Annotated in this window: 162 protein-coding genes, 1 tRNA gene and 4 pseudogenes (1 of these 167 running past the window's edge); 87 read left to right on the top strand and 80 right to left on the bottom strand. The window is 69.8% G+C overall.

The genetic code is table 11. From position 1 onward, the window contains the following. The coding region (locus BLR99_RS04580; RefSeq protein WP_139160135.1) for an integrase core domain-containing protein at positions 1–315 on the top strand (315 nt) is incomplete at its 5' end. Between the two features lie 32 nt (positions 316–347). Here BLR99_RS04580 and BLR99_RS04575 read toward each other — a convergent pair. After that, a pseudogene (locus tag BLR99_RS04575) lies at positions 348–491 on the bottom strand (globin); the annotation flags it as partial. Between the two features lie 308 nt (positions 492–799). Here BLR99_RS04575 and BLR99_RS04570 point away from each other — a divergent pair. The 13 genes from BLR99_RS04570 to BLR99_RS04510 all read left to right on the top strand — a co-directional run bounded on the left by BLR99_RS04570 (position 800) and on the right by BLR99_RS04510 (position 13938). Beyond that, positions 800–1069, top strand: coding sequence for an acyl carrier protein (locus BLR99_RS04570; protein ID WP_011796832.1), 270 nt, complete (start codon positions 800–802; stop codon positions 1067–1069). Positions 1070–1079: 10 nt separating this feature from the next. Continuing rightward, positions 1080–2117 (top strand): 3-oxoacyl-[acyl-carrier-protein] synthase III C-terminal domain-containing protein, encoded by a 1038-nt coding sequence (locus tag BLR99_RS04565; RefSeq protein WP_158296391.1) that lies wholly within the window; start codon positions 1080–1082, stop codon positions 2115–2117. Further along, positions 2114–3064 carry a 3-oxoacyl-ACP synthase III family protein gene (locus BLR99_RS04560; protein ID WP_017439149.1) on the top strand — a complete coding sequence of 317 codons (951 nt, stop codon included), beginning with the start codon at positions 2114–2116 and terminating at the stop codon, positions 3062–3064. Before BLR99_RS04565 ends, BLR99_RS04560 begins: the two co-directional genes overlap by 4 nt. 11 nt (positions 3065–3075) lie before the next feature. Continuing rightward, a complete protein-coding gene (locus BLR99_RS04555; protein WP_048857624.1) occupies positions 3076–4482 on the top strand; it encodes an MATE family efflux transporter in 1407 nt (468 codons plus the stop codon). Further along, entirely contained in the window at positions 4466–6055 is a 1590-nt protein-coding gene (locus BLR99_RS04550; RefSeq protein ID WP_017437945.1) for an acyl-CoA ligase (AMP-forming), exosortase A system-associated, read from the top strand. The genes BLR99_RS04555 and BLR99_RS04550 overlap by 17 nt, the downstream gene beginning before the upstream one ends. Continuing rightward, positions 6052–7266 (top strand): pyridoxal-dependent decarboxylase, exosortase A system-associated, encoded by a 1215-nt coding sequence (locus tag BLR99_RS04545; protein ID WP_017437944.1) that lies wholly within the window; start codon positions 6052–6054, stop codon positions 7264–7266. Before BLR99_RS04550 ends, BLR99_RS04545 begins: the two co-directional genes overlap by 4 nt. A gap of 21 nt (positions 7267–7287) precedes the next feature. Further along, positions 7288–8397, top strand: a complete 1110-nt coding sequence (locus BLR99_RS04540) for an acyl-CoA dehydrogenase family protein (protein ID WP_017437943.1) — start codon at positions 7288–7290, stop codon at positions 8395–8397. Between the two features lie 22 nt (positions 8398–8419). Further along, positions 8420–8956: a GNAT family N-acetyltransferase gene (locus BLR99_RS04535; RefSeq protein ID WP_046060778.1), complete on the top strand. Its 537-nt coding sequence runs from the start codon at positions 8420–8422 to the stop codon at positions 8954–8956. Positions 8957–8999: 43 nt separating this feature from the next. Next, positions 9000–10019 carry a beta-ketoacyl-[acyl-carrier-protein] synthase family protein gene (locus BLR99_RS23005; RefSeq protein ID WP_017437941.1) on the top strand — a complete coding sequence of 340 codons (1020 nt, stop codon included), beginning with the start codon at positions 9000–9002 and terminating at the stop codon, positions 10017–10019. Then, positions 10016–10996, top strand: coding sequence for a beta-ketoacyl-[acyl-carrier-protein] synthase family protein (locus BLR99_RS23000; protein ID WP_046060779.1), 981 nt, complete (start codon positions 10016–10018; stop codon positions 10994–10996). The genes BLR99_RS23005 and BLR99_RS23000 overlap by 4 nt, the downstream gene beginning before the upstream one ends. 168 nt (positions 10997–11164) lie before the next feature. Beyond that, a complete protein-coding gene (locus BLR99_RS04520; RefSeq protein ID WP_074686891.1) occupies positions 11165–11893 on the top strand; it encodes a helix-turn-helix transcriptional regulator in 729 nt (242 codons plus the stop codon). Between the two features lie 186 nt (positions 11894–12079). Next, complete coding sequence (locus tag BLR99_RS04515) at positions 12080–12715, top strand: acyl-homoserine-lactone synthase (RefSeq protein WP_011796843.1); 636 nt, start codon at positions 12080–12082, stop codon at positions 12713–12715. A gap of 38 nt (positions 12716–12753) precedes the next feature. After that, positions 12754–13938, top strand: coding sequence for an acyl-CoA dehydrogenase family protein (locus BLR99_RS04510; RefSeq protein ID WP_017437938.1), 1185 nt, complete (start codon positions 12754–12756; stop codon positions 13936–13938). Between the two features lie 15 nt (positions 13939–13953). Here BLR99_RS04510 and BLR99_RS04505 read toward each other — a convergent pair whose 3' ends face one another. The 8 genes from BLR99_RS04505 to BLR99_RS04470 form a co-directional block, all read right to left on the bottom strand. Further along, on the bottom strand, positions 13954–14802 hold the full coding sequence (locus BLR99_RS04505; protein WP_017437937.1) for a FadR/GntR family transcriptional regulator: 849 nt from the start codon (positions 14800–14802) through the stop codon (positions 13954–13956). Between the two features lie 109 nt (positions 14803–14911). Next, entirely contained in the window at positions 14912–15457 is a 546-nt protein-coding gene (locus tag BLR99_RS04500) for an amino acid synthesis family protein (protein ID WP_017437936.1), read from the bottom strand. After that, positions 15454–16866 carry an amidase family protein gene (locus BLR99_RS04495; RefSeq protein ID WP_041827563.1) on the bottom strand — a complete coding sequence of 471 codons (1413 nt, stop codon included), beginning with the start codon at positions 16864–16866 and terminating at the stop codon, positions 15454–15456. The genes BLR99_RS04500 and BLR99_RS04495 overlap by 4 nt, the downstream gene beginning before the upstream one ends. Next, positions 16866–18050, bottom strand: a complete 1185-nt coding sequence (locus BLR99_RS04490; RefSeq protein ID WP_011796848.1) for an ABC transporter substrate-binding protein — start codon at positions 18048–18050, stop codon at positions 16866–16868. The genes BLR99_RS04495 and BLR99_RS04490 overlap by 1 nt, the downstream gene beginning before the upstream one ends. 83 nt (positions 18051–18133) lie before the next feature. Further along, positions 18134–18820 (bottom strand): ABC transporter ATP-binding protein, encoded by a 687-nt coding sequence (locus BLR99_RS04485; protein WP_011796849.1) that lies wholly within the window; start codon positions 18818–18820, stop codon positions 18134–18136. Continuing rightward, positions 18804–19553 carry an ATP-binding cassette domain-containing protein gene (locus BLR99_RS04480; RefSeq protein ID WP_011796850.1) on the bottom strand — a complete coding sequence of 250 codons (750 nt, stop codon included), beginning with the start codon at positions 19551–19553 and terminating at the stop codon, positions 18804–18806. The genes BLR99_RS04485 and BLR99_RS04480 overlap by 17 nt, the downstream gene beginning before the upstream one ends. Beyond that, positions 19550–20638: a branched-chain amino acid ABC transporter permease gene (locus BLR99_RS04475; RefSeq protein ID WP_011796851.1), complete on the bottom strand. Its 1089-nt coding sequence runs from the start codon at positions 20636–20638 to the stop codon at positions 19550–19552. The genes BLR99_RS04480 and BLR99_RS04475 overlap by 4 nt, the downstream gene beginning before the upstream one ends. Before the next feature lie 4 nt (positions 20639–20642). Continuing rightward, the gene (locus BLR99_RS04470; protein WP_011796852.1) at positions 20643–21530 is read right to left on the bottom strand and encodes a branched-chain amino acid ABC transporter permease; all 888 of its coding nucleotides are present in this window, start codon (positions 21528–21530) and stop codon (positions 20643–20645) included. A 362-nt stretch (positions 21531–21892) separates the two neighbouring features. On the opposite strand from BLR99_RS04470, the gene BLR99_RS04465 reads away from it, so the two are divergent. Next, positions 21893–23296, top strand: coding sequence for an amidase family protein (locus BLR99_RS04465; protein ID WP_011796853.1), 1404 nt, complete (start codon positions 21893–21895; stop codon positions 23294–23296). Positions 23297–23372: 76 nt separating this feature from the next. On the opposite strand, the gene BLR99_RS04460 is transcribed toward BLR99_RS04465, so the two are convergent. Next, a complete protein-coding gene (locus tag BLR99_RS04460) occupies positions 23373–24893 on the bottom strand; it encodes a CoA-acylating methylmalonate-semialdehyde dehydrogenase (protein WP_017437934.1) in 1521 nt (506 codons plus the stop codon). A 107-nt stretch (positions 24894–25000) separates the two neighbouring features. Here BLR99_RS04460 and BLR99_RS04455 point away from each other — a divergent pair, with 107 nt between their 5' ends. Next, positions 25001–25945, top strand: a complete 945-nt coding sequence (locus BLR99_RS04455) for a LysR family transcriptional regulator (RefSeq protein ID WP_011796855.1) — start codon at positions 25001–25003, stop codon at positions 25943–25945. A 9-nt stretch (positions 25946–25954) separates the two neighbouring features. Here BLR99_RS04455 and BLR99_RS04450 read toward each other — a convergent pair whose 3' ends face one another. From BLR99_RS04450 to apbC, 7 genes are all read right to left on the bottom strand, one after another. Then, complete coding sequence (locus BLR99_RS04450; RefSeq protein ID WP_074686889.1) at positions 25955–28486, bottom strand: ABC transporter permease; 2532 nt, start codon at positions 28484–28486, stop codon at positions 25955–25957. A 116-nt stretch (positions 28487–28602) separates the two neighbouring features. Further along, positions 28603–28995, bottom strand: coding sequence for a hypothetical protein (locus BLR99_RS04445; RefSeq protein ID WP_011796857.1), 393 nt, complete (start codon positions 28993–28995; stop codon positions 28603–28605). A gap of 129 nt (positions 28996–29124) precedes the next feature. Further along, complete coding sequence (gene fdhD / locus BLR99_RS04440) at positions 29125–30066, bottom strand: formate dehydrogenase accessory sulfurtransferase FdhD (protein WP_052658274.1); 942 nt, start codon at positions 30064–30066, stop codon at positions 29125–29127. Between the two features lie 286 nt (positions 30067–30352). Continuing rightward, positions 30353–32686: an FdhF/YdeP family oxidoreductase gene (locus BLR99_RS04435; protein ID WP_017439261.1), complete on the bottom strand. Its 2334-nt coding sequence runs from the start codon at positions 32684–32686 to the stop codon at positions 30353–30355. Positions 32687–32853: 167 nt separating this feature from the next. Then, a complete protein-coding gene (locus tag BLR99_RS04430) occupies positions 32854–34374 on the bottom strand; it encodes a methyl-accepting chemotaxis protein (RefSeq protein WP_046060781.1) in 1521 nt (506 codons plus the stop codon). 13 nt (positions 34375–34387) lie between these two features. Next, positions 34388–36016 (bottom strand): OFA family MFS transporter, encoded by a 1629-nt coding sequence (locus tag BLR99_RS04425; RefSeq protein ID WP_017439295.1) that lies wholly within the window; start codon positions 36014–36016, stop codon positions 34388–34390. Positions 36017–36219: 203 nt separating this feature from the next. Continuing rightward, positions 36220–37311, bottom strand: coding sequence for an iron-sulfur cluster carrier protein ApbC (gene apbC / locus BLR99_RS04420; RefSeq protein WP_046060782.1), 1092 nt, complete (start codon positions 37309–37311; stop codon positions 36220–36222). A gap of 156 nt (positions 37312–37467) precedes the next feature. On the opposite strand from apbC, the gene BLR99_RS04415 reads away from it, so the two are divergent. The 5 genes from BLR99_RS04415 (at position 37468) to BLR99_RS04395 (ending at position 43665) form a co-directional block, all read left to right on the top strand. Continuing rightward, positions 37468–38046, top strand: coding sequence for a restriction endonuclease (locus BLR99_RS04415; RefSeq protein WP_046060828.1), 579 nt, complete (start codon positions 37468–37470; stop codon positions 38044–38046). Positions 38047–38061: 15 nt separating this feature from the next. After that, on the top strand, positions 38062–39318 hold the full coding sequence (locus tag BLR99_RS04410; RefSeq protein ID WP_011796864.1) for a patatin-like phospholipase family protein: 1257 nt from the start codon (positions 38062–38064) through the stop codon (positions 39316–39318). 89 nt (positions 39319–39407) lie between these two features. Next, entirely contained in the window at positions 39408–41159 is a 1752-nt protein-coding gene (gene poxB, locus BLR99_RS04405) for a ubiquinone-dependent pyruvate dehydrogenase (RefSeq protein ID WP_046060783.1), read from the top strand. A gap of 101 nt (positions 41160–41260) precedes the next feature. Next, on the top strand, positions 41261–43381 hold the full coding sequence (gene metG, locus BLR99_RS04400) for a methionine--tRNA ligase (RefSeq protein ID WP_011796866.1): 2121 nt from the start codon (positions 41261–41263) through the stop codon (positions 43379–43381). Between the two features lie 11 nt (positions 43382–43392). Continuing rightward, the gene (locus BLR99_RS04395) at positions 43393–43665 is read left to right on the top strand and encodes a hypothetical protein (RefSeq protein WP_011796867.1); all 273 of its coding nucleotides are present in this window, start codon (positions 43393–43395) and stop codon (positions 43663–43665) included. A gap of 17 nt (positions 43666–43682) precedes the next feature. Here the strand turns inward: BLR99_RS04395 and BLR99_RS04390 are convergent, their stop codons facing one another. After that, positions 43683–44318 carry a YitT family protein gene (locus BLR99_RS04390; protein ID WP_017440017.1) on the bottom strand — a complete coding sequence of 212 codons (636 nt, stop codon included), beginning with the start codon at positions 44316–44318 and terminating at the stop codon, positions 43683–43685. A 103-nt stretch (positions 44319–44421) separates the two neighbouring features. Further along, on the bottom strand, positions 44422–44991 hold the full coding sequence (locus BLR99_RS04385) for a hypothetical protein (RefSeq protein ID WP_011796869.1): 570 nt from the start codon (positions 44989–44991) through the stop codon (positions 44422–44424). Positions 44992–45147: 156 nt separating this feature from the next. Here BLR99_RS04385 and BLR99_RS04380 point away from each other — a divergent pair, with 156 nt between their 5' ends. The 9 genes from BLR99_RS04380 to BLR99_RS04340 all read left to right on the top strand — a co-directional run bounded on the left by BLR99_RS04380 (position 45148) and on the right by BLR99_RS04340 (position 52709). Beyond that, the gene (locus BLR99_RS04380) at positions 45148–45351 is read left to right on the top strand and encodes a DUF3460 family protein (protein WP_011796870.1); all 204 of its coding nucleotides are present in this window, start codon (positions 45148–45150) and stop codon (positions 45349–45351) included. Positions 45352–45425: 74 nt separating this feature from the next. Further along, positions 45426–46277: a segregation and condensation protein A gene (locus BLR99_RS04375; RefSeq protein WP_011796871.1), complete on the top strand. Its 852-nt coding sequence runs from the start codon at positions 45426–45428 to the stop codon at positions 46275–46277. A 70-nt stretch (positions 46278–46347) separates the two neighbouring features. Next, entirely contained in the window at positions 46348–47937 is a 1590-nt protein-coding gene (nadB, locus tag BLR99_RS04370) for an L-aspartate oxidase (RefSeq protein WP_011796872.1), read from the top strand. A gap of 36 nt (positions 47938–47973) precedes the next feature. After that, positions 47974–49341 carry an adenosylmethionine--8-amino-7-oxononanoate transaminase gene (gene bioA / locus BLR99_RS04365; protein ID WP_048857626.1) on the top strand — a complete coding sequence of 456 codons (1368 nt, stop codon included), beginning with the start codon at positions 47974–47976 and terminating at the stop codon, positions 49339–49341. Further along, on the top strand, positions 49338–50027 hold the full coding sequence (gene bioD, locus BLR99_RS04360; protein ID WP_046060786.1) for a dethiobiotin synthase: 690 nt from the start codon (positions 49338–49340) through the stop codon (positions 50025–50027). Before bioA ends, bioD begins: the two co-directional genes overlap by 4 nt. Next, entirely contained in the window at positions 50024–51262 is a 1239-nt protein-coding gene (gene bioF / locus BLR99_RS04355) for an 8-amino-7-oxononanoate synthase (protein WP_046060787.1), read from the top strand. The genes bioD and bioF overlap by 4 nt, the downstream gene beginning before the upstream one ends. Further along, the gene (queE, locus tag BLR99_RS04350; protein WP_011796876.1) at positions 51259–51897 is read left to right on the top strand and encodes a 7-carboxy-7-deazaguanine synthase; all 639 of its coding nucleotides are present in this window, start codon (positions 51259–51261) and stop codon (positions 51895–51897) included. The genes bioF and queE overlap by 4 nt, the downstream gene beginning before the upstream one ends. A gap of 36 nt (positions 51898–51933) precedes the next feature. After that, positions 51934–52311 carry a 6-pyruvoyl trahydropterin synthase family protein gene (locus tag BLR99_RS04345; protein ID WP_011796877.1) on the top strand — a complete coding sequence of 126 codons (378 nt, stop codon included), beginning with the start codon at positions 51934–51936 and terminating at the stop codon, positions 52309–52311. Positions 52312–52349: 38 nt separating this feature from the next. Next, a complete protein-coding gene (locus BLR99_RS04340; protein ID WP_011796878.1) occupies positions 52350–52709 on the top strand; it encodes a 5-carboxymethyl-2-hydroxymuconate Delta-isomerase in 360 nt (119 codons plus the stop codon). A gap of 62 nt (positions 52710–52771) precedes the next feature. On the opposite strand, the gene BLR99_RS04335 is transcribed toward BLR99_RS04340, so the two are convergent. The 5 genes from BLR99_RS04335 to nadC all read right to left on the bottom strand — a co-directional run bounded on the left by BLR99_RS04335 (position 52772) and on the right by nadC (position 58639). Next, positions 52772–53980 (bottom strand): hypothetical protein, encoded by a 1209-nt coding sequence (locus BLR99_RS04335; RefSeq protein WP_046060788.1) that lies wholly within the window; start codon positions 53978–53980, stop codon positions 52772–52774. A gap of 1 nt (position 53981) precedes the next feature. Beyond that, positions 53982–54476, bottom strand: coding sequence for a hypothetical protein (locus BLR99_RS04330; RefSeq protein WP_046060830.1), 495 nt, complete (start codon positions 54474–54476; stop codon positions 53982–53984). Between the two features lie 242 nt (positions 54477–54718). Next, the gene (locus BLR99_RS04325) at positions 54719–56518 is read right to left on the bottom strand and encodes a chorismate-binding protein (RefSeq protein ID WP_046060789.1); all 1800 of its coding nucleotides are present in this window, start codon (positions 56516–56518) and stop codon (positions 54719–54721) included. Continuing rightward, complete coding sequence (gene nadA / locus BLR99_RS04320; protein ID WP_017439669.1) at positions 56515–57642, bottom strand: quinolinate synthase NadA; 1128 nt, start codon at positions 57640–57642, stop codon at positions 56515–56517. Before nadA ends, BLR99_RS04325 begins: the two co-directional genes overlap by 4 nt. Before the next feature lie 103 nt (positions 57643–57745). Next, positions 57746–58639, bottom strand: a complete 894-nt coding sequence (gene nadC, locus BLR99_RS04315; protein ID WP_046060790.1) for a carboxylating nicotinate-nucleotide diphosphorylase — start codon at positions 58637–58639, stop codon at positions 57746–57748. Positions 58640–58768: 129 nt separating this feature from the next. On the opposite strand from nadC, the gene panB reads away from it, so the two are divergent. Next, entirely contained in the window at positions 58769–59659 is an 891-nt protein-coding gene (gene panB / locus BLR99_RS04310; protein WP_011796884.1) for a 3-methyl-2-oxobutanoate hydroxymethyltransferase, read from the top strand. Positions 59660–59716: 57 nt separating this feature from the next. Beyond that, complete coding sequence (gene panC, locus BLR99_RS04305; RefSeq protein ID WP_017438037.1) at positions 59717–60565, top strand: pantoate--beta-alanine ligase; 849 nt, start codon at positions 59717–59719, stop codon at positions 60563–60565. Positions 60566–60841: 276 nt separating this feature from the next. On the opposite strand, the gene BLR99_RS04300 is transcribed toward panC, so the two are convergent. From BLR99_RS04300 to BLR99_RS04285, 4 genes are all read right to left on the bottom strand, one after another. Next, complete coding sequence (locus BLR99_RS04300; protein WP_017438035.1) at positions 60842–61870, bottom strand: NAD(P)H-dependent glycerol-3-phosphate dehydrogenase; 1029 nt, start codon at positions 61868–61870, stop codon at positions 60842–60844. Positions 61871–61958: 88 nt separating this feature from the next. Further along, a complete protein-coding gene (gene secB / locus BLR99_RS04295) occupies positions 61959–62417 on the bottom strand; it encodes a protein-export chaperone SecB (protein WP_011796887.1) in 459 nt (152 codons plus the stop codon). Positions 62418–62543: 126 nt separating this feature from the next. Next, entirely contained in the window at positions 62544–62801 is a 258-nt protein-coding gene (gene grxC / locus BLR99_RS04290; RefSeq protein WP_011796888.1) for a glutaredoxin 3, read from the bottom strand. A 55-nt stretch (positions 62802–62856) separates the two neighbouring features. After that, a complete protein-coding gene (locus BLR99_RS04285; protein ID WP_017438034.1) occupies positions 62857–63264 on the bottom strand; it encodes a rhodanese-like domain-containing protein in 408 nt (135 codons plus the stop codon). A gap of 81 nt (positions 63265–63345) precedes the next feature. Here BLR99_RS04285 and gpmA point away from each other — a divergent pair, with 81 nt between their 5' ends. The 4 genes from gpmA (at position 63346) to BLR99_RS04265 (ending at position 67129) form a co-directional block, all read left to right on the top strand. Further along, on the top strand, positions 63346–64089 hold the full coding sequence (gene gpmA, locus BLR99_RS04280) for a 2,3-diphosphoglycerate-dependent phosphoglycerate mutase (protein ID WP_011796890.1): 744 nt from the start codon (positions 63346–63348) through the stop codon (positions 64087–64089). A 165-nt stretch (positions 64090–64254) separates the two neighbouring features. Then, positions 64255–65694 (top strand): S41 family peptidase, encoded by a 1440-nt coding sequence (locus BLR99_RS04275; protein WP_011796891.1) that lies wholly within the window; start codon positions 64255–64257, stop codon positions 65692–65694. 138 nt (positions 65695–65832) lie between these two features. Next, positions 65833–66588 (top strand): HesA/MoeB/ThiF family protein, encoded by a 756-nt coding sequence (locus tag BLR99_RS04270; RefSeq protein WP_017438033.1) that lies wholly within the window; start codon positions 65833–65835, stop codon positions 66586–66588. Positions 66589–66733: 145 nt separating this feature from the next. Continuing rightward, positions 66734–67129, top strand: a complete 396-nt coding sequence (locus BLR99_RS04265; RefSeq protein ID WP_011796893.1) for a response regulator — start codon at positions 66734–66736, stop codon at positions 67127–67129. 232 nt (positions 67130–67361) lie between these two features. Here BLR99_RS04265 and BLR99_RS04260 read toward each other — a convergent pair whose 3' ends face one another. After that, positions 67362–67994 (bottom strand): response regulator, encoded by a 633-nt coding sequence (locus tag BLR99_RS04260; RefSeq protein WP_011796894.1) that lies wholly within the window; start codon positions 67992–67994, stop codon positions 67362–67364. A gap of 145 nt (positions 67995–68139) precedes the next feature. On the opposite strand from BLR99_RS04260, the gene BLR99_RS04255 reads away from it, so the two are divergent. The 6 genes from BLR99_RS04255 to BLR99_RS04230 all read left to right on the top strand — a co-directional run bounded on the left by BLR99_RS04255 (position 68140) and on the right by BLR99_RS04230 (position 72683). After that, complete coding sequence (locus BLR99_RS04255) at positions 68140–69480, top strand: sensor histidine kinase (protein ID WP_017438032.1); 1341 nt, start codon at positions 68140–68142, stop codon at positions 69478–69480. A gap of 265 nt (positions 69481–69745) precedes the next feature. Beyond that, the gene (locus BLR99_RS04250) at positions 69746–69910 is read left to right on the top strand and encodes a DUF1328 domain-containing protein (protein WP_011796896.1); all 165 of its coding nucleotides are present in this window, start codon (positions 69746–69748) and stop codon (positions 69908–69910) included. A 47-nt stretch (positions 69911–69957) separates the two neighbouring features. Further along, positions 69958–70353, top strand: a complete 396-nt coding sequence (locus tag BLR99_RS04245; RefSeq protein WP_017438031.1) for a hypothetical protein — start codon at positions 69958–69960, stop codon at positions 70351–70353. Between the two features lie 98 nt (positions 70354–70451). Next, positions 70452–71006 carry a ferritin-like domain-containing protein gene (locus tag BLR99_RS04240; protein ID WP_017438030.1) on the top strand — a complete coding sequence of 185 codons (555 nt, stop codon included), beginning with the start codon at positions 70452–70454 and terminating at the stop codon, positions 71004–71006. Positions 71007–71118: 112 nt separating this feature from the next. After that, entirely contained in the window at positions 71119–71433 is a 315-nt protein-coding gene (locus tag BLR99_RS04235) for a BON domain-containing protein (RefSeq protein ID WP_011796899.1), read from the top strand. 170 nt (positions 71434–71603) lie between these two features. Further along, the gene (locus BLR99_RS04230; protein WP_011796900.1) at positions 71604–72683 is read left to right on the top strand and encodes a zinc-binding metallopeptidase family protein; all 1080 of its coding nucleotides are present in this window, start codon (positions 71604–71606) and stop codon (positions 72681–72683) included. Between the two features lie 22 nt (positions 72684–72705). Here the strand turns inward: BLR99_RS04230 and coaD are convergent, their stop codons facing one another. The 4 genes from coaD to BLR99_RS04210 form a co-directional block, all read right to left on the bottom strand. Next, complete coding sequence (gene coaD / locus BLR99_RS04225; protein WP_011796901.1) at positions 72706–73209, bottom strand: pantetheine-phosphate adenylyltransferase; 504 nt, start codon at positions 73207–73209, stop codon at positions 72706–72708. A 137-nt stretch (positions 73210–73346) separates the two neighbouring features. Further along, positions 73347–73976, bottom strand: a complete 630-nt coding sequence (gene rsmD / locus BLR99_RS04220; RefSeq protein WP_048857627.1) for a 16S rRNA (guanine(966)-N(2))-methyltransferase RsmD — start codon at positions 73974–73976, stop codon at positions 73347–73349. Then, entirely contained in the window at positions 73973–75334 is a 1362-nt protein-coding gene (locus BLR99_RS04215) for a M16 family metallopeptidase (protein WP_011796903.1), read from the bottom strand. The genes rsmD and BLR99_RS04215 overlap by 4 nt, the downstream gene beginning before the upstream one ends. Positions 75335–75361: 27 nt before the next feature. Continuing rightward, positions 75362–76816 carry a M16 family metallopeptidase gene (locus BLR99_RS04210; protein WP_048857628.1) on the bottom strand — a complete coding sequence of 485 codons (1455 nt, stop codon included), beginning with the start codon at positions 76814–76816 and terminating at the stop codon, positions 75362–75364. Positions 76817–76845: 29 nt separating this feature from the next. Here BLR99_RS04210 and ftsY point away from each other — a divergent pair, with 29 nt between their 5' ends. Then, positions 76846–78141, top strand: coding sequence for a signal recognition particle-docking protein FtsY (gene ftsY / locus BLR99_RS04205; RefSeq protein WP_048857629.1), 1296 nt, complete (start codon positions 76846–76848; stop codon positions 78139–78141). Positions 78142–78177: 36 nt separating this feature from the next. Here ftsY and BLR99_RS04200 read toward each other — a convergent pair whose 3' ends face one another. Continuing rightward, positions 78178–79029: a fumarylacetoacetate hydrolase family protein gene (locus tag BLR99_RS04200; protein ID WP_017438260.1), complete on the bottom strand. Its 852-nt coding sequence runs from the start codon at positions 79027–79029 to the stop codon at positions 78178–78180. A gap of 45 nt (positions 79030–79074) precedes the next feature. Continuing rightward, positions 79075–79844: pseudogene (locus tag BLR99_RS04195) on the bottom strand (SDR family oxidoreductase). A gap of 150 nt (positions 79845–79994) precedes the next feature. Between BLR99_RS04195 and BLR99_RS04190 the strand changes: the two are divergent. From BLR99_RS04190 to BLR99_RS04180, 5 genes and pseudogenes are all read left to right on the top strand, one after another. After that, positions 79995–80972 carry a 2-keto-3-deoxygluconate permease gene (locus tag BLR99_RS04190; RefSeq protein WP_017438261.1) on the top strand — a complete coding sequence of 326 codons (978 nt, stop codon included), beginning with the start codon at positions 79995–79997 and terminating at the stop codon, positions 80970–80972. A gap of 54 nt (positions 80973–81026) precedes the next feature. Beyond that, on the top strand, positions 81027–81182 hold the full coding sequence (locus BLR99_RS23360) for a hypothetical protein (protein ID WP_017438262.1): 156 nt from the start codon (positions 81027–81029) through the stop codon (positions 81180–81182). A gap of 70 nt (positions 81183–81252) precedes the next feature. Next, a pseudogene (locus tag BLR99_RS23750) lies at positions 81253–81339 on the top strand (hypothetical protein); the annotation flags it as partial. A 222-nt stretch (positions 81340–81561) separates the two neighbouring features. Next, positions 81562–82059 carry a hemerythrin domain-containing protein gene (locus BLR99_RS04185; RefSeq protein ID WP_011796910.1) on the top strand — a complete coding sequence of 166 codons (498 nt, stop codon included), beginning with the start codon at positions 81562–81564 and terminating at the stop codon, positions 82057–82059. 257 nt (positions 82060–82316) lie between these two features. Then, the gene (locus BLR99_RS04180; RefSeq protein ID WP_074686887.1) at positions 82317–83990 is read left to right on the top strand and encodes a methyl-accepting chemotaxis protein; all 1674 of its coding nucleotides are present in this window, start codon (positions 82317–82319) and stop codon (positions 83988–83990) included. 95 nt (positions 83991–84085) lie between these two features. Here BLR99_RS04180 and BLR99_RS04175 read toward each other — a convergent pair whose 3' ends face one another. Continuing rightward, positions 84086–85051 (bottom strand): GlxA family transcriptional regulator, encoded by a 966-nt coding sequence (locus BLR99_RS04175; RefSeq protein WP_353615166.1) that lies wholly within the window; start codon positions 85049–85051, stop codon positions 84086–84088. Between BLR99_RS04175 and BLR99_RS04170 the strand changes: the two genes are divergently transcribed. Both BLR99_RS04170 and BLR99_RS04165 read left to right on the top strand, forming a co-directional pair. Beyond that, on the top strand, positions 85050–85745 hold the full coding sequence (locus BLR99_RS04170; RefSeq protein ID WP_074686882.1) for a DJ-1/PfpI family protein: 696 nt from the start codon (positions 85050–85052) through the stop codon (positions 85743–85745). The two genes, BLR99_RS04175 and BLR99_RS04170, sit on opposite strands and share 2 nt — an antisense overlap. Positions 85746–85759: 14 nt before the next feature. Beyond that, positions 85760–86734 (top strand): tripartite tricarboxylate transporter substrate binding protein BugD, encoded by a 975-nt coding sequence (locus tag BLR99_RS04165; RefSeq protein WP_074686880.1) that lies wholly within the window; start codon positions 85760–85762, stop codon positions 86732–86734. Between the two features lie 23 nt (positions 86735–86757). Here BLR99_RS04165 and BLR99_RS04160 read toward each other — a convergent pair whose 3' ends face one another. The 8 genes from BLR99_RS04160 to BLR99_RS04125 all read right to left on the bottom strand — a co-directional run bounded on the left by BLR99_RS04160 (position 86758) and on the right by BLR99_RS04125 (position 95595). Further along, on the bottom strand, positions 86758–88323 hold the full coding sequence (locus BLR99_RS04160) for an MATE family efflux transporter (protein WP_048857691.1): 1566 nt from the start codon (positions 88321–88323) through the stop codon (positions 86758–86760). A 55-nt stretch (positions 88324–88378) separates the two neighbouring features. Then, positions 88379–89080 carry a MarC family protein gene (locus BLR99_RS04155; RefSeq protein ID WP_011796916.1) on the bottom strand — a complete coding sequence of 234 codons (702 nt, stop codon included), beginning with the start codon at positions 89078–89080 and terminating at the stop codon, positions 88379–88381. 11 nt (positions 89081–89091) lie between these two features. Next, positions 89092–89631 carry a DUF6572 domain-containing protein gene (locus tag BLR99_RS23850; RefSeq protein WP_011796917.1) on the bottom strand — a complete coding sequence of 180 codons (540 nt, stop codon included), beginning with the start codon at positions 89629–89631 and terminating at the stop codon, positions 89092–89094. 156 nt (positions 89632–89787) lie between these two features. Then, positions 89788–90660 (bottom strand): phosphonopyruvate hydrolase, encoded by an 873-nt coding sequence (locus tag BLR99_RS04145; RefSeq protein WP_011796918.1) that lies wholly within the window; start codon positions 90658–90660, stop codon positions 89788–89790. 23 nt (positions 90661–90683) lie between these two features. Then, a complete protein-coding gene (locus tag BLR99_RS04140; RefSeq protein WP_011796919.1) occupies positions 90684–91904 on the bottom strand; it encodes a pyridoxal phosphate-dependent aminotransferase in 1221 nt (406 codons plus the stop codon). 5 nt (positions 91905–91909) lie between these two features. Beyond that, positions 91910–93565, bottom strand: coding sequence for an ABC transporter permease (locus tag BLR99_RS04135; protein WP_017438534.1), 1656 nt, complete (start codon positions 93563–93565; stop codon positions 91910–91912). A gap of 1 nt (position 93566) precedes the next feature. Continuing rightward, positions 93567–94631 (bottom strand): ABC transporter ATP-binding protein, encoded by a 1065-nt coding sequence (locus BLR99_RS04130; RefSeq protein WP_048857632.1) that lies wholly within the window; start codon positions 94629–94631, stop codon positions 93567–93569. 31 nt (positions 94632–94662) lie between these two features. Further along, complete coding sequence (locus BLR99_RS04125) at positions 94663–95595, bottom strand: ABC transporter substrate-binding protein (protein WP_228193964.1); 933 nt, start codon at positions 95593–95595, stop codon at positions 94663–94665. Positions 95596–95750: 155 nt separating this feature from the next. Between BLR99_RS04125 and BLR99_RS04120 the strand changes: the two genes are divergently transcribed. Next, positions 95751–96644, top strand: a complete 894-nt coding sequence (locus tag BLR99_RS04120) for a LysR family transcriptional regulator (RefSeq protein WP_041827566.1) — start codon at positions 95751–95753, stop codon at positions 96642–96644. Between the two features lie 84 nt (positions 96645–96728). On the opposite strand, the pseudogene BLR99_RS04115 reads toward BLR99_RS04120, so the two are convergent. Further along, positions 96729–96857, bottom strand: a pseudogene (locus BLR99_RS04115) (IS3 family transposase); the annotation flags it as partial. Positions 96858–97272: 415 nt separating this feature from the next. Here BLR99_RS04115 and rpoH point away from each other — a divergent pair. The 4 genes from rpoH to BLR99_RS04095 all read left to right on the top strand — a co-directional run bounded on the left by rpoH (position 97273) and on the right by BLR99_RS04095 (position 100778). After that, on the top strand, positions 97273–98214 hold the full coding sequence (rpoH, locus tag BLR99_RS04110) for an RNA polymerase sigma factor RpoH (protein WP_011796924.1): 942 nt from the start codon (positions 97273–97275) through the stop codon (positions 98212–98214). 104 nt (positions 98215–98318) lie between these two features. Then, the gene (locus BLR99_RS04105) at positions 98319–99347 is read left to right on the top strand and encodes a Bug family tripartite tricarboxylate transporter substrate binding protein (protein WP_011796925.1); all 1029 of its coding nucleotides are present in this window, start codon (positions 98319–98321) and stop codon (positions 99345–99347) included. A 121-nt stretch (positions 99348–99468) separates the two neighbouring features. Further along, positions 99469–99849: a Gfo/Idh/MocA family oxidoreductase gene (locus BLR99_RS04100; RefSeq protein WP_011796926.1), complete on the top strand. Its 381-nt coding sequence runs from the start codon at positions 99469–99471 to the stop codon at positions 99847–99849. A gap of 98 nt (positions 99850–99947) precedes the next feature. Next, positions 99948–100778 (top strand): Crp/Fnr family transcriptional regulator, encoded by an 831-nt coding sequence (locus tag BLR99_RS04095; protein WP_041827567.1) that lies wholly within the window; start codon positions 99948–99950, stop codon positions 100776–100778. An 80-nt stretch (positions 100779–100858) separates the two neighbouring features. On the opposite strand, the gene BLR99_RS04090 is transcribed toward BLR99_RS04095, so the two are convergent. Genes BLR99_RS04090 through BLR99_RS04070 form a run of 5 tightly spaced genes read right to left on the bottom strand, consistent with a single transcriptional unit; the run spans position 100859 to position 105212 of the window. Further along, positions 100859–101482: an SCO family protein gene (locus BLR99_RS04090; RefSeq protein ID WP_011796928.1), complete on the bottom strand. Its 624-nt coding sequence runs from the start codon at positions 101480–101482 to the stop codon at positions 100859–100861. A 6-nt stretch (positions 101483–101488) separates the two neighbouring features. Then, on the bottom strand, positions 101489–102397 hold the full coding sequence (gene cyoE, locus BLR99_RS04085; RefSeq protein WP_011796929.1) for a heme o synthase: 909 nt from the start codon (positions 102395–102397) through the stop codon (positions 101489–101491). Then, complete coding sequence (locus BLR99_RS04080; RefSeq protein ID WP_011796930.1) at positions 102394–103608, bottom strand: COX15/CtaA family protein; 1215 nt, start codon at positions 103606–103608, stop codon at positions 102394–102396. Before BLR99_RS04080 ends, cyoE begins: the two co-directional genes overlap by 4 nt. A 52-nt stretch (positions 103609–103660) precedes the next feature. Then, positions 103661–104425, bottom strand: coding sequence for a redox-active disulfide-containing membrane protein (locus BLR99_RS04075; RefSeq protein WP_041827568.1), 765 nt, complete (start codon positions 104423–104425; stop codon positions 103661–103663). After that, complete coding sequence (locus tag BLR99_RS04070) at positions 104361–105212, bottom strand: SURF1 family protein (RefSeq protein ID WP_011796932.1); 852 nt, start codon at positions 105210–105212, stop codon at positions 104361–104363. Before BLR99_RS04070 ends, BLR99_RS04075 begins: the two co-directional genes overlap by 65 nt. On the opposite strand from BLR99_RS04070, the gene BLR99_RS04065 reads away from it, so the two are divergent. Continuing rightward, a complete protein-coding gene (locus tag BLR99_RS04065) occupies positions 105211–105432 on the top strand; it encodes a twin transmembrane helix small protein (RefSeq protein WP_041828173.1) in 222 nt (73 codons plus the stop codon). The two genes, BLR99_RS04070 and BLR99_RS04065, sit on opposite strands and share 2 nt — an antisense overlap. 75 nt (positions 105433–105507) lie before the next feature. Here BLR99_RS04065 and BLR99_RS04060 read toward each other — a convergent pair whose 3' ends face one another. The 7 genes from BLR99_RS04060 to BLR99_RS04035 form a co-directional block, all read right to left on the bottom strand. Continuing rightward, on the bottom strand, positions 105508–106392 hold the full coding sequence (locus tag BLR99_RS04060; protein ID WP_011796933.1) for a cytochrome c oxidase subunit 3: 885 nt from the start codon (positions 106390–106392) through the stop codon (positions 105508–105510). A gap of 67 nt (positions 106393–106459) precedes the next feature. Next, positions 106460–106687 carry a DUF2970 domain-containing protein gene (locus BLR99_RS04055; protein WP_011796934.1) on the bottom strand — a complete coding sequence of 76 codons (228 nt, stop codon included), beginning with the start codon at positions 106685–106687 and terminating at the stop codon, positions 106460–106462. Next, positions 106684–107301 (bottom strand): cytochrome c oxidase assembly protein, encoded by a 618-nt coding sequence (locus tag BLR99_RS04050; RefSeq protein ID WP_011796935.1) that lies wholly within the window; start codon positions 107299–107301, stop codon positions 106684–106686. The genes BLR99_RS04055 and BLR99_RS04050 overlap by 4 nt, the downstream gene beginning before the upstream one ends. A gap of 169 nt (positions 107302–107470) precedes the next feature. Further along, a complete protein-coding gene (locus tag BLR99_RS23240; protein WP_017438669.1) occupies positions 107471–107581 on the bottom strand; it encodes a cytochrome oxidase small assembly protein in 111 nt (36 codons plus the stop codon). Between the two features lie 30 nt (positions 107582–107611). Continuing rightward, positions 107612–109255, bottom strand: a complete 1644-nt coding sequence (gene ctaD, locus BLR99_RS04045) for a cytochrome c oxidase subunit I (protein WP_011796936.1) — start codon at positions 109253–109255, stop codon at positions 107612–107614. A 27-nt stretch (positions 109256–109282) separates the two neighbouring features. Further along, positions 109283–110455, bottom strand: a complete 1173-nt coding sequence (coxB, locus tag BLR99_RS04040) for a cytochrome c oxidase subunit II (protein ID WP_011796937.1) — start codon at positions 110453–110455, stop codon at positions 109283–109285. Between the two features lie 539 nt (positions 110456–110994). Beyond that, complete coding sequence (locus BLR99_RS04035; protein ID WP_011796938.1) at positions 110995–111912, bottom strand: class I SAM-dependent methyltransferase; 918 nt, start codon at positions 111910–111912, stop codon at positions 110995–110997. Positions 111913–111954: 42 nt separating this feature from the next. On the opposite strand from BLR99_RS04035, the gene BLR99_RS04030 reads away from it, so the two are divergent. Together BLR99_RS04030 and BLR99_RS04025 are read left to right on the top strand one after the other, a co-directional pair. Further along, positions 111955–112671: a ComF family protein gene (locus BLR99_RS04030; protein ID WP_046060799.1), complete on the top strand. Its 717-nt coding sequence runs from the start codon at positions 111955–111957 to the stop codon at positions 112669–112671. 119 nt (positions 112672–112790) lie between these two features. Further along, positions 112791–113267 (top strand): tRNA (cytidine(34)-2'-O)-methyltransferase, encoded by a 477-nt coding sequence (locus BLR99_RS04025; protein WP_011796940.1) that lies wholly within the window; start codon positions 112791–112793, stop codon positions 113265–113267. A gap of 18 nt (positions 113268–113285) precedes the next feature. Here BLR99_RS04025 and BLR99_RS04020 read toward each other — a convergent pair whose 3' ends face one another. Further along, positions 113286–114221 (bottom strand): LysR family transcriptional regulator, encoded by a 936-nt coding sequence (locus tag BLR99_RS04020; RefSeq protein WP_017439526.1) that lies wholly within the window; start codon positions 114219–114221, stop codon positions 113286–113288. 231 nt (positions 114222–114452) lie between these two features. Between BLR99_RS04020 and BLR99_RS04015 the strand changes: the two genes are divergently transcribed. Then, positions 114453–114785, top strand: a complete 333-nt coding sequence (locus BLR99_RS04015; RefSeq protein WP_011796942.1) for a DUF4148 domain-containing protein — start codon at positions 114453–114455, stop codon at positions 114783–114785. 139 nt (positions 114786–114924) lie between these two features. Here BLR99_RS04015 and BLR99_RS04010 read toward each other — a convergent pair whose 3' ends face one another. The 3 genes from BLR99_RS04010 to BLR99_RS04000 form a co-directional block, all read right to left on the bottom strand. Beyond that, on the bottom strand, positions 114925–115392 hold the full coding sequence (locus BLR99_RS04010; protein ID WP_011796943.1) for a MaoC family dehydratase: 468 nt from the start codon (positions 115390–115392) through the stop codon (positions 114925–114927). Positions 115393–115448: 56 nt separating this feature from the next. Then, positions 115449–116069 (bottom strand): nucleotide-binding protein, encoded by a 621-nt coding sequence (locus tag BLR99_RS04005; RefSeq protein ID WP_011796944.1) that lies wholly within the window; start codon positions 116067–116069, stop codon positions 115449–115451. A gap of 93 nt (positions 116070–116162) precedes the next feature. After that, entirely contained in the window at positions 116163–116801 is a 639-nt protein-coding gene (locus BLR99_RS04000) for a LysE family transporter (RefSeq protein ID WP_011796945.1), read from the bottom strand. A gap of 143 nt (positions 116802–116944) precedes the next feature. Between BLR99_RS04000 and kefC the strand changes: the two genes are divergently transcribed. The 6 genes from kefC to BLR99_RS03970 all read left to right on the top strand — a co-directional run bounded on the left by kefC (position 116945) and on the right by BLR99_RS03970 (position 124195). Continuing rightward, positions 116945–118816: a glutathione-regulated potassium-efflux system protein KefC gene (gene kefC, locus BLR99_RS03995; RefSeq protein ID WP_046060800.1), complete on the top strand. Its 1872-nt coding sequence runs from the start codon at positions 116945–116947 to the stop codon at positions 118814–118816. 223 nt (positions 118817–119039) lie between these two features. Next, a complete protein-coding gene (locus BLR99_RS03990; protein WP_011796947.1) occupies positions 119040–121232 on the top strand; it encodes a TonB-dependent siderophore receptor in 2193 nt (730 codons plus the stop codon). A gap of 58 nt (positions 121233–121290) precedes the next feature. Beyond that, a complete protein-coding gene (locus BLR99_RS03985; protein ID WP_017438775.1) occupies positions 121291–122415 on the top strand; it encodes a PepSY-associated TM helix domain-containing protein in 1125 nt (374 codons plus the stop codon). Further along, positions 122412–123206, top strand: coding sequence for a hypothetical protein (locus tag BLR99_RS03980; RefSeq protein WP_138919908.1), 795 nt, complete (start codon positions 122412–122414; stop codon positions 123204–123206). Before BLR99_RS03985 ends, BLR99_RS03980 begins: the two co-directional genes overlap by 4 nt. Continuing rightward, positions 123203–123559 carry a hypothetical protein gene (locus BLR99_RS03975; protein ID WP_011796950.1) on the top strand — a complete coding sequence of 119 codons (357 nt, stop codon included), beginning with the start codon at positions 123203–123205 and terminating at the stop codon, positions 123557–123559. Before BLR99_RS03980 ends, BLR99_RS03975 begins: the two co-directional genes overlap by 4 nt. A gap of 99 nt (positions 123560–123658) precedes the next feature. Beyond that, positions 123659–124195 (top strand): cytochrome b, encoded by a 537-nt coding sequence (locus tag BLR99_RS03970; RefSeq protein ID WP_011796951.1) that lies wholly within the window; start codon positions 123659–123661, stop codon positions 124193–124195. A gap of 6 nt (positions 124196–124201) precedes the next feature. Here the strand turns inward: BLR99_RS03970 and BLR99_RS03965 are convergent, their stop codons facing one another. From BLR99_RS03965 to BLR99_RS03940, 6 genes are all read right to left on the bottom strand, one after another. After that, positions 124202–124660, bottom strand: coding sequence for a MarR family winged helix-turn-helix transcriptional regulator (locus BLR99_RS03965; RefSeq protein WP_011796952.1), 459 nt, complete (start codon positions 124658–124660; stop codon positions 124202–124204). A gap of 32 nt (positions 124661–124692) precedes the next feature. Further along, positions 124693–126267, bottom strand: a complete 1575-nt coding sequence (locus BLR99_RS03960) for a methyl-accepting chemotaxis protein (protein ID WP_011796953.1) — start codon at positions 126265–126267, stop codon at positions 124693–124695. Beyond that, a complete protein-coding gene (locus BLR99_RS03955) occupies positions 126267–127583 on the bottom strand; it encodes an MFS transporter (protein WP_011796954.1) in 1317 nt (438 codons plus the stop codon). The genes BLR99_RS03960 and BLR99_RS03955 overlap by 1 nt, the downstream gene beginning before the upstream one ends. A 211-nt stretch (positions 127584–127794) precedes the next feature. Then, the gene (locus BLR99_RS03950) at positions 127795–130722 is read right to left on the bottom strand and encodes a c-type cytochrome (RefSeq protein WP_011796955.1); all 2928 of its coding nucleotides are present in this window, start codon (positions 130720–130722) and stop codon (positions 127795–127797) included. Further along, on the bottom strand, positions 130719–131261 hold the full coding sequence (locus BLR99_RS03945; protein WP_011796956.1) for a (2Fe-2S)-binding protein: 543 nt from the start codon (positions 131259–131261) through the stop codon (positions 130719–130721). The genes BLR99_RS03950 and BLR99_RS03945 overlap by 4 nt, the downstream gene beginning before the upstream one ends. A 31-nt stretch (positions 131262–131292) precedes the next feature. Then, positions 131293–132450: an FAD-dependent monooxygenase gene (locus BLR99_RS03940; RefSeq protein WP_011796957.1), complete on the bottom strand. Its 1158-nt coding sequence runs from the start codon at positions 132448–132450 to the stop codon at positions 131293–131295. A gap of 323 nt (positions 132451–132773) precedes the next feature. Between BLR99_RS03940 and BLR99_RS03935 the strand changes: the two genes are divergently transcribed. The 9 genes from BLR99_RS03935 to BLR99_RS03895 all read left to right on the top strand — a co-directional run bounded on the left by BLR99_RS03935 (position 132774) and on the right by BLR99_RS03895 (position 142837). Continuing rightward, positions 132774–133553 (top strand): maleate cis-trans isomerase family protein, encoded by a 780-nt coding sequence (locus BLR99_RS03935; protein ID WP_017439066.1) that lies wholly within the window; start codon positions 132774–132776, stop codon positions 133551–133553. A gap of 10 nt (positions 133554–133563) precedes the next feature. Further along, the gene (locus BLR99_RS03930) at positions 133564–134400 is read left to right on the top strand and encodes an alpha/beta fold hydrolase (protein WP_011796959.1); all 837 of its coding nucleotides are present in this window, start codon (positions 133564–133566) and stop codon (positions 134398–134400) included. A gap of 50 nt (positions 134401–134450) precedes the next feature. Further along, positions 134451–135536: a 2,5-dihydroxypyridine 5,6-dioxygenase NicX family protein gene (locus BLR99_RS03925; RefSeq protein WP_011796960.1), complete on the top strand. Its 1086-nt coding sequence runs from the start codon at positions 134451–134453 to the stop codon at positions 135534–135536. After that, complete coding sequence (locus BLR99_RS03920; RefSeq protein ID WP_011796961.1) at positions 135533–136207, top strand: N-carbamoylsarcosine amidohydrolase; 675 nt, start codon at positions 135533–135535, stop codon at positions 136205–136207. The genes BLR99_RS03925 and BLR99_RS03920 overlap by 4 nt, the downstream gene beginning before the upstream one ends. 14 nt (positions 136208–136221) lie before the next feature. Beyond that, positions 136222–138516 (top strand): xanthine dehydrogenase family protein molybdopterin-binding subunit, encoded by a 2295-nt coding sequence (locus tag BLR99_RS03915; protein WP_011796962.1) that lies wholly within the window; start codon positions 136222–136224, stop codon positions 138514–138516. A 1-nt stretch (position 138517) separates the two neighbouring features. After that, the gene (locus tag BLR99_RS03910) at positions 138518–139501 is read left to right on the top strand and encodes an XdhC family protein (protein ID WP_011796963.1); all 984 of its coding nucleotides are present in this window, start codon (positions 138518–138520) and stop codon (positions 139499–139501) included. Positions 139502–139622: 121 nt separating this feature from the next. Further along, positions 139623–140069: a MarR family winged helix-turn-helix transcriptional regulator gene (locus BLR99_RS03905; protein WP_041828177.1), complete on the top strand. Its 447-nt coding sequence runs from the start codon at positions 139623–139625 to the stop codon at positions 140067–140069. Positions 140070–140111: 42 nt separating this feature from the next. Then, positions 140112–140978 (top strand): SDR family oxidoreductase, encoded by an 867-nt coding sequence (locus BLR99_RS03900; protein WP_011796965.1) that lies wholly within the window; start codon positions 140112–140114, stop codon positions 140976–140978. A 47-nt stretch (positions 140979–141025) separates the two neighbouring features. Continuing rightward, positions 141026–142837 carry a glycoside hydrolase family 15 protein gene (locus BLR99_RS03895; RefSeq protein ID WP_011796966.1) on the top strand — a complete coding sequence of 604 codons (1812 nt, stop codon included), beginning with the start codon at positions 141026–141028 and terminating at the stop codon, positions 142835–142837. Between the two features lie 6 nt (positions 142838–142843). Here BLR99_RS03895 and BLR99_RS03890 read toward each other — a convergent pair whose 3' ends face one another. The 10 genes from BLR99_RS03890 to BLR99_RS03845 form a co-directional block, all read right to left on the bottom strand. Further along, positions 142844–143830, bottom strand: a complete 987-nt coding sequence (locus BLR99_RS03890) for a tripartite tricarboxylate transporter substrate binding protein (RefSeq protein ID WP_011796967.1) — start codon at positions 143828–143830, stop codon at positions 142844–142846. A gap of 65 nt (positions 143831–143895) precedes the next feature. Then, positions 143896–144180 (bottom strand): muconolactone Delta-isomerase, encoded by a 285-nt coding sequence (gene catC, locus BLR99_RS03885; protein ID WP_011796968.1) that lies wholly within the window; start codon positions 144178–144180, stop codon positions 143896–143898. 52 nt (positions 144181–144232) lie between these two features. Beyond that, entirely contained in the window at positions 144233–145570 is a 1338-nt protein-coding gene (locus BLR99_RS03880) for a short-chain fatty acid transporter (RefSeq protein WP_011796969.1), read from the bottom strand. Between the two features lie 73 nt (positions 145571–145643). Continuing rightward, positions 145644–146378 (bottom strand): SDR family oxidoreductase, encoded by a 735-nt coding sequence (locus BLR99_RS03875; protein ID WP_011796970.1) that lies wholly within the window; start codon positions 146376–146378, stop codon positions 145644–145646. Positions 146379–146425: 47 nt separating this feature from the next. Further along, a complete protein-coding gene (locus BLR99_RS03870; protein WP_011796971.1) occupies positions 146426–146722 on the bottom strand; it encodes a YciI family protein in 297 nt (98 codons plus the stop codon). Positions 146723–146837: 115 nt separating this feature from the next. Continuing rightward, entirely contained in the window at positions 146838–147908 is a 1071-nt protein-coding gene (locus BLR99_RS03865) for a cyclase family protein (RefSeq protein ID WP_011796972.1), read from the bottom strand. Between the two features lie 10 nt (positions 147909–147918). Further along, complete coding sequence (gene pcaD / locus BLR99_RS03860) at positions 147919–148716, bottom strand: 3-oxoadipate enol-lactonase (RefSeq protein ID WP_011796973.1); 798 nt, start codon at positions 148714–148716, stop codon at positions 147919–147921. Between the two features lie 11 nt (positions 148717–148727). Further along, positions 148728–149936, bottom strand: a complete 1209-nt coding sequence (pcaF, locus tag BLR99_RS03855) for a 3-oxoadipyl-CoA thiolase (RefSeq protein ID WP_011796974.1) — start codon at positions 149934–149936, stop codon at positions 148728–148730. 36 nt (positions 149937–149972) lie between these two features. Then, positions 149973–150620, bottom strand: a complete 648-nt coding sequence (locus BLR99_RS03850) for a 3-oxoacid CoA-transferase subunit B (protein ID WP_011796975.1) — start codon at positions 150618–150620, stop codon at positions 149973–149975. 51 nt (positions 150621–150671) lie between these two features. After that, entirely contained in the window at positions 150672–151373 is a 702-nt protein-coding gene (locus BLR99_RS03845) for a 3-oxoacid CoA-transferase subunit A (RefSeq protein WP_011796976.1), read from the bottom strand. A gap of 160 nt (positions 151374–151533) precedes the next feature. Here BLR99_RS03845 and BLR99_RS03840 point away from each other — a divergent pair, with 160 nt between their 5' ends. From BLR99_RS03840 to BLR99_RS03820, 5 genes are all read left to right on the top strand, one after another. After that, positions 151534–152337, top strand: coding sequence for an IclR family transcriptional regulator domain-containing protein (locus BLR99_RS03840; RefSeq protein WP_017438324.1), 804 nt, complete (start codon positions 151534–151536; stop codon positions 152335–152337). A 168-nt stretch (positions 152338–152505) separates the two neighbouring features. Beyond that, positions 152506–153471 (top strand): type III secretion system chaperone, encoded by a 966-nt coding sequence (locus tag BLR99_RS03835; protein WP_011796978.1) that lies wholly within the window; start codon positions 152506–152508, stop codon positions 153469–153471. 22 nt (positions 153472–153493) lie between these two features. After that, complete coding sequence (locus BLR99_RS03830; protein ID WP_011796979.1) at positions 153494–155314, top strand: hypothetical protein; 1821 nt, start codon at positions 153494–153496, stop codon at positions 155312–155314. A gap of 48 nt (positions 155315–155362) precedes the next feature. Then, entirely contained in the window at positions 155363–155797 is a 435-nt protein-coding gene (locus BLR99_RS03825; protein ID WP_011796980.1) for a DUF1841 family protein, read from the top strand. A 117-nt stretch (positions 155798–155914) separates the two neighbouring features. Continuing rightward, a complete protein-coding gene (locus BLR99_RS03820) occupies positions 155915–156064 on the top strand; it encodes a hypothetical protein (RefSeq protein WP_017438322.1) in 150 nt (49 codons plus the stop codon). A 147-nt stretch (positions 156065–156211) separates the two neighbouring features. On the opposite strand, the gene BLR99_RS03815 is transcribed toward BLR99_RS03820, so the two are convergent. Next, entirely contained in the window at positions 156212–156877 is a 666-nt protein-coding gene (locus BLR99_RS03815) for a c-type cytochrome (protein WP_011796981.1), read from the bottom strand. Between the two features lie 114 nt (positions 156878–156991). Between BLR99_RS03815 and BLR99_RS03810 the strand changes: the two genes are divergently transcribed. The 5 genes from BLR99_RS03810 to BLR99_RS03790 are packed head-to-tail and all read left to right on the top strand — an operon-like array spanning position 156992 to position 166025. Further along, on the top strand, positions 156992–157846 hold the full coding sequence (locus BLR99_RS03810; protein ID WP_011796982.1) for an AAA family ATPase: 855 nt from the start codon (positions 156992–156994) through the stop codon (positions 157844–157846). Between the two features lie 17 nt (positions 157847–157863). Next, the gene (locus BLR99_RS03805; RefSeq protein WP_011796983.1) at positions 157864–158469 is read left to right on the top strand and encodes a GNAT family N-acetyltransferase; all 606 of its coding nucleotides are present in this window, start codon (positions 157864–157866) and stop codon (positions 158467–158469) included. A 19-nt stretch (positions 158470–158488) separates the two neighbouring features. Next, complete coding sequence (locus tag BLR99_RS03800; RefSeq protein ID WP_011796984.1) at positions 158489–159676, top strand: vWA domain-containing protein; 1188 nt, start codon at positions 158489–158491, stop codon at positions 159674–159676. A 5-nt stretch (positions 159677–159681) separates the two neighbouring features. After that, positions 159682–161571 carry an autotransporter assembly complex protein TamA gene (locus tag BLR99_RS03795; protein WP_011796985.1) on the top strand — a complete coding sequence of 630 codons (1890 nt, stop codon included), beginning with the start codon at positions 159682–159684 and terminating at the stop codon, positions 161569–161571. A 32-nt stretch (positions 161572–161603) separates the two neighbouring features. After that, positions 161604–166025 carry a translocation/assembly module TamB domain-containing protein gene (locus BLR99_RS03790; protein ID WP_048857634.1) on the top strand — a complete coding sequence of 1474 codons (4422 nt, stop codon included), beginning with the start codon at positions 161604–161606 and terminating at the stop codon, positions 166023–166025. A gap of 43 nt (positions 166026–166068) precedes the next feature. Here the strand turns inward: BLR99_RS03790 and BLR99_RS03785 are convergent, their stop codons facing one another. Beyond that, positions 166069–166362 carry a hypothetical protein gene (locus BLR99_RS03785; protein WP_041827570.1) on the bottom strand — a complete coding sequence of 98 codons (294 nt, stop codon included), beginning with the start codon at positions 166360–166362 and terminating at the stop codon, positions 166069–166071. 114 nt (positions 166363–166476) lie between these two features. On the opposite strand from BLR99_RS03785, the gene BLR99_RS03780 reads away from it, so the two are divergent. Next, positions 166477–166551: transfer RNA gene (locus BLR99_RS03780), tRNA-Arg, on the top strand. Between the two features lie 140 nt (positions 166552–166691). Here the strand turns inward: BLR99_RS03780 and BLR99_RS03775 are convergent. Beyond that, positions 166692–166958 carry a hypothetical protein gene (locus BLR99_RS03775; protein WP_017440462.1) on the bottom strand — a complete coding sequence of 89 codons (267 nt, stop codon included), beginning with the start codon at positions 166956–166958 and terminating at the stop codon, positions 166692–166694. A 288-nt stretch (positions 166959–167246) separates the two neighbouring features. On the opposite strand from BLR99_RS03775, the gene BLR99_RS03770 reads away from it, so the two are divergent. Then, a complete protein-coding gene (locus BLR99_RS03770; RefSeq protein ID WP_011796989.1) occupies positions 167247–168524 on the top strand; it encodes a putative Na+/H+ antiporter in 1278 nt (425 codons plus the stop codon). A gap of 98 nt (positions 168525–168622) precedes the next feature. Further along, on the top strand, positions 168623–169129 hold the 5' portion of the coding sequence (locus BLR99_RS03765; RefSeq protein WP_139160134.1) for a hypothetical protein. 27 nt of this gene lie beyond the right edge of the window; the window shows 507 of its 534 coding nt (coding positions 1–507); the start codon lies at positions 168623–168625; its stop codon lies off the right edge, out of view.

Genomic DNA, 169129 nt, shown 5'->3' with positions numbered 1-169129 from the left:
CCCGCCAGCGGCGGCTTCGACGATCTGGACCAGGTACGCCAGTGGGCCAGCGGCTTCGTGCATTGGTACAACTGCGAGCACCGCCACAGCGCGATCGGCTACGTCACGCCGACGCAGCGCCATGCCGGGCAGGACCAGGCCATCCTGCAGGCTCGCCATCACCTTTACACCCAGGCCCGACAGCGCAACCCCGCGCGCTGGTCGGGCAGCACCCGCAACTGGGCGCCGGTCCAATCGGTCACGCTCAACCCTGAGCGCGACGGCATCTCCAATGCCGCGGCGACCGCATCGAATACGCAGCCTCGGGCTGCTTGATCGACGCGACAACTACCTTGACATGCTCCGTCGGGCTCCAGGTCCATGAGGTCGTAGAAGCGGTCCACGAGGGTGCGCACGGCGGGTTCGCCGCCGATCCAGGCGAAGGGCGTGGCCGGGGGGCGCTGCGCCGCGTCGTCGGAGGCGGGAGCCTGGGAAGATGGTTCGGTCGTCATCCTGCGGACTATGGCATGCCCACGCGGGCCATGCCGCCCTGCGGAGCCCCAGGCTCGTGGCTTTTCGGAAAGCTGGAAGCCTGCGCGCGAGGCACCGCCGCCCCATCCGCACGCTGAACACCTGCTCGGCAGGAGCAGCCGGGCAGATGGCGCCCCCCCTTGGATAGTGCTCTGCCACCGCCAGCCATCGGGCGGTTCAACCTGCCAGACGGTGGAGGTTATCGCCTCCCGTTCACTTGCCTAAAGTGCCTTCCAGGCCGGTAGCACCCGCTACACCTTCAAACCGACATGCACAAAGGAGCAGGGAAATGAGCACCCATACGACCAGAACCGAGATCGGCCAGACACTGAAGGCCTGCCTGACAGAACTCACGCAGGGAAGCGCCGAGGCCGGGCTCATCCAGGAGGACACCAATCTTTTCGATATCGGTATCGACTCGATGAACATGACCGATCTGGTGCTGCGCATCGAAGAGCGCTTCGGCCTGACGCTCGCCCCCGAAGACCTGTCGGCGGATCTTTTCACGCGCTTCAGCCGCCTGGTCGATTTCGTGCAGGGGAAGCTGGCGCATGCCTGAGATCGGCATCGTGGCCACGGCCGCCTACGTCCCCCCGGTGGCATGGGATGTCCGCAGCTTCGCAGCGGAACAGGCACCGGACGCGAGGCAGGCAAGCGGGGACCGCCTCCTGCGGGCCTGCTTCGAGGAAAACCTGCGCTCGCACGGCATCGACCTGGAAGAACTGGCCGCGGTGCGCAGCGGAACCGACGCAACCCGGTTGTCCGCATCGACGGGCATCTGCGCCGTGGCACGGGAGCAATGCCTGGAGCCTTCCGAAATGCTGGCGAAAGTGGCCCGGCGCGTGTTGCAGGCCGAAGAAGCAGATCAGCTGGCCCCGGTTTCCACATTCCTGGTGTGCCAGTCCTGCCTGGAAGGCAACCTCACCGTTTCCGGGGCCTGCCGAGTGCAGGCGGAACTGGGGCAGGGCCGCACGCCGTTCGCTGTCGGCCAGCTCCAGGGAGCCAGCTTCCTGCTCGCGCTCTCGCTGGCCGCCGACCTCCTCCACTTGCAGGAAGACGGGCCCGGCCGCATCGCCATTGCTGCGGCGGAACGGTGGTCATGGCCCTATCCGCGCGTGGTGGGGCAGACCACTGTACTGGGCGACGGCGCCGGGGCGGTGGTGGTGGAAAAGGGGAGCAGCCGGGGCTGGATGCTGCGCTCGGTCACCGTGCGCACGCCCCAGCAGCCGCGGGACATCTATCGGCACATCGTGCGCGGTGAACCATGGGAGGTGGACGTGGAAGGGTTGTGCGGATTGATAACCGGCATGCTGCGCGAAGCCGGGCACGCGCCCGGGGACATCGCGTATCTGGTGCCGCATGGCGCGGCACGCGATCTCGACAGGTACGTGCGGGAACGCTGCGGCCTGGAGCATGCATGGAGCGGCACTTCGCACGCACGGACGCAGGGATACCTCTGCAGCGCGGAGGTGCCGGTGCGGCTGCACCAGTTGCTCGAACGTGCGGCTCCGCGGGACGGCGATTGCCTGGTGGTCTGGGGCATCGGCTTCGGGGGCGCACTGGCGTGCGCGCTGTTGCAATTCGCCGCAGGGGGAGTGCCACGATGAACGCATCCGCCACATGCACCCTTCCCGCGGTCGGCATACCGCACATCGCATGCTACCTGCCCGACCGGCTCGTGTCCGTGGAGGAATGGGGACGGCGCAACGGGCACTCGCAAGAGCGCATCCGGTCGATGCTGCGCAACGGCGTGCGCTGCTTCCACGATGCCCGCTCGGAGGCGCCCACGGACATGGCCACCAGAGCGGTACGGCTGCTGATGGTCAAGGGAGCGCTGCATCCGGACAGCGTGGATCTGCTGATCTACACCCACACGCTGCAAAGCAGCGTGGCGCCTCCGCCGGCCAGTTCCGCAGGTCTCGTTCAGGCGGCCTGCGGACTGAAGAAGGCATTGGGCTTTTCCGTATCCCAGCAGAACTGCGTATCGCCGATGATGGCGCTGCACGTCGCGCGAAGCATGATGGCCCGCAACCGGTCCATCCGCCGCGCGGTGATCGTCACGGCGGACCGGATGGGCGTGGCGACCGATCCCATCCGGGGCATCCTGGACCTGGCGCTGCACAGCGACGGCGCGTGTGCGTTCCTGGTCGAGCGCGACTCCGCGCGCAACCAGGTGCTCGGCTACCACTTCTTCACCGACGGGCGCTTCTTCCAGGGCACGGATGAGAACCACGAGGTCGTGCCCGACGAGAAGTACCACTGGTCCACCTTCTCGACGATCCGCAGCGCGCTGCAACGCGCCGGCCTGCAGGCGCAGGACATCGATCGCATCCTGCCGAACCATGTGAACATGGAAGGCTGGCGGTTGGTGCTTGGCATGCTCAAGCTGCCCGAGGAGCGGCTCTTCACGCGCAACGTGGGTCCCATGGGACACGTGTTCGGCAGTGATCCATTCATCAATCTGGCGCACGAGAACAAGCGGCCCGGCGGCAACTATGTTCTCTTCTCGAGCGGGCTGGCGGGCTGCTTCGGCACCCTCGTGCTGCGCCATTGACGGAGCCGGCGATGCGACCGACCGACCCGAGCAGCCAGCACGCCCCGGCACATGCGCCCTGGCGTTCCGAAGCGCGCGCCTCGCTGTCACTGACCCTCCATCTGCTGATCGGGCAGACCGCATTGATGTCGCTGCCCCTGGCCGATCTGCTGTCCGTGGCGTCCCTGGGCAGGCACGCCCTGGCGGCCGTCGGCCTGGTCAATAGCGTCGCGGCGCTGCTGACCCTGGTCTGTTTCGGCGTCCTGCAGGCGGTCGCGCCACTGGCCGGCGCTGCGCTGGGGCGCGGTGGCGGGCCGGCCGTGGCGCGAAAGGTGGTCGGCGACGGCCTGCGGATCGCTTCCGGCCTCGGCGTGCTCAACAGCGGCCTGTTGCTGCTTTTCGCTGTGCTGCTGCCCGGCCTGGGGCAGGAGCCGGAGGTGGCGCGGCAGGCCCAGCACTACGCGGCGGCCCTGGCCCCCGGTATGCTGGCCGCGGCCTGGCTGGCCGCCTGGCGGGTCGGGCTGCCGGTGCTGGGCCGCGTGCGCTCGCTGTCAATCACGCTGTCCGCATGCGCTGCGCTGCACTTCGCGGCGAACCATGTCCTCGTCCACGGCATGGCAGGCTTGCCGGCGTTGGGGATGGCGGGGCTGGGGTGGAGCTATGCCGTCACGTATGGCACGGGGGTGCTCGTGCTCCACCTGCTTGATCGGCGGCCGGTACCGCAAGGGGCGGGACAGCCTCACGCGCCTTCATCGGCCAGGGCGTTGCTGCGCATCGGCCTGCCCATCGGTGCGGTCATGGGCATCGAATACATGCTGTTCACCGGGTCCACCGTGCTCATGGGACGGCACGGAAGCTCGGCCCTTGCGGCACACGCCGTCGCGCTCCAATGGGTAACGCTGGCATTCGTCATTCCGCTCGCCGCATCCCACACCGTGCTCACGCGCCTGTCGCTGGCGATCGGACACGCGGACGCGGATGCCGCGCGTCGCTCCACGGCGGCGGCCTGCGTGATCGCGGGCGTCTTCCATGCGCTGGTGGCGGGTGCCTGGCTGTGGGTTCCCGAGGCGTTCGCCAGCGCCCTGCTGCCGGTGCCCACCCGGGACAGGGACGACCTCGTGGCGACGGCCGCTGCGCTGCTGCGCGTTGGCGCGCTGCTGCAGGCGCTCAATGGTTTCGTGGTGGTGCTGGCAGCCGTGCTGCGCGCCTGCCGCGACACCAGCGCGATCCTCTGGCAGGTGCTCTTCGGCTACTGGGTGATCGGCCTGGGCAGTGCCGCGCTTCTCGGCAGCATGGCCGGCCCTGCGGGGATCTGGTGGGGCATGGCGCTCGGCTTCGGCGTGGCGCTCGTGCTGGTGCTGCATCGCGTACGACGGCGGCTCACCCGCCTGAACGACGTTTTTCAACCGACGGAGGAAATCCATGCGCAATCTCGTTGAACTGATATGCCACAGCGCCGACCGCGCTCCCGGCGCACAGGCCCTGGTCGATGGAGACCATCGGCTGGACTACGCCACGCTGCGCGACCATGTGCTGTCGATCGCCGCGGGCCTGGCCGCCGGTGGCCTGCAGCGCGGAGACCGCGTCGCCGTCTTCCTGGACAAGCGCGTGGAAACCGTCGAGGCCTTCTTCGCCATCGCAGCGGCGGGCGGCGTTTTCGTGCCGGTCAACCCGCTGCTGAAACCCGAGCAGGTGGTCCACATTTTGCAAGACAGCGGCGCCAGGAGCCTGGTGACCTCGGCAACCCGCCTGGGTTTGCTGGCGGCGCAGGCCCCCCGCCTTCCGGCGCTGGCGGAAACCTTCCTGATCGATGCTCCCGACGCCCGCCTCCCGGTTCTGGGGTTCGCCGAGACGCGGGTCTGGCAGGCGCTGCTGGACTTCGCTCCGCTGGACCGCGGCCAGATCGACACGATCGACAGCGACCTGGCCGCGATCCTCTACACATCCGGCTCCACGGGTTTGCCCAAGGGCGTGATGCTGACGCACCACAATCTGCTCGAAGGCGCCTGGAGCGTGGCGACCTACCTCGGCAACCACGGCGAGGACCGCATCCTGTGCGCGCTGCCGCTCAGCTTCGATGCGGGTTTCAGCCAGCTCACCACTGCGTTCCACGCGGGTGCGGCGGCGGTGCTCGTCAACTACCTGGCGCCGGGCGACGTGATCGCGGCGTGCGAGCGCGAGCGCATCACAGGCATCACCGCGGTTCCCCCGCTCTGGATCCAGCTCTGCAGCGCTTCCTGGCCGCCCGCGGCCGCAGCGCAGCTGCGCTACTTCGCGAATACCGGAGGCCGCATGCCGAAACCCGTGCTGGCCAAGCTCCGCGAGCTGTTCCCGGCCGCCCGGCCGTTTCTGATGTACGGCCTGACCGAGGCATTCCGTTCCACCTACCTGCCTCCGGAGGAAGCCGACCGGCGCCCCGACTCCATCGGCAAGGCCGTGCCGAACGCCCGCATTCTCGTGGTACGCCCGGACGGCACTCCCTGCGATGCGGACGAAACCGGCGAACTGGTGCATGTCGGGGCCTTCGTGGCGCGGGGCTACTGGCGCGATCCGGAGCGCACCGCGCAACGCTTCCGGCCTTCCCCCGAAGCCCGGCCGTGGCCCGGCATGGTGCCGGAGCAGGCCGTGTGGTCCGGCGATCTCGTTCGACGGGACTCCGAGGGGTTTTTGTACTTCGTGGGCCGCAACGACGGCCTGATCAAGACCTCCGGCTACCGGGTGAGCCCCGAGGAAATCGAGGAAACGGTGCTGGCGAGCGGACTGGCAGGCGAGGTGGTCGCGGTGGGCATACCGGACGATGCGCTCGGGCAGGCGATCGTCCTCGTGGTGGCGCCGCCTCCCCGCGGCAGCCTCGACGCCGAAGCCATTCTCACGCACTGCCGGCAGCGGCTGCCGTCCTACATGGTGCCCCGCGCCATCCACGTGCGCAGCACGATCCAGCGCAATCCCAACGGCAAGTTCGACCGCGCGGCACTGCAGCGCGAACTCTCCATCGCAACGGAGGCGGTATGACGATCCTCGACACCTTCACGACCCGGGACGGCGCTATCGAAATCGGCGGCCTGCCCCTGTCACGCCTGGCGGAGCGGGCCGGCCGCACGCCGTTCTTCGCTTACGACCGGAGCAAGCTGGCCGAGCGCGTGGCGCTGCTGCGGCGCTGGCTCGCTCCCGACATCCGCATCCACTACTCCATCAAGGCCAATCCCATGCCGGCGCTCGTGCATTGCATGGCCGGGCTGGTGGACGGCTTCGACGTGGCGTCGGCCGGCGAGTTGCGGGTGGCTCTGGATACCGGCATGGCCGCCGAGCACATCGCGCTGGCCGGTCCGGGCAAGACAGAACTCGACGTGCGCAGCACCGTCGGCGCCGGAGCGACCCTCACGCTGGAATCGGTCCATCAGCTCGACGCGGCCGCACGCGCAGGCCAGGCTCTGGGCGTGCGCCCGCGCGTGGCCCTGCGCATCAATCCGGACTTCCAGCCGAAAACCAGCGGCATGCGCATGGGCGGAGGCCCGCGCCAGTTCGGCATCGACGCGGAACAGGCGCCCGGCGTGCTGGCCGCCATCGCGCAGCGCGACCTCGACTTCCGCGGCTTCCATGTGTTCTGGGGATCGCAGTGCCTGGACGCCGACACGGTGATCTCGGCGCAGCGGCATGTGGCCGAACTCGTGGTCCGGCTCGCCGACCAAGCGAAGGCTCCCGTGGCCTTCGTCAACATGGGGGGCGGCTTCGGCATCCCGTACTTCGAGAATGAACGCGCGCTGGACCTGGAGCCCATCGGCGCGGCCATGCGGCAATGGCTCGTGCCGCTGCGGCAGCGGTTGCCCGAAGCGCGGCTGGCGATGGAGTTCGGCCGCTATCTGGTCGGCGAGGCAGGCATCTATGTCTGTCGGATCCTGGACAAGAAGGTGTCCCGGGGAGAAACCTTTCTGGTGACCGACGGCGGCCTGCACCACCAGCTCGCGGCGTCGGGGAATTTCGGTCAGGTGCTGCGGCGCAACTACCCCGTGGCGATCGGCAACAAGTCCGGCCTTCCGGCCACGGAAACCTGCCACATCGTCGGATGTCTTTGCACACCGCTCGACCGGATCGCGGACCGCGTCGCGCTTGCCTCGCCGGACATCGGCGACTTCGTGGTGGTGGCGCAATCCGGCGCGTACGGGCGCAGCGCCAGCCCGGCCGCCTTCCTGAGCCATCCCGAACCTGCAGAAATCCTGGTCTGACACCAGCCGAGAGGAATCACCATGTCCCTGGTATCCCCCGAATCCCAAACCGATCCGCGCGACTTCTCGCTGCGGTTGAGCGAAGACGAGTGCAGCATGCTGGAACCCGTGCGCCGCTATGCGCGCGAGCGCCTGCTGCCGCTTCTCGGAGATGCCGCCTCGGCATCCGGGAGACAGGCGGCACTGCAGCAGGCGGCCCGGCTCGGCCTGGCGAGCGCGGTGCTGCCGCAGGACTGCGACGGCCTGTGCGTGGATGCGCCGGCCGTCTGCCTGCTGCTGGAGGAGATGGCCGCCGGGCCGCTGTGGCTGGCGGCCGAGATCACCCTGTCCGTCCCGGCGCTCGCGATGCGCCGGGAATGCGAAAAGATGGGGTCTCTGCTGCCGGCAGATGCGGAAAACCTCTTCGGAGGAAGCGGCGCCTTGCCGTTCGCGGTGTGCGAACCGCAGGGCGATGTGGCATTCACGCTGCTGCCCCAGGCGCCCGGCGGGCTGCTCGCGCTCTGCCCGGGCGCACCGGATGGCGGCCACGTACTGCGGGGTTTCGGGATCGATGAGCTGGCAGGCATGCGGATGCAGGCGCAGGCGCAAGCGCAATCCGGACAGGACCCTCTGCGGATGGTCCGGCTGCACATCGGTTCGGCCGCGGGACGCAGCTCCCACGCCTTCGAACTGTCCCAGCGCCAGCTCGAGCATGGCCTGATATGGCATGGGCTGTGGCTCGCCGCACTGCTGGCCGGAGCGGCGCGGGCCGCCACCACCTTCGCCTTCGAGTATGCGCGCACGCGCGTGGCCTTCCAGCGGCCCATCTTCCACCACCAGGCGGTGCTGCTGCGGCTGGCCGACATGGCGATCGCCACCGACGGGTTGCGGCTGCTGGTTCTGGACTCTGCCTCGCGGCTGGCTGTCCAGGAGTTGACGGCGCCCCACTTCGCCGAAGCCGCGCGGCACATCGCATGTACCAGCATGGAAGTCCACCGCCACGCCGTGCAGATCTGCGGCGGGCATGGCTACGTGGAAGGTTTTCCCCCTGCGCGGCGCTTTCAGGACGCACAGCTGCTCACGCTCATGCTGCTGGAAACGGCCCGCGTGGCAGCAGCACTGTCCGCCCCGGCGGCATCACCGGGCCGCTGAGCCCACAGGTCAGGGCATACGCATGGCAGAACAGCAGTCACCTTTTTTCCTGCGCCCCCCGTCACCCGCCGATCTGGAACGGGTTCTGGACTGGATGCAGGCCCCGGCAGTTTACCGATGGTTCGACTTCGGCCAGGGGCGCCAGCGGCTCAACGCCGTCGCACTCGGCGTGATGGCGCGCAGCCCGCAGTACTGCATGCGCGTCTTCGGGGAACGCGGCGACGGCACGGCACTGGGCATCGTGGTGTTGGCGGAAGTCCAGCATCCCTTCGGTTCGGCGAGCTTCTGGGTGGCGCGCGACCCCGGCCGCAGGGCCTACCGCGGCATCACGGAGGATGCGGCGCGTGCCCTGTTGATGGAAGGCTTCGGCCGGCTGGGCCGCCGGTCCATCAATGCCTGGGCCGTGGAAACCAATCACCGCTCGCTGCGCCTCCTGAACGCGCTCGGCTTCCGGCCCTACGGTGTCCAGCAGGCATGCCACGAACTGGACGGCCGCTTACTGGGCCGGGTGCATTTCGAATTGCTGGCACCTGCACCCATCGACTCCACGGCACCGTAACCCGGCGCCTGGCATTTTTCCAACCGAAACCAAAGGATCCTGAATGCAAGACCTCTGGCGTTGCACCCTCAAGCGCAGCACCCTCCATCTTCCGGCGACCCGCAGCCGGTTCCACGGCCTGCGGGCGCAGCAGCGGTCTCCCGCCACCGCCTACCTCCATGAACCCGGCTTCGACTACAACCTGCCTTTCGGGAGCTGGGACGATCCACCGCCCCTGCAACTCGAGGCCATGCGCACGACGACGCCCGTGCTGCTGCACACGGCCGATCCCGAGGCCACCGCGTCGGATCTCGCGGTCGCGGCAGCACGGGCTCTGTTCGAAGGCCGCAGCGATACGGAGCGCGAGCGCATCGGCATCATCATCTACTGCCATGCGTCCACGAACGAGAACGTGGCGGAAGGCATCGCATGCCGCATCCAGTACGAACTGGGCGCGACCACCTCGATGGTGTTCAGTCTTTCGCAGAATCTCTGCAGCGGCCTCGTCGCCCTGCGGCTCGCCTGCGCGCTCCTGCAGGACGAGCCGAAGGGCCGCAGCGCCGTCATCGTGGCAGCGGAGAAATGGATCCACCCTTTCGTGCGCAGCTTCGGCAAGACCGCGGTCTTCGAGGACGGTTCGGCGGCGCTGCAGCTCGAGGCGGCCGGGCAGCCCGGTTGGGAGCTGGGCAGTGTCCACCACGCCGATCTCGTCGGTACGCCGACGCCGTTCGAGGCGACGCCATCGGAGCTGCGGCAGACGCTGCTGCAGCAAGGTGTGCGGACGCTGCGGGAGACGCTCGATATCGCGGCCGTCCGCCCGCAAGACCTGGACTTCGCTCTGATGCCGCACATCGACGGCCAGCTCTGCGACCAGATACTGCAAGGCGCCGGCATGGAACATGTGTACCGGCCGCGGGACATGCGGCGCCAGGGCCACCTGGCGGCCGCCGAAAGCCTCGCCAACCTGCACAGCGCGACATGGGATGGAGCGCTGGCGGGCGAGCGCAGGCTCGGCGTGCTCTGGAGCACGGGGTTGCAGGGCGAATCGGCCTGCTGCCTCGTGCGCACGGGAGGCAGGCCATGAACCAGGCTTCGGGCATTTTCGGCATCGAGGCCGCCAGCCGGTATCTTCCCCAGCAGTTGCCCATCCAGGCATGGGCCCAGGCGAACCATGCGGACGCGGCCACGCTGGCCACGCTGGAAAAACAGGGGATGCGCAATTTCCACCATGCCGGCGACGAGTCGGTGGAGGACATGGCGGGCAATGCGCTGCAGGCGCTCATCGACAGCCACGGCCTGGACCGGGAGGACGTCGATCTGCTCGTGTTCGTGCATTCCCTGTCGACGAGCACGCCAGCCGCGCCCGCCAGCCTGCCGGCGCGGCTGGCTTCCGCCTTCGGCCTGGGACGGGCGCGCTGCTTCGCCTTGTCCGGCCAGAACTGCGCGAGCCTGCTGCTGTCGTTGAGGGTGATGCGCAGCCTCTTCCACGCGGAGCCGGACTTGAAGAAGGTACTGCTCGTGTCCGCCGACCGCTGCTGCGGCGAGTCGTATCGGACCGCGGGAGGCATAACATTCCACAGCGACGGCGCCAGCGCCCTCCTGCTCGGCCGGGACACGCCATTCAACCGCGTGCTCGCCTTGGAAGGCCACGTGAGCGGGCGGCACCATCGGGCATATGCCCGGCCGGAGGCCCTGCGGCGAGAGTACCGGACGCTCTACGGCACGATAGCCCACCGGCTCCTCACCCGCACGGCACAGTTCGCGGGATTGGCATTGGGGGACTTCCGCTACCTGGTTGCCGAAAACCTGGACCTGAACATTTCCAGGCGGCTGGCCACCAGCCTCGGGCAACCCGCCGATTGGGTATATTCCGACAATGTTTCCGCTTGCGGACATGTCCAATGCAGCGATTCAGTCATCGACCTCGTGGATTTGTGGCACAGTGGTCCGATCAATCCGGACGGGGACAACCTGCTTTTCTTCATGTCGGGCGCCAACGGCTCCCAGGCCGCCATGGCGCTGGGCCGATGCCGCGCCCCGGGTTCCGGCCCTTCTTCATAAGCCCTCGCCACCACGTATCCGCAGATGCCTCCGGCCTGTCCGAGGCATCTGCCATCCAGCATCGCAAACCCCGGCATGGGCATCTTTGCCCGAATAGCGCGGCCCGGCATATAGCTCCTGCCATCGAACTGGCACCGGCAACCAACGCATACGTCGAGGAACTCTGCAATGATTCTGCGCGATTTCATCCAGAGAGCCAACCAAGCCCTCACACAGACCGAACTGTTGGCCTGCTTTGAACAGGCGGTGCTTCTGCTGGGCTACCAGCACTTCTCGCTGTGCTACGTGCAACTGCGCCAGGACGGATCCGGCACGTCGCAGCCACCGATCGGGGTGTTGTCGCACAATTACCCGTCGCGTTGGGTATCTCATTACATCGCGCGGAACTATTACCTCGAAGACCCCGTTCGCCGGCATGCGCCCCAGGCCATGTCGCCCTATCGCTGGAAAGACGTTTCGGCACAGGGCGACCGGGAAGCGCACATCATGGACGAGGCGACCGACGCCGGGCTCGCAGACGGTTTGGGCCTGCCGATCCACGAACCCGGCGGCAGGATTTTTCTGGCGACCGTGGCGTCCCATCAGCAATTGACGCTCGGCAATGACGCATGCGTCAGGGCGTACGCATTGGTCACCGCGTTCCATGCGCTCTACACCATGCGGTTCGCCACGGAGCAGACGCAAATACCCACCGCGGTGAAGCTGACGTCCAGAGAGGCCGAATGCCTCACGTGGGTGGCCTACGGCAAGTCGTCCTGGGAGATCGGCCGGATCATGCGCATCTCCGAACATACGGTGAATTTCCATCTCAAGAATGCCATGGCCAAGTTCGACACCGCCAGCCGGGTGACGGCGGCTGTGCGCGCAGCCAACCTGGGTCTCATATCGATACCCTGAGGGCCGAGCCGGACGTCCAGTCCGGCGCGGCGGTACAAGGGCAGATGCGGCCGCGCACCGCCACATCGACTCGACAGTACGCAGATTAGGCATTTTCTTCGGTTCTGCAAGCTGTGCGTCTGAGTAGGTGGCACGGCCCCCCGCCCTTCCTACCATGCAGTCATCCCGAGAGAAGAGGAGGACTACATGATCGAAACCCTGACCGGCATCATCCCCGGCTCGCCCGGTGCCGAGGCACTCTACCGCTTCCGTCACCGGGTATTCGTAGAGCATGCCGGCTGGGAGCTTCCGTGCTACGGTCCGCTCGAATTCGATGAGTTCGACACGCCGCAGGCCGTCTATCTCGTGCGGCGCCATGCCGAAAGCAGGATCGCGGGCATGCTGCGCCTGCTGCCCACGACGCAGCCCTACATGATCCAGAGCCTGTGGCCCGAACTCATGGGCTCGCACCCGATTCCCTCGTCGCCCCGCGTGTGGGAAGCCACCCGCATGGGCGTGGATCCCGACATGGATCCGCTCAGCCGTGGACAGACCGTGGCGGAACTGGTGGCCGGCTGCCTGGAGTACGGCACGCAGCACGGCATCGATCAGATGCTCGCGGTGATGAGCGAGGCGCACGCGCGCAAGATCGTCACGGGCATGGGCTGGTCCTATGAGCGCTGCGGCCCCCTGCGCCTGATGGGCGGCGTCCACGTCATGGCCGTACGACTGCGGCTCGACGACACGGCCCTGCAATCCGTTCTCCGCCGCACGCGGACGCAGGCAGGCCTTCTCCACGAAAACGCTTCGCCCCTCCAAAGCGCTCCGTGCGCGCAGTTCTGAAAGGAAAGACCATGATCCATCTCAGTACCGACCTCCCAATGCAAGCCTTGCGCCGGCGGCTCTCGGCGATCGGCATGCCGCTGGACGAATTGACGGCGGCTCTGCAGGAGCATGCGGCGCAAGCCGATCGCACCGGCAAGATTGCGCCCGCGTTCTGGGAGCGGGTGAATGTGCGCGGACTGAACCTCAATCTCGTGCCTCCGGACCATGGAGGGGACCCCGGCCTGTGGCCCCTGATGCAGCGCGTACTGCTGATGGAACAGCTCGGCTACGCGGACCCGGCCCTGGCTCTGGCCATGCCCGGTCCAGGGCTCGCCACGCCGCCGTTGCTGGCCCTGGCGTCCGAATCTCAGCAGCGGGCGCTCTTCGCACGCTTCCAGAAGGATCATCCCGTATGGGGCGGCTTCGCCATCACGGAACCCGACATCGGCTCGGATGCCACCGCACTGCGCACCACGGCGCGGCCCGTGCGCGACGGCTACCTGCTCAACGGAACCAAGTGCTTCATCACCAATGGCGCCCGGGCGGACTTCGTGGTCACCTTCGCAACCCTGGACAAGGGGCGGGGACGCTTCGGCGTGCGCGCTTTCGCCGTCGACAGCACGGCGCCCGGATTCGAGGTGGTGCGCCTGGAGAAGATGCTGGGGCTGCGCGCGAGCCAGCTCGCCGTGCTCTCGTATTCGGATTGCCTGGTTCCACACGACAGCCTGCTGCAGCGGGGAGACGAGGGGCATATGCACGATGCGTTTTCCGGGGCGCAGAGCTCCTGGGACTTTTTCCGTCCAGTCCTCTCGGCGACCATTGTCGGCAGTTGCGCCCGGGCGCGGGACGAACTCGCGGCATACCTGGCTGCGCACCAGCCCGCCGCTCCAGGCTGGCGCAGGACCGATACCGAGGATCTTCTGGCCGCCGCAGGCGGAAAGATCGCCATGGCCCGCCTGCTATGCCACAAGGCGGCGTGGCGGCACGAGCAGGGACTTTCGGTATCCAAGGACTCTTCCATGGCGAAAGCGTATGCATCGCGCATCGCCATGGAAATCGCCGAGGCGGTACTCCAGGCGGTCGGGGCTCCGGGGCTGCACGAACATCCCGTGCTGGAGCGGTTCTACCGCAATGCCAAGGCCTACGACATCCTCGAGGGTACCGGCGACATGCAGCGGCTCATGGTGGCGCGATTGCAGCAGCGGCAAGCTGCCGCCGCGGACGAAACCGCAGTCTTCTGAACAGCGCAGGCGCCGTCAGGCGCCTTTTCTCGTCCGGGGCGCAGGCGCCCGCATCGGCCGGACCTGCGGCAGAGGTGCTCCACCCAGGCGCAGGTCGGAATCCAGCACCAGCCGGCGGCGCAATCCGGACTGCAGCAGATCCAGATGCCGCTGGTTCTCGACAATGTGCGCCAGCATGAGCTTGCGCACCTGCGATACATCCGCGTCGCGGGCAGCGGCGAGTATCTGGCGATGCGCCTTCCAGGATGCCTCGCCGAGCCGGCGATGTTCTTCCTGCGTGGCGTGCAGCGCGGAAACCACCATCGTTTCCAGCATGCGGTTGATGAGCCGGCACTGGAACCTCAGCAGGGGGTTGGGGCAGGCATCGGCCAGGATGTCGTGGAAGTGCAGGTCCTCGATGCGCTGCACCGCGGCGGGCTGGATGTTATCTTCGCGCGGGTCCGACATCGCGATGCTGCGCTCCAGCGCGTCGAACTCCTTCTCGCCCAGGTGGGGCACCGCCAGGGCGGCCATCTCGGGCTCCAGGATCGTACGCAGGGCGTACATGTCACCGATGGTGATGTCCTCGAAGAAAAGATAGTTCTGCAGGAACTGGAACGTCCGGTCGAAGGTCACGCGCTCTATCACCGCGCCGCCGGAAGGCCCCGTGGTCAACCGGATCAGGCCCTGCACCTCCAGGGCCTTGAGGGCCTCGCGCATCGTGCCGCGGCCCACCCCGAACAGCTGTTGCAACTCGGCCTCCTTGGGAAGCCCTTCCCCGGGGCTGAGGTTCCGGTCGGTGATCCAGCGCTTGATCTCCTCGACGACCAGATCTCCACGTTTCGGGCCGCGCTGCGATACCTGCTTCTTTGACACCGACGCCATTCCCCGCTGTTTTGTTGCGCCGGATGATAGCGCACGCGACCGTCGCCGCCGCGTGCGCCACGCATCTCCCGGCAGGCGGCGCCAGGGGGAATGCGGGCGCGAACTCCGCTCAGGCCTGCGGTGCGACACGCGCCATCGGGCGGCCACCGGCGCACAGCACCAGCGCCACCACGATCTCCTCCGGCAATGGTGCTTCGGCGATGCCGAAAGTGACCGCGTCGAAATGATCGAAGCTCCACGGGTCCAGGACATGGTGCACCGGCACGTCCAGCAGGGTGCCGGGCCCACCCCGCTTCGCGGTGGAGGGCATGATGGACTGCGCGCCCGGCAGCCCTGCGCGTACAGCGCGGCCGAACAGCGGATGCAGCAGCGCGGCCGCATGTTCCATGTCACCGCCGTATCCCACGATGGCCCCCTTGCCGTAGGCTTCCACGGCGGCCGCGCCGCCGTCGATCTGCCGCAGCGCCTCGGCAGTCAGCCGCTCGCCGATCGCGTGGCCTGCCGGATAGAGTGCCGAGAGTTCTTCCTGCCAGCGGCCCGCGAAGGGGTTTTCCAGCACCGCGGCAGCGACGACCCGCTGCACCTGCCGCGCCGCTGGCCACTGCGGCGCCGGCGGAATCGTCTCCTTCTGGATGAAAAACCTGCGGATCTTCATTGCGCCACCTTCCTGCGCACATCCAGCGGCGGCGCGGGGAACTCTCCGCGAGCCCGCTCATAGGCGCGGCACACGCGCAGCACCAGCGCATCGTGCATGCGCGGTCCGATCACCTGCAGTCCGATGGGCAGGCCGTCCGACGACAGGCCACAGGGAATGCTGGCAGCAGGCTGCTGCGTATGGTTGCACCAGGACGTCAGCGGCGGCGCCGTGCGCAGTTCCGGAGGCAGGCCCGGCACGGCCGGCGGCGGGCAGTGGAAGGTGGGGCAGAGCAGCACGTCGTAGTCCTCGAAGAAGGCATGCATGGCGCTCGCGAGCTTCAGCCGCGCGATCATCGCATCCATGAGTTCCGAGGCCAGCATGCCGCGCCCTGCAGTGACGAGATTCAATATCTCCGGATCGAAGCGGTCCTGCAGGTGCGCGGGGGTGCCGCGCACCAGATGCTCCAGCCGCGCAGTCCACAGGACGGTGTGCATCCCGCTGCGCATATAGTCATCGAGCGGAGCGAGCCGCCCCAGCCGGGTCACCCGGGCGCCCAGCGTTTCCAGCAGTCCGGCGGCCCGCTCCGCGGCGCGGGCGGTTTCCGGCGCCACGCCGACGATGCCCAGATCGGTGCTGAACGCGATGCGCAATCCCTCGACGCCCGCTTCCAGCCCGGCGAGGAAATCCTCTGCGGGCGCCGAAGCCTGCCAGTCGCGCGGCCATGGCCGCGCCATGGCGCCCAGCAGGGTCGCGAGATCGCGCACATCCCGGGCCATGGGACCGATATTGGCCACCTCGCCCACATTCTGCGTGTCCATGGACGGCACGCGCTTGAAGGACGGCTTCAGCCCGCAGACGCCGTTCCACGCCGAGGGCACGCGGATGGAGCCACCGCCGTCCGATCCCACCGCCAGGGGCCCCATCCGCGCGGCCAGGGCCGCGCCCGCGCCGCCGCTACTGCCTCCAGCGGTGCGGTCGAGGTTCCAGGGATTGCGGGTGATGCCGGTGAGCGGGCAGTCTCCCACGATCTTGTTGCCGAACTCCGATGTCGTGGTCTTGCCGAAGATCAGCGCGCCGGCGCGGCGCAGCTCCTGAATGCAGGGCGCATCCACCTCGACGAGATGGTCCTCCGGCAGCGTGCGCGAACCGAAGCGCGTGGCCATGCCCCGCGTGGCGACCATGTCCTTGACCGAGACGGGCACGCCGTCCAGGGGCCCCAACGGTTCGCCGCGCAGCCAGCGCTGCTCGGATTCGGCGGCGCTGCGCATCGCGCCGTCTTCGTCCAACGCGCAGAATGCATTGACGTCGCCGTCCACCTCGTGCACCCGGTCGAGCACTGCGCGCATGGCTTCCACCGGAGAAAGCGCCAGGGTTCGGTAGGCACTCGTCAACCCATGGGCCGTCAGTTCGATGATCTCGCCGCTCATCATGCTGCTCCGCATTGCGCCTGGATGGAGGGAGCCGCCCCGAGCAGGTCGAAGCCGCCATCCTTGCGGGCCCGGCCGATCATGGTCTGGCATTGGAGGTGAGATGCTCCCGCATCCACCCCCACCGCGCCGCGCGGCATGCGCAGGGACACCCCGGGCAAGGCCTTTTTCACGGCATCCGCCTCGATGCTGCCGGCCCTGCCCGCGGCGGCCGCGAACAGCTTCGCACCGGCGTAGGTGCTCTCTCCGTGGGGCAGCATCACCACGTGCCCGCCGACCCGCAAGGGCGTGGCGTCGGAGAACCGGCGCGTATAGGTGTCCAGGAACCGCTGGTTCTCCGGATTTTCCACTCCCATGAAATAGGAGGAAACACCCACCGTGCCCGCGAGGGCGCCTTCGGTGCTCATGGCCAGCGATTCGTGCGCGATGTCGGTGATGAGCTGCGGCTTCATGCCGAAGCTCCGGTACTGCTTGACGAAGCTGACCGGGTCGTCCCCGATGCTGTGCCAGACCACATCCGCTCCAAGCCCCTGGATCTGCTGCAGCGCAGGACCGTAGTCGCGCGTGCCGAAGGGGAAAAAGCGTGTTCCCAGCAGGCGGCCGCCGCGCGCCTGGATGGCCGCCTCGATCTGCGGCAGCAGGGTGCTCCGGTTGCTGCCGATGTCCGACGCCAGGACGAAGAAGGACTTGCCAGCCTGCGCGACGGCCCAGTCGATCAGGGGAACCACGCGCTGGTTGCTGGCCAGCCCCGTGGTCAGCAGCAGTGGATGGCAGCGGCCCTCGTCGAAATTGGGATACACGACGAGCCGCCGATAACGGGAGGCCACCTGCAGGACCGCTTCCCGCTCGAAGGGAAGCACCATGCCGGTGACCATGGCAACGCCGTCGCCGGCCAGGAGCTTGCGAGCCTTGTCCAGGGACACCTTGGCGGACATCTGGGAATCTTCCGAGACGATCTGCAGCGCCTGCCCCAGCAGGCCACCAGCGGCATTGATCTCGTCCACCGCCATCATCAGGCAATTGCGGTTGGCCTCCGCCACGCGGGCCAGAGGTCCGCTGAAGGGAGTCAGCAGGCCGATCTTCAAAGGCGCCGCCGCCCGCACGGCGGCCGGAGCGGTGCCGCAGGCAAGTATGGCCGCCATGCCGCGCAGCAGCGCGCGGCGGCCCTGTAAGGTATGTTGCATCATCGATCCTCTTTGTCAAAAAAACCAGGCAAAGGCAGGCCGCCCGGCATGGCCGGGGAACGGAATGTCCGCCGCAGGAAGGGCTAGACGGCCAGGAAGTTCTCGAGCACGCTCACGTCGCCGCGGCCGTCCACGGCACCCTCGTGGACGATGCGGCCGCGCTCCAGCACCAGGCAGCGCCGGGCTGCCGACAGCACCAGATCGAGGTTCTGCTCCACCAGCACGGCGGAAATGGAGAGTTCCGCGCACAACTCGGGAATGAGCTCGCCGAGCATCTGCACGATGTTCGGCTGCACCCCGTCCGAGGGCTCGTCGAGCAGGAGCACCTTGGGCCGGGAGCACAGCGCCCGGGCGATGGCCAGCATCTGCTGCTCCCCACCCGACATGGTTCCGCCCAGCTGACGCATCCGCTGTCCCAGGATGGGAAAGTAGGTGAACACCGCCTCCGGCGGGTCCATGCCCCGTGGGCAGCCGGCCATCAGGTTCTCCCTCACCGTCAGGCGGGGGAAGATCCAGCGCCCCTGCGGCACCAGTCCGACGCCGGCACGCGCTATGCGGTGCGTGGGCAGACCCATGAGCTGCCGGTCCCGGAACCGGACGTCGCCGGATATGCGCGGCAGCAGCCCCATCACCGCCTTCACCAGGGCGGACTTGCCGGCGCCGTTGCGCCCGAGGATTCCCAGGACTTCTCCCTTGGCGAGGTGGAACTGCACCCCGTCGATCACGGCAGGGCCACCGTAGCCCGCCGTGAGATCACGCACGTCCAGCATGGCGCGCCTCCTTGCTCCGGCCCAGATAGATGTGCCGTATGTGTTCGTCCCGTTCGATTTCCGCGAAGGCGCCCTGGCGGATCACGGCGCCCTGGTGCATCACCAGGGTCCGGCACGCCAGTTCGCGCACGAAGCCGATGTCGTGCTCGATGACCACGACCGACATCTCCTGCGAAAGCTGGCGCAGCATTCCGACCATGCGGCGGGTCCCATCGACGCTCATGCCTGCGGCGGGTTCGTCCAGCAACAGCAGGCGGGGCCGGCACATGAGCGCCATGCCGATCTCCAGCCACTGGCGTTCGCCGTGCGGCAGGCACTCCGCCGTTTCATCGGCACGGTGCTGCAGCCCGGTGAGGGCGAGAATTTCGTCGCAATCCGGGGCGGACCGCGCACGGTCGCCTTCGACGCCCTGCGCCGCCACGACCAGGTTCTCGCGCACGCTCAGCCACTGGAAGACATTCGTGCCCTGGAATTTGCGGATCACTCCCCGGCGCGCGAATTCGTGCGGGAGCTGACGCGTCATGTCCCGCCCGGAGATCGCCAGGCTGCCGGCATGGGTACGGACCGCGCCGGACAAAACCCCCAGCAGCGTGCTTTTGCCGGCGCCGTTCGGACCGATGATGCAGATCAGCTCTGCCGGACCTATGCGCATGTCCACCTGCCGCACCGCATGGATGCCACCGAACGCGACGTCGAGCCCGCGCGCCTCGAGCAATGGAACGTGGTCGTTCATGTCCGGCTCCCCGCATTCGTGGACACGCCTGCCGGGCGGCCCGGCCGGGACTGCTTTGCGGGCGCGGCGCTGGAAGCATGCCCGGGGCCGCGCCTGCGCAGCAGGCCAGGAATGCCCCGGGGCATGAACAGCACGCAGACCAGGAACAGGGCTCCCAGGATCAACGGCCACAACTCCGTGCTGTAGGTGCTGACCTCCTGCTGCAGGCGCGTGAAGAATACGGCGGCGACCACCGCCCCCAGCAGCGATCCGCGGCCGCCGACCGCCACCCACAGGATGACCTCGGTGGACAACAGCACCGAGAACAGATCGGGCGCCACTACGCCGGCCGACGCCGCGTAGAGACAGCCCGCGAAGCCTGCCAGCGCCGCGGACAGCGTGGATACCACCACGAGGTGCCGCGACGTATCGAAGCCGCAATGCTTGGCCCGGAACTCGTTCATGCCGATCGCCGCCAGCACCAGGCCATAGCGTGTCCGCACCAGCCCCCAGACGAACAGCAGAGAGAGCGCGAGCGCGCACAGCACGGCGAGGTAGGAAGCACGATCGCTGCTCAGGTCCAGCTGCCAGCCCGCGACATCGAGGCGCAGGCCGGGAACGCCCAGAATGCCGACATCGCCGCCCGTCACGGACTGCCAACTGGTCGCCACCTGCCTGGCGATGACGAGCACCGCCATGGTGATGATCGCGAAAAAGTGCAGGCGCACGCCGGCGTAGAGCAGGAAGCAGCCCAGGAGCGCGGCCAGCGCGGCCGAACTGCCCACGCCGAGGAGCATCCCTTCGATCCAGCTCCACTGCAGCTGCGTGGTCGCGATCGCGACTCCGTAGGCCCCCACCCCGAAGAAAACCGCGTGGCCCAGGGTCAGCATCATGGCCTTGCCCCAGAGCAGGTCGTAGCTGAGGGCGAAGATGGCCAGCACCAGCGCGTCGCGCAAGGCAACCGATGCGTATGGAGATGCGACCCAGGGCACCAGGGCCAGTCCTGCGAACGCCAGAACACACAGCGCCAGGGCGAGCCATTCGCGTTTTTGCATCCGTGGCTGCGCCAGCAGCGCCTTGAGCGATACGAGAAGATGGTTTTTCATGGCTTCACCCCTTGCCCAGCAGTTGATGGGCCGCACTGAAGCCCGGAACCAGGCCGCGCGGGCGAAGGCGGATCACCACGATGGCCAGCAGCAGCACGACCGCCGACGCCATCGAAGGATCGATGTGGTAGTTCAGCAGCGTCTCCGTGCTGCCGATCAGCACGCTGCCCGTGACCGCGCCCAGCACGCTGCCGATGCCTCCCACGACGATCACGAAGAACGCCTTGCCGAGGTAGGCCATGCCCAGGTGGCTCTCCACGGATACCAGCGGCGCCACCAGCACGCCGGCGAAAGCCGCGAGCGCGGCTCCGCAGGCGAACGCCAGGCGGTTCATGTGCCGGGTGTCTATTCCCAGCGCGGAGGACATGGAGGGGTTCTGGATGACCGCCCTCAGGTGCAGCCCGAAACGCGTGCGCGTGAACGCCAGCGCGCAGGCCGCGATCACCACGATGCTCGCCACGATGACGAACAGGCGGTAGGACGGATAGCTCGCCCCCAGCACGCTCACCGAACCCGCGAGGGGCGTATAGACCATCTGCGGATGCTTGCCGAAGCCGATTTCGAGCAGCTTCTGGATGATCAGGCTCACGGCATAGGTCGCGAGGAGCGTGTCCAGCGTCCGGTGGTAGAGAAAGCGGATCACCGAGGCTTCGAGCGCCAGCCCCGCCACGGCCCCCACGATCGGCGCGATGACCAGAGCCAGCCAGTAGGCCTGCGCGCCCCCAGCGCCCTGCAGCACCGCGAGGGTGAAAGCCCCGAGGGTGACGAACTCGCCATGCGCGAGATTCACGATATCCATCATGCCGAACACGATGGCCAGGCCCAGCGCAACCAGGGCCAGCACGGCCACCTGGCTCAACACATTCAGCAGGAGGGCGATCCCTTCACTCATGGCTGCCCCCCTGCGCGGCACACCGCCGCTGCCGCTGCCCGCCGCCGGCACTCCGGCTCGCGGATGCCGCCGTCGCGGCACCGATTCCCATACCCGGTACGGCCACACGCCGTCCGGACCTTCGCTTCGACCATCCTGATCACTCCTGTTTTCGCGGTTAATTTATGATCATAGTAATGCAACGAATCATGGTGGCCGGCTAGGTGGTTACCCTCCCCAACAAGCGCATGGATTGAAGTTTTCGTGCTACGGAAAGAGGGTTCCCTCGTACTTGCATGGAAAGAATTTCACCGTTACATGCGACGTAACTCTTCAATCTTTCGCCAATTTATGATCATAATTAAGAAAAAGGAGATACGACCATGTCAGCAATCCATCACTTGAGCGCGGCCGAACTCGCGGCCGGCTACAGCCGCCGGGCGCTATCCCCGGTCGAGGTTCTCGATGCCCTCCTCGCCCGGGTGGAGCAGACGTCCCGCAGCCTGAACGCCTTCTGCTGCGTGGATACGGAGGCAGCGATGCGGCAGGCCCGCGCCTCCGAGGCGCGGTGGCACCGGGGACAGGCGCTCGGTCCGCTCGATGGCGTGCCGGTATCGATCAAGGACAACCTGGGCACCGCCGGCATGCCGACCCGCTTCGGATCCCTGGCCGTGGGCGAAGCCGCGGCGCAGCTGCCCGACAGCCCCTGCGTGGAGCGGCTCCGGGAGGCGGGCGCCGTGTTCATCGGCAAGACCACCATGCCGGACTTCGCGCACAAGATCCTCACCGACAGCCCCCTCACCGGCATTACCCGCAACCCGTGGAATCCGGAGTACTCCCCTGGGGGATCCAGTGGCGGAGCGGCAGCCGCCGTTGCCGCAGGGCTCGGGCCGATCGCCGTGGGAACGGACGGTGGAGGCTCCATCCGCATCCCGGCGGCGTTCACCGGCATCTATGGGTTCAAGCCCAGCTTCGGGCGTGTGCCCCATTACCCGCGCGGCGCCTTCGCCCTGCTCAGCCATGTCGGTCCGATGACGCGCACCGTGGAAGATGCCGCCATCGTCATGAACACCATCACCCGGCCCGATCCTCGCGACTGGTATGCGCTGCCCTACCGGACGACGGACTACCAAGCGGGACTGCGCGAATCCCTGGCGGGATGGAAGATCGCGTTCAGCCCGTCGCTGGGACTCGATACCCCGCCCTGCCCGGAAACACTCGACGCACTCAAGCACAGTGCGCGCATCCTGGAATCGCTCGGTGCCCACATCGAGATGCGGGACCCTCCGGCCGTCGCGCAGTGCCAGCGCATCCATCGCGTGCTGTGGTCCGCTTTCTGCGCCAAGCTGGCGGATTCGCTCGGGAGCGAAGCGTCCGCGCAGCTGGACGTCTCGCTGCGCATGCTCGTCGAGGCTGGCCGCGCGCTGCAGCCCGGGGAGGTGCTGGACGCCTTGACCCAGCGGGGCGAGGCCGGATGCAGTGTCAACGGCTTTTTCACGGAGTACGACCTGGTCCTGTGTCCCGTGCATCCCGCCACGGCGCCCCTGCTGGCGGCATGCCCGGCCTCGGATCCTCCTTATCCCCTCTACACCCCATGGTGCAACCAGTTGGGCCTGCCGGCCGCGAGCGTGTATGCCGGGCATGCCGCGAACGGCCTTCCCATCGGCGTGCAGCTGGTCGGAAGGCAGCACGACGACGCCGCCGTTCTCGCGGCGAGCCATGCCTACGAACGTGCGGTCGGACGCGCCGACGGGCTGCTGCGCGATGGCGCCGGCACGGCGGCATAGGAGGAACGGTCGTGCCGCCGGCCGTGCGCGGCGACCGTCCGGGCTGCCGCTGTGCACGGTGGCCCGGACGAAGAGACTACCTCGCGGTCGGCATGACGAACTCGGCGCCCTTGTCGATGCTTTCGGGCCAGCGCTGCATGATGCTCTTTTGCCGCGTATAGAAACGCACCCCTTCCTCTCCATATGCATGCATGTCGCCGAACAGGCTCTTCTTCCAGCCGCCGAAGCCGTGCCATGCCATCGGGACGGGGATGGGCACGTTGATGCCGACCATCCCCACCTGGATGCGGCGGGAAAACTCGCGCGCCACGTTGCCATCGCTGGTGAAGCAGGACACTCCGTTGCCGAACTCGTGGGCGTTCACCAGGGCGATGGCACTGCCCAGGTCGGGAACACGCACGCACGCCAGTACCGGCCCGAAGATCTCCTCGCGGTAGATGCGCATGGCGGGCGTGACATGGTCGAACAAGCTGCCGCCGGTGAAGAAACCGCCCTCGTGGCCCGGAACCTTCAGCCCGCGGCCATCGACCACCAGCTGCGCGCCTTCGTCCACGCCCGCGGCGACATAGCCATCGATGCGGTTCAGCGCTTCCCGGGTCACGATGGGCCCCATCTCGGCATCGAGTTCCATGCCGTTCTTCACCACCAGGGTGCGGGTGCGCTCGGCCAGCAGAGGGACGATGCGGTCCGCCACTTCGCCGACGAGGACCGCCACGCTGATGGCCATGCAGCGCTCGCCGGCGGAACCGTATGCCGCGCCGATGAGTGCATCGACGGTCTTTTCGAGGTGGGCGTCCGGCATCACGACCATGTGGTTCTTCGCCCCGCCCAGCGCCTGCACCCGCTTGCCGTAGCGCGCGCCGGCCTGGTAGATGGCATGGGCGATCGGGGTGGAGCCCACGAAGGAGACGGCACGGACGTCTTCATGCTCCAGCAGCGTATCCACCGCCAGCTTGTCGCCCTGCACCACGTTGAACACGCCGTCGGGCAGGCCCGCCTCCTTCAGCAGCTTCGCCATGAAGAGCGAAGGGCTGGGATCGCGTTCGCTGGGCTTGAGGATGAACGTGTTGCCGCATGCCAGGGCCACGGGGAACATCCACATGGGCACCATGACGGGGAAGTTGAAGGGCGTGATGCCGGCCACGACGCCCAGGGGCTGGCGCATGGTCCAGTTGTCGATCCCGGTGGAGACCTGGTCCGAATAGTCGCCCTTGAGCAACTGCGGCGCGCCGCAGGCGAACTCCAGGATGTCGATGCCGCGCGCCACTTCGCCCTGGGCGTCCGTGAACACCTTGCCGTGCTCCGCCGTGATCATGGCGGCCAGTTCGTCACGATGGCGGTTCATGAGTTCGAGGAACCGGTTGAGCACGCGCGCGCGGCGGATGGGCGGGGTATCGGCCCAGGCCGGGAAGGCCCTGGTTGCCGCCGCGATGGCCGCATGCACCTCCTGCACGCCGGCCAGCGCCACGTGCCGGGCCTGCTGCCCGGTGGCGGGGTTGTACACGGGCTGGCTCCTGCCGCTGGTTCCCGGGCGCTCCTGCCCGTCGATGTAGTGGCCGACCTGCGCGGTATCGGTGAATGCTGCGATGGTGTTCATGGAAAAACCTTTGCGTTGAATGACATGCCAAAGTCTAGGAACGCCCTCCCCGCGGGACAAGCCAGAAGCGCTGCACGGACTGTTCTTGCTTTTTGACAATCGGACGAATGAAAACCAAGAAGGTCGATGCGCTCTGGTCCCACGTGCACTGGCTCGGGATCCTGGACGCGGAAGGCAGCTTCACGGGCGCGGCGCATCGGCTGGGCGTGAGCAAGTCGGCGGTCAGCCACCGGGTATCGGAGCTGGAGCAGGCTGCCGGCGTCGCGCTGGTGAGGCGTACCACCCGCACCGTCCGCCTCACGGATGCGGGCAGGCACCTGGTCGATTCCACACGCGAGTCGTTCGCGTCGATCGAGCGCAGCTTCGCGAACATCAGGGATCTCGCGCAGGAGCCCAATGGCGTGCTGAGGGTGACGGTGCCGGTGGCGTTCGGCAGGCAACATATCGTGCCCCGAATCCCCGGTTTCCTGCGGCAGTACCCGCAGGTCCGCGTCGAACTCGAGCTCTCCGACGGTATCCGCTCCCTCAGCCTGGACGGCTTCGATCTGGCGATCCGCCACGTGGAGTCCGTTCCGGACACCCATGTCGCATGGCCGCTGTGCCCGACCGAGACCGTCCTGGTGGCCAGCAGAGCCTATCTGGAGGCCTGCGGCGTTCCCGGGACGCCACACGATCTGGCGCGGCACAACTGCCTGCACTATCTGCGCGGTGCGTCGGTGCCCAGCTGGAGTTTCGAACGCACCGGACACCGGGCCGACGCGCCACGCTTGAGCATTCCCATTGCAGGCACCTTCGCGGCGAACAACAGTGAAGCGTTGCGCACGCTGGCGATCGCCGGCGCCGGTATTGCGATGCTGCCGGACTTCAGCGTCTCCGGCGAGATCGGCAATGGAGAACTCGTGCGGGTTCTACCCGGATGGCGGCCGGTGGGCGCATTCGGCACACGCATTTCCGCCGTGAGGACCTTCAGCACCCATGTCCCGAGGGCGGTACGCGTGTTCGTAGCCTACCTGCGCGAGTCGATGCATGGTGGATTCCTGCAGGCATCCTAGAGCGGCCCCTCACTCCGCCGCCCGCCGCAGCGTCTCCACCACCGGCCGCCGCAGCACTTCCCGCAGCCCCCACCAACCGGCAGCCAGGGCCAGCAGCGCACCCGCGAGGGCCCCGGCCAGGGGCACCCAGGGAGCGGCGGTCCACTGGAAGTCGAACACGTAGCGCGCCAGGGCCCAGCCCACGGCGACGGCAACGCTGCTGGCCAGGAAGCCCGCGAGCAGGCCGATGCCGGCGAGTTCGGCGCGCTGCACCTGGCGCAGCAGGCTGGCGCGGGCGCCGACGGCGCGCATGATGGCGAATTCGCGGGCGCGCTCTTCGCGGGTGGCGGTGACGGCCGCGAAGAGCACGACGAGGCCGGCCGCGAGCGTGAAGCCGAACAGGAATTCGACGGCCCGCACGACCTGCCCCAGCACGCGCTGCACCTGGGCCAGGGTGGCGCCCATGTCCACGTTGGTGATGTTGGGGAAGGCCTGCACCAGGTGGTTGTCGAAGCCGGGCGTGGCGGGCGCGCGGTAGGCCGCGAGATAGGTGACGGGCAGCTCGGGCGGCATGCGGTCCGTCGTGTACATCACGAAGAAGTTGGCGCGCAGGGAACTCCAGTCCACCTTGCGCAGGCTGGTGATGCGTGCCTCGCTGGCCACGCCGGCGATGTCGAAGCGCAGGGTGTCGCCCAGCTTCAGGCCCAGGGTTTCGGCGATGCCGTCCTCCACGCTGATCTCGCCGGCGGCGCCCTCCGTCCAGTGGCCGGCCACCACGGTGTTGTGCCCCGGCGCCTGCGCGGCGTTGGAGAGGTTGAATTCGCGGTCCACGAGGCGCCGGGCGCGGTCGTCGGTGTAGTCCTGCGGGCCCACCTCGCGGCCGTTGATGGCGACGAGGCGGCCGCGGATCATGGGGAACCAGTCGTAACGGCGCACGCCCGCGTCGCGCAGCGCGGCCTGGAAGGCGTCGGCCTGGTCGGGCATGACGTTGATGACGAAGCGGTCGGGCGCGTCGGCCGGGGTGGCGCGCTGCCAGCTGTCGATGAGGTCGGTGCGCAGCAGCACGAGCAGCACCAGGGCCAGCAGGCCCACGGCCAGGCTGCTGACCTGCACCACGGCATAGACGGGCCGGGCGGCGATCTGGCGCGTGGCCAGCACCAGCCAGCGCGGCGCCGTGGCCTCGTTGACACTGGCGCGCAGCACCTTGACGGCCACCCAGCCCAGCAGCGCGAACAGCACCACCGCGCCCGCGAAGCCGCCCACGGCGATGAGGCCCAGCTTGCGGTCGCTGCTCACGGCCAGCAGCAGCGCGGCGAAGCCGGCCACGCCCACGCCGAGCACGGCGAGCGACGCGGGCTTGAGGGCGCCCAGGTCGCGCCGGATGACGCGCAGCGGCGGCACGCGCGCCAGTTGCAGCACGGGCGGCAGGCCGAAAGCCATCATCAGGGTGAGGCCCATGCCGAAGCCGAAGGCCACGGGCCAGAGGCTGGGCGCGGGCAAGGTGGCTTCGACGAGGCCGGCGAGCAGCAGCACGAAGACATGGTGCACCGCGTAGCCCAGGGCCACGCCCACGGCGCTCGCGAAAAGGCCCACCAGCGCGAACTCCACCACGTACCCGCCCGCGATGCCGCGCTGGCTCTGCCCCAGCACGCGCAGCAGGGCGGCGGCGTCGAGGTGGTCGCTGGCGAAGCCGCGCGCGGCCAGGGCGACGGCCACGGCGGAGAGCAGCGCGGCCAGCAGGGCCACGAGGCTGAGGAACTTGCGGGCGCGGTCCAGCGTCTGGCGCATTTCCGGGCGGCCGCTGTCGAGCGACTCCACGCGCACGCCGTGGACGCCCGGCGCCTGCACGGCCTGGGCGGCCCAGGCGGTGTATTGCTGCACGGCGGCCGGCGCATCGCCGGCCACGGCGAAACGGTAAGTGAGCCGGCTGGCCGGCTGCACGAGGCCGCTGGCGGGCAGGTCGGCGGCATTCACCATGGCGCGCGGCGCGAAGCTCATGAAACCGGCCCCGCGGTCGGGCTCGATGGCGATGGTGCGGGCGATGCGCAGGCGCGGGTCGCCCAGCAGCAGCGGATCGCCCAGCTTCAGGCCCAGGGACTCCAGCAGCGCGGGATCGACCCAGACTTCGCCGCGCGCCGGGATGTCGCGCGTGGCCGCCGCGGGCGCGCCCGGCGCATCGGTGGTCTGCAGGCTGCCGCGCAGCGGATAGCCGGGCTCCACGCTCTTGAGGGCCACGAGCCGGCTGGCGCCGCCCTGCGCATCGTCCGCGCGCCCCATGGTGGGAAAGCCGATGGTGGTCACGCCGCGCAGTCCCAGGGCCCGCGCCTTGTCGATGAAGGCCTCGGGCGTGGGCTGGTCGCTGGCGATGACCACGTCGCCGCCCAGCAGTTGCAGTGCGTCCCGCTCCAGCCCGCCCTGCAGGCGGTCGGAGAAGAACCCCACGGAGGTGAGGGCCGCGACGGCCAGGGCCACGGCGACGGTGAGCAGGCGCAGGCCGCCCGCGCGCAGGTCGCGCCGGAGCATGCGCCAGCCCAGCTGGATGAAGGGCGGCATGGAGGTCATGGGCGGCTACCTTAGCGCAAACGCGGCAGCCCTCCGCCGCGCCGGGGCACCCGGCTGCGCAGGGGTGCGCCGCACGCCCGTCCGGGCACCAGGGCTCCCGGCAGCCGGTGCGCCGGTCAGGCGCCGCCGATGCCGACGGTCACCCGTCCGGTGCCGGCGCATTCGGTGCAGGGCGCGCCTTCGCGCCGGCCCGAGCCACCGCAGGCGGGGCAGAGGTTCTCGCCCGTGCCGGGCGTGCCGGGTGCGGCTTCGTCCCCCGGCGCCAGCGGGGGCGTGGCCGGGCTCGGATCGCGTCCGCCCTGCCCCGCGGGCTGGTCGGACGCCCCCGGCTGCGGCACCGGGCCGGCCGGGGCGCCGGCTTGCGGCGTCTCATTGTCGAACGCCGCTCCCGGGTCCTCCTCGCCCGCGACGGAATCGGCGAAGGACAGGGGATCGCGACCGGGCTGGCCACCCGGAGGCTGCGGGTTCGACGGGGACGGCATGGGGGAACTGGACGATGGGGTGGTCATAAGGAATGTGCCTCCTGAAGGAAAGGCGGATCGGGGCGCCAGCGCGGCGCCACAGCCCGTCCTCCGGTTCGGGCAATCCGCGTTCCCGGATGCGGCACCGGCAGCCCGGCCGGGCGATGCCGGCTCCGCTCAGGAACCGGCGCCGGCCGTGTAGCGCACGGCACGCGGCGGGCGGCACAGGCCCCAGAGCGCGATGCCGGCCTGCGCCGCCAGGTCCACGGCCAGGGAGGTGGGTGCGGAGACGGTGGCGAGCAGGGGGATGTCGAGCCGGGCGCATTTGCGCACCAGCTCGTAGCTGGCGCGGCTGGACATCACGACGAAGCCGTCCTCGCCGGAGCGCCCCTGCAGGGCGAGGCGGCCGATCAGCTTGTCGAGCGCGTTGTGGCGCCCCACGTCCTCCAGCAGGTCGGTGAGTTCGCCCTCCGGCGTGGCCCAGGCCGCGGCATGCAGGGCGCCCGCGGCGGCGTTCAGCACCTGCAGGGCCGGCATGGCGGCCACCGCGCGCAGCACCACGCCGGCCGGCAGCGCCGCGGCCCAGGGGCGCGCGCGGACGCGTTCGGGCACGAGGTCCAGCGCCTGCAGGCTGTCGATGCCGCACAGGCCGCAGCCCGTGCGCCCCGCCAGTGCCCGGCGCCGCTCCTTGAGCCGCGCGAAGCAGCGCGTGGCGATCTCCAGGTGCACCTCGCAGGCCACGCCCCCGCCTCCGGCCTGCGGGCCGCTGCGCGAAAACACCTCGATGCCGCGGCAGTCCGCGGGCGTGTCGATCAGCCCCTCGCTGAGCGCGAAGCCCAGCGCGAAGGCCTGCAGGTCCGTGGGCGTGGCCATCATGACGGCATGCGAGAGGCCATTGAAGACCAGGGCGACGGGGACTTCCGACGCCACGGCATCGTCCAGCCAGGCCAGGGCATCCTCAGGCATCGCCCCGGTAGCGGCCGGCAGGTCGCCGGACACCCCCGCATGGCGCTGCACGGCGCGCGCCACCACGGGCTCCGGCACGGGCGCGGCAGCCGCTTCATCGCCCTCGCCATCCTCGCCGCCCAGCGCCCCCGGACCGCCGGCAGCGGCCGGCATGGTGCATGCATCGGCGCCCCTGCTGGCCGCCGCCCGCACGCGCCCGGCCCCGGTGAGATGGGCCAGCCAGCGGTCGCCATCCTGGGCCACGCGCACCCATCCCGGCCCCGGCGTGCCGCCCAGCACGGCGTCGCCGAGCAGGTGCAGGCGGCGCAGCACGGCGCTGCCGGGCTGCCCCAGGCGCTTGGCGAGGCGCGGCAGGGACACGCCCTGCGGCGCGTCGAGTTCGGCGAGCGCCGCGAGCAGTGCAGCGGTGAAATCGTCGTCCGGAACGGTCAAGGCGGGCTCAGACGGCGGCGGGCGCCACTTCGGCGGACGGGCCTGCTGCCGTGGCCCCGGCGGCGCTGGGCACCAGCACGACGGGGATGGACTTGGAAGTCGGCGTGCCCGCGTTCAGCGCCACGGACGACAGCGGCACCAGCGGGTTCGTCTCGGGGTAGTAGGCCGCGAGATTGCCGCGCGGGATGTCGTAGCCGACGAGCTTGAAGCGGTCGGCACGCCGCTCCTGTCCGTCGCTCCACACGGTCTGGATATCGACCCAGTCGCCGTCCTTCATGCCCAGCGCGCGGATGTCCTCGGGGTGGATGAAGACCACGCGGCGCTGCCCATAGACACCCCGGTAGCGGTCGTCGTGGCCGTAGATGGTGGTGTTGTACTGGTCGTGCGAGCGCGTGGTGAGCAGCGTGAACACCACGGTGTCGCGCGTGCGGGCGCGGGCCTGGTGCACCGGCGTGTCCTGCGGCACCGGGTGGGCCACGAAGACGGCCTTGTGCGGCCCGGTGTTCCAGATGCGCTCGCTGGCCGTGTTGCGCAGCCGGAAACCGCCCGGCACCGCGATGCGCCGGTTGAAATCCTTGAAGTCGGGGAACACCTGCTCGATCTTGTCGCGGATGCGGGCGTAGTCCTCGATCATCCAGAGCCAGGGAACGCGGCTGCGCGCGCCCAGCGTGGCCGCGGCCAGCCGCGCGACGATGGCGGGCTCGGACAGCAGGTGCCCGGATGCGGGCGGGTTGATGCCCACGGAGATGTGCACCATGCTCATGGAGTCCTCCACCGTCACGCCCTGCGGGCCGGCGACCTGCATGTCGATCTCGGTGCGGCCCAGGCAGGGCAGGATCAGGGCCTCGCGCCCGTGCACGATGTGGCTGCGGTTGAGCTTGGTCGTCACGTGCACCGTGAGGTCGCAGCGCTGCAGCGCCTTCCAGGTTTCGTAGGTGTCCGGGGTGGCGGCGGCGAAATTGCCGCCCAGCGCGAAGAAGACGCGCGCCTTGCCGTCCAGCATGGCCTGGATGGCCTCCACCGTGTCCACGCCGGGCTCGCGCGGCGGCTCGAAGCCGAAGACCTCCTGCAGGCGGTCCAGCAGCGCGGCCGGGGGCTTTTCCCAGATGCCCATGGTGCGGTCGCCCTGCACGTTGCTGTGGCCCCGCACGGGGCACGGGCCCGCGCCCGGGCGGCCGATGTTGCCGCGCAGCAGCAGCCAGTTGACGATCATCTGGATCGTCGCCACGGAATGCATGTGCTGTGTGATGCCCATGCCCCAGCAGGCGATGACGCTGCGGGCCTGGCGATAGACCTCGGCGGCGGCCCGGATCTGCGCCTCGGACAGGCCCGACTCCTGCTCGATCAGCGCCCAGGACTCGGCGCGCAGGTCCGCCAGCAGCGCCTCGACGCCCGTGGTGTGCTCCCGGATGAAGGCATGGTCCAGCACGCCGCCCTCGCGGTCCTCGGCCTCCACCAGGTGCTTCATCATGCCCTTGACCACGGCCAGGTCGCCGCCCACGCGCACCTGGAAGTAGTGCGTGCTGATCGGCGTGGAGCCCAGGGTGGCCATCTCCATCTTGTTCTGCGGGTCGGCGAAGCGCTCCAGGCCGCGCTCGCGCAGCGGGTTGAAGCTCACGATCTGCGCGCCGCGCTTGTGGGCCTCGCGCAGCTCGCCCAGCATCCGCGGGTGGTTGGTGCCGGGGTTCTGGCCGAAGATGAAGATCGCGTCGGCCTGCTCGAAATCCTGCAGCGTGACCGTGCCCTTGCCCACGCCGATCTGCGGGCGCATGGCGCTGCCGCTGGGCTCGTGGCACATGTTGGAGCAGTCCGGGAAATTGTTCGTGCCGTATTCGCGCACGAACAATTGGTAGAGGAACGCGGCTTCGTTGCTCGCACGGCCCGAGGTGTAGAAGATCGCCTGGTCGGGGTCGGGCAGCGCGTTCAGGTGCCTGGCGACGAGCGCGAAGGCGTCGTCCCAGGCGATCGGCACGTAGCGGTCGCTCGCGGCGTCGTACACCATGGGGTGCGTGAGGCGGCCCTGGTCTTCCAGCCAGAAGTCGCTCTGGGCGGCCAGCTCGGCGACCGTGTGGCGCGCGAACAGTTCCGGCCCGGCGCGACGGGCGGTGGCCTCCGCCGCCACGGCCTTGGCGCCGTTTTCGCAGAACTCGAAGGTGGAGGCATGGTTGCGGTCCGGCCAGGCGCAGCCGGGGCAGTCGAAGCCGTCGGGCTGGTTCGCCGAGAGGAGCGTTTTCGCGCCCTTGAGGGGAATGTCCTGCCGCAGCAGGGTGTTCTTCACGCTGTTGAGCGCGCCCCAGCCGCCCGCAGGGCCTTTGTAGAACTCGATTTTCTGTTCGCTCATCGTGGTCTCCTTGGAACGGAATCATCGCGGATGGAGGGAGCTTGCCCGCCGGCACCGCGCCGGACACATCGCCCGGAAGGCTACGCCCGATACCCCGGCCCTCGCAGGCGCCGGGTTATCGCGGCGCCCGCAGGGGCCGCCGCCGGGAACGCGCCGTTGCCGCGCGTTCATGCGGGCGTCCTGAATTTCGCGGCCGCGTCGGCCAGCCCCGCCGCCTGCTCTCGCATGCGCAGCGCCGCCGCCGCGGCCTGCTCGACCAGGGCCGCGTTCTGCTGGGTCATCTGCTCGATGCGGCCCACGCTTTCGTGGATGCCCTCGATACCCTCGCTCTGCTCGCTGCTCGCCGCGGCGATGCCCTCGATGAGCCGGGTCACGTCGCCGATGGAGCCGGCAATCCCCTGCATGGAGGCACGCGCGGCATCCACCAGACCGCTGCCGCCGTCGGCCCGCTCCACCGAGGCCGCGATCAGCGCGCGGATTTCCCGCGCGGAGCCGGCGGAACGCTGCGCGAGCGCGCGCACCTCCGCCGCGACCACGGCGAACCCCCGGCCCTGCTCGCCCGCGCGCGCGGCCTCGACGGCCGCGTTGAGCGCGAGGATGTTGGTCTGGAAGGCGATGCCGTCGATGATGCCGATGATGTCCTGGATGCGGTGGGCGTCCTCCCGCATGCCGGCCATGGTCTGCACGACGCGCTCGACGGCCTCGCCGCTCTGGGCCGAGGCCTGCGAGACTTCGCCCATCAGGCCGTTCACCTGCCGGGCATGCTCCGCGTTCTGCGCCACGGTGGCCGTGAGGCGCTGCAGCGCCGAGGCCGCGGCGTTCAGCTCGCCCGCCTGCCGTTCGGTGCGCGAAGCCAGGTCGCCGTTGCCTTCGGCGATCTCGCGCGTGGCCACCCGCAGCGCCTCGGCACCCTGGCGCACCTGCGTGACCAGTCCGGTGAGGCCCACGCCGATGCCGTTGATCGCCTGCAGCATCTGGCCCACCTCGTCCCGGCGATCGACGTGCATCTGCGTGGTGAGGTCGCCCGAGGCCACGCGCTGGGCCGCGGAGCAGCCCTCGGCCACGGGCCGGGTGATGCCGCGCCGCGCGAGGGCATGGACCACGGCGGCGACCACCGGCGGCAGGGCCACCGAGACCGCGAGCCAGGCCGGCTGCAGGGGCGGCAGCAGCATCCAGGCCACGGCGCCGATCGCGTACTGCGCGACCACCACCGACAGCGCCAGCCGCGCCGCAGCGCCCAGCGCGGGAATGCCGCTGACATCCAGCCCCACGTAAAGCACGCCCACCACATGTCCCGCCGCATCGCGGACCGGGTCGTAGCGGGTGAGGTTCTGCCGGCCGAACACCGTGGCGTAGCCGGCATAGGAGCGCCCCGTCGTCAGGGCGCGGTAGGCGGGGTGGGAGCGGTCCAGCAGCGTGCCCACGGCCCGCTCGCCGTCCTGCTTGCGCACCGACGTGGCGATGCGCACGAAGTCGTCGCCCTGGCGGGCGAACACCGTGGCGCGCACGCCGGTCTGCGCGGTGAAGCGGTCGATGGCCGCGAAGTCGCCGTTCAGGACGCGGCCGCCGCAGCGCAGCACGGGCGGCTGGCCCGCGGGAGCGGGCTGCAGCTCGAAACCGCCCCGCAGGACCGCGGCGAAGCCCCGCGCCGCTGCGCGGATCCGGCGCGCGAGGCTTCCAGGCAGCATGCCAGCCTCGCCTTCAGTGGAAGAACTTGGCCGCGCTCACCAAGGTCTTGTAGATGCCCCAGGCGAGCGGGATGCCCACGGCGGCCCAGGCGAAGGCGACCAGCGCCGGGCTGGTGGTGCCGCCGGTGCCGGTGCCGGTGCCCACCTCGGCCGCCACGGCCTTCTCGTGGGCGAGCTTCTTCTCGTGGGCCAGTTCCTCGTCGCTCATGAACCACTTGTCCGCCAGCGGGCGCACCATCAGGTTGGCGATGAGGCCGATCACCAGCATGCCCACGAGGATGTACATGGTCTGGTTGTAGACCTGCTCGCGCGGGATGCCCAGGCCGAGCTGGTACTCGCGCATGTAGTTCACCACGACCGGGCCCAGGATGCCGGCAGTGGCCCAGGCGGTGAGCAGGCGGCCGTGGATGGCGCCCACGAACTGCGTGCCGAACAGGTCGGCCAGGTAGGCCGGCACCGTGGCGAAGCCGCCGCCGTACATGGAGAGGATGATGCAGAACGCGCCCACGAACAGCAGCTGGCTGCCCGCGCTGGCGGAGCCCGGGATGCTCGCGTAGAGCAGGCCGCCCAGCACGAAGAACACCACGTAGGTCATCTTGCGGCCGAGCTTGTCGGAAAGGCTGGCCCAGAAGAAGCGGCCGCCGATGTTGAACAGCGACAGCAGCGCGGTGAACCCGCCGGCCACGGCCGCGATGGCGGCGAGCTGGCTCTTGTCGAGCTCGCCGAACTTCGCGGGCACATCGATGAGCGAGCCGCCGAAGACTTCCTGCAGCATGGGCGAGGCCATGCCGATCACGCCGATGCCCGCGCTCACGTTCATGCACAGCACGATCCACACGAGCCAGAACTGCGGGATGCCCCAGACGCGCTTCACGTGCACGTGGCGCTGGGTGATCATGGCGTTGGCCGAGGGCGGCGGCGGCGTCCAGCCGGTGGGGGGCACGCGGTAGCCGAGGGCGCCCGCCATCATGAAGACGAAATAGATCAGCGCCATCACCACGAAGGTCTGCATCACGCCGACGTCGGTCGGGGTGGAGAAGATCTTCATGAGGTCCACCGCCAGGGGCGAGCCGATCATCGCGCCGCCGCCGAAGCCCATGATGGCCATGCCGGTCGCCATGCCGCGGCGGTCGGGGAACCACTTGATGAGGGTGGACACCGGCGAGATGTAGCCCAGGCCCAGCCCGATGCCACCGATAACGCCGGAGCCGAGGATCATGAGCCAGAACTGGTGCAGGTGGATGCCCAGCGCCGACAGCAGCATGCCGCCGCACCAGCACAGGGCCGAAACCACGCCGGCCTTGCGGGGGCCCGCGCGCTCCAGCCAGCCGCCCCAGATGGCCGCCGAGCAGCCCAGGAACACGAAGAAGAGCGTGTACATCCAGCCCAGGGTGGCCACGCGCCAGTCGCAACCCGTGGCGAACAGCTCGGCGAAGAAGCTCATGTCCTTCGGGCAGGCCCCCGCGCCCGTGCCGGCGGTGGACAGCGCCTTGGACAGCGGCAGCCAGAAGACCGAGAAGCCGTAGGCCATGCCGATGCACAGGTGGATGGCCAGCGCGGCCGGCGGCACCAGCCACCGGTTGAAACCCGGTCCCGCGATGATCCGCTCCTTGTCCAGAAATCCTGGTCGTGTGTCCGCCATGCCCGCTCCTTGATCAGCAAAAGTACCGCTTTTGTTCCGCGCAATGAAATATCTGGAAACATTTTTCCGGATGCGCGGAGTTTCAACGCTGCGGTTGATCCGCGTCAATAGATCAGGTCATGAGATGTAATTGACTTTTTCTACCAAACGGACGAGTTGCGAAGGGACTGGCGCGATGGCGGACGTCGGGACGGCGCAGCGGATCAGGTGTCCTTGCTGACCGCGATGGTCGGGAACTTCGAGGAAAAATCCTTGGCCTGCGCCGCGACCTTCGCGGCCACCTCCCGCGCCACCCGGCGGTAGATGTCCGCCACCTCGCCGTCGGGCTCCGCCACCACGGTGGGGGCGCCGCTGTCGGCCTGCAGGCGGATCTGCAGGTCCAGCGGCAGGGCGCCCAGGTAGGCCATGCCGTTCTCCTCGGCCATGCGGCGGCCGCCGCCCTCGCCGAAGATGTGCTCGACGTGCCCGCACTGGCTGCAGACGTGGGCGGCCATGTTCTCCACCACGCCCAGGATGGGCACGCCCACCTTCTCGAACATCTTGATGCCCTTGCGCGCATCGAGCAGCGCGATGTCCTGCGGCGTGGTGACGATGACGGCGCCCGTGAGGGGCACGCGCTGCGAGAGGGTGAGCTGGATGTCGCCCGTGCCCGGGGGCATGTCCACGATCAGATAGTCCAGGTCCTGCCAGTTCGTCTGCCGCAGCAGTTGCTCCAGCGCCTGGGTGGCCATGGGCCCGCGCCAGATCATGGCCTGGTCGGGTTCCACCAGGAAGCCGATGGACATCACCTGCACGCCGTGGTTGCGCAGCGGCTCCATGGTCTTGCCGTCGGCGCTCTCGGGCCGGTCCGCGATGCCCAGCATCATCGGCTGGCTGGGGCCGTAGATGTCGGCATCGAGCACGCCCACGCGAGCGCCCTCGGACGCCAGCGCGAGGGCGAGGTTGGCGGCCGTGGTGCTCTTGCCCACCCCGCCCTTGCCCGAGGCGACGGCGATGATGTTGCGCACCTGCGGCAGCACCTGCACGCCGCGCTGGACCGCGTGCGCCACGATGCGCGTGGCGATGGTGGCGGACACCCGCTCCACCCCCGCCACGGTACGCGCCGCGGCCTCCAGTTCGCCCGCCAGGGCGGCTTCCAGGCTGCGGGCCGGGTAGCCCAGCTCCACGGTGAAGGACACGGCGCCGCCGTCGATGCGCAGGTCGCGCAGCGCGCGCGTGGAAACGAAATCCTTGCCCGTGTGCGGATCGCGTACGCTCGCGAGCGCCGCGAGTAGCGCCTGTTCAGTCACTGCCATATCGGTAAATCTCCTTGGGGCCGGGTAGTCTATTCCCTGCCCTCCACCCTCACGGGCCGCAGGACAATGCCGCCGTTCGCGTTTTTTTGCCACCCCGCCCGCCATCCACCCGATGGCCGCATTGCCTTCGAGGATTGCCGCTCCGTGAAACTGAAGATGGCCCCCAACTCGCTTTTCGCCATCCTGCTGCGCTCGCCGTGGTGGGTGAGCTTCCTCGCGGCGGGCGCCATCGCCCTGGCCTGCGGGGCACTGCTGCCGGCGCACGTGGCGCCGTTCGCGGCCGTGGGCGTGCTGCCTCTGGTCGGCGTGGGCGCCATGGCGGCCTGGCGGCAATGGAACGCCCCCAGCGCCGCGCGCCTGCAGGCGGCCCTGGACGAGGCCGGTGCCCTGCCCTGGCGCCTGCTCGCCGACCGGCTCGAGCGTGCCTGGCTTGCCGAGGGCTACGCCGTCCAGCGGCTGACCGGTGGCGCGGCGGACTTCCGCCTCGACAAGGGCGGGCGTTCCGTGCTGGTAGCCGCCCGCCGCTGGAAGGCAGCCACCCATGGCGTGGAGCCCCTGCGCGAACTGCAGGCCGCGGTGCAGGCGCGGGACGGCGCCTCGGGCGCCTACCTCGCGCCACTGGGCGCCGTGAGCGAAGCGGCGCGGGATTTCGCGCGCAGCCACGGGCTGGACCTCCTGGACGGTCCCGCGCTGGCCACCCTGCTGCTCAAGGTCCCGGCCGGCACGGGCCGCTGAACGGTCGTCCCTCCCATGGCAGCCGCGCCGTCCCGGATCGCCGCGCAGCGCCCGGCAGGCCTCGTGCTCACGGGCGGCGGCGCGCGCGCGGCCTACCAGGTGGGCGTGCTGGAGGCCATTTCCGACCTGCGCAAGGCCTGCGGGGCCGGGCGCGAGCCCAACCCTTTCCCCATCATCACCGGCACGTCCGCCGGGGCCATCAATGCCGCCGCCCTGGCCTGCGGGGCGGACCATTTCGACCGCGCCGTGAGGCGCATCGCCCACGTATGGAGCGACTTCCACGCCCAGCAGGTGTACCGCGCGGACTCGTTGAGCGTGATGCGCAGCGGGGCACGCTGGCTCACGCTGCTCTCGCTGGGCTGGGCGCTGGCCCGCTGGCGGCGGATGCGCCCGCGCTCGCTGCTGGACAACGCCCCCCTGGCGGAACTGCTCTCCCGGCTGGTGCCGCTCTCGCGCCTGCCGCGCCTGATCCGCGCGGGCCACGTGCAGGCGCTGGCCGTCACGGCATCCAGCTACACCTCGGGCGAGCACATCACCTTCTTCGAGGCCGCCGACCCGCTCGCACCCTGGCAGCGGCAGCAGCGCCGCGCGGCACGCGGTCGCATCACGCACGACCACCTTCTGGCCTCGTCGGCGATTCCGTTCGTCTTTCCGGCCACCGCGCTGGAGCTGGACGGGAGGACCCAGTTCTTCGGCGACGGCTCCATGCGCCAGTCCGCCCCGATCGCGCCGGCCATCCACCTCGGGGCCGGCCGCGTGCTGGTGATCGGCGCGGGCCGCATGCACGAGCCGGCCGGCGACCTGTCCACGGAGTCCGTGCCGGCTTACCCGACGCTGGCCCAGGTGGCGGGGCATGCGCTGTCCAACATCTTCCTGGATGCCCTGGCGGTGGACGTGGAGCGCGCGCAGCGCATCAACCAGACCCTGGCGCTGATTCCGCCCGAGGCGCGGGCACTCAGCCCGCTGCGGCCCCTGGAGCTGCTGGTGATCGCCCCGTCGCAGCGCCTGGATGCGCTGGCGGCCCGCCACGTGGGCGACCTCCCTGCCCCCATTCGCACCCTGCTGGGCGCCCTGGGCGTGACCGCCAACGAGCGGGACGTGCGCGGCGCCGCGCTGGCGAGCTACCTGCTGTTCGAGCCCGGCTACACGCGCGAACTCATGGCGCTCGGCCGGCAGGACGCGCTCGCGCGCCGCGCCGAGATCTGCCGCTTTTTCGGCTGGCACGACGCGGGCCAGCCGGTCCGGGCACCGGCACGGCAGCCTCTCCGCTGAAAGCGAAAACGTCCGACACCCAGGGTTTCCACCGATGGCACTGCGGTACCTAGAATGATCCGTCCACAACTTCCGGGGAGTTCCTGGCGATGGGCATTTTTGGTTCCTCCAAGGCGAAATCGGTGGCCGACCTCCTGGTCGAGACCCTGGCGCATGCCGGCGTGCAACGCATCTGGGGCGTCACCGGCGACAGCCTGAACGCCATCAACGACAGCCTGCGCCGGCACGGCGGCATCGAGTGGATGCACGTGCGCCACGAAGAGGCCGGCGCCTTCGCCGCGGGCGCCGAGGCCCAGGTCACGGGGCGGCTCGCCGTGTGCGCGGGCAGTTGCGGGCCGGGCAACCTGCACCTCATCAACGGGCTCTACGACTGCCAGCGCAACCACCAGCCCGTGCTGGCCATCGCCAGTCACATCCCCTCCAGCGAGATCGGCCTGGGGTACTTCCAGGAAACCCACCCGACCGAGCTGTTCCGCGAATGCAGCCATTTCTGCGAGATGGTGCAGGACCCGAAGCAGTTGCCCGAGGTGCTGCACCGCGCGATGCGCACCGCCATCGGCCGCCACGGCGTGGCCGTGATCGTGCTGCCGGGCGACGTGTCCACCCTCGAAGCGCCGGAGGGCGCGCGGCCCGATTTCGCACCGCCGGCCCTGCCGCGCCTGCTGCCCGACGCGGCCGCGCTCGCGGACCTCGCCGCCCTGCTGAACGGCTCGGAGGCCGTGACCATCCTGGCCGGCGCCGGCACGGCCGGTGCGCACGACGAGGTGGTGGCCCTGGCGAAGGCCCTGGCCGCGCCGATCGTGCACGCCTTCCGCGGCAAGGAGCACATGGAGTGGGACAACCCGTTCGACGTCGGCATGACCGGCCTGATCGGCTTCTCGTCCGGCTACCACGCGATGCGCGAGTGCGACACGCTGCTCATGCTGGGCACGGACTTTCCGTACCGCGACTTCTATCCGGAAGATGCGACCATCGTGCAGATCGACCGCGACCCCGGCGCGCTGGGCCGGCGCGCGCAATTGCGCATGGGTCTGGTCGCCGACGTGCGCGAGGCCGCCGCCATGCTGGCTCCGCTCATCCAGCCGGGCCGCGACACCGGCTTTCTCGACAAGGCGCGCGAGCACTACCAGGCGGCGCGCAGGGACCTGGACGGACTCGCGTCGCCGCGCGCCGGCGACGAGCCGCTGCACCCGCAGTTCGTGGCGGCCACGCTCGACCGGCTGGCTGCCGACGATGCGGTCTTCACGTTCGACGTGGGCACGCCGGCCATCTGGGCCGCGCGCTACCTGCGCATGAACGGCCGGCGGCGGCTGCTCGGCTCCTTCAACCACGGCTCGATGGCCAACGCGATGCCGCAGGCGCTGGGCGCGCAGGCGGTGCGGCCCGACCGCCAGGTGGTGTCGATCTCCGGCGACGGCGGCCTCGCGATGCTGATGGGCGACATGCTGACCGCCGTGCAGATGAAGCTGCCGATCAAGATCGTGCTCATCAACAACGGCGTGCTCGGCTTCGTGCAGATGGAGCAGAAAGCCGCAGGCTACCTGGACACCAACGTCGCGCTGCAGAACCCGGATTTCAGCGCCATCGCGAACGGCATGGGCTTCCTGGGCCTGCGCGTCGCCCGCTCGGACGAACTCGAGCCCGCCCTGGTGCGGGCGCTGGCCCACGACGGCCCCGCCCTGGTGGACGTGCGGGTGGATCCGATGGAGCTGTCGATGCCGCCGAAGATCAAGGCCGCGCAGGTGAAGGGCTTCAGCCTGTATGCCGCGCGCGCGGTGATGAACGGCCGGGGCGACGAGATCGTCGAGCTGGCGAAAACCAACCTGCTGCGCCGGAGGTGACGGCGGCCGGCGCGGCGCCGGACCGGGGAGGCTCTTAAAATCACCCGTTGCGCCCGGAGCCCTCCGCCCGGGCCGCACTCCCCTCAGAAAGCCCGCTCCCGATGCCCGCACGCAAGATCTTCGTCACCACCGCCCTGCCGTACGCCAACGGCAACTTCCACATCGGCCACATCATGGAATACATCCAGGCCGACATCTGGGTGCGGTTCCAGCGCATGCAGGGCGCCGAGGTGAACTTCGTCGGCGCGGACGACACGCACGGCGCGCCGATCATGATCGCCGCCGAGAAGGCCGGCAAGACGCCGCAGCAGTTCGTGGCCGACATCGCCGCCGGCCGCAAGCCCTACCTGGAGGGCTTCCACATCCGCTTCGACAACTGGCACAGCACGGATGCGCCCGAGAACCACGAGCTCGCCCGCCAGATCTACCGCGACCTGCAGGCCGCGGGCCTGATCGAGACGCGCACCATCGAGCAGTTCTTCGACCCCGAGAAGAACATGTTCCTGCCGGACCGCTTCATCAAGGGCGAATGCCCGCGCTGCCATGCCAGGGACCAGTACGGCGACAACTGCGAGAACTGCGGCGCGGTGTACGCGCCCACCGACCTGATCGAGCCCTACTCCGCCCTCTCCGGCGCCAAGCCGGTGCTGAAAAGCTCCGACCACTTCTTCTTCCAGCTCTCCGACCCGCGCTGCGTGGCCTTCCTGCAGGAATGGACACAGGACGGCCGCCTGCAGCCCGAGGTGGCCAACAAGGTCAAGGAATGGTTCTCGGTGCGCACCAACCCCGACGGCACCACCAGCGAAGGCCTGGGCGACTGGGACATCAGCCGCGACGCGCCCTACTTCGGCATCGAGATCCCCGACGCGCCGGGCAAGTACTTCTACGTCTGGCTGGACGCGCCCGTGGGCTACCTCGCCTCGCTCAAGAACCTGCTGGAAAAGCGCGGCCAGAGCTACGACGACTACGTGGCCGACCCGCAGCTGGAGCAGGTCCACTTCATCGGCAAGGACATCGTCACCTTCCACACGCTGTTCTGGCCCGCGATGCTGAAGTTCAGCGGCCGCAAGACACCGGACGCGGTGTTCGTGCACGGTTTCCTCACCGTGAACAACGGCGAGAAGATGAGCAAGAGCCGCGGCACGGGGCTCGACCCGCTGAAGTACCTGGGCCTGGGGATGAACGCCGAGTGGCTGCGCTACTACCTCGCGGCCAAGCTCAACGGCCGCAACGAGGACATCGACTTCAACGCCGAGGACTTCATGGCGCGGGTCAACAGCGACCTGATCGGCAAGTTCGTGAACATCGCGAGCCGCGCCGCGGGCTTCCTCACCAAGCGCTTCGGCGGCCGGCTCGGCGCGCCCGATGCCGACGGCGCGGCGCTGCTGGAGGCCCTGCGCGCCCAGGCCGGCGCCATCGCCGAGGCCTACGAGCGGCGCGACACCGCCCGCGCCGTGCGCGAAACCATGCTTCTGGCCGACCGCGTGAACGAGTACGTGGATGCGCGCAAGCCCTGGGAACTCGCCAAGCAGGAAGGCCAGGAGGCCGCGCTGCAGGCCGCCTGCACCACCTGCATCGAGGCCTTCCGCCTGCTCACGCTCTACCTCAAGCCCGTGCTGCCGGCGCTGGCGGCGCAGGTGGAGGCGTTCCTGAACGTCCAGCCCCTTACCTTCGCCGATGCGCCCGCCCTGCTGGGCGAAGGCCACGCCATCGGCGCCTACCAGCACCTGATGCAGCGCGTGGACATCAAGCAGCTCGAAGCGCTGTTCGAGGTACCGGCGGCCGCTGCGGCTCCTGCCGCGCCTGCCGCGAACGCGGCGGCCGAAGCCAGTGCCGCGGCCGGTGCCGCCACAGAGGCCCCCGGCGGCGAGCACATCGCCCCCACCATCACCATCGACGACTTCGCGAAGATCGACCTGCGCATCGCGCTGATCGTGAACTGCGAGCCGGTCGAGGGCTCCACCAAGCTGCTGCGCCTCACGCTCGACGTGGGCGAAGGCCGCCACCGCAACGTCTTCTCCGGCATCGCGAGCGCCTACCGCCCCGAGGAACTCGTGGGCAAGCTGACGGTGATGGTCGCCAACCTCGCGCCGCGCAAGATGAAGTTCGGCGTCAGCGAGGGCATGGTGCTCGCCGCCAGCCATGGCGACGAGAAGGCGCATCCGGGCATCCACGTGCTGAATCCGTGGCCGGGGGCGACGCCCGGCATGCGGGTGCGCTGATCGGACCGGCCATGCCCGTCCTACCCCCTGGCCCGGCCGCCCTGCTACGGCTGGCCCTGCCGGCAGCGCTGGCCCTGCTCGCCGGCTGCACCGCGGTCAGCGTGGCGACCACAGCCGTGGGCGTCACGGCGAGCGCCGTGGGCCTCGCGGCCGATGCCGCCATCGGTACGGTGAAGATCGTCGGCAAGGGCGTGGGCATGGCCGCCGATGCGGTCACGGGCGGCTCCGCGGACAACAGCGGCATCCAGATCCGCGAGTCGATCCGGCCGGCGCCGGGCTCCTGACGCGGGCCGGGGCGCGCCTACTCGCCCACGTAGCGTCCGGGCCGGTGGCTGATCCACAGGAACACGCCCATCACCACGGCCGCCAGCACGGAGTAGCCGACGCGCTCCGGCGGCACCACGAAGAGCGCCAGCGCCAGCACGGTGCAGTCGATGACCAGCTGCACCTTGCCCGCGCGCATGCCGTGCCGGTTCTGCAGGTAGAGCGCCACGATGGTGGCACCGCCCAGGCAGGACTTGTGCCGCGCGAGGAACAGGCAGCCCGTGCCGAGCAGCAGGCCGCCTAGCACCGCGGCGAACAGCGGATCGAGGTAATCCACGTGCATCACGTGCGGGAACATTTCCGTGAGCGCCGAGAGCAGCGCCACGCTGAGGAAGGTCTTCACGGTGAACTCGCGGCCCATGCGCGTCCAGGCGAACCAGTAGAACGGCAGGTTGATGGCGAAGAACAGCTTGCCGAAGGAAATATCCGTCAGGTAGTGCAGCAGGAAGGCGATGCCGGCGGTACTGCCGATGAGCAGACCCGCCTGCCCGAACAGCATCAGCGCCATGGCCACGAAGAGCGTGCCGGCGAAGAGCGCCTGCGCATCCTCGTAGCGGCCATGCCGTAGCGAAGGAACGGGAACCGGAATGGGATCGGGCGGCGTGGACGGCATGGCAGGCAGGAGCGGCGGGAGGTGCAGAAGTGGATGTGCAGAAGGCATGCAAGCGGCGGGCCAGCGGCTTGCGACCATGCTGCGGCACCTCCACCGCGCAGGCTCAACGGCCGTCCTGCAGCTCGGCCGTGCTGCCGCTGCGCAGCACGCGGCCGCGGAGGTCGAAGGTCACGCTGAACACCATGGGCTGGTTGCCGCCATCGTTCCAGCGCCAGTCCCAGACGGTTTCGCCCTTGCGTTCGAAAGTCATCATTTTCGCCGGCTTGCCCAGGCGGCGGCGCACCTCCTCCATGAGCATGCCGGGAACGATCGTCTCGAACACATGCGGCGCGAGCACCTGGCGCAGCGCGCTCATGCGGCCGTCGGGGCCGATGGTGATCATGTAGTTCTGGTGCCCGGCGGGCTGGCGGTTGTATTCGAGCGTGCGCGCGCCGCCGGGCTCGTCCCAGATGCGCTCCGGCTCGCCGAAGCGGGCGCGCACGTCGGCCTCGGTCGAAACGCCCTCTTCGAGTTCGCGGATGCGCTGGGGATCGCAGGCGGAAAGCAGCCAGAGCGCCGCGCCGCCCGCGGCGGCGGCAGACAGCGCGCGGCGGCGCGCGGGGGAAACGGGCCCCGGGGGCGCGGACAGGATCGGGGAATGGAGAGAGGAAGCTCGGGGCAGGGAAATCGTCATCGATGGGGGAACAGGAAAGCGCGCGGCAGGCGCGCAATGCAGATGGAATTTCGGCCCCGGGAACCGGAGCGGCAGAGGGAACGGCAGCCGGAACTGTAGCCGTGGCCGGCCACCGGTAAAATCTCCGGTTGTTACAAAGACTCCGATTCGCCTGCCATGTCCTTCTTCCGCCGCCCCGACTACCAGTCCGACGCCACCCAGTTCATCCAGAAGCTCAAGTCCGAACGGCCCGAACTCGACGCCCAGCAGGTGGCGGGCCGCGCCCTGCTGTGGGACAAGCAGGTGGACCGCGACATCTGGGAGGAATACGGCGAGGCCCGCGTGGCCCAGAAGCCCTACGTGTACCAGACCCAGGCCTGACCGCCCCGGCCCATGGAACGGCAGGCACGCCGGTGCTCCGCGGGCGGCCCGCACCATCCGGATGAAGGCAGCGCATGAGCGCCGACGCCGTGGATTCCCCGCCGCACGCCGGTGATGCCGCGCAGGATGCCGCCGACAGCGCGGCGGGCGACGCCGTGGCGCGGCTCTACGGAGAGCCCCTGTTCGCCCTGCCGCAGGACCTCTACATCCCGCCCGACGCGCTGGAAGTGTTCCTGGAGGCCTTCGAGGGCCCCCTGGACCTGCTGCTCTACCTCATCCGCAAGCAGAATTTCAACATCCTCGACATCCCGATGCTGGATGTCACGCGGCAGTACCTGGGCTACGTGGACGAGATCCGCAGCCGCAACCTGGAACTGGCGGCCGAATACCTGCTGATGGCGGCGATGCTCATCGAGATCAAGTCGCGCATGCTGCTGCCGCCCAAGAAGCAGGAAGGCGCCCAGGAGCCGGAAGACCCGCGCGCCGAGCTGGTGCGCCGGCTGCTGGAATACGAGCAGATCAAGCTCGCGGCGGCCAACCTGGGCAGGGCTCCGCAGTACGGCCGTGACTTCCTGCGCGCGCAGGTCCACATCGAGCAGAGCCTGGTGCAGCGGTTTCCCGATGTCCACGTGGCCGACCTGCAGGAAGCCTGGCGCGACATCCTCAAGCGCGCGAAACTTGTGCAGCACCACCGCATCACCCGCGAAGAGCTGAGCGTGCGCGAGTACATGAGCGCCGTGCTCAAGACGCTGCAGGGCCGGCGCTTCGTCGAGTTCGAGGAACTGTTCGACCCCTCCAAAGGCTCCACGGTGCTCGTGGTGACCTTCATCGCCCTGCTGGAGTTGGGCAAGGAAACGCTGATCGAGATCACCCAGGCGGAAGCCTTCGCGCCCATCTACGTGCGCCTGGCCTACACCCCGGTGTGAACCGCCGCCGCGGCACCGCCCTCCGGCGGACAGCGGCCCCTTCCGACTTCTCTCTCCCCTTCCGAACCGCATGGCCTCCTTCGATTACGACGTACTCATCATCGGCAGCGGCCTCGCGGGCCTGTCCACCGCGCTGCACCTCGCTCCCACGCACCGCGTGGCCGTGCTCACCAAGCGGGGGCTGGGCGACGGCGCCAGCGGCTGGGCCCAGGGCGGCATCGCCGCCGTGCTGGCCGACGGCGACACGTTCGATGCCCACGTGCAGGACACGCTCGTGGCGGGCGCGGGGCTGTGCGACCTCGCCGCCACGCGCGCCGTCGTCGAGGGCGCGCCGCAGGCCATCCGGTGGCTGCAGACCCTGGGCGTGCCGTTCTCGGAGGAAGCGCCGGGCCGGCTGCACCTCACGCGCGAAGGCGGCCACGGCGCCCGGCGCATCGTGCATGCCACCGATGCCACCGGCGCGGCCGTGCAGCGCACCCTGCTGGACACAGTGCGCGCGACGCCCGGCATCACCCTGCTGGAAGAGCACACGCTGGTGGACCTCATCACCGCCCGCAAGCTCGGCCTGCCCGGCCCGCAGCGCTGCCTGGGCCTCTACGCGCTCGACGAGGCCACCGACACCGTGCACACCTTCCGCGCACCGCACACCGTGCTGGCGACGGGGGGCGCGGGCAAGGTGTACCTCTACACCAGCAACCCGGACACGGCCACGGGCGACGGCATCGCCGCCGCATGGCGCGCGGGCTGCCGGGTGCAGAACATGGAATTCATCCAGTTCCACCCCACCTGCCTCTACCACCCCCAGGCCAAGTCGTTCCTGATCAGCGAAGCGGTGCGCGGCGAGGGCGGGCGCCTGCTGCGGCCCGATGGCACGCGCTTCATGCCGGCGCACGACGAGCGCGCCGAACTCGCCCCGCGCGACGTGGTCGCGCGGGCCATCGACTTCGAGATGAAGACCCACGGGCTCGACTGCGTGCACCTGGACATCTCGCACCAGAGCCCGGAATTCCTGCAAGCGCACTTCCCGACCATCCTCGCGCGCTGCGCGGAACTGGGCATCGACATCACCCGCCAGCCCATTCCCGTGGTGCCCGCCGCCCACTACACCTGCGGCGGCGTGCTCACCGACCTCGCGGGGCGCACCGACCTCGCGGGCCTGCACGCCATCGGCGAGACCGCCTGCACCGGCCTGCACGGCGCCAACCGCCTGGCGAGCAACTCGCTGGTGGAGTGCATGGTGTTCGCGCGCGCCGCCGCCGGCGCCATCCTCGCCGCGCCGCCTGCCGCCAGCGCGCCACCGGCCCTGCCCGCCTGGGACGACAGCCGCGTGACCGATGCCGACGAGCGCGTGGTCATCTCGCACAACTGGGACGAGCTGCGCCGCTTCATGTGGGACTACGTGGGCATCGTGCGCACCGACAAGCGCCTGGAGCGCGCAGCGCATCGCATCGCGCTGCTGCAGGCGGAGATCGCCGAGTTCTACGCGAACTTCCATGTCTGCCGCGACCTGCTGGAGCTGCGCAACCTCGTGCAGGTGGCCGAGCTCATCGTGCGCTCGGCCCAGCAGCGGCGCGAAAGCCGCGGCCTGCACTACAGCCGCGACTGGCCCGCCATGGCCGCGCCCGCGGCGCCCACCCTCCTCGTGCCGCCGGTCCGCTGACCGGCGCCGGCCCTTTTTTTTCTTTCCTGCAGACGCATGGTCCGAGACGACACTTCCTTCGCCGCCCGCAGCATCGCCAGCGTGTGGCATCCCTGCACCCAGATGAAGCGCCACGAGGCCGATCCACCCGTGGCCATCGCCCGCGCGGCCGGCCCCTGGCTGGAGGGGGACGACGGCCGCCGCTACCTGGACGGCATCAGTTCGTGGTGGGTCAACCTTTTCGGCCACGGCCATCCGCACATCCGCGAAGCCATCGCCGACCAGCTGGCGCGGCTGGACCACGTGATGCTCGCGGGCTTCACGCACGCGCCGGTGGTGGAGCTCTCCGAGCGCCTCTCCGCGCTCACCGGGCTCGGACATGCGTTCTACGGCAGCGACGGCTCGGCCGCCACGGAGATCGCGCTCAAGATGAGCGCGCATTTCTGGCGCAACCACGGCCGGCCCGGGAAATGCCGGTTCATCGGCCTGGCAGGCGGCTACCACGGGGAGACCGTGGGCGCGCTCGCCGTGACCGACATCGGCCTGTTCCGCGAAGCCTACGCGCCCCTCGTGCGCCTGGGCGCCACCGTGCCCAGCCCCGACGCGCGCGGCGCCGTGGACGGAGAGGACGCCGCCGCCGTGGCGCGCCGCGCCGCCGCCGCGCTGCAGGCCTGGCTGGAGGAACACCACGCCACCACCGCCGCGCTCATCGTGGAGCCGCTGGTGCAGTGCGCCGCCGGCATGGCGATGCACGATGCCGAATACCTGCGGCAGGCCCGCACGCTGTGCGACCGCTACGGCGTGCACCTCGTCGTGGACGAGATCGCCACCGGCTTCGGCCGCACCGGCACGATGTTCGCGCACCAGCAGGCGGGCATCCGTCCGGACTTCATCTGCCTCTCCAAGGGCCTGACGGGCGGCACCCTGCCGCTGTCGGCCGTGCTCACCACCGATGCGGTGTATGCCGCGTTCTACGACGACGACGTGGCGCGCGGCTTCCTGCATTCGCACTCCTACACCGGCAACCCGCTCGCCTGCCGCGCGGCGCTGGCCACGCTCGAGCTGTTCGCGCAGACCGATGCACTCGCGCGCAACGCACGGCGCGCGCCGCTGTTCCACGCGGCCTTCGCACCGCTTTCGGCGCACCCGCGCGTGCGGCACGCGCGCCACCTCGGCATGCTCTGGGCCTGGGACGTGGAAGGCACGGCGCCCGACTTCGCGCGCCGCTACCACCGCCACGCGATGGCGCGCGGCCTGCTGCTGCGGCCCATCGGCCGCACCCTCTACGCCCTGCCGCCCTACGTGCTGGACGACGACGCCATCGCGCACCTGGGCCGGCAGGCGCTCGCGGCGCTGGACGCCACGCTCGCCGAAGAGGACGGCGCGCCCGGCACGGCCGCGGCCACCGAAGGGAGCCTGCCATGACCGGCTGCTTCGTCACCGGCACCGACACCGGCGTGGGCAAGACCCTCGCCAGCGCCGGCCTGCTGCACGCGCTCGCGCGGCACCATGCGCGCGTGGTCGGCATGAAGGCCGTCGCCGCAGGCGCGGAACCCATCGGCCCCGGCGGCGCGCTCGCCAACGAGGATGTGCTGGCCCTGCGCGCCGCCTCCACGATCCAGGTGGCGCCCGCGCTGGACAATCCCGTGCTGCTGCCCGACCCGCTCTCGCCGCACATCGCCGCGCGGCGTGCGGGCACGCGCATCGACATCGCCGCCATCGTGCAGGCCTTCAGAGCGCTCGCCGCGCAGGCCGATGCCGTCGTGGTGGAAGGGGCCGGCGGCTTCCACGTGCCGCTCTCGGACACGGAAACCGGTGCCGACCTGGCCCAGGCGCTCGGCCTGCCCGTGGTGCTCGTCGTGGGCCTGCGCCTGGGGTGCCTCAGCCACGCGGCGCTCACGGCCGATGCCATCCGCGCGCGCGGATTGCCGCTCGCCGGCTGGATCGCCAGCCGCATCGACCCCTCCATGCTGGCCGCGGAGGACAATATCGCCTGGCTGCGCCAGCGCCTGCGGGCGCCCCTGCTCGCAGACATCCCGCACCAGCGGCAGCCCGACCCGCGCGCCACGCCGTTCGCGCTGCCCGACTCCTGGACCACGCCCTCCGCATGACGACCTTTCCCTTCGCTCCCTCCTGGCTCGACGAACTGCCCGCCCGCCTGGCGGAACTCGACGCCGTCCACCTGCGCCGCCGCCGGCGCACGGTGCGGCCGCTGCAGGGCGCGCACCTGGACGTGGACGGGCAGCCCATGCTGGCCTTCTGCAGCAACGACTACCTGGGGCTGGCCGGACATCCCGCGCTCGCCGATGCCGCCTGTGCGGGCGCGCGCGAATTCGGCGTGGGATCGGGCGGCTCGCCGCTGGTGAGCGGCCACAGCCAGGCCAATGCCGCGCTGGAGGCCGACCTCGCGCGCTTCGTGCAGTTGCCCCGGGCGCTCTACTTCTATGCCGGCTACGCGACCAACACCGGCATCGTGCCGGCGCTGGTGGGCGCGGGCGACGCGCTGTTTTCGGATGCGCTCAACCATGCCTGCCTGATCGACGGGGCACGCCTTTCGCGCGCCACCATCCACCGCTACCCCCACGGCGACCTCGCCGCGCTCGAAGCCCTGCTCGCTGCCAGTCCCGCGCGGCGCAAGCTCGTGGTCAGCGATGCGGTCTTCAGCATGGACGGCGACGTGGCCGACATCCGCACGCTGCATGCGCTCTGCGAGCGCCACGACGCGCTGCTGCTGCTCGACGATGCCCACGGCTTCGGCGTGCTCGGCCCGCAGGGCCGCGGCGCCCTCGCCGAGGCGGGCCTGACCGGGCAGCGGGCGTCGCAGCGCGTGCTCTACATGGCCACGCTGGGCAAGGCGGCAGGCGCCGCCGGGGCCTTCGTCGCCGGCAGCGAAGTCCTCATCGAATGGCTGCTGCAGAAAACGCGCAGCTACATCTTCGCCACCGCCGCGCCCGCGCTGCTGGCGCGCACGCTCCAGGCCAGCCTCGGCCTCATCGAGCGCGGGGACGCGCTGCGCGCCCACCTCGATGCCCGCATCGCGCAACTGCGCGCGGGCCTCGTTCCCGTGCTGCAGGGCACGCACTGGGAACTGGGCACGTCGCGCACCGCCGTCCAGGCGCTCGTGATCGGCGCCAACGACGAGGCGCTGGCCGCCATGGAAGCGCTGCGCGCGCGGGGCCTGTGGGTGCCCGCGATCCGCCCGCCGACGGTGCCGGAGGGCACGGCGCGGCTGCGCATCGCCCTCTCGGCGGCCCACACCGAGGCGGACGTGGCCCGGCTCGTGGATGCGCTGGCCGACATCGCCCCCGCCGCCCGATCCGCACTGCCCCAGGAGGCCGCCGCATGACCTACAGCGTCAAGGAAATCTTCTACACCCTGCAGGGCGAAGGCGGCCAGGCCGGCATGCCCGCCGTGTTCTGCCGCTTCGCCGGCTGCAACCTCTGGAGCGGCCGCGAAGAAGACAGGAGCAGCGCCGTCTGCCGCTTCTGCGATACCGATTTCGTCGGCACCGATGGCACGCTGGGCGGCAAGTACGCGCAGGCCGAGGCGCTCGCCGACGTGATCGCCGCGCAATGGCCGGCGCACGACGCCGATCACCGGCTGGTGGTGCTGACCGGCGGCGAGCCGCTGCTGCAGCTCGACACCCCGCTCATCGACGCGCTGCACGCCCGGGGCATGCGCATCGCGGTGGAAAGCAACGGCACCGTCGCCGCCCCGCCCGGCATCGACTGGCTCTGCGTGAGTCCCAAGGCGGGCGCGCCCTGGGTGCAGCGCGCCGGCCAGGAACTCAAGCTGGTCTGGCCGCAGCCCGGCTTCGACCTCGCGGAACTCGAAAGCGCGACCCGCTTCGAACACCGCTTCCTGCAGCCCATGGACGGGCCCGACCAGGCCGCGAACACCGGCCTGTGCATCGCCGCCTGCATGGAGCGGCCCGCCTGGCGCCTGAGCCTGCAGACCCACAAACTCACGGGCATCCGCTGAAGCGGCGCCCCGTTTTTCCGCTTTCGTCTCCCGACCATGCTGTTCACCGTCCACCAACGCTTCTTCTTCGATGCCGCGCACACGCTGCAGCGCGAAATCGAAGCCGAAGGCAGCCGCCGCATCCACGGCCACACCTACCACGCGGAGATTTCCGTCACCGGCCCGCGCCACCCCGCCACGGGCATGGTGATCGACCTGGGCCACCTGCGCGCGCGCTGCGCCCAGCTGCGAGAACGGCTGGACCACCATCTCCTCGACGAAGTACCGGGCCTGGGCCCCGCCACGCTGGAGAATCTCTGCGTGTTCATCGCCGACGCGCTCGGCGACCTCGATCCGGCCCCCAGCCGGGTGCGCGTCTGGCGCGAGGCCATCGGCGACGGCTGCGTGCTCGACCTGGCACGCCCGCGCGGCTGACCGTTTCTTTCCCCTTCCTTCAAAGCCCCTGCGACGCCATGCCCCATCTCGTCATCGAATACAGCGACAACCTGCGCCCCTTCCCCGAAGCGCAAGTGCTGGAGGCGGTCAATGCCTCCCTCACCTCCAGCCCCGAGATCCTGGTCGAATCCGACCTCAAGAGCCGCTTCGCCACCGCCGGGCGGTTCGCCATCGGCACGCAGCCGGCCGGGCGCGCCTTCGTGCATGCGCAACTGCGCCTGCTCTCCGGCCGCACGCCCGAGGCGAAGCAGGACCTCGCCGGCCGCGTCGGCGCGGTCCTGCGCGAACACACGCCCAGGCCTGCCGGCGTGATGGTCCAGCTCAGCGTCGAGATCGTGGACATGGACCGCGCGTCCTACGTCAAGGAAAAGCTCTGACCTGGCCTTTTCCGCCGCCGGCCCCGCACGCGCGAGCGCCCGGAGGCTCCCCGGCCCCGGGATCAGCCGGCCACGGGCCGCATCAGCGATGCGATGGCCTGGAACGCACCGATCGACTGGCCGACGGCGCGGCCACTGCGCTGCAGGGTCCCGCGCTCCGGCGCATCTTCCGCCAGGGCGCGGGCCTGCGGCAGCGAACCGGGAGCCGACACGGACCGGGCCAGTTCCGCCATCGTGGCGGAAGAGCGGCCCACCGATTGCGCGGCACGCCGCGCCTGCAGGCCCTGCACGGGGCTGGGAGCGCGCGCGCCCGCATCCCCGGCCGCGGGTTCCACCATGAAGAGCGGCGCGGCCACGGCGGTTTCCATCACCTTCGCCAGGGCGGCCTGCCCACGGACGGCCCCTGATGAGACGGCCGCGCCCAGCACGCCCAGGTCCGGCACCGCCAGGGTGGACGCCTGCAGGCGCAGCACCAGCGCGGCGCCCACGTGGCGGCCGGCCTCCGCGTGCCCGCCATGGCCCGCGGCCCCCAGGGCGATCTGCGCGGCCAGCACATTGCCGTCGCTGCCCGGTGTCGTGATGTCCTCCTGCAGGGAGCGGGCCCGCTCGCGCAGCGCCGTCCCGGAGGCGGGTTCCAGCGCGTTCATCCCGTGCACCATGGCGTCCGGCACGATCGCACGTTCGTCGATCGGCTCGAACGGCAACGGCGGAAGCGGCGCCATGGCGCCGACCATGGCCTCGGCGCGGCGGCTGGCCGCGCCATCCAGCAACGCCTCCACGGCTGCGTCCGGCATCCTGTCTCCGCCGTGCAGGGCGCCGAATGCCAGCGCGGCCTGCTCGGCGCCACGGCGCGCCCCTGCGAGGTCGGATGGCAGCGACCTGTCCAGGCCGGCGAGTGCCGCCTGTCCGTGCAGGATCGCCACCCCGTGGGCGGCCTCCTGGTGACCTGGCACCGACAGGTCCTGCTGCAGGGCAGCGAGCAGCAGGGTGCCATCCGCGGCGCTGGCGGCAGCCTTGCGCTGCGCCGCCACCGGCGAGCCGGCCGGTGAAGCGGCCTGGCGCGCCACTGCCGGGTGCTGCGGCAGGGCCGCGGTCCTGGTCCTGCCGGCCACGCCGCCCTGGGGCTGGAGCGCACGCCGCGCCAGGCCGGCCGGAGCGGCGGGGCCTTCGGAAGACGGGCGGCCGGTCGGGGCTTGCCCAGGAAGTGTCTCTGTGGCGCGCGCCGCATCCGGCCCGAGGGAGGGGCCTTTGCGCGAAATGGGGGCGGTCATGTCAGCCTCCTGCGATGCCGGGGGAAAAGACCAGGGTGGCCAGGCGCGCGGTGGCCACCATTTCGAGGGCCAGCGCCTGCCCGTCGGCATCCCCGGCGGGCAGGGTCACCCGGCGGTGCAGGGTCGCCTCGCCTTCCGGCAGGCAGCCGATCACGGCATCGAACTCCGCCAGCAACCCGGGCGCGTTGGACAGCAGCGCGGACGCATCCTGCGCCGGCATCTCGGAGAACCGCTGCCGCATGACCACGGTGAGCATCATCTGCACCTCGGACTGCGGCATCGCGCCATGCCTGCCGGGAGGCGGGGACAGCGGCGCCACCGTGATCAGCAGGTCACCGATCGCGCAACCGCCATCCTCCGCCGCACGGTCGATCCCGGCATTGTCCATGCCCAGCGCACGGGCAGCGGCACGGATGAAGTCATGGGTGTCGAGCGGCGGGCTCTGGAACGTGGCGGCGCCATTGTCGGCTGCCGCGGGCGAGTGAGGCGATCGCATGAAGAAATCCTTGTCGTGTATCGAAAGCGGCGGTCCCTGCCACAACGTGCGCTTTTGGAGCACGCCCGCGCGGGCACGTACGGCATGCCGGGAACGGATGCCCGGCATGCCGCGACCCGCAACCACAGGTCCGCCCCAGCAGGGTATCGATGCGGCAGCCATGCCGGCGGCGCGGCGCGAAACCATGCACGGCGATGCGAAGCGGCCGGCCGCGGATCCGAAGCCGGGTGCCGGGCGAGCGCTCAGGACCCGGAGGCCAGTTCCGCGGGCAGCCAGCCCCGCAGGCTGTTCAGGAAGGCCCATCCGCGCACACGGGGCACGTCCTCCAGCCGGACCACGGCCTCCACGAGCCGCCCCTCGCGCAGCGCGACCGCCCGCCCCACCCCGGGCAGCAACCCGCAGGCCAGCGGCGGCGTGACCCAGCGCCCGTCCAGCAGCGCCGCGATGTTGCCGAAGGTTCCCTCGGTGATCTCCGCCGCCTCGTTCCAGAGCACCGTATCGAACACCCCTGGCGCGGCGGGCGCGAAGGCCGCATAGTGCGTACGCCGCGTGGTCTTGTGGCGCACGAACTCGCTGTGCGCAGCGCCGAAAGGCCGGTCCGCCAGCGCCAGCCGCACCGGCGTCGCCACCTCCGGGCATGCGAAGGCTTCGGCGCGCGGCCGGCCGGCGGCATCCAGCAGCAGCCGCGCGCGCCACCGGCCCCGCGGATGCCCCGCCGCCAGGGCGTCCAGACAGGCATGCACGCGGCCGGCATCCCACGGAAAACCGAAATGCGCGGCGGAAGCAGCCATGCGCGCCAGGTGCTCTTCCCGGTGGCGGAAACCTCCCTCCTGCAGCGCCAGCGTCTCCAGCACCTCGAAAGGCTGGCTGGCCCGCTCCACGAAGGCCCGCTTGTGGCGCCACTCGTCCCATTCGGCGCCCGCCCGCGCATCGGAGGTGATGCCGCTGCCGATGCCGCATTCCGCCGCGCCGCCACGCAACACCACGGTGCGGATCGGCACGTTGAAGGTGGCCGCGATACCGCCCTCTCCGGGCGAGCCGTCGGGGCGCACCACCCCCAGCGCCCCGCAGTACACCCCGCGCGGCGCGGCCTCCAGCGCACGGATGGTCCGCATCGCCTGCACCTTGGGCGCCCCCGTGACCGATCCACAGGGAAACAGCGCGGCGAACACATCCGCGAGGCCGGTGCCCGGCCGTGTGCGGGCCGTCACGTCCGACGTCATCTGCCACACGGTGGGCAGCGCCTGGGTGCGGAAAAGCGCCGGCACGCGCACGCTGTGGGGCTCGGCGATGCGCGAGAGGTCGTTGCGCAGCAGGTCCACGATCATCACGTTCTCGGCCCGTTCCTTGGGCGCCGTGCGCAGATGCTCCGCCCGGGCCTCGTCCGCCTCGGGCGTGGCGCCCCGCGGTGCCGTGCCCTTCATCGGGCGGGCCAGGATCGACCCGCCCGCCGGCCCCGAACGCCAGTCGAAGAACAGTTCGGGAGACACCGACAGCACCTGTTCGTCTCCGGTGTCGATGTGCGCGGCATACCCGTCCGGCTGCGCGCGCTGCAGGGCCCCGAACAACGCCGCCGGGCTGCCCTCGAACCGGCCCCTGAGCGGCGCGGTGAAATTGACCTGGTACAGCTCGCCGTCACGGATGGCCTGCTGGACGCGCCCGAAGGCCCTGTCGAAGTCCTGGCGGTCCAGCCCGCTCCAGCCCTCCACCGACGCGGACGCACCGCCGGCCCCGGGCAGGCCGTCGCAGCCCGCCGCATGGCCTGCCGGCAAGGGTGCGCCATACACCGCGAACCACGCCAGCGGCCCGCCGGCCGGGTGCGTCGCGAGCGCCGCATCGAACGCCCCCGCCGCCTCGTAGCGCAGGTAGCCCACGCACCATGCCCCCCGCCGCGCTGCGGCGTCCACCGCATCGAGCACGGGGCGGACCTCCTGCAGCGAGCGGGCCACCAGCACCTCGCGCGGCTCCGCGAAGGCCAGGCGCAGCCGCGGTGCCGCCGGGTCCAGCGGCGTGGAGAAATCGATGCGGGCCGAAGAGGTCATGCCGCGCCGATGCGCGGCACCAGGGCGCCCGCGGGCTGCCCCCCCTTGAGCGCCGCGGTGAACGCGAGCATGCGGTCGATGGGCTGGCGCGCACGCGGAATCAGGGCAGGATCGACATGGACGGCATTCGCGCCGGTCTCCAGCACGCGAGCCACGTCGGCCAGGCCGTTCATGGCCATCCAGGGGCAGTGCGCGCAGCTCTTGCAGGTGGCGCTGTTGCCGGCCGTGGGCGCCTCGTGGAACACCTTGTCCGGATTGAGCGCACGCAGCTTGTGCATCATCCCGTTGTCCGTCGCCACGATGAACTCGCGCGCGTCCATCTCGCGCGCCGCCTTGAGGATCGCGCTCGTGGAGCCCACCGCATCCGCCAGGGCCACCACCTCGGCCGGGCTCTCCGGATGCACCAGCACCCGGGCCTGCGGATGCTCCCGCTTGAGCGCCTCCAGCTCCGCCGCCTTGAACTCGTCGTGCACGATGCACGCGCCGTTCCAGAACAGCATGTCCGCCCCGGTCTCCCGCTGGATGTAGGCCCCCAGGTGCCGGTCGGGCGCCCACAGGATCTTGTGGCCGGCGGCATGCAGCGCGCCCACGATCTCCAGCGCGCAGCTGGAAGTGACCAGCCAGTCCGCCCGCGCCTTCACCGCGGCGCTGGTGTTGGCATAGACGACCACGGTGCGGTCCGGATGCGCGTCGCAGAAGGCGCTGAATGCGTCCACGGGGCACCCCAGGTCCAGCGAGCAGGTGGCGTCCAGGTCGGGCATGAGCACCGTCTTCTCGGGCGACAGTATCTTCGCCGTCTCGCCCATGAAGCGCACCCCCGAGACGACCAGCGTCTGCGCGGCGTGGTCGCGCCCGAAGCGGGCCATCTCCAGCGAATCGCTGACGATGCCGCCGGTTTCCTCCGCCAGGTCCTGCAGGTCGGGATGCACGTAGTAATGCGACACCATCACCGCGTTCTTCTCGCGCAGCAGCGCGCGGATGCGCTCCTTGAGCGCGGCGCGTTCGGCCGGCAGGGGCTCCGCGGGCACGCGAGCCCAGGCGTGGCGGGTGGAACATGCCCCCCCGCCCTCGCTGGCGGGCTGTTCGTATTCCACGGGCTTGAGGGCGAGAGTATCGGTGGTCATGGCGGGGTGGCTATCGGGCCGGTTCTGCGGGGCCTCGTTGGGGTTTCGGAAAACGCGCGGCGAACCGGCGGCGAGCGGGGCGGCGCGGCGGCCAGCGGGTGGCTCAGGCCGGATCCTGCATGCGCATCGAAAAATCGGTGGCCTTCACGTCCTTGGTCAGCGTGCCGATGGAGATACGGTCCACGCCCGTCTCGGCCAGCGCGCGCAGGCCCTCCAGCGTCACGCCCCCGGAAATTTCCAGGATGGCCGGCCCCGCGGGATGCGCGGCATTCAGGTGCACGGCGTCGTGCAGCATCGGCAGCGGCATGTTGTCCAGCAGCACCATGCGGGCGCCGGCCGACAGCGCCTCGTCCAGTTGCTCCAGCGTCTCGCATTCGATCTCGATGAACTTCGCCTGCGCGGCCGCGGCACGCGCCGCATGCAGCACGGCCGTGACGCCTCCCGCGGCGGCGATGTGGTTTTCCTTGATGAGCACCGCGTCGTGCAGCCCGATGCGGTGGTTGGTTCCCCCACCCATGCGCACGGCGTACTTCTGCGCCAGGCGCAGTCCGGGCAGGGTCTTGCGCGTGTCCACGATCTGCGCGCGGGTACCCGCCACGGCATCGACGTAGCGCCGGGTCTTGGTGGCCACGGCCGACAGCATCTGCAGGAAATTGAGCGCCGTGCGCTCTGCACTCAGCAGCGCCCGCGCCTGGCCTTCGATCTCCAGCACCACCTGGTCGGCCGTGCAGCGCTGGCCTTCGGCCACCCGCCAGGTGAGCCGCACGTCCGGATCCAGCGCACGCAGCGCGGCCTCGGCCCAGGGGGCGCCGCAAATCACGGCCTCTTCACGGGCCAGCACGCGCGCGCGCGCGCGCCGCGCCGGATCGATCAGGGCGGCGGTCAGGTCGCCCGCTCCCACGTCCTCTTCCAGGGCACGGGCCACGTCGGCCTGCACCGTGGCCTGCCATTGCGCATCGCCGGCCGGGACGGCGGCTGGCTGAAACAAATTCGTCATGGGACGCGAGCATACCGGCAACGCGCACCGCCGACGCGGGTGCCCCCCTGCCTCCGGGAGAACACTCCGGCGGGCCGGCCCCGACGCCGGCTTAGACTCGCGGCTCATTCGCGTTTCCCGAGGATTGATATGACCGCGCCAACGCCGACCCCCGCCAACGCCGCCACGCCCTACGGCACCCTGCCTCCTGCCTCCCCGCTGCCGCAGCGCCGCCCCGTGAGCCTGCCGCGCCTGGCGCAGATGCGCGAGGCCGGCGAGAAGATCACCATGCTGACGGCCTATGACGCCACCTTCGCCGCGGTGGCCGATGCGGCAGGCGTGGAATGCCTGCTCGTGGGCGATTCGCTGGGCATGGTCTGCCAGGGCCTGCCCAGCACCGTCGGCGTGTCGCTGGACACCATGGCCTACCACACGGCCAGCGTGGCGCGGGGCCTGCACCGGGTGCAGGGCACGGCCTGGCTGATCGCCGACCTGCCCTACGGCAGCTACGCGGAAGGTCCCGAACAGGCCATGCGCAGCGCCTGCACGCTGATGCAGGCCGGCGCGCACATGGTCAAGCTCGAAGGCGGCGGCTGGACGGCGCCCACCGTCCGGTTCCTGGTCGAGCGCGGCGTGCCGGTCTGCGCGCACCTGGGCCTGACCCCTCAGACGGTGCACGCCCTGGGCGGCTACCGCGTCCAGGGCCGCAGCGACGAGGCCGCGCGCGCGCTGCGCAGCCAGGCCAACGAACTGCAGGACGCGGGCGCCGCCATGCTGGTGCTCGAGATGGTGCCCGCCACCCTGGCGCGCGAGGTGACCGACGCCCTGCCGCGCTGTCACACCATCGGCATCGGCGCCGGCAGCGGCACGGCCGGCCAGGTGCTGGTTCTGCACGACATGCTGGGCGTGAACCTCGGCAAGAACCCGAAGTTCGCGCACGATTTCATGGCCCAGGCCGGCAGCGTGCGCGGCGCGATCGAAGCCTACGTGCAGGCCGTCAAGGCTGGGCGCTTCCCCGACGACGCGCTGCACGCCTGGTAGCGCCTCCTGCCCTCCCGCCGCTTCCGGCCGCCCTGCCGCCTTTCCAGCCGTTCCTTCATGCTCATCGCACACTCCATCGCCGATCTGCGCTCCGCGCTCGCCAGCCGGGGCCGCCCGGCCTTCGTCCCCACCATGGGCAACCTGCACGAAGGACACCTGTCCCTGGTGCGGCAGGCCCGCACGCTCGGCGACGTCACCGTCGCCAGCATCTTCGTCAACCGCCTGCAGTTCCTGCCCCACGAGGATTTCGACAGCTATCCCCGCACCTGGGAAGCCGACCGCGCGCAACTGGAGGCCGCGGGCTGCGACATCCTCTTCGCCCCGCGCGAGGCGGACCTCTACCCGCAGGCACAGACCTTCAAGGTCCAGCCCGATCCGCTGCTGGCCGACCTGCTCGAAGGGCATTTCCGCCCCGGCTTCTTCACGGGTGTCTGCACCGTGGTCATGAAACTGTTCTCCGCCGTTTTCGGCACGACCGGCGGCGGAACGGCCCTGTTCGGCAAGAAGGACTACCAGCAGCTGATGGTGATCCGCCGCATGGTGGAGCAGTTCGCCCTGCCGGTGGACATCGTGGCGGGGGATACCTGCCGCGCCCCGGACGGGCTCGCCCTCAGCTCGCGCAACGGCTACCTGGGGCCGGCCGAACGCACCAAGGCGGTGGAGCTGGCGCGCGCCCTGCGGACCCTGTCGGATGCCGCACTCTCGCGCCCCGTCGCCGACTGGCCCGGGCTGGAGGCCGCGGCGAGCGACGCGCTGCGCGGCCAGGGCTGGCAGCCCGACTATCTCGTGGTGCGTCGCAGGGCCGACCTGCAGCGCCCCGATACCGCACCGCGGCCGGGCACGCTGGTGGCCCTGGGCGCGGCCCGGCTGGGCTCGACACGGCTCATCGACAACTTCGAATTCTGAGCAGCTCGACACGAGATATCCCGCGCGGCGGGAAGGTGCGCACCTACGCCGGCAGGTGCCCCGTGCGCACAATCCACAGGGCATGCGGGTCTTAAGGTAGAGGCATCTTCAACCCACCTTTCAGGAGAAAGACCATGCCCATCATCCTGTGGCTCCTCGGCGTCCCGCTGTCCCTCGTCCTGCTGCTGATGCTCTTCGGCGTCGTGTGATGCGCATCCATGGCGCGGGCTGCCGGCATTCCGGCACCCACGCCGGCGCATCGCGGACGGGCAGCGTTCAGCAGGAGCGCAACTCGGCCGCGGGACTGCGCCCCATCAGCCGCGCCACCGCCTCGGAAGCGGTTGACCGGCCATCCAGCAGTGCCACCACCTCTCGTGCGATCGGCATGTCCACGCCGAGCTGGCCCGCACGCCGCACCACCGTCCGTGCGCTGTACACCCCTTCGGCCACATGGCCGAGCGATTCCACCGCCTGATCCAGTGTGAGCCCGCGCGCGAGCGCCAGGCCCACGCGGCGGTTGCGCGACAGGTCTCCGGTGGCCGTCAGCACCAGGTCGCCCAGCCCCGAAAGCCCCATGAACGTCTCCGCCCGCGCGCCGAGCGCGAGCCCGAGCCGGCTCATCTCGGCCAAACCCCGGGTAATGAGCGCGGCACGCGCGTTCGTGCCCAGGTCCAGACCGTCGCACAGCCCGGTGGCGATGGCCAGCACATTCTTCACGGCGCCCCCCACTTCCACGCCCACGATGTCCTCGTTGGCGTAAACGCGCAGCGTGGGCCCATGGAACGCTTCCACGAGCAGTTCACGCACGTGCGCATCGCGGCTGGCGGCCACCAGCGCGGTGGGCCGCCCCTGCGCCGCCTCCAGCGCGAAGCTCGGGCCGCTGAGCGCGCCCGCGCGCAACCGCGGGGCCACCTGGCTGCAGATCTCGTGCGCCATCAGGCCCTGGGCAGCGGTCTCGCCGCCTGCGGGAACGGCTTCGAACCCCTTGCAGAGCCAGGCCACGGGAATGGTCGCATCGCGCAGTTCCTCCAGCATGCCGCGCAGGCCGGACATGGGGGTCGCGACGATGGCCAGATCGGCCCGGCAGGACGCGAGCGCCCCGGAAGGCGCACCGCTCGCGAGGGCCAGGGCGGCAGGAAAGGCGATGCCTGGAAGATAGCGGGCGTTCTGGCGGGCCGCCTGCATGGCGTCGGCCTGGCGCCCGTCGCGCGCCCAGAGGGTCACGGCATGTCCGGCCGGGTGCGCGGCCGCGCTGAGGGCCATGGCCGTGCCCCAGGCGCCGGCACCGAACACGATGATCTTCATGGGGGATGTCGTTGCGGTTTCGGCAGGGGAACCGCTCGCAGTCCCCGGCTGCGATGCGCCGCCGCGCGGCGGCGCCCGGTGGGAAGAATTACTGCGTGACGCCCGGCGTCGGCGCGGCCGAGGCCAGCTGCGACTGCTGCTGCTCGTACATGGCCTGGAAGTTGATCTCCGCCAGGTGCACGGGCGGGAAGCCGGCGCGCGTGATCACGTCGGCGATGTTGCCGCGCAGGTAGGGATAGACGATCTGCGGGCAGGCGATGCCCATGATCGGGCCCATCTGGTCTTCCGGAATGTTGCGGATCTCGAAGATGCCGGCCTGCTTGGCCTCGACCAGGAACACCGTCTTGTCCTTGATCTTGGTCTGCACCGTGGCCGTCACGGCCACTTCGAAAATACCGTCGGCGACCGGCGCGGCCTCGACGCCCAGCTGGATGTCCACGTTGGGCTGCTCCTGCTCCAGCAGGATCTGGGGCGAGTTCGGCTGCTCCAGGGACAGATCCTTCAGATACACGCGCTGGATCTGGAACACGGGATTTTCTTCGGACATGAGGTCGTTCTTTCGATTCGGAAACGGGGGAAAGGGGCAGGTAAGACAAAGCCCGCCGGGGACATCGCGTTCCCGCAGCGGGCAGCACCCGGGGCCGCATTATGCAGCGCCCGGCCAGCGCGCCTTTCAGGCGCCGAGCAGGGGCATCAGGCCACCGCGGCCGTCCAGCGCGACCAGGTCGTCGTGGCCGCCCACGTGGGTGTCGCCGATGAAGATCTGCGGCACCGTACGCCGCCCGGTGACCTCCATCATGTGGGAACGGGCCTCGGGATCGAGATCGACGCGGATCTCCTCGATCTGCTCCACGCCCTTGGCCTTGAGGATCTGCTTGGCCCGGATGCAGTAGGGGCAGACGGCGGTGGTGTACATCTTGACGGGTTGCATGGGGCGGCCTTCCTGGAAGATTGCGTGAGGGTACGAAAGAGCACGTGGTGCCGCTTCAGGCCTTTTCAACCGGCATGCCGGCCTCGCGCCAGGCCTTCAGCCCGCCCGCGAGCGCCTCGGCCTTCTCATAGCCGAGCTTCCTGGCCACCACCACCGCGCGCTGCGCCCGGGCGCCCTTGGCGCATACCAGCACGAGCGGCACCGACTTGTTCCTGACCACCTGGGGCAGGCGTTCCTCCAGCAGGCCCAGCGGCACGCTCTTGGCGCCGCCGACATGGCCGGCCGCGAACTCGTCGGGCTCGGAGACATCGACCACCACGGCCTTCTCGCGATTGATGAGTTGCACCGCGCGCGCCGCGGTGAGCGAGCCGCCCGCGGCTTCGCGGAAGACCGGCAGGAGCAGCATCGTGCCCGAAACCAGCGCGACGAGGACGAGATACCAGTTGTCGATGATGAAATTCACGGAAGTCCTTGGGGAAAGCAAACCGCGCAATTTTAGAATGCGGAGTTTTACCCGACCGCATCCACTGCTTCTCACGCCACCATGCACAAACTCGTCCTGATCCGCCACGGCGAATCCACCTGGAACCTCGAAAACCGCTTCACCGGCTGGACCGACGTGGACCTGACGCCCACCGGCATCGAACAGGCCAAGACCGCCGGCCGTCTCCTGAAGGCCGAAGGTTACGAGTTCGACCTGGCCTTCACCAGCGTGCTCAAGCGCGCCACGCGCACTCTGTGGCACGTCCTGGACGAGATGGACCGCACCTGGCTGCCCGTGGAGCACAGCTGGCGCCTCAACGAGCGCCACTACGGCGCCCTGCAGGGGCTCAACAAGGCCGACATGGCCAAACAGTACGGCGATGCGCAGGTACTCGTCTGGCGCCGCAGCTACGACACGCCCCCGCCGGCCCTGGAAGCCGGCGATCCGCGCAGCGAGCGCGGCGACATCCGCTATGCCGGCCTCGACCCCGAGCAGATCCCCCTCACAGAGTGCCTGAAGGACACGGTGGCCCGGGTGCTGCCCTTCTGGAACGAGCGCATCGCGCCCGCGATGCGGTCGGGCCAGCGCGTGATGGTGGCCGCCCACGGCAACTCGATCCGGGCGCTGGTCAAGTACCTGGACGGCATCTCGGACGACGACATCGTCGGGCTGAACATTCCCAACGGCATCCCCCTGGTCTATGAGCTCGACGATGACCTGAAGCCGCTGCGCCACTACTACCTCGGCGACGCCGAGGCCGCGGCCAAGGCTGCCGCCGCAGTGGCGTCCCAGGGCAAGGCCTGACCGAGGCCGCCTGTCGGCGGCCGTGCCGGGGCGGCCTTCCGTCCCGGGAAACCCCGCGGGGTGCGCCACGATGCGCCAAAAAGCCCCGCGGGCGCGGAACTGCGCCGCGCCTGCCCTTTCCAAGGGGTGTATATTGGACCTAGAACCGGCAAAGGTGTTTTTCGAATGGGCCACAAACTCAAAATCGCAGGATGGGTGTCGGTCGGCGTCGTTGCCGGCGCTCTGACCACGGTCTCCCTGCAGACCGTCGCCCGCGGAGCCATGGCTCCGCTTCCCCTCGAGGAAATCCAGCAGCTCTCCGCGGTCTTCGGCCTCGTCAAGACCGACTACGTCGAGCCCGTGGACGACAAGAAGCTCATCACCGACGCCATCTCCGGCATGGTGTCCAGCCTCGATCCTCATTCCCAGTACTTCGACAAGAAGTCCTTCAAGGAATTCCGAGAGGGCACCACCGGCCGCTTCGTCGGCGTGGGCATCGAGATCACCCAGGAAGACGGCCTGATCAAGATCGTCTCGCCCATCGAAGGCTCTCCGGCTTTCCGTGCGGGCCTGAAGACCAACGACCTCATCACCAAGATCGACGACACGGCCGTGAAGGGGCTCGCCCTCAACGAAGCCGTGAAGAAGATGCGCGGCGAGCCCAACACCCAGGTCACGCTCACCATCTTCCGCAAGGACGAGAGCCGCACCTTCCCGGTCACCGTCACGCGCGAGGAAATCAAGACCCAGTCCGTGAAGGGCAAGGTGGTCGAGCCCGGCTATGCCTGGATCCGGCTGTCGCAGTTCCAGGAACGCACGGTGGACGATTTCGTGCGCAAGGTCGAGGAAATCTACCGCCAGGATCCGAACCTCAAGGGCATGGTGCTGGACCTGCGCAACGACCCCGGCGGCCTGCTCGACGCGGCCGTGGCCATCTCCACGGCCTTCCTGCCGGAGAACGTGACCGTCGTCTCCACCAACGGCCAGCTCGCGGAAAGCAAGGCGGTCTACAAGGCCTCCCCCGAGTTCTACCAGCGCCGCGGCGCCGGCGACCCGCTCAAGCGGCTGCCCGCGGCGCTCAAGAACGTTCCGCTGGTGGTGCTCGTGAACGAAGGCTCCGCCTCGGCCAGCGAGATCGTGGCCGGAGCCCTGCAGGACCACAAGCGCGCCACCATCATGGGCAGCCAGACCTTCGGCAAGGGATCGGTGCAGACCGTCCGCCCGCTGGGTCCGGACACCGGCATCAAGCTCACCACGGCGCGCTACTACACGCCCAGCGGCAAATCCATCCAGGCCAAGGGCATCGTGCCCGACGTCATGGTGGACGACAGCCCCGACGGTGATCCCTTCGCCGCGCTGCGCATGCGCGAGGCGGACCTCGAAAAGCACCTGACCAGCGGACAGGGCGAGGAGCAGAAGGACGCCGCCCGCGAAAAGGCCCGCGAAGAAGCCCGCAAGCGCCTGGAGGAAGAGGCGAAGAAGCCCGCCGCCGAGCGCAACAAGATGCCGGAGTTCGGAACCGACAAGGACTTCCAGCTCACCCAGGCCCTCAACCAGCTCAAGGGACTGACCGTCGTCGTCAGCAAGACGCAGACGGAGCGCAAGGAAGAGAAGAAGGACAACTGACCGGCAGGCAGCATCCTTCCGAAAAGGGCCGGGCTCCAGGGGGTCCGGCCTTTTTGCTTTGCGCCTTTGCGCGCCAGGCAACCCCACAACGGCTTCGCCCCTGCCCCTTCGCCAACGCTACCGCCAGCACCACGCTCCATGAACGACGACCAGCTCCTGCGCTACTCCCGCCATATCCTGCTCGACGAGATCGGCATCGAAGGGCAGGAGCGCCTGCTCGCGGCGCATGCGCTGGTCATCGGGGCCGGCGGCCTGGGATCGCCCGCGGCGCTCTTCCTGGCCTCGGCGGGCGTGGGCCGCCTGACCCTGGTCGATGCCGACACCGTGGACCTGACCAATCTGCAGAGGCAGATCGCACACACCACGGAGCGTGTCGGCCAGCCCAAGGTGGCGTCGGCCGCGCACGCCGTGCGAGCCATCAACCCCGGGGTGCAGGTGGACGGGCTGCCGCTGCGCGCCGACGCGGCATGGCTCGATGCCCATGTGCCGCTCGCGGACGTGGTCCTCGACTGCAGCGACAACTATGCGACTCGGCAGGCCGTCAATGCCGCGTGCGTGCGGCACCGCGTACCGCTGGTAGCCGGCGCGGCGATCCGCTTCGATGGCCAGATCACGGTGATCGACCCGCGCGCATCCGATGCGCCCTGCTATGCCTGCCTGTTCCCTCCGGACGCCGCCTTCGAGGAAGTACTCTGCTCCACGATGGGGGTCTTCGCACCCATGGTCGGCATCGTCGGCGCCATGCAGGCCGCGGAGGCCCTCAAGCTGCTCTGCGGCGCAGGCAAGCCGCTGGCAGGCCGGCTGCTCATGCTGGATGGACTGTCCATGGAGTGGACCACCATGCGCGCCCACCGCGATCCGTCCTGCCCGGTGTGCGGAAGCGGCGGCACGTGAGGCACGCTGCATGGCGAAGGGTGACGGTAGGAGAAATCCTACCGGGGTAACACCCTGCTGCTGGCAGAATGCCGGCTCTCTCCCTATAAAGTAGAGCCGTGATCAACCTCTCCCACCTGGCGCCTTCAACGGCACCGGCCTCACAGTGAAACTGCGCACTTATATCGTCGAAGACAACGCCACGATCCGGGAGAACCTGATCGGCACGCTGGAGGAGCTGGCGGAAGTCGAGGCCGTAGGTGTCGCCGAGACGGAGGACGAGGGGAAGGAGTGGCTGGCCACGCATCCCGAGCAATGGGATCTCGCCATCGTGGACCTCTTCCTTCGCCAGGGCAGCGGCCTGGGCATCCTCGCGGCCTGCCGCGACCGGGCAACGCGCCAGAAGATGGTCGTCCTCAGCAACTATGCCACCCCTGATGTCCGCGTACGTTGCGCCCAGCTCGGCGTGGACGCCGTATTCGACAAATCCAACGAGATAGACGCCCTGGTGGATTACTGCGTGGAACACAGCGCGCTGCGCAAGTCGGCCAACAACGCCTGATCCCGCAATCGTTTTCCCGCCACGCCTCGTGGCCTCCGGCCCGCTGCGCGCGGCCTCCTTCCCATGAAACACGAAACCCCGGATGGAGTCACTCCATCCGGGGTCTGGCACGCGTGGCGAACCATTGTCCGGGCATGCCGCCGCCCGCCAGGCGGGCCGCGCCAATGGCCGGAAGGGAAGCGCCCGGGGCCTCGCGAATCGGTTACGCCGGGACGCTTTCCACAGCCGGCGATCAATCGATCAGCTTGTTCTTCAGCGCGTAGTAGGTCAGGTCGCTGTTGGACGACAGCGCCATCTTCTCCATCAGGCGAGTGCGGTACGTGCTCACGGTCTTGACGCTGAGGGACAGCGACTTGGCGATGTCGCCCGCTGTCTCGCCCTTGGCCAGCTTCAGGAAGACCTGGAATTCACGCTCGGACAACTGCTCGTGCGGAGGCGCGTCGTCCTTGCGATTGAGCTGTTGCGCGAGCAGGTCCGCGACGGCCGGCGTGAGATAGCGGCGGCCCAGCGAGATGGTGCGGATGGCCTCCACGATCTCCTTGGGGTCGCATTCCTTGTTCAGGTAGCCGCTGGCGCCCTGGCGAATGAGGTTGATCGCGTAGTGTTCCTCGGGGTACCCGCTCAGGATGAGGATGCCCATGTCCGGCGCTTTCGCACGCAGCATGGCCAGCGCATCGAGGCCGCTCTGGCCGGGCATCGACAGGTCCATCAGCAGCACGTCGATCTCGTGGTTGCGCACGAGGTCGATGGCTTCGCGGCCGTTCGCGGCCTCGCCGACTACGCGAAGGTCTACATGTTCTGACAGAAATTGTCGCAATCCCGAGCGGACAATCGCATGGTCATCCACAATGCCGATCTTGATCATTGAGAGTTTCTTTCAAGAGGCAGCTGGGCTGCCCATCGTTGGTCAGGTGGCCCATCCACCGTTGCGGGAGCGTGCCTGCAGCGATCGCCGCAGGCTGGTGACATTATCCAGAATTCACCCCCATCTCTTTCGGAGAAACATACATATGCGCTGGTCCAATTTTCGCAAGATGGCCGTCAGCCTGCCCCTGGCGCTGCTGGCAGCCGCTGCGTTGGTTGGCATCAATGAAGCCGGATACGCACGGTCCAACGAGGCCGTGCGCGCACTGTCGAGCACCTACACGACCCGGGCCGCGCTCAACCGCATGATGCAGAACATGCTGGACGCGGAAACGGGCCTGCGCGGCTACCTGCTCACGGGCGACGACCGCTATCTCCAGCCCTACCAGAAGGCGGCAGCCACCATCGATGCCAATCTCGAGGAGCTGCGGAGCATCTACCGGGACTCCCCCGAAGACCAGGAAGACTTCACGCAGCTCTCCCGGCAGATCTCCCGCAAGATGTCCGAACTGGACCTGAGCCTGCGCCTGCGCCGCCAGAACAACGACGACGCATGGAAGTTCGTCCTCTCCACCGATGTCGGCAAGGAGAACATGGATGCCATCCGCACGCTGTCCGGCCGCCTCGCGCAGCGCAGCGCGGACCGCTCCACGCACCACACCGACGAGATCCTCCACTCGCTCACGCTTTCGCGCATCGGCATCGCTACCGTCGTGGTGATCGGCCTGCTCGCGTTCTACATGTACCTGCGCCAGGCCAGCGCCCTGCAAACCGCCCAGGAACGGGAGCAGCAGGCCCTGCAGCGCGAGCGCGACCGGCTGGAACTGCTGGTGCGCGAACGCACCGCGTCGCTGACCGAACTGGCGAACCACCTGCAGCAGGTGCGCGAGGACGAGCGGGGCCACCTGGCCCGGGAACTGCACGACGAGCTGGGAGCGCTGCTCACGGCGGCCAAGCTCGACGTCGCGCGGCTGAAGTCGAAGATCGATGCCCAGTCGCCCGAGATCGCCGAGCGGCTCAAGCACCTCACCGAAACCCTGAACAGCGGCATCGCCCTCAAGCGCAGGATCATCGAAGACCTCCGGCCTTCGTCCCTTTTCAACCTGGGGCTCACCGCATCGCTGGAGATCCTGGCGCGCGAATTCGAGCAGCGCAGCAGCGTGGAGGTGGAACTCAACCTCGAGCCGGTGGACCTGCCGGAGGCTGTGCAGCTCACGATCTACCGGATGGTGCAGGAGTCGCTGACCAACATCGGCAAGTACGCCAATGCCACCAAGGTGCTGGTGGCCGTGCACAACTATCCCACCCATGTGGCGGTACAGATCCGCGACAACGGCTCCGGCTTCGACACCAGCAAGGTGCACGCCTCCGCCCACGGGCTCATGGGTATGCGCCACCGCGTCGAGGCCGCCGGCGGGCGCCTGACGGTGACCTCCGAGGCCAACGAAGGCACGCTCGTTTCCGCGGTGCTGCCCGTCGTGCACTGAATGCTGGGGCGCGCCAGCGCGCGTCCCTTCACCGCCGGCTCCGTGCCGGTGTCCAGCGCTTCTCCTACCGTTTCCCCCGGCTTCTTCCTCCCGTCTCCTGACGCTGCGCAGGGGGCGCGCCTGCGGTCGGCCGCGTCCTACAGCGCAGCGCGCCAGGGGCCGGCAGCCCGGGTGCGCCCCCAAATCTACATTGGATCCCAGGCGCCAACGCGACAGCGCCATCGACCAACCACCGACCGGCCTTCCGGTCCAAGAGGAGAAAGATATGTTGCATTACGCAGTCGTTTTTCTGGTGATCGCACTGATCGCCGCACTCTTCGGCTTTGGTGGGATCGCAGCGGGCGCCGTCGGCATCGCCAAGATCCTGTTCTTCGTGTTCGTGATCATGGCCGTCGTCACCTTCGTGCTGAGCCTGCTCAAGCGCGGCTGACCGCACCGCCCCGCCCTGACGACCCGACTACCTGAGGAACAGAAACCATGGAAGCACAAAAATTCGCCGACAAGGCTGCAGATACCGCGCACGATGTGGCCGGCGACATGCTGGACAACGCCCAGGATGCCGTGCGCACCACCCGTGATGCAGCCAACAAGACCCTGGACAAGGCGGAACGCAAGGTGCGGGAGCTGCAGAGCGACGTGGACCCCGTGATCGACGATCTCGCCGCCCGGGCCCAGGATCTTGCGTCCCGCGGCATCGCCTACTGCGCCGACACCAGCGAGCGCGCCCGCCGGCAATTCAACCAGGCCGCCGATGCCACCGCCCGCTACGTCGCGGAACAGCCCGGCAAGTCGCTGGCCATTGCGGCGGCGGCAGGCGCCTTCGTGGCCACGCTGTGCATGCTGGCACGCCGCCCCCGCAGCCGCGACTACTGATCTCCCGGCCTCCCGACGCGGGACCGGAAACGGAAGCCTCCAGCAGCCCTCCACCACCGGCCCGCCCCATATCCACAAAAACATTCCACGGGCGCTCCATGACCATCCCGAACCCCACAACTACGGTAACTGCATCGCTCACCCTGGACGAAAAAGCCCTTCGGTACGCGGCCACCCAGGACCTCGACGAAGGTGCCGTCACACCTGCGTACGGTCCGCACCGCGACGCCATCGTGAAGCTGCTGAACGATGCCCTGGCGACCGAACTCGTGTGCGTGCTGCGCTACAAGCGCCACTATTTCACGGCCGACGGTCTGGAGTCCCCCGCGATCGCCGCGGAATTCCTGGTGCACGCGAACGAGGAAGCGGCCCACGCCGACCTCATTGCCCAGCGGATCGTGCAACTGGGCGGCGAACCGGATTTCCGGCCCCGCACGCTGGAAGAACGCAGCCACGCGCAGTACGACGAGTCCTCCGATCTGAAGGCCATGGTGCGCGCCAACCTCGTGGCGGAACGCATCGCAGTGGAAGCGTACCGCCAGATGATCACCCTGATCGGCGACAAGGATCCCACCACGCGCCGCATGCTGGAAGGCATCCTCGCCGACGAGGAAGAGCATGCCGACGAACTCAAGGATTGGCTGCACCGCTGAAGGAGCGGCCAGCCCTGGCAGACGGTCCACCGGCAAGGAGGGTGCAGAAAGCCGGCGGACCGAAGGATGTCCCCAGCACCCGTGTTCTCTCAACCAAACCAAGGAAATAACCATGAAGTACGCTCGTGCCCTCGCCTTCGCAGCCCTCGCCGGCGCCACCATCGTCACCACCGGATGCTCCGTGGCGCGTGACCAGCAGACCGTGGGCTCCTACATGGACGACGCCGGCATCACCACCGCCGTGAAGGCCAAGATGGCTGAAGACAAGTCGGTCTCCGCCACGTCCATCAGCGTGGAAACGCTGAACGGCACGGTGCAGCTGTCCGGCTTCGCCAAGTCGCAGGCCGAGAAGGACCGCGCGGAAGCCATCGCCCGCAACACCAAGCACGTGCGCGAAGTGCGCAACAGCATCGTCGTGCGTCCCTGACGCAAGCGGGCCGGCGGACCTTCCTGCCCGGCCCCACCTTTTGCAGACAGGCTCCTCACGGAGCCTGTTTTTCTTGTGCCGCCTTCTGCACAGCCGCCCAGGGCATCCACGCGCCAGGCGGTTCGCCCAGAGCCGTACGAAGAGGCCTACAGGCCCTATGCTCCGCGACCATGCAGGTTTTCAATTGCGACCAATGCGGTCATCTCGTTTTCTTCGACAGCGTCCAGTGCCTTCACTGCGGCGCGAAGCTGGCGTTCCTGCCCGACCAGCTGACCATGGCTGCCCTGGTGCCGGCCGTGCCGGGCCTGCAGGGCGATGCCGACCTGTGGCAGCGGGTGCCGTCGCGCCGCCAGGGCAGCGCTTCACCGCTGTACCGGCTTTGCCACAACCGGATAGCGCACGCCGCCTGCAACTTCGCGGTGGCGGCCGATGATCCGCAGCAGCTGTGCGGGTCCTGCCGCCAGACGCGCATCCTTCCCGACCTTTCCGAACCTGCCAACCTGCGCCGCTGGAAACAGATCGAGCATGCCAAGCGGCAGCTCTACTACACGCTCGCGCGCCTGGGCCTGCAGCCCGCGCCGGACGGTGCAAGCCCGGTCTTCGAGTTCCTGGCCGACCAGCCCGGCCAACCCGTGATGACGGGACACGCCGCCGGGACGATCACGCTCAACGTGGCCGAGGCGGACGACGATGAACGGGCCCGGCGGCGGCTCGCCCTGCACGAACCCTACCGCACCCTGCTGGGCCACCTGCGGCACGAATCGGGACACTTCTACTGGGACCATCTGCTGCTGGGCTCCGGCCGGCTGGAAGAGTTTCGCGCGGTCTTCGGCGACGAGCGCCAGGACTACGGCGCCGCCCTGCAGGCCTACTACGCCAGCAGTCCGCACCTGGGCGCGTGGCGCGAACGCCATGTGAGCGCTTATGCCACCGCCCACCCCTGGGAAGACTGGGCCGAGACCTGGGCCCATTACCTGCACATGGTGGATCTGCTGGAGACGGCCGCCAGCTATCACACGGGCCTCGATATCCCCGAAAACGGCGCCATCCAGACCTACCGCGTGGGCAATCCATTCGCCAGCGACCGGCCGGACTTCGACGCGATGGTGCAGGAATGGGTGCCCCTGACGCTGCTGCTCAACAGCCTGAACCGCAGCCTCGGGCAGCAGGATGCCTACCCGTTCGCGCTGTCGTCCGGCGCGCTGGCCAAGCTGCGCTTCGTGCACGACATCGTGCACGCCACCGCCTGACGCGCCGCCACGGCGCGTGGCCTCAGGGGGCCGGAGCCATCCCGCGGACCTTGGCGGCGAGGCGCTGGCAGACTCCGGGAGAAACGAATTTGTCCACCTCGCCGCCCAGCACGGCGATCTCGCGCACGAACGTGCTGCTGATGAACTGGTACTTGTCGCTCGGCGTGAGGAAGACGGTTTCGACCTCGGGCATGAGGCTGCGGTTCATGCCGGCCAGCTGGAACTCATAGTCGAAGTCGGTCACGGCACGCAGGCCGCGCACCATGGCCTTGCCCTCGCGGGCGACCACGAAGTCGCGCAGCAGGCCGGAGAAGCTCTCCACCCGCACCTGGGGATAGGGCTGGACCGCCTCGCGCACCATCGCGATGCGCTCCTCCAGGCTGAACAGCGTCTTCTTGTGGTGGCCCGCGGCCACCGCCACGATCACGCTGCCGAACAGCTGGGTCGCGCGGCGCACCACGTCTTCATGGCCCAGCGTGATGGGATCGAAGGTGCCGGGATAGACAGCGATGACGTTCTGGACCATGGCGGCGGATCTCCTGGATTGAAAGCATTCGGTTGGAGCGGATTATTGCGGCGCTCCTGCGCCAAGGGCAGCGCGGGCACGAAAAGGCGCATCCGGCCCATGGGCCATGGCATGGCGCCCCGCCGCGCGAGGGGGCGCTAAACCTTGCGGATCAGGTGGGCATGCACCGCCCCCGCCCGCAGGTGGCGATGGATGGCAAGGCCCAGGGGTGCCAGCGCCGCATCGTTCCAGGGTTGCGGAGCCTCGAGGTAGATGAATCCATCCTCCGCGAGCGCCGGCGCGGCAGCGGCCAGGGCCGCATCGAACAGCCCGCCGTCGAAAGGCGGATCGAGCAGGACCAGGTGCGCGGAGCCCGGCGCACGCTGGCGCAGGACGGCAACGCCGTCGCCCCGCTGCACCCGCGCCGCAGCGGCGCCCAGCTTTTCGCAGGAACGCCGCAGTTGATCGGCGAGGGCCGCGTCGCTTTCCACCAGCAGCACCTCCACCGCTCCGCGGGACGCGGCTTCCAGGCCGAGCGCGCCCGTGCCGGCGAAGGCATCGACGCAGCGCCATCCGGACAGGTCCTGCCCCAGCCAGTTGAAGAGGGCTTCCCGGACCCGGTCCGGCGTGGGCCGCAGCCCCGGGCGCGACGGCACCGGCAACCGCGTGCGCTTCCAGAGCCCGCCGATGATGCGCACTTCGCCCGCACCGGCGTGCCCGCCCTGCCGGGCCCCTGAGCTCGCCGCAGGGCGCTGGGGCGCGGCAGGCCTGCGCGGCGCCGGGCTCATGGCGCGCTCCCGCCGACCACCACGGTCACCATCCGCGCAGGCTGCAGCTTGCGCGCCATCGCCGCGCGGATGTCCTCCGCGGTCAGCGCCTCCACCCGGTCGGTCCAGTGCTCGAGATAGTCGAGCGGCAGATCGTTCCAGGCGATGTTCACCACGTTGCCCAGCAGCTTGCGGTTGCTGTCGATGCGCAGCGCGAAGCCGCCGATCAGGTTGTCCTTGGCCGCGCGCAGTTCGGCGGCCGTGGGCCCTTCGGCGACGAAGCGGGCGAGCACGTCGCGGGAGACCTGCACGGCCTGCTCCGCCTGGTCGGGGCGCGTCTGCAGCGCGACGACGAAGGGGCCGGCATCCAGCCCGGGGGAAAACTGGCTGTACACGCTGTAGCTCAGGCCACGCTTTTCGCGCACCTCCTCGGTCAGCCGCGACGTGAAGCCGCCGCCGCCCAGGATGTGGTTGCCCACGAGCAGCGCGAGGAAGTCGGGGTCCTTGCGCGGAAAGCTGGGCTGGCCGATCAGCACGTGCGCCTGGGCCGAGGCGAAGGGAATGCGCTCCTCCCGCGCCTGGGCCAGCGGCTGCACGGGCGGCACCGGAGGCAGCGCGGCGCAGCCCGAGGCATCCGAGGCCGGCAGGCGCGAGAGCAGCGTCCGGGCCAGGGCGCGGGCCTGCTCCCGGTTCACGGCGCCCACGATGCTCACGCGCGCCCGGCAGGCCTGCAGGTAGCGGTCGTGGAATTTCTGCAGGTCCGCGACCTCGATGCGCGCCAGCGTCTCCGGCGTGGCGCGCTGGCCATAGGGATGGGAGCCATAGACGGCCTGCGAGAAAGCCCTGGCGGCCACCGTGCCGGGCCGTGTTTCGGCTTCCTTCAGCGAGGCGCTCCAGCGCGCGCGCTCGCGCTGCCAGATATCCTGCGCGAAGGCCGGCTGGGCGATCTGCCGCGCGGCCAGCCGGGCGGCGCGGTCCAGCAGGCCGCCATCGGTGAGCGAGCGCAGCCCGTAGCTGAAGCCGTCCCGCTCCGCGGACGCCTGCAGGCTCGCGCCCAGATCGGCCCAGGCCTCGCCCAGGGCGTTCTCGTCCATCGCGGGTTCGGCCCCGTCGGCGCGCACGCCCTTGGACGACATGGCGGCCACGGCCGCCGCCAGGCCGGCCTGCGGCGCAGGATCGCGCCGTGCTCCGGCATCGAAATCGACCTGCACGTCCACCATCGGAATACCGGGGCTTTCGACGAGCCAGACGCGTGCGCCGCTGGGTTCGGTCCAATGCTGGATGGGCAGCAGCGCCCAGGCGGACTGCGCGGCCAGCAGGCCTGCCGCCGCGGCGAATGCCGCGCGGAGGGCGGCTTTTTTGATTGCAAGGGGCATCATGGGAAATTCCTTCCGACCGGCGGCGCGTCAGTGCATGCGTCCGTCGGCGCTCGCGGGAGCGGCGGGACGGCGGGAACCGGGGGCCACCGGCTGTGGCACCAGGGTGGCCACGGTCAACTGGTCATCGCCGAAATAGCGGCCGGCCACGGCCTGGACCTGCGCCGGCGTCACCTCGCGCAGCAGCGCCAGCAGCCGCGCGTCGGCGTCGGGCGGCAGGCCCTGCACCCAGTTGCTGCCCAGGTCGCTCGCCTGCGCCTGCAGCGAATCGCGTGCATAGATGGTGGATGCCGCCCACTGCGTCTTCACGCGCGAGAGTTCGGCATCGCCCACCCCTTCGCGCGCCACGCGGGCCACCTCGGCCCGTAGCGCGGCCTCGACCTGCTGCGCCGTCTTGCCACCCGCGGGGACGCCGCTCAACAGGAACAGGCTCGGCCCCCGGCCCATGACGGAGGCACCGCTGTCCGCTCCGTCGGCCACGCGGTCGGCCCCCTGCGTGAGAGAGCGCTCCAGCCGTGCGCCGTCGTAGCCGCTGAGCACGCCCGAAAGCATCATCAACGCCAGCGCATCGCGGTCGGAATCCGTGAGCTGCTCCAGCCGCTGCAGCCCGGGCACCCGGAACGCCATCGCGACGAAGGCCTGTTCCGCGGGCGCCTTGAAATCGATGCGGCGCAGGCCGCGCTGGGCCGGCTCGGTGCGCGGCTTGCGCACCGGTACCGCCGCTGCGGGAATGCGGCCGTAGGTGTCCTCGGCGAGCTTGCGGACGGCTTCCGGGTCCACGTCGCCGGCCACCACGATGGCGGCGTTCGCGGGCACGTACCACTGGCGGTGGAACGCGCGGACATCGTCCGGCGTCATCGCATTCAGGTCGCTCATCCAGCCGACCACCGGCCGCCGGTAGGGAGACGCCGTGAACACGGCGGCGTTGAGCTGCTCCATCAGGGCCGCGCGCGGCTGATCGTCCGTGCGCATGCGCCGCTCCTCCTTGATGACCTCGATCTCCTTGCTGAACTCCGCGTCCGGCCATTGGTTGTGCGCGAACCGGTCGGCTTCCAGGCGCATGACTTCCGCGAGGCGCTTCGCGGGAATCTGCTGGTAGTAGCCCGTGTAGTCGCGGTTGGTGAACGCGTTTTCCTGTCCGCCCAACGCGGCGATGCGGCGCGAGAACTGTCCTGGCGGCACCGTCTTCGTGCCCTTGAACATCATGTGCTCCAGGGCGTGGGCCACGCCCGATGTGCCGTCCACCTCGTCCATCGAGCCGACCCGCACCCACACCATGTGCACTGCGGTGGGCGCGCGCCGGTCGGTCTGCACGAACAGCTGCATGCCGTTGCGCAGCGTGTATTGATGCACGCCGGGCGCCCGGGCCCCGGGCTGGGAGCCTTGCGCCGACGCAGGCGAGGGATAGGACGTGGCGACAGCGGGGGGCTGGGCCCCGGCATGCACGCAGGCCAGCAGGCCCAGGAGGGTGAGTGCGCGTTTCATAGAATGGGTGCGATTCTAAGAACCTGCCAATGTTCAGTTTTTTCAAGAAAAAGCCAGCTCCTGCTCCCGCTGCGGAGACCCCGCCACCAGCACCGGCCGACGTTGCCCCGGCCCTGCCCGATGCCATGCCTGTCTCCACGCCCGCAGAGCCGGAGGCCGGACCTGCGGCCGCCGGGACGCCAGGCACCGCCGCTCCCCCCGGCACCTTCGGCTGGCTGCGCAATCCCTTCGCCAAGCCCCCTGCTCCGCAGGATCCAGCCGCGCCGGCTCCGCCGCAGCCGGGCCCCGCAGCCGCTCCGGCGCCCTCTGCGCCAGCGCCGATGCCGGGGCCCTTCCCTGCCGCCGATGCTCCGGTGCCCCCGCCGCCCACCATGCCGCCGGCGCCGGCGGTCTCCGCATCCGTGCCCATGCAGGAAGCCGGACAGGAACGCAAGGGCTGGCTGGACCGGCTCAAGAACGGACTGCGCAAGACGGGCACCAGCATCGCCACGGTCTTCACCGGAACGCAGATCAGCGATGCGCTCTACGACGAACTCGAAGAAGCGCTGCTGATGGCCGACACGGGCGTCAAGGCCACCGAACACCTGCTGCAGGACCTCCGGCGGCGCGTGAAGGAATCCAAGGCCACCGATCCCGCGGCGGTCAAGGGGCTGCTCGCCGACGCGCTGGCCGACCTGCTGCGCCCGCTCGAGAAACCCCTGGAGATCGGACGCCACACGCCCACCGTGATCATGGTGGCCGGCGTCAACGGGGCCGGCAAGACCACCTCCATCGGCAAGCTCACCAGGCACCTGGCCACCGAAGGCGCCGCGGTCCTGCTGGCGGCGGCCGACACCTTCCGGGCCGCCGCGCGGGAGCAGCTCGGCGTATGGGCCGACCGCAATACCGTGGAAATCGTGAGCCAGGAGGGCGGCGACCCGGCCGCGGTGAGCTTCGATGCCGTGAGCGCCGGCAAGGCACGCGGCAAGGACGTGGTGCTGGTGGACACGGCGGGCCGGCTGCCGACGCAGCTCCACCTGATGCAGGAGCTGCAGAAGATCAAGCGCGTCATCACCAAGGCCGATGGCACGGCACCGCACGAGGTGCTCCTGGTGATCGACGGCAACACGGGCCAGAACGCCCTCGCGCAGGTGCGGGCCTTCGACGACGCGCTGCAGCTCACCGGGCTCATCGTCACCAAGCTCGACGGCACGGCCAAGGGCGGCGTGCTGGCAGCCATCGCGCAGGAGCGCCCCATACCGGTGTATTTCATCGGCGTCGGCGAGAAGCTGGAAGACCTGGAAACCTTCAGCGCCCGCGAGTTCGCGCAGGCCCTGCTCGCCTGAGGCAGGGCCCGCACCGGAACCGGAGCACGGAACGGATCAGCGCGCCCAGGCGCGCGTGGCCTGCGTCTGCTCGCCCAGGCCTTCGATGCCCAGCCGCATGGTGTCGCCCGCCTTCAGGTACACCGGCGGCTTCTGGCCCAGGCCCACGCCGGGCGGCGTTCCGGTACTGATGATGTCGCCCGGCATGAGCGACATGAATTCGCTGATGTAGCTCACCAGCCTGGCCACCGGGAAGATCATCGTGCGCGTGCTGCCGTCCTGGTAGCGCCGGCCGTTGACATCGAGCCACAGGCGGAGGTTTTGCGGGTCGGGCACCTCGTCCTTCGAAACCAGCCAGGGGCCGATGGGCGCGAAGGTGTCGCATCCCTTGCCCTTGTCCCACTGGCCTCCGCGCTCCATCTGGTAAGCCCGCTCGGATACGTCATTGACCACCGTGTAGCCCGCCACGTGGTCCATCGCATCGCCCTCGGCGACATACGAGGCCTTGCGGCCGATCACCACGCCCAGTTCGACCTCCCAGTCGGTCTTGGTGGAGCCGCGGGGAATCACCACGGTATCGTCCGGCCCGACGATGCAGGAGCTCGGCTTCAGGAAAAGAATGGGCTCGGCCGGGATCGGCGCCCCCGTTTCCGCCGCGTGGTCCGCGTAGTTGAGCCCCACGCAGACGATCTTGCCTACACGGGCAACGGGGGGACCGTAGCGCACGCTCCCATCCACCACGGGCACGCTCGCAGGATCGAGGCTGGACAACGACGCCCAGGCTTCGGGCGACGACAGCAGGTCGGGATCCACGTCGGACACATGCCCCGAGAGGTCGCGTATCCGGCCCTCGGCATCGACGAGTCCGGGCTTTTCCCGGCCAGGCTGGCCGTAACGTACCAATTTCATGCGTATCTCCAGACGGGTTTGCCGGACATTCTCGGCGAACCTGCGTCAGTTGGACCATCCACCGTCGATCATGTGGATGGCGCCGGTCGTGAAGGAGGCCTCGTCGCTCGCGAGATACACCACCAGCGCGGCCACCTCTTCGGGGCGCCCCAGGCGACCGGCCGGCTGCCGCGCGACGAAGGCGGCCCGGACTTCGGCCTCATCGGCACCGGAGCGCGCGGACTGCTCCCGGATGCGCCCTCGCAGCGAGGGAGATTCGATGGTGCCCGGGCAGATGGCATTGCAGCGGATGCCCTTCTGGACATAGTCGGTCGCCAGCGCCTTCGTCAGTCCGGTCACCGCCGCCTTGGAGGCACCGTAGGCAAAGCGGTTTGGCACGCCTTTCACGCTGGACGCCGCCGAGGCCATGTTGATGATGCAGCCGCCCCCTCCTGCGAGCATGGACGGCAGGTAGGCGCGGATGGTGCGGTACATGGACTTGACGTTCAGATCGAAAGTGAAATCCCAATCCTTCTCCTCGCACGCGAGGATGTCGCCGTGGTGCACGTAGCCCGCGCAGTTGAACAGCACGTCCACCCGGCCGGTATGCCCGGCGAAGGCGTGGACCGCTGCGCTGTCCCGCACGTCCAGGCGGGCCGTTCTCAGGGGCGGGCTGTCCTCGAGGGCCGCTTCGGCAGCGAGCTCGGCCAGGGCCTGGTCATCGATGTCCGTGGCCCAGGCCTCGGCCCCTCCCGGACCATCGCCAGGGCGCTGGCCCTGCCGATGCCCTGGCCCGCGGCGGTGACCAGGACGGTTTTTCCTTGCAAACGTCGCATCGAAGCTCCCTCCAGAAAAGCCGAGTCAATCAGGCAAAAAACAATTAATCCACTCCATTAATGAACGGCGCTATTTCCGCTGGCAAAGCGCACCGTTCCCAAGGCACCCCGCAATATGCTCCCGCTGAGCGGCCAGCTCAATACATCACCATGAAAATCAAATCCACCATCGAAAAGATACCGGGCGGCATGATGCTCGTCCCGCTCCTGCTGGGAGCCGCGCTCCACACAGTACGGCCGGACACCGGCAAGTACTACGGCTCGTTCACGCAGGGGCTGATCTCCGGCGTGGTGCCCATACTGGCCGTCTGGATGTTCTGCCTCGGGGCGTCCATCCATCTGCGGGCCACGGGTGCCCTGCTGCGCAAATCAGGGGCGCTGGTCGGCGCCAAGATCGGCACGGCCTGGCTGGCTGCGTGGCTGCTCCCCCTGTGGATTCCTGTGGACGGCCTGCGCACCGGATTCTTCGCCGGGCTGTCGGTGCTGGCCGTCGTGGCGGCGCTGGACATGACCAACGGGGGCCTCTATGCGTCGATCATGGAAGAGCACGGAACCCGCGAAGAAGCGGGCGTCTCGGTGCTGATCGGATTGGAATCGGGGCCGCTGGTGACCATGCTCATCCTCGGCTCCACCGGCCTCGCCGCATTCGAGCCCCGCCTGCTGGTCGGCGTGGCCATTCCCTTCATCGCCGGCTTCGTGCTCGGCAATCTCGATCCCGAACTGCGAAGCTTCTTCTCTCCTGCCACGCGCGTCCTGATTCCCTTCTTCGCCTTCGCACTCGGCAACACGATCGACCTGCGCGTGGTGGTGGAAGCCGGGATGCCGGGCATCGCGATGGCGCTGGCCGTCATGGCCGTCTCGGGCACGGCCCTCGTTCTGGCGGACATCTTCATCGGCGGCGGACGCGGCACTGCGGGCATCGCCGCGTCCAGCACCGCGGGCGCGGCAGTGGCCACGCCGCACCTCGTCGCCCAGGCAGCACCGCAGTTCGCTACCGTAGCGCCATCCGCGACGGCGCTGGTCGCGGCATGCGTCGTGATCACCGCGGTGCTGGTTCCGCTCGCCTCCACATGGTGGGCTTCCCGGGTGGCGCCCCGGATTCACGCCATGGATGGGCAACCATCATGAAATCAGAACGATAAAGCAAAAAATCCATTTAGGCGTTCCATGCCGATACAGGGGATGCCATCGATCTACGCGACCCTGCCCTGCCCCACCGACACGCACTACGCGGAGGCATCCGGCACCGACCGGCATGCCGGCATCGTCAGCCACGCCTCGCGGCTGCTCTGCGAGGCCATCCTGCTTCCACGGCTGGTGCGGAATCCGAACGCCTGATGCGCCTGGACGGCACCGGGGTGCGCACCGCCGGCCTGCCGCTCTACGAAGACTGTTCCACCGCAACGTCGTGGTGTCGTTCGCATCGACGGCGGACATCCGGACGGAACTGCCCGGCACCCCGACCGTGGACATCACGGCCTGCAACGATATGCGCAGCATGGCGGGAACCACCACACCCGACTACGCTCTGGGACGCGGCCGCAACGACAGCATCGCACGTGACGGCAAGTGCCGCGCAGGACGGGCACGGGCTCGACAGGAGCCAGTCGCATGGCCCGCAGCGCCATGGGAAGACGGACACACAGGCGCCGCTCCTACGGCCAGGCGTGACGGTAAAAAGACAATGGGTTTTCCAACACCTTACGAGGAAAACACCATGCCCACGACGACGAACCAGCGGACCCCTGCCGATGCCTGCAGCCTCCTGGATGCGGACCATCGGAAGGTGAAGAAGATGTTCAAGGAGTACGAAGAACTGGCCGGCTCCAAATCGAAGACGTCCGTCGCCAAGAAGCGCGAACTGGCGCAGCAGATCTGCCTGGAGTTGACCGTGCATGCGCAGATCGAGGAGGAAATCTTCTATCCGGCCCTGCGCGACGCGCTGCGCGAAACCGACCTGCTCGACGAAGCCGAGGTCGAGCACGCCAGCGCCAAGGATCTCATTGCCCAGATCCAGGCCGGCGATGCCATGGACGACAAGTTCGACGCCAAGGTCACCGTCCTGGGCGAATACATCGACCACCACGTCAAGGAAGAGCGCAACGAAATCTTCGTCAAGGCCCGCGCGGCACGCAAGCTCGACCTGGTGGCCATGCGCGACACGCTGCAGGCCCGCAAGGATGAATTGATGGAGGAAATGCAGGCCCTCGCCTGACCGGTCCGCCTGCCCTGCCGGGCTGCCCATGCAGCCATCCGGCCCCTCGCTGCGCCCGCATCCGCCCAACGGATGCGGGCGTTCTGTCGTGTTGGCGCCATAAACCAGGCGAGTGCGGACAAGTCGGGCAACCGGCCTACAGAAGAGCTCATAAAATTACATACGATTACATCCAGAGCGCTTCCAGACACATAACAACCCCAGCGCCTCCCCCATATCCGCCCCCGCTCCGGCGGCGTTTCCCCCTTAGAAAGACCATGATGACCCTCGATAACTGGATGATGCGCACCAAACTGCTGGCCGGCTTCGGCCTCGTGCTGGTCATCGCCTGTATCGTCAGCCTGCTGGGCGTTGCCAACCTGTCCAGCATGAACGACCGCTCCACCGAGATATCCCGGAAGTCCCTGCCAAGCGTGGCGGCCTCGGGAACGATCAGCAGGAATCTGTCTGCCCTGCGCATCGCCCGCCTGGGCCTGATCCTCACGGGGCCCAATTCGCCCATGCCGCAGGCGATCGCCGCGGTGGAAAGCGCCAGCACGGCGCTCAATGCCTCCGTCGAGGCCGCAGCCCCGCTCTTCACCAACGCCGAAGAACGACCGCTCTACGAGGAGCTGCGCAATCAGGTCGCGGCCTACAGCTCGACACTGCCGCAGCAACTGCAGCACGCAAGGAACAACGACATCGACGCGGTGCGCGCGATCTTCGTGGGCCCGGCAGCCGTGGCCTACCGGGCCGCCAACCAGGCGCTCGACGACCTGATCGCCATCAACAACAAGGGCAGCGATCTCGCCGCCGAACGCGCCGCGGCCACCTACAGGGAAGGCCGCGTGCAACTCGCGGCCGGACTGGTGGCGATGATCGCGCTCAGCGCCGTGATCGCCGTCCTGCTGGCGGGCAACCTGTCGCGCCGGTCCCGGCAGGGCATGGACGCGGCCCTGCGCATGGCCCGCGGCGAACTCGGCCATCCCCTTGCGACCAGCGGGAAGGACGAGCTCGCGCAGATGATGCAGGCGCTCGAGGCGACCCGCGAACACTTGCGGACGACCGTGGGCAATGTGCGCCAGAACGCGGAAGCCGTGGCGACGGCGAGCGCGGAGATATCCCAGGGCAACCAGGACCTCAGCGGCCGCACCGAGAGCCAGGCGAGCGCGCTGGAGCAGACGGCCGCCTCCATGGAAGAGCTGGGCACCACCGTGCAGCAGAACGCCGACAGCGCGCGCCAGGCCAACCAGCTCGCCAAGAATGCGGCCATGGTCGCGGTGCAGGGCGGCGAGGTCGTGGGCCAGGTCGTGGAAACCATGAAGGGCATCAACGAGTCGTCCCGGCAGATCGCGGACATCATCCAGGTGATCGACGGCATCGCCTTCCAGACCAACATCCTGGCACTGAACGCGGCCGTGGAAGCCGCCCGGGCCGGCGAGCAGGGCCGGGGCTTCGCCGTGGTGGCCAGCGAGGTGCGCAGCCTGGCGGGCCGCTCCGCCGACGCGGCCAAGGAGATCAAGAACCTCATCGGGGCCAGCGTGGAGCGCGTGGCGGCCGGCAACGCGCTGGTGGACCAGGCCGGTGCCACCATGCAGGAGATCGTCGGCGCCATCAACCGCGTGACGGACATCATGGGCGAGATCAGCGCCGCCAGCGTGGAGCAGGCATCGGGCGTGAGCCAAGTAGGCGAGGCCGTGACGCAGATGGACCGGGCGACACAGCAGAACGCCGCGCTGGTCGAGGAAATGGCCGCGGCGGCCGGCAGCCTCAAGAAGCAGGCCGAGGATCTGGTGCGCGGAGTGGCGACGTTCCAGCTCGGCGATGGCCGGCTGGCCATGTCTTCCGCCGCCTCCGCTTCCTCCGGTCCCATGGAGTTACGCCGTCCCGTGGCGCTGTCCAGCCAGTCCGGCCCTGCCCTGGCGCTGGCCGCGGCCGGCACGGCTTCGTGAAATCTTGGGCGACGCGCGGGGCGCCCTGCCCACAGTCCAATCGATATTTTCAAACCTGCCGCGAATGGTGCCGCCATTACCACCGCGGTTTTGAATCACCGGCGAATGCTCGGGGATCCAATTTGGCGGGCCACCTCTTTCCTGGGCAGGTGCCCGGCATTGAGAAGTTGCTGTTCTCGCTCGGCGCGCAGGATTTTGACGACATCGGACGGTCCTACACCGAAGCTCTCCTTGAATTTCCGCTGGAAGGTGCGCCGCGACATGTTGCACTCCATCGCCATGTCGTCCACCGTCCAGGGCAAGGATAACCGGGCCTCGATTTTCTCAACCAGTTTGCCGAACGGCGCGCCTGCCCTGTCTTGCAGCCGGAGCGTCTGGCTGTACTGCCGCTGGTCCCCCGTACGGCGCAAATAGACGACAAGGCGCCGCGCCACGCGCTGGGCAATGAGCGTGCCGCAGTCACGCTCGACCAGTGCGAGTGCCAGGTCGATGCCGGCAGTAACCCCGGCAGTGGTCCAATACTTTCCACTCTCGCAAAAGATCTGCTCGTCTGCCACATCCAGTTGCGGGAACTCCCGGCGTAACCGTTCTGCCGTGCGCCAATGGGTTGTCACCCGATGCCTGTCCAGCATTCCCGTGGCTGCCAGCAGGAACGCGCCCGTGCACACGCTGCAGGTCCGCCCGGTCGTGAGATCCAGCTCCCTCAGGCAGGTGAGCAAAGCGGGGTTTCCGGCAGCCGCATGCACACCTTCTCCACCGGGAATGACCAGCGTGTGAGGCTGCCACTTCACCGATTCCGCGAGCGAATGGCCGGTCAGGATGCGCAGTCCTCCATCGCTGGTCGATGCCGTTGCTTCGGGGCCGAATGTGCTCAGTTCATAGCGCATTTGCGCAAGCTCTTCATTGGCCGTCGCGAAGGCCTGCCAAGGGCCGCTGAGGTCAATTGGCTGAAAGTTCGGAAACACCAGAAACGCCACCCGAATTGGCGCAATGGCTTCCGTTTTTGGCGCACCCAGAACGGACCTCAATTTTAGAGTCTGGTTTTTAAGGAGCGTCTTCATGCAAGTGAACTTTCTACTATTTCCTGCTTTGACACAACTGGATCTGACGGGCCCGTTCGAAGTACTGGCGCGCGCCCCCGGTTTCAAGATCGACTTTGTTTCGCCCACCATGGATCCTGTTCGCTCGGATCGGGGCTTGACCCTGGCACCGACAGCCACTTTCGACAATGCAGGGCCCTGCGACATCCTCGTGGTGCCAGGCGGACCGGGAACCGATGACGCTCTGGTCGACCCAGCCTGGGTGGATTTCACCGCCCGGCAGGCCGCGGACGCGAAGTTCATCCTCGGCGTGTGTACTGGTTCGCTGCTGCTGGGCGCGGCGGGGTTGCTGCGCGGAAAACGTGCTGCATGCCATTGGCAAGCTCGAGAGTTTCTGGTTTCGTTCGGCGCCATTCCCGACGAATCCCGCACCTGCATCGACGGAAACATCATCACCTCCGGCGGCGTGACCTCCGGAATCGACATGGCCCTCAGGGCGGTCTCGGTCATGTTGGACGAGGATGCGGCAAGGCAGATCCAGTTGCAGATCGAATACGATCCCGAGCCGCCTTTCGAGGGGGGCACACCACGCACCTCGCCCCCGCGCATCGTCGAGCGCTGCCTGAAGGCCACGCGCGAGCGTCATGCCCTGCTCAGCCAGGCGGTGGCGCGGGCTGCAACCGCCATGGGCACCGCGGTTGCCTCGGCGGCCTGAAGCAGGAGCACTACATGCCCTCGCTTCCACGTTCCCTGTTGGTGCTGCTCCTGACTCTCTGGTTCAGCAATTCGCATGCAGCCTTTCCGGAAAAGCCCGTCACGATCATCGTGCCCTATGCAGCAGGCGGGCCGATGGACAAGCTTGCGCGGCAGGTTGGATCCCAACTCGGCACGTTGCTGGGCCAGCCCGTGGTCGTGCAAAACCAGGGCGGTGCCGGCGGCAACATCGGCGTGGCCACGGCCAAGCGCGCCGCGCCCGACGGGTATACCGTACTGCTCGACCATGTGCACATGGCGACGGCGCCTGCGCTGTACCGCAAGCTGGACTTCGCGCCCGACGTGGACTTCGAGCCACTGGGCGTGATTGCCGAGTCACCCCTCGTGCTCATCGGCAGGCCCGGAGTTCCTGGCGGCAGCCTGGACGAACTACTGCGCTGGATGGCCCAGCAACCCCGAGTGACCCTGGCCAACGCAGGTATGGGATCGGCCTCGCATCTTTGTGGCCTGCTGCTGCAGTCATCCTTGAAATTGCGCATGACGACAGTTCCCTACAAGGGCACCGGCCCGGCCATGATCGACCTGATGGGCGGCCAGGTCGATCTGATGTGCGACCTGACATCCAAAGCGATGCCGCAGATTCAATCCGGCAAGGTGCGTCCGATCGCCGTGACCGTTCGCGAGCCCATCAGCGGCACGCCGCTGGAGACAGTCCCATCGGTGGAGAAGTTTGGCATTACCCAGTCTCCGCTGACCATCTGGTATGGACTGTACTCACCCCGCGGCACACCAGCCCCCGTCATCCAGCAACTCTCAACAGCGCTGAAAACGGTGACGAACAGTGCCACCTTTCGCAAGCAACAGGCAGACGCCGGACTGAAGCCCGTGACCGACGAACGCCTGACGCCCGCCGGCCATCGCCGATACCTGCAGGAGGAAATCAATCGCTGGGCGGGTCCCGTCAAGGCAGCTGGGGAGTATGCCGACTGAGCCGGTGCTGTGCTGATCCGACATCATGTGGTGCGCGAGTGCGCGACCACCGCCTGCCGGCCGGGTGACCCGTGCGCTGCGCCTGCCTGCGCGCAGACCGGCGCAGGCGGCAGGCCACCCACTTCGGCCGGGGTCGCCACCACCGGCTCGGCAGGCGTGAGCATGCGTGCCTGGCGCCAGCGGCCCCAGCGGTAGTAGGCCATCGACATCAGCATGGCGCAAAGCGCGCTGGCCGGAAAGCTCCACCAGATCGCATCGGTGCCCAGCCAGGGCTGCAGGCCATAGGCGACCGGCAGGCGGATACCCCAGAGCGCCAGACCCAGGATGATGAGTGGTGGCATCACCGCGCCGGTGGAACGCACCACGCCCGAGAGCACGAAGGTGACGCCGAAGAACAGGAACGAGCCCACGGCGATGTGATTCAAATGGCGCGCCGCCTCCAGCGACGCGCTGCCGGCGGGCAGGAAGAGCGACAACGCCGTGCGGTCCAGCAGCACCAGCGGCACGATGATCGCGCCGGTCAGCACGAAGTTGAAGAGCGTGCCGCTGCGGGCCACGCCGTCCACCCGCTCCCACCGGCCGGCGCCCACGTTCTGCGCCGCCATGGACGAGCAGGCCGCCCCGATGGCCATGGCCGGCATCTGCACGTAGGTCCAGAGCTGCAGCGCCGCGCCGTAGGCCGATGCAGTAACCACGCCCTGCGCGTTGACGAGGCCCATCAGCATCAGCATGGCGGTGGAGATCATCACCATCTGCGCGCCCATCGGCAGGCCCTTGACGACCAGCGCACGCAGGATGGGCCCGTCGGGCACGAAGAGCCGCCAGTCGGCCCGGCCGATCCAGAGCGGGTGCCGGCGCCAGCGCAGCCACGCCAGCAGCGCGGCGAAGCTGATCGCGTTGGCCACCAAGGTGGCCATGGCAGAGCCGGCGATGCCCATGCGCGGCACGGAGCCCCAGCCGAAGATGAGCAATGGATTAAGCGCCGTGTCCAGCGCCACCACCAGCAGCAGAAAGAGGAACGGCGTGCGCGTGTCGCCCGCGCCGCGCAGCACGGCCGAGATGAAGGCGAACAGGTAGAGCAGCGGCACCGCCAGGAACAGCGTGCGCAGATAGGCCTCTGCCAGCGGCAGGGCGGTGGCGGGCGTGCCCATCCAGCCCAGGATCTCGCGCGAGAGCGGCGGGCCGGCAGCCGCGATCAGCACGGCCGTGCCGCCGAAGAAGGTGGCGCTGGTGCCGATCACACGGCGTGCCTGCCGCGGATCGCGCGCCCCCATGGCCTGCGCCACGAGGATGGTGGCCGCCATGCCCACGCCGAACACCGCGCCGATCAAGAGGAACAGGATGTTGTTGGCATTGGCCGTGGCAGTGAGCGCGGCCTCGCCCAGGTAGCGGCCCACCCACACCGCATTGACCGAGCCGTTCAGCGACTGCAGCACGTTGCCTGCCAGGATGGGCAGCGCGAAGACCAGCAGGGTGCGGCCGATCGGGCCTTGCGTCAGGTCGCGCGTCGGGGCGCGGGTGGATGCGGATGAGGGGTTTGCAGGGGTGCTCGAAGGAGCGCTGGAGAGGACGGGCGGCGAAGCGGGCATGCGGTATCGTGCCCACGCCTTGCAGGGCCAGCAGGCCATGAACTGAAGTCGAAGTTCAAGAATTCAGTGGCAGCATCCCGTCGCGCAACATCGCGACGCCCAGTTCGTACACGCCGTCCCACACGATCTGCACGCCCAGGCACAGCAGGATGAAGGCCGACAACCGCAGGAAGATCACCGAGCCGGCCTCGCCGAGCGGCTTGAGCAATTGCTGCGCATAGCGGAAGGCGAAGTACAGCAGTACGGCGACGGACAGCAGCGCCAGTACGCCACCTCCCATCCGCGCCAGCGACATCGACAGCCGCGCGTCGGCCAGCGACACCCCCACCGTGATGGCCGCCGCGATCGAGCCGGGCCCGCAACTCACCGGAAAGGTGAGCGGGTAGAAAGCCTGGCGTCGCGCCATGTCGGGCGTGAAGCTCTCGGCCAGTTCGGTGCGGCTGTCCACCGTGGCCTGCGTGGCCGTCAGCAACCGCCAGGCCGTCGCTGCCACGATCATGCCGCCACCCACGCGCACGATGGGCAGCGAGATGCCGAAGAACTCCAGCACGTAGGAGCCGACCAGCATGGCGCCCAGCAGCAGCCAGAACATGTTGCGTGCGATGCGGCGCGCCAGCAGCGCGCGCGTGGTCGGTGATGCCCCCTCGGTCAGGCCCAGGAAGATGGGCGCCGTGGCGGCCGGGTTCACGATAGGCAGCAGCGCGGCAATCACGAAGAGAAAGCTCTTGCCGAAGGCGCCCAGAAGTTCAAGTGTCACGGTGTCCCTATTCAGATGGGGAGCGTCTGGTCGACGAACTCCCTCATGCGCCGGCTTAGCGCTCGCTCGCGGAACTGCTCTTCTTGGTGATCTTTGCGCAGGCCGCGCCACAACGCGTTGGCCGTCAGCGTGATCACACCCGCAAAGGCCACGCGAAGAAGATGGTCGCGGTCCGCGCCGACTTGAGCCCGCCGGCCAGCAGCAGGCTGATAGCTATGCCCGCGATCAGCACGCCCCATCCGATTTTCACACGCGCGCAAGGGTTGCGCCATACCGCCGGTGCTCGTCAAGTCCAGCAGAGAGCGTTCCGCGCCCTCCGTTGGGCGGAACTTCGTGTACACATCGATGACCAGTGGACGGCCTTTGGCGTCTGGGTATGAAGCGTAGATTCCCCCGGACACTATGAAGTCAAGGTAGCCGTTGATTTTCTTCTGCAGCAGACAGAGGTGCTCCGCATCCCAATGCAGGTGATCGACGATGCTCAACCGAACCTCTCCAGTCTCCTTGTCGGTGCCGACGGCGTCAACGGTCCCGGTGTTTTCAACGGTCATCAGGAGACTACCGGGAAGGTCGGGTTCTGGCCGGATTCTGCCTTAGGTTCTGCAGGCTCGGCGCGCGGCCTGGTTCAGCAGAGGCCAGCCATCGGCGTCATGATCGTATGCGGCGGGAGCGGATGTGAGCGTCTGCCACTCCCGGACGAAGTGAAGCTACCTTAGGAAATGCGCTTCGGCGGTTCGCATGTGCTCGTCGCCCTGCAGCTGGATGATGTCTTTTACCGTGGGCAGCGTCTGGTCAACCTCGCGGATGCCGCCATCCGCGCGGATCTTCGCGAACACCTCGCGCATGGCGCCCACGGCCGCGCGGATCGCGTGGTTGCCGTAGATCACGATGCCGACCTTGCCCAGGGCGGCGATGTCCGTCTCGGTCAGCTGGGGGTAGGCCGTGGGCACCAGCACCAGCGGGACCCGCCCCTTCCAGCCATCGATGAACGCCAGGATCTCGTCGGGCGTCTTCTGCTTCGAATGGATCAGGATGGCATCCGCACCCGCATCCTCGTAGGCCAGGCCGCGCGCCCAGGCTTCCTCGTGGCCGAGGCCCGCGATCAGGGCCTCCACGCGCGCGATGACCGTGAAGTCGGGGTCGCGGCGCGCGGCCACCGCCGCGGCGACCTTGCCCTGGAATTCCTCGATCCGCACCAGTTCCTGGCGACCATCGGCGCGCAGGCTGGTGTCCTTCGGGAAGGTCTTGTCTTCCATGACGATGGCCGAAGCACCGGCCGCTTCGTACTGCGGGACGATGTAGTGCACGTTCACGGCATTGCCGAAGCCGGTGTCGATGTCGGCGATCAGCGGGATGTCGACGGTGGCGGCGATGGCGCGCATCATCTCCAGGTGCGTGCCCATGGACAGGATGTTGGCGTCGGGCACGGCATAGCTCGCCGAGAGCTCGAAGCCGCTGCCCCAGATGCCGCCGAAGCCGGCTTCCTCGGCGAGCCTGGCCGCCAGGGGGTTGTGTGCCGCCATGGCGGTGAACAGCGTGCCGCTGCCCAGCGCCGCGCGGAGGGTCTGGTTCTTGGTCATTGGTGGGCCCTTGGAAGAAGAATTCAGTGCAGTTCGGCGCATGCGGCAGCCACACGGCTCAACGCCTCCGACAGGTCCTCGTCGGACGCTGCATAGGAGAAGCGCAGATGGCCCGGCAGTTCGAACGCAGAGCCGGGCACGATGGCCACGCCCGCTTCGCGCAGCAGGTACATCGCCAGGTCGGCATCGGTCGCGATGAGGTGGCCCGACCGGTCGCGGCGCCCCAGCAGCCCCTGCACGCCGGGGAAGGCATAGAACGCGCCTGGCGGCAGTTCGCACGACACGCCCTCCATGGCGTTGAGCCGGGCCACCACCGCATCGCGGCGCCGCCGGAATGCATCGACGAAGGCCGGCAGGAAGTCCATCGGGCCGTCGAGTGCCGCGACGGACGCCGCCTGGCTGATCGAACTGGTGTGCGAGGTCGACTGGGACTGCACGAGGTTCATCGCCTTGATCAGCTCGAGCGGCCCCGCACCGAAGCCGACGCGCCAGCCCGTCATGGCATAGGCCTTGGATACGCCGTTGATGGTCAGCGTGCGCGATGCCAGCGCGGGCGTCACGGCAGCGGGCGTGGCGAAGGGCGTGTCGTCGTAGCGGATCTTCTCGTAGATGTCGTCCGCCATCATCCAGACCTGCGGGTGCCTGAGCAGCACCTCGCCGAGCGCCGCGAGCTCTTCGTGCGAGTACACCGCACCGCTGGGATTGGACGGCGAATTCAGCATCACCCACTTGGTGCGCGGCGTGATCGCGGCATCCAGCTGCTCCGGCGTGATCTTGAAGCCGCTGCGCGCACCGCAGCGCACGATGACGGGCTGCCCGCCTGCCAGCAGCACCATTTCCGGATACGACACCCAGGCGGGCGTCGGCACGACGACCTCGTCGCCCGGGTCGAGGGTCGCCTGCAGCGCGTTGTACAGGATCTGCTTGGCGCCGCATCCGACCTGGACCTGCTCGGGCGTGTACCTCAGGCCGTTGTCGCGCTCGAACTTGCGGACCACCGCTTCGCGCAGGGCGAAGGTGCCGGCGACGTCCGTGTAGCGCGACTCGTTGCGGTCGATGGCCTGTTTGGCCGCCTCGCGCACGTGCGCCGGCGTCGGGAAGTCGGGCTCGCCCTGGCTGAGGGCGATGACGCTGCGGCCCTCGCGTCGGAGCTGGTTGGCCAGCCGCGTCATTTCTTTGGTGGCCGAAGGCTTGGCGCCCAGGACGCGCCGGGCGAGGAAAGGGTGTGGTTGGGTATCAGTCATGGGGTTCAATCAAGAGTTCCGACCTTGAGCCGGAAGAGCCAGCGCGCCAGCCCGAGCGGCACGAAGATCGTCAGCAGCAGCACGAGGCTGTACGCGCATGCCAGGGCCATGCGCCCGCTGTCGATCTGCTGGAAGATTTCGATGGGCATGGTGTTCATGCCACCGAAATACAGCACCACGGTGGCCGAGAGTTCCGACAGCGTGGTCACCCACATCAGCACGGCCGCGGCGACCACGGACGGGCCGATGACGGGCAGCACCACGCGGAAGAAGCTCTTGAGCGCGCTGACGCCCAGGCTCATGGAAGCCTCCTCGATGGAGTCCTTGAGGTTGTGCAGCGACCCGACCGCGGCGCGCACGCTGGTGGGCACGCGGCGCAGGAAGTACGCCAGCGCCATGACCACCCAGCTGCCCGTCAGCACCAGCCATCCCGTGTTGAAGGCGTTGATGAGGGCGATGCCCAGCACCGTGCCCGCGATCGTCAGCGGCAGCATCACCAGCACGTCCAGCGCATGCGTGAGCGGCGAGCGGCGCTTGACGATGAGGTAGGCCGAGACCACCGAGAACAGCACGCCCGCGGCCGTCGCCACCGATGCCAGGAACAGCGAGTTGTAGAGCGGCTCCGGTGCGCGGACCAGGGCGTACTGCAGATGGGCCAGCGTGAAGCCGCCATAGCGCAGCACCGGCCCCACGGAGGGCGTGAAGGCCGTGACCACGACCACCAGCGCCGGCAGCAGCGAGAGCGCGACCACGAACAGCACGCCGCCGCTGGCCAGCACCGCCGGCACGCCCCGGATGGTGAGCGCAGGGGGCGTACGGCCGGCCTCCATCTGGAACTGCCGCCGCTCGACGATGAACTTCTGCACCAGCAGCAACCCCGCGCCCAGGCACACCAGCAGCGACGCCATGGTGGTCTGCATCTGGGGATTGCCGCCCATCTCGCTCACGAACTCGTTGTAGGCCTTCACGGCCAGCACCGGCGTGCGGGCGCCCAGGATGGCGGGCACGCCGAAGCTGCCGATCACATGGGTGAAGACGATCAGCGCGCCGGCGAACACCGAGGGCAGCAGCAGCGGCAGCGTCACGCCGCCCAGCACGTGCGGGAGCGGCCGGCCGAGGCTCAGGGCCGCCTCCTCCAGGTTGCGGTCCATCGACTTCAAACCCACGAGCACCGCGACGAAGGCGTACACGTAGTTGTTCAGCGTCATCACGAAGACCATGCCCCACCAGGAGTACAGCGTCGGCAGTTCGATGCCGAGCGGGGCCAGCAGCGCATTGACCAGGCCCTGCTTTCCCAGGATCAGCAGCCAGGCAGCCGCCACCACCACGTCGGGAATGACGAGGGTGATGAGCGGCAGCGCCGTGACCAGGCCGGCCAGCGGGAACCTGCAGCGGGCCACGACCAGGGCGAGGCATCCCCCCACGAGCATGGAGGTCGCGGTGACCGCAACGCCGAGGATCAACGTGTTGACGAAGACCTCGCGGTAGGCGCGGTCCGCGAAGAACCGCACGTAGCCGTCCATGCCCACCCGGCCGTCCGCACCGATGAACGACTTGGCCAGCATGCCGACCAGCGGCCAGCCGAGAAACACCAGCAGCAGCGCGATGGCGCCGATGCCGAGCGCCAGCCATGCGGGATCGCGACGCAGCGTGCCCAGCATCTCAGGCCCCCTGCACGATGTGGGCGTGCGGCGGCACACGGAGCGCGACCGTCTCGCCGCGCCCTGGCGCACGTGCCGGCGCCCCGGTGCGCGCGTCCACGCGGATCACCCCGACCGCCGTGGAGACGGCATAGCCCGTGGTGCTGCCGCGGAACTCGACATGCTCCACGACGCCGGACAGCACATCCGGGCCGGCCCCAGCGGCGTCGCAGAACGCGACGTCCTCCGGGCGCACCGCCAACTGCGACCCCGGCTTCACGGGTGCGTCGCTGGTGGTGCGCAGGACGGCGCCGCCGCACTGCAGGCGCCGCTGGCCCGCCGCATCGGAGGAGAGTTCGGCGTCGATGGCGATGAGGTTGGCGCCTCCTACGAAGTCGGCGGCGAATGCCGTCGTCGGACGGCCGTAGATGTCCTGCGGCGAGCCGATCTGGACGATGCGGCCGCGGTCCATCACGGCGATCTGGTCCGACATGGCCAGGGCCTCCTCCTGGTCGTGGGTCACGAACACGGTGGTGATGCCGGCTTCGCGCTGGAGATCCCGCACCATGCTCCGCAGGCCGACCCGCAGCTTCACGTCCAGGGCGGACAAGGGCTCGTCCAGCAACAGCAGGCGCGGCCCGATGACCAGGGCCCGTGCCATGGCGACGCGCTGGCGCTGCCCCCCGGACAGCGCGGCCGGCGCACGGTCGGCGAAGTCGGCCAGGCCCACGCGGCGCAGCATCGCCAGGGCCCGCTCCTGCGCCTCGGCCTTCGCCACGCCGCGCGCCGTGAGGCCATAGCAGACATTGGCCAGGACGGAGCGGTCCGGAAACAGCGCATAGTCCTGGAACACCATGCCCACGTTGCGCCGGTGCACCGGAACGTGCGTGACGTCTTCGTCGCCGAACAGGATGGTGCCGGCATCGGGGCGGACGAACCCGCCCAGCATGCGCAGCAGGGTGGTCTTGCCGCAGCCGGACGGCCCCAGCAGCGTGAAAAAGGAGCCGCTGGGGATGGTGAGGTCCAGCTGCTCGAACAGCCGCTGGCCGCCATAGCTCTGCGCGATGGCCTGGAACGTTACTTTCATGGGGACGCTCTGGAGATCGTGGGGAGCGGCATCAGCGCGCGCTGATGGTTTGCCGCCATTGCGCGATGAAGGCCGCGCGCTCCGCGGCCATCCGGGCGTCGTCCAGCGGAACGACCTGGATGCTGGACAGCGCCGGCAGCCCGGACAGCCGGCTGACGTCGATGTCCTCCCGCAGCGGGCGCCGGTAGGCGGACTGGAACACCTTCGTCTGCACGCCCCTGGATGCCAGGAACTCGTAGAGCCGGCGGGCTTCCGCAGGGTTCTTCCCTCCCTTGATCAGGGCCATGCCCTCGGGGGACAGGAAGGTGCCTTCCGCCGGGTACACGATGCGGATGTCCTTCATGCCGCCGGCGACGTACTCGTAGGCGGCGTATTCCATCGTGACCGCCACCGCGAACTCCCCCTTGGCGACACCCTCGTAGGCGGCGGAGGTCGTGCCGACGATGACCGCGTTGCGGGCTATGCGGTCCAGCATCTCCTGGCCCAGCAGCGTGCGCAGGCCATAGAGCGCGACGAAGGAGGCACTGCTGCGTTCGGGATCGGGGATGACGATCTTGCCCTTCCACTGCGGTGCGGCGAGGTCTGCCCAGGCCTTCGGGGGCTGCCCCCCGGGCACCTGGCGCAGATGGGTCATCAGCACCGTCACATGCGTATTGGTGCCCAGCCAGAGGCCGTCCGGTCCGCGGTACTTCTCCGGCACGGCGCCCGCCTGCGGAGACACATAGGGCGCCAGCAGCTCGCGGAATTCGGCGATCGTCGACAGCCCGCCGCTCCAGAAGATGTCGCCCAGCGGATTGGCCGCTTCCGCCTTGATGCGCTGCATCAGGGCCCCGGTTCCGGCGCGCACGACCGACACCTTGATGTCCGGGTTCTCCTTGGTGAACTGGTCCACCACGCCGTTCACCGTTTCCACATTGTTGGACGAATAGAGCACCACCGTCCCGGCCATGGCGGACAGATGCATTGCTGCGCCCACGATGAGTACAGCACATAGTTTTGACATGGTTCCGAGCATGGATCTGCATCCCGATGAAGTACAACGACGAGATTCATTGTTTCCAGTCAAGACGCCGGGATCAATGCACGCTGTGTGACAGTATTCTTGTTCGCTGGACTTTTATGAAGAAAATTAATACTGACTCCGCCGAGATGCCGCTGAAGGCACTGCGGGCGTTCGTGGCCGTCGGCCGGCACGGCAAGTTCACGCGGGCGGCCAGTGCGCTCGGCATCACGCAGGGCGCGGTCAGCCGCCACATCGCCGTGCTGGAAGCGTTCGCGGGCACGGCGCTGTTCATACGCCGGGGCGCCACCATCGAGATGACGCCGGCCGGGCTCCAGCTCTTCGAGGCGGTGAAGGACGCGATGTCCACCATCGAGCTGACGATGCAGTTGCTGGCGCAGAAGGGCAAACGGCACGACCGCCTGCGGGTGCGCACGTCCATGCCCAGCTTCGCGATGACGGTGGTGGTGCCGGCGCTCGGCGCCTTCTCGGCGGCCAGCGGGGCCCAGGTCGACCTCATCACGTCCCTGTCGCCCCCCCTGCCCTCCGACGACTTCGACGTACTCGTCACCCGCGACCTGAGCCTGGGCGGGACGGAGTCCTGGGAGCTGGTCCGCGAAGAGCTGGTCTGCGTCGGCTCGCCATCCCAGGTGGCCGCGCACCGGTCGGACGCCGTGGCGCACTGGCCCATGGTGGCGTCCAGGTCGCGCCCGGAGCTGCTCGCGTCGTGGGCCCTCGCCGCGAACCTGCCGCCGGACAGCCTGCACGTCGTGGCCACGTACGACCATCTGTTCCTGGCGCTGACCGCCGCCATCGGCGGCTCGGGATTCCTCGTCGTGCCCCGGCTGTTCGTGCTCGACCAGCTCCGCGACGGCACGCTCCAGCTGGCGGACGAGCGGGTCGTCAACTCGGGCGCGAGCTATGTCGCGTACCTGAACGAGATGAGCTCGCACACGCAGCTCGCGCAGGACTTCTGCCGGTGGCTGAAGGCGCTGCTGAGAGATCGAAAGTGAACCGCCCCTGAGCAGCCCTGGCAAGGCGGTGTTCGTGGGCTACCCGGTGGCCTATGGGCTTCCCCGGTTTCCCGGACGCTTTGCCTAACCCTTCAAGCGCGGTCGCTCCTCGAATTGAACCGGGCTGAGGTAGTTCAATTTTGAGCGCTTCCTGAGCGGGTTGTAGAACCGCTCGATGTAGTCGAACACGTCGGCTCTGGTCTGCTGCCTGGTTAAATCGCCCCGGGATTTCTAGACACCTGCGAGCCTCAAACCTGAGGCGAGAGCGCCTGCAAGAGATGGAACAATGGGAGGCCGAAAGCCGCTCCACCGACCACACTGCGTCCTGATGGGGCCCCATTCGAGTACGCCAGGGCGTGCTTCCGCGAGTTCAACGCGATAGATCGCTCCTGGCCGATGACATGGCATTATGAAAAACCGCACGATGCCCCTTACGTGGACCTAGTGTGCAGAAGAGTACAAAACTCAGTGAGAAAAGTACAAGACTCATCGGAAATCCACACTGGCTTCGTGAAACACACACCCACTTCGCAGACATCCCCAGTCCTACGCAGGGAAAGGAACTTCGGCCTTAGCACTCCCTCCAAGAGACTGCTAAAGTGAAAGAATGGAAGAAAGGATTTCTGGAATGACGATTCAGTCTGGAACCGCCGCCACTGCGCTTGCACCGGTCAACGCCTGGGCGCTGATCCCCCCGCTGGGCAATCTGGATGCGTACATCTCCGCGGTGAACCGCCTGCCGATGCTCACGGCCGAGGAAGAGCGCACCTACGCCCGCCGGCTGAAGGAGCACAACGACGTGGAGGCCGCGGGCCGGATGGTGATGTCGCATCTGCGGCTGGTGGTTTCGATCGCCCGGCAGTACCTCGGCTACGGCCTGCCGCATGGCGACCTGATCCAGGAGGGCAACGTGGGCCTGATGAAAGCCGTGAAACGCTTTGATCCGGACCAGAACGTGCGCCTGGTGAGCTACGCCATGCACTGGATCAAGGCCGAGATCCACGAGTACATCCTGAAGAACTGGCGCATGGTGAAGGTGGCCACCACCAAGAGCCAGCGCAAGCTGTTCTTCAACCTGCGCTCGATGAAGCAGGGCTTCAAGGCCGACGCCGCCGCCGGGGACGCGGGCACGCACCGCGAGACGCTCTCCGAGCAGGAGATCGACGTCGTGGCCCAGCAGCTCAACGTCAAGCGCGAGGAAGTCATCGAGATGGAAACGCGCCTGTCGGGAGGCGACGTGATGCTGGACCCGGCCCCGTCCGATGACGGCGAACAGGCCTACGGACCCATCGCCTACCTGGCCGACGGCATGCACGAGCCGACCGCCATGATCGAATCGCGCCAGCGCGACGTGCTGGCCACGGACGGCATCGCCAATGCCCTCGCTACGCTGGACGACCGGAGCCGCCGCATCGTCGAGGAGCGCTGGCTCAAGGTCAACGACGACGGTTCGGGCGGCATGACGCTGCATGAACTGGCTGCGGTGTACGGCGTGAGCGCCGAGCGCATCCGGCAGATCGAGGTCGCCGCGATGAAGAAGATGAAGAAGGCGCTGGCGGAATACGCCTGACACCCTCGCACCGTTTCGCGCTGCGGAATCCTCGTGGCGCCAGCGATAATCGGGCGTGCTACCTGAACGGGTAGCGCGCCTTTTTTTCATCTGCCGCACATTCCATGCAACGCTCAGACAAGTCGCCTCCCATCTCCCTGGCCCGCCGCCGCATCCTCGCTTCCGGAGCCGCCCTGCTGGGCTGCGGATGGGCGGTGGCAGCGCCGCCGCCGGCACAGGATGCCGCGTGGCCGTCCAGGCCGTTGCGCATCATCGTGGGATTCCCCCCGGGCTCCTCGCCAGACCTGACGGCACGTACCTTCGCCGACCCGCTCGCCCATGCGCTGGGCCAGCCGGTGGTCGTGGAGAACAAGGTCGGCGCCAGCGGCAACATCGGCGCGGATGCCGTGGCCAAGGCGGCGGATGGCCACACCATCGGGCTGTTCATCAACGTCAACCTGACGATCGCCAAGCTGATCAACCCCGCGTTGCCCTTCGATCCGCACCGGGACCTCGCTCCGCTCAGCCTCGTGGGCATCTCGCCGCTGGTGCTCGCCGCGCCGGCTGCGCAGGCCGGTGTGCCGGCCCATGCGGATGCGCGCACCTTCCTGGAGGCTGCCCGCCAGGCGGGTGACCGCTGGAGCTACGGAACGCCCGGCGTCGGCACCATGGGCCATATCGGGACCGAACTGCTCAAGGCCCGCACGGGCATCGCGCCGGTGCATGTCCCCTATCCGGGCTATCCGCAGGTGGCGATGGGCATGCTGGGCGGGCAACTGCAGATGGCCCTGCTGCCCCCCGCGCTGGCCGTGGCACAGCAACGCAGCGGCAAGCTGCAGCTGCTGGGCGTGACCTCGACCGGCCGCAGTTCGCTCGTGCCGGGCGTCCCGAGCCTCGCCGAGGCCGGCGTGAAGGATTTCCAGTTGGAGATCTGGAATGCCTTCGCTGCACCCGCGTCGATGCCGGCTGCCCACCGGGCGCGTCTTTCCACAGTGATCGCCGAGATCGCCCGGACTCCGGAAGTGCGCAACGCGCTGTTCCAGCAGGGCTGGCAGGTGGCCGGCACCTCCGCCGAAGGCCTGGCCCGGCGCATCGAGGCGGATACGTCCCAGATGGAGCAGGTGATCCGCGCGAAGAACATCCGGGTGGAGTAGCTGCGGGGGGGGGGGCGGCCGCTTCCGCCAACGCTGCGCGGCCATTGATGTAGATCATGCCCCCGAGGGCATCGCGCCTGCAGACTCCGGTCATCGTTCCAATTTCCGGGGTTTTCCTGCCATGCCAACATTCCGCATCATCGTCATCGGTGCAGGCCAGACGGGCACGCCGCTGCTGCGGCAGCTGCTGGCCGCGCCCTTCGTCCAGGTGCTGGGCGTCGCGGAACTGGATCTTTCGCTGCCCGGCGTCGCCCTGGCACGCAGCCATGGCGTTCCCGTCCACCAGGACTACATGGACCTGCTCCACCAGCATGGCGCCGCGGCGGACATCGTGATCGACGTCACCGGCCAGGCACCGGTGCGGGAGGCGCTGCGCAAGCACATGGTGGACTCGGGCAACCAGAAGACCGTGATCCTGCACGAGCGGATCGCGCTGCTCATGATGTCGCTGTCCGCCGGCGCCCTCGTTCCGGGCCGCCACGGCGACGTGGCCTACGCCTGAGCCTGCCGGCCTCCGGTTCACGGCGGGGCATGAGGCCCGCGGCCGCCAGGACCGCGCAGCCGGATATTCCCGCCCTCCTTCTCCCGAATGGCCTTTCCATGCCCCTCTCCGAACCGGATCGCAAGACCTGTCATGAATGCTCCAGCCGGCGTCTGTGCCTGATCGGCCGTCAGGGCGAGGCCACGCGGGTCCCCTGGCCGGCGCTGGTGCAGGAGCACCGGTTCCGCAAGGGAGACCTTCTGCAGACCCAGGGGGAAACCGCCGATTCCATCTCGGTGATCAAGGTGGGTACCGCGCTGCTGCAGCGCGTGGGCCCGGACGAGGTGGCCCGCCCCGTGGCCATGGCGGGCTGCGGGCAGGCCCTGGGCACGGGCGCGGTGCTCGGCACCGCGGAACGCCTGACCTGGGTCGCCGTCCAGGAAGGACGCCTGTGCCGGATTCCGGCTGCTGCACTGGTGCGCTCCGGCGGGCTGGATGCTGAATTCCTGCAGGCGCTGCTGCAGGAGGAGGCGCAGGCGCAGGCGCGGCTGGCGGACTGGTCCGGTCTGCTGCATCTGCGCGGCGTGCCTGCCCAGTTGGCCAGCGCGCTGCTGCAGCTGTCCCAGCTGCAGCGCAGCACCCTGGTGCGGCTGCCCACCCACACGGTGCTGGCATCCCTGCTCGCGACCACCCGGGAAACCATTGCACGGTCCCTGACGCAACTGGCGCAGCAGGGCGCCGTGGTGCGCCACGACCGCTGGCATTGCGCCATCGTGCGGGCGCCCCTGGTCGCATTGCTGGCGAATCAGGCAACGCGCGCCGAGAACCTGCCGCCGGCGCCCGCGCGTCGCCCGGCCCCTGCACGCGATGGCGGCAAGCCCGCGGCATGGCGCGTGGCCCTGGCCGCACCGGCCGCGCGCCCCCCCGCCGTGCAGGCACTGGGGGCGTGACGCTTCCACGCGCCGCACGGGCGCCGCGCCCATGGCCTCGGCCCCGCGCCACGGCACAGGGCGCGAGCCGTCCTCCGCGCTCAGGCGCCAGGCGCCTGCAGCAAGGCCTTGACGTCGGACGCCAGGGCCTGAGCACCGCTGCCGTAGCGGTGATAGACGCGCAGCCGGCCGGCCGGATCGTAGATGTAGCTGCCTGCAGAGTGGTCCATGGTGTAGCTGGTCGGCGTCTTTCCGGGCACCTTCTTGTAGTAGATCTTGAAGTCCTTGGCGACGGCCGCGAGCTGCTCGGGCGTGCCGCGCAGCGCGAGGAAGCCCGGATCGAAATTGGTCATGTAGGCCTTGAGCACCTCGGGCGTGTCGCGCTCCGGGTCCACCGTGACGAACAGGCCCTGCAGCCGGTCGCCGTCCGCGCCCAGCGAGCGCTTGACCTCGGCCAGCTCGGCCATGGAGGTCGGGCAGACGTCCGGGCACTGGGTATAGCCGAAGAAGACGACCACCACCTTGCCGGCGAAGTCCTTCAAATGGCGCGGCTGGCCGTTGTGGTCGGGCAGCGGCAGGTCGCGCGCGTACTCCGCGCCGGTGATGTCCACGCCCTGGAAGGACGGGGCCTTTTCCTGGGAGCAGCCCCCGAGCAGGCCCGCCGCGCCGGCGAACAGGGCGCAGGCCGCTGCGCTGCGAAGGAGAGTGCGTTTGTGCATGGGCATGGCGGTTCAGAGCACGTAATGGTCCACCAGCAGCGCCGCGAAAAGCAGGCTCAGGTGGATGAGGGAGAAGCGGAAGGTCTTGCGCGCGAGCGCGTCGGAATAGTTGCGCCAGAGGCGGAAGGCATAAGCGCAGAAGCCGGTGCAGAGCACCACCGCCGCGGCCAGGTAGATCCAGGAGCTCATGCCGTACACGAAGGGCATCAGGCAGCCGGCGAACAGGATGAAGGTGTAGAGCAGCACCTGCAGGCGGGTGAACTCGTTGCCGTGGGTGACGGGCAGCATGGGCAGGCCGGACTTGCGGTAGTCCTCCACGCGGTAGAGGGCGAGCGCCCAGAAATGGGGCGGGGTCCAGAGGAAGATGATGAGGAAGAGGATCAGCGGCTCCGGCCCCACGTCGCCCGTCATGGACGCCCAGCCCAGCACCGGCGGCATGGCGCCGGAGGCTCCGCCGATGACGATGTTCTGCGGCGTGCGCGGCTTGAGCACGACGGTGTAGATGACCGCGTAGCCCACGAAGGTGGCGAAGGTGAGCCACATGGTGAGCGCATTGACCCAGACGAAGAGCACGAGCGAGCCGGCCAGGCACAGCAGGGCCGAGAAAGCGAGCGTCTGGGCGTTGGAGAGTTCGCCCTTGGCCGTGGGGCGCCAGGCGGTGCGGTTCATCCTGGCGTCGATGTGCTGCTCCACGAGGCAGTTGAAGGCGGCCGCGGCCCCGGCGACCAGCCAGATCCCGAAGCAGGCGATGGCCATGTGCAGCCACTGCTCCCCGCTCGGCAGGCCGGGCACCGCGAGCACCATGCCGATGAATGCGCAGAAAACGATGAGCTGGACCACGCGCGGCTTGGTCAGCGCGTAGAACTGCGAGAAGCGGGACGAAACCGCCTGGGGGGCGGTGGAAGCGGAAGCGGCACTCATGGCGAAGAAATTCTCGGGGCGCCCGCGGCGGTTTCAATCGCGCGGGGGGTGGACATTTTGTCCCTGGCGCCCACGGCCCGGCTGGCGGCCAGGGTCCAGGTGAGCGCGACGACGAGGGCGGCCGCGCCGCCGGTGTGGAGCACGGCGGCGACCAGCGGCCAGTCGAGCACGACGTTGGACAGCCCGGTGGCGAACTGCAGCAGCGCCAGCCCCGCCAGCCAGCGGGCCTGCGGCCGCAGCGCCGGCACGGCGCGCAGGCGCCAGGCCAGCAGGGCGAGCGCGGCCAGCACGGCATAGGCCGCCAGCCGGTGCGCATAGTGGATGGCGGTGAGGCCGGCGAAGCTGATGTGGCTGCCGTCCTGCAGCAGGCCGAGGGGCCGCCAGATCTGGAAGCCCTCCGCGAAAGCCATGTCGGGCCACCAGTTGCCCTGGCAGGTGGGGAAGGTGGAGCAGGCGAGGACGGCGTAGTTGGTGCTCACCCAGCCGCCCAGCAGGATCTGCAGGCCCACCAGCATCGCCGTCAGCACGAGCAGCGCGCGCAGGCCCGGTGCGAGGGCGGCGGGCGCGATGCCGCGCGAAGCCTGGGTCTGGCGCACGGCCTGCACGCACAGCAGGGCCAGCAGCACGATGCCGCCGACGAGGTGCAGCGTGACGATGGCGGGGAAAAGCTTCATGGTCACCGTCCAGGCACCGAACGCTCCCTGCAGGCAGACCCACACGAGCGTGGCCGTAGGCCACCAGGGATGCACGGCCATGCGCTCCTGCGCGGCATCCGGGCCTGCCCGGCGGCTGCGGCGCCACTGCCACCATGCCCCCGCCGTGAGCGCGATGATGAGCACGCCCACCGCGGAGGCCAGGTAGCGGTGGACCATCTCCACCCACGCCTTGCGGTGCGTGACCGGGCCGGTGGGCATGGCTTCCTGGGCGGCGGAGATTTCCGCGCGGGCGCCCACCGGGCTCGCATTGCCGTAGCAGCCGGGCCAGTCGGGGCAGCCCAGGCCGGAATCGGTGAGCCGGGTGAAGGCGCCGAACAGTACCAGGTCGAACGTGAGGAAGAGCGTGAGGATCGCCAGCGCCTGCCAGCGCCGCACGGGCGAACCATGGCGGTTGCGCCATGCCACCCAGGCCAGCGGGCCGAGGGCGATCGCGAGGCCGAGCAGCATCAGTTCGGCGAGCGGCGCGAAATCGTAGAGCGGCTGGGCGGCGTTCATTGCACGGCACCTCCGGCGGGTATCGCCCCGCACGCGCGCGGATGGGCCCGGCTCATGGCTGCGCCTCCGGGCGGCCCGGCTGGTCCCACGATGACGAGGCCCGCATGAGCCGTTCCAGGTCGCGCTTGGCCCGGGCGGCGCCCGCAGCGTCCATGCGCGCGGGAAAGCGCATCATCCAGTGCCCCATCGGGTCCACGACGAAGAGATGGTCGGACAGCGCATGGCCCGGCGCCGGGGCCAGCCAGCCCGCGAGCGCCTGGGCGTCCACGCGGCGCACCACGGCATCGCGCAGGCCGGGGGCGATCTCGGCCGGGGCCGGGGCCGCATCGGTCACGAGCCAGACCCAGTCCATGCGTTCCTTGTCCTTGCCGAGGCTCTCGCGCAGCTGGCGCTGCAGGTAGAGGTGGTTGCGGCACAGGTCGTCGCACGCGCCGGATGCCACGCTGACCAGCAGCCACTGCCCCTTCAGCGCCCCGAGCGGGCCGGACGCCGCGCCGTCGATGCCGCGGGTGGCCAGGGCATCGGGCAGGGGCCGCTGCGGATCGATGAGTTCGCCGTAGCTGCGGCGGGCCTCCGGGCGCACCACGTAGTAGGCGGTGTAGGAAGCGATGACGGGGGCGGCGCAGACCAGCAGCACGCCCAGCATCTTCCAGCGGCCCTGCCGCGCGCGCGTTTCCAGCGCCGCCACGGCATCCGCCGCGGCCGGCAGGCCGTGCACGCTCAGGCCCAGCGGATGGGAGGAACCCGGTCCGTCAGGCAGGGGGGGCCGGCTGGCGGCCTGGGCGAATGAAGCGTCGGACGATTTGGAACCAGACATAGAGGATTGCCACGAGGGCGCAGAGCCCGAACCACTGGAAGGCGTAGCCATGGTGCCTGGCGACCCCGGCATCGACCGCCGGCCAGTCGCGCTGCAGCGGACCTTCCGGCCCACCCGTCTCGATCACCGTGAGGGGGGCGAGGCGCTGCAGCCCCGTCTCGGCGCGGTAGGCCGCCAGGTCGAGATTCTGCCGGATGCGGGAAGACCCCTCGCTGCCTGCGGCGGAAGCCGGTCCGCCGGGTTCGTAGAGCCGCGAGGGCGCCGCCGCGATGCGGCCATGCACTTCGACATCCTCCGAAGGCGCGGGCACCGCGGGCAGGCGTGTGCGGTCCTGGAAATCGCGCGGCACCCATCCGCGCTGCACCAGCACCACCGCCCCCTCGGCGCCCGGCGAGGTGAGCCGCAGCGGCGTGACGACGAAGAATCCGGGGCGGCCCTGCATCTGCCGGTTGTCGAGGAAGACCGTGTCCTGCGCCAGCCAGCGGCCCCGGAGCACCGCCGGGCGGTGCACGAGGGCCTCGGCGGCGGGCATGGCCGGGCTGCCGCTTTCCGGGCCGGCAACGGGCGGCAGGGAGGCCAGGGCCGCGGCGGGCACGGGCGGCATCGCCTGCCGCGCATCGATCATGGCCTGCCAGGCCTGCTTCTCCGCCGCGCGCGCGAGCTGCCAGCGGCCGAGCGCCGCGGTGGCGGCCATGGCGGCGACCGCGGCGGCGGTGATGCACCAGAAGCGCCAGTCCGGGCGGAAACCCCTGGCGCCATCGGTGCGCTTGCGGATAATGGGCTGCATGAAATACGTCGTGGTGCTGGCCTTCCTGGCCATTCTGGCGAGCCTCGCGTCGGCGCTGTTCTTCATGATGCGCACGGGGCGGGACGACGCCCGCCGCGGCAGGCACATGGCCCGGGCGCTCGCGGTACGGGTGGGGCTGTCCATTGTGCTCTTCCTGTGCCTGCTCGCGGCATGGAAGCTGGGCTACATCCAGCCCACCGGCTTGCCCGTCGGGCGCTGACCCCTCCTCCACCCCACCGGCCCCGGAGGCAAAAAAAGCGCCCGGAGGCGCTTTCCTGCGGGGACAGGTGCGGGTTCAGAGCCAGTAGACCAGCACGTACAGGCCCAGCCACACCACGTCCACGAAGTGCCAGTACCAGGCGGCGCCCTCGAAGCCGAAGTGGCGCTCGGCGGTGAAGTGGCCCTTCTGCAGCCGCAGGGTGATGAACAGCAGCATCAGCATGCCCACGAAGACGTGGAAGCCGTGGAAACCCGTCAGCATGAAGAACGTGGAGCCGAAGACGCCGGAGCTGAGCTTGAGGTTCAGCTCGGTGTAGAGGTGGAAGTATTCGTAGCCCTGCACGCAGAGGAACACGAAGCCGAGGACCACGGTGACCCACATGAAGCCGATGGCGCGCGCGCGGTGGCTTTCGCGCAGGGCATGGTGGGCGATGGTGAGGGTGACGCCCGAGGTCAGCAGCAGCGCGGTGTTGATGGTGGGCAGCCAGAAGGGACCCACGGTCTGGAAGGGCTCGACGATGCCGGCGGGCGAGGCCGTGGCGCCCGCGGCCATGCTGGGCCACACGGCCTTGAAGTCGGGCCAGAGCAGCGCGTTGTCGAGGCTGCCCAGCGCCGGCACGGAATGCGAGCGCGCCCACCACAGGGCGGTGAAGAAGGCGCCGAAGAACATCACCTCGGAGAAGATGAACCAGCTCATGCTCCAGCGGTACGAGAGGTCGATCTTGCGGCTGTAGAGGCCCCCCTCGCTTTCGCGGGCCGCGTCGCGGAACCACTGGTAGAGCACGAACAGCCACCAGGCGAGGCCGAAGAACAGCGAATACTTGCCCCAGTCGTGGCCGTTGATCCACTGGCCGGCACCGAGGATCACGAAGAAGAGGCCCGCGGCGGCCATGGCCGGATGGCGCGACTCGGCGGGAACGTAGTAGTACGGCGTGGTGCCCTGGGGGGTGGATGCACTCATGGCTGGCTCCTGTCTCTTTCCTTCTTGTCGTCTGTCGTCTTCTCGGGATCGGGTTCGCACCGGGCGGCTACACCACCCAGTTCACGAGGGCGATGAGGCCGGCCACCAGCAGCACGACGGCCACGAGGCCGACCGCGATGATGTGCAGCGGGTTGATGCGCTCGGTGTCCTGCCGGTACTCGGCGCCCTTGCGGATGCCCAGCAGCGACCATGCCACGGCGCGCACCGTGCGCCACAGCGATCCGGGGCGTGCGGTTGGCGCGGCATGCCGGGGTTCGTGGCGCGATCCCGTCATGAGCCGTCCTCCTCGCGGGCCCGCGGCGCCGCGGACACGGTGGCGGGCGCCGGGGGCGTCTTGCCGCCGACCTCGAAGAACGTATAGGACAGCGTGATCGTGGTCACGTCCTTGGGCAGGCGCGGATCGACCACGAAGGCCACCGGCCATTCGCGCTTCTCGCCGGGCTCGAGCGTGTACTGGTTGAAGCAGAAGCATTCGAGCTTGTTGAAGTGCGCCGCCGCCTGCCGGGGCGCGTAGCTCGGGATCGCCTGGGCCGCCATGCGGCGGTTCTGCACGTTCTGGAATTCGTACATCACGGTGGTGAGCTCGCCCGGATGCACCCGGACCGAGGAGCGGGCGGGCTTGAAGTCCCAGGGGCCGCGCGCATTGGCATCGAATTCGACGGTGATCGTGCGGCTGGTATCCACCTGCGTGTTCGCGGGCAGCTTCACGTCGCGGCCCGCCACGCCGTTGCCGGGCACCTGGCGCTCCGACAGCGACAGGATGTTGATGCCCGTGACCTCGCAGATGTGCTTGTAGATGGGGATGAGCACGTAGCCGAACGCGAACATGCCGACCGAGATCACGGCCAGCTTGCCCACCATGCGGAAATTCTCGCGGCGGCGGCTCATCGGGCCGCACTCCCCTGCCGCACGGTCCGCAGTGCGCAAGCAACCGACGCGGCCTCGTTCCTCCGATGGCCGCGGAGCAGGCCACGCCAGACGCCGTGGAACCGGCTTCGCCGGGCCACGGCCGTCGTCCCCCTGGAGGAGGAAGGCGCGCAGCGACTCAGGGGGTGCCTCATAGTTTCCAGGCCATCTTGACCATGAAGCCGATGAAGAAGGCCACCGCGATGCTCGCCAGGATGATGGCCATGCGCAGGTTGGCCTTCTTCTGCTCGGGTGTCGCCATGTCGCGCGTGCTCCGTCTGGACTGGTGCCGTCAGCCGATCACGCGCGTGGCGGATGCGTCGAGCCTGGGCGGGGTTTCGTAGGTGTGGAACGGCGCGGGCGACGGCACTTCCCACTCCAGGCCCTCGGCCGCTTCCCACGGGCGCTGCGGTGCGGGCTCGCCCTTGCCGCGCATGGCGGGCAGCACGACGGCGAGGAAGAAATACACCTGCATCAGCCCGAAACCGAAGGCCCCGATGGAGGCCACCATGTTGAAGTCGGCGAACTGCATGGGGTAGTCGGCATAGCGGCGCGGCATGCCGGCCAGCCCCAGGAAGTGCATCGGGAAGAAGGTGATGTTGAAGGTGATGAGCGAGCCCCAGAAGTGGATCTGGCCGCGGCGCTCCGAATACATCACGCCCGTCCATTTCGGGGCCCAGTAGTAGTAGGCCGCGAACATGGAGAACAGCGAGCCGGCCACCAGCACGTAGTGGAAGTGGGCCACCACGTAGTAGGTGTCCTGCAGCTGGATGTCGATGGGCGCCATCGACAGGATGAGGCCGGTGAAGCCGCCCATGGTGAACACGAAGATGAAGCCCACGGCGAACAGCATGGGCGTCTCGAAGGTCATGGAGCCGCGCCACATGGTGGCGATCCAGTTGAAGATCTTCACGGCCGTGGGCACGGAGATCAGCATGGTGGCGTACATGAAGAACAGCTGGCCCGTGACCGGCATGCCCGTGGTGAACATGTGGTGCGCCCACACGATGAACGACAGGATGGCGATGGACGAGGTGGCGTACACCATGGAGGCGTAGCCGAAGAGCTTCTTGCGGCTGAAGGCCGGCACGATCTGGCTGATGATGCCGAACGCCGGCAGGATCATGATGTACACCTCGGGGTGGCCGAAGAACCAGAAGATGTGCTGGTACATCACCGGGTCGCCGCCGCCTGCCGGGTTGAAGAAGCTGGTGCCGAAGTGCCGGTCGGTCAGCGTCATGGTGATGGCGCCGGCCAGCACGGGCATGACGGCGATCAGCAGGTAGGCGGTGATGAGCCAGGTCCAGCAGAACATGGGCATCTTCATGAGCGTCATGCCCGGCGCGCGCATGTTCAGGATGGTCACGATGATGTTGATCGAGCCCATGATGGACGAGGCGCCCAGGATGTGCATGGCGAAGATGCCGGCATCCATGGAGGGGCCCATCTGCAGCGTGAGCGGCGCGTAGAGCGTCCAGCCCGCGGCGGGGGCGCCGCCGGGCATGAAGAACGAGCTGACCAGCATCAGCGCGGCCGGGATCATCAGCCAGAAGCTGAAGTTGTTCATGCGCGCGAAGGCCATGTCGGATGCGCCGATCTGCAGCGGGATCATCCAGTTCGCGAAGCCCACGAAGGCCGGCATGATGGCCCCGAACACCATGATGAGACCGTGCATGGTGGTGAGCTGGTTGAAGAGCTCGGGGTTCACGATCTGCAGGCCGGGCTGAAACAGCTCGGCGCGGATCAGCAGCGCCAGGATGCCGCCGATCATCAGCATGGTGAACGAGAACAGCAGGTACAGCGTGCCGATGTCCTTGTGGTTGGTGGCGAACACCCAGCGGCGCCAGCCGGTCGGGCCATGGTGTGCATGGTCGTGGTCGTGGCCGCCGTGGTCATGGCCGGCGGCATGCCCGGTGGGGTCGAGAACTGCGCTCATGTCGGGTTCCTCAATGCTTTAGCTGTCTCACTTGCCGCGCTGGGCCACGATTTCCGCGGGCTGGACGATCTGGCCGGTCTTGTTGGACCAGGCGTTCTTCGTGTAGCTGACCACGGCCGCGAGGTCGGTGTCGCTCAGTTGCGCCCAGGAGGGCATGGCGCCGCCTGCCGCGCCCTTGAGCACGATCTGGATCTGCCTGGTGTGGTCCTCGTCCTTCACGATGGCCGAGCCGTCGAGGGGCTTGATGGGGCCGGCGCCCTTGCCGTTGGGCTGGTGGCAGGCGGCGCAGTTGGCGGCATAGACCTTCTCGCCGCGGGCCACGATGTCGGTCAGCGTCCAGACCTTGTTGGGATCGTCGGCCTTGGCGGCGGCCTTCTTCTTCTCGGCGGCGACCCACTGGGTGTAGTCGGCCGCGGAGAGCACCTTCACGTGGATGGGCATGTAGGCGTGCTCCTTGCCGCAGAGCTCGGCGCACTGCCCGTAGTAGTCGCCGACCTTGTCGGCGCGGAACCAGGTGTCGCGCACGAAGCCGGGGATCGCGTCCTGCTTGATGCCGAAGGCCGGCACCATGAACGAATGGATGACGTCGTTGGCGGTGGTGATCACGCGCACCTTCTTGCCCACGGGCACGACCAGGGGGTTGTCCACCTTGAGCAGGTAGTCCGGCGGCGCGTCGGCGACCCTGCCGCTGTCGGAGAGCCGGCGGTGGCTGTTGTCGAGCGTGGAGATGTAGGCCAGGCCCTGGCCCTCGCCGTTGATGTAGTCGTAGCCCCACTTCCACTGGTAGCCGGTGACCTTCACCGTGAGGTCGGCGTTGGTGGTGTCCTTCTGGGCGACGAGCACCTTGGTGGCCGGCAGGGCCATGAGGATCACGATGATGAAGGGAACGATGGTCCAGATCACCTCGACCGTGACGGACTCGTGGAAGTTGGCGGGCTTGGCGCCCTGCGACTTGCGGTGCTTCCAGATGGAATAGAACATCACCGAGAACACGCCCACGAAGATCAGCGTGCAGATGACGAGCATCATCCAGTGCAGGAAATGCTGCTCCTCGGCGATGCGCGTGACCGGGGGCGCGAGATTGAGCTGGCGCACGGCCGGGCCGCCGGGAAGGTCCTGCACCGCCTGCGCGGCGCCCCCCACCCATGCTCCGCACAGCAGCAGCAACGAAGGCAGCGGGTTGGAAATGCTTTTCTTCATAGTTCTCACTTCTCAGCCTCAATTAACCCTTTCCCCAGGGCGCGCCCGCGTGGGGTCGGGCGGCACCCGGGGGCATGCGGATTCCGACAGCCAGGGCGCAGCGGCCCCTGGCCACGGCGCCCCGGGTTCCGCACGAACCCGGCGTGATCGAACGCGCGGTGCCGGCAGCGCCGCGCGGGTGTCTCTCTCCTGTCCTTGCCTGCACCAGCCCGCTGCCCCGCGAGGCGGCCAGCCGTGCATGGCGCAGCATGCCGTCCCCGTGGCGCGATTGCAATAGCGCGGGCGCCATCCGCGGCCCGGCCCAGTACAAACCATGAGAAGGACGGAGGCGGCCGTGCGACAGACCGGCCTGGCGATGGCGCGCGAAGGCGCCACGCACTCGGGCAGGTGCGCGGCGCGGGGTGCGTGGCCCGTGCATGCTGCGCACGGGCCGGCCAGTCCCATAGCCCGCAAATTGTAGCTTGCGGTGGATTCGGGTCACGGGCCGTATCCGCCCGGGAAAACCCGCCGCGCGGGGCGGCGCCGGGCGGAGCCCGCCTTCAGGGCCCGGGCGTGCGCCCCTGGCGCAGCATGGCACGCATGTCCTGCAGCGAGACCGCGCTGCTTTCGCTCACCTTGAGCCGCGGCGCCGGTTTGAAGGCGTGGCCGTAGATGATCTCGAAGGTGAGCGCGAGCTGGCCGCCGTGTTCAGGGCTGGCGAGGCGTTCGGCCAGCGCCTGCTCGAGCCGGTCGCGCCAGGCGCGGCCCCGCAGCGCGGGAAAGCGCGCGGGGTGGAAGTTGCGGCCGAGTTCGCGCAACTCCTGCAGCAGCCGCGCGGGCGTGGCGAAGGTCAGGGTGATGCGCTCCATGTCCATCACCGGCTCCGCGAAGCCCTGCTGGACCAGCATGTCGCCCCAGTCGTGCATGTCGGTCATGGCGTGCCCCGCGGGCGGCCACCCCAGGGCCGCGTGGAGCGCGTGCAGCTCGCGCACGGTGTCGGGCCCCAGGCACGAGAACATCAGGTAGCCGTCCACGGCCAGCGCGCGGTGCCAGCGGGCGATCAGCGCCTGCGGATCGGCCGCGAGGTGCAGCGCCATGTTGGCCCAGAGCATCTGCACTCCGCCGTCGGGCGGCAGGCCGAACCGCGGCGCACCGGACGCCCAGCGCCCGGGGCTCCACCAGGGCCGCACGAGCGCCTCGCGTGCCGCCGGCAGGTGCTCCGGGGCGGTCTCGGCGATCCACGCCACGGCCCCGGGGTAGCGGCGGGCCACCAGGCCGTGCCCCTGCAGGCCGCCGCGCACCGGGTCCCAGTCGGCCCAGGCCGCGGGCGCCTGCCGGATCCACTGCAGCCGGTCTTCCATGCGGCGCGCGACCTCCTCGTGCAGCCACGGGGAGGCAGCGGGCGCGGCCGCATGCCAGCGCGCGGCGGCGGCCGGGTCGATGGTGGGGGGAAGCTGGCGGTCGGGGGGCGCGGACATCGGGTGGGGGGCGGGAAGCGGGTCGGGCAGTATATTGATGCCATGTGGAAGCAGTGGTTCTCGGGGATATCGGACGGGCTCGCCGCCGCCGTCCGGTCCGTGCCCAGCCAGTGCGCGGTCTGCCATGCCTGGCCGGCGCGCCGCGTGTGCGATGCCTGCGCCGAGCGCTTCGCCCAGCCGCGCCACCGGTGCGCGACCTGCGCCCTGCCCGTGCCTGCGAGCGTGCGCCAATGCGGGGAATGCCTGCGCGCCCCCCCGCCCCTGTCGGCCTGCGTCGCCGCGGTGGACTACGGCTACCCCTGGTCGGACGCGCTGGCCGAATTCAAATTCCGCTCCGACCCGGGCTGGGCCGCCAGCCTGGCCCTGCTGGCGCGCGCGGCGCCCTGGGCGGAGCCACTGCTCGATGCGGCGGACGCGGTGATGCCGGTCCCGCTGGCCCCGGAGCGGCTGCGCGAGCGCGGCTTCAACCAGTCGGCGCTGCTGGCGGCGGCCCTCTCGCCGCACCGCTGCGACGTGCGCACCCTGGTGCGCCTGCGCGCCGCGCCGGCGCAGAGCAGCCTGTCGCGCGCCGGGCGGCTGCGCAATCTGGACGGGGTGTTCGCCGTGGCGCCGGACCGCGCCGCACGGGTGCAGGGCCAAGGCATCGTGCTGGTGGACGACGTGATGACCACCGGCGCGACGCTGCATGCCGCCGCCCGCGTGCTGCTGCAGGCCGGTGCCGCACGGGTGGACGCGGTGGTGCTGGCGCGCACGGGCTGAAGGGCTGGAGCGGCCCGGGCCACCGCGTGCGGCACCGCGCGGCGCCATCGATACACTTTTTTGCAATCTGCTGTGCAGCATGCGGAGACGCCCGGGCCGCGCGGCCCACAATAGGTTCCATGTTCCACATCGTCCTCGTCGAGCCGGAAATTCCACCCAATACCGGCAATGTGATCCGGCTCGCCGCGAACACGGGCTGCATCCTGCATCTGGTGGAACCGCTGGGCTTCTCCATGGAAGACAAGCTCATGAAGCGCGCGGGCCTGGACTACCACGAGTACGCGGAAGTCCGGCAGCACGCAGGCTGGACGGCGTTCCTGCGCGACGCCCAGCCCAATCCCGAGCGCGTGTTCGCCATGACCACGCACGGCGTGCACACGGTCTATGAGAGCCTGTTCCTGCCGGGCGACTGGTTCGTGTTCGGGGCTGAAAGCCGCGGGTTGCCGCCGGAACTGCGGGACGCCTTCCCCCCCGCCCAGCGACTGCGCCTGCCGATGCTCCCGGGCCAGCGCAGCCTCAACCTGTCGAATGCCGTCGCCGTGACGGTGTACGAGGCCTGGCGGCAGAACGGCTTCGCCCTGCCCGAGCCGGCCTGACGCCTTCTTCGCACGGTCCTACCCCTGGGCCGCGGGTGTCCGCATGGCCTCTTCGATGGAGCGCCGCGTGCGCTGTCCCAGGAAGTCCAGGAAGGCCCGGGTGCGCGCGGGCATGAACTTGCGGCTGGGCAGCGCCGCATACAGCGTGAAACGCCCCGTGGTCCAGGGCTCCAGCACGCGCACGAGCCGTCCGCTGCGCAGATAAGGCGCCGTCAGGTCGAGCGGCTGCGAACTGATGCCCGCCCCGTCGAGCGTGGCGCGCAGCAGCGTGTCGATGTGGTTGGACACGCACACGGGCTGCACAGCGACCTCCACCGCCCGGCTTTCGTCGCCGCCTTCGAGCAGGCGCATCACGCCGGGTCGCGTTTCGGAGCGGCGACGCAGCAGGCACTGGTGGTGCTTCAGGTCTTCGGGTAGCTGCGGAATGCCGTGCGCGCGCAGGTATTCGGGCGAGGCGCAGACGATGCCGTCGAGCGAGACGATGGGCCGGGCGATGATGTTCGCGTTGAAGCGCTCGTCCGCTCCGAGCAGGGTGATGTCGTAGTCGCCGATGGGCGGGTCGAGCGAGGAATCGACGTGGATCTCCAGCGTGACCCGCGGATGGGCCTGGCGGAAACCCGAAACCAGCGGGGCAAGGATGTGCACGGCCAGTGCCGGAGGCGCGAGCAGGCGCAGCACCCCCGCGATCTCGGACGTGTGCGCCTGGGCGACGGCGAAGGCCTCGTCCACGTCGGCCAGGATGCTGCGCACCCGCAGCAGGTAGGCCTCTCCCGCTTCCGTGAGCGACACCTTGCGGGTGGTCCGCTGCAACAGCCGGGTGCCGATGTGGTCCTCGAGGTCGGCCACCAGCCGGGTGACGGTGGCGGGCGACAGGTCGAGCGCCCGCGCGGCAGCGGCGAAGCCCCCCTCGTCCGCCACGGACTGGAAAACGCGCATGGTGAGCAATCTATCCATGATCGCAATGAAGTGGGTTCATGAACTCAGATTATTTCAATTTCATGAATTAATCATTGCCGCAGATGCTGTTTTTCCGGGGGTTAACCCTGCGTACAGTCGAACCCATCGATGAGCGACCCGTCGGGCTCACCGAGGCAGGACAAGACCGGCGCCGCGCCTTCGCGCAGCAAGCCGGCCTTGCCCGGACATTCCCCGACGCACGGACAGACCGCCTGAAAGGACCACACCATGAACCGCAAGCCTCTTGCCATTGCCGCAGCCCTGCTCGCCCTGAGCGCCTTCTCCGCCCAGGCCGACACCGGCATCCAGGGCGACTGGAACAACTACCCGGCCGTGAACGACACCCCCAGCACGCTGACGCGCGAGGCCGTGATCGCCGATCTGGTGGCCGCCCGCCAGAACGGCACGATGCCGCGCGGCGGCGACTGGAGCGACGTACCCGCTCCGCTGGCCCTGTCCGGCGCTGCCGGCGGCGATACCCAGGTGGTGACCCGCGAACAGGTGCGCGCCGAAGCCATCGCGGCCGCCCGTTCGCACGAGATCGTCACCGGCGACCATTGAGCCGCTCCGCGGTGGCCCCGCGTCCTGGCGACGGGACGCGCGAGCACCGCACGCCCCCCGCAGCCCGCCCATGGCTTCCGCCCGGCGGGCTTTTCCACGCCCGCACGGTGCCCGTGCGGGCGGGCCGGCGTGCAGGCGGTCAGGGCTTCGCGCCGTAGTTGCGGGTGAGGGATTCGGCCACGCACACGGGCTTGTCGGCGCCCTCGCGCTCGATCGTGGCCTGCCAGGTCATCTGCACGCCATCGGGCGGCGCGGGCTCGCAGGCCTGCAGCGTGAGCCGTGCCCGCAACCGGCTGCCGACGGGCACGGGCGACATGAAGCGCACGCGGTTGAGACCGTAATTGACGCCCATGCGCGCGCCCTCGATATCGAAGGCCGCCTCGAAGAAGCGCGGCAGCAGCGACAGCGTCAGGAAGCCATGGGCGATGGGCCCGCCGAAAGGCCCTTGCGCGGCACGCTCCGGATCGACGTGGATCCACTGGTGGTCGCCCGTGGCTTCGGCGAACCGGTTCACCTGCTCCTGCGTGACGGTGATCCATTCGGTGACGGCCACCTCGCTGCCGACGCAGGCCGCCAGTTCGGAATACGAATGAAAGGTCTTCTTCATGCTCCGCACTGTAGTGCGCGGGCCGTGCCGCGGCGTGTCGGCCCGGCGACAGCGCGTCAGTCGCCGGAGAGCCAGTCGCAGATGGGCTTCCACTGCTCCAGGTCGCGCGCGACCCGGCCGGGCGAGACGTCGAAGAGCGACAGGCCCTGCGCCGCGAGGTGGATGTAGTTCTGGGTGTCGCGCAGCATGCCCAGCACGGGCAGCCCCAGCCCCTCCACGAACGCCTGCAGCTTGTCGGCTGCGATGGTGCGCGCGTCCACGCGCATGCCGACGATGCCGATCCGCGTGGACGCAGCCTGCCGGTGGGCCGCCAGTTCGTCGAGGAAGCTGCGGGTGGCGAAGATGTCGAAGACGCTGGGCTGCAGCGGCACCACCACCTTGTCGGCAAGCTTGAGTACCTCCTTGAGCGGCGCGCCGTGCAGGCCGGCCGGGGTGTCCAGCACCGCATGGGTGGCGTCGCGCGGGGGGCGCGGCACGGCGCCGGCGGGCGTTTCCCAGTCGGCGATGGGGCGCGCGGCCGGCGGCCGGAGGCTGCGCCAGAGGCGGGACGACTGCTGGGGGTCCAGGTCGCCGAGGGCGACGGCATGCCCCTGGCTCGCGAAATAGCCGGCCACGTTCATGGCTAGCGTGGACTTGCCGACACCCCCTTTGGGGTTTGCCACTGCGATCACGGGCATGTGCGACTCCTCGATGGCGAACTCGTTCGACGGGACGCCGATGGTAGCGCCACGGCGTGACGGCGCAAACCGTCTTCGGCCAATTCGGCGCCGTCAGGCGTGCTGCCCGCCGCGCCGCACGAAGAACAGCCCGGCGCCCACGGCCATGAGCAGGCCGCCGAAGACGCGGTTCTGGTTGCGTACCGCCCGGGGGCTGCGCAGCAGCCGCCGCAGCGCGCTGGCGCTGGCGGCATAGCCGTGCATGACGGTGAGGTCCACCACGACCATGGTGGCGCCCAGCGCGAGCAGTTGCGTCCACAGGGGCCGCGACTCCGTCAGGAACTGCGGCAGCACCGCGACCATGAAGATGATGCCCTTGGGGTTGGTGGCGTTGGTGAGGAAGCCGGCGGCGCAGCGGCGGCGCCAGGAGGCGGCGGGGGCGGCCCCTTCGTCGCCGAACACCGAGGCGCCGCCCGCGCGCCACTGGGTGAACCCGAGATAGATCAGGTAGCACGCGCCCATCACCTTCACCGCGCTGAACGCGGTCTCGGACGCCAGCAGCAGCGAGCCCACGCCGGCACCGGCGATCACCAGCACGAGCAGCAGGCCCAGCTGCAGGCCGAGGATGGTCGCGCCCGTGCGGCGCACGCCGTAGGCCAGCCCGTGGCTCATGGACAGCACGGCCCCCGAGCCGGGCGAGAGGGCGATGAGGCAGGCGGCGGCGGCGAAGGCGAGCCAGGTGTGGAAGTCCATGGGAAGGCAGCAGGAGAAAATGGAAAGGGGATGCCGCGCCGGCATGGCCGCCGACACGGTGGAGCATGTTAACGGGCACAATGCGCCGGCGCCCCCTCTTCCGCCTCCCCCTCCTCGTCCCTGCCGCTGCCGACACCGCGTCCATGGCCCACGCACCCACCTGGCTCACCTACGGATTCCTCTACCTCGGCGCCGCCGTACTGGCAGTGCCCGTCGCGCGCGCACTCGGGCTCGGCGCCATCATCGGCTATCTCGCGGCCGGCATTGCCATCGGCCCGTGGGGCCTGGGCCTGGTGAGCAATGTGCAGGACATCCTGCATTTCGCCGAGTTCGGCGTGGTGCTGATGCTGTTCCTCGTGGGGCTGGAGCTGCAGCCGAGCCGCCTCTGGAGCCTGCGGCGGCCGATCTTCGGGCTCGGCAGCGCGCAGGTGCTGGGCTGCGCGGCCCTGCTGTGGGCGGTGGCCTGGGCCTGCGGGCTGCCGTGGCGCGTGGCGCTGGTCGGGGCGCTGGGGCTGGCGCTGTCGTCCACCGCGATCGCGCTGCAGGTGCTGGCCGAGCGCAACCTGATGCGCACGGACAGCGGGCAGAAGGCGTTCTCGATCCTGCTCTTCCAGGACGTGGCGGCCATCCCCATCCTCGCGCTGCTGCCGCTGCTGGCCGCCGGCGCGGAGGGCGCGGGCGGCGCGGCGCAGCCCCACACGGCCAGCGGCCTGGCGCTGGAGGCCGCGAAGATCGTCGGCGTGGTGGGCGGGATCGTGCTGGGCGGGCGCCTGCTGCTGCGCCCGCTGCTGCGCTGGATCGCGCGCAGCCGCACGCCGGAGATCTTCACGGCCGCGGCGCTGCTGCTGGTGGTCGCCACGGCCATGCTGATGCTGGCCGTGGGCCTGTCGATGGCGCTGGGCGCCTTCCTCGCCGGCGTGCTGCTGGCCGAGAGCGAATACCGCCGCGAGCTGGAAACCGACCTGGAGCCGTTCAAGGGCCTGCTGCTGGGCCTGTTCTTCATGGCCGTGGGCATGACCATCGACTTCGGCGTGCTGATGCGCTCGCCCTGGACCATGCTGGCGCTGCTGTTCGGCTTCCTTGCCGTGAAGGCGGTGGTGATCCACACGCTCGCGCGCGCCACGGGCATGGCCTACCAGGAGCGGCCGGTGTTCACGCTGCTGCTGGCGCAGGGGGGCGAGTTCGCGTTCGTGGTGTTCCAGACGGCCGCGGGCGCGGGGGCCATCCCGGCCGAGACGTCCTCGCTGCTCATCGGCGCGGTGGCGCTGTCGATGCTGCTCAGCCCGCTGCTGCTCACCGCGCTCGACCGCGTGCTGCTGCGGCGCCATGCGCGCCTGGGCACCGAGCCACCGCCGGACGTGGAGGAGATCTCCGAGCCGCAGGAAGCGCCGGTGATCATCGCGGGCTTCGGCCGGTACGGGCAGATCGTGGCGCGCATGATGCTGGCGCAGGGCGTGCCGGCCACGGTGCTGGACCACAGCGTGGACATGCTGGAGGTGGCGCACACCTTCGGCTACCGCGTGTTCTACGGCGACGCCACGCGGCTGGACCTGCTGCGCATCGCGGGCGCGGCGCAGGCGCGCGTGCTGGTGGTGGCGGTGGACGACACCGAGCAGTCGCTCAAGATCGTGAAGATCGCGCGCAAGCATTTTCCGCAGCTGCAGATCGTGGCCCGCGCGCGCGACGTGACGCACTGGAATGCGCTGCGCGACCTGGGCGTGACGCGGGTCGAGCGCGAGGTGTTCGAGTCCAGCCTGAAGACCGCGCGCACCGTGCTGGAGGTGATGGGCATGCCCGCCGCGCAGGCCGAGGCGCTGGCGAACCGCTTCCGCCACCACAACATCGCCCTGGCCGACCGCATGTACCCCCACCACAAGGACCGCGCGAAAATGATCGCCGTGGCCCAGCAGGGCCGCCAGCAACTGGTGGAACAGATGGCCAAGGAGCGGCAGGAAATCGCCGCTGCCGCGGCGCAATCGGAGCAAGGTGGGGGCCTGCCGCCGGGCAGGCACTGAAGTCCCCTGAAAGGCCCGGGCCGGAACCGCAGGCCGCGGCTCGGCCTGCCCAGCGCATGGAAAAAAGGCCACGGCCCAGCCCCGCAGGCTGCGAAAAATCGTGCTCGACCGCCTTTACATGAATTTAAATACGAATTATTCTCAAAAAATTCATAGCTCCGATGCCACACGGGATTCCGGGATCCTTCCCGCGCCGGTGCGGCATCTTTTTTTCCGCCGTTCCATGATCCACCTCCGTCCCGGCGCAGCGTTTCAGCGCGCCGCCGCCCTGGCTTTGCCGCGCCGTCCTGCCCGCTCCACCCTCCCTGCGCTCCGCCTGGGCCGCCACGCCCTGACCCCGCTGGCGCTCTGCCTGTCGCAGGCCGCGTTCGCCCAGTCCGGCACCGCTGTGGACGGCACCGCGCAGTCTCCCGCGCAATTGCAGGAAGTGCGCATCAACGCCGGCACCGAGAAGGACGTGGGCTTCGCTCCGACCGAAGCCCAGACGGCCGGCAAGATGCCGATGCGCCGGCTGGAGACGCCGCAGTCGGTCGGCGTGGTGACGCGCGAGCAGATGGAGTCGCGCCAGATCACCAACCTGCAGCAGGCGCTGCAGACCGTGGCGGGCGTGAGCCCCGTGAACTTCGGCCGCCGCGGCGTGGACGACCTCAACATCCGCGGCTTCCGCTCCACCGAATCCGTGCTGATCGACGGGCTGGTGCAGAGCGTCGGCATGTGGACACGCCTGAACCCCTACGGCTACGAGCGTTTCGAGGTGCTCAAGGGTGCGGCATCGGTGCTCTACGGCCAGGTGCAGCCCGGCGGCATCGTCAACGCGGTGAGCAAGCGGCCCAGGCGCGAGGCGCTCACCGAGGTGGGCGTGGAGGTGGGCAGCTTCGGACAGCGCACGCTGCAGGCAGACCTGAACCGGCCGCTGAACGAATCCGGCAAGGCGGCCTTCCGCATCAACGCGCAGGTGGCCAACAGCGACGACCCGACCGATTTCATCTACCGCCGCGACCGCTGGATCGCGCCCTCGCTGTCGCTGGACTTAGGGCCGCAGACCGACCTGGTGGTGTTCGCCACCTACAACCAGAGCCAGTGGATGCGCCAGCAGGGCGTCACGCCCTACGGCACGGTGCTGCCCAACCGCAACGGCCCGGTGCGGCGCACGCTCTACACGGGCGACCCCAGCTTCGGCGGATACGACATCGAGACCAAGTCGCTGGGCTACGCGCTGGAGCACCGCTTCTCGCCCGCGCTCACGCTGCGCCAGAACGTGCGCTACGAGACCGAGGGCGGCACCGGCAACCTCGTCGCCAACTCCACGCTGCAATCGAACCAGCGCCTGCAGAACCGCACCGCCACGCGCCAGTACATGGACGACGAGATGCTGGCCACCGACACCTCGGTGCTGGCGAAGTTCGCGGCCCTCGGCGTGCAGCACCAGCTGGTGGCCGGGCTGGACGCGCGCACCGGCAAGAGCTGGCTGGGCCGCCGCACCTGCAGCATCGCGCCGATGGACCTGTTCAACCCGGTGTACGGCGTGGCGGCGCGCTGCCCCGCGGGGCTGACGATCGACGCGCCGGAGCGGCTCACCGTGGCGGGTCTCTACGCGCAGGACCAGATCAGGCTCACGCCGCAGTGGACCGTCCTGGCCGGCCTGCGCCGCGACTGGTCCACCAACACCATCGATGACCGCATCGCGCGGGAGAAGACACGGCAGAAGGACTCCGCCACCACGCTGTCCGCCGGCGTGGTGTACGAGTTCGTGCCCGGCTGGGCCGCCTACGCGAGCTACGGCGAATCGTTCCTGCCCGTGTCGGGCACCAGCTTCTCGGGCGCGCCGTTCGTTCCCGAAACCGGCAAGCAGTGGGAAACCGGCCTGAAGTACGAAGCTCCCGACCGCAGCGTCACCGGTTCGCTGGCCCTGTTCGACCTGAAGCGCAGCAACGTCACCACCGCCGACCCGGTGAACGCCACGTTCCAGGTGCAGACCGGAACGCAGCGCGCGCGCGGGCTGGAGCTGGAAGTGGGCGCCGAGCTGCAGCGCCACTGGAAGCTCACGGGCGCCTACACCTACACCGACTCGGAGGTCACGCGCGACAACAATGCCGCCATCGTCGGCAAGCCGCTCAACCTGACGCCGCGCAGCACGTTCGCCCTGTGGGCCACCTACCAGCTGCCGCAGATGCCGCAGCTCACGCTGGGCGCGGGCGCCCGCCACGTGACCCGGCAGGTCGGCTCCTATCCGTTCTCCCTGCCCGCCTACACGGTGGTGGATTTGTCCGTCGGCTACACCGGGCCCAGCTACCGCATCACGGCCGGCGTGAAGAACGTGTTCGACCGGGCCTACTACGACGGCGCGATCAACGCCAACGTCGTCTCGCCCTCGCTGCCGCGCAACTTCAGCGTAGGCCTGACGTACTTCTTCTGACGCCTGACGCTCCCGCCCTGCGCGGCGCCCTCCCGCCGCACGGCCAGCCGGCACGCCCATGACCAGCCAGCGCACGATGCACCGCCTGCTCACGCTCCACGCGTGGGCGGGCATCGTCACGGGCCTGCTGCTGTTCGTCGTGTGCTTCTCGGGCGCGGTGGTGGTGTTCAAGAACGAGATCGACCTCTGGGCCAATCCGTCGCTCGCCCAATTGCCGCGCGCGGCGCAGCCCGCGCCGCTCGACACGGTGCTCTCGCACCTGCGGGCCCGCTACCCGGAGGCCACGGCCGAGACGATCCAATTGCCGGACGCGGACCGCCCGGCGTACTTCGCGTTTCTGCGCACGCCCGGCGCGCCGGGGGCCCAGCGCACCAAGGTGGCCCTGCGCGCCGACACCGGCGCGGTGGTGGGCCCGGTGAACAGCCAGCTAGGCCAGACCCTGCGCATGCTGCACGTGTTCCTGTTCTTCGGGCCGCGCTGGATCGTCGGCTTCCTCGGCGTGGCGATGCTGGTGCTGATCGCGACCGGCATCGTCATCCACCGCAAGATCCTCGCGGAGCTGTTCACCCAGCGCTGGGGCCGCAGCCTGCGCGTGGTGACGTCGGACCTGCACAAGTCCGCGGGCATCTGGGGCCTGGGCTTCCATATCCTGATCGCTGGTACGGGCGCGTGGCTGGGACTGGCGCCGCTGTTCGAGCAGGGCTGGCGCTACATCGCCACCGGCCCTGCCCCGGCACGCGTGGCCATGGCGCCGGCACCGGCACCCGCCCGCGCGGCCCTGGTTCCAGCAGTTCCCATGCCGTCGCTGGACGCACTGCATGCCGCCGCCCGGCAGGCGCTGCCGGGCTTCGAGGCCACCACGCTGTCGCTGCGGCAATGGGGCACACCGGAGGGGCAGGTCCGCTTCACCGGCAACCTGCAGGGGCATCTGGCCAGCACCGCGCACGTGGATTTCGAGGGGGCCGGCGGCCGCATCCGGCAGGTGCACGATCCGCGCACCGCGGGGTTCTGGTCGATGGTGAACGCGCTCATGGAGCCGCTGCACTTCGGCGATTTCGGCGGGCTGCCGCTGAAATGCCTCTATTTCCTGCTGGGCCTCACGCCCGCGTTCCTGTCGATCACGGGCACGCTGATCTGGCTGGACGGCCGGCGCCAGCGCATGCCCGCCCCACCCCACGCGTGATGCTCCGGTTCTACCTCGCCCTGCACGCCACCGTGCCCGCCGCCCTGGCGGCGGCGCTGCTGCTGCACCTGCTGCCGCCCGCGGGCCTGGAGCCGCTCGCGCACCGCCCGCCCTGGGCGGACTGGACGCTGATCGGCGGGTGGATCCTGGCCTCGGCACTGCTGGCCGCGCTGGCGCGCGGCACGGCCCGGCTGTGGCGCACGGCACTCGCGGCGGCGGGGCTGCTGCTCGCGATCGCGGGAGCCACGGGCTGGGCGCTCGGCGCGCCGATGGGCCCGGCGGTGTTCGCCGGCCTGCTCGCGCTGGGCCTGGGCTGCGCCGGCGTGGCGATGGCCATCGGGCCCGGGCGGGTGCAGGCCGCGCGCCCCGCGCGGGCAGCGGCGCACGCACGGTCGGCGAACCATCCGCACCCGGGGGCGAGGTCTCGGCGCCGCCGCCTGCGCGCCGCGGCAGCCCACTGGCCCTTCTGGCTCGCGGGCACGCTCGCGCTGGAGTGCTTCCGCGTCGCCCATCTGGCGGCGCCCGGGCCGGCGCGGCCCGCGGGCATGCTGGGGCTCCTGCTGGCCTGCTTCGTCGTGCTGCCGGCGGCCACTGTCCGCTCCTGGCTGCCGCGCACCGGCGCGGCGCTGTGGATGCTGGCGGCGCTGTGCTACGCCGCGCTCGCGGCGCGGGCCGGGCTGGCGCACTGGTGGGTGGCCGCGGCCCTGTGCGCGCTGGCCGCCGTGCATGCGCTGCACGCGGCGCGGCAGCGCGGGCAGCCCGATGCCCATGCCCTGGAGGGCGCCGGATGAATGCATGGCTGACCGGCTGCGCCATGCTGGCCTCGCTGGCAGGCCTCCATGCCTGGGCCCGCGCCGTGCCGACGCGGGCCTGGGGCGACGGCGCGGCCAGCGCCACGACGCGGCGCGGCACCGTGGTGATGCTGGTGCTCACGCTGGCACTGCAGGTCGCGGCCACCGTGGCGGCGTTCGGCCCCGCGGCGGCCACGGCTCTCGTTCCGGCATCGTGGATGGTGACGGGCTGGGGCTTCACGCTCGCCATGAACCAGTGGCCGCACGGCAGCCGGCGCTGGGCGGGCCGGTTGGGCATGGCGGGTGTCGCGGGTTGCGCCCTGGGGCTCGCCGCGAAGGTGCTGCAGGGCTGAGCACGCCGGCGCCGTGCGGCCGTTCCGGCGGATTCCACGCCGTGGCACACTGTGCCACCCGCGGGACCGGCCTGCGGGAACGCCCTGGAGAGGCCCCCGATGACGCCAGCCCGGAAGTATTCAGCGACCCTGCGCATCCTGCACTGGGTGATGTTCGTGCTCGTCGCGCTCGCCTACGCCACGATCAATCTGCGGCAGGCGTTCGAACGCGGCAGCGATGCGCGGCTGCTGATGGTGGAGTCGCATTTCCTGCTCGGCATGCTGGTGCTGCTGCTCGTGGCGCCGCGGCTGGTCGCGCGCTGGCGATCGCCGCAGCCGCCGATCGCGCCACCGCTGCCGGCGCTGCTGCGCATCGGCGCGCACCTGGGGCATGCGCTGCTCTATGCGTTTCTCGTGGCGCAGCCGCTGCTGGGCATGGCCTGCCGCCTCGTGGGTGGCCGCGGCATCGGCCTGCCGTTCACGTCCGCCGCCATCCCCTGGCCCGCCGCCTGGGTCGACAAGGAACTCTCCCGCACCCTGGAGGCCGCGCACGAATGGCTCGGCACCGCCTTCTACTGGGTGATCGGCCTGCACATCGCCGCCGCGCTCTGGCACGCCTTGGTGCGCCGCGACAACGCACTGCGGCGGATGGGGTGATCCGGACTATTCGTCCTCGCTGCTTTCCAGCATCTTGCGCAGCAGGAAATCCAGCGCCAGCCGTTCCGCGGGATTGAGCTTGCCATAGGTGCTCTGGGTGATCCTGCGCGCGAACGGCTGCATGGTGCGCACGAGGTCGCGGCCCTCGTCGGTGAGTTCGATCACCACCTTGCGCCGGTCCACGCGGTCGTGGTCCACGCTGATCAGGCCGCGCTGCTTCAGCCGGTCCACCACGCCGCGGATCGTGGCCTGGTCGATGACGGTGGCCTTCACCACCTCGGCCAGGGAACTGCTGCCCTGGTCATGGAGGGAGCACAGCACCACGAACTGGGCGGCCGTCAGCTGGGAGTCCGGGATGTACTGCTGGAACAGCGCCGTGTGCCGCTGATAGACGCGGCGCAGCAGGTGCCCCACCTGTTCGGAGAACACATATTCCTCATCCTCGGTCGCGGTCTTGTCTGGCATGCGCGAATTGTAGGTAGCGCGCGCTGCAAGCCTTAATGGGCGGCACCGGTCCTGAACAGCGAGACGGAGTGGTCGAGCCTGCGGCTCTGGTCCGCCAGGGAAGCCGCGGCGGCAGCCGCCTGTTCCACCATGGCGGAGTTCTGCCGGACGGCATCGTCGATCCGCCCGATGACGCCGTTGATGCGCGTGATCTCCTCGTGCTGGCTTTGGGAGGCCTGGGACATCTCGCCCACGGTGGCCAGCACCTGGGAGGCGAGGCGCACGATCTCGTCGATGCTGCCGCCCGCGGCCTGGGCCAGCCGCTCCCCGCTGGCGACATGGCCCCGGGAGACGTCCAGCAACTGGCTGATCTGCCGGACCGCTTCCGAGCTGCGCTGGGCGAGGCTGCGCACTTCGGCGGCCACCACCGCGAACCCGCGGCCGTGGGTGCCCGCGCGCGCCGCCTCGACGGCCGCGTTGAGCGCGAGGATGTTGGTCTGGAAGGCGATGCCCTCGATCATCGAGGAGATGTCGGAAATGCCCGCGGTGCTGCGTGCAATGTCGCCCATGCCGTCGATCACCTGCCGCACCAGCTCGCGCCCCTGTTCGGCGGCGTCGCGGGACGAGGCGGCCAGCCGGTGCGTCCGGTCCGCATGGGTGGCATTGCGGTGCACCGCGTCGCTCAGGTCGTGCATGCGCCCCACCGCCTGCTCGATGGCGGAAGCGGTCTGTTCCGTGCGCGCCGCCAGGTCCATGTTGGCGTCGGAGATTTCGCTGGCCGCGCCATCGACCGTCCTCACGCCCTCGCGCAGGTCGCGCACCAGGCTGGCCAGGCTTTTCTGCATGACGTCCATGCTGGCGCCGAGGCGTGCCACCTCGTCGTCCGCGCCCGTGTCCGGCGCCGCCGGCCACGTGAGGTCGCCCGCGCCGATGCCGCGCGCGTGTGCCAGCAGGCGGCCCACGGGTCGTCGGATGCGCCGCCGGGCCATCTCCAGGGCGGCGCCGAGGGCCAGCGACACCACGCAGATCGCGATGGCGGCGGGGGGCACGGCATCCCGGGCGCCGAGCCACTGCGCCGCGGCCAGGCAGACCACCACGGCATTGGCCGCCTGGGCGAGCGCCAATCGCGACGCGAGGGTGGGCGCCGCCACGAGGCGCAGCAGTCCGCCGATGCCGCGCAGGGCGAGCCGCCCTTCGCGCAGCGTGTGGAGCGCGACCGCCCCGCGCTGCCGGGCGGCGTTGAAGCGGCGCATCCGCGCCACTTCCTGCTCGCCGGCCCGGGTGCGCACGGTGGTATGGCCCACGTGCCGGCCGTCCTGCATCGTGCGCGTGATCGTGGCCTGCGCCCAGAAGCAGCTGCCGTCCTTGCAGCGGTGGCGCATCACGCCGGTCCAGGCACCGTGGGCCTTGACGGTGCGCCACAGGTCGGCGCTCAACTCGGGCGGCGTGTCGGGCGCGTACATCATGCTGGCGGGCTGCCCGAGCAGCTCCCCGGATTCGTAGCCGCTGCGCTCGGCGAAGGCCGCGTTCACGTACACCATGCGGCCCTCGATGTCGGTCCGCGTGATGAGGTATTCGTCCTCGCGCAGGGCTGCATCCGCCCCGCCGGCAGGTACCAGGGCCGACATCAGTCGAGCGCGCGGTTGCGCGATTCCACGTCCACCGCCCAGATCGACAGCGCGCCCCCCGCGAGCATGGCGGACAGCACGGCCAGGGCCAGCGTGAAGTGCGTGGCCATGATGGGCGCGATGATGGCCGGGGCGAACAGGCCGCCGAAGCGCGCGACGGCGCCCGCCATGCCCATGCCGCTGGCGCGCAGGTCGGTGGGATAGACCTCGGGGGTGAAGGCGTAGAGCGCGCCCCAGGTGCCCAGCAGCGAGAAGCTCATGAGCAGGGTGGAGCCGATCACCACGAACGGCGACGAGCCCAGGCTGTAGAGCATGCAGCCCACGGCACTCAGCAGCAGGAAGCCGATCAGCGTGGGCTTGCGACCCCAGCGCTCCACGCCGTAGGCCGAGAGCGCGAAGCCGGGCAATTGCACCAGGGCCAGAACCACCAGGAAGACCTGGCCGCGCATGAATGCGAAGCCTTCGCTGCTGAGCTTCACCGGCAGATAGACGAAGACGCCGTAGTAGGCGATGGAGATCAGTGCCCAGGCCAGGAACAGCGCCAGGCTGCGGCGGCGCAGCTCGGCCGAGAACAGCGCGAACAGCGACTTGCGCTCCTGCTTCTCGGGCTGCAGCGGCGGGATGGGGGTGGTGTTGCCGTTGACCTTGGCCACGCGCTCGAGCACCTGGCGCGCCTGCTCGGACTTGCCGCTGCGGTTGAGGTACATGGGGGATTCGGGAATGTAGAACCGCAGCACCACGCCCACGAGTGCCGGAATGCCGGTCACGAAGAAGATCACGCGCCAGGCGTCGTTGCCCCAGGAGACGGCCACCAGGGCCAGGATGGCCAGGAAGATGGTGCCCACGGCCCAGAACGACTCCAGCAGCACCAACCAGCGCCCGCGGCGGTCGCTGGGCAGGAACTCGGCCATCATGGTGTAGTCCACGGGCAGCGTGCCGCCCACGCCGATGCCGGTGATGAAGCGCAGCACCAGCAGCCAGGCGAATTCGGGCGCGAAGGCCGACGCCACGCCCGCGCAGGCATCGATGACCACCGCCATCATGAGCACCGGGCGGCGCCCGATGCGGTCGGCCAGGCGGCCGAAGACGAAGGCGCCGATCAGCATGCCGATGAAGAAGAAGGTGCCGGTCTGCAGCGCCTCGGGCACCGTCTTGCCGAAGGTCTTGGCGATGGACGGCGCGCTGAAGCCGATGGACAGCACCTGCATGGCGTCGGCCAGCCAGACCAGGCCGAAGATCACGAAGAGCCGGTACTGGAACCGGCCGACACCCGCTGTCTGGATGCCTTTTTCCACCGAAACGAATGAAGATGACATGGGAACTCCTGTGGTCGTCACCGCTAGCTGTTGATGTGCCCCTTCCGCCAGGTCGCGCCGCCGTGCCGGCACGCGCCATGACAGAAACCCCTGGCGCGATCGAACCCTCCGGCGCCACCCGAAGGGGCCGATCGCGAAAAACCTTCCTCCCGCTTTCCTCTTCTTGTCCGCGGCCCCGCGTACCGCGGCACGCGCTCACCGGGTCATGCGGTCATGGCGCGCCCGCGTGCGCCGTGGCACGCAGCCGGCGGACCGTGTCCGTGTCGTGCGGCCACGCTTTTTCCTCCGGTGCGAACCGGGCGCGCAGGTAGCCGAGCAGGTCGGTGATCTGCCGGTCGTCCAGGCTGTCGCCGAAGCCCGGCATGTAGCCCAGTGCGTCGTTGGCGGGTTGCTGTATGCCGTGGAGGATGACCTGGACCAGGTTGTCCGGCGTGGCGGCATGCAGGTTGGTGTTGAGCGCCAGCTGCGGCTTGGCGCCGAAGAGGGTCGGGCCGCTGCCGGCCTCGTGGCAGACGGCGCAGGCGTTCTGGTAGATGCGCTCGCCGTTGGCGTGGCGGTCCAGGGTGCGCGCGGGCACCGGCACCGCTGCGGCCGCCGCCGGTACGGCGACTGGCGCGGGCTCCGGGGCCGGGGCGGCCTGCGGCGCCCGGCCGGGCAGCTCCAGCAGGTAGGTGGCGATGGCGCGCACATCGGTATCGGGCAGTTCGGCCAGACCGTGGATCACGGGAGCCATGGGGCCGGCGGCCACGCCGTGGCGCGCGGAGAACCCCGCGCGCAGGTACTGGTAGAGCGACTCGCGGCTCCAGGGCCGGGGGCCGTCGGCCAACCGGTCGAGGGCGGGTGCGCTCCAGCCCTCGGCCTCGCCGCCGCCGAGGTAATGGATGCCGCCCTTCTCGGCGCCCAGCGCGTTGCGCGGCGAGTGGCAGGCCGCGCAGTGGCCCGCGCCTTCCACCAGGTAGGCGCCCCGGTTCCATTCGGCGCTGCGGGCCGGATCGGCGCGGAAGGGCGTGGCATCGTGGAACAGCAGGTTCCAGCCGGCCATGGCCGGGCGCAGGCTGTAGGGAAAAGGCAGCCGCGTTTCGGGCGGCCGGGCCTGCACGGCAGGCCGGGACATCAGGTAGCCGTAGAGCGCCTGCAGGTCGCCGTCGCTGAGTTTGGCGAAGGCCGTGTACGGGAAGGCCGGATAGAGCTGTCGGCCGTCCTGGTGGATGCCCTGGCGCATGGCGCGCTCGAAGGCCGCGTAGGACCAGCGGCCGATGCCGGTTTCTTCGTCGGGCGTGATGTTGGTCGAGTAGATGGTGCCGAACGGCGTCTCCAGGCCCAGGCCGCCCGCGTTCGGGGCGCCACCCGGCGCGGTGTGGCAGACGACGCAGTCGCCGGCCGCCGCGACCAGGCGGCCGCGCTCGATGGCCTGCTGCGAGTAGAGCGATGCATCGGGCCCGTCGGTGAGCGGCAACGCCGGCTTCATCGGCCACGCCATGGCGGCCAGGCCCGCGATGCCCGCGGCACCGGCCGCAATCCAGCCCAGGCCGCGGCGCAGCGTGCTGCGCGGGGATTGTGCGCCCGCACCTGCCTCGCCGGCCAGCGCGAGGCGCAGCGGCTCGGTCTGGAAGGGCACTTCGCGCAGGCGCACACCCGTGGCATGGCGGATGGCATTGGCGATCGCGGCGGCGGCGGGCAGGGTGGCCACGCCGTCCAGGTCCAGCTGGCCATGGCGGACGACCGTGCCGTCGCCCGCAGCGTCGGCCGCGAGCGCACCGCGTAACGTCGGCGCATCGGTGGGGGCTGCGCCTGCAGGGCTGCGCCAGCCATCGAAGGCGGGCGGCGCGCCCAGCAGCCGGCGCGCGCCGGCCAGCCAGTGCGCGTCCTGCTCCACGATCTGCGTATGCACGCCGGCGCCCTGCGCTTCCCGCAGGTGCTGGCTGTCGTGGCCCGCGACCACGCGGGTGACTTCGATCTCGCCGGTCTGCGGATGCACGGCCACCTCGGCGACCCAGGCGCTCCAGACCACGCTGTCCCGCCCTTCGGGGTCGAGGGTCTGCATGCAGGCGGTCGCGAAGCCCCGGCCGTGCAGGCGGCCGTCGGATTCCCGTCCGGCGCCCGGCCACGGCGCGCTCCGCGCCACGCGCGTGGCCAGGTCGCGCGCCGGGCCTTCGGGCAGGTGCCGCAGGCGCCAGTCCAGCGGATCCTGCCCCTGCTCCAGGGCCTGTTCGTGCCACAGGCTTTCGCTGGCGAACACCTGGGCGGCATTGAGATCGTCCACCCCGGCCTGAGAGAGGCCGCGCGCAGGGCGTCCGCCCTGGACGGTGCCGGCGTCCTGCACGCTGGGCAGGGCCGCTGCGCGGGCCGCATCGGAATGGCTCAGCAAGCGTGCGCAACTGGGCCGCACGGCCCAGGGCAGAGGCGAGGAAAGAACAAAAGGGGCTGGCGCTTGCGCAGCACCTTCGGCCGGACGCAACGCGGTGCCGGCGACGGTGTCCATGGAGGGCAGAGCTGCTGGCTGCAGCGCCAGCGCGGACGGCTCGACGCCCGCCGCGCACGCCACGCTGACGGGCCGGGCCACGGCCCGGGACAGCAGCGCCGCGTCGGCCGCCGCGTCCATCAACGCCAGCGCGTGCGGCGCGGCGCCGTCCAGCACGAACAGGCGCACAGCCTGCACGGGCAGCTGCAGCAGCGCCGCGATTTCACCAGCGACCAGGGCCTGTATATCCGGTGCGCAGGCGGGCAGCCACAGGCTGGCATGGCCCTCCATGCACCAGGCGACGGCACGCGCGCCGGCAGGCGCATCGGTGCGGGGCGGTCGCCAGACGAACGCATCGCCCGCCGGGGCTTCGGGCAGCGGTGTGCTCGCACCGGCATCCATCCCGCGCCAGACCGGCGCCAGGGCCACCGCTGCCTGCTGCGCATGCACCGGTGCCATGGCGACCACGCCCAGGAAATTCCCGATGCGCACCGTGGCCACGACGCCGGCCATGGCGCGCGCATCGTCCAGCCGGGCATCGGCCAGTGCGTCGCCCTGGTAGCGCAGCCCGTCCCAGCCCATGCGGCCGGGCCGCACGGCCAGCCCGTGCAGCAGATCCGCGGGCGCGCCGGGAACCTCGGTCGCAAGAGGCGTGATGGAACGGTCCGGCAGGTTCATGGGCGCACTTCCGCTTCGGTCGGCAAGCCATCCGCGCCCGCGCCGCCCGCACGCAGTTGCGCGGCGCGCAGCGCGGCCTGCAGGATTTCCACATGCGTGCCGCAGCGGCAGAGGTTGTGGTGCAGTTCGTTGCGAACCTCCTGCTCCGACGGGTGCGGATTGCGGCGCAGCAGGGCCTCGACGGTCATGACCATGCCGTTCAGGCAATAGCCGCACTGGGCCGCCTGGCAGTCGATGAAGGCCTGCTGGGTGGGGCCAGGGCATGCGCGCGAGCCGAGCCCTTCGAGCGTGGTCACCTCGCGGCCCACGGCGGCCTGCACGGGGATCACGCAGGAGCGCGCGGCCACGCCGTCGATCAGCACCGTGCAGGCACCGCACTCGCCCAGCCCGCAGCCGTACTTCGGGCCATTCAGCTCCAGGTCATTGCGCAGCACGTGCAGCAGTGCCGTGCCGGGTGCGGCGGGCACGTCGCAGGCGCGGCCGTTGACCCGCAGCCGGAGGCCGGGGGCCGGGCTGCTGGATTGGAGGGGATTTCCCATGGGATGCGTTGTCGGCTGCGGCAGGGAAGTATCAGGCCGCGGCGGCGACCTTCGGTTCCACCAGGGGGATACTGAACACGTCGTAGCCGAAGCACCAGGACGGGTCTTCGTTCGTGCGCAGCCAGGTGTTGTCGTGCGAGATGCGCTGCACCTTGCTCGCGCGCTCGGCGCGGTTGGCCTCGTACAGCGCGAAGGCGAGTTCGTGGTTGTGCGCGCCGACCTCCTTCAGGCAGCGCGCCAGCATGGCGCCGTCCTCGATGGCCATCGCGGCGCCCTGCGCCATGTGCGGCTTCATCGGGTGGCAGGCGTCGCCCAGCAGCACGAGGCGGCCGCGGCTCCACAGCGGCAGCGGGTCGCGCTCCAGCAGCGACCACTTGGTCACCTCCACCGTGGCGTCGATCAGCGCCTGCACCGTGGGGTGCCAGCCCGAGAAGGCCTCGCGCATCTCATCCTTGCTGCTCGGCAGCCAGCGGTCGTTCAGGTCCCAGTGCTCGACGGGCACGCCGGTCACGTAGTAGAGCTCGTCCTGTTTGCCGGTGACGAAGTAGGTCATCATGTGGCGGTCGTCGCTCCACCACTTCACGCAGGCGTCGAAAGGCAGCATGCCGGCCTGGACCTCGGGCGTGGGGAACACGGCGCGGTGGGCCAGGTAGCCCGCGTACTTGGGCAGCTCGGGGCCGAGCAGTTCCTCGCGGATGCGGGAGTTCACGCCGTCGGCACCGATGACGATGTCGGCCTCCTCGGTCGTGCCGTCGGCGAAATGCATGACCACCACGTGGCCGCGGTCCTCGACCTTCGTCAGGAACTTGCCGTAGGCCATCACGCTGCCCGGCAGCGCATCGATCAGCAGCGCGTGGAAATCGCCGCGGTGCACGGTCAGGTAGCTGGCGCCGTACTCCTTCACGGCGTAGTCGCCCAGCGGGATCTGCGCCAGCACGTCGCCGGTCTGCCAGTGGCGGCTGTACCAGTAGTCGGGGTGCGAGCCCTGGGCGTTGAGCGCATCCTCGATGCCGATGCGGCGCAGGATCTTCATCACGTTGGGCCCGACGTGGATGCCGGCCCCCAGGCGCGAAAAGCTGGGCGCCTGCTCATAGACGCGGACATCGAAGCCCTCCTGCAGCAGCAGCTTGGCGGCAGCGGCGCCGCCCAGGCCGGCGCCGACGACGGCGATACGGGGGGATTGGGACACGGTTTTTCTCCTAGCGGGAATGTGGGAAGTCGGACGGGCGGCCGCCGCTGCGGCAGGCTCTTTCCAGGGTGAAAAGCACTATCCATGCCATGCAAGAAATTCACCCAATTTAGGTGTATGCACTTGATTCATTGAGCAACATCAAGCGCACCACGGTGCAGAAGGATAAGTCGCTTCGTACAGTTTTTGGTGCGTTTCACGCACAACATAGGTGCAAACCCCGATGAAATTGCCGTTTGCCAGAAGGCACGGGTTTTGCAAAAATGAAGCGTACACACCCATCTGATCTTCATCAAACGCGCATCGCGCGAACAAGGCACGCCATGACCCAGACATACCGCATCGGCCAGATCGTCCCCAGCTCCAACACCACGATGGAGACCGAGGTGCCGGCCATGCTGCAGGCCCACTCCACGCTGCGCCCGCAGGACCGTTTCACCTTCCACTCCAGCCGCATGCGCATGAAGAAGGTCCAGAAGGAAGAGCTGGCCGCCATGGATGCCGAGAGCGACCGCTGCGCGCTGGAGCTCAGCGATGCGCGGGTGGACGTGCTGGGCTATGCCTGCCTCGTGGCCATCATGGCGATGGGCAAGGGCTACCACCGCGTGTCGCAGCAGCGCCTGACCGAACGCACGGCGAGCAACGGCGCCACGGCCCCGGTGATCACCAGCGCGGGCGCGCTGGTCGAGGCGCTGAAAGTGATGGGTGCGAAGAAGATCGCCCTGGTCGCGCCCTACATGGTTCCGCTCACCCAGCTGGTCATGGACTACATCGCCGCCGAGGGCTTCGAGATCGTGGACTGGCGCGCGCTGGAGATTCCCGACAACCTCGAGGTGGGCCGCCACGACCCCGCGAAGCTGCCCGGCATCGTCGCCGGCATGGATTACGCCGATGCCGACGTGATCGTGCTGTCGGCCTGCGTGCAGATGCCCTCGCTGCCGGCGGTGGCCCAGGTGGAGGCGGCCACGGGCAAGCCCGTGCTCACGGCCTCCATCGCCACCACCTATGCCATCCTCAAGGAACTGGGCCTGGACCCGGTGGTGCCGGGCGCGGGCGCGCTGCTGTCGGGCGCCTATCCGTACGACACGGCGGCCAAGGCCTGAGGAACATTCCATGAGCGACCACTCCAGCACCTTCCGCTACGGCGGCCACGTCCACGCCAACGGCATCCGCCAGCACTACCTGCGCTATGGCGGCGCCGAGGGCGAGCGCGCGGGGCGCGATGCCGTCATCCTGGTCCCCGGCATCACCAGCCCGGCCGTGACCTGGGGCTTCGTCGCCGAGCACCTGGGCCGCCGGTTCGACACCTACGTGCTGGACGTGCGCGGGCGCGGGCTGTCGTCTTCCGGCCCGGGCCTGGACTACGGCCTCGACGCCCAGGCTGCCGACGTGATCGCGCTGGCGCAGGCCCTGGGCCTGCAGCGCTGGGCCCTGGTCGGCCACTCCATGGGCGGGCGCATCGCCGTGCGCGCGGCCCGCGGCCAGCCGGCCGGGCTCACGCGCCTGGTCATCGTCGATCCGCCCGTCTCCGGCCCCGGCCGCCGCGCCTACCCGGCCGCCCTGCCCTGGTACGTGGATTCGATCCGCCAGGCCACGCAGGGCATGGATGCCGAGGCCATGCGCGCCTTCTGCCCCACCTGGACCGAAGAGCAGCGCCGACTGCGCGCGCAATGGCTGCACACCTGCTACGAGCCCGCGATCGTGCAGAGCTTCGAGGACTTCGGCCGCGACGACATCCACGCCGACCTGCCCCGCATTCCGCAGCCGCTGCTGCTCGTCACCGCCGAGCGCGGCGACGTGGTGCGCGACGCGGACGTGGCCGAGTGGCAGGGCCTCGCGCCCCAGACGCGGCACGTGCGCGTGCCCGGCGCCGGGCACATGATCCCGTGGGACAACGAGGCCGGTTTCTACGCAGCGCTCGGCGACTTCCTCGGGACCAAGGTCGACTGAATGCCCGCCTGTCGCACCCTCTCCGCCACCACACCGCCAAGGAGCCCCGCATGTCCGTCAGCGACAACGATCTGATCCACGCCTGGAAGCAGGTGCTCACGCTGTCCCGGCTCGAGCCCGGCCAGACGGTCACCGTGCTCACGGGCGCCGACACGCATCCGCAGACGCTGCGCTGCGCGATCGCGGCCTCCAGCGACCTGGGCGCGCGCGTCAACCGGCTGGACCTGCCGCCCGTCAACGCCGAGAAGTCGCTCAGCCGCGATTCGCTGGCCTACCTGGGCACCACGCCCCTGACCGGCAACCCGGCCGCCATCGCCGCGCTCAAGGCGAGCGACCTGGTGCTCGACCTCATGACCCTGCTGTTCTCCCCCGAGCAGCACGAGATCCTGCAGACCGGCACCAAGATCCTGCTGGCCGTGGAGCCGCCCGAGGTGCTGTGCCGCCTGGTGCCCACGGAGGCCGACCGCGCGCGCGTGCAGGCCGCATCGAAGCGCATCGAGGCGGCCAAGCAGATGCACATCACCTCCGCGGCCGGCACCGACCTGCGCTGCGCCTTGGGCGAGTTCCCCGCCATCTGCGAATACGGCTTCGTGGACGAGCCCGGCCGCTGGGACCACTGGCCCAGCGGCTTCGTGCTGACCTGGCCCGACGAGGGCCGGAGCCACGGCCGCGTGGTGCTGGACCGCGGCGACATCCTGCTGCCCATGAAGGACTACGTGACCGATCCCATCGAACTCACGATTGAGCAGGGCTACGTGACGCGCATCGGCGGCGGCCTGCAGGCCGAGATCCTCAAGGAGTACATGGCCTCCTACGAGGACCCGGAGGCCTACGCCGTCTCCCACGTCGGCTGGGGGCTGCAGCCGCGCGCCCACTGGTCGATGCTGGCGCACTACAACAAGGAGACCCACATCGGCATGGACGCGCGCGCCTTCGAGGGCAACTTCCTCTGGTCCATGGGCCCCAACAACGAGGCCGGCGGCAGCCGCACCACCGCCTGCCACATCGACATTCCGATGCGCCACTGCACGGTGGCGCTGGACGGCACGCCCGTGGTGATCGACGGCGTGGTGCAGGACGAAGCAGGACTGGCACGCGCTGCCAGAAAATCCCGGCAAGGCAAGGACATCGCATGACGAACCCCACCACCAGCGCCCAGAGCATCCCCGCCGGGGGCGTGCAGGGCGACATCTCCGCCTACGCCCGCCAGGGCTTCGGCACGCCGCTGCCGCTCAAGGCGCCCTTCGGCCTGCTCATCATCGACTTCGTGAACGGCTTCGCCGACCCGGCCGTGTTCGGCGGCGGCAACATTCCCGCGGCGATCGAGCGCACGCGCGGCCTGCTGGCCCATGCGCGCGAACGCGGCTGGCCCGTGGCGCACAGCCGCATCGTGTTCTCGGACGACGACGCGGACAGCAACATCTTCTGCCTGAAGGTGCCCGGCATGCTGACGCTGAAGGAAGACAGCCCGGCCAGCGCCATCGTGCCCGAGCTGGCCCCCGCCCCGGGCGAATACGTGGTGCGCAAGAGCACGCCCTCGGCCTTCTTCGGCACCATGCTCGCGCCCTGGCTGGCCCAGCGCGGCGTGCAGACGCTGCTGGTGGCCGGCTGCGTGACCAGCGGCTGCGTGCGCGCCAGCGTGGTCGATGCCATGCAGTCGGGCTTCCGTCCCCTGGTGGTGGCCGACTGCTGCGGCGACCGCGCCCTTGGCCCCCACGAGGCCAACCTGTTCGACATGGCGCAGAAGTACGCGGCCGTGATGCCCCTCGACCAGGCCCTGGCCGATACCGGCGCGCTCGCGCGTTGAGATAACGCCGCTCCATGAACCTGCCCCGGCCCCACGACCTGCACGCCCCGCTGCTGGACCGCCCCGACACCCTGCTCGTGGTGCGCCAGCCCGTGGCGCCCCCGAAGCCCGCGCCGGGGCAGCCCGGCTCGGGTACCGACTACGTGCAGGCCACGCCCGAAATCTTCGTGGCGGTGCTGGCCGACCCCGGTGCGGAAGCGGGCTGGCGCGCTCTGGCCTTCAATGGCCACGTGGACCTGGGCACGGGCATCCGCACCGCGCTGGCGCAGATCGTGGCCGAAGAACTGGAAGTGCCTTTGGCCCGGCTGGAGATGGTGCTGGGCCACACGGCCGCATCGCCCAACCAGGGGCCGACCATCGCCAGCGCGAGCATCCAGATTTCCGCGGTGCCGCTGCGCCGTGCGGCGGCCCAAGCGCGCGAGCAACTGCTGGCGCTCGCAGCCGCGCAATGGGGCGTGGATGCCGGGCGCCTGCAGGCGCGGGATGGCGTCGTTTACTTTGCCGACGGCGGCGATGCGCGCACGCTCCATTACGGACAACTATTGCAGAACCTGCAGGGACAGCGCCTGCACCTGCCGCTGGCGCCGCCCGAGCAGCCGGTGAAGCTCAAGCCCGCGAGCGAATACCGGCTGGTGGGCCGCGGCGCTGCGCGCGTGGACATTCCCGCCAAGGCCACCGGCGAGCTGAGCTTCGTGCACGACGTGCGCGTACCCGGCATGCGCCATGGCCGCGTCGTGCGCCCGCCGCACCCCGGCCGCGACGGCGGCGATTTCATCGGCCATTGCCTCGTCGCCGTGGACCATGCCTCCGTCGCGCATCTGCCCGGCAACGTGCAGGTGGTCACCGAGGGCGACTTCGTCGGCGTGGTCGCCGACCGCGAAGAACAGGCCATCGCCGCCCTGCGCGCACTGCGCGTGCAATGGCGGCCCGTGCCGCCCGCGCCCGACCTGCGCGACGTGGCCGGCGCGATCCGTGCGAACCCGGCGCAGCGCCGCGCGCTGGTGGACGAGGGCGACGTGGACGCCGCCTTCGCGGACCCGCGCACCGCCACGGTGCTGGAGCGCAGCTACGTCTGGCCCTACCAGATGCACGCCTCCATCGGCCCCTCCTGCGCCGTCGCCGACTTCCAGGGCGGGCGGCTCACCGTGTGGTCCGGCACGCAGAACCCGCACATGCTGCGCACCGACCTGGACCGGCTGCTGCGGCTGGGCGAGGACCGCATCGACATCGTGCGCCTGGAGGCCGCGGGCTGCTATGGCCGCAACTGCGCCGACGATGTCTGCGCGGATGCCGCCCTGCTGTCCATGGCCGTGGGCGCGCCGGTGCGCGTGCAGCTCACGCGAGAGCAGGAGCACCAGTGGGAGCCCAAGGGCACGGGCCAGCTCATGGACGTGCGCGCGGCCATCGGCCAGGGCGGAGAACTGCTGGCCTGCGACTTCGCCGTGCGCTACCCCTCCAACGACGCGCCCCTGCTGGCCCTGCTGCTCACCGGCCGCGTGCCGGGCCAGCCGCGCACGCTGGAGATGGGCGACCGCACCGCCGTGCCGCCCTACCGCTATGCGAGCCGCCGCATCGCCTGCCACGACATGGCACCGCTGGTGCGCTCCTCGTGGCTGCGCGGCGTGTCGGCCCTGCCCAATTCCTTCGCCCACGACTGCATGATCGACGAGCTGGCCCAGGCGGCCGGCGCCGATCCGGTGGAATACCGCATCCGCCACCTGGACGACCCGCGCGCCATCGAGCTGATCGTCGCCACGGCCCGCCATGCGGGCTGGCGGCGCGGGCAGCCGGGCAGCCGGGGCCGGCCCGGCGCCCAGGGTCTGCTGCGCGGGCGCGGCGTGGCCTATGCGCGCTACGTGCACAGCCGGTTTCCCGGCTTCGGCGCGGCCTGGGCCGCCTGGGTCGTGGACATCGAGGTCGATCCGGCGAGCGGCCGCATCGCCGTGCGGCGCATCGTCGTCGGCCAGGACACGGGCATGATGGTCAACCCCGACGGCGTGCGCCACCAGATCCACGGCAACGTCATCCAGACCCTGAGCCGCAGCCTGCTGGAACGCGTCGCCTTCGACGAGCGGGGCGTGGCCAGCCGCGAATGGGGCGGCTATCCCATCATCGGCTTCCGCGACGTGCCGCCGATCGAAGTGGTGCTCATGCCGCGGCAGGACGAGCCGCCCATGGGCGCCGGCGAATCCGCCTCGGTGCCGGGCCCTGCCGCGCTGGCCAATGCGCTGTTCGACGCCACGGGGCGGCGCTTCTACCGGGCGCCGTTCACCCCGGACGCCGTGCGGTCCGCACTCGGCAGTGCCTGACATGGAGGCGACGGACCTGGACAGCCTCGTGCTGCGCACGGCGAACGGCTGGCTGCAGGCCGGCGGGCGCGCGTGGCTGGTGACCGTCGCACGCACCTGGGGATCGTCCCCGCGGCCTCCCGGGTCGCTCATGGCGATGAATGCGCGCGGCGAGGTGGTGGGCTCCGTCTCGGGCGGCTGCATCGAAGACGATCTCGTGCGCCGCGTGCAGCGGCAGGCCACCGCGCAGGCGCAGGCCGAGGGCGCCACGGCGCTCCCCGATGTCCTGCGCTACGGCATCTCGGCCGACGAGGCCCACCGCTTCGGCCTGCCCTGCGGCGGCACCGTGGAACTGGTGATGGAGCCGCTGCACGGACGCAGCCGGCTGCAGGAACTGCTGGACGGCTGTGCGCAGCGGCGCTGCGTGGAGCGCGCGCTGCACCTGGCCAGCGGCGAAGTGCTGCTGCGCGATGTCGCGCACGGCGCGGCGCCGCTGCTGGACGCGGAGCGCTTCGTGACACGCTTCGCGCCGGTCGCGCGCCTGGTCGTCATCGGCGCGGGCGACACCGCGTATTACGCGTGCCAGATGGCGGTGAACGTCGGCTTCGACATCGTGCTGTGCGACCCGCGCCTGGAGCAGGCCCCGGCGTGGGCGCGGGGCCGCATCGCCTTCACGCGCGACATGCCCGACGACGTGGTCCTGGCGCTGCGGGACGACGACCGCACGGCCGTGCTCGCCCTGAGCCACGACCCCAAGCTGGACGACCTGGCGCTGATCGAGGCCCTGCGTTCCCGGGCCTTCTACGTCGGCGCCATCGGCTCGCGCAACAACAGCGCGCGGCGGCGCGAGCGGCTGCAGGCGCACTTCGGGCTTCAGGACTCCGAACTGAAGCGCCTGCACGGCCCCGCGGGCCTGTTCATCGGCAGCCGGACGCCGGCCGAGATCGCCCTCTCGATGGTGGCCGAGTTGGTGGCCGCGAAGAACGGCGTGCCTGCGGGCGCGTGATTTCCGGCGCTGCCCCTGTACTACCCCCGGCACTCCACGGCAGTGGATCGCGGCACCGGCCTACATCGGCACCTTCCCGTTCTTATTGACAACATATTGTCAATGTAGAAATATGCTGCGCATGTCCGATCCCCACATGGATGTCCGTGAACTGGCGCTGGCGATCTTCGCGGCGAACGGCCGCCTGCTGAATGCGGGCAACGAACTCGTGGCCCACCTGGGCCTGACCAGCGCCTGGTGGCAGGTGCTTGCCGCCCTGCGGTATTCGGCGGGTCCGCTGGCCGTCGCATCCATCGCGCGCAACATGGGGCTGACCCGCCAGGCGGTGCAACGCATCGTCGATCTGCTGGCTGGGCAGGGGCTGGTCGAGTTCCAGCCCAATCCCCATCACCGCCGCGCAAAGCTCGTCGTGCTGACGCGCGCCGGCCTGGATGCCGTGACCCGCGCCGAGCGCGCCGTGGCGCCGATCGATCAGGCCATCGCCGAGCGGATCGGCACGGCCCGCATCCGTGGCGCCATCGCCACCCTCCACGCGATGGTGGAGGTGATCTCGGAGCAGCTCGGCTAGCCGGTGCCACACCCGTTTTCCCACTTGGAAGGAACCCTTGACATGATCCTGGTTTGTGGAGCCACCGGCGGCATCGGCGGTGAATTGTGCAAGCTGCTGAAGGCGGCAGGAGCGCCTTTTCGCGCCATGGCGCGCAGGCAGGAACAGGTGGACAGGTTCAGGCAACAGGGCATGGATGCCGTGCTCGGCGACTTCGACAGGCCCGAGACGCTCGCAGCGGCCATGCAGGGCTGCGACACGATGTTCCTCATCACGCCGCCCAACCCCGACCAGTTCACCCAGGAAACGGGCGCCATCGACGCCGCGAAGCGCGCGGGCGTGGGCCGGGTCGTGAAGATTTCCGCCTCCGATGGCAATGTGCGCACGCCGGTTCCGTGGGCACGCACCCACGCGCTCATCGACCACCACCTGCGCGCCGCGGGTATCGGCTGGACCCTCCTGAAGCCCACCGCCTTCATGCAGAACTTCCTGTGGTTCAAGAAGCCGATCGCCAAGGGCTTTCTGCCCCAGGTGACGGGCGACGGGTCGGTGTCATGGGTCGATACCCGTGACGTGGCCCGCGTCGCCGCCGCCGTTCTGACCCAGGAGGGCCACGCAGGGGCCACCTACTTCCTGACCGGGCCGGAAACGCTGGACACGCACGAGGCGGCGAAGCGGCTGTCGCACGTGACCGGACACCAGGTGCGCTACCTGAACCTGCCGACGTTCGTGTTCCGTGCCATGCTGCGGCTGACCGGCAACTCCGCCTGGATGGCCAGGGGCCTGGTCGTGCAGTTCGCGGACGTCGTGGCCGGCCACCACGACATCGATCCGACCTTCGAAATCGAGCGCCTCACCGGCCAGCCTGCGCGCCGGTTCGACGATTTCATTCGCGATCACCGCGATGCGTTTGCCCGGCATGGCTCGTAACCTTTCGAGCGGCAGCAGCATGATTTTCCCGACCAAGGTAGGCCTCGATGGTTGAAGCGCTCCGGACCATCGGGGACCATGGCATCGTCGGCGATCTCGAAACGGTGGCCCTGGTCGCACGCGACGGCGCGATCGACTACCTGTGCTGGCCCACGCTCGACAGTCCCACGGTCTTCGCGGATCTGCTCGATCCGGGCCGGGGCGGTGCCTTCGAGATCCAGCCCGACCTGGCAGCACCCCGCAACCTCCAGCTCTACGTGCCGGACACCAACGTCCTGGTGACCCACTGGATGGGCACGAACGGGAGCGCGGAGGTGGTCGACCTGATGCCGCAGCCCGAAGCCCGCCAGCGCACGGGCCACGGTGCGCGCGGTCTCATCCGGCGCCTGACGGTGACGAGCGGTACGGTGGCATTCACGGTGCGCTGCGCGCCGCGCTTCGATTACGCGCGCGAGATACCTGAGGTGGTCGCCATCGACGGCGGCGTGCGCTTCGGTGGCCGGGACGCGGCGCTCGACTTCTTCGCGTCCGCCCCGCTCGAAGTGGCGGAAGGCGGTGCCCAGGCCCGTTTCACCCTGTCCAGAGGCGAGAGTGCGTGGTTCTTCCTCTGCGCCCCCGGGATGCCCTGTCCGGACGAGGCAGCGATCCTGGCGCAGATCGAAGCCACCACGCACGCATGGCGTTCCTGGCATGCCCTCTCGACCTACACGGGGCGCTGGCGCGAACAGGTGCTGCGCTCGGCCCTGACGCTGAAGCTGCTGACGTCGGCCCGCCATGGCTCCATCGCGGCCGCGGCGACGTTCTCGCTGCCGGAAGCCGAGGGCTGGGAACGCAACTGGGACTACCGCGCCACCTGGATCCGCGATGCCTCGTTCACCGTCTATGCCTTCCTGCGGCTCGGCTTCACCGAGGAGGCCAACCGCTTCAACCACTGGGTGGGCGAAAGGGTCGTGGCAGCGGAGCGCGACCATCCGTTGCGGATCATGTATGCGCTCGATGGATCGGCCACGGCGCGGGAGCAGGAACTGCCGCATCTGGCGGGCTATGCGGACAGCCGGCCCGTCCGCATCGGCAACGCGGCGCAGGAGCAGATCCAGCTCGACATCTTCGGCGAGCTGCTCGACAGCGCCTACCTCTCCAACAAGTACGGGGACCCCATCCATTACCAGGGCTGGCAGCACGTCCGCGCCATCGTCGACCACGTGATCGAGCACTGGAACGAGCCGGACGCGGGCATCTGGGAGATGCGCTCGGCACCGCGCCACTTCCTGCATTCCCGGGTGATGTGCTGGGTTGCGCTCGACCGCGCCATCCGCCTGGCCAAGAAACGCTCCCTTCCCGCGCCGCTGGTCGCCTGGGCGCAGGCCCGCGATGAGATCGTCGCCGACATATGGACGAACTTCCGCCACCCCGAGCACGGCTATTTCGTGCAGGAACGCGGCGGCAAGGAACTCGACGCGGCACTGCTGATGATGCCGCTCGTGCGCTTCGTCTCTTCGACCGACCCCGTCTGGCTCCGGACGCTGGACGCCATCGGCGAGCAGCTGTGCGACGACGGGCTGGTCTATCGCTACAACGTCGATGACGGCCTGGGTGGCGAGGAGGGCGCGTTCACCACGTGCACGTTCTGGTACACGGAGTGCCTGGCCCGCGCCGGGCGTCTCGATGAGGCACGGATCCACATGGCCAAGGGCCTGGCCTATGCCAACCATCTGGGGCTGTTCGCCGAGGAGATCGACGTTCGCGGCCTGCCGCTCGGCAACTTTCCCCAGGCCCTCAGCCACCTTGCGTTCATCAGCGCTGCCTACTTCCTCGATCGCCGCCTCGATCCGGCCTATCGGCCGGTCTGGCAGCCTTAGAACGCATCAATCGACGCTGGCGCCGGACTCCCTCACTACCTTGCCCCACTTCACGCTCTCCTTCTGGATGAAGTCGGCGAACTGCGCGGGCGTCTCTCCGGCGGCCTCCGCCCCCTGCTCCGCGAGCTTCTTCCGGATGTCGGGTTGCGCGAGCACCTTCACGATGGTGGCATTGAGCTGCGCGACCACGGGCGCGGGCGTGGCGGCCGGCGCGAACATGCCGAACCACGAGGTGGCCTCGTAGCCGGGCACGCCGGCTTCGGCGATGGTCGGCACGTCGGGCAGTTCGGGCGAGCGCCTGGCGGTGGTGACGGCGATGGCGCGCAGCTTGCCCGAGCGCACGTGCTGGATGGCCGAGGGCATGTTGTCGAACATGATCGCGATCTGGTTGCCCAGCAGGTCCGTCACGGCCGGCGCGCTGCCCTTGTAGGGCACGTGCTGCATGTCCACCTTGGCCATGCTCTTGAACAACTCGCCCGACAGGTGGATGGAGCTGCCGCTGCCCGAGGAGCCGAAGTTGATCTTGCCCGGATTCGCCTTGGCATAGGCGATCAGCTCCTGCACCGTCTTGAAGGGCTGCGCGGGGTTGGCGACCAGCAGGTTGGGCACGTTGGCCACGCGCGTGAGGGGCGCGAAGTCCTTCACCGGGTCGAAGGGCATCTTCCTGTAGAGCGCCGCATTGATGGCGTGCGTGCCCACCGTGCCCATGAAGAGCGTGTAGCCGTCGGCCGGAGCGCGTGCCGCCACCTGGCCGCCGATGTTGCCGCCCGCGCCGGCGCGGTTGTCCACCACCACCGACTGGCCCAGCTCGGCACCCATGCCCTGGGCGATGATGCGCGCCAGGATGTCGGTGGTGCCGCCGGCCGCGAAGGGCACGATGATGGTGATGGGCTTGCCCGGGAACGCCTGGGCGGCGGCGAAGCCGGGCAGCAGGGCGCAGGCGGCAGCGGCGGCGAGCAGGCCGCGGCGGAAGGTCTGGTGGGCGATGGTCATGGTTCGTTTCCTCGGATCTCTTCGTTGTAAGGATGGGGATGCGGTGCGGTGGGTGCCGGGTGCGCTCACTCCTGCACGATGGACGACGGGTGGTTGGCCAGCGGCGTCACTTTGATCTCCATGTACGGGAACAGCGGCAGCCCGCTCAGGATCGTGTGCAGCTCGTCGTTGCCGGACACGTCGAAGATGCTCACGTTGGCGTATTCGCCGACGACGCGCCACAGGTGGCGCCACTTGCCGTCCCGCTGCAGCTGCTGCGAATACTCCTTTTCCTTGCGCTTGATCTCGTCGGCCACTTCGGGGGCGAGCGTGGACGGGATGCGGACGGTCATTTCGGCCATGAACAGCATGGGTTGCTCCTTGAGAAAAAGGGAAGAGGCGAAAACAAAAAGGGAGAAGCGATCAGAGGTCCGGCCAGACCAGCATGGTCACGGCGTAGATGGCGCCCACGAGCAGCATGGAAACCACCGTGTAGCCCATGATGTCTTTCAGCTTGAGCTTGGACAGCGCCAGCGCCGGCAGGATCCAGAACGGCTGCACGAGGTCGTTCCAGCCGTTGCCCAGCATCACCGACATGGCCGTCTGCGCCTGCGACGCGCCGAGGGTGGTGGCCGCGTTGATCATGAACGGGCCCTGCAGCACCCAGTGGCCGCCGCCCGAGGGCGCGAAGAAGTTGATCACGAAGGAACTGACGAGGCCCCAGAGCGGCAGCGTGGCCGCGGTGGAGATGTTCACGAACACGTGCGCGATCGATTCCACCAGCCCCGAGCCGTGCATGATCGCCATGATGCCGGCGTAGAACGGGAACTGCAGGATGATCCCGCCGATCGTCTTCACGCCCTCGTTGACCTTCTCCACGTACTTCATCGGCGTGCCCAGCAGCAGCACCCCGAGGAACAGGATGAAGAAGTTGATCATGTTCAGGTCGAGGTTGCCGCCGCGCACGAAGTGCATGACCACGTACGCCATGCCGCACAGGCCGATCAGCAGGCTCAGCATGCGGCTGTTGTTGAGGCGCCAGGCCAGCGTCTTCTCGTCGCCCAGCAGCCCCTCTGCGCTGGCGGCGGGCCTGGCCTCCGCCACGGTGGCCGGGTCCAGCTCGACCACCTTCTCGCCCTGCCTGGGATGCATGGCGGCATTGAGCAGCGGCAGCGCGACCAGCACGGCCAGGCTGGTGAGCAGGATGGGCGCGGAGAAGATCGTCTGCGTGAGCGGGATCAGGCCCATCGTGCCCTCGAAGGCATGGCCCTTGGTGGAGATGAGCACGGGGATCGTCGCCGAGAAGCCCAGGCTGTACATGGTGAAGCCCGTGTAGGCGGCCGCGATGATCAGCGGATAGTGCACGCCCTTCACCTTCAGCGCCAGCTTGCGCGCCATGATGCCGCCGATCACCAGGCCGAAGCCCCAGTTGAGGTAGCTGCCCACGCCGCCCACGAGGGTCGCGACGATGATGGCCTGGCGCGGCGTGCTCACGCGCGCGGCGATGCGGTCGAGGAAACGGTCCACGATGGGCGCGGCCGCCAGCACGTAGCCCATCACCAGGATCACGGCCATCTGCGTCGTGAAGGCCAGCAGGCTCCAGAAGCCCTTGCCCCAGTCCTGCACCACGGCATCGATCGGGCGGCTCTCCACGCCGAAGGCGAGCGCCATGGTCAGCAGCGTGAGCAGGATCGCGAAGACGAACGGATCGGGCAGGTAGCGCCGCATCAGTTCGGTGAAGAAAGCGGTGATTTTCGACATGGGGAGTTGTCTCTTTGGTGTTGTGTGGATTTCTGAGAAAACGAAGGTGGAGCTGGGGGACGAACGGCCGCCGTCAGACCCCGGCCACCCCTACCGTCATGCCTCCGCAGACGTACAAGACCTGCCCCGTGACGAAGCCGCTGCGCTCGTCGAGCAGGTACGACACCGCATGCGCCACGTCGTCGGGCGTGCCCACGCGCTTCACGGGCACCGCATCGATGATGGCCTGCGTGCGCGGCGCATCGGGCGGGTTCGCGCGGTCGAACAGCTCGGTGCGGATGGGGCCCGGTCCGATGGCGTTGGCCGTGATGCCGTGGCGGCCCAGCTCCAGCGCCCAGACACGCGTCATGCCGATCAGGCCGGCCTTGGTGGCCGAGTACGCGGTACGCAGCTCCTTGCCCAGCGCGGCGCGCGAGGACATGTTCACGATGCGCCCGAAGCCCGCCGCCTGCATGCCCGGCAGCAGTGCCTGCATGCACTGCAGGCTGCAGCGCAGGTTCAGCGCCACGGCCAGGTCGAACTGCTCCAGTGTCTGCTCGGCCGCTTCGGCCGGCACCACGATGCCCACGTTGTTGACCAGGCGCGTGATCGGGCCGCCGGCCAGCGCCTGCTGCAGCGCGCGCGCCGTTTCCGCGGGGTTGGACAGGTCCGCCTGGATGCCGCCGGGCACGTGGTCCACGCTGCGGTCGATGACGACCGGCTCGTAGCCGTCGGCGCGGCAGCGCTCGGCCGTGGCCGCACCGATGCCGGCACCGCCGCCGGTGATGAGGACGCGCTCGCGCGAGGAAGAAGCAGTGGAAGTCGTCATGGGGAATCCTTCAGGGGAATAGGGGGTGCCGCACGGCAGCGTCCGGCTCACAGGTGGCACTGCCCGTCGACGTACGCCTTGCGCCAGCGCGTGAGCACCACGCGCTCGAACAGGCCGGCGGCATGGAAAGGGTCGGATTCGATGAAGCGCTGGGCTTCCTCGCGCGAATCCAGCGCCACCACATAGAGGCCGCCGCCCAGGTCACGGCCGTCGTCGTCCAGCTTGGCGCCGCAGGCCAGCAGCAAGGCCTTGTGGCGGTCCAGGAACTCCAGGTGCGCGGCGCGCGTGGCCTGGCGCACGTGCTGGTGGCCGGGCTTGTCGAAGGTCTCGATGATGAAAGGCATGGCGTGTTCTTTCCGTGCGCGGCGGGCCGCACATGGCGACCGCCGGTGGCCCGGCGGCTGTGGATGCGGATCGGGCGGCGTCCGGGGCTCCGGCCCCGGATGCAGGCGATGGGTTTCAGACCGTGGCGACCGGCGTCACGGGCGAACCCACGGCGCCGGGCAGGTTCAGCGGCGGCGCCGTCAGCAGGAAACGGTGGCGGGCGTGCTCGCGCAGCCAGCGCGCCAGCGGCGTGAGGTGCCACAGCTCGCCCAGGTGCACGCCCAGCTTGAACAGGCAGTGCTCGTGCAGCGGCAGCGCCGCGCAGCAGGCCGGCCCCGGGCGCGCGGGCAGCCCTTCGACGGCGTAGTTGTCGGCCGCGATGGCGGCGAGCTGGCTGTCGGTGATCCACTGCAGCAGCTTCTCGTCGCGGCCGTCCAGCACCGCGCATGCGTTGTGCAGCACCTGCGGGTCGGGATGACGGCGCATGCCCAGCACCACCTCGGCGAAGCCCGTGTGCAGGCAGACGATGTCGCCCTCCTCCACCACCACGCCATCGGCTTCGAGCACGCGCATCAGCGTGTCGTAGCCGACCAGCGTGCGCGCGTCGCCCAGGTGGGCGCGCAGGTCGATCATCACGCCGCGGCCCTGCACGCCCGTGCGCGCCATGCCCTCGATGCCCAAAGCATGGGCGGCCGAGGTGCTGCCGGCCGCGTCCGTGGCGGCCGGCACGCCCGTGTCGCGCAGGTCCCGCGGGCCGACGATGTGCCGTCCCGCCGCATAGCCGTTGTAGTAGAGCGCCTCGGGCAGGCCGTCGCCGTTGGCGTCGAACAGCGATCCGGCATGGGCCAGGCTGTCCCATTGCGTCGAATACTGCAGGTACAGGATGGCCAGGTCGTCGGACATCACGTCGGTGCGGCCCGGCTCCAGCTCCGCCAGCAGGCAGTTGAAGTTGACCAGCCCCTTGCGCACCGATGGCCGCAGCACGGGCGGGTGGCGGGCCGGGTTGAGCGCGCTGCCGCCGGGATAGTCCAGCGGCAGGCTGAGCGCGAACGCCAGGCCCTCGCGCACCTCGGCCACGCCCTGGCGCACCTTCTCGGGCGTGAGCAGGTTCAGGCGGCCCAGTTGGTCGTCCGGCCCGAAATCGCCCCAGGTGGAGCCGGGCGGACGGTGTTTCCAGCGGGGGTTGGAAGGCTGTCGCTGTTCCATGGATGCGGTCCTAGTCCCTCTGCAGAAATTCCGCGAGCGCGGCATCGAAGGCCTGCGGCGCTTCGAGGTTCGACAGGTGCGACGCCGGCAACTCGGCCAACTCCGCGCCAGCGATGCCGGCCTGCATGGCCCGCGCATCCGCCACCGTGGTGACCGGGTCGGCCTGGCCGGCGACGAGCAGCGTGGGCACGCCGATGGCGCCGATCGCGCCGCGCAGGTCGGCCTGCGCCAGCGCTTCGCAGCAGGCGGCATAGCCTTCCGGCGCGATGCCGGCCACCCAGCCCTGGGCGCGCCGCACCACCTCGGGCTGCGCGGCGGCGAAGGCATCGGTGAACCAGCGCCCCGGCGCCGAGGCCGCGAGTTCGGCCATGCCGGCCGCGCCCTTCTCGCGCACCAGCGCGGCGCGGGCGGCCCAGCCGTCGGCCGTGCCGATCTTCGCGGCGCTGTTGGCCACCACGAGGCGCTCCAGGCGTTGCGGCGCGTTCACGCCCAGCCAGAGGCCCGTGAGGCCGCCCATGGAGATGCCGCAGAAGCTCGCCCGGGCGATGCCCAGGGCATCGAGCAGCGCGACCACGTCGCCGCCGAGCTGGTCGAACGTATAGGGCCCCGGCGACACCACGCTGCCGCCATGGCCGCGCGTGTCGTAGCGCACCACGCGGTGCGTGCGGGCGAATCGTTCGGCCTGCGCATCCCACATCTCCAGCGTGGTGCCCAGCGAATTGGACAACACCAGCGCCGGCGCGCCCGCGGGCCCTTCGACCCGTACGCGGAAGCTCCCGGCGGCGGTCTGCAGCGTTTCGCCGGTCATGGCCCCCCCGCTCACACGCGCTCCAGGATCACGGCGATGCCCTGCCCCACGCCGATGCACATCGTGCACAGCGCATAGCGCCCGCCCGTGGCATGCAGCCGGTTGACGGCCGTGGTGGCCAGGCGCGCGCCGCTGGCGCCCAGCGGGTGGCCCAGGGCGATGGCGCCGCCCCAGGCGTTCACGCGCTCGTCGTCGTCTTTCAGGCCCAGCATGCGCAGCACGGCCAGGCCCTGCGCGGCGAAGGCTTCGTTCAGCTCGATCACGTCGAGCTGCTCCAGCGTGAGGCCGGTCTGCGCCAGCACCTTCTGCGTGGCGGGCGCGGGGCCGATGCCCATCACGCGCGGGGCCACGCCGGCCGTGGCCATGCCGACCACGCGGGCCTTCGGCGCCAGGCCATGCTTGGCGGCCGAGGCCTCATCGGCCAGCAGCAGCGCGCAGGCGCCGTCGTTCACGCCGCTGGCGTTGCCGGCCGTCACCGTGCCGCCCTCGCGCACCACGCCCTTGAGCCGGGCCAGCGCCTCCAGACTGGTCTCGCGCGGGTGTTCGTCCTTGTCCACCACCACCGCGTCGCCCTTCTTCTGGGGGATGGTGACGGCGGTGATCTCGCGCGCCAGGTGGCCGGCCTTCTGCGCGGCCACGGCCTTGAGCTGGCTGGCCAGGGCCATGCGGTCCTGCGCCTCGCGCTCGATCTGGTAGTCGTCGGCCACGTTCTCGGCCGTTTCCGGCATGGAATCCACGCCGTACTGCGCCTTCATGAGCTTGTTCACGAAGCGCCAGCCGATGGTCGTGTCATAGACCGCGTTGCTGCGACTGAAGGCGGTTTCGGCCTTCGGCATCACGAAAGGCGCCCGGCTCATGCTTTCCACGCCGCCCGCAATCATCAGGCCCGCCTCGCCCGCCTTGATGGCGCGCGCCGCCGTGCCCACCGCATCCAGGCCCGAGCCGCACAGGCGGTTGATGGTGGCGCCCGGCACGTCGATGGGCAGGCCGGCCAGCAGCGCGCTCATGCGGGCCACATTGCGGTTGTCCTCGCCGGCCTGGTTGGCGCAGCCGTAGAGCACGTCCGTCACCGCGGCCCAATCGACCCGGGGGTTGCGCGCCATCAGCGCCTTGAGAGGAGTGGCGCCCAGGTCGTCGGTGCGCACGCTGGAGAGCGCGCCGCCGTAGCGGCCGAAGGGCGTGCGGATGGCGTCGCAGATGAAGGCTTGCGAAGAGGTCATGGTGTCTTGTCTCCTTGGGGTTGAGGGCGCGGCGTTTCAGGCGGCGCGGATGGACAGGCCGACGAGGCGTTCGAGTTCCCCGTGCTCCAGGCCCTGCACGGCGTCGATCAGCACCAGGCCGTCCGGCGTGCAGGCCAGGGTGGCGAGGTCGGTGTAGATGCGCTTGACGCAGCCGATGCCCGTCAGCGGATAAGTGCACTGCGCCACGATCTTGGACTGGCCCTGCTTGGTCAGCAGGTCCATCATCACCCAGGTCTGCTTGGCGCCGATGGCCAGGTCCATGGCGCCGCCCACGGCCGGAATGGCCCCGGGCTCGCCCGTGCTCCAGTTGGCCAGGTCGCCCGTGGCGCTGACCTGGAAGGCGCCCAGCACGCAGATGTCCAGGTGGCCGCCGCGCATCATGGCGAAGCTGTCGGCATGGTGGAAGTAAGCGCCGCCCGGCAGCAGCGTGACGGGCTGCTTGCCCGCGTTGATGAGGTCGTAGTCCTCCTGCCCGGCCGCGGGCGCGGGGCCCATGCCGAGGATGCCGTTCTCGCTCTGCAGGATGACTTCGCGGTCGGCCGGTATGTGGTTGGCCACGAGGGTGGGCTGCCCGATGCCCAGGTTGACGACGGCGCCTTCGTGGATGTCCTGGGCCACACGCCGGGCCAGTTCGTCTTTGCTGCGTTTCTGATAGCTGCTCACGCTGATTCCTTCTGCGCTGGTGGCCTGTTCAATTCCGATGCGATGCCGGGCTCAGGCAGGCTTCCTGAAGCCCGCGCCCTGGGTGGCGGTGCGCTCGATGCGCACGATGCGGCTCACGAAGATGCCGGGGGTCACGATGGCCTCGGGGTCCAGCGCGCCCAGCTCCGCGATCTCGTGCACCGTGGCGATGGTCTGCCTCGCGGCCGTGGCCATCACGGGGCCGAAATTGCGCGCGGACATGCGGTAGGTCAGGTTGCCCCAGCGGTCGCCCCGCTCGGCCTTGACGAGGGCCACGTCGCCGTGGATGGGGTACTCCAGCACGTAATGCCTGCCGCCGATCTCGCGCGTTTCCTTGCCCTTCGCCAGCTCGGTGCCGTAGGCCGTCGGGCAGAAAAAGGCGCCGATGCCGGCCCCGGCCGCGCGCAGGCGCTCGGCGAGGTTGCCCTGCGGCACCAGTTCCAGCTCCAGCTTGCCGGAGCGGTACAGATCGTCGAACACCCAGCTATCCACCTGCCGGGGGAAGCTGCAGATGATCTTGCGCACGCGGCCCGTCTTGAGCAGCGCGGCCAGGCCCGTGTCGCCGTTGCCGGCGTTGTTGTTGACCACCGTGAGGTCACGGGCGCCCTGCTCGATCAGTCCGTCGATCAGTTCGCCGGGAATGCCGGCCGTGCCGAAGCCGCCGACGAGCACCGTGGCGCCGTCCTGGATGCCCGACAGGGCCTGGGCGACGGAATCCGCAATCTTGTTGATCATGGGAAGAAAAACCTGGAAGGGGAGCAAAGGCCGGACCGCGGTGCCGCACGGCGACAATCCGGCCCCGCGAGCGGGAGGCAACCGGCTGCCCGGTTGCGAAATTTTGTTCGCGTAAAGAACAAATGTTCGTACAATGAATTAATTCTAGAACCAACGGCTTATGAGCGATACCCCCACGGATATTGGTAAAAACCCTAGGCCGGGCGACAGCTACGTGCAGTCGTTCGCCCGCGGGCTGGAAGTGATCCGTTCCTTCAGCGCCGCCGCGCCGCAGCAGACGTTGAGCGAAGTAGCGGCCTCATCGGGCCTCACGCGTGCGGGGGCGCGCCGCATCCTGCTCACGCTGCAGACGCTGGGCTACGTGGAAAGCGACGGGCGGCTGTTCCGCCTCACGCCGCGCATCATGGACCTGGGTTTCGCCTACCTCTCGTCCATGCCCATCTGGGATCTCGCGGAGCCCTCCATGGAAGCGCTGGCCGGCGAGGTGCGCGAATCGTGCTCGGCCGCCGTGCTGGACGGGCACGACATCGTCTATGTGCTGCGCATCCACACCCACAAGATCATGAGCACCAACCTGGGCGTGGGCTCGCGCCTGCCCGCGTTCTGGACGTCCATGGGCCGCATGCTGCTGGCCGGCCTGCCCGACGAGCGCGTCATCGCGCTCATGAACGACCTGCCACGCAAGCGCTTCACGCCGCGCACCGTGGTCGAGGACGCGGAACTGCTCGCCCGTGTGCAGACCGCCCGCGCGCAGGGCTGGTGCCTGATCGACCAGGAACTGGAGGAAGGGCTGATCTCTGTCGCCGCCCCGCTGCGCGACCGCGCCGGCCGCACGGTGGCCGCGCTCAACATCAGCGGACAGGCCAACCGCACCAGCGCGAAGGTGATGCAGCGCGACCTGCTGCCCGCACTGCTGCGCACGGCCGACACCATCTCTGGGCTGCTGGGCACGCGGCGCGGCTGAGGCCGCGCCCCCCGCGCGGCCCCCTTCAGCCCGACAGTTCCGTAACACAATCCCGGCCCCGGTGGGCCTGCGCCGGCCGGCGGCTTCGCATTCCGCGCGACTGCTTCGCCATGCAGCCCCCTGTCGTGCATGGATGTGTAAAAAATGTGCATGCCCAACGGGGGGCCCATGCAGACTATGTCGACCGCGCACACCACCGATCCATCTTCCACTCTCTCGTCCCCGTCGGCGGCGTGGCTGCGCGAAGCCGCATTGCAGTTCGGCGGGCCGGAAGGCGCGGAGCTTTTCGCCAGGGCGCTCGCTTTCGAACAGGACGGCGTCCGCTACAGCCCCCTGCTGATCCAGGACGCCCCGCAGGAACGCTGGGCGCTGGTGGCCTCGCTGCCCTGCCCCGCCGGCGTGGAAGAACCCGTCTGGACGAGCCTGCTGCTGCACCTCAACGTACCGGCGATGGCGCTCGGCTCCATCGGGATCGGCATGGATCCTTGCGGCCGCGCCACGGTCCTTCAGGCCGTGCCGCCTTCCCATGTCGGCGACGCGGCGCTGCTCGCCCAGGGCCTGTTCCAGCTCGGCTACTTCAGCGGCATGCTGCGGGAGAGCGCGGGCGCGGTGCAGCGCAGCCTGTCCCCGATGATCGAAGCGCATGCCCTCCGCCAGGCCGGGAGCGCGCCCGGTCCGGAAGCCGCGCCGCCGGAAATGCCGCCGCTGCCGCCCGGCCTCGAAGCCGCCACGCAGGCACGGATCGATGCGGACTGGCACCGTCCCCTCATCCAGCAGGCACTGCAGGAACTCGGTGCCGGCAATGCGCAAGCCAGCGGCCTCCCGCTGGCAGGCAGCGCCAGGCTGCACGGGACGGACATCCAGATCGTGGCCTGCGGGGACGGCCGCACCCTGCTGCTGTCCGCGCTGCTGGACAGGCCGCTGGCCGACAGCGCCGCGCGCATCGCGGCGCTGCAGGCCAACGTGGAACTGATGGTGATCGCCGGCTGCGCCCTCGGCCTTTCGCCCGAGGGCACGCTCGTGCAGACACGCTGGGACTCCACCGGCATGGACGGCGCCGGCCTGGCCGTCCAGCTGGACGGATTCGCCGCCCTCGCCGCCAGCATGTCCGGTGCGCGCCCCCCCGGGCAATGACCCAGGACACAAGGAGTTCCCGATGCTGAAAAACTCCACCTCCGCGCCGAGCGCCTCGCCCCGGCACCTGCTGACCTCCCCGGGCAAGGAGACGCAGCCCGCCAGCAGCCAGCCGGCTTCACCCATCGTCCGCGCAGGCAGCCGGCGCTTGCCGGAAATGGAACTGCAGCGCCTCGCACGGCCGGATGCGCAGGCCTCCACCTCCGCCGCGGCCTCTTCCACCAGGCCCCCTCGCAACGATGCGCCCAGGGCCCCGGTGCGCGAAATGTCGCTGCGCTACATGGCCGATGTGGAAGCCCAGACCGACACGCCCGTCCCGGGCAGGGGCGCACGGCTCCTGCGGCAGGGCAGGAACCTGGCATCCAGGGCCCGGAATCTGGCGCAGAGCTCGATGGCCCAGGTAAGGAGCGGCGCGGCCACGGGTGCCGCGTACGCGGGACAGGCCGCCATGGCGGTCAAGGACAAAGCCGTGCAGGGCTACCACTACACGGCGGCGAAGGCGCAGCAGGGCTGGGAGGTCACCAGCCAGTTCACCCGGCAAAGCGCGCAGGACGTCGTGGGCGACCGGCTGCCCAGCCGCGCGGCCGTGGGTGCCTTCGCCGGCCACACGGTGCAGCAGTTGCTGACCTGCGGCATTCCCACCTTCTCCCGCGAATACGCGATGCTGCAGATCTACCGCGGCATCGTGAATTCCAGGTTCGCCCAGGACAACCCCTTCGCCATCGTCGGCATGCAGACCGCCGTGTCGATGGCGGCCGTCCTGGCGCACACGAAGTTGCGGCATGCCCGCATGGACCGCGATCCGGAAGCGGCGGTCAAGGGCCATTTCGGCCTCACCGACGCGCAATGGGACGCCATGTCCCCGCAGGACAAGGCAAGGCACAAAGAGATCCAGCGGGCGGATTCGCGGCGCGTGACGGCGAACCAGGTCATCGCCGAAACCGGCAACTTCGTGATGGGCGCCACCGCCGCGGCCGGCGGGGACCCCAGCGTGTCGGCACGGGTGCTCGCCACCCAGGTGCGCAACATCATCTACGCCGCCATGCGCGAACTGATGCAGGCCAGCCTCAAGTTCGTCGATACCCGCGGTCCCGGCACCAGCGGCGTGAACAATGCCAACATGAGCTCCATGGCGGCGGTGTACACATTGATGACCATGGGCGCCAGCACGGCCTCCGACGCCGTGGTCGGCGCGGTGCTGAACGCGCGCTCCGTCAGCCTCAGCGGGCTGCAGTTCCAGGTGGCGGACACGAACAACCCGGTCAACGATCCGCAACTGGAGAACGCGGCCCTGGTGGCCCTGGTCCGCGGGCTCTTCAACACCGCGGTGGAGGCGATCGACGCGGGAGTGGGCAAGCACTACGAGACGAAGCAGGTCGGCGCGCGGCAGGTGTGGAACTCGGGCAGCAAGCTGCCCATGAAGGACCACGACCGCATCCTGGACCACTCCGTCGCGCGGTTCTCCTGGAACCAGCTCGCGGGCATGGCCAATCTCGCGGTGCAGCAGGCGGCCAGGGCCACCGGCCTCGACAAGGCAGCCCCCGCGCTGACTTCGTTCCTCGGCGTCGGCACGACGGCCGCCGCCTTCGGCCTGGCCTACCGCAATACCAACCAGACCTACCAGGCCCACGCCAGGGTGCGCTCCGCCGTGGCGAGCGCGCAGGCGCCCGCCGCCCCGGCGACGGCTCCTGCGCCGGACGGCAGCTCTCAGGCGACGGCGTCCGGCACAGGCCACACCACGCAGGCGCGGCAGCGCCATGCCGCAGCCCAGGAGATCGAGGAGTCCACGGACGACGATGCCTCCGTACCGCCGCACGGCGCGCAGGCCCGGCCCACGGCCTGATATGGCACCGCGCAGGGACGATGCCGCCGTGCTACGCTGCGCGGCATCATGTTCAATCCCACGCAAGCGGACGTGCGCCGCTTTTTCTGCGCGGTGCATGCCAAGGCCCAGGCAGGCCAGCCGATGGAAGCCATCGAAACCCTGGCCAGCCTGTGGATCGCGGAACACCCCGAATACCACGAAGAGCTCTCCAACGTGGACGCGGCCCTCGCGCGCGACTACGACCGCACGCCCGGCCGCACCAACCCCTTCCTGCACCTGTCCATGCACCTCTCGATCAGCGAGCAGTGCAGCATCGACCAGCCGCGCGGCATCCGCCAGGCGGTGGAACTGCTCGCCGCCCGCCTGGGATCGCTGCAGGATGCGCACCATGCCGCCATGGAATGCCTGGGCACCATGCTCTGGGAGAGCCAGCGCTCGGGGCGCCCCCCCGATGGCGACGCCTACGTGGCCTGCGTGCAGCGCCGGGCCACGCGCGACTGAAACCGCCCCGGCGGTAGCTATAATAAAAATAGCAAACACCCGAAGACGAGCACGGCAGCCCCACCATGATCCGACCTCCGGCACGCCGGGAACAGGGTTTCGAAGGGCGGTACTGAAGTGCGGCGCTGGCGCCTGTCCCTGCGCACGGCCATCGCCGTCCCGCTCGCGGCCCTCTTCATCGGCACCGTGGCCTTGCAGGCGGTCACGCAGCACCGCCAGATCGATGCGCTGATCGACCAGGAAGCGCCCGCCTGCTCGACGCCGTGACCCACACGGCCAGCGACCGCCTCGTGAACTTCCTGGCCACGCCCCTCTGAGCGGCACCGCGGCTTCACCCGCCGCAATTAATCAACGGCATTTTCCCGAAAAAGGAAATGGGTAAATACCCTGGAATATGCGCCCGCGGCGCGAAACTCAGCGGAAGCCCGATTGCCGCACCACCTGCAATTCACCGTCGAGCGAACCCAGATATCCGGACAGGGCCTTGAGCTCGGCATTGGAGAACTGCTTGGCGATGCCCGCCATGATCGCGTTGGAGCGGCCCACGGCGGCCGCGGCGGGGCCGCCCGTCTTGTAGGCCTTGAGCGCGGCGAACAGGTAGTCGGGGTGCTGGCCCGCGATCTTCGGGTAGGACGGATCGATGGGCTTGGAGAAGTTCTCCCCGTGGCAGGACACGCAGGCGCCCTTCTGCAGCAGCTGCGCCACCTGGGCGCTCGGCTCGCGCGAGGCCTTGGCGGGCGCGCCACCCTGGCGGGCCTGGCCGGCGTAGTAGGCCGACACGTCGGCGATGTCCTGGTCGGAGAGGGAATCGGCGATGCCGCGCATGGTCGGGTGCCTGCGGTCGCCCTTCTTGTAGGCCTGCAGCGCCGAGGCGATGTAGCCGGCGTTCTGGCCCGAGATCATCGGCACCTTGTACACCTCGGGGAAGCTCGCCTGGTAGCCCGGGATGCCGTGGCAGCCGATGCACATGGCGATCTTGCCTTCCCCGGCCTTCACGTCTCCCTTGACGTCCTGGGCATGCGCCACCGCGGTCACGCAAGCGACAGCGACGGCGAATATCGTGGTCAACTTCTTGTTCATTTTGCGCGCACAATCCAATGGAGTTTGTCGGTGCTCGGGGGCCAAAATGATTATAGCCAGCGCCCCTTCCGGCCATTTATCAACGATTACCCTCACCGCCCGCACGCAACGACCATGAAATTCCAAGGCTCCGAAAGCTATGTCGCCACGCCGGATCTCAAGCTCGCGGTGAACGCGGCCATCACCCTGCAGCGCCCGCTGCTGGTCAAGGGCGAGCCGGGCACCGGCAAGACGCTGCTGGCCGAGGAGGTGGCCCGCACCCTCGGCCTGCCGCTGCTGCAGTGGCACATCAAGTCCACCACCAAGGCCCAGCAGGGCCTCTACGAATACGATGCCGTGAGCCGGCTGCGCGACAGCCAGCTGGGCGACGCCGAGAGCGGCGAGCGCGTGAAGGACATCCGCAACTACATCGTGCAGGGCGTGCTCTGGCAGGCCTTCACCGCCGACCAGCCCGTGGCGCTGCTGATCGACGAGATCGACAAGGCCGACATCGAATTCCCCAACGACCTGCTGCGCGAACTCGACCGCATGGAGTTCCACTGCTACGAGACGCGCGAACTCATCCGGGCCAGGCACCGCCCGCTGGTCTTCATCACCTCCAACAACGAGAAGGAGCTGCCCGACGCCTTCCTGCGCCGCTGCTTCTTCCACTACATCCGCTTCCCCGACGCGGACACCATGCGCCAGATCGTGGCCGTGCACTTCCCCACGCTCAAGAGCGAGCTGCTCACCGCGGCGATGAAGACCTTCTACGACGTGCGCAACCTGCCCGGTCTCAAGAAGAAGCCCTCCACCAGCGAACTGATCGACTGGCTCAAGCTGCTGGTGGCGGAAGACATTCCCCTCTCGGCCCTGCAGAGCGCGGACGACAAGGTCTCCATCCCGCCGCTCGTGGGCGCGCTGCTCAAGAACGAACAGGACGTGGGCCTCTTCGAGAAGCTGGTGCTCATGAACCAGCGCAACCGCTGACCCGGGAAGCGCACGCCATGGCCTTCGTCGAACCCGTCGTCCTGCAGGACCGCGGCATCCGCCTGGAGCCGCTCGCGCCCGCCCACGAAGCGGGCCTGGCCGCCGCGGCGGCCGACGGCGAACTCTGGACGCTGCGCGTCACCTCGGTGCCCGAGCCCGCCGACACCCGCGCCTACATCGGGGCCGCGCTGGAAGGCCGCGCCCAGGGCCACCGCTTCGCCTTCGCGGTCATCGAAGAGGCCAGCGGCGAGGTGCTGGGCACCACCAGCTTCCACGACATCCTGCCCGCCGTGAAGCGCGTGGAGATCGGCTGGACGTGGTATGCCCGGCGCGTGCAGCGCACCCACGTCAACACCACCGCCAAGCTGCTCATGATGGGCCATGCGTTCGACACGCTCGGCTGCCACGTCGTGGGCTGGCGCACCGACAACTTCAACTTCGCCTCGCAGCGCGCCATCGAGCGCCTGGGCGCGAAGAAGGACGGCGTGCTCCGCGGCCACGCGCTGCGCCGCGACGGCACCATCCGCGACACGGTGATGTACAGCCTGCGCGCGGGCGAATGGCCCGAGACGAAGGCCCACCTGCTCTATTTGCTGGAACGGCACGGCGCGGCAGCGGCCTGACGCGCGAAGGAAGAGCCCCATGCTGATCGACTTCTTCTACGCGCTGCGCGCCGGCCAGCTGCCGGTATCCGTCAAGGAATACCTCGCCCTGCTGGAGGCGCTGCAGGCGGGTGTCGTGGGCCCGAAGTCCGAGGACGGCTGGAGCCTCGACGACTTCTACCACCTCGCGCGCACCGTCCTCGTCAAGGACGAGAAGCACTTCGACAAGTTCGACCGCGCCTTCGGCGCCTACTTCAAGGGTGTCGAGATGGTGGCCGACTTCCGCAAGGAAGTGCCCGCCGACTGGCTGCGCCAGATCCTGGAGCGCGAACTCACGCCGGAGCAGAAGGCCGCCATCGAGAAGATGGGCTGGGACGAGCTCATGGAGACGCTGAAGAAGCGCCTGGAAGAGCAGAAGGAGCGCCACGAGGGCGGCAGCAAGTGGATCGGCACCGGCGGCACCAGCCCCTTCGGCCATGGCGGCTACAACCCGCAGGGCGTGCGCATCGGCGGCGCGGGCAAAAACAGGAGCGCCGTGAAGGTGTGGGAGCAGCGCGCGTACCGCGACTACGACGACACCCAGGAACTCGGCACGCGCAACATCAAGGTCGCCCTGCGCCGCCTGCGGCGTTTCGCGCGCGAGGGCAACGACCTGGAGCTGGACCTGCCGGACACCATCCGCAGCACGGCCGCCAATGCCGGCTGGCTGGACATCAGGATGGTGCCCGAGCGCCACAACAACGTGAAGGTGCTGCTGCTCATGGACGTGGGCGGCACCATGGACGAGCACGTGCAGCGCGTGGAAGAACTGTTCTCGGCGGTGAAGAGCGAGTTCAAGCACCTGGAGTTCTACTACTTCCACAACTGCGTCTATGACTACATGTGGAAGAACAACCGGCGCCGCTTCGCGGAGAAGTTCCCGACCTGGGACATCATCCGCAAGTACAACCGCGACTACAAGCTGATCTTCGTGGGCGACGCGACCATGAGTCCCTACGAGATCCTGCAGCCCGGCGGCAGCGTGGAATACCACAACGAGGAGCCCGGCGCGGAATGGCTGCAGCGGCTCACCCACGCCTTCCCGAAACACGCCTGGATCAACCCCGAACCGCAGGGCGTCTGGCAGTACCGGCAAAGTATCGGCCTCATCCTACAGTTGCTGGGGGGGCGGATGTATCCTTTGTCCCTCAAAGGCCTCGAGGAGACCATGCGGCTGCTGTCAAAATAAACTTCATGCCCAGCCTGACTACAGCGCCGGCCCGTTGGCCGGCGTTGCTGCTTCTGAGTCTCGTGGCGCTCCAGGGCTGCAGCATGCTGCCCGGCGCCCGCGACAAGGCGGACAGCGACGACAACACCGCCACCATCGCCTCCGATAACGGGGAAGCCGCAAGCGGCGCAGATGCCTTCACGCTCGACGTGCGAGGCCCCGACGCCGTGCGCGAACTGCTCGAGCGGCACATGGAACTGCAGCGCTTCCGCAAGCTGCCCGACCTGCAGGCCAGCGAACTCTCGCGCCTGCTCGGCGCGGCCGACGCCAATGCCCGCGAGCTGCTGGGTACCATGGGCTACTTCAGTCCCACCCTCACCATCGCCCTGGAGGAAACACCCGGCGGCCCCGCGCCCCGGTCCATCACCGTGAACGTGGAGCCCGGCCCGCGCACCCTGGTCGCCGCGACCGACATCGCCTTCACCGGCCCCGAGGCCGAATCGCCCGGCTTCGCGCGCCGCAAGGAGCGCATCCAGCGCTCCTGGTCGCTGCAGCCCGGCCAGCCCTTCACGCAGGACGCCTGGGACGGCGCCAAGGCCGGCGGCCTGCGCCAGCTGCAGGTCCGCCGCTACCCCACGGCGCGCATCGACGCCAGCCGCGCCGAGATCGACGCCGACCGCAGCGAGGCCAGACTCGGCGTCACCTACGCCCCGGGCCCGCCCTACCGCTTCGGCGCGCTGCGCGTGCAGGGTGCTCAGCGCTACGACCCCGACGGCGCGCGCCGCATCGCGCGCCTGCCCACGGGCTCGGACTACTCCGAGAAGGAACTGCTGGACGCGCAGGCGCGCCTGGCCAGCAGCGGCTACTACGACGCGGTGTTCCTCGCCCTCGACACCGACGGCACCGACCCGCAGGCCGCGCCCGTCACCGCGCAGGTGCGCGAGGCGCCGCTGCAGAAGGTGGTGTTCGGCGTCGGCATCTCCACCGACACCGGCGCGCGCCTGAGCGTGGACCATATCCACAACCGCCTGCCCGGCATCGGCTGGCGCGCGGTGAGCAAGGTCGCCATCGACCAGAAGACGCGCCTGCTCTCCACCGAATGGACGGCCCTGCCCGAGGAGAGCGGCTGGCGCTGGTTCGGCGGCGCGCAGGTGCAGCGCGAGGAAACCGGCAGCTACGACACCGACAGCGTGCGCCTGCGCGGCGGCCGCACGAAAAGCACCGGGCATATCGACCGCAGCTACTTCCTGCAGTACGACGACTCCAAGAGCCGCGGCCCGTCGGCGCCACCCTCCAGCAACGCCATCAGCGCCAACTACGGCTGGACGGGCCGCTACTTCAACAACGACACCTCGCCCACGCGCGGCTACGGCCTCGCGGCCGAACTGGGCGTGGGCACGACGCTGCGTCCCGAGCGCGAGCCGTTCGTGCGCACGCGCGTGCGCTGGCAATCCTTCGTGCCCCTGGGCCGCGTGGACATGGGCGAGGGCGTCATCCGTTCGAGCCGGCTCTCGCTGCGCGCTGAAGGCGGCGCGGTGATCGCCCGCCAGGGCGCGGACATCCCGGTCACCCAGCTGTTCCTCACGGGCGGCGACACCACCGTGCGCGGCTACGGCTACCGCAAGATCGGCGCGCGCACCGAGAACGACACCCTCTACGGCGGCCGCTACCTCGCGGTGGGCAGCGTGGAATGGCAGCGCCCCATCACCCTGCGCGGCAACCGCACCGACTTCGAGAGCGCCGTGTTCGTGGACGCCGGCGCCGTGGCCGACCGCTGGGGCGACTTCGATCCGCGCGTGGGCGTGGGTGCCGGCCTGCGCTGGCGCAGCCCCGTGGGCCCGCTGCAGGCCGACGTGGCCTACGGCGTGCAGGCCAAGGCCCTGCGGCTGCACCTGCGCCTGGGTTTCAGCTTCTGACCGGCTCCGGCCGCTTTTATCCGCGCGATCCGATGGCCACGCACCAGACCCCGAACCCCTATGCCGCCGCCGCGGCCCCGCCACCCCGCGCACCCCGGCGGCGTGCCCTGCGCATCGCGCTCTGGTCCCTCGCCAGCCTCATCGCACTGCTGCTCGTGCTGCTCGCCGCGGCCTGGTGGTGGACGGGCACCGGCAACTCCCTGGCCACCGCGCTCGCCCAGGTCGCCCGCTACCTGCCGGCCGGGCAGACCCTGGAAACGCGCGACGTCTCCGGCTCCGTGCGCGCGGGCGGGCAGATCGGCTGGCTGCGCTGGAGCAGCCCCACCCTCGTGGTGGAAGTGCAGGACGCGCGCATCGGCTGGAGCCTGCCGCCGCTGCTGCAGCGCGAACTCTCGCTGGGCGAAGTGCATGCCGCGCGCATCGTCGCCACGCCGCGCACGCCCGCGGAGCCCGAGCCGGACAAGCCGGTGCAGCCCCTGGAACAGCTGGTGCTGCCGCTGCGCATCGACATTCCCCTGCGCGTGGACGAAATCACCTGGGCCGCCGCCAGCCCCGCCACCGTGCGCAACCTCGCCGGCCGCTACCGCTTCGACGGCGACCAGCACAGCGCCACGCTCGACAACCTGGAGCTGGCCCGGGGCCGCTACAGCGGCAGCGCCACGCTGCAGGCACAGGCCCCCATGGCCCTGGAACTCACGGCCGACGGCGTGGTCCGCACACCCGCTCCCGGCGGCGGCGCGGACCTGGAAGCCACTGCCCGCGCCGAGGTGCGCGGCACCCTCGCCACGGCCGCCGCGCGCCTGGACGTGTCCGGGCGCCTGCAGGCCGTGGCCGCGCAGGCCGCAGCGCCGCGGGGCCCCGCGGCGTCCGCGCCCCGCCGCGCCGGCTCCGCGCCCCGTCCGGCCCCCGCCACGCCCACCACGCCGTCCGCTTCGGTAGCTGCTTCATCCCCCGCCGGCACGACGCCTTCCGGCACGGAGCCCATGCAGGCCCAGGTCCAGGCCCGCGTCGCCCCCTGGGCGCCGCAGCCCCTGCTGCAGGCACAGGCGCAGGTGCAGGCCCTGGACGTGGCCGCGATCTGGCCCCAGGCCCCTGCCACGCGCCTGAGCGGCCGCATCGAAGCCGCGCCCGCGCCGGCCACCGCGCCAGGAACCGGGGCTCCGCAGGCCGTGCCGCAGCCGGCGCCTGCCCGGGCACCGGCATCGGCCGCTTCCGCGCCCTCCGCGTCCGCCGGCACGCCGCCAGCGACCGGCTGGGCCCTGTCCGCCCAGCTGGAAAACGCCCTGCCCGGCCCCTGGGACAAGGGCCGGCTGCCGGTCGAATCCATCGACGCGCGCGCCGGTTTCGATGGCGCACGCTGGAGCGTGCCCCAGGCCACCGCCCGCGTGGGCAGCGGCACGATCGCGCTGGAAGGCGCCTTCACGCCCGCCACGCATGCCCTGCAGGGCGACCTGGAACTGCGCGGCGTGCGGCCCGACGCCGTGCTCAGCACCCTGGACGCCGCGCCGCTGTCCGGCCGGGCGCGCGCGCGCAGCGACGGCGCCCCCGCCGCCGACCACAACGATGCCGCGCCCGTCCCGCTGGTGCGCTTCTCGGCCGACATCCGCTCCGCAGGCACCGGCCGCGCGCCACGCGAGGGCGGCACGTCCACCGCGCAGGCCGCCCCGCCGCTGCGCATCGACCGGCTCGCCACCGAAGGCACCTGGCAGGGCACCCTGCTCACCCTGGCGCAGCTGCAGCTGGACGCGCTGCAGGTGCAGGCCAGTGCGCGCCAGTTGCGCATCGACACCGCCGACCGCTCCGCCCAGGGCCAGTTGCAGGCCACGCTGCCCGGCGCCACCGCACAGGTGGACGGCCGCATCGCCCCGCGTGCCGGCGCGGGCACGCTGGACCTGCGCGTCGCGGACGCGCAGCGCGTGCAGCGCTGGATCGAATCCGTTCCCGGCCTGGGCACCGCCCTCGGCGGCGCGGCGCTGCAGGGCGAGGCGCGCCTCGACGCCCGCTGGAACGGCGGCTGGGAATCCCTGCTGGGCCAGTTGCAGACCGCCGGACTCGTGGCAAAGCCCCGGACCGGCGGCGCCACCGCCGCCGGCCCCTTCGAGCTGCAGGCCCGCCTCGCCGCCCCGCGCTGGGAAGTGGCCCTGCCGCCGCGGCCCGGCACCGGCGCGGGCCCCGCGACGCTCAGGCTCACGGCCGTGCGGGCCGACGTGGCCGGCTCCGTGCCGCGCGCCACGCTTTCCCTGGACGGCGAGGCGCGGCTCGACGAGCGCCGGCTGTACCTGCGCCTGCGCGGCTCCGGCGGCGCCGCCGGCCCGGACCAGTGGCGCGCGCAGATCGACGAACTGCGCCTGCAGGCCCGCGACGGACAGCGCCCGGGCCCCTGGACGGTGCAGTTCGCGCAGCCGCTCACCGTGTCGGCACGCACCGCGCCCACGCTGCAGGTGGAAACCTCCGGCGGGCAGGCGCGCGTGTCCGCGCCCGCGCCGGGCGATGTCACCCTGCGCTGGGAGCCCGTGCGCTTCGCGCGCACCGCATCGGGCGGCCTCCAGCTGCGCACGCGCGGCCAGCTGCAGGGCCTGCCCATGGCCTGGGCCGAAGCGCTGGCGCAGGGCAGCGACGCCCTGGACCGCCTGGGCGTGCAGGGCAACCTCGTCTTCGACGGCGACTGGGACGTGGACGCGGGCGACACCCTGCGCGCGTCCGCCAGCCTGCGCCGCACCTCCGGCGACCTGCGCCTGCTGACCGGCAACGCGCCGGCGGCCACCGTCGTGCGCAGCAGCGGCCCGAGCGCGGGCACCGGCACGGGGCCGGCCGCCGGCATGGTCCGTGGAACGGCTGCCGCCGCCAACGCCTCCGCGACCGACACGCCGCGCGGCGCCGGCACCCCCGCCGGCGTGCGCGCCGCCGAAGTGCGCGTGCAGGCGGAAGGCGACACCGTGCGCGCGCGCCTGCAATGGGACAGCGAGCGCGCCGGCCAGGTCCAGGCCGAGGCCTCCACGCACCTGGCGCGCGTGGGCGAAGGGTGGGAATGGCCCGCCGACGCGCCCCTCTCCGCCACCGCGCGCGCGCGGCTGCCCGACGTGGGCGTGTGGTCCACGCTCGCCCCGCCGGGCTGGCGCGTGCAGGGCACGCTCGATGCCGACGTGGTGCTGTCCGGCACCCGCACCGCGCCGCGCTGGAGCGGCACGCTCGCCGCCGACCAGCTGGCCGTGCGCTCGCTGCTCGACGGCGTGGACCTGCAGAACGGCCGCCTGCGCGCGGCGCTGCGCGGCGACCGGCTCGAGATCACCGAGTTCCGCGTGAACGGCGGCCCCGGAAGCAGCGCACGCATCGCGGGCTTCAGCGGCAACCGCACCGCCGCGCCCAAGGACGGCGGCACCCTCTCGGGCACCGGCACCGTGTCCTGGGCCGGCATGGGCCGGGAGGCCGCAGCGGGCGGCTCGGGCATCGCCATGGACTTCACCGCGGATGCGCGCGCCCTGCAGGTGCTGGTGCGCGCCGACCGGCAGGTGAGCGTCTCGGGCCAGGTGCGCGCGCAGCTGCGCCAAGGCCAGTTGTCGCTGCGCGGCAAGCTCACCGCCGACCGGGCCACCATCATCCTCCCGGAGGCCGGCGCGCCCAGCCTGGGCAGCGACGTGGTCGTACGCTCCGCCGCCACCGACCGTGCCCGTGCCGAGGCCGCCCAGCGCGAAGGCGCCCAGGCCGGCCGCGTGGAAGCCGCGCGCCCACCGGACATCGCCCTCACCTTCGACCTCGGCGACGACTTCGCGCTGCAGGGCCACGGCGTGACCACGCGCCTGGCCGGCGAGCTGGACATCCGCGGCGCCACCACGGCCGGCGGCCCGCCGCGCATCACCGGCGAGGTCCGCACCGTCGAGGGCCGCTACCGCGCATGGGGGCAGGCGCTCAACATCGAGACCGGCCTCGCGCGCTTCAACGGCCCCTACGACAACCCCGCGCTGGACGTGCTGGCCATCCGGCCCAACATCAGCGTGCGCGCGGGCGTGCAGGTCTCCGGCACGGCCAAGGCGCCGCGCGTGGCGCTCTACTCCGACCCCGAGCTGCCCGACGCCGAAAAACTCTCCTGGGTGGTCCTGGGCCGCAGCACCGCCGCCGGCGGCGCCGAGGCCGCGCTGCTGCAGCAGGCCGCGCTGGCCCTGCTGGGCGGCGGGGGCGGCAACGCCGGTGCGGGCAATTTCGCGAGCCGCCTGGGGCTGGACGAGATCGGCTTCCGCGGACCGAACTCCGGCGCCAGCGGCGAAGACGCCTCGGGCGCCGCGCTCACCTTCGGCAAGCGGCTGTCCAAGGATCTGTACGTCACCTACGAGCGCAGCCTGTCGGGCGCCCTGGGCACGCTCTACATCTTCTACGACCTCACGCAGCGGCTCACGCTGCGCGGCCAGACGGGCGTGCAGAGCGCGGTGGACCTGATCTACACGCTGCGGTACGACTGACGCAGTGCGGCGCGGCGCGGCGCGAGGCGCGGCCGGCCGGCGGTCAGCCCCGGCCGCCGGGCGCCAGCTGGATGGTGCCCAGCCCCGCAGGCGCATCGCCCCCCGCCCTGCGGGGCGCGAGCCAGTACACCCACGCACCCTGCAGCCAGGCCAGCGCATAGAGCGCCGAGGCCGCGAACACGCCCCAGTGCCCCGACCGCCATCCGGCCCAGAACCAGAAAGGCTGCCCCAGCAGCCCGACCACGCACGCCCAGCGCCGCCAGCGCGCCGAGCGCGCCTGCGACAGCCACGCGGCGAATGCGCCGAAAAACGCGATGGCAATCTGTTCAAAAGGCATGGCCGGAGCATACTGTATATTCAAACAGTCTCCAAGGCGGGCTTCGGCTGGATCGCCCGGCGTTCGGGTGCCAATCCGGGGGAGTTCGCGGCCGGCCTTACAATCCGCCGTCCTCTCCTCATAGTTCAATGGATAGAACGAGTGCCTCCTAAGCGCTAGATGCAGGTTCGATTCCTGCTGAGGGGACCAGCCTCCGGCGCCGTGCCCGGCCTCCGACGACGCCTCTCCCCCCCTGTCCGCCCCGCATCACCGCTGCCGCGGCCATCCGTGCCGCCCATGAAAAGGCCCGCGCGAGGCGGGCCCTGGGATCCGGTGGACGACAGCCGCCGTCAGTCGGTGGACTTCTTCAGCGATTCCTTCGCCTTTTCCTTGGAGTGCTCCGCGCGGTTCTTGTGGTAGCCGGCCTTCGCGTTGTTGACGGCCTTGCCCACGGGGCCGCTGTGCTTGGCGTCGTTCTCGGCCCGCTTCTGGTCGATCTTGTGCTCCGTGGCATCCGCCGCCTCGGAGGCGGCCTTGCCCACCTGGGCGTGGGCGGCATGCCCGCCCAGCAGGGCTGCGGCAGCGGCGAGGGCGGCAAAGGTCTTGTGCATGGTCATGGTGCGATCTCCTGTCGGTGTTTTGGCACGCATCCAGCATCGCGGCCCCCGCGGCCCGGCCGTGTCAGCGGGCAGCCCGACCCGCTGGCGGAGCCTGCCGCGCCCACGCCACGGCGCCGGCCCGCTGCCGGCGGCGGCTGCGCGCGGCTCCACGCACCGGGCGCGCTAAACTCGTGCCCCGTCAGGTGCCCCTTTCCGTTCACCGCACTGCGACGCCGGTGAAGACGGAAGGCCCGTGCGCAGGTCTGCCGCCGCGCGGATACGACCCCGAGCCTCCCGCATCCCACCATGGACACCCATCCCCTCGTTCCGGCCGTTGCCGCCGCGGTCTTCGCCGTCGCGCTGCTCCACACCTTCGCCGCCAGCCAGTTCGAACGGCTCTCGCGGCGCTTCCCGCGCCATGCCGGCCTCTTCCACCTGCTCGGCGAGGTGGAGGTGGTCTTCGGCTTCTGGGCCATCGTGCTGATCGCCCTGCTGGCCCTGCTGCAGGGCGGCGCCGAGGCCCTCGCCTATGCGGAATCCCGCAACTACACCGAGCCGCTGTTCGTCTTCGTGGTGATGGTGGTGGCGGCGTCCCGCCCCATCCTGGACGCGGTGACCCGCACGGTGGAGGCCGCCGCGCGCTGCCTGCCCGTGGCACGACCCGTGGCCATGGCCTGGCTGGGCCTGTCGGTGGTGCCGCTGCTGGGCTCCCTCGTCACCGAGCCGGCGGCGATGACGCTGGCCGCCCTGCTGCTCGCGCCCGTGGCCTTCCACGCCGGCATTCCCGAACGCGCAAAATACCTCGCGCTGGGCGTGCTGCTGGTCAATGTCTCCATCGGCGGCACCCTCACCGCCTACGCGGCGCCGCCGGTGCTGATGGTGGCCTCGACCTGGCAATGGGACAGCGCCTTCATGTTCACGCACTTCGGCTGGAAGGCCGCGCTGGCCGTGGCGGCCAATGCCACGCTCGCGGCGTGGACGCTGCGCCCGCACCTGCTGCGCCATGCCGGGCACGCGGCCGTCTCCTCCGGCGCGCCAGACGCTGCTCAGGCCGTCCCGGCGCTGGTGTCTGCCGTGCACATCGCGCTGCTGGCGGGCGTGGTGGTGTTCGCGCACCATCCCGTCGCCTTCCTGGGCATGTTCCTGCTGTTCCTGGGCTTCACGCAGGCCTATGCGCGGCACCAGAGCCCGCTGATCCTCAAGGAAGCACTGCTCGTCGGTTTCTTCCTCGCGGGCCTGGTGGTGCTGGGCGGCCTGCAGCGCTGGTGGCTGCAGCCCATCGTCTCCAGTCTGGAGCCGCTGGCGCTGTTTTTCGGTGCCCTGGGCCTGACGGCGGTGACCGACAACGCGGCGCTCACCTACCTGGGCTCGCTCATCGGCGGCATCCCGCCGCAGAGCCAGTACCTGCTGGTGGCCGGCGCGGTGGCCGGCGGCGGCCTCACGGTGATCGCCAATGCGCCCAACCCGGCCGGGGTGGCGCTGCTCAAGCCGGGCTTCGCGGACGGCACCGTCGGCGCCGGGGAGCTGCTGCTGGGCGCGCTGGTGCCCACGGCAGTGGCGGCGGCGGCCTTCCTGGTGCTGTAACGGGGGCGGGCGGCCCACGCGCTGCCGTCGCTTCGCCACCGGGCGCACGGCTTCGTGCCGGGAACATGCGCTGCGCCCCCCTGCCCTACCCTGGTGCTTTGATCTCCCTGATCATCCACATGGCACCCATCCATCTAAACCCGTTTTCCCGCAAAAAAACCCACCGCAGTTCCCAAGGCGAAAGCTCTTCCCAGGCTGCCGAGCGCGCTTCCCGGCAGGCGCCGCACTCCACGGCGTCGGACCACCTTCCGACCCGGCAGGGCATGGCTTCCGGCGGCGCGCAGGAGCACGCATCCGCCCCCAGGCTGGACCGCAGGCAGCCCTTTGTCCGGAGCCAGTACACCGAACAGTTGGCCACCCGCGCGCTCCAGAGCGTTCGCGAATCGAACGAGGGGCCGCACATCGGCCGCGGTGGTCCCTATACCGACCACCGGATCAACCCTCCCGATGAAGAGGAATGGCAGAACCTCTTCGATGCGGATTCCGCGGCGACCCTGGGCCTGGAGGAGCCCGAATGGGCACAGGCGTCGCAGGCCTGGGAGCCCTGGTACGGCAGCACCACGCCCACATGGGGGAGGGGCAGGCCACCACGACCCGCATCGATC

It is taken from the genome of Paracidovorax citrulli (assembly GCF_900100305.1).
Classification (GTDB): domain Bacteria; phylum Pseudomonadota; class Gammaproteobacteria; order Burkholderiales; family Burkholderiaceae_C; genus Paracidovorax; species Paracidovorax citrulli.
Note: the sequence above shows the minus strand (reverse complement) of the source record. Positions and strands in the feature narration are given on the sequence as shown.

Bases quoted from the DNA above. Each gene is read 5' to 3' on its own strand.
- BLR99_RS03915 (WP_011796962.1), top strand. From the start codon at position 136,222: ATGAACCTGCCCCGGCCCCACGACCTGCACGCCCCGCTGCTGGACCGC.
- BLR99_RS04245 (WP_017438031.1), top strand. From the start codon at position 69,958: ATGGAAGCACAAAAATTCGCCGACAAGGCTGCAGATACCGCGCACGAT.
- BLR99_RS04230 (WP_011796900.1), top strand. From the start codon at position 71,604: ATGCAGGTTTTCAATTGCGACCAATGCGGTCATCTCGTTTTCTTCGAC.
- BLR99_RS04145 (WP_011796918.1), bottom strand. From the start codon at position 90,660: ATGACCAAGAACCAGACCCTCCGCGCGGCGCTGGGCAGCGGCACGCTG.
- BLR99_RS04545 (WP_017437944.1), top strand. From the start codon at position 6,052: ATGACGATCCTCGACACCTTCACGACCCGGGACGGCGCTATCGAAATC.
- BLR99_RS04180 (WP_074686887.1), top strand. From the start codon at position 82,317: ATGATGACCCTCGATAACTGGATGATGCGCACCAAACTGCTGGCCGGC.
- BLR99_RS03900 (WP_011796965.1), top strand. From the start codon at position 140,112: ATGATCCTGGTTTGTGGAGCCACCGGCGGCATCGGCGGTGAATTGTGC.
- BLR99_RS03935 (WP_017439066.1), top strand. From the start codon at position 132,774: ATGACCCAGACATACCGCATCGGCCAGATCGTCCCCAGCTCCAACACC.
- BLR99_RS04010 (WP_011796943.1), bottom strand. From the start codon at position 115,392: ATGAAGAAGACCTTTCATTCGTATTCCGAACTGGCGGCCTGCGTCGGC.
- BLR99_RS03790 (WP_048857634.1), top strand. From the start codon at position 161,604: ATGGCCACGCACCAGACCCCGAACCCCTATGCCGCCGCCGCGGCCCCG.
- BLR99_RS04165 (WP_074686880.1), top strand. From the start codon at position 85,760: ATGCCCTCGCTTCCACGTTCCCTGTTGGTGCTGCTCCTGACTCTCTGG.
- coaD (WP_011796901.1), bottom strand. From the start codon at position 73,209: ATGGTCCAGAACGTCATCGCTGTCTATCCCGGCACCTTCGATCCCATC.
- BLR99_RS03965 (WP_011796952.1), bottom strand. From the start codon at position 124,660: ATGCCAGACAAGACCGCGACCGAGGATGAGGAATATGTGTTCTCCGAA.
- BLR99_RS04260 (WP_011796894.1), bottom strand. From the start codon at position 67,994: ATGATCAAGATCGGCATTGTGGATGACCATGCGATTGTCCGCTCGGGA.
- BLR99_RS04380 (WP_011796870.1), top strand. From the start codon at position 45,148: ATGTCCTTCTTCCGCCGCCCCGACTACCAGTCCGACGCCACCCAGTTC.
- BLR99_RS03930 (WP_011796959.1), top strand. From the start codon at position 133,564: ATGAGCGACCACTCCAGCACCTTCCGCTACGGCGGCCACGTCCACGCC.
- BLR99_RS04140 (WP_011796919.1), bottom strand. From the start codon at position 91,904: ATGACTGATACCCAACCACACCCTTTCCTCGCCCGGCGCGTCCTGGGC.
- BLR99_RS04030 (WP_046060799.1), top strand. From the start codon at position 111,955: ATGTGGAAGCAGTGGTTCTCGGGGATATCGGACGGGCTCGCCGCCGCC.
- BLR99_RS03975 (WP_011796950.1), top strand. From the start codon at position 123,203: ATGAATGCATGGCTGACCGGCTGCGCCATGCTGGCCTCGCTGGCAGGC.
- BLR99_RS04275 (WP_011796891.1), top strand. From the start codon at position 64,255: ATGGGCCACAAACTCAAAATCGCAGGATGGGTGTCGGTCGGCGTCGTT.
- BLR99_RS03870 (WP_011796971.1), bottom strand. From the start codon at position 146,722: ATGCCTTTCATCATCGAGACCTTCGACAAGCCCGGCCACCAGCACGTG.
- BLR99_RS04250 (WP_011796896.1), top strand. From the start codon at position 69,746: ATGTTGCATTACGCAGTCGTTTTTCTGGTGATCGCACTGATCGCCGCA.
- BLR99_RS04375 (WP_011796871.1), top strand. From the start codon at position 45,426: ATGAGCGCCGACGCCGTGGATTCCCCGCCGCACGCCGGTGATGCCGCG.
- rsmD (WP_048857627.1), bottom strand. From the start codon at position 73,976: ATGAGCCCGGCGCCGCGCAGGCCTGCCGCGCCCCAGCGCCCTGCGGCG.
- BLR99_RS04080 (WP_011796930.1), bottom strand. From the start codon at position 103,608: ATGAACGCCGCCCAGCCGCTCTACGATTTCGCGCCGCTCGCCGAACTG.
- BLR99_RS23240 (WP_017438669.1), bottom strand. From the start codon at position 107,581: ATGGCGACACCCGAGCAGAAGAAGGCCAACCTGCGCATGGCCATCATC.
- BLR99_RS04445 (WP_011796857.1), bottom strand. From the start codon at position 28,995: ATGACCACCCCATCGTCCAGTTCCCCCATGCCGTCCCCGTCGAACCCG.
- BLR99_RS04210 (WP_048857628.1), bottom strand. From the start codon at position 76,816: ATGAAACGCGCACTCACCCTCCTGGGCCTGCTGGCCTGCGTGCATGCC.
- BLR99_RS23360 (WP_017438262.1), top strand. From the start codon at position 81,027: ATGCCATCGATCTACGCGACCCTGCCCTGCCCCACCGACACGCACTAC.
- BLR99_RS04050 (WP_011796935.1), bottom strand. From the start codon at position 107,301: ATGAGCCGCCGCCGCGAGAATTTCCGCATGGTGGGCAAGCTGGCCGTG.
- BLR99_RS04075 (WP_041827568.1), bottom strand. From the start codon at position 104,425: ATGTCTGGTTCCAAATCGTCCGACGCTTCATTCGCCCAGGCCGCCAGC.
- BLR99_RS04485 (WP_011796849.1), bottom strand. From the start codon at position 18,820: ATGCTGGACGTGCGTGATCTCACGGCGGGCTACGGTGGCCCTGCCGTG.
- BLR99_RS04425 (WP_017439295.1), bottom strand. From the start codon at position 36,016: ATGGCGGACACACGACCAGGATTTCTGGACAAGGAGCGGATCATCGCG.
- secB (WP_011796887.1), bottom strand. From the start codon at position 62,417: ATGTCCGAAGAAAATCCCGTGTTCCAGATCCAGCGCGTGTATCTGAAG.
- BLR99_RS04200 (WP_017438260.1), bottom strand. From the start codon at position 79,029: ATGAAATTGGTACGTTACGGCCAGCCTGGCCGGGAAAAGCCCGGACTC.
- BLR99_RS04020 (WP_017439526.1), bottom strand. From the start codon at position 114,221: ATGGATAGATTGCTCACCATGCGCGTTTTCCAGTCCGTGGCGGACGAG.
- BLR99_RS03815 (WP_011796981.1), bottom strand. From the start codon at position 156,877: ATGAACAAGAAGTTGACCACGATATTCGCCGTCGCTGTCGCTTGCGTG.
- BLR99_RS04185 (WP_011796910.1), top strand. From the start codon at position 81,562: ATGCCCACGACGACGAACCAGCGGACCCCTGCCGATGCCTGCAGCCTC.
- BLR99_RS03795 (WP_011796985.1), top strand. From the start codon at position 159,682: ATGCCCAGCCTGACTACAGCGCCGGCCCGTTGGCCGGCGTTGCTGCTT.
- rpoH (WP_011796924.1), top strand. From the start codon at position 97,273: ATGACGATTCAGTCTGGAACCGCCGCCACTGCGCTTGCACCGGTCAAC.
- BLR99_RS03925 (WP_011796960.1), top strand. From the start codon at position 134,451: ATGTCCGTCAGCGACAACGATCTGATCCACGCCTGGAAGCAGGTGCTC.
- BLR99_RS04035 (WP_011796938.1), bottom strand. From the start codon at position 111,912: ATGTCCGCGCCCCCCGACCGCCAGCTTCCCCCCACCATCGACCCGGCC.
- BLR99_RS03945 (WP_011796956.1), bottom strand. From the start codon at position 131,261: ATGGGAAATCCCCTCCAATCCAGCAGCCCGGCCCCCGGCCTCCGGCTG.
- panB (WP_011796884.1), top strand. From the start codon at position 58,769: ATGACCGCGCCAACGCCGACCCCCGCCAACGCCGCCACGCCCTACGGC.
- queE (WP_011796876.1), top strand. From the start codon at position 51,259: ATGACCTACAGCGTCAAGGAAATCTTCTACACCCTGCAGGGCGAAGGC.
- BLR99_RS04170 (WP_074686882.1), top strand. From the start codon at position 85,050: ATGCAAGTGAACTTTCTACTATTTCCTGCTTTGACACAACTGGATCTG.
- BLR99_RS04215 (WP_011796903.1), bottom strand. From the start codon at position 75,334: ATGATGCCCCTTGCAATCAAAAAAGCCGCCCTCCGCGCGGCATTCGCC.
- BLR99_RS03895 (WP_011796966.1), top strand. From the start codon at position 141,026: ATGGTTGAAGCGCTCCGGACCATCGGGGACCATGGCATCGTCGGCGAT.
- bioA (WP_048857626.1), top strand. From the start codon at position 47,974: ATGGTCCGAGACGACACTTCCTTCGCCGCCCGCAGCATCGCCAGCGTG.
- BLR99_RS03805 (WP_011796983.1), top strand. From the start codon at position 157,864: ATGGCCTTCGTCGAACCCGTCGTCCTGCAGGACCGCGGCATCCGCCTG.
- BLR99_RS03845 (WP_011796976.1), bottom strand. From the start codon at position 151,373: ATGATCAACAAGATTGCGGATTCCGTCGCCCAGGCCCTGTCGGGCATC.
- BLR99_RS04240 (WP_017438030.1), top strand. From the start codon at position 70,452: ATGACCATCCCGAACCCCACAACTACGGTAACTGCATCGCTCACCCTG.
- BLR99_RS03875 (WP_011796970.1), bottom strand. From the start codon at position 146,378: ATGACGACTTCCACTGCTTCTTCCTCGCGCGAGCGCGTCCTCATCACC.
- BLR99_RS03910 (WP_011796963.1), top strand. From the start codon at position 138,518: ATGGAGGCGACGGACCTGGACAGCCTCGTGCTGCGCACGGCGAACGGC.
- BLR99_RS03825 (WP_011796980.1), top strand. From the start codon at position 155,363: ATGTTCAATCCCACGCAAGCGGACGTGCGCCGCTTTTTCTGCGCGGTG.
- BLR99_RS04510 (WP_017437938.1), top strand. From the start codon at position 12,754: ATGCAAGCCTTGCGCCGGCGGCTCTCGGCGATCGGCATGCCGCTGGAC.
- BLR99_RS04065 (WP_041828173.1), top strand. From the start codon at position 105,211: ATGAAATACGTCGTGGTGCTGGCCTTCCTGGCCATTCTGGCGAGCCTC.
- BLR99_RS04160 (WP_048857691.1), bottom strand. From the start codon at position 88,323: ATGCCCGCTTCGCCGCCCGTCCTCTCCAGCGCTCCTTCGAGCACCCCT.
- catC (WP_011796968.1), bottom strand. From the start codon at position 144,180: ATGCTGTTCATGGCCGAAATGACCGTCCGCATCCCGTCCACGCTCGCC.
- nadA (WP_017439669.1), bottom strand. From the start codon at position 57,642: ATGACCACCGATACTCTCGCCCTCAAGCCCGTGGAATACGAACAGCCC.
- BLR99_RS04135 (WP_017438534.1), bottom strand. From the start codon at position 93,565: ATGCTGGGCACGCTGCGTCGCGATCCCGCATGGCTGGCGCTCGGCATC.
- BLR99_RS03960 (WP_011796953.1), bottom strand. From the start codon at position 126,267: ATGTCGGCCCTGGTACCTGCCGGCGGGGCGGATGCAGCCCTGCGCGAG.
- panC (WP_017438037.1), top strand. From the start codon at position 59,717: ATGCTCATCGCACACTCCATCGCCGATCTGCGCTCCGCGCTCGCCAGC.
- fdhD (WP_052658274.1), bottom strand. From the start codon at position 30,066: ATGCCGGCCGCTGCCGGCGGTCCGGGGGCGCTGGGCGGCGAGGATGGC.
- BLR99_RS03880 (WP_011796969.1), bottom strand. From the start codon at position 145,570: ATGTCGAAAATCACCGCTTTCTTCACCGAACTGATGCGGCGCTACCTG.
- BLR99_RS04465 (WP_011796853.1), top strand. From the start codon at position 21,893: ATGTCAGCAATCCATCACTTGAGCGCGGCCGAACTCGCGGCCGGCTAC.
- BLR99_RS04325 (WP_046060789.1), bottom strand. From the start codon at position 56,518: ATGACCTCTTCGGCCCGCATCGATTTCTCCACGCCGCTGGACCCGGCG.
- BLR99_RS04475 (WP_011796851.1), bottom strand. From the start codon at position 20,638: ATGAAAAACCATCTTCTCGTATCGCTCAAGGCGCTGCTGGCGCAGCCA.
- BLR99_RS03920 (WP_011796961.1), top strand. From the start codon at position 135,533: ATGACGAACCCCACCACCAGCGCCCAGAGCATCCCCGCCGGGGGCGTG.
- kefC (WP_046060800.1), top strand. From the start codon at position 116,945: ATGGCCCACGCACCCACCTGGCTCACCTACGGATTCCTCTACCTCGGC.
- BLR99_RS04120 (WP_041827566.1), top strand. From the start codon at position 95,751: ATGAAGAAAATTAATACTGACTCCGCCGAGATGCCGCTGAAGGCACTG.
- BLR99_RS04535 (WP_046060778.1), top strand. From the start codon at position 8,420: ATGGCAGAACAGCAGTCACCTTTTTTCCTGCGCCCCCCGTCACCCGCC.
- metG (WP_011796866.1), top strand. From the start codon at position 41,261: ATGCCCGCACGCAAGATCTTCGTCACCACCGCCCTGCCGTACGCCAAC.
- BLR99_RS03775 (WP_017440462.1), bottom strand. From the start codon at position 166,958: ATGACCATGCACAAGACCTTTGCCGCCCTCGCCGCTGCCGCAGCCCTG.
- BLR99_RS03865 (WP_011796972.1), bottom strand. From the start codon at position 147,908: ATGGAACAGCGACAGCCTTCCAACCCCCGCTGGAAACACCGTCCGCCC.
- BLR99_RS04410 (WP_011796864.1), top strand. From the start codon at position 38,062: ATGGCAGCCGCGCCGTCCCGGATCGCCGCGCAGCGCCCGGCAGGCCTC.
- BLR99_RS04520 (WP_074686891.1), top strand. From the start codon at position 11,165: ATGATTCTGCGCGATTTCATCCAGAGAGCCAACCAAGCCCTCACACAG.
- BLR99_RS03970 (WP_011796951.1), top strand. From the start codon at position 123,659: ATGACGCCAGCCCGGAAGTATTCAGCGACCCTGCGCATCCTGCACTGG.
- BLR99_RS04025 (WP_011796940.1), top strand. From the start codon at position 112,791: ATGTTCCACATCGTCCTCGTCGAGCCGGAAATTCCACCCAATACCGGC.
- BLR99_RS03985 (WP_017438775.1), top strand. From the start codon at position 121,291: ATGACCAGCCAGCGCACGATGCACCGCCTGCTCACGCTCCACGCGTGG.
- BLR99_RS04555 (WP_048857624.1), top strand. From the start codon at position 3,076: ATGCGACCGACCGACCCGAGCAGCCAGCACGCCCCGGCACATGCGCCC.
- pcaF (WP_011796974.1), bottom strand. From the start codon at position 149,936: ATGACCTCTTCGCAAGCCTTCATCTGCGACGCCATCCGCACGCCCTTC.
- BLR99_RS03835 (WP_011796978.1), top strand. From the start codon at position 152,506: ATGCAGACTATGTCGACCGCGCACACCACCGATCCATCTTCCACTCTC.
- nadB (WP_011796872.1), top strand. From the start codon at position 46,348: ATGGCCTCCTTCGATTACGACGTACTCATCATCGGCAGCGGCCTCGCG.
- BLR99_RS04570 (WP_011796832.1), top strand. From the start codon at position 800: ATGAGCACCCATACGACCAGAACCGAGATCGGCCAGACACTGAAGGCC.
- BLR99_RS04070 (WP_011796932.1), bottom strand. From the start codon at position 105,212: ATGCAGCCCATTATCCGCAAGCGCACCGATGGCGCCAGGGGTTTCCGC.
- ctaD (WP_011796936.1), bottom strand. From the start codon at position 109,255: ATGAGCGCAGTTCTCGACCCCACCGGGCATGCCGCCGGCCATGACCAC.
- BLR99_RS04415 (WP_046060828.1), top strand. From the start codon at position 37,468: ATGGCCCCCAACTCGCTTTTCGCCATCCTGCTGCGCTCGCCGTGGTGG.
- BLR99_RS04125 (WP_228193964.1), bottom strand. From the start codon at position 95,595: ATGCATCTGTCCGCCATGGCCGGGACGGTGGTGCTCTATTCGTCCAAC.
- bioF (WP_046060787.1), top strand. From the start codon at position 50,024: ATGACGACCTTTCCCTTCGCTCCCTCCTGGCTCGACGAACTGCCCGCC.
- BLR99_RS04460 (WP_017437934.1), bottom strand. From the start codon at position 24,893: ATGAACACCATCGCAGCATTCACCGATACCGCGCAGGTCGGCCACTAC.
- BLR99_RS04090 (WP_011796928.1), bottom strand. From the start codon at position 101,482: ATGCCCATGCACAAACGCACTCTCCTTCGCAGCGCAGCGGCCTGCGCC.
- BLR99_RS04515 (WP_011796843.1), top strand. From the start codon at position 12,080: ATGATCGAAACCCTGACCGGCATCATCCCCGGCTCGCCCGGTGCCGAG.
- BLR99_RS04255 (WP_017438032.1), top strand. From the start codon at position 68,140: ATGCGCTGGTCCAATTTTCGCAAGATGGCCGTCAGCCTGCCCCTGGCG.
- ftsY (WP_048857629.1), top strand. From the start codon at position 76,846: ATGTTCAGTTTTTTCAAGAAAAAGCCAGCTCCTGCTCCCGCTGCGGAG.
- BLR99_RS04430 (WP_046060781.1), bottom strand. From the start codon at position 34,374: ATGCTGCCTGGAAGCCTCGCGCGCCGGATCCGCGCAGCGGCGCGGGGC.
- BLR99_RS23005 (WP_017437941.1), top strand. From the start codon at position 9,000: ATGCAAGACCTCTGGCGTTGCACCCTCAAGCGCAGCACCCTCCATCTT.
- pcaD (WP_011796973.1), bottom strand. From the start codon at position 148,716: ATGACCGGCGAAACGCTGCAGACCGCCGCCGGGAGCTTCCGCGTACGG.
- BLR99_RS04480 (WP_011796850.1), bottom strand. From the start codon at position 19,553: ATGAACGACCACGTTCCATTGCTCGAGGCGCGCGGGCTCGACGTCGCG.
- BLR99_RS04000 (WP_011796945.1), bottom strand. From the start codon at position 116,801: ATGGACTTCCACACCTGGCTCGCCTTCGCCGCCGCCGCCTGCCTCATC.
- apbC (WP_046060782.1), bottom strand. From the start codon at position 37,311: ATGGCAGTGACTGAACAGGCGCTACTCGCGGCGCTCGCGAGCGTACGC.
- BLR99_RS23850 (WP_011796917.1), bottom strand. From the start codon at position 89,631: ATGACCGTTGAAAACACCGGGACCGTTGACGCCGTCGGCACCGACAAG.
- BLR99_RS03785 (WP_041827570.1), bottom strand. From the start codon at position 166,362: ATGCCTTTTGAACAGATTGCCATCGCGTTTTTCGGCGCATTCGCCGCG.
- poxB (WP_046060783.1), top strand. From the start codon at position 39,408: ATGGGCATTTTTGGTTCCTCCAAGGCGAAATCGGTGGCCGACCTCCTG.
- BLR99_RS04055 (WP_011796934.1), bottom strand. From the start codon at position 106,687: ATGACGGGATCGCGCCACGAACCCCGGCATGCCGCGCCAACCGCACGC.
- BLR99_RS03990 (WP_011796947.1), top strand. From the start codon at position 119,040: ATGATCCACCTCCGTCCCGGCGCAGCGTTTCAGCGCGCCGCCGCCCTG.
- BLR99_RS04505 (WP_017437937.1), bottom strand. From the start codon at position 14,802: ATGGCGTCGGTGTCAAAGAAGCAGGTATCGCAGCGCGGCCCGAAACGT.
- BLR99_RS03800 (WP_011796984.1), top strand. From the start codon at position 158,489: ATGCTGATCGACTTCTTCTACGCGCTGCGCGCCGGCCAGCTGCCGGTA.
- BLR99_RS04540 (WP_017437943.1), top strand. From the start codon at position 7,288: ATGTCCCTGGTATCCCCCGAATCCCAAACCGATCCGCGCGACTTCTCG.
- BLR99_RS23000 (WP_046060779.1), top strand. From the start codon at position 10,016: ATGAACCAGGCTTCGGGCATTTTCGGCATCGAGGCCGCCAGCCGGTAT.
- BLR99_RS04395 (WP_011796867.1), top strand. From the start codon at position 43,393: ATGCCCGTCCTACCCCCTGGCCCGGCCGCCCTGCTACGGCTGGCCCTG.
- BLR99_RS04060 (WP_011796933.1), bottom strand. From the start codon at position 106,392: ATGAGTGCATCCACCCCCCAGGGCACCACGCCGTACTACTACGTTCCC.
- BLR99_RS04455 (WP_011796855.1), top strand. From the start codon at position 25,001: ATGAAAACCAAGAAGGTCGATGCGCTCTGGTCCCACGTGCACTGGCTC.
- BLR99_RS04270 (WP_017438033.1), top strand. From the start codon at position 65,833: ATGAACGACGACCAGCTCCTGCGCTACTCCCGCCATATCCTGCTCGAC.
- BLR99_RS04095 (WP_041827567.1), top strand. From the start codon at position 99,948: ATGCCCCTCTCCGAACCGGATCGCAAGACCTGTCATGAATGCTCCAGC.
- BLR99_RS04490 (WP_011796848.1), bottom strand. From the start codon at position 18,050: ATGCAACATACCTTACAGGGCCGCCGCGCGCTGCTGCGCGGCATGGCG.
- gpmA (WP_011796890.1), top strand. From the start codon at position 63,346: ATGCACAAACTCGTCCTGATCCGCCACGGCGAATCCACCTGGAACCTC.
- BLR99_RS04015 (WP_011796942.1), top strand. From the start codon at position 114,453: ATGAACCGCAAGCCTCTTGCCATTGCCGCAGCCCTGCTCGCCCTGAGC.
- BLR99_RS04300 (WP_017438035.1), bottom strand. From the start codon at position 61,870: ATGAAGATCATCGTGTTCGGTGCCGGCGCCTGGGGCACGGCCATGGCC.
- BLR99_RS03905 (WP_041828177.1), top strand. From the start codon at position 139,623: ATGTCCGATCCCCACATGGATGTCCGTGAACTGGCGCTGGCGATCTTC.
- nadC (WP_046060790.1), bottom strand. From the start codon at position 58,639: ATGACGAATTTGTTTCAGCCAGCCGCCGTCCCGGCCGGCGATGCGCAA.
- BLR99_RS03955 (WP_011796954.1), bottom strand. From the start codon at position 127,583: ATGTCATCTTCATTCGTTTCGGTGGAAAAAGGCATCCAGACAGCGGGT.
- cyoE (WP_011796929.1), bottom strand. From the start codon at position 102,397: ATGAGTGCCGCTTCCGCTTCCACCGCCCCCCAGGCGGTTTCGTCCCGC.
- BLR99_RS04560 (WP_017439149.1), top strand. From the start codon at position 2,114: ATGAACGCATCCGCCACATGCACCCTTCCCGCGGTCGGCATACCGCAC.
- BLR99_RS04390 (WP_017440017.1), bottom strand. From the start codon at position 44,318: ATGCCGTCCACGCCGCCCGATCCCATTCCGGTTCCCGTTCCTTCGCTA.
- BLR99_RS04500 (WP_017437936.1), bottom strand. From the start codon at position 15,457: ATGAAGATCCGCAGGTTTTTCATCCAGAAGGAGACGATTCCGCCGGCG.
- BLR99_RS04435 (WP_017439261.1), bottom strand. From the start codon at position 32,686: ATGAGCGAACAGAAAATCGAGTTCTACAAAGGCCCTGCGGGCGGCTGG.
- BLR99_RS03770 (WP_011796989.1), top strand. From the start codon at position 167,247: ATGGACACCCATCCCCTCGTTCCGGCCGTTGCCGCCGCGGTCTTCGCC.
- coxB (WP_011796937.1), bottom strand. From the start codon at position 110,455: ATGAAGAAAAGCATTTCCAACCCGCTGCCTTCGTTGCTGCTGCTGTGC.
- BLR99_RS04130 (WP_048857632.1), bottom strand. From the start codon at position 94,631: ATGAAAGTAACGTTCCAGGCCATCGCGCAGAGCTATGGCGGCCAGCGG.
- BLR99_RS04385 (WP_011796869.1), bottom strand. From the start codon at position 44,991: ATGACGATTTCCCTGCCCCGAGCTTCCTCTCTCCATTCCCCGATCCTG.
- BLR99_RS03830 (WP_011796979.1), top strand. From the start codon at position 153,494: ATGCTGAAAAACTCCACCTCCGCGCCGAGCGCCTCGCCCCGGCACCTG.
- BLR99_RS04330 (WP_046060830.1), bottom strand. From the start codon at position 54,476: ATGCGATCGCCTCACTCGCCCGCGGCAGCCGACAATGGCGCCGCCACG.
- BLR99_RS04340 (WP_011796878.1), top strand. From the start codon at position 52,350: ATGCCCCATCTCGTCATCGAATACAGCGACAACCTGCGCCCCTTCCCC.
- BLR99_RS04450 (WP_074686889.1), bottom strand. From the start codon at position 28,486: ATGACCTCCATGCCGCCCTTCATCCAGCTGGGCTGGCGCATGCTCCGG.
- BLR99_RS04235 (WP_011796899.1), top strand. From the start codon at position 71,119: ATGAAGTACGCTCGTGCCCTCGCCTTCGCAGCCCTCGCCGGCGCCACC.
- BLR99_RS04175 (WP_353615166.1), bottom strand. From the start codon at position 85,051: ATGAAGACGCTCCTTAAAAACCAGACTCTAAAATTGAGGTCCGTTCTG.
- BLR99_RS03810 (WP_011796982.1), top strand. From the start codon at position 156,992: ATGAAATTCCAAGGCTCCGAAAGCTATGTCGCCACGCCGGATCTCAAG.
- bioD (WP_046060786.1), top strand. From the start codon at position 49,338: ATGACCGGCTGCTTCGTCACCGGCACCGACACCGGCGTGGGCAAGACC.
- BLR99_RS04335 (WP_046060788.1), bottom strand. From the start codon at position 53,980: ATGACCGCCCCCATTTCGCGCAAAGGCCCCTCCCTCGGGCCGGATGCG.
- BLR99_RS04345 (WP_011796877.1), top strand. From the start codon at position 51,934: ATGCTGTTCACCGTCCACCAACGCTTCTTCTTCGATGCCGCGCACACG.
- grxC (WP_011796888.1), bottom strand. From the start codon at position 62,801: ATGCAACCCGTCAAGATGTACACCACCGCCGTCTGCCCCTACTGCATC.
- BLR99_RS03890 (WP_011796967.1), bottom strand. From the start codon at position 143,830: ATGACCATCGCCCACCAGACCTTCCGCCGCGGCCTGCTCGCCGCCGCT.
- BLR99_RS03840 (WP_017438324.1), top strand. From the start codon at position 151,534: ATGAGCGATACCCCCACGGATATTGGTAAAAACCCTAGGCCGGGCGAC.
- BLR99_RS04100 (WP_011796926.1), top strand. From the start codon at position 99,469: ATGCCAACATTCCGCATCATCGTCATCGGTGCAGGCCAGACGGGCACG.
- BLR99_RS03950 (WP_011796955.1), bottom strand. From the start codon at position 130,722: ATGAACCTGCCGGACCGTTCCATCACGCCTCTTGCGACCGAGGTTCCC.
- BLR99_RS04470 (WP_011796852.1), bottom strand. From the start codon at position 21,530: ATGAGTGAAGGGATCGCCCTCCTGCTGAATGTGTTGAGCCAGGTGGCC.
- BLR99_RS04005 (WP_011796944.1), bottom strand. From the start codon at position 116,069: ATGCCCGTGATCGCAGTGGCAAACCCCAAAGGGGGTGTCGGCAAGTCC.
- BLR99_RS04190 (WP_017438261.1), top strand. From the start codon at position 79,995: ATGAAAATCAAATCCACCATCGAAAAGATACCGGGCGGCATGATGCTC.
- BLR99_RS04550 (WP_017437945.1), top strand. From the start codon at position 4,466: ATGCGCAATCTCGTTGAACTGATATGCCACAGCGCCGACCGCGCTCCC.
- BLR99_RS04105 (WP_011796925.1), top strand. From the start codon at position 98,319: ATGCAACGCTCAGACAAGTCGCCTCCCATCTCCCTGGCCCGCCGCCGC.
- BLR99_RS04495 (WP_041827563.1), bottom strand. From the start codon at position 16,866: ATGAGCGGCGAGATCATCGAACTGACGGCCCATGGGTTGACGAGTGCC.